Source organism: Streptomyces sp. NPDC004721, from assembly GCF_053601495.1.
The window spans coordinates 1-180,465 of sequence record NZ_JBSGBZ010000014.1; the positions used below are offsets into that span (position 1 = coordinate 1).

At 71.2% G+C, this 180,465-nt stretch carries 162 protein-coding genes and 13 pseudogenes; 81 read left to right on the forward strand and 94 right to left on the reverse strand.

The window, feature by feature from the left end; all coding sequences use genetic code 11:
- Positions 1-145 precede the first annotated feature (145 nt).
- Positions 146-931, reverse strand: coding sequence for an IclR family transcriptional regulator (locus ACWEK3_RS15065; protein WP_453249834.1), 786 nt, complete (start codon positions 929-931; stop codon positions 146-148).
- 172 nt (positions 932-1,103) lie between these two features.
- Here ACWEK3_RS15065 and ACWEK3_RS15070 point away from each other — a divergent pair, with 172 nt between their 5' ends.
- Both ACWEK3_RS15070 and ACWEK3_RS15075 read left to right on the forward strand, forming a co-directional pair.
- Positions 1,104-1,910, forward strand: coding sequence for a CoA transferase subunit A (locus tag ACWEK3_RS15070; RefSeq protein ID WP_453249835.1), 807 nt, complete (start codon positions 1,104-1,106; stop codon positions 1,908-1,910).
- Complete coding sequence (locus ACWEK3_RS15075; protein WP_453249836.1) at positions 1,910-2,590, forward strand: 3-oxoacid CoA-transferase subunit B; 681 nt, start codon at positions 1,910-1,912, stop codon at positions 2,588-2,590. The genes ACWEK3_RS15070 and ACWEK3_RS15075 overlap by 1 nt, the downstream gene beginning before the upstream one ends.
- A 123-nt stretch (positions 2,591-2,713) precedes the next feature.
- On the opposite strand, the gene ACWEK3_RS15080 is transcribed toward ACWEK3_RS15075, so the two are convergent.
- Positions 2,714-3,427: an IS6 family transposase gene (locus tag ACWEK3_RS15080; protein WP_453249837.1), complete on the reverse strand. Its 714-nt coding sequence runs from the start codon at positions 3,425-3,427 to the stop codon at positions 2,714-2,716.
- A gap of 75 nt (positions 3,428-3,502) precedes the next feature.
- Here ACWEK3_RS15080 and ACWEK3_RS15085 point away from each other — a divergent pair.
- The 3 pseudogenes from ACWEK3_RS15085 to ACWEK3_RS15095 form a co-directional block, all read left to right on the forward strand.
- Positions 3,503-3,862: pseudogene (locus ACWEK3_RS15085) on the forward strand (3-hydroxy-9,10-secoandrosta-1,3,5(10)-triene-9,17-dione monooxygenase oxygenase subunit); the annotation flags it as partial.
- Positions 3,765-4,043: pseudogene (locus tag ACWEK3_RS15090) on the forward strand (hypothetical protein); the annotation flags it as partial. The pseudogenes ACWEK3_RS15085 and ACWEK3_RS15090, both read left to right, overlap by 98 nt.
- Positions 3,970-4,200: pseudogene (locus ACWEK3_RS15095) on the forward strand (flavin reductase family protein); the annotation flags it as partial. The pseudogenes ACWEK3_RS15090 and ACWEK3_RS15095, both read left to right, overlap by 74 nt.
- A gap of 84 nt (positions 4,201-4,284) precedes the next feature.
- On the opposite strand, the gene ACWEK3_RS15100 reads toward ACWEK3_RS15095, so the two are convergent.
- From ACWEK3_RS15100 to ACWEK3_RS15130, 7 genes are all read right to left on the reverse strand, one after another.
- A complete protein-coding gene (locus ACWEK3_RS15100) occupies positions 4,285-5,559 on the reverse strand; it encodes an IS701 family transposase (protein ID WP_453249838.1) in 1,275 nt (424 codons plus the stop codon).
- A 603-nt stretch (positions 5,560-6,162) separates the two neighbouring features.
- Positions 6,163-8,166, reverse strand: a complete 2,004-nt coding sequence (locus tag ACWEK3_RS15105) for a DUF2264 domain-containing protein (protein WP_453249839.1) — start codon at positions 8,164-8,166, stop codon at positions 6,163-6,165.
- Positions 8,163-8,897 carry a hypothetical protein gene (locus tag ACWEK3_RS15110; RefSeq protein WP_450546366.1) on the reverse strand — a complete coding sequence of 245 codons (735 nt, stop codon included), beginning with the start codon at positions 8,895-8,897 and terminating at the stop codon, positions 8,163-8,165. Before ACWEK3_RS15110 ends, ACWEK3_RS15105 begins: the two co-directional genes overlap by 4 nt.
- Before the next feature lie 7 nt (positions 8,898-8,904).
- A complete protein-coding gene (locus ACWEK3_RS15115) occupies positions 8,905-9,822 on the reverse strand; it encodes a carbohydrate ABC transporter permease (RefSeq protein WP_225077703.1) in 918 nt (305 codons plus the stop codon).
- On the reverse strand, positions 9,819-10,721 hold the full coding sequence (locus ACWEK3_RS15120; protein WP_450546364.1) for a carbohydrate ABC transporter permease: 903 nt from the start codon (positions 10,719-10,721) through the stop codon (positions 9,819-9,821). The genes ACWEK3_RS15115 and ACWEK3_RS15120 overlap by 4 nt, the downstream gene beginning before the upstream one ends.
- Entirely contained in the window at positions 10,718-11,980 is a 1,263-nt protein-coding gene (locus tag ACWEK3_RS15125) for an ABC transporter substrate-binding protein (protein WP_453249840.1), read from the reverse strand. The genes ACWEK3_RS15120 and ACWEK3_RS15125 overlap by 4 nt, the downstream gene beginning before the upstream one ends.
- Positions 11,981-12,023: 43 nt before the next feature.
- Positions 12,024-13,043 carry a hydroxyacid dehydrogenase gene (locus tag ACWEK3_RS15130; RefSeq protein ID WP_453249907.1) on the reverse strand — a complete coding sequence of 340 codons (1,020 nt, stop codon included), beginning with the start codon at positions 13,041-13,043 and terminating at the stop codon, positions 12,024-12,026.
- A gap of 169 nt (positions 13,044-13,212) precedes the next feature.
- Between ACWEK3_RS15130 and ACWEK3_RS15135 the strand changes: the two genes are divergently transcribed.
- Together ACWEK3_RS15135 and ACWEK3_RS15140 are read left to right on the forward strand one after the other, a co-directional pair.
- Complete coding sequence (locus tag ACWEK3_RS15135) at positions 13,213-14,316, forward strand: substrate-binding domain-containing protein (protein ID WP_453249841.1); 1,104 nt, start codon at positions 13,213-13,215, stop codon at positions 14,314-14,316.
- Between the two features lie 276 nt (positions 14,317-14,592).
- On the forward strand, positions 14,593-14,946 hold the full coding sequence (locus ACWEK3_RS15140; protein ID WP_453249908.1) for a LexA family protein: 354 nt from the start codon (positions 14,593-14,595) through the stop codon (positions 14,944-14,946).
- On the opposite strand, the gene ACWEK3_RS15145 is transcribed toward ACWEK3_RS15140, so the two are convergent.
- Positions 14,864-15,160, reverse strand: a complete 297-nt coding sequence (locus tag ACWEK3_RS15145) for a hypothetical protein (protein ID WP_453249842.1) — start codon at positions 15,158-15,160, stop codon at positions 14,864-14,866. The two genes, ACWEK3_RS15140 and ACWEK3_RS15145, sit on opposite strands and share 83 nt — an antisense overlap.
- A gap of 1,013 nt (positions 15,161-16,173) precedes the next feature.
- On the opposite strand from ACWEK3_RS15145, the gene ACWEK3_RS15150 reads away from it, so the two are divergent.
- Positions 16,174-16,410, forward strand: a complete 237-nt coding sequence (locus ACWEK3_RS15150; RefSeq protein ID WP_450547620.1) for a hypothetical protein — start codon at positions 16,174-16,176, stop codon at positions 16,408-16,410.
- A 34-nt stretch (positions 16,411-16,444) separates the two neighbouring features.
- A complete protein-coding gene (locus ACWEK3_RS15155) occupies positions 16,445-16,792 on the forward strand; it encodes an SMI1/KNR4 family protein (protein WP_453249843.1) in 348 nt (115 codons plus the stop codon).
- 1,459 nt (positions 16,793-18,251) lie between these two features.
- Here ACWEK3_RS15155 and ACWEK3_RS15160 read toward each other — a convergent pair.
- The 4 genes from ACWEK3_RS15160 to ACWEK3_RS15175 all read right to left on the reverse strand — a co-directional run bounded on the left by ACWEK3_RS15160 (position 18,252) and on the right by ACWEK3_RS15175 (position 20,563).
- Positions 18,252-18,542 carry a hypothetical protein gene (locus ACWEK3_RS15160; RefSeq protein ID WP_453249844.1) on the reverse strand — a complete coding sequence of 97 codons (291 nt, stop codon included), beginning with the start codon at positions 18,540-18,542 and terminating at the stop codon, positions 18,252-18,254.
- Entirely contained in the window at positions 18,512-18,661 is a 150-nt protein-coding gene (locus ACWEK3_RS15165; RefSeq protein WP_453249845.1) for an NAD-dependent epimerase/dehydratase family protein, read from the reverse strand. The genes ACWEK3_RS15160 and ACWEK3_RS15165 overlap by 31 nt, the downstream gene beginning before the upstream one ends.
- A 410-nt stretch (positions 18,662-19,071) precedes the next feature.
- Positions 19,072-19,764: a lysophospholipid acyltransferase family protein gene (locus ACWEK3_RS15170; protein ID WP_453249846.1), complete on the reverse strand. Its 693-nt coding sequence runs from the start codon at positions 19,762-19,764 to the stop codon at positions 19,072-19,074.
- Positions 19,765-19,909: 145 nt separating this feature from the next.
- Positions 19,910-20,563, reverse strand: coding sequence for an ATP-dependent DNA ligase (locus tag ACWEK3_RS15175; RefSeq protein WP_450547624.1), 654 nt, complete (start codon positions 20,561-20,563; stop codon positions 19,910-19,912).
- A 786-nt stretch (positions 20,564-21,349) separates the two neighbouring features.
- On the opposite strand from ACWEK3_RS15175, the gene ACWEK3_RS15180 reads away from it, so the two are divergent.
- Complete coding sequence (locus tag ACWEK3_RS15180; RefSeq protein WP_453249847.1) at positions 21,350-22,006, forward strand: hypothetical protein; 657 nt, start codon at positions 21,350-21,352, stop codon at positions 22,004-22,006.
- Between the two features lie 370 nt (positions 22,007-22,376).
- Positions 22,377-22,769 carry a hypothetical protein gene (locus ACWEK3_RS15185; protein WP_453249848.1) on the forward strand — a complete coding sequence of 131 codons (393 nt, stop codon included), beginning with the start codon at positions 22,377-22,379 and terminating at the stop codon, positions 22,767-22,769.
- Positions 22,770-22,852: 83 nt separating this feature from the next.
- Here the strand turns inward: ACWEK3_RS15185 and ACWEK3_RS15190 are convergent, their stop codons facing one another.
- On the reverse strand, positions 22,853-23,257 hold the full coding sequence (locus ACWEK3_RS15190; RefSeq protein WP_450546890.1) for a replication-relaxation family protein: 405 nt from the start codon (positions 23,255-23,257) through the stop codon (positions 22,853-22,855).
- A gap of 822 nt (positions 23,258-24,079) precedes the next feature.
- Between ACWEK3_RS15190 and ACWEK3_RS15195 the strand changes: the two are divergent.
- Both ACWEK3_RS15195 and ACWEK3_RS15200 read left to right on the forward strand, forming a co-directional pair.
- Positions 24,080-24,513, forward strand: a pseudogene (locus ACWEK3_RS15195) (flavoprotein); the annotation flags it as partial.
- A gap of 472 nt (positions 24,514-24,985) precedes the next feature.
- Positions 24,986-25,138 (forward strand): hypothetical protein, encoded by a 153-nt coding sequence (locus ACWEK3_RS15200; RefSeq protein ID WP_453249849.1) that lies wholly within the window; start codon positions 24,986-24,988, stop codon positions 25,136-25,138.
- Between the two features lie 47 nt (positions 25,139-25,185).
- Here the strand turns inward: ACWEK3_RS15200 and ACWEK3_RS15205 are convergent, their stop codons facing one another.
- Both ACWEK3_RS15205 and ACWEK3_RS15210 read right to left on the reverse strand, forming a co-directional pair.
- Positions 25,186-25,359, reverse strand: a complete 174-nt coding sequence (locus ACWEK3_RS15205) for a hypothetical protein (RefSeq protein ID WP_398230258.1) — start codon at positions 25,357-25,359, stop codon at positions 25,186-25,188.
- A 27-nt stretch (positions 25,360-25,386) separates the two neighbouring features.
- Complete coding sequence (locus ACWEK3_RS15210; RefSeq protein WP_225077695.1) at positions 25,387-25,743, reverse strand: PRC-barrel domain-containing protein; 357 nt, start codon at positions 25,741-25,743, stop codon at positions 25,387-25,389.
- 1,340 nt (positions 25,744-27,083) lie between these two features.
- On the opposite strand from ACWEK3_RS15210, the pseudogene ACWEK3_RS15215 reads away from it, so the two are divergent.
- Positions 27,084-27,332, forward strand: a pseudogene (locus ACWEK3_RS15215) (CBS domain-containing protein); the annotation flags it as partial.
- A gap of 542 nt (positions 27,333-27,874) precedes the next feature.
- Here ACWEK3_RS15215 and ACWEK3_RS15220 read toward each other — a convergent pair.
- Positions 27,875-28,312, reverse strand: coding sequence for a MerR family transcriptional regulator (locus tag ACWEK3_RS15220; protein WP_450546892.1), 438 nt, complete (start codon positions 28,310-28,312; stop codon positions 27,875-27,877).
- Between the two features lie 384 nt (positions 28,313-28,696).
- Here ACWEK3_RS15220 and ACWEK3_RS15225 point away from each other — a divergent pair, with 384 nt between their 5' ends.
- Positions 28,697-29,596, forward strand: coding sequence for a DUF1259 domain-containing protein (locus ACWEK3_RS15225; protein ID WP_453249850.1), 900 nt, complete (start codon positions 28,697-28,699; stop codon positions 29,594-29,596).
- A gap of 643 nt (positions 29,597-30,239) precedes the next feature.
- Complete coding sequence (locus ACWEK3_RS15230) at positions 30,240-31,745, forward strand: PP2C family protein-serine/threonine phosphatase (RefSeq protein WP_453249851.1); 1,506 nt, start codon at positions 30,240-30,242, stop codon at positions 31,743-31,745.
- Here the strand turns inward: ACWEK3_RS15230 and ACWEK3_RS15235 are convergent.
- The 6 genes from ACWEK3_RS15235 to ACWEK3_RS15260 form a co-directional block, all read right to left on the reverse strand.
- The gene (locus ACWEK3_RS15235; protein WP_450546895.1) at positions 31,687-32,310 is read right to left on the reverse strand and encodes a hypothetical protein; all 624 of its coding nucleotides are present in this window, start codon (positions 32,308-32,310) and stop codon (positions 31,687-31,689) included. The two genes, ACWEK3_RS15230 and ACWEK3_RS15235, sit on opposite strands and share 59 nt — an antisense overlap.
- 828 nt (positions 32,311-33,138) lie before the next feature.
- The gene (locus ACWEK3_RS15240; protein ID WP_450546896.1) at positions 33,139-34,365 is read right to left on the reverse strand and encodes an acyl-CoA dehydrogenase family protein; all 1,227 of its coding nucleotides are present in this window, start codon (positions 34,363-34,365) and stop codon (positions 33,139-33,141) included.
- A complete protein-coding gene (locus ACWEK3_RS15245; RefSeq protein ID WP_450546897.1) occupies positions 34,362-34,529 on the reverse strand; it encodes a hypothetical protein in 168 nt (55 codons plus the stop codon). Before ACWEK3_RS15245 ends, ACWEK3_RS15240 begins: the two co-directional genes overlap by 4 nt.
- On the reverse strand, positions 34,526-36,133 hold the full coding sequence (locus ACWEK3_RS15250; RefSeq protein ID WP_453249852.1) for a type I 3-dehydroquinate dehydratase: 1,608 nt from the start codon (positions 36,131-36,133) through the stop codon (positions 34,526-34,528). Before ACWEK3_RS15250 ends, ACWEK3_RS15245 begins: the two co-directional genes overlap by 4 nt.
- Complete coding sequence (locus tag ACWEK3_RS15255) at positions 36,121-36,291, reverse strand: hypothetical protein (RefSeq protein ID WP_450546899.1); 171 nt, start codon at positions 36,289-36,291, stop codon at positions 36,121-36,123. Before ACWEK3_RS15255 ends, ACWEK3_RS15250 begins: the two co-directional genes overlap by 13 nt.
- Positions 36,292-36,298: 7 nt before the next feature.
- On the reverse strand, positions 36,299-37,735 hold the full coding sequence (locus tag ACWEK3_RS15260) for an arsenate reductase/protein-tyrosine-phosphatase family protein (RefSeq protein ID WP_453249853.1): 1,437 nt from the start codon (positions 37,733-37,735) through the stop codon (positions 36,299-36,301).
- A gap of 497 nt (positions 37,736-38,232) precedes the next feature.
- Between ACWEK3_RS15260 and ACWEK3_RS15265 the strand changes: the two genes are divergently transcribed.
- Positions 38,233-38,592 carry a hypothetical protein gene (locus tag ACWEK3_RS15265; protein ID WP_450546901.1) on the forward strand — a complete coding sequence of 120 codons (360 nt, stop codon included), beginning with the start codon at positions 38,233-38,235 and terminating at the stop codon, positions 38,590-38,592.
- 365 nt (positions 38,593-38,957) lie between these two features.
- On the opposite strand, the gene ACWEK3_RS15270 is transcribed toward ACWEK3_RS15265, so the two are convergent.
- From ACWEK3_RS15270 to ACWEK3_RS15280, 3 genes are all read right to left on the reverse strand, one after another.
- The gene (locus ACWEK3_RS15270; protein WP_450546902.1) at positions 38,958-39,716 is read right to left on the reverse strand and encodes an SDR family NAD(P)-dependent oxidoreductase; all 759 of its coding nucleotides are present in this window, start codon (positions 39,714-39,716) and stop codon (positions 38,958-38,960) included.
- On the reverse strand, positions 39,713-40,021 hold the full coding sequence (locus tag ACWEK3_RS15275; RefSeq protein ID WP_453249854.1) for a hypothetical protein: 309 nt from the start codon (positions 40,019-40,021) through the stop codon (positions 39,713-39,715). The genes ACWEK3_RS15270 and ACWEK3_RS15275 overlap by 4 nt, the downstream gene beginning before the upstream one ends.
- A gap of 348 nt (positions 40,022-40,369) precedes the next feature.
- Positions 40,370-40,552: a DUF6233 domain-containing protein gene (locus tag ACWEK3_RS15280; RefSeq protein WP_450546044.1), complete on the reverse strand. Its 183-nt coding sequence runs from the start codon at positions 40,550-40,552 to the stop codon at positions 40,370-40,372.
- Here ACWEK3_RS15280 and ACWEK3_RS15285 point away from each other — a divergent pair.
- Positions 40,551-40,703 (forward strand): annotated as a pseudogene (locus ACWEK3_RS15285) (cold shock domain-containing protein); the annotation flags it as partial. The gene ACWEK3_RS15280 and the pseudogene ACWEK3_RS15285 sit on opposite strands and share 2 nt — an antisense overlap.
- A gap of 79 nt (positions 40,704-40,782) precedes the next feature.
- Here the strand turns inward: ACWEK3_RS15285 and ACWEK3_RS15290 are convergent.
- Positions 40,783-40,941 (reverse strand): hypothetical protein, encoded by a 159-nt coding sequence (locus tag ACWEK3_RS15290; RefSeq protein WP_450546046.1) that lies wholly within the window; start codon positions 40,939-40,941, stop codon positions 40,783-40,785.
- Positions 40,942-41,064: 123 nt separating this feature from the next.
- Here ACWEK3_RS15290 and ACWEK3_RS15295 point away from each other — a divergent pair, with 123 nt between their 5' ends.
- Entirely contained in the window at positions 41,065-42,318 is a 1,254-nt protein-coding gene (locus ACWEK3_RS15295) for a hypothetical protein (protein ID WP_450546042.1), read from the forward strand.
- A gap of 37 nt (positions 42,319-42,355) precedes the next feature.
- On the opposite strand, the gene ACWEK3_RS15300 is transcribed toward ACWEK3_RS15295, so the two are convergent.
- Complete coding sequence (locus tag ACWEK3_RS15300) at positions 42,356-43,306, reverse strand: LuxR C-terminal-related transcriptional regulator (protein WP_450546040.1); 951 nt, start codon at positions 43,304-43,306, stop codon at positions 42,356-42,358.
- Positions 43,307-43,595: 289 nt separating this feature from the next.
- On the reverse strand, positions 43,596-44,669 hold the full coding sequence (locus ACWEK3_RS15305) for an MFS transporter (RefSeq protein WP_453249855.1): 1,074 nt from the start codon (positions 44,667-44,669) through the stop codon (positions 43,596-43,598).
- A gap of 278 nt (positions 44,670-44,947) precedes the next feature.
- Between ACWEK3_RS15305 and ACWEK3_RS15310 the strand changes: the two genes are divergently transcribed.
- Positions 44,948-45,904, forward strand: coding sequence for a hypothetical protein (locus tag ACWEK3_RS15310; protein WP_453249856.1), 957 nt, complete (start codon positions 44,948-44,950; stop codon positions 45,902-45,904).
- Between the two features lie 111 nt (positions 45,905-46,015).
- On the opposite strand, the gene ACWEK3_RS15315 is transcribed toward ACWEK3_RS15310, so the two are convergent.
- Positions 46,016-46,567, reverse strand: a complete 552-nt coding sequence (locus ACWEK3_RS15315; protein WP_453249909.1) for a TetR/AcrR family transcriptional regulator — start codon at positions 46,565-46,567, stop codon at positions 46,016-46,018.
- A 138-nt stretch (positions 46,568-46,705) separates the two neighbouring features.
- Between ACWEK3_RS15315 and ACWEK3_RS15320 the strand changes: the two genes are divergently transcribed.
- The gene (locus tag ACWEK3_RS15320; RefSeq protein WP_453249857.1) at positions 46,706-47,473 is read left to right on the forward strand and encodes a TetR/AcrR family transcriptional regulator; all 768 of its coding nucleotides are present in this window, start codon (positions 46,706-46,708) and stop codon (positions 47,471-47,473) included.
- Between the two features lie 673 nt (positions 47,474-48,146).
- The gene (locus ACWEK3_RS15325) at positions 48,147-48,851 is read left to right on the forward strand and encodes a hypothetical protein (RefSeq protein ID WP_453249858.1); all 705 of its coding nucleotides are present in this window, start codon (positions 48,147-48,149) and stop codon (positions 48,849-48,851) included.
- Between the two features lie 518 nt (positions 48,852-49,369).
- Here the strand turns inward: ACWEK3_RS15325 and ACWEK3_RS15330 are convergent.
- Positions 49,370-50,212, reverse strand: a complete 843-nt coding sequence (locus ACWEK3_RS15330) for a hypothetical protein (protein ID WP_450546030.1) — start codon at positions 50,210-50,212, stop codon at positions 49,370-49,372.
- A 548-nt stretch (positions 50,213-50,760) separates the two neighbouring features.
- Here ACWEK3_RS15330 and ACWEK3_RS15335 point away from each other — a divergent pair.
- The gene (locus ACWEK3_RS15335) at positions 50,761-52,704 is read left to right on the forward strand and encodes a SpoIIE family protein phosphatase (RefSeq protein WP_453249859.1); all 1,944 of its coding nucleotides are present in this window, start codon (positions 50,761-50,763) and stop codon (positions 52,702-52,704) included.
- A gap of 342 nt (positions 52,705-53,046) precedes the next feature.
- Here ACWEK3_RS15335 and ACWEK3_RS15340 read toward each other — a convergent pair whose 3' ends face one another.
- Both ACWEK3_RS15340 and ACWEK3_RS15345 read right to left on the reverse strand, forming a co-directional pair.
- Positions 53,047-54,684 (reverse strand): multicopper oxidase family protein, encoded by a 1,638-nt coding sequence (locus ACWEK3_RS15340; protein ID WP_453249860.1) that lies wholly within the window; start codon positions 54,682-54,684, stop codon positions 53,047-53,049.
- Positions 54,685-54,759: 75 nt separating this feature from the next.
- Entirely contained in the window at positions 54,760-55,167 is a 408-nt protein-coding gene (locus tag ACWEK3_RS15345; protein ID WP_453249861.1) for a DUF6153 family protein, read from the reverse strand.
- 956 nt (positions 55,168-56,123) lie between these two features.
- Here ACWEK3_RS15345 and ACWEK3_RS15350 point away from each other — a divergent pair.
- Positions 56,124-58,277, forward strand: a complete 2,154-nt coding sequence (locus tag ACWEK3_RS15350; RefSeq protein ID WP_450546023.1) for a heavy metal translocating P-type ATPase — start codon at positions 56,124-56,126, stop codon at positions 58,275-58,277.
- A gap of 346 nt (positions 58,278-58,623) precedes the next feature.
- On the opposite strand, the pseudogene ACWEK3_RS15355 reads toward ACWEK3_RS15350, so the two are convergent.
- Positions 58,624-58,865, reverse strand: a pseudogene (locus ACWEK3_RS15355) (MFS transporter); the annotation flags it as partial.
- Between ACWEK3_RS15355 and ACWEK3_RS15360 the strand changes: the two are divergent.
- The 3 genes from ACWEK3_RS15360 (at position 58,855) to ACWEK3_RS15370 (ending at position 62,120) form a co-directional block, all read left to right on the forward strand.
- Positions 58,855-59,307, forward strand: a complete 453-nt coding sequence (locus ACWEK3_RS15360; RefSeq protein WP_450546022.1) for a hypothetical protein — start codon at positions 58,855-58,857, stop codon at positions 59,305-59,307. The pseudogene ACWEK3_RS15355 and the gene ACWEK3_RS15360 overlap by 11 nt on opposite strands.
- A 100-nt stretch (positions 59,308-59,407) precedes the next feature.
- Complete coding sequence (locus ACWEK3_RS15365) at positions 59,408-60,139, forward strand: ABC transporter permease (RefSeq protein ID WP_453249862.1); 732 nt, start codon at positions 59,408-59,410, stop codon at positions 60,137-60,139.
- 460 nt (positions 60,140-60,599) lie between these two features.
- On the forward strand, positions 60,600-62,120 hold the full coding sequence (locus ACWEK3_RS15370) for an amino acid permease (RefSeq protein WP_450546019.1): 1,521 nt from the start codon (positions 60,600-60,602) through the stop codon (positions 62,118-62,120).
- Between the two features lie 386 nt (positions 62,121-62,506).
- On the opposite strand, the gene ACWEK3_RS15375 is transcribed toward ACWEK3_RS15370, so the two are convergent.
- Positions 62,507-64,072 carry an MFS transporter gene (locus ACWEK3_RS15375; protein WP_453249863.1) on the reverse strand — a complete coding sequence of 522 codons (1,566 nt, stop codon included), beginning with the start codon at positions 64,070-64,072 and terminating at the stop codon, positions 62,507-62,509.
- A gap of 192 nt (positions 64,073-64,264) precedes the next feature.
- Between ACWEK3_RS15375 and ACWEK3_RS15380 the strand changes: the two genes are divergently transcribed.
- A complete protein-coding gene (locus ACWEK3_RS15380; protein ID WP_450546015.1) occupies positions 64,265-64,861 on the forward strand; it encodes a TetR family transcriptional regulator in 597 nt (198 codons plus the stop codon).
- Positions 64,862-65,055: 194 nt separating this feature from the next.
- Here ACWEK3_RS15380 and ACWEK3_RS15385 read toward each other — a convergent pair whose 3' ends face one another.
- Together ACWEK3_RS15385 and ACWEK3_RS15390 are read right to left on the reverse strand one after the other, a co-directional pair.
- A complete protein-coding gene (locus ACWEK3_RS15385; protein WP_453249864.1) occupies positions 65,056-66,513 on the reverse strand; it encodes a sensor histidine kinase in 1,458 nt (485 codons plus the stop codon).
- Positions 66,503-67,189 carry a response regulator gene (locus tag ACWEK3_RS15390; protein WP_450546011.1) on the reverse strand — a complete coding sequence of 229 codons (687 nt, stop codon included), beginning with the start codon at positions 67,187-67,189 and terminating at the stop codon, positions 66,503-66,505. Before ACWEK3_RS15390 ends, ACWEK3_RS15385 begins: the two co-directional genes overlap by 11 nt.
- Before the next feature lie 148 nt (positions 67,190-67,337).
- Here ACWEK3_RS15390 and ACWEK3_RS15395 point away from each other — a divergent pair, with 148 nt between their 5' ends.
- A complete protein-coding gene (locus ACWEK3_RS15395) occupies positions 67,338-68,018 on the forward strand; it encodes a PepSY domain-containing protein (protein WP_453249865.1) in 681 nt (226 codons plus the stop codon).
- Between the two features lie 65 nt (positions 68,019-68,083).
- On the opposite strand, the gene ACWEK3_RS15400 is transcribed toward ACWEK3_RS15395, so the two are convergent.
- The gene (locus ACWEK3_RS15400; RefSeq protein WP_450546007.1) at positions 68,084-68,566 is read right to left on the reverse strand and encodes a hypothetical protein; all 483 of its coding nucleotides are present in this window, start codon (positions 68,564-68,566) and stop codon (positions 68,084-68,086) included.
- 114 nt (positions 68,567-68,680) lie between these two features.
- Positions 68,681-69,394 carry a hypothetical protein gene (locus ACWEK3_RS15405; protein ID WP_453249866.1) on the reverse strand — a complete coding sequence of 238 codons (714 nt, stop codon included), beginning with the start codon at positions 69,392-69,394 and terminating at the stop codon, positions 68,681-68,683.
- A 763-nt stretch (positions 69,395-70,157) separates the two neighbouring features.
- Between ACWEK3_RS15405 and ACWEK3_RS15410 the strand changes: the two genes are divergently transcribed.
- Positions 70,158-70,775 (forward strand): TOPRIM nucleotidyl transferase/hydrolase domain-containing protein, encoded by a 618-nt coding sequence (locus ACWEK3_RS15410; protein ID WP_453249867.1) that lies wholly within the window; start codon positions 70,158-70,160, stop codon positions 70,773-70,775.
- Positions 70,776-71,074: 299 nt separating this feature from the next.
- Here ACWEK3_RS15410 and ACWEK3_RS15415 read toward each other — a convergent pair whose 3' ends face one another.
- The 7 genes from ACWEK3_RS15415 to ACWEK3_RS15445 all read right to left on the reverse strand — a co-directional run bounded on the left by ACWEK3_RS15415 (position 71,075) and on the right by ACWEK3_RS15445 (position 77,249).
- Positions 71,075-71,542: a MarR family transcriptional regulator gene (locus ACWEK3_RS15415; RefSeq protein ID WP_450547272.1), complete on the reverse strand. Its 468-nt coding sequence runs from the start codon at positions 71,540-71,542 to the stop codon at positions 71,075-71,077.
- Positions 71,539-72,033 (reverse strand): MarR family winged helix-turn-helix transcriptional regulator, encoded by a 495-nt coding sequence (locus ACWEK3_RS15420; protein WP_453249868.1) that lies wholly within the window; start codon positions 72,031-72,033, stop codon positions 71,539-71,541. The genes ACWEK3_RS15415 and ACWEK3_RS15420 overlap by 4 nt, the downstream gene beginning before the upstream one ends.
- An 86-nt stretch (positions 72,034-72,119) precedes the next feature.
- The gene (locus ACWEK3_RS15425) at positions 72,120-72,791 is read right to left on the reverse strand and encodes an ABC transporter ATP-binding protein (protein WP_453249869.1); all 672 of its coding nucleotides are present in this window, start codon (positions 72,789-72,791) and stop codon (positions 72,120-72,122) included.
- Positions 72,784-73,803, reverse strand: a complete 1,020-nt coding sequence (locus ACWEK3_RS15430) for an ABC transporter ATP-binding protein (RefSeq protein WP_453249870.1) — start codon at positions 73,801-73,803, stop codon at positions 72,784-72,786. The genes ACWEK3_RS15425 and ACWEK3_RS15430 overlap by 8 nt, the downstream gene beginning before the upstream one ends.
- A complete protein-coding gene (locus ACWEK3_RS15435; protein WP_376403582.1) occupies positions 73,800-74,687 on the reverse strand; it encodes an ABC transporter permease in 888 nt (295 codons plus the stop codon). The genes ACWEK3_RS15430 and ACWEK3_RS15435 overlap by 4 nt, the downstream gene beginning before the upstream one ends.
- The gene (locus tag ACWEK3_RS15440; RefSeq protein WP_450547279.1) at positions 74,677-75,645 is read right to left on the reverse strand and encodes an ABC transporter permease; all 969 of its coding nucleotides are present in this window, start codon (positions 75,643-75,645) and stop codon (positions 74,677-74,679) included. Before ACWEK3_RS15440 ends, ACWEK3_RS15435 begins: the two co-directional genes overlap by 11 nt.
- Positions 75,646-75,665: 20 nt before the next feature.
- On the reverse strand, positions 75,666-77,249 hold the full coding sequence (locus ACWEK3_RS15445) for an ABC transporter substrate-binding protein (protein WP_453249871.1): 1,584 nt from the start codon (positions 77,247-77,249) through the stop codon (positions 75,666-75,668).
- A 124-nt stretch (positions 77,250-77,373) separates the two neighbouring features.
- Between ACWEK3_RS15445 and ACWEK3_RS15450 the strand changes: the two are divergent.
- Positions 77,374-77,997: pseudogene (locus tag ACWEK3_RS15450) on the forward strand (PP2C family protein-serine/threonine phosphatase); the annotation flags it as partial.
- Between the two features lie 34 nt (positions 77,998-78,031).
- Here ACWEK3_RS15450 and ACWEK3_RS15455 read toward each other — a convergent pair.
- A complete protein-coding gene (locus tag ACWEK3_RS15455; RefSeq protein WP_453249872.1) occupies positions 78,032-79,012 on the reverse strand; it encodes an alpha/beta hydrolase in 981 nt (326 codons plus the stop codon).
- A 1,029-nt stretch (positions 79,013-80,041) separates the two neighbouring features.
- On the opposite strand from ACWEK3_RS15455, the gene ACWEK3_RS15460 reads away from it, so the two are divergent.
- Together ACWEK3_RS15460 and ACWEK3_RS15465 are read left to right on the forward strand one after the other, a co-directional pair.
- On the forward strand, positions 80,042-81,568 hold the full coding sequence (locus ACWEK3_RS15460) for a multicopper oxidase family protein (protein ID WP_453249873.1): 1,527 nt from the start codon (positions 80,042-80,044) through the stop codon (positions 81,566-81,568).
- Between the two features lie 598 nt (positions 81,569-82,166).
- Positions 82,167-82,481 carry a hypothetical protein gene (locus ACWEK3_RS15465; RefSeq protein ID WP_453249874.1) on the forward strand — a complete coding sequence of 105 codons (315 nt, stop codon included), beginning with the start codon at positions 82,167-82,169 and terminating at the stop codon, positions 82,479-82,481.
- A 212-nt stretch (positions 82,482-82,693) separates the two neighbouring features.
- On the opposite strand, the pseudogene ACWEK3_RS15470 reads toward ACWEK3_RS15465, so the two are convergent.
- Positions 82,694-83,186: pseudogene (locus ACWEK3_RS15470) on the reverse strand (formylglycine-generating enzyme family protein).
- 431 nt (positions 83,187-83,617) lie between these two features.
- Between ACWEK3_RS15470 and ACWEK3_RS15475 the strand changes: the two are divergent.
- Positions 83,618-84,271: pseudogene (locus tag ACWEK3_RS15475) on the forward strand (IS3 family transposase); the annotation flags it as partial.
- Here ACWEK3_RS15475 and ACWEK3_RS15480 read toward each other — a convergent pair.
- Both ACWEK3_RS15480 and ACWEK3_RS15485 read right to left on the reverse strand, forming a co-directional pair.
- Positions 84,264-85,301: pseudogene (locus tag ACWEK3_RS15480) on the reverse strand (IS30 family transposase); the annotation flags it as partial. The pseudogenes ACWEK3_RS15475 and ACWEK3_RS15480 sit on opposite strands and share 8 nt — an antisense overlap.
- An 18-nt stretch (positions 85,302-85,319) precedes the next feature.
- Positions 85,320-85,679: a hypothetical protein gene (locus tag ACWEK3_RS15485; RefSeq protein WP_453249875.1), complete on the reverse strand. Its 360-nt coding sequence runs from the start codon at positions 85,677-85,679 to the stop codon at positions 85,320-85,322.
- Between the two features lie 239 nt (positions 85,680-85,918).
- On the opposite strand from ACWEK3_RS15485, the gene ACWEK3_RS15490 reads away from it, so the two are divergent.
- The 5 genes and pseudogenes from ACWEK3_RS15490 to ACWEK3_RS15510 form a co-directional block, all read left to right on the forward strand.
- Positions 85,919-86,638 (forward strand): FAD binding domain-containing protein, encoded by a 720-nt coding sequence (locus ACWEK3_RS15490; RefSeq protein ID WP_450541853.1) that lies wholly within the window; start codon positions 85,919-85,921, stop codon positions 86,636-86,638.
- 316 nt (positions 86,639-86,954) lie between these two features.
- The gene (locus tag ACWEK3_RS15495) at positions 86,955-87,227 is read left to right on the forward strand and encodes a heavy-metal-associated domain-containing protein (protein ID WP_450541854.1); all 273 of its coding nucleotides are present in this window, start codon (positions 86,955-86,957) and stop codon (positions 87,225-87,227) included.
- A gap of 91 nt (positions 87,228-87,318) precedes the next feature.
- Positions 87,319-89,592, forward strand: coding sequence for a heavy metal translocating P-type ATPase (locus tag ACWEK3_RS15500; protein WP_453249876.1), 2,274 nt, complete (start codon positions 87,319-87,321; stop codon positions 89,590-89,592).
- A 295-nt stretch (positions 89,593-89,887) separates the two neighbouring features.
- A complete protein-coding gene (locus ACWEK3_RS15505) occupies positions 89,888-90,307 on the forward strand; it encodes a DUF6153 family protein (protein ID WP_453249877.1) in 420 nt (139 codons plus the stop codon).
- Positions 90,308-90,335: 28 nt separating this feature from the next.
- A pseudogene (locus ACWEK3_RS15510) lies at positions 90,336-90,479 on the forward strand (DUF305 domain-containing protein); the annotation flags it as partial.
- A 75-nt stretch (positions 90,480-90,554) separates the two neighbouring features.
- On the opposite strand, the gene solA reads toward ACWEK3_RS15510, so the two are convergent.
- Positions 90,555-91,676 carry an N-methyl-L-tryptophan oxidase gene (gene solA / locus ACWEK3_RS15515; protein WP_450541860.1) on the reverse strand — a complete coding sequence of 374 codons (1,122 nt, stop codon included), beginning with the start codon at positions 91,674-91,676 and terminating at the stop codon, positions 90,555-90,557.
- Positions 91,677-91,874: 198 nt separating this feature from the next.
- On the opposite strand from solA, the gene ACWEK3_RS15520 reads away from it, so the two are divergent.
- Together ACWEK3_RS15520 and ACWEK3_RS15525 are read left to right on the forward strand one after the other, a co-directional pair.
- The gene (locus ACWEK3_RS15520; RefSeq protein ID WP_450541861.1) at positions 91,875-92,540 is read left to right on the forward strand and encodes an ArsR/SmtB family transcription factor; all 666 of its coding nucleotides are present in this window, start codon (positions 91,875-91,877) and stop codon (positions 92,538-92,540) included.
- Positions 92,537-93,877, forward strand: a complete 1,341-nt coding sequence (locus tag ACWEK3_RS15525) for an MFS transporter (protein ID WP_450541863.1) — start codon at positions 92,537-92,539, stop codon at positions 93,875-93,877. The genes ACWEK3_RS15520 and ACWEK3_RS15525 overlap by 4 nt, the downstream gene beginning before the upstream one ends.
- Before the next feature lie 68 nt (positions 93,878-93,945).
- Here ACWEK3_RS15525 and ACWEK3_RS15530 read toward each other — a convergent pair whose 3' ends face one another.
- From ACWEK3_RS15530 to ACWEK3_RS15540, 3 genes are all read right to left on the reverse strand, one after another.
- Positions 93,946-95,208 (reverse strand): MalY/PatB family protein, encoded by a 1,263-nt coding sequence (locus ACWEK3_RS15530; protein WP_453249878.1) that lies wholly within the window; start codon positions 95,206-95,208, stop codon positions 93,946-93,948.
- Positions 95,209-95,612: 404 nt separating this feature from the next.
- Positions 95,613-96,803 (reverse strand): acyl-CoA dehydrogenase family protein, encoded by a 1,191-nt coding sequence (locus ACWEK3_RS15535; RefSeq protein ID WP_453249879.1) that lies wholly within the window; start codon positions 96,801-96,803, stop codon positions 95,613-95,615.
- 21 nt (positions 96,804-96,824) lie between these two features.
- Positions 96,825-97,982, reverse strand: a complete 1,158-nt coding sequence (locus ACWEK3_RS15540; protein ID WP_450541868.1) for a CaiB/BaiF CoA transferase family protein — start codon at positions 97,980-97,982, stop codon at positions 96,825-96,827.
- A 158-nt stretch (positions 97,983-98,140) separates the two neighbouring features.
- Between ACWEK3_RS15540 and ACWEK3_RS15545 the strand changes: the two genes are divergently transcribed.
- Together ACWEK3_RS15545 and ACWEK3_RS15550 are read left to right on the forward strand one after the other, a co-directional pair.
- Positions 98,141-99,604: a PucR family transcriptional regulator gene (locus ACWEK3_RS15545; RefSeq protein ID WP_450541870.1), complete on the forward strand. Its 1,464-nt coding sequence runs from the start codon at positions 98,141-98,143 to the stop codon at positions 99,602-99,604.
- A 166-nt stretch (positions 99,605-99,770) separates the two neighbouring features.
- Entirely contained in the window at positions 99,771-100,586 is an 816-nt protein-coding gene (locus ACWEK3_RS15550; protein ID WP_384438215.1) for an SAM-dependent methyltransferase, read from the forward strand.
- Between the two features lie 119 nt (positions 100,587-100,705).
- Here ACWEK3_RS15550 and polX read toward each other — a convergent pair whose 3' ends face one another.
- The gene (polX, locus tag ACWEK3_RS15555; RefSeq protein ID WP_450541874.1) at positions 100,706-102,433 is read right to left on the reverse strand and encodes a DNA polymerase/3'-5' exonuclease PolX; all 1,728 of its coding nucleotides are present in this window, start codon (positions 102,431-102,433) and stop codon (positions 100,706-100,708) included.
- A 109-nt stretch (positions 102,434-102,542) separates the two neighbouring features.
- Between polX and ACWEK3_RS15560 the strand changes: the two genes are divergently transcribed.
- Positions 102,543-103,187: a protein-L-isoaspartate(D-aspartate) O-methyltransferase gene (locus tag ACWEK3_RS15560; RefSeq protein ID WP_383131694.1), complete on the forward strand. Its 645-nt coding sequence runs from the start codon at positions 102,543-102,545 to the stop codon at positions 103,185-103,187.
- A 28-nt stretch (positions 103,188-103,215) separates the two neighbouring features.
- On the opposite strand, the gene ACWEK3_RS15565 is transcribed toward ACWEK3_RS15560, so the two are convergent.
- Positions 103,216-103,956 (reverse strand): PP2C family protein-serine/threonine phosphatase, encoded by a 741-nt coding sequence (locus ACWEK3_RS15565; protein WP_450541877.1) that lies wholly within the window; start codon positions 103,954-103,956, stop codon positions 103,216-103,218.
- A 294-nt stretch (positions 103,957-104,250) separates the two neighbouring features.
- On the opposite strand from ACWEK3_RS15565, the gene ACWEK3_RS15570 reads away from it, so the two are divergent.
- Complete coding sequence (locus tag ACWEK3_RS15570; protein ID WP_384438227.1) at positions 104,251-104,463, forward strand: hypothetical protein; 213 nt, start codon at positions 104,251-104,253, stop codon at positions 104,461-104,463.
- Positions 104,464-104,517: 54 nt separating this feature from the next.
- Positions 104,518-105,645, forward strand: a complete 1,128-nt coding sequence (locus ACWEK3_RS15575; protein ID WP_450541879.1) for a baeRF2 domain-containing protein — start codon at positions 104,518-104,520, stop codon at positions 105,643-105,645.
- 3 nt (positions 105,646-105,648) lie between these two features.
- Here ACWEK3_RS15575 and ACWEK3_RS15580 read toward each other — a convergent pair whose 3' ends face one another.
- Positions 105,649-106,230 carry an Rv1733c family protein gene (locus tag ACWEK3_RS15580; protein WP_450541881.1) on the reverse strand — a complete coding sequence of 194 codons (582 nt, stop codon included), beginning with the start codon at positions 106,228-106,230 and terminating at the stop codon, positions 105,649-105,651.
- Positions 106,231-106,327: 97 nt separating this feature from the next.
- Here ACWEK3_RS15580 and ACWEK3_RS15585 point away from each other — a divergent pair, with 97 nt between their 5' ends.
- Together ACWEK3_RS15585 and ACWEK3_RS15590 are read left to right on the forward strand one after the other, a co-directional pair.
- Complete coding sequence (locus ACWEK3_RS15585; protein ID WP_453249880.1) at positions 106,328-106,660, forward strand: Hsp20 family protein; 333 nt, start codon at positions 106,328-106,330, stop codon at positions 106,658-106,660.
- A 115-nt stretch (positions 106,661-106,775) separates the two neighbouring features.
- Positions 106,776-107,669, forward strand: a complete 894-nt coding sequence (locus ACWEK3_RS15590) for a universal stress protein (protein ID WP_450541884.1) — start codon at positions 106,776-106,778, stop codon at positions 107,667-107,669.
- Between the two features lie 146 nt (positions 107,670-107,815).
- On the opposite strand, the gene ACWEK3_RS15595 is transcribed toward ACWEK3_RS15590, so the two are convergent.
- The 6 genes from ACWEK3_RS15595 to ACWEK3_RS15620 form a co-directional block, all read right to left on the reverse strand.
- Positions 107,816-108,481, reverse strand: a complete 666-nt coding sequence (locus ACWEK3_RS15595; RefSeq protein ID WP_450541886.1) for a CBS domain-containing protein — start codon at positions 108,479-108,481, stop codon at positions 107,816-107,818.
- 40 nt (positions 108,482-108,521) lie between these two features.
- Entirely contained in the window at positions 108,522-108,977 is a 456-nt protein-coding gene (locus ACWEK3_RS15600) for a cyclic nucleotide-binding domain-containing protein (protein ID WP_450541888.1), read from the reverse strand.
- Positions 108,974-109,240 (reverse strand): hypothetical protein, encoded by a 267-nt coding sequence (locus ACWEK3_RS15605; RefSeq protein ID WP_453249881.1) that lies wholly within the window; start codon positions 109,238-109,240, stop codon positions 108,974-108,976. The genes ACWEK3_RS15600 and ACWEK3_RS15605 overlap by 4 nt, the downstream gene beginning before the upstream one ends.
- A gap of 169 nt (positions 109,241-109,409) precedes the next feature.
- Complete coding sequence (locus tag ACWEK3_RS15610) at positions 109,410-109,667, reverse strand: DUF1876 domain-containing protein (protein WP_365430362.1); 258 nt, start codon at positions 109,665-109,667, stop codon at positions 109,410-109,412.
- Positions 109,668-109,796: 129 nt separating this feature from the next.
- Complete coding sequence (locus ACWEK3_RS15615) at positions 109,797-112,106, reverse strand: heavy metal translocating P-type ATPase (RefSeq protein WP_453249910.1); 2,310 nt, start codon at positions 112,104-112,106, stop codon at positions 109,797-109,799.
- A 415-nt stretch (positions 112,107-112,521) separates the two neighbouring features.
- The gene (locus ACWEK3_RS15620) at positions 112,522-114,315 is read right to left on the reverse strand and encodes a bifunctional metallophosphatase/5'-nucleotidase (RefSeq protein WP_450541891.1); all 1,794 of its coding nucleotides are present in this window, start codon (positions 114,313-114,315) and stop codon (positions 112,522-112,524) included.
- 443 nt (positions 114,316-114,758) lie between these two features.
- Between ACWEK3_RS15620 and ACWEK3_RS15625 the strand changes: the two genes are divergently transcribed.
- Positions 114,759-115,784, forward strand: coding sequence for a cytochrome c oxidase assembly protein (locus ACWEK3_RS15625; RefSeq protein WP_453249882.1), 1,026 nt, complete (start codon positions 114,759-114,761; stop codon positions 115,782-115,784).
- A 956-nt stretch (positions 115,785-116,740) separates the two neighbouring features.
- Here ACWEK3_RS15625 and ACWEK3_RS15630 read toward each other — a convergent pair.
- Complete coding sequence (locus tag ACWEK3_RS15630; protein WP_453249883.1) at positions 116,741-117,658, reverse strand: aminoglycoside phosphotransferase family protein; 918 nt, start codon at positions 117,656-117,658, stop codon at positions 116,741-116,743.
- A gap of 229 nt (positions 117,659-117,887) precedes the next feature.
- On the opposite strand from ACWEK3_RS15630, the gene ACWEK3_RS15635 reads away from it, so the two are divergent.
- Complete coding sequence (locus ACWEK3_RS15635; RefSeq protein ID WP_361420590.1) at positions 117,888-118,253, forward strand: cupin domain-containing protein; 366 nt, start codon at positions 117,888-117,890, stop codon at positions 118,251-118,253.
- A gap of 32 nt (positions 118,254-118,285) precedes the next feature.
- Here the strand turns inward: ACWEK3_RS15635 and ACWEK3_RS15640 are convergent, their stop codons facing one another.
- From ACWEK3_RS15640 to rhaI, 6 genes are all read right to left on the reverse strand, one after another.
- Complete coding sequence (locus ACWEK3_RS15640) at positions 118,286-118,969, reverse strand: LutC/YkgG family protein (RefSeq protein ID WP_361420593.1); 684 nt, start codon at positions 118,967-118,969, stop codon at positions 118,286-118,288.
- Positions 118,966-120,468 carry a lactate utilization protein B gene (locus ACWEK3_RS15645; RefSeq protein WP_453249884.1) on the reverse strand — a complete coding sequence of 501 codons (1,503 nt, stop codon included), beginning with the start codon at positions 120,466-120,468 and terminating at the stop codon, positions 118,966-118,968. Before ACWEK3_RS15645 ends, ACWEK3_RS15640 begins: the two co-directional genes overlap by 4 nt.
- Positions 120,465-121,220 (reverse strand): (Fe-S)-binding protein, encoded by a 756-nt coding sequence (locus ACWEK3_RS15650; RefSeq protein ID WP_450541898.1) that lies wholly within the window; start codon positions 121,218-121,220, stop codon positions 120,465-120,467. The genes ACWEK3_RS15645 and ACWEK3_RS15650 overlap by 4 nt, the downstream gene beginning before the upstream one ends.
- Before the next feature lie 155 nt (positions 121,221-121,375).
- Positions 121,376-122,830, reverse strand: a complete 1,455-nt coding sequence (locus ACWEK3_RS15655; RefSeq protein WP_450541900.1) for a rhamnulokinase — start codon at positions 122,828-122,830, stop codon at positions 121,376-121,378.
- Positions 122,827-124,866, reverse strand: coding sequence for a bifunctional aldolase/short-chain dehydrogenase (locus ACWEK3_RS15660; RefSeq protein ID WP_453249885.1), 2,040 nt, complete (start codon positions 124,864-124,866; stop codon positions 122,827-122,829). The genes ACWEK3_RS15655 and ACWEK3_RS15660 overlap by 4 nt, the downstream gene beginning before the upstream one ends.
- A 60-nt stretch (positions 124,867-124,926) precedes the next feature.
- Entirely contained in the window at positions 124,927-126,087 is a 1,161-nt protein-coding gene (gene rhaI, locus ACWEK3_RS15665; protein WP_450541904.1) for an L-rhamnose isomerase, read from the reverse strand.
- Positions 126,088-126,378: 291 nt separating this feature from the next.
- Here rhaI and ACWEK3_RS15670 point away from each other — a divergent pair, with 291 nt between their 5' ends.
- The 10 genes from ACWEK3_RS15670 (at position 126,379) to ACWEK3_RS15715 (ending at position 137,396) form a co-directional block, all read left to right on the forward strand.
- The gene (locus ACWEK3_RS15670) at positions 126,379-127,893 is read left to right on the forward strand and encodes a sugar ABC transporter ATP-binding protein (protein WP_450541906.1); all 1,515 of its coding nucleotides are present in this window, start codon (positions 126,379-126,381) and stop codon (positions 127,891-127,893) included.
- A complete protein-coding gene (locus ACWEK3_RS15675) occupies positions 127,890-128,930 on the forward strand; it encodes an ABC transporter permease (protein ID WP_453249886.1) in 1,041 nt (346 codons plus the stop codon). The genes ACWEK3_RS15670 and ACWEK3_RS15675 overlap by 4 nt, the downstream gene beginning before the upstream one ends.
- Entirely contained in the window at positions 128,923-129,936 is a 1,014-nt protein-coding gene (locus ACWEK3_RS15680; protein WP_450541910.1) for an ABC transporter permease, read from the forward strand. Before ACWEK3_RS15675 ends, ACWEK3_RS15680 begins: the two co-directional genes overlap by 8 nt.
- A gap of 42 nt (positions 129,937-129,978) precedes the next feature.
- On the forward strand, positions 129,979-131,064 hold the full coding sequence (gene rhaS, locus ACWEK3_RS15685) for a rhamnose ABC transporter substrate-binding protein (protein ID WP_453249887.1): 1,086 nt from the start codon (positions 129,979-129,981) through the stop codon (positions 131,062-131,064).
- A 167-nt stretch (positions 131,065-131,231) separates the two neighbouring features.
- Positions 131,232-132,269, forward strand: a complete 1,038-nt coding sequence (locus tag ACWEK3_RS15690; protein WP_453249888.1) for a LacI family DNA-binding transcriptional regulator — start codon at positions 131,232-131,234, stop codon at positions 132,267-132,269.
- 111 nt (positions 132,270-132,380) lie between these two features.
- Positions 132,381-133,682, forward strand: coding sequence for an alpha/beta fold hydrolase (locus tag ACWEK3_RS15695; RefSeq protein WP_453249889.1), 1,302 nt, complete (start codon positions 132,381-132,383; stop codon positions 133,680-133,682).
- A gap of 92 nt (positions 133,683-133,774) precedes the next feature.
- Positions 133,775-134,671 (forward strand): RNA polymerase sigma factor SigJ, encoded by an 897-nt coding sequence (sigJ, locus tag ACWEK3_RS15700; RefSeq protein ID WP_453249890.1) that lies wholly within the window; start codon positions 133,775-133,777, stop codon positions 134,669-134,671.
- Positions 134,672-134,731: 60 nt separating this feature from the next.
- A complete protein-coding gene (locus ACWEK3_RS15705) occupies positions 134,732-135,571 on the forward strand; it encodes an alpha/beta fold hydrolase (RefSeq protein WP_450541918.1) in 840 nt (279 codons plus the stop codon).
- A gap of 46 nt (positions 135,572-135,617) precedes the next feature.
- Positions 135,618-136,466: a pentapeptide repeat-containing protein gene (locus tag ACWEK3_RS15710; protein WP_450541920.1), complete on the forward strand. Its 849-nt coding sequence runs from the start codon at positions 135,618-135,620 to the stop codon at positions 136,464-136,466.
- Between the two features lie 204 nt (positions 136,467-136,670).
- Positions 136,671-137,396: a DUF2470 domain-containing protein gene (locus ACWEK3_RS15715; RefSeq protein WP_450541922.1), complete on the forward strand. Its 726-nt coding sequence runs from the start codon at positions 136,671-136,673 to the stop codon at positions 137,394-137,396.
- Here the strand turns inward: ACWEK3_RS15715 and ACWEK3_RS15720 are convergent.
- From ACWEK3_RS15720 to ACWEK3_RS15735, 4 genes are all read right to left on the reverse strand, one after another.
- Complete coding sequence (locus tag ACWEK3_RS15720) at positions 137,364-138,611, reverse strand: lactonase family protein (protein ID WP_453249891.1); 1,248 nt, start codon at positions 138,609-138,611, stop codon at positions 137,364-137,366. The two genes, ACWEK3_RS15715 and ACWEK3_RS15720, sit on opposite strands and share 33 nt — an antisense overlap.
- A 418-nt stretch (positions 138,612-139,029) precedes the next feature.
- Positions 139,030-140,067, reverse strand: coding sequence for a hypothetical protein (locus ACWEK3_RS15725; protein ID WP_450541926.1), 1,038 nt, complete (start codon positions 140,065-140,067; stop codon positions 139,030-139,032).
- Positions 140,064-141,371, reverse strand: a complete 1,308-nt coding sequence (locus ACWEK3_RS15730; RefSeq protein ID WP_450541927.1) for an FUSC family protein — start codon at positions 141,369-141,371, stop codon at positions 140,064-140,066. Before ACWEK3_RS15730 ends, ACWEK3_RS15725 begins: the two co-directional genes overlap by 4 nt.
- 53 nt (positions 141,372-141,424) lie before the next feature.
- Entirely contained in the window at positions 141,425-141,919 is a 495-nt protein-coding gene (locus tag ACWEK3_RS15735) for an FBP domain-containing protein (protein WP_453249892.1), read from the reverse strand.
- Between the two features lie 83 nt (positions 141,920-142,002).
- On the opposite strand from ACWEK3_RS15735, the gene ACWEK3_RS15740 reads away from it, so the two are divergent.
- The 3 genes from ACWEK3_RS15740 (at position 142,003) to ACWEK3_RS15750 (ending at position 145,678) form a co-directional block, all read left to right on the forward strand.
- The gene (locus ACWEK3_RS15740) at positions 142,003-143,013 is read left to right on the forward strand and encodes a phosphotransferase family protein (protein ID WP_450541931.1); all 1,011 of its coding nucleotides are present in this window, start codon (positions 142,003-142,005) and stop codon (positions 143,011-143,013) included.
- A 91-nt stretch (positions 143,014-143,104) separates the two neighbouring features.
- Positions 143,105-144,391, forward strand: coding sequence for an ROK family protein (locus tag ACWEK3_RS15745; protein WP_450541933.1), 1,287 nt, complete (start codon positions 143,105-143,107; stop codon positions 144,389-144,391).
- 75 nt (positions 144,392-144,466) lie between these two features.
- Positions 144,467-145,678: a cysteine desulfurase-like protein gene (locus ACWEK3_RS15750; protein WP_450541934.1), complete on the forward strand. Its 1,212-nt coding sequence runs from the start codon at positions 144,467-144,469 to the stop codon at positions 145,676-145,678.
- Between the two features lie 34 nt (positions 145,679-145,712).
- Here the strand turns inward: ACWEK3_RS15750 and ACWEK3_RS15755 are convergent, their stop codons facing one another.
- The 3 genes from ACWEK3_RS15755 to ACWEK3_RS15765 all read right to left on the reverse strand — a co-directional run bounded on the left by ACWEK3_RS15755 (position 145,713) and on the right by ACWEK3_RS15765 (position 147,795).
- Positions 145,713-146,522: an SAM-dependent methyltransferase gene (locus ACWEK3_RS15755; protein WP_384082913.1), complete on the reverse strand. Its 810-nt coding sequence runs from the start codon at positions 146,520-146,522 to the stop codon at positions 145,713-145,715.
- Positions 146,523-146,724: 202 nt separating this feature from the next.
- The gene (locus ACWEK3_RS15760; RefSeq protein WP_376545297.1) at positions 146,725-146,970 is read right to left on the reverse strand and encodes a DUF397 domain-containing protein; all 246 of its coding nucleotides are present in this window, start codon (positions 146,968-146,970) and stop codon (positions 146,725-146,727) included.
- Between the two features lie 3 nt (positions 146,971-146,973).
- Complete coding sequence (locus ACWEK3_RS15765) at positions 146,974-147,795, reverse strand: helix-turn-helix domain-containing protein (RefSeq protein WP_450538653.1); 822 nt, start codon at positions 147,793-147,795, stop codon at positions 146,974-146,976.
- Between the two features lie 231 nt (positions 147,796-148,026).
- On the opposite strand from ACWEK3_RS15765, the gene ACWEK3_RS15770 reads away from it, so the two are divergent.
- From ACWEK3_RS15770 to ACWEK3_RS15780, 3 genes are read left to right on the forward strand one after another with little or no spacing between them, the layout of a single operon-like run.
- Complete coding sequence (locus ACWEK3_RS15770; RefSeq protein ID WP_453249893.1) at positions 148,027-148,209, forward strand: hypothetical protein; 183 nt, start codon at positions 148,027-148,029, stop codon at positions 148,207-148,209.
- Complete coding sequence (locus ACWEK3_RS15775; RefSeq protein ID WP_450538530.1) at positions 148,206-148,712, forward strand: ATP-binding protein; 507 nt, start codon at positions 148,206-148,208, stop codon at positions 148,710-148,712. The genes ACWEK3_RS15770 and ACWEK3_RS15775 overlap by 4 nt, the downstream gene beginning before the upstream one ends.
- Positions 148,713-148,732: 20 nt before the next feature.
- The gene (locus ACWEK3_RS15780; RefSeq protein ID WP_450538532.1) at positions 148,733-149,476 is read left to right on the forward strand and encodes a DUF6624 domain-containing protein; all 744 of its coding nucleotides are present in this window, start codon (positions 148,733-148,735) and stop codon (positions 149,474-149,476) included.
- Positions 149,477-149,553: 77 nt separating this feature from the next.
- Here the strand turns inward: ACWEK3_RS15780 and ACWEK3_RS15785 are convergent, their stop codons facing one another.
- Both ACWEK3_RS15785 and ACWEK3_RS15790 read right to left on the reverse strand, forming a co-directional pair.
- Positions 149,554-150,582, reverse strand: a complete 1,029-nt coding sequence (locus ACWEK3_RS15785; RefSeq protein WP_453249894.1) for an SDR family oxidoreductase — start codon at positions 150,580-150,582, stop codon at positions 149,554-149,556.
- Between the two features lie 139 nt (positions 150,583-150,721).
- Entirely contained in the window at positions 150,722-151,741 is a 1,020-nt protein-coding gene (locus tag ACWEK3_RS15790; protein WP_453249895.1) for a PHP domain-containing protein, read from the reverse strand.
- Between the two features lie 110 nt (positions 151,742-151,851).
- On the opposite strand from ACWEK3_RS15790, the gene ACWEK3_RS15795 reads away from it, so the two are divergent.
- On the forward strand, positions 151,852-152,085 hold the full coding sequence (locus ACWEK3_RS15795; RefSeq protein WP_365422781.1) for a hypothetical protein: 234 nt from the start codon (positions 151,852-151,854) through the stop codon (positions 152,083-152,085).
- Between the two features lie 215 nt (positions 152,086-152,300).
- Here the strand turns inward: ACWEK3_RS15795 and ACWEK3_RS15800 are convergent, their stop codons facing one another.
- The 3 genes from ACWEK3_RS15800 to ACWEK3_RS15810 form a co-directional block, all read right to left on the reverse strand.
- Entirely contained in the window at positions 152,301-153,557 is a 1,257-nt protein-coding gene (locus tag ACWEK3_RS15800) for a ricin-type beta-trefoil lectin domain protein (RefSeq protein WP_450538537.1), read from the reverse strand.
- Between the two features lie 128 nt (positions 153,558-153,685).
- Positions 153,686-154,234 (reverse strand): VanZ family protein, encoded by a 549-nt coding sequence (locus ACWEK3_RS15805; protein ID WP_450538539.1) that lies wholly within the window; start codon positions 154,232-154,234, stop codon positions 153,686-153,688.
- Positions 154,235-154,333: 99 nt separating this feature from the next.
- Positions 154,334-154,768: a pentapeptide repeat-containing protein gene (locus tag ACWEK3_RS15810; RefSeq protein ID WP_450538541.1), complete on the reverse strand. Its 435-nt coding sequence runs from the start codon at positions 154,766-154,768 to the stop codon at positions 154,334-154,336.
- A gap of 74 nt (positions 154,769-154,842) precedes the next feature.
- Here ACWEK3_RS15810 and ACWEK3_RS15815 point away from each other — a divergent pair.
- A pseudogene (locus tag ACWEK3_RS15815) lies at positions 154,843-154,908 on the forward strand (DUF6980 family protein); the annotation flags it as partial.
- A 38-nt stretch (positions 154,909-154,946) separates the two neighbouring features.
- Here ACWEK3_RS15815 and ACWEK3_RS15820 read toward each other — a convergent pair.
- Entirely contained in the window at positions 154,947-155,609 is a 663-nt protein-coding gene (locus ACWEK3_RS15820) for a DUF4230 domain-containing protein (protein WP_450538543.1), read from the reverse strand.
- A gap of 190 nt (positions 155,610-155,799) precedes the next feature.
- On the opposite strand from ACWEK3_RS15820, the gene ACWEK3_RS15825 reads away from it, so the two are divergent.
- Together ACWEK3_RS15825 and ACWEK3_RS15830 are read left to right on the forward strand one after the other, a co-directional pair.
- Positions 155,800-156,768 (forward strand): ribose-phosphate diphosphokinase, encoded by a 969-nt coding sequence (locus tag ACWEK3_RS15825; RefSeq protein WP_450538544.1) that lies wholly within the window; start codon positions 155,800-155,802, stop codon positions 156,766-156,768.
- Between the two features lie 165 nt (positions 156,769-156,933).
- Complete coding sequence (locus tag ACWEK3_RS15830) at positions 156,934-157,317, forward strand: anti-sigma factor antagonist (protein WP_361424767.1); 384 nt, start codon at positions 156,934-156,936, stop codon at positions 157,315-157,317.
- 39 nt (positions 157,318-157,356) lie between these two features.
- Here ACWEK3_RS15830 and ACWEK3_RS15835 read toward each other — a convergent pair whose 3' ends face one another.
- Complete coding sequence (locus ACWEK3_RS15835; protein ID WP_453249911.1) at positions 157,357-158,307, reverse strand: NADP-dependent oxidoreductase; 951 nt, start codon at positions 158,305-158,307, stop codon at positions 157,357-157,359.
- Between the two features lie 204 nt (positions 158,308-158,511).
- Here ACWEK3_RS15835 and ACWEK3_RS15840 point away from each other — a divergent pair, with 204 nt between their 5' ends.
- Positions 158,512-158,904: a VOC family protein gene (locus ACWEK3_RS15840; RefSeq protein ID WP_450538546.1), complete on the forward strand. Its 393-nt coding sequence runs from the start codon at positions 158,512-158,514 to the stop codon at positions 158,902-158,904.
- A gap of 95 nt (positions 158,905-158,999) precedes the next feature.
- On the opposite strand, the gene ACWEK3_RS15845 is transcribed toward ACWEK3_RS15840, so the two are convergent.
- The 4 genes from ACWEK3_RS15845 to ACWEK3_RS15860 all read right to left on the reverse strand — a co-directional run bounded on the left by ACWEK3_RS15845 (position 159,000) and on the right by ACWEK3_RS15860 (position 161,812).
- Positions 159,000-159,299 (reverse strand): DUF4235 domain-containing protein, encoded by a 300-nt coding sequence (locus tag ACWEK3_RS15845; RefSeq protein ID WP_453249896.1) that lies wholly within the window; start codon positions 159,297-159,299, stop codon positions 159,000-159,002.
- A gap of 65 nt (positions 159,300-159,364) precedes the next feature.
- The gene (locus ACWEK3_RS15850; RefSeq protein ID WP_453249897.1) at positions 159,365-160,384 is read right to left on the reverse strand and encodes a glutathione S-transferase family protein; all 1,020 of its coding nucleotides are present in this window, start codon (positions 160,382-160,384) and stop codon (positions 159,365-159,367) included.
- Between the two features lie 192 nt (positions 160,385-160,576).
- The gene (locus ACWEK3_RS15855; protein WP_450538552.1) at positions 160,577-161,026 is read right to left on the reverse strand and encodes a nitroreductase family deazaflavin-dependent oxidoreductase; all 450 of its coding nucleotides are present in this window, start codon (positions 161,024-161,026) and stop codon (positions 160,577-160,579) included.
- A gap of 153 nt (positions 161,027-161,179) precedes the next feature.
- On the reverse strand, positions 161,180-161,812 hold the full coding sequence (locus ACWEK3_RS15860; protein WP_453249898.1) for a LysE family transporter: 633 nt from the start codon (positions 161,810-161,812) through the stop codon (positions 161,180-161,182).
- A gap of 279 nt (positions 161,813-162,091) precedes the next feature.
- On the opposite strand from ACWEK3_RS15860, the gene ACWEK3_RS15865 reads away from it, so the two are divergent.
- From ACWEK3_RS15865 to ACWEK3_RS15885, 5 genes are all read left to right on the forward strand, one after another.
- A complete protein-coding gene (locus ACWEK3_RS15865; protein ID WP_450538556.1) occupies positions 162,092-163,297 on the forward strand; it encodes a cytochrome P450 in 1,206 nt (401 codons plus the stop codon).
- 12 nt (positions 163,298-163,309) lie between these two features.
- A complete protein-coding gene (locus tag ACWEK3_RS15870; protein ID WP_361424750.1) occupies positions 163,310-163,507 on the forward strand; it encodes a ferredoxin in 198 nt (65 codons plus the stop codon).
- A 142-nt stretch (positions 163,508-163,649) separates the two neighbouring features.
- Positions 163,650-164,231 (forward strand): flavoprotein, encoded by a 582-nt coding sequence (locus ACWEK3_RS15875; RefSeq protein ID WP_450538656.1) that lies wholly within the window; start codon positions 163,650-163,652, stop codon positions 164,229-164,231.
- 33 nt (positions 164,232-164,264) lie between these two features.
- Complete coding sequence (locus tag ACWEK3_RS15880) at positions 164,265-165,233, forward strand: aldo/keto reductase (RefSeq protein WP_453249899.1); 969 nt, start codon at positions 164,265-164,267, stop codon at positions 165,231-165,233.
- Positions 165,234-165,500: 267 nt separating this feature from the next.
- A complete protein-coding gene (locus ACWEK3_RS15885) occupies positions 165,501-167,762 on the forward strand; it encodes a ricin-type beta-trefoil lectin domain protein (protein WP_453249900.1) in 2,262 nt (753 codons plus the stop codon).
- A gap of 6 nt (positions 167,763-167,768) precedes the next feature.
- Here ACWEK3_RS15885 and ACWEK3_RS15890 read toward each other — a convergent pair whose 3' ends face one another.
- The 4 genes from ACWEK3_RS15890 to ACWEK3_RS15905 all read right to left on the reverse strand — a co-directional run bounded on the left by ACWEK3_RS15890 (position 167,769) and on the right by ACWEK3_RS15905 (position 171,901).
- Entirely contained in the window at positions 167,769-168,263 is a 495-nt protein-coding gene (locus ACWEK3_RS15890) for a universal stress protein (protein WP_388477463.1), read from the reverse strand.
- A gap of 20 nt (positions 168,264-168,283) precedes the next feature.
- Entirely contained in the window at positions 168,284-169,486 is a 1,203-nt protein-coding gene (locus ACWEK3_RS15895) for an arsenic transporter (RefSeq protein WP_453249901.1), read from the reverse strand.
- A gap of 142 nt (positions 169,487-169,628) precedes the next feature.
- Entirely contained in the window at positions 169,629-170,342 is a 714-nt protein-coding gene (locus ACWEK3_RS15900; RefSeq protein ID WP_453249902.1) for a DUF4232 domain-containing protein, read from the reverse strand.
- Positions 170,343-170,536: 194 nt separating this feature from the next.
- Positions 170,537-171,901 carry a serine/threonine-protein kinase gene (locus ACWEK3_RS15905; RefSeq protein ID WP_453249903.1) on the reverse strand — a complete coding sequence of 455 codons (1,365 nt, stop codon included), beginning with the start codon at positions 171,899-171,901 and terminating at the stop codon, positions 170,537-170,539.
- 46 nt (positions 171,902-171,947) lie between these two features.
- Between ACWEK3_RS15905 and ACWEK3_RS15910 the strand changes: the two genes are divergently transcribed.
- Entirely contained in the window at positions 171,948-172,499 is a 552-nt protein-coding gene (locus tag ACWEK3_RS15910; RefSeq protein WP_453249904.1) for an RNA polymerase sigma factor, read from the forward strand.
- Between the two features lie 13 nt (positions 172,500-172,512).
- Here ACWEK3_RS15910 and ACWEK3_RS15915 read toward each other — a convergent pair whose 3' ends face one another.
- Positions 172,513-174,891 (reverse strand): SpoIIE family protein phosphatase, encoded by a 2,379-nt coding sequence (locus ACWEK3_RS15915; RefSeq protein WP_453249905.1) that lies wholly within the window; start codon positions 174,889-174,891, stop codon positions 172,513-172,515.
- Positions 174,892-175,232: 341 nt separating this feature from the next.
- Here ACWEK3_RS15915 and ACWEK3_RS15920 point away from each other — a divergent pair, with 341 nt between their 5' ends.
- The 4 genes from ACWEK3_RS15920 to ACWEK3_RS15935 all read left to right on the forward strand — a co-directional run bounded on the left by ACWEK3_RS15920 (position 175,233) and on the right by ACWEK3_RS15935 (position 180,405).
- Positions 175,233-177,515, forward strand: coding sequence for a glycoside hydrolase family 9 protein (locus ACWEK3_RS15920; protein WP_453249906.1), 2,283 nt, complete (start codon positions 175,233-175,235; stop codon positions 177,513-177,515).
- A gap of 150 nt (positions 177,516-177,665) precedes the next feature.
- Positions 177,666-177,911, forward strand: a complete 246-nt coding sequence (locus ACWEK3_RS15925) for a hypothetical protein (protein WP_100571383.1) — start codon at positions 177,666-177,668, stop codon at positions 177,909-177,911.
- Positions 177,912-177,914: 3 nt separating this feature from the next.
- Positions 177,915-178,292 (forward strand): toxin Doc, encoded by a 378-nt coding sequence (locus ACWEK3_RS15930; RefSeq protein ID WP_361426256.1) that lies wholly within the window; start codon positions 177,915-177,917, stop codon positions 178,290-178,292.
- A 466-nt stretch (positions 178,293-178,758) separates the two neighbouring features.
- Entirely contained in the window at positions 178,759-180,405 is a 1,647-nt protein-coding gene (locus tag ACWEK3_RS15935; protein ID WP_450538572.1) for an RICIN domain-containing protein, read from the forward strand.
- Positions 180,406-180,465 lie beyond the last annotated feature (60 nt).

Consider the following 180,465-nt stretch of genomic DNA (forward strand, 5'->3'; position numbering starts at 1 on the left):
ACACCAAGCACGACCCCGAACGCGCCCTACGACGCATCACCCGCCAGGCCAACGCCCTCGGACTCACCGTCCGCTTCGAACCCATCGGAGCCTGAAGACGCCACCCTGACTGCTTCTATTTTCGGACCAGAGTCCCGACATTGCTCTACAGCCGCGGCGGGCGCGGCTGCGAACCGCCCTGGGCGAGGAGACCGGTCAGGCGATGGGCCTCGTCCAGCAGCAACCGGCCCAACTGGGGCCTACGGCCGGCGGAGAAGCGCTGCTCGATTCCGGTCAGGGAGAGCGCCCCGGTGGGGCGTCCCTGCGCGTCGAACACCGCAGCGCCCATGCCCCAGCTCCCCTCCACCAGGAGGCCGGGATTGGTCGAGTAGCCCTCTTTCCGGGTGGCCTGGAGTCGGCGCAGCAGCGGTTCGGGGGCATGGCTCTCGCCCCAGGCGGAGACCAGCTCGCTGGTCTCCAGATAGGCGGCCACCCAAGGGTCGGGCAGGAACGCGAGGATCGCCAGCCCTGCCGAGGCCACGCCGAGGGGGAGCCGGAGCCCCTCGTACAGTACGAAGGACCGGATCGGGAAGCTTCCGTCCTCGCGCATCAAGCAGACGGTCTCGTCCCCCCGGCGGACCGAGAAGAACGCGCTCTCACCCGTGGCTTGCGCAAGGCGTCGCAGCATGGGCCGGGCCTGTTCGGTCATGTCGTAGCGCGAGGACGCTGCCGCTCCCAGCAGGAAGAGCTCGGGCCCCAGCACCCACCGCCCGTCGGCGGTGCGGTCGATGAAGCCCTCACCCTGCAGCGCACTCAGCAGACGGTGCGTCGTCGGCCTGGGCAGGCCGGCCCGGCGTCCCAGTGAAGCTGTGGTAGCGCCACCCGGCTCGCTCTGGGAGAGCGCGCGAAGCACCGCGGCAGCACGGCCGACGACCGAGGAAGGAGCATCCACGGACAGCAGTCTAGGCGTCTACTCAGTGAACGCTTGCCCCGGACCTGTCTCTGGGAGCGAGCAACCCAGCGAATCTACGTTGACCGGGCAACCAGGGAAGTTCTTCCATCGTTGCGCCCGCACCAGCGCGGGCAGTCATCCAAGGGTCGTTAGTCCGAGGAGTGGACGTCGGGTGGACAAGGTGGTAGCGAGCGCCACGCAGGCCGTGGCCGACATCGGCTCAGGCGCAACCATTGCCGTAGGCGGCTTCGGCCTGTGCGGGATCCCTTCCGTGCTGATCGGGGCGCTGCTGGAGCAAGGCGCCGACCAGCTCGAGGCGGTCTCCAATAACTGCGGCGTGGACGAGTGGGGTCTGGGCCTGCTCCTAGGAAAGGGGCGACTGCGCCGCACCGTCTCCTCGTATGTCGGGGAGAACAAGGAGTTCGCCCGGCAGTACCTTGCGGGCGAGCTCGAGGTCGAACTCACCCCGCAGGGCACTTTGGCCGAGCGAATGCGCGCCGGAGGCGCCGGCATCCCTGCCTTCTACACGGCCACCGGCGTCGGCACCCAGGTCGCCGACGGAGGCCTGCCCTGGCGCTACGACACCGAGGGCAACGTGGCCCTGGCCTCCCCGGCCAAGGAGGTCCGTGTGTTCCCCACCCCCGAGGGCGACAAGGAGTTCGTCCTGGAGCAGGCCATCGTCGCCGACTTCGCACTGGTCCGCGCCTGGAAGGGCGACCGCCATGGCAACCTCGTCTACCGAGCCGCGGCGCAGAACTTTAACCCCATTGCAGCCATGTGCGGCCGCATCACGATCGCCGAGGTCGAAGAACTCGTCGAACCCGGCGCGCTGGACCCAGGCGAGATCCACACCCCCGGCGTGTACGTGCGGCGGGTGGTTGCCCTGACCCCGGAGCAGGCCGCCGACAAGCGCATCGAGAAGCGCACCATCACCACCGCGCCCGGCGCGAGCAGCATCAAGGCGGAGGTGACGGGCTGATGGCCTGGACACGAGACGAGATGGCCGCCCGGGCGGCAGCCGAGCTGACCGACGGCTCCTACGTCAACCTCGGGATCGGGCTGCCCACCCTGGTGCCCAATCACGTGGCCGACGACGTCGAACTGGTCGTGCAGTCGGAGAACGGCATCCTCGGCGTGGGCCCCTACCCAACCGCCGACGCGGTAGACCCGGACCTGGTCAACGCCGGCAAGGAGACCGTCACGGCGCGCCGCGGGGCTTCCTACTTCGACTCCGCTACCAGCTTCGGCATGATCCGCGGCGGCAAGATCGACGCCGCGGTCCTCGGCGCCATGCAGGTCTCGGCCCAGGGCGACATCGCCAACTGGATGATCCCGGGGAAGATGGTCAAGGGCATGGGCGGCGCCATGGACCTCGTCCACGGCGCCCGCAAGGTCATCGTCCTCATGGAGCACGTCGCCCGCGACGGCAGCCATAAGATCGTCGAGGAGTGCACGCTTCCCTACACGGGGCGGCGCGTGGTCCAGCGCATCATCACCGACCTCGCCGTCATCGATGTCATCGACCCTGCCACCGGTGAGCAGGCACGCCCGGGCACCTTGGGCTCCCGCGTCCTTCGCCTCGTGGGGCTTGCCCCCGGCGCCACCGTCGACGAGGTACGGGAGAAGACCGGGCCGAAGCTCGACGTCAGCGGCCAGTGACAACCCAGCTGGCGGCCTCCCTCTTTCTCACCTACTACCTGCAGAAGGCCTTGTCAAGTTGCGTGTGTGGCAGGTGAGTTGTGGCGTACTGATGGCGCTCGGGTGCCGTGCCGTGCACGGTGCTCAGGCGTGCGCGGCCGCGCCGGTGACGGTCTTCCAGAGACGGAATCGTTCGGTCATCTCGGCACGGTAGTCACTCGCTGTGATCAGATGCCGGCGGGGCCGGAAGAGTGTCGAGATCCTTGAGAACGCGGCGAGGAATCTCTGCGCCACACCCGTTGAGCGGAAGTTCTTCATAGCCCTCTCGCGCTGCCTCGTGGGCTGATGGCTGTTCTCTGCACGGTTGTTCAAGTACTTCGAGCTGCGGTGCTCCACCGAGGGCATGGCCTCGCGGTGGGCGACGCCGTAGCTGCGGAGCTTGTCCGTGACGAGTACACGGGGTACGTATTCAAGATCCTTCAGCAGCTTCCGGAAGAAGCGTTTCGCAGCCCGGCCATCACGCTTGCTCTGCACCAGAATGTCCAGGACGTTGCCGTCCTGGTCGACGGCCCGCCAGAGATACCGCCTCTTCCCGTTGACTTTGATGAACACCTCGTCCATGTGCCACTTGTCGCCCGGGCGGGGCCGGCGGCGACGCAGGTTCCGGGCGTAGGCGGGGCCGAACGTCGCGCACCAGGCACGGACCGTCTCGTACGAGACCGTGATGCCCCGCTCGAACAGGAGCTCCTCGACCTCCCGATACGAGAGTGGGAAACGGTGATACAGCCACACCGCGTGACCGATCACCTCGGCCGGGAACCGATACCCCTTGTACGACGGTGACACCTCGGACTCCACGACCGGCCCCTCCCGCAACGATCACCACCAAGAGCCTCCCACGCCCCTTCGGCAACCTGACAGAGCCTCAAGGACGACCCGTTCGCGAAGGTGCGCGTGGCCGAGGCGGCCAGCGAGATCGGCGCCGCCTGGCTGCAGCTCACCCGCAACATCACCGACGTCTTCGAGGCGGCCCGCAGCGGTGCGGGCATCCCGATCGAGCTGCGGGCGCGGCTGCGTCGCGACCAGGTGCGGGCGGCGGTCCGGTCCATCGATGCCGTCGACCGACTGTTCGAGAACTCGGGTGCGGGCGCGCTCGAGGCGGGGACGCCGATCCAGCGGTTCTGGAGGGACGCCCATGCGGCGCGGGTGCACGTCGCCCACGACGCGGAGCCGGCGCTCAAGGTCTTCGGCGACGGAGAGTTCGGGACTCCCGTCGACGCCGGAATGCTCTGACCCGCCGTCGGCAGGGTTTCAACCAGAAGGGAAAGGCACGCACATGAGTCAGTCGGTCGCGGTGGCCGGGACCGCCCGGGAAACGGTCGACCCCCAGCGATTCCGTCATGCCCTCGGGCACTTCTGCACCGGTGTCGTCATCGTCGCCGCGGCCGACGGCGAGGGCCGGCCCGCCGGCTTCGCCTGCCAGTCATTCTCCGCACTGTCCCTGGAGCCGCCCCTGGTGTTGTTCTGCCCGGGCCAGGACCTCGCGGACCTGGCCGGTCATCGAGCGGGCCGGCCGCTTCAGCGTCAACGTCCTCACGGAGGCGCAACGCGCCGTCAGCGAGGTGTTCGGGCGCAGCGGACCGGACAAGTTCGCCGCCGCCGGGCGTTGGATCTCGAAGGCGGTGAAGCGGACGGGGGCCGGGGTGCCGGTGGGGTCATGGTGGTCCCCCTCTCTGGCTGCCGGCCGGTGTAGGCAGCTCGTGGCCGAAGCGGGTGGAGGCCAGTGGGCCCTGTTCTCGGGCGGCTTGGGCGTCGCAGCCGGCCAGGAAGGCCGCGGCGAGCTGGGCGAGGGTGATGTGCCGGTACCAGCCGTGGAAGGAACGGACCTCGTAGTCGGCCAGCCCGCAGGCGGACTTCGCCAGCTTGATCGCCTCTTCCACCCTCCAGCGCGCTCCCGGGACCAGCACAAGGTCTTCCAACGCTGTCCCGGGCGGTCCCCAGCCCAGGTAGTAGTCGCGCTTGGCCGGATCCTCGGGGCGGCGGCGCACGATGATCCATCGTGCCCAGACCTCTTCACCGGTCGGCTCGTCCGGGTCGACGATCCGGCGCGCCCACCACTGCCAGATGCGGGTGTCCAGCTGGGAGGGCCCGGCCGGCAGCTCCACCCAGTCCTCCTCCCGGGCGACACGCTCCACCAGCCGCCCCGCATGCCGCCATCCCGGGCGCGCCAGCACCGGCGTGTTCGCCTGGACCGCTACCACATAGGGCAAGCGGTGTTCCTCCAGGAAGGAGCGGAAGGCCCTCTCCCGCCCGTAGACTTCATCGGCAGCCACCCACACTTTGCCCTCGGCCACGGGCAGGTCGGGCAGCGCCCGCTCGATCATCACCTCGGCCAGCCGCGGCTTGGTCACGAAACCGCGATCCTCGGGCACGTGCGCGGCCCGGCAGCGCGCCGGATCGCCTGTCCACTCCTTCGGCAGGTACAACTCCCGGTCGATCAACGCCTGCCCGGCCCCGGTCGCCCACGCCGCCATCACCCCCACCTGGCAGGGAAAAACGCCCCCGAGCGCCCCGGAATATTGCCTGGCCACCCCTGCCGAGGCCGTGCCGCGCTTGGCGAACCCGGTCTCGTCCACCACCAGCACCCCCGCCCCGCCCGGCCCCGCGCCCTCCCCGTCATCCGCCAGCGCCGCGACGACATGACGCCGGGTGAAGTCCCGCATCCCGTCCACGTCCCACCGCGCACGGTCCAGCAGATGCTGCTGGTTCCACGGTGCGCCGTCGCCGGCGTACTCCGCCAACTGCCAGCCGTTCTTCCGCGAGACCGGCCCCAACAAGCCCCGCACACACGCCGCCGCGCGCCGCCGCACGTCCACCCGCGGGAAGAACCGGCCGACCTCCAGCAGCAGGTCATCCAGCTGCCCGGCCCACTCCTCCGCCCACTCCCGGTCCGACACCGTGGCCACAACATCCAGTAACTCGACCTGCATACAAGCCAGTTACCCGACCAACGAGATCGACGAACTACGACACCGACCATGATCTACAACTGAAGGGATTAATACTCCAGCTGTAGATCGTGATCAGGCTCGCTTGAGGCCGGTGCGCGGTGCTGCTCTACGGTGCCCTGCGTGATCGCCAAGCTACAGTGTGTGGTGTTGGACTGTGCCAGTGTCGGCGGCATTGCAGCTAGCCACGGTCGAGGGCCGTCTCGGTGGCCGCGGCGAGGGCGGTCGCCGTTTCGCGGGCCACAAGGGCGGCCGGCTGACCTCCGTGACGGCGGACTCGGTGAACGGGCACTCCAGCAACAACACGTCGCCGGGTCGATAGTCATGGCTCATGGACGCATTCTGCAGGGCTGCACCGCAACGGGACTCCTTCTGCTGCTCAGGCGGTCGACGGGCAGCCCCGGCCTGTGACAACAAAGGTGCTTCCTTCCGCGCTGCCGGTGACTCGTAGCTCGCCGATCGGATGACAGCTGACTCCAAGCTCTCTCACGGCCCGTTCCGGCCTCCGCCTGGACGGCCTTCGTCCCCGATCTGAAGAACGCCTCCGCCCTTCGGACTTCGTAGTGCCGTCCGCGAACTCGCTGATTATCCGGACGCGGCGGGCAGGGTGATCTCGGTGCGCAGGCCGTCCGCCCAGGTGAGCGTGACGAGATGACCGCCGTCGGGCTCGGCGTACACGGTCAGTGAGGGGTCCGCGGCATCCGGGCCTCCCCGGTCCAGGAGCACCATGGCGGCGAGGACCTCGCCGAACGGTGTGTCCGTGTCCGTGGCCAGCCAGGGGATCGCCGTCCAGGAGCCGAGGGGACTGGTGTCCTGATGGGTCGTGACTCCGCCGAGGTTGAATCCCCGCAGGGCCCGCAGGTGAGAGCGCAGTGACGTGGTCCGGGCCTCGGCGGACGGGCCCGGCTCGCCGGGAGTGATCTGTGTGCCCGGCCGGGTGTCGGCCGCCACTGGCCAGCCGCCCAGCCGCACGGCACGCCAGGACGGGCTCGCCCCGGTCGGGGGCGTGTCGATCCGGGCGAGGCGGATCTCCACGCCGTCGCGCAGCAGCGAGGCGATGGTGATCATTGGTCCGGGGGTCACCGGTCCGCGCCGGCCGGAGCCGTAGTCGGGCGAGTCGTCGGCGGCGGTGTCGACCCAGCGCACCAGCCCGCAGGAGGCGGCCGCCAGCACACCACCTGGCAGCTCCCGGGCGAACAGCGGCTCGAAGCCGGACCGGTGGGAAGCCCGGCCGGCCTCGTCCAGCAGTACTACCGCGTTGTCGATCGGGGAGGCCACCGCGTCCGCGGTCAGTGGGGGGACCGTGGCGGTGGAGTAGCCGAGCCGTGCGTACGGGGGCGAGTCCGCACTGGTGTCGCCGGGGCGGGCGTGGTCGGTGCCGTGGTTGAGGACCATGGCGATCCCGTCGCGGCGGCGTGAAGAGAGCAGCCAGCCGGGAGCGGTGAGCACCCGCTCCGTGTCGGCGGACTCGATGGGCAGCGGGAGTTCCGTGTCCGTCCACACCGGGTGGTCGGCGGGCAGTATCAGCCCGAGCATTCCCTTGGACGCCCAATACGGCGAACCGGAGCCGGAGTAGGACTGGCGCATCGCCGGCCAGGCGTGGTGCCAGCCCAGCGTCAGCAGCCCCTCCGCATCGGGGGCGTCCCGGTCGGTGAAGTGCCGGACGATGGCGCCGGTCACGCGGCGCACCAGTCCCGGTGGTTGCCCGCCGGCTCCGGTGACCGCGCCGACCCAGAACGGTGCGGCGGCGGCGAACCGGTAGGTGAGGCTGCGGCCCTGCAGCAGCGGGGAGCCGTCCGCGCCCACCAGGCGCACCGCGTCGTCGAGGTAGTCCCGCAGGTCCGCCGCCCAGGTCTCGCGCAGCTGTGGCGGGCAGAGCGAGCCGGTGACGTCGAACAGGTGGGTCCACAGCAGCGGGTAGAGGTGCAGGGCCCAGCCGGTGTAGTGGTCGTAGGACCGTTCCTCGCCGTCGCTGAGCCAGCCGCCGGGCCTGCGCATCGAGGCGTGGAAGGCGAGGTCCTCCTCGATGTCGTCGGCCGACCAGGGGCCGCCCGCCTCGCGGAGGAAGGACTCGACGATGATCCTGAACCAGACCCAGTTGTTCCGCGGGTAGGGCTGCCTGAGCACGGTCGCCAGCCAGTCGACGGTGCGCTGGCGCACCCCGTCGTCGAGCAGGTCCCACAGCCAGGGCCGGGTCAGTTGCAGCACCAGCGCCACGGACGCGGCCTCGACCTTGGCCTGGCCGAGCTCGTCTGGGCGCGGCCAGGCCTCCGGGGAACGCGGGTCGGTGCCCGCCGCCAGGCCGCGGGCGTACCGGTCGAGCAGCCCGCCGGGGTCGGCGCCGTTCTCCCCGGCGATTCGGAAGCCGGCCAGCAAGAAGGTGCGGGCGAAGCCCTCCAGGCCGTCGGAGTCGGTGCCGTACATGCTAACCGGGCCCGGCAGGGCGACGTGGGCGCCGGCGGGGGAGCGATACGGCTCGAGGGCGGCGAGCATCCGGTCCCCGAGAGCGGTCCAGTGCTCTCGGGTCCACCCGGTGTATGGGGAGCGGACCCGGTCCTCCGGGACGATTGTGCCGGAGCGGATGATCATGCCTTGACTCCCACTGGGTCTCGATGAGTGTCGCTGAATGCTGGGTCGGCGGCCGGTGCCAACGACGCGAGCACGGCGCGGCTGTTGCGCCAGACGACGAAGAGCGTGCAGCCCGGCAGTACGGCCAGGCCGAGCAGGGGCGCCTGGTTGACCAGGACCAGGGTGATGCCGAGCAGCCCGAGGTTCAGCAGCCCGAGCCACCAGCGACATACCGACGCGTACGACGCGGTCAGCAGCGTGCGCGGTGAGATCCGCGGATCGTCCGCCACGGCGGCCATTGTCACGATCCCAGAGCTCGCGGCGCCCAGCATGACGACGACCAGCAGCGGTATCAGGGCCGGCCCCGACGCGGCCTTGCGGAGGACGGCCACGTCGGTGGCCGCAACGGCGATCAGGAGCACGCACGGCGCCCAGCCGAGCAGCGCCGGGGCGAACAGGCGCCGGTAGCCGCGGAACAGGTCGGCCGCCGGTGCCCGGTCGTCCTCGGTGGTCCGCTGCAGGTAGTGGAAGGCGGCGGCGAGCGAGGGGCCGAGGCCGAGGGACAGCAGTCCGAAAAAGGCCGGGTACTGCCACGGCCGGTGCACCACGCCCAGGGCCAGCAGCAGGGGCGCGTTCGTCGCCGCCAGGCCCAGGTTGACGACCAGGACCCGGTGGACGTGCGACCAGAGCAGCTCCCAGGACCCGTGGTCGAGGTTGAGCCTGAGACGCCGCCCGGTGACGGGGGTGCTCATCGCGGCCTCACTTCATTCCGCTGGTGGCGATGCCCTGGACGAAGTAGCGCTGTCCGAGCAGGAAGACGACCAGGATCGGCAGGACCGACAACACCGATCCGGTCATGATCATGGCGTATTCGGAGTCGTAGATGCCGACGAACTGCCGCAGTCCGACCTGCACGGTCCACAGCTCGTTGTCGGTCAGGTAGATGAACGGCCCCATGTAGTCGTTCCAGGTGTTGACGAAGGTCAGCAGCGCGAGACTGGCCAGGGCCGGCTTCGACAGGGGCAGCACGATCCGTGCCCAGATGCCGTACTCGCTGAGCCCGTCCAGCCTCGCAGCCTCGCTGATCTCGTCCGGGATCGTCAGGTAGTACTGGCGCATCAGAAACACCCCGAACGCACCGAAGGCCTGCAGCAGGATCAGCGAGAGATGTGTGTTCACCAGTCCCAGGCGCTCCATGATGATGTACTGCGGCACCATGTAGGCCTGCCACGGCACCGCGATGGTGCTGACGTAGGCGAGGAACAGAGCATCGCGGCCGGGGAAACGGGCCTTGGCGAAGCCGTAGGCCGCGAAGCTTCCGGTCAGCACCTGCAGCCCGGTGATGGTGACACTGAGGAACAGCGAGTTCCCCAGGTAGGTGAGCAGCGGGATCCGGGTCCAGATGCGGGAGAAGTTGTCCCAGTGGAACTCCTGGGGGATCCACTGGATCGGGACCGTGAGCACCTCGTTGTCCCGCTTGACCGAGGAGACCAGCATCCAGGCGAAGGGCACCAGGATCGCGGCCGACAGCGCGATCAGCGCCGCGTAGAGCAGGGCGCGGCCCGCGAGCCGCGCCGTCCGGCGCCGACTCCCCGGAGCGGACCGGCCCCACCGGCCACCGGTCGGGCGCGACGCCTCGGCCGTCGTGCTGTCCTCTCGCAGCACGCTCGTGTTCATCGCTCATTCCTCCGCTGGAACCGGAACTGGACTACGGTGATCATCAACACGATGACGAAGAGCACCAGGGAAATCGCCGAAGAGTAGCCGAAGCGCCCCTGCTTGATCCCTTCCCGGAAGATCACCTGGGACAGCACCAGGGTCGACCGGCCGGGGCCTCCCTCGGTCATGATCTGCACCAGGTCGAAGACCTTGAAGCTGGAGATCGTCAGCATGACCAGCACGAAGAACGTGGTGGGCCGCAGGGACGGGACGGTGATGTGCCAGAACCGCTGCCACGGGCCGGCCCCGTCCACCCGTGCCGCCTCGTACAGCTCCGCGGGGATCGCCTGGAGCCCGGCGAGGTAAAGCACCATGTAGTAGCCCATGTCCCGCCACACACTGGTGATGATGACCGCGGGCATCGCCCAGTCGGTGGAGGTGGTCCACCCCGGCGGATGGCCGACACCCACGGCCCGCAGTAGCTGGTTCACCGGCCCCAGGTCGGGACTGAAGAGCATATTCCACACCACCGCCACCGCGACCAGCGAGGTGATGTACGGGAAGAAGAACGCCGTACGCAGGAACCCGACGCCGCGGAGTTTCTGGTTGAGCAGCACGGCCAGGCCGAGGGACGCCGCCAGCGTGAGCGGGATATGGCCGACGGCGTACCACGCGGTGTTGCTCAGTGCGACCCAGAAGGTGTCGCTGTCGAACATCCGGCGGAAGTTTTCGAGTCCGACCCATTCCGGTGTGGAGTACGAGTTCCAGTTCGTGAACGCCAGCAGCAGCGTCGCGAGCACCGGTACCAGGGTCAGGGCTGCGAAACCGAGGAAGTTCGGGAGGATGAAACTCCAGCCGACCAGTGTGGTGCGCCGACTTCGCCGCTTGGCGGCTGCGGCGCCGGATTCCGGGCTCATCCGACTTCGGACTTCACTCGGGAGTTCATCTCCTTGATGCCCTGGTCGAGCGACTTCTCACCGGTCATCACGAGTTCGTGCTCCTCGGTGAGGATGGTGTCGACGTCAGAGGACTTCTCACTGATCGGCATCTCCAGCTTCACCGTGTCCGGGTGCATGGCTTTCTTGGTGAGATCGTCGGTCGGCATCCCCTGGACGGAGAAGTAGGTGTTCATGACCGACTCGTCGGTGTAGGACGGGGTGATGCCGATCTTGGCGACCGCGGCGGCGCCCTCGGGACCGGACGCGAACGACAGGAACTTCCTGGCCGCGTCGGAGTTCTTCGCCTTCTTGTTGATGGCGAAGGCGGTCGGTGCGCCGAAGGTGGTCGTCTTGCCGTCGGCGGTGATCTGCGGCAGGGGTGCCATGCCCCAGTCGTCCTTGAAGTTGCCTGCGGCCTTCTCCTGCACCAGGACCGCGGCGAACCAGGTGCCCATCGGCATCATCGCGGTCTTGTCGGTCGTGAACATCGTCTTGTAGGTGACCTTCTGGCTGTTGGCCGTGGCCCACGGCATGGTCGCCCCGGACTTCTGCAGGTCGAGGGTCATCGCGTACTGGTCCTTGAAGAACCCGTAGTCACCTCCGAGCAGGTCGCCGCCGGTCTGCGCCGCCGCGATCGCCTGGACAAGCGAACGCCAGGTGTGGTGGTAGGTGCCGTAGACCTTCGAGCCACCGCTGCCCTTCGTCTGCCGCTTCGCCAGCGCGGCGTAGTCGGACCAGGTCAGCTTGGACAGATCCGCGCCGCTGTCCTTGAGCAACGCCTTGTTGTAGTAGAGGACGTAGAAGTCCTGCCGGTACGGCAGCGCGTAGTACTCGCCGTTCAGGTCGTAGGCGTCGAGCCCGCCGTAGTTCGCCTTGTCGAGCTTGCCGGCCTCATCGGTGACCGACTGAAGCTGGCCCCGCGTACCGAACCGGGCATAGTCCGTGAGGGTCTTCATCGTCAGCACGTCGGTGGTGTCGCCACCGGCCAGCATCGTGGTGACCTTCTCCGAGTAGTCGTCGGAGAGGATGTCGACCGGGCGGACCTCGATGTCCGGGTACTTCGCCTTGAACCCGTCGATCAGCGCCTTGAACTCGGGTGTCTGGTCGTAGTTCCACACGGCGATCCTGAGTACCTTCTTGCCGTCAGCGGTGGTGTCGGAACCGCCACCGCTGCTGCACCCGGCGGTGAGCATAGCCAGCGCGATAGCTGCCGTCAGGATCTTGGCGGGTCTACTCATGGTGCATATCTCCTTCAGTGTCGGTCGAATGGAAGACATCGGCTCAGGCACTCAGTCCGAGGGCCCAGGACTCGGCGGTGACCTCTCCCTGCAGAGGCTGCCGCCCGATCCACCGGGCCAGCTCGTCGATGGTGTGGTCGGTGAGGCGCCCGATCTCCGAACCGAGCGACCCTGCCACATGCGGGGTGACCATCACTTGGGCCAGTCGCCGCAGCGGTGAACTCGCGGGCAGCGGCTCGGGGTCGGTCACGTCGAGGATGGCGAAGAGGCGACCGGACGCGCACTCGGCAGCGAGTGCCTCGGAGTCGACGAGGCTGCCGCGCGCCGTGTTGATGACCGTCGCATGGTCCGGAAGCAGACGCAGTTGCTCGGTACCGATGAGGTGCCGGGTCTCCTGCAGCTCGGGAGCGTGCAGGGACAATACGTCGACTCTGGGTAGCAGGTCCACCAGCTCGACCAGGGTCGCGCCGGCCGCCGAGACCTCCGCCGGATCGGCGTGCGGATCCGCGACCAGGCAGGTGGTGCCGTCGAGAACCTTGAGGAGTTCGACCACCTTGCGGCCGATCCGGGAGAACCCGACGATGCCGACGGTCTGCGCGAAGTTCGACAGGTCCCCGTAGCCTGTCACCCTGCCCCACCCCTCGTACGCGAGACGCTCGTCGGCGGCGAGGAAGGGAACCTTCTTGCCGGCGAAGATGATGGCCGCCAAGGTGTACTCGGCCACCGGAACGGCGTTGGTGTCGGCTGCGCTGGTGATCCGGATCCCCCGCCGCCACACGTCGTCTCCCACCAGGCCCCGCACGCTGCCGGCGCAGTGCAGCACCGCGCGCAGTGCGGGTGCCGCGTCGAGCCGCTCCGGTGTCAGCCGGGGAGCGCCCCAGGACGTCAGCATCACCTCGACGTCCGCCAGCTGGGCCCGTACCGCCGGGGCGTCGAGGTCGTCGGTCCAGACAGGATCACCCAGCGTCACCAGGTCCGCCAGCCGTGCGAGACGGGCAGCGTCGAAGTGCGCTTCGAAGCTCTCCCTGCTCATCACGACCAGTGCGTATGGCTTCGTCTGTATCAAGCGTCGAGTCCTTCCCTCGGCCGGTTTCACACCGGCGCTGGCGAGCGCGTCTTGCCGGTCGCGTGGGGAAAGAGATAGTGGTGGTGAGCACAGACCCGCTACGGCTCGTACATGAACGAAGCGATTCGTTCAGAGTCAAACACACAGGATAGGGGAGGGTGAACCGATGGCCGGTGACCGGCTCTTCGCTCTGCAACGCAGGGAGCGGCTCATGGACGAACTACGCCGGCACGGCGCCGTCCGGGTCCGCGAGCTGGCCCGACTGCTCGAGGTCAGTGAGCTGACGGTGCGGCGCGACATCGCCGCACTCGCCGGCCGCGGCCTGCTCACCAAGGTGCACGGCGGCGCCACCCTCCCGACCGAAACCGACTCGGCTCCCCAGCGCCGGACCCGCCCCGGATCCACGCCGTTCACCATCGGCATGGTCGTTCCCTCGCTGGACTACTACTGGCCGGCCATCGTGACCGGCGCCCGGGCAGCCGCAGTCGCGCTCGGCGTCCAGATCCAGCTGCGCGGGTCGAGCTACGACCGGGCCGAGGACCGCCGTCAGATCAGCCGACTGATCGAGGCCAAGCAGGTGCAAGGACTCCTGCTGGCGCCCAGCCTGGAGACCGACGGCGCCGATGAGATGATCGACTGGATCGGCAAGCTGCCGGTACCGACCATCCTCGTGGAACGGCAGACATCGCCTTGGACACCGACGCCGCGCCAACTCGAATGGGTACGCAGCGACCACGCCCTCGGCCTAGAGACGGCCGTGCGCCACCTCCACGAACACGGCCACCGCCGGATCGGCCTGGTGCTCGCGAACGGCAGCCCAACCTCGGCGCATCTCGCCCAGGGCTGGCTGCGGGCCTGCGCGGAACTCGATCTGCCCGGCGAGTTCGTGGTCCGCGCGAGCGTGGCCCTCGACATACCCGGCCACCGGCAGATCATCGAGGAGATCCTGCGCCGCTGCCGCCGGTCCCGGACCACCGCGCTCATCGTGCACAGCGACCAGGACGCGATGTCCGTCGCCCAGTACGCCGCCGAACAAGGCATCACCATCCCGGACGACATGGCCCTCGTCAGCTACGACGACGAGGTGGCCCGGCTCGCCGAACCGGCCATGACGGCGGTCCGCCCGCCCAAGTCCCGGGTGGGCCGGGTCGCGGTGGAGATGATGGTCTCAAGGCTGATGGAGGGCAAGCGCCGCCCGGCGCAACGCGTCCTCGTCCTGCCCGAGCTGATCATCCGCAACTCCTCGATCAGGACATGGGAAGGCCGGTAGCAGCGAGAGACCAGGCGTGATCTCCTGTCCGTCGACCTAGGGGCGCTGGTCCGGCGCCACCGCGCGGACGACCCCATCGCCCGGGACCACCTGACGATCATCCGCTTGGACCTGATCATCGTCGACGACATCAGGCTCCTCCCCGTCTCCCTGGACGCCGCAGAGAGCTTCTGCCCCCTGCTCGATGCTGCCTACCGGAACCGGGCAGCGTCCCTTCCGCGACCGCCCGGCCAGCGGTCGGGCCCGGAGACGGGTCCGCGCCCTGCAGGGGCCGTTGTGAACCGGCGCCCGGACCACCTCACCGAGCGGGAAGAGGAGATCCTGAGCTGCATCCGGCGGTGGATCGAGGAGCGGGTTGAGGGTCCGTCGGTGCGGCAGCTCGCCAAAGCAATCGGGACGCGCAGCACGGCGTCGGTCACCTATCACTTAGCCAACCTGGAACGGTCCGGCGCGCTGATACGCGATGGCCGGGGCTGGAACACCTGCCGCCTGGGCCACACCGCTGTGCTTGTCGTCGAGCTGGCGCTTCGATGGCTGAATGGACGGGTCAGGTTTCGTTGCGGGGTGGCGGTGTCCTGGCTCGGAGGGCGGGGTCGTTGCGTAGTTGTAGGAAGGGGGCGAGCAGGGTGAGTGCCTGGAGCAGGGCGCATGCTCCGATGAGGCTGTTCAGGTAGGGCGGTGGGGTGAGGGCGAGCAGGATGGTCAGGGAGAGGGTCGTGCCGAAGGCCGCGGGTGGGATGACCTGCGAGCGGAGGGTGCGCAGGACGATGGTGAGTCCTCCGTCGGCGGCCATGAAGAGGGCTATGAGGGTCACGTAGCCGGTGTAGGAGGGGGCTTGGGGCACGGCGAGGCAGGTGGCGGCCGCGATGGTTGCGCTGATGACGCCCAGTCATGGGAGGAGACGGTCACGAAGTGGGGGTCTTTCGTTGAGCGGGGGAGGGGAGGGCCAAGGTGTTGCCGGCCGCTCACGCGGAGGAGAACGCCACATTCGCCGAAGCCATGGGCAGGACATAACGCTGCACGTGAACTCCGCTCGAAACGCTGCGAGGTGAACAGGGGGGCGGGCCCGTCACGGGGGATGAACGGGCCCGCCCCTGGCTTGGTGCCGCCCGCGTAATTCCCCGGGAGTGCAGGCGGCGTGACCGCGCTCAGGGGTCACTGTGTTCAGCGCGTTCCAGGTCCTGTGTGTCACAGGTGGCGGCCTGACCTTGCAAGATCACCGAGCTTTTGAATTCGAGTCGGTGTGTGCCTGGTGCTCGAGGGTGATCGGCTGGATGTGTGACGCCAGGGGCCCTCGGGGCGCTGTAAGCCTGGGACCTACCTCCCGCGGGTGCCTGCTTCCCCCAGTGCGGGGCTCCTGCGCCGCAGGGGCAGGCCAATGCCGCAGACCGCATCAGTACGGTTTCCGTTCGATTGACCGTACGGCTCTGGAAGGACGGGCCTTGAGCGCCCAACTAAGCGACGCCGCAGCGCAGTTGGCGGACATGCTCTGGCGTCAGCACGCCCTGTACCGGGACCGGGCCGAGGGTGTGGTCCGAGAGCTCCCGAACGACGTCCCGCCGGGACTGCTGGAACTTTGCAGTCAGCCGATCCCAGTACTCAGGGGGGTCGATCCCGACTCACGCTACCGTCCGCATGACCGCCAGATCCCGTCCGCCAGCCGCCAGTGCGAGCATCTTCGGCACGGCGAACGCCGCGGCCAGCTCCTCGATGCTCGACGATTTCGCGCAGCCGGGCGCAGTTGCAGCAAGGGCCTCAGACAGCTGAGCGATATCTCGGTCGCTGAATCGGGAGGATGCCAGTGCAACTCAGTCCCATGTCTCTTGGGGGTTTCCAACTGTGTGTCAGGATGCGCTGATGGATAACCTCATATGCGCCTGGGAGCACATCGAGAACTGGCTTCGAGAGCACCAATGCACCAGTGCTCTCTCCACGTTGCACCCGCCTGCTTCCGAAGAGGCCATCCAGTCCCTCCAGGACGTCATCCCGTATCCGCTCCATCCGCATCTGGTGCAGTGGCTCAGAATCCACGGCGGCGCTCCCATGTATGACGCCCCCATCTGGCCGGGCGGCTACGTCCCGTACGACGTTTGAAGTACTCAAGGGCGGGCCGGAGTACATGGAGGAAATGCTCGACGAGTTCAATGACCAGCGTGATGAGGATCCCGAGTACTGGCTTCTGGATCCGTGGGCGGACCTGCTGTGGCTGCCGATCGCAGGTACGCACACAGGGGAGAGCCTCCTCATCGATCACCGGCCTGGCGACTCCTACGGCAGCATCATCGAGATCGACTATGAGGACAACGAGGTCACCGCAGTCCGCTGGAAGAATCTGGGGGAGATGATCAGGCTGATGGCTGAGTCCCTGGAGTCCGGATCCCCTATGCCATACTCGTGCCAGTACTCGCGCGTCCCTCAACTGGTCGAAGGCCCGCCCAGCTACCTCACCTGGAAGTTGGAGAAGATCCAGGATTAGGACGCGAGAAGACTTCCTCCCGCAGCGATGCCCCGCCGCCCGTCACAGGGCCGGCCGGGCATCGCCGTTGCCGGGCACGCATGCCCGGGCCGGGCCGGCCATGCTGGCGATCACCTCGGCGAGGTCGTGGCGGAATCGATCGATGAGCTTGTGGCGGCGTTGTCCGCCGCCATCGTGGGTGGCGACAGTGGTTGTTACTCACTTTCGGGTGCCGGCTGGGTGAGCTGAACCGTGTACCTCGCCATCATGAGCCTGGTCCCCACCGGCAAGGGCCGGCAACGCTGGGGGCGCCGCTGGAAGCCGACTCTCAACGCCATCGACATCGCCTTCGACGGCTGCCTCACCGCAGCCCGATCTCGACCACCAAACCGAGTTACTGCCGGCGCGGAAGAGTCCGCCGAAGAAGGCGGGGGCAGCCTCGGCGCGGGCCCCCGGCCGCGTCGGCAAGAGTGAGCTGCAGAAGCTGAGCAAGGCCCAGCTGTACCGGCAAGCGACCGAACAGGACGTTCCCGGCCGGTCGAAGATGAGCCGCGACCAGCTCATCGACGCCCTCGCCGGCAGCGCACGCCGCCATAAAATGAGCGCCGCCTGACCGCCGCGGCGAACGCCCACGACCCGGCGGGCTTGCGGGCTTGCGGGAGGCACGAGAAACGACCTGCGCTGCATCGGGAATGCTGGCCGGGTCGGTGTGGTTGAGTTGGGCGTGATGGTGAAGGGACAGTGTCCCCGGGCCTCATTCATAGCCTGCAAGGACGATCGTTCGGCTGAAGCCCTGCAGAGCCTTTCGCCGCGTAGGCGACCGCCCTTCACGATCACACGGTCCTTTAGCACCGAGCATCGGCCACGAGGACGCTGACGCGGCTCTCGTACTCACGCCGGGCCTTGGGCTGTGCCGGGATCGCCGGGTTGCCGTCGAAGGGCTGGCAGCGGGCGAGGAGTTCGCGGTGGACCGCGGGCGTGGCGCTTTCGTTTTCCGATACTCAAGCCAGCCGCTCTCATCCGTGAGGTGGGCCGCGGCTTGCCGCGCGGTCGACTCGGGTCTCGTGGCGAACAAGGCTGGGCCCGACGTGGCTGGACTTCCACACGCGCCCTGCGGGCATCGGGGCCACTGGCCGCGTTCAGGCCGAGCCGCGCCGATCCTCCCCGCGCATCTCGCACGTGCTCTGGCCGTCCGGGCGACGTGACACACTGGCGGCCCAGGTAGCGGTGAACGGGGGATGATCCGGTTGGGTCTGGAGATCGAGAGCCGGCCGTCGGTGCCGCGGCCGACCAGCGGATACTGCCGTTTGCGGATCAGCTCGACCTGGTCGTCGATCGCGCCCGGCCTGTAGAACGCGCCGTACCGCAGCACCGCGCCACCCGCCTGAAGGACCGCGTCCTCGGCGTAGCGCAGCGTCTCCAATCCCACGTGCGCCGCCGTCCCGACCAGCATGTCCAGCGGATCCTCCTCGGTCTTGACTCAGCCGCCCTCGCGGATGCCGTTCCAGCTGGCGTAACCCTGCGCGACGACGTGGGTGACGCCTGTCGCCTCCGCCGCGCCCAGCAGGTGGTCCGTGCCTTCCCGGCGCAGCCGGTTGGCGAGGGCGAACCAGCGATCCGGGTGCTTTATATCGGGCTTGCCGGCATGCGCCATCGAGGTCGCAGTCATCTGATGGGCAATCACCTCGGGCCGGGCCTTTGCCACCGCCTCACCGACCGAAGCCGCATCCAGCCCGTCCATCACAACGCCGGTGGCGCCCAACTGCTGCACCAGGTCCAGCTTGGCCTCGTCGTCGTCGCGGTCACCTCGTGGCCCCGCGCCACGAGCTGCGGAACCAGCCTCCGCCCCAGAACCCCGGTCCCGCCAGCCACGAACACCCGCATGACCATCACCTTCCTGACGCAAGTGCTCGTCTCCGCTACCCGAGACAAGACAACTCGGCCGCTTGTGACATGGAAGGGAGAAGCCCCCTGTGGAATCAACGCCTCGGGGCATTCCGACACTCGGGGAGTTCACCGGATGCGCACGTTCACAGGGCTGTCTCGACGAACACAGATGATCGATCGCCCCTCGCGCTGGCCGGAAGTGCCACCCTATGGGGGGCAGCTCACGGACGTCATCCCAACCTGACCGTCGCTCATGGCCAGCCGTCCCGAGTCTTCGCCCAGGTAGAGGCAGCACTGCGCCTGCGGGCTGTCCAGCCTGCCCTGGGACCTGCCCACTTCGAGGGCCGCACCTGGAGAGGCTGGCACCACCACGTCACAGCGTTGCTGCACCCGCCGTAGCGCCGCGACCGGCCTCAGCCCCGCCGCCTCTTCGCCTGTCCGGCCTTCACGTCGGCCGCGTACCGATCCACGTACTCCTGGCCCGAGAGCCGCAAGACTTCGTACGTGATCTCGTCGGTGACGGCCCGCAGCACCGTCTTGTGGTGCGCCATCCCCGCAAAGCGCGAGAAGTCCAGCGGCTGCCCGAAACGGATCGTGACCGGCCGGAGCCTGGGCAGGAAACGTCCCGGAGGCCAGATCTCGAAAGTCCCCACCATCGCGCACGGAATCACCGGAACCTGCGCAGCCAGCGCCGTCACCGCCACCCCGACCTTGCCCTTGTACAGCCGGCCGTCGGGGGAACGCGTGCCCTCCGGATAGATCGCGAGCAACTCTCCCTTCGCCAGTACCCCCAGCCCCTCCCGAAGGGCCGCCTGCCCCGCGGCCCTGCCCGACCTGTCGACTGAAATCTGCCCGGCACCGCGGAGAACGAGCGCGGTCAGTCGGCCCGTGAGGCCCGGCGCCGTGAAGTACTCCGCCTTGGCCAGGAACGTGATGCGCCGCTTCAGGACCGCGGGCATGAGGAGGGGGTCTGCGAAGGACAGGTGATTCCCGGCAACGATCGCCGCGCCCTTGGCCGGAATGTGCTCGAGCCCCTCGGCTCGCGGCCGGAACAGCAGCCGCAGCAATGGTCCCAGAAGTACGTACTTGAGCACGTAATAGAACACGGGCGACTCCCCACTGCCGAATCGGCTCCCCGGTATGTCTGTGCCGGGCCGGCAGGCCAGATTCCGGGCCCCGGAACACCCAGCCGTCCCACTGCTCACGGCATGATCCACACGGCCCACGTTTTGACACCTCCTCGGGCCGGAGTCATCTGGCCGGGGCCAGGTGCTTGATCTTGATCCAGTCGCGGGTGCGTCGCCCGGGAAGGTATGGGCTGGTGAATCGCTTGGCGACGATCCCGTCGAAACCCTCTCGCCGGCTGTTCTCCAGGGCTTCGTTGGCCATGGAGGGCCAGGCTGCGGGGACGATGATGCCAGGGCTGGCAAGGCCAAGGTCGTCCAGGAGGTCACGGCGGGCGGTGTAGGGCAGCTGGATGACGGGTTCGCCTAGGTAGAGGACGTCGTAGATCACCAGCCAGGCGGGAAGGTCCTGGCGGGCATGGTCGACGGCGGCCGGGTGGTGGAGGCTCATGCGCTGCTGCAGCCGTTCCACCGAGGGGCGCCCTTGATCGTCGAGCACGACGATCTCCCCGTCCAGTACCGCCTCCGGCGCCGGCAGCAGTCCCGCGAGCGCCTGGAGTTCCGGGTACTGGCCGGTGGCGTCCAGTCCGGTGGCGGACACCAGCTGCACCGTTCCGTCGGGGGGCAGGTGGACGAGGGTGCGCGCCCCGTTCCACAACGTTTCGTACGCGAACTCGCCCTCGGCTTCCGGTGAGGGGAGCGATCCGATCACCGCGAGCATGGGTGACAGCGGTGGCAGCTCACGCGCCTGAGCCGGTCCGGCCGGCGGGTGTGTGCTCATGTGTCCCAGCGTGGCGCCCGCATCCTGCGGGAGCGACTTCTGTATTTGTGGTGCCGCCCGCAGTCGCACTCGTAGATCCCGGAGTCCGGCACGATCTCGCCAGGGTGAAAGACCTTGTCGCTGTCCTGGTTCATACGACCTGTGTACGACGCGGGTGTACATGCGGCGACCGGAGACAGATGCGCGCGGGCGGCAGGAGGGGCCCGGAGCCAGGCCTCTCGGCAACGGCCGGGCCCCTCGTCTGCGTACGCGCCCGCGGGGGATGACATGCACGCGTGCCGTGCTCAACGCCTGCCCGCAGGAAGGTTACGTCCCTCCTCCAGAGCCTGAGTAGGCAGCCGTCCGGGTCACTGCTCAGGGCTGCCCGGTGCGCAGGGGGAGACAGCGGTGTGAGCGTGGAGGCATAGGGCAGCACACGCCCGGCGCCGACGCGTCACGCCGCCTGGGGAACGGCCCGCGGCTGCGTGGATCTTGTCCCACAGCACCGCACGGCCCGGGCCCCGAGGGCCGACGGCTCGTGTGAACATCTCCCAACCCACGTAGCGGCAGCACCCTGGCGGAGCACGGTGAACAACTCCAAGGATCGGTGAGCAGCCGGCCACGGCGTTCGGCTCGCCCGGACGCCATCGGGGTCCTGGGGACCGTACGATCACGCAGCGGCTTGGCATCGGCCAGCGTCACCGTGATGAGGCTGGCAATCGCACGAAGCTTTGAAACTGTCCCCCTGGCGTATGCGCGCCACAATGAAAGGGCGAAACCGCACTCGGATCCATCGAGGAGGTGGCTATGCCCAGCGCAGCCACCACAACACGGAAAACGGCGGCGGCCCGCGCCCGTCCGAGCGCCAAGTCAGTAGCACAGCAACCCGCCACGGACGGGAAGCTGCACATCCACAGCCTGGATGTGCACGCGCCTGTCCACATCCCCTACCTCACGCCGGGGGACGTGGTGGCCAACACGCAGGCGATGACATCAAGGCTGCCGGCCAGGGATCTTCTCTTCTACGGCGGCCTGGGCGCGCTCGCGGTGGCCGGTGCTCTCGACTGGCCCGTCGCTCTGGCCATCGGAGGTGCCACAGCCATCCTGCGCGGCCGGGGAAGGGGAGGTGAACACATGAGCGACATCGTGCAGGAGCCTCCCACACCCGAGGAGGCCGGGACCGCTGCCGAGGTAGCGGCACAGCCTCCGGCTGAAGCTGCAGAGGAAACCCCTGCGGCTGAGGAAATTGAATCCGCCGCCGAGGAAGCAGAGGCTACCCCTGCGGCTGAGGAGGCCGGGACCGCTGCCGAGGTAGCGGCACAGCCTCCGGCTGAAGCTGCAGAGGAAACCCCTGCGGCTGAGGAAATTGAATCCGCCGCCGAGGAAGCAGAGGCTACCCCTGCGGCTGTGGAGGCCGGGACCGCTGCCGAGGAATCGGAGGAGCCCCCGGCTGGTTCATCCTGATCCCATTCCCGCAGCGGCCCCGCCCGGCAGGATGGGGCCGCTGCGGGACCATCGAACCGCACACCGGTCGCCCGCTTTCCCGGCGACCACACCGAGTCCTCTCGAAGACCCCATGGATCAACGCTGCGACACAGTAGGCGTTCCACCAGCGGTTCCTCGCCCAAAGCGCCGTGCCCGACGCCCAGATGACGAAAGGGTGGTGGGGAGGGGTACCTGTCCCCACCACCCAGGAGAGGACCATCCCGAACCCAGGAAACCGCCGCGGCACCTGCCCGCGATAGGGCCAACCGGACCCCATTGACTCAAAGTCGCACAGACTGCTCGCACCTGGACGGGGATAACCACGCCGCGGATGCAGAGGACCACACCCGTGTCTGGTATCTACGCACTGATCCGTTCCAACGGTCGGCTGGAGTTCCGCGGCGGTGTTCCGGAGCAGATGCACCAGGACACCGACCCCCATCACGGGAGGCCGGCTGCCTTCACCATTCAGCGCGCCTCATGGGGCGGCAACGGCCTGCACGGTCACGTCGGCGACGTCTCCTGCATGGCCAGCACGTACCCGCCCAACCACATCGCCACCGCACTCGTGGCCGCTCTGGGCGGCCCCGTCCAGTACATCTTCGGCAACCTGACCATCTGCGGCAGCCGGGCCTCCCCTGGCAGCGGGGAGGCGATCCTGTGCGGTCTTACCGAGGCACAGCAGCACCTCATCCACGACGTGCACACCGCAGTCACCAAGGAAGCCGACACCATGGCGTAAGAGGGTCCCCCGCCCCGCGACGTCGGTCGGCCCCGGCAAGGGGGCACGTGCCCCCCCGAAGACGAGGAACACTGGTGTCCTGCTCAGGCCGGCTCGTCGGGGGCATGCCCTGGGCCTACGCCCAAGGCGAACAGGACACGCTCGATCGGGAAGGCGAGGCCGGTCTCGGTGACCGTCAGCGCGTGCCCGGCCCGCAGCCGCACAGCGGTCCGGTCCGACACCGTCTTCGACGGCCGCCGTCCCCGCAACTCCGGCCACTCAGAGGCGACCTGCACGCCGTACTGGGTGGGGAACCACACCCGCGTCCGTCCGGCCTGCGGCATCGTGATGCGGTCGATGAGCCCCTCGGCGCGCAGTTTTGCCAGCCGACGCCGGGTCTGCTCGATCCGCACCCCAGGACCGAGGATCTGGTGCATCTGCTCGGTGGCCGCCATCCGGTACTGGGCCAGCACCGTCAGCGCCAGCCGGTCGCCACTGCCCGCGTCCACGTCCATCCATCATCGGCCCGCTTCCTTCGCACGATGCGGCGCCGGCCTGCCCGGCGCCGCGTCTACGAGTCAGACCAGCCGACGACCCCGACCACACCACCGACCAGGAAGACCCGACCACGGTCACGAAGCGACAACACCGCCCCCAACCAGGCCCACATCCCCGCCGACAACCCGTCCGACAACTGTCCGCGCGCGGCCGCGGGAGCGAGTGTGGGCACTGCCGCGGCGCTGCCCACTCCTCCCGCGATGCCCGCTGAGCTGGCCGCGCGCATCCTTGGAACGCGGCCGTCGAATGCAAGCTCGTCGCCGAACTGCACGAGGTGTACGGCCTGCGCGCACCCGGGACCGCTCGACAGCGTGCCGCACTGTATCTCGCTGAGTGGACCGAGGGGCGCGGCCTGAACGTCGCGAAACCGGCCTCCGCGGTCACTCTCATGCTCAGCGTGCGAGTGAGAAAAGAACTGCGCCGCCGGCTCATCGGGCTCACCGTCCGCAGGATGCCCATGCTGACGCCCTTTATGGTCGGCGCGGTCATCGGCGCCTCGCTGAACCGCTACGACACCGCACGGCTCGTCCGGCACATCCGTGCCGACCCGCGCGCGTCAGGTGCCGTGGGAGGCGCTGCCGGGACCGGAGCGGGGAGCCGCGGCTGCCGGCTCCGCGGTCACCGCCCCGCCGAAGCACTGATTGGACATGTCCGAAGAGCGACGCGTGGTGGAGCATGCGCCGTCCTCGACGAGCGGCGGCCGGCGAGTGGTGCGGGTGCACACCGACGCGGTTCTCGGAATCGGGGCGAAGGAGGCAGCGCAGTCAGTCACCTTGACCTGCCAGCTGCCCATCGTGGTCATCGGAGCCAGCCCCCTCGGCCTGGCCGCCCCTGCCTCATCGAACGCGGCATTGAACCGCTGGTCCTGGAAGTCGGTCCCGCCGCCGGCGCCGCCGTACGCGACTGGGCGCACGCCTGTTCTCCCCCGGGGCCGAGATCACCGACCCGGCCGTCGAGATGCTGCTGTCCCCGACAGGCTGGGTGCGCCCCGATGTGACGACGTGCCCTACCGGCGCCGACTGGGCCGAGCAGTACCTCCAGCCGCTCGTCGACGTCCTGGGCGGCTAGGTCTGTTACGGCACCACGGTGGGCCGGCGTCGCCCGCGCAGGCCGTGACCGCATCGTCGACTCCGGCCGGGACGAGCAGTTCTCCACCGTGCACGTCCGGCTGCCTGACGGCCGCGAGGAACGTACCGCCGCGCCCGCCCGAGGGCGGCGTCTGGCAGCGCACGCCTGGATCAACGACCACCGCATCACCACCGTCGAGTTCGGCGGCCTCGACCTCGCCCGCGTCATTGTCGCCGTCGACCCCGCCGGCGGAGAGTCCGCCATCGGGGACGAAACCGGCATCATCGGCCTCGCCCGCGGCTACGACGGCGACCTGTTCGTCCCCGAAGACCGCTCCGGATCCATGGGCGCGAACGACTGGGGCCTCACCGCCTGTCATCTCGCCCTCGCCCTCAAGGCCGACGCGATCGTGGTCGAGTCCAACTACGGCGGCCATGGCCCCCTCAGGTCCTCTCCCAGGCGTGGGAGCAGCTGCGCCGCGAAGGCACCCGTCCAAGCCCAGCTCATGCCCCGCGTCCTCGAAGTCACCGCCAAGGTAGGCATACGCCTGCGCGCCGAACCGATCGCCCAGCTCTACGACCCAGGGCCTCGTCCACCACGTCGGCACCCACGTGCAGCTGGAGGACCAGATGGTCACCTGGGCCGTCGGCTTGGACAGCCCCGACCGCATGGACGCCGCCGTGCACGGATTGACCGAACTCGCCGACCCCGACCAGCTCGCCCGCGGACACATCCACGACGACTGCCTCGGCGGACGCCGATAACCCCCGGAAACGGCCCCATAAAGGTCAACGGTTCGCGCGTGGCGTCATCACCGGACGAGGTGCCGGTGCGATCGCCGGGACCAGCGCGCGCCCAGCAGCACGAGGTCGGCCACGAAGACCACCACGCCGATGATCAGGAGGTAGAACAACCCCTTCAGCACCACGCCGACGAGCCCCAGGACGATCGCGACGAGGATCAGGAACAGGAAGAGCGCCAACATGGGTGACCGCTTCCTCAGGCCGGGCCGTCAGCCGCGCGCGAGGCGGCGTCCGCGGTCGGCTCCGGGTTCGTAGGGCCTGTCGTAGTGTTTGAAGATCTCTTCTTCCCGGTGCAGCGGCAGGACGTCGTCCGTGCCGATCGATGGTGCCTTCCTCACGATCCCTCTCGAGTGCGCCACCCGCACGTATCCGGGCCCCAGGGTCGCCTCGTCGAGGGGGACGAAGACGAGCCGGTGCCGGGTCGGCAGCCCGGTGCGGACGGTGGCCATGGACGGCGCGTCGGTGGTGGTGTCCACGTAGACCGCTTCCAGGGCCCCGATCTTGCGGCCCTTGGGATCGATCACGTCGCGGTTGCGCCACTCGCGGATATCGGCTGAATGGATCATGCCTCGCTCCTTGCAGCCCGCAGTGAACTCCGCGTGTGCCACTGTACTCCGATGAGCTTGACCTGGTCTTTTCCCCGGCTGCTACCCTCTCGGCCCATGTCGATCAGGGGGAAAGTCGCCGCCGCAGCCCTCGTGTGCGCGGCCGTTGTTGCCGGCGCCATCCTGCTGTGGCCCACGCCGGACACTCGAGGACGACGGCAGGACGCGCAGCGACGCACTGTGCCAGACACTGTAGGACCGCAAGCCCGCCGCCGAACGGCACGACCTGCGGTACGCGATGTGGATGCACGGTTGCGCAGACGCCCCCACCCCGTAGCCGAGTGCCTCGGTAGTAGCCTGCGGGCATCGTTCAGGCTCGGACGCTGGGGGGCCAGCACGTGATCGTCATGACACGGCGAACTGGTGGATGCCCTCGCCCGTGCCGGCGGCGCCGGAAGAAGGCAGCCTTAGGCAGGTCAGGGCGCACCGGAGCAGGGAGAAGACCAGCCGCCTGGTGGTGCTCCGATCGCGGTTGCCGGCCGCGCCGTACCCAGATGCCTGGCCTCCGCGGAGTGATCCACGAGGGCGTCTGCGCCCTTTCGGATCCGGTACAGGATCACCTGATGGCGTCTCCTGGGAGGCGGCGTGCCCGTCTGACTTCTGTACCTGGCTGCATGAGCGAGAGCGGCGAGAGGCTTTACCACCCGGGCGAGGTCGTGCCGCGGTCGGGAATCTACGAGTGCGACTGCGGGCAGGGCCATGAGTACAGCACCCCGTGAAGGGCCACCGGTTCCCGCCGCTGCACGAGGCGTGCAGCGGCAGCGGATGGAAACTGAAGACGCCCTCGCACCCAAGCGCCTGATCCCGATGGCGTCGGCGATCCGCCAGAGCAACGCAACCGGATCACAGAGCCGCGGGATGCGTGAACCCTGTGAGGCTACGCCCTGAGGAGTGCGTTCGTGGGTACTCGGTCAGCCCTCACCGGGCGCCTTGCGGGGTGAGCGGCTGGGTTGTGAAGCGGAGCGCGTGGGATGGATGATCGAATCACGGATGTATGGGGACCCCGGCTGCCGTTCGCCCGGTAGGGTGCCCCGACCGAGTGGTGACCGCCTCCGGCAGGCCCTTGAGTCCGATGCCCGCCGCAGGCCGAGCACGTCTTTGCAGCCGTCCATGTCGACGCCGACGGCGAGGTGGACCGGCTTGGGACCACGGAGGGGCCAACGGCCCCGCGGGCCGCCGCGCCCGGCCCATGTCCGTGGCCCAGGTCCGCGGCGCACGTCAGGTGCGGTGGGGCTCCGGTCGGGTACCCGACCGGAGCGGTGCGGTGGACGGCATCGCAGGACCTGACGAAGGGAGGCGTCATGGTTCAGCACGTACGCGACATCATGACCAGCGAACTCGTGACGGTCGAACCGCTGATGTCGGTGACGACGGTGGCCCAGAAGATGCGCGACAAGGACATCGGGGTCGTCCTGGTGACCGAGGGCGACGAACTGCGCGGCCTGGTCACCGACCGTGACCCGGTGGTGCGCGCGCTGGCGGAGGTCGGCGACCCGGACCAGCGCACCGTCGCCTCCGCGTGCAGCGGCGAAGTAGCCCATCCAGACGAACCGCTTGGGGCGCCGGAGCCTGGCGCCCCCACCAACACGGCCAGGCCGTGCACGACCGCGCACGGCAGCGAGTCGGCGGCCCGGGCCGCGCCACGGGCGCCCTTGAAGTGCACATCGGCGGTCAGACGCATCCGCCGTGCCGCGAACGCCCCGCCCAGTGCGGCAAGGCCGGCCACTGCCAGTTCGACGGGCGACACGGAACAGCTCACCAGGAGGGGACGACGCGGGCGGCTCGGGAGGCGGGACGGGCGAGCCGGGCGCAGTACGGGGGTGAAGTCGGGGTCGGGCGGCACGGGAGCGGCGCCCAGAGTGCGCGACCGCCTCTGCTTCTCTCCACAAGAGCACGACCTGCAGATCGGTTGCTGGGACTGGCACAGTTGTCACCGCGCGAGTTCCGGCTCGCAAACCTCGGCGGCCGGGAGCCGCCCGCGAGGCCTGCCCGTCTTTGGCCCTGCGGCCGGCCGTCAGCCGCAGTCGGGTCTGTTTGCGTGGCCTTCGACGAGCACACAGTCATCGTTTCCCCCCATGAGCGCTTCGTCGACTCACAGTTGATGGCTCGGAACCGGCCCGGGAGCCGCGGTGGTGGCGCAGCCGCAGTCCGGCCCACAGGCACCGGCCGGGGCAGGGCCGGACAAGTCGGCGTGAACAGCGGCGAGACGGGCGGAGAACGCCCGCAGCTCGGCGATCCGGCCGTCGGTCTCCGCGATCCGCGCGGCCACCAGCGGCAGCATCCGCGCCCGCACCGAGGCGCACACACCTTCCTCGCGCACGTCCAACAACGCACGGATCTCCTCCAGCGCCAGGCCCAGGAGCTTCGCCGAGGAGATGAACGCCAACCGCTCCACCGCATCCTCGCCGTACACGCGGTACCCGGCCGGCGTGCGGTCGGCCAGTAGCAGCCCGGCGTCCTCGTAGAAGCGCAGCGTCGTGGCCGGTACACCGGAACGCTCGGCCAGCTGCGAGATGCCGTAGCTCGTCACGCCGCCGACGGTGAACCTCGATCCGACTCGAAGTCAAGCCCTGGAACTCTCTCCCGCTCCGGGAGCGGCGCCGTCCGCAGGGTGCCCCCCGTTCTCGTGAACACCGGCCCTCAACCAATCAGCCCGCCTTCCGACGCCGTGCACAAGTGCTGTCGAAAGTCGCGAACAGAGCCGACCCCAGGACGCGGCACTTACCTGGTTCACCCGAACACCACGCCTGCTGCGATGACGTGTAGTTGCACGGTTACTCTAAGTGAAGGGGGTGGTTCTCGAGAGGAGGCTCCATGCCTGCACATGGCATTCGCTCAAGCCCGGCACGCTGGCACTGGCCCTGCTGACAACGCTGATCGTGGCCGGTTCCAGCCTCATGGGGCGTCGGCCACCGTGGAGGCTCCACATACCTCCCTATCTGGGGGAGGCACGGATCCCCCCTCGCAGGCTGCCGCTCCGCTGTCCACCAACCAGTCCGACTGGAAGCCGGTCGCCGACATTCTCGGCCGTACCGGATCGCTGATGGGCGGGACCGTCTACCACGTCGCGTTGCCCCGCGCGGACCTCAAAGTCACCAGCAAGGGCGTGCCGATCAAAGCGGGTCTCTCGCTCGGCGGGTACGCGAACTTCGCCAAGTACCGTGACGGTGCCGTGGTGATGGGCGACCTTGTGGTCACCGAGGACGAACTGCAAAGGGTCACGGACGCCCTGCAGAAGGCCGGCATCGAGCAGACAGGACTCCACAAGCACCTCCTGCAGCAGTCCCCTGCCGTCTGGTGGACCCACATCCACGGGATGGGCGACCCCGTCACCCTCGCCCGCGGCCTCAAGGAGGCCCTCGCGGCCACAAGCATCCCGGCCGCGCCGCCGGCCAAGCCGACTCAGCCGCGCATCGACCTGGACACCTCCGCTATCAACAGCGCCATGGGGCGCAAGGGCACCGCCGATGGCGGCATCTTCAAGTTCTCCATCCCCCGCCGGGACACCGTCACCGACGGCCGGCACATCCTGCCCCCGGCCCTGGGCATCACCACCGCGGTCAACTTCCAGCCCCTCGGCAACCGCAAGGCCGCAATCAACGGCGACTTCGTCACGACCGCCGACGAGGTGAACAAAGTCATCCGCGCCCTACGGCGCGGCGGCATCGACATCGTCGAGATCCACAACCACATGCTGAACGACCAACCACGCCTGTTCTACCTGCACTTCTGGGCCACCGGCGATGGCACGCTACTCGCCAAGGCCGTCCGCCCCGCACTCGACGCGACCAACCTCGCACAGCCCACCGCCTGACCCATTACGCCCGCCTGGTGAGACGACGCGGATGGGCGCGGAGTCCGGACTCCGGGCATCGACGACGTGCGGGACTGCGGTCTCCAACCCGAGCCGGGGCGCCGGGCGGCCGCCCCAAGCGCCCTTGCTTCGGGTTCGAGGCCTCGTCCGTCAGGATCAAGGCTGACGGCGCCCCCGGTCCCTGCAAGCGTTCGCCAGGCTCATTCACCGGCGTTTTGCTCTGCCTCGCCCAAGTGAGACCGGCTCGTCGTCGGAGCCCTTCGACGAGCAAGGAGAGTACGTCGTAAGGCGGCTCCCAGCTGGGTTCGTGGTAGCCGTCCGGCAGGCCGACGGTGCGCGACAGCAGAAAGCCGATGATCATGCCGAGACTGACGATTCCCCCGGTCAGCCAAGCGGCCAGGGCACGTTTCGTGATGGCGAGCGCCAGAGCGACGGCGAGCATGACGGCGCAGCCGCGTGAGTAGTTGGAGTACAGGAAATCCCGACGAGATTGATCACGGTCGGGTAGCACACTGGGCGGGGCTCCGCTGGGGTTCACGGAAGCGCCGCCGGGCAGGTGTTTGCGCCGGCTATGGTCCGGCCGACTTTGGCCGAGCGGCTTCCCAGCGTGTGCAGAGCTGCCCCGGCGGGGTAACCGGAAAGCATGCGCCTCCTGGGGCAGGAGTTTGCTCCCCGGCAGCGCTCGTTGCACCCCAGCGTTGCCCTGCTGGCGGTACCTCTCGGGCTGATCCTGGCCATCACGCTGGCCGATGTATTCAGTCCCCGCGGTGTGCCGCTGGGTCCGCTGCTGGTCGTGGCGCCCGCGATCACGGCATCGTTCGGCGGCCCCGTCCTCACCGGGGTGATGGGCGTGGCCGCTGTGGTAGCCCTGTTCGCCATCGGCCTGACACCCCCGAACCTCCTGGGGTCGATGTACTTCGATTCGCAGATCATCTCCCTGCTTGTGGTGTCGATGATCGTGACCGTGTTCCGCTATGTGCAGGGGAGGCGCTCTCGTGAGCTGACGCAGGTGCGGACCGTCTCGGAGGCGGCGCAGTGCGCGCTGCTCAGGCCGCTGCCGTACCGGATCGGCCCGCTGCGGGTGGCGTCGGTGTATCTGGCCGCTCAGGAGCAGTCCCTGATCGGCGGCGACCTGTATGCGGCGGTACGTACTTCGTGCGGCACCAGACTGATCATCGGGGATGTGATGGGTAAGGGCCTGACCGCGATCGGCGACGCCGCCTTGCTGCTCGGCGCCTTCAGAGAGGCTGCACATCGCCAGGCCACCCTGCCCGAGCTCGTGGCCTACCTGGACCACAGCGTGTGCTGGCACATGGCCGAACCCACCGAACCGCCCCGGGCCGGAGAGGGCTTCATCACCGCCGCCGTCCTCGACATCCCCGACGAGCACCCCATGGTGAGGATGGTCATCTGCGGGCACCCGCCACCCCTGCTGCTGCGCAACTGGCAGGTCACCACGCTGCGCTCCACCTGCCCAGCGCCGCCGCTGGGCCTGGGCGAGCTGACGCGCCCCGACTACCACGTCGATACCTTCGCCCTGGAACCAGAGGATGTGCTGCTGCTGCACACCGACGGCGTGACCGAGGCCCGCAATGCCCGGGGCGCCTTCTACCCGCTGGCCGAACGAGCCGCAGCCTGGGCACACTACAAACCCGTAGCGCTGATCCGTCACCTGCGTGCCGACCTGCTCGCCCACGTCGGCGGACACCTGGCCGACGATGCCGCCGTGATCGCCCTGCAGCACACCCACAGCCCCGCACCCGCTCTCCATCACCCCTCGCTCCGAACCGAGGCCGACAACCACGTCGGTGCGGAGACACCGGCCGCACCGCAGGCCAGGGGTAACAGTCACGCGCGCGGACCGAGGGATGCGCGCACGCGTACGCGCGGGCGACCCGCCGGTCCGGGCTCCTACCGTCACCCCTCGGGCAGTGGTTCGGCACGGCCCCGCAGCTGTAAGGGATGTCCTTGGGCCGGGGTTCAGACGAGAATCCCGGCCCGATTGCGGCGGGCCGGGATTCCGTGGAGGGCGTCGGCCCGATTACGGCGGGCCGGGGTTCTCCAGCATGCGCATCACGCGGTTGCTGGTTTTAGTCTTCGTCGAATCCGCCGAATTCGCCGCCCTCGCCCTTCTCGTGGTGGCGTTTGATGACGCGGAAGCTGCCGACGACTCCGTTCTTGACCTTCACGCCGTCCTCCATCTCCTCGTGGTGCTTCTTGTGGTGCTCGCCCTTCTCGTGCTCGCCCTTCTCGTGCTCGCCCTTCTCGTGCTCGCCCTTCTCGTGCTCGCCCTTCTCGTCCTCGTCCTCGTCCCTGACCTTGCCCGGGCGGACGTTGTTGGCCTCGCTGTGGGGGCCGACGGTGGCGATGGGGGCGCCGTTGTCGCAGGTGACGCCGCGGAAGAACTCGACGGTCTGCTTGCTGTCGTTGCGGATGTTGAAGCTCTTGGAGCCCAGGCCGCTCACTACCGTGATGCAGCCGTCGGGGTGGGCGGAGAACGACCGCTCGTTGATGAAGATCCTGCCGATCTTGTGGTGGCGGCCCTCGCCGCGCCCGTTGCTCATCGGTGCGTAGGCCGGAGCAGGCGCCTGCTGGACGACGGCCGGGGCCGTCTGGGCCTCGGTGGCGGCGGTGGCGTAGGTGATGCCGGTCGCGGTCAGTGCCGCAGCGGCCGCGAGGGCCGCGGGGATCGCGTGGGAACGGTTCATGATCATGTCGCTTGTTCCTTCTGAGACCGAGAGAGAAACACCCGCTGTGGCAGCCGGTGCGTGATTGAACGTACTAACACCCCCTATTGCTGTCATGTCGGGCAAATCGGGATCATCGGATTCGTGGGGCTGATCGGGTGTGTGGAGGTCCTTTACGCGGGTCTGAGAGCGAGCTGAGTGGCCGTCAAGAAGACCCTCCGTTTGGGAGATTGAATGACAATTAGCCCTTGCGGGTGATCTTCTGACGTCCGCTCACCCGTCGTGGCGGTGGGCCGACGGGAAGTGTCAGCGAGTCGCTACTTGACATGTGGTCTGTCGTGGCCTCCAAGGAGGCCGGCGAACGATGCGGCTGACGGGCTGGGCATAGAGGAGAACGAGTGCGGCAACGACGCGGCTTCGCAGGGGCAGGGAATCGTCGTTGAGGACTCGTCGGAGGATTGCGAGGCGGCGGTGCTGGTGCAGCGGCGCCTGGTTCTGGCTGGTGGCTTGAGGCGGAAGGGCGAGGCTGGGCATCCGGTCCGTTTTCATGCACCAGCGGAGGAACGTCTGGGCCGGGCGTCGGGTTGCTTTGGCCCGTAGGCGCCGCATGTGGTGCCAGGCGGCGAAATGCCGGAGGAGATGGTGGCGTTCGGGGTCCCCGATGGTGGCGAGCCGGTCAGTCAACCAGCGCTGATAGAAAAGGATTTGACGGTCGACGCGTGGCAGGACGCCGCTGTCCATCAGGAGGTCGCGCAAGTGGGCCGGTCCGTCCCCAGCAGGGCGGTGACCCGTGGTTGCAGTGAAGGTGCGAGTTCCCCGAGGGGCGTGGACGAACGCCCCAACGATGAGGGTCTCTCACATTCTGTGGAAGGACAGGTCGTACTGCTCGCCGAGCACGGCACGGCCTATGGTGGCCAGAACGTGATCGCGGTTGTCATGGAGTTCGTACAGCGTCAGGTCGCGCAGGATCCGTTCCACGGGGCTTGGGCGGATCAGGCTGCGGGCGCCGCACGCGTGGATGACGTGATGCACCGTTTCTTGTGCCAGATGCGCGATCGTATGCCAGGCTCCGGCGCCGGCGATTCGGGCCTCGTCGAGCCTGCCCTCGTCCCACAGACCGGCGACGTGGCGCAGCCAAAGGCGCCCGGTTTCGACATTGACCGCCATGCTGCCCACTCGCTGCTGCACATAGGGGTCACCGCCCTTGCCCTGCCGCTTCAGATACGCGAGCCCGTATTCATATGCGGCGAGGGCGCCGCCGAGGAAGCTGGCCGCGTAATGGGGGACGAAGGCGGTCTGCCATTGCCCGTCGAAGTAGCTGCCGGGACCGCCGATGAGGTGTTCGCGCGGTATGAAGGTGTCGTGGAAGCGCACCGCGTGGCTGACCGTCGCGCGCATGCCGCCAGGGTCCCACCAGGAAGCATCCACGGTCACGGTCGGATCGGACAGGTCGCAGGCGAGCAGCAGCAGTCTTCCGTGGGCCTCTGAGGGCTGGCGGGCCCCGCCGGGTGTGTCCGGATCGACGAGCAGGATCGCCCACTGCGCTCCGGTAGCGCTGGTGGCGAACGCTTTGCTGCCATGGAGGACCCAGCCGTTGTGGACGGGGACCAGCGTGGTGCCGAAACGAAGTCTCTCGCCTGCCTTCGGGGCTTGGGGTTCGCCGCTCCAGGCGGCCCACTTCTCCCCGTGTTCCACCACGCCGGCGAACCAGCGTCGCTTCTGCTCCGGGGTGGCCAGGGCGTCGATGAGGACCAGCGCGTTGGCGTGCCCTTCCCAGCAGCGGGCCAGTGACAGATCTGCCTTGGCCAGCGTGGTGGTCATCTCCCACAGGGGCAGGGTGCGGCGCTGCTGAGGGCCGTAGCCCAGGCCCCCGTATTCGCAGGGCACGGTGACGCCCAGAAAACCGCTGGAGAACAGATCGTCGAAATCCTCGGCGGGGAAGACGGCCTCGCGGTCGTACTCCACAGCGCGGGGAGCGAATTTGTCCGCCGCGAGCTTCGCCACGGTGACGAGAACCGCCTGGTCGTCTCCGATCGCCGGACTGCGGGCCGATCCGGCGGCGCGGGGCAGGTCGTCGGTCATGTGGGGGTGGCCCCCTCCAAGTGCCACGTCACGTTCAGCAGGCGGGAGCCCTTCGAACTGTGCTGGTTGGTGCTGCCCCACTCGCCCAGCAGCACCGAATCACCCGGCCTGCCTGCCGGGCGGGCGGTGGGCAGTCCGGACGGGGACGTCGAACGGATCGTCATGGTGCCTCCCGCCCCACGCGGTGTGTTCGTGCCGGTCCCCCCGATGCGGTGAGGCCGTGGCCGGCGGCCTGCTCGGTCAATCCGAAGCAGACCGAGCGCAGTGGCAGCGTGTCGGGCATCGAACGGCCCGTCATCAGCCTGAACTGCTCGCACACCTCCACGGACAGGACCTGCCAGCCGTCGATGCCGACCAGCCCGCGAGCGCGTGTGGCGCGCGTGAGCGCAGTCGGCGGATCGCGGTAGGCCATCTCCAACACCACCGCGTCCCCGCCGGCTGCGGCAACCGGGAACGGCTCCCGCTCCACCAGTGGCGTGGCATGCACGAACACGTCGTACCCCGCCGGGGAGAATCGGGACAGCGGTACGTAGGGAAGCCCGAGCTGGGAGGAGGCTTCCAGACCGTGTGCGATCCCCCGGTTGACCAGAGTCACCCTGGCTCCGGCCGCGCGCAGGGCCCAGGCGACGGCCCGTCCGGCGCCGCCGCAACCGATGACGGCGGCTTTGCGGCCGCTCGGTTCGACTCCACCCAGGGCAAGAGCGCGCAGGGCACCGACGGCGTCGGTGGTGGCCGCCCGCCAGCGCCCGTCGTCGAGCCACAGCAGATTGGCCGCACCGCACCCCAGCGCCTCCGGGTCGGCGACGTCGGCCACTTGGAGCGCGCTCTCCTTGTGCGGGGCGGTCACGGTCAGCCCGCGCAAGGGCATCCCACCCAGCGACCCGAAGTCGAAGCCCCACTGCCAGAACCGGGAAAACCCGTCCACCTGAAAGGGCAGGTACAGCGCGGGCAGCCGCAGTTCCCGCAACGCCGCGTTGTGCAGCCGGGGCGACAACGACCGTCCCGGCGCACGCCCGGCAATGCCGAACAGGCCGCTGAGCGGAGGCAACGCGGGCAGGCCGTAGTCGGCCAGGAGCCGGCCCACACTCGGCGTTCCGTCCTCCCCCGGCGCACCGACCCGGCCGAAGACGACCGGCGCCCCCAGCCACGGCGCCAGCACCCGGGTCCACATGCCGACCGGCCCGGACGCGAACGCCGTCACGTCGGCACGTCCGAGCCCGGTGAGCAGGAGCGGCGCGGCAGACCCGTACTGTCCGCCCGCATGCGGCACGAGGAGGTACAGCGCCGCCGGCACGGCGGACATCGCGGCGAACCGCTCGCGGAGTCTTCCTGATGCCTCCCGCAGCTCCGCTCGACAGCGCCCCTCGGCCCTCCCCGCATGCCCGGACGCGTGCCAGGAGACACGCCGCTGCCGGGCGGGGACGGCTGCCAGCAGTTCCGGCTGCACGTCGTCCATCGCCTCGAGGTCGACCAGTTCATAGTGGTTCGCCGCGCGCAGGAGCCGGGTGCGCCGTTCCACCGGGCCGGCAACCGAGCGGCCACCATGTCGCGCAGAGCGCAGGCTGTAGGTCAGCTGCCCTCTGAAGTGCCGCCGCAGCCAGGACGGATCGGGATCGCCGACCAGATCGGCACGGACCTCCAGCTCGTCCGCGACTCCAGCGAGGCCACGCAGCGAACGGGGGGTGAGGTCCTCCGGGTCGGTGGCCACCGCGACCAGCCGGGCCCGACGCCCGAGGGCGGCACGGTATCCGCTCGTCAGTCGCGCCACTGGACGTACACCTCCAGACCGGCTCGCCGCGGAACGAGACGATTGACCGCGGCTGTCTCGTCCGCGTGGCCGACAAGGCTGAGCCCCCTGGCCGCCAGGCCGAACATCACCTTCTGCAAGGTGGTCAGGGACAGGCCGTCGCTCAGCCCGAGTGTCATCCCTGCTTCACCCCCGTCCCACAGTGGTGCGGCGAACGCCGTAGGAGTCGGCGAGCTCGCACAGGCGGACGCGGACGGAGCGCTGGATGTGCTGGGCGCACCGACGGTACGCCTCCGGAGACTGCCCCTCCGGATCGGGGATGTCACAGTACGGGTCCAGCCGGAGGGTACGGTCCTCTGCTTCGGGCGCCATGGCGATCACCCTGTCGCGATGGGCTCGGGTCATGCAGTAGATGACGGAGTTGACCCGGCACAGTTCCAAGGTGACCGAGCGAGCGCGGTGACGGCGGGGATTTCCCCGGCCCGGCACCCGTTGCAGGTCGAGTTCAACAAGCGCGGACCGGGCGCCGGGAGCCATCGGGCGCGGGGGCAGCGGCGTCGCGACACCCGCGCTGGAGAACCGGAAGGCGTGTGCGACGCCCGCCTCCGCGGCTTGGCCCCAGGCGATGACCTCCGCCATGGGCGAGCGGGACGTGTTCCCACCGCAGACGAACAGCACCCGGCATGCCGCGCCGGTGCCGCGGGTTCGCCACCAGAGAGTGGCGGACGGGCAGGACAGGGCTGCGGCCGCGCCGAATCCGAACACGAGCGCGATCAGCTGGCTGCTTCCCGGAGCCTGGAGCCCGGCCAGCCAGGCAAGCGCAAAGGAGCCGACCAAGCCGGACAGGAGGCTGGCGAACGCCCAGGCCGACACACCCCAGGTGTATTCACGTCGATCGAGGTAGATCAGCGTGGCGAAGACGAACAGGATCTCGTAGGCCACTCCTATTCCCGCCGCTCCCAACGCGGCTGGCGTACCGAGGAACGTGGTGAAACCCGCGCCCAGTTGTGGTTGCCCGGCCAGCGCTCCTGAGCCCAGCAGCACGGTCAGCCAGACCGGTGCCGCGACATGCTCCTCCACGAAGAATCGCCGGTTCGTTGCGACAACCCCGTTCTTGGCAACGCGGCTCATGATTTCGAAGCGGCCGAGGTAGCCGACGAGGTAGATGAGGACACTCACAACGGCGGCCAGCGTGAGGTGATAGCTGTTCACGTCACCGAGAGCCACCGAAATTGCTGTCAGACTGAGGAACAGCGCCGACCAGGAATGTTTCATGACGGGACGCTTGCCCGCCACGTCGATCAACGGGGAGAGAATGAGAACTCCGCCCCTCATCAACAACAGCATGAAGAGGATCGAGACGCCGGCAAAGGTGTAGTTCATCGTGGTGGCGCCGATGATGAGCGAGGTGAAGAATCCGGCCGCCAGTGTCTCCCGCCCCGCCATGGGAATCCGGCGCCCGCCGATCCCGCTCCGGCGCATGTATCGCCACCGGCCCGAGACGCCCAGGAAGACCGCCATCGCGGCGATCTGCCCGAAAACGGATGCGGGCAGCATCTCATAGCCGCTGACCGGCTGGGACGACAGTGGAGCCACCCCGCTGGCCAGTGCCTTCACCAGCATGGCGTAGGGAATATACGATACGAAGTATCCGAAAGTGAGCCAACCCATGTGAGTCCCATTACTGGTTGAACGTCAAGGCTCTAACGCCGCAAGTACGGGATCGGCACGGCTGGACGAAAGCTCACTCGAATAATTCTGCATGCTGTTCAGGATTTTTCGCCGCGCGGTCCGTAAACAGCCCTTCGGTATGGTGGGGCGGCCTGCAAGATTCTGGTGAGCTGTGCTCACATTCAGGATCGCTTCGGATTAAAATCCACGCCCGAGAGATGTTACGCACATCAATGGCCCACCAAAATTACGAAGGCAATCGCATTCACTTTCCTCAAAATCGTACCCCCCACAGCTACACACAGCCAGCGCAGGAGAAAAAGCGCAGGTTGAGCAGGAGATCACTCATGAGGACAACGACCGCACGCTGACCAGCGCCGACGCGCTGGAGCTGCTGGTCAGGTGCCCACCCCTGGGCCGCCGAGGTCCACGCCTACCGGCAGGCCGCGATGCCGGAACTGCTGGAGGGCCGCACGGCCGGCCCCGCGACGTGGATGCGCACGCCGGAGAACCTCGCTCGGTTCGCCGCCTTCACCCGCGAGGCCGATGCCCGCCGCCGCGCCATCACCGACCGGGAGGAACCCTTGACCGACCTGCACGAACCGCTGGAACCGCTAGACAACCACCCCGACGAACTGCCCCCGCCCCGGCAGCACGGCGACGTCAATGTGGTGGGCCTGCTCAGCGTCGCGGGACGCGCGGCGGCCGGTGTGCGCGGACTGCGGCCAAGTTCACGCCGACGACCGGTGGAAGGCTGCAGACTCGCGGGATTGGAGCCTGCTGCGCGAGTCGTACCTGCGCCTATGTGAGGACTGCCGGAGCCGGGCCGTCGCAGCCGAGCAGCAGGCTGAAGCCAACGAACGCGCACGCCAGGAGCGGGAGCAGGAGGAAGAGCGGCAGCCCATCGTCGGCAGGTCGCTACGAGAGCCGGCTCCACAGAAGTTGTGCCAGAACCTCAGGCACGACAGCAGTTGCTCATGGCTTGGGAGGCGCCTCGGTTCGGGTGGTGGCAATGTTCACAAGTTTTAGGTTCTGGCACAGATCTTGGGGAGCGGTCGCGTAGGGTCACGGAAGCGAGTTCTGACGGCGTTTCACGTAAGTCACTCATTCGTTTGCCGCCCACCCGGAACCGGGTCACCGGGTGGGCGGCCGCTTGGGTACTTCCACCTTCAGGTCAAGCGGTGGCACCCCCGTCGAGGACGAGGTCGTGGCCGACGGCGAAGCCCGCCTCGGGTGATGCGAGCCAGAGCACGGCGGAGGCCGCTTCGTCGAGTGTTCCGACTCGGCCGATCGGCAGTGCGTGCTTCATCCGTGCGGTGCGGTCGTCCTCGGTCTCGCCTGGCCGTAGAGACATGGGTGTGTCGATAGGGCCCGGGCTGAACGCGTTGATTCGAATGCCCTTCTGGATGTACTCCTTTGCAGCCGCCCGGCTCAGCGCGCTCACCGCCGCCTTGGAGGCCGCGTACGCGCCGAGGAACGGCAGCCGCATGTGCGCACCCAGGTTGGAGGCGGTGTTGACGATCACGCCGCCGCCGTGGACGCGCATGTGGGCGATTTCGTGTTTCATGCTGAGGAAGACGCCGGTCAGGTTCACGGCCAACTGGCGGTCCCAGTTCGCCTCGTCCATGTCCGCGAGCGGTCCGGCCTCGAGAATTCCTGCGTTGTTGAACGCGATGTGCAGGCCGCCGTGACGCTCCACGGTGGTCGCGACCAGCCGGGTGATGTCCTGGGAGGAAGAGACGTCAGCGGTCACGGCGCTGGCCTGGCCACCTTCATCCTTGATCAGCTTCACGGTCTGCTCGAGCGGGTTGATGCTGCGCCCGGCGACCACCACGGTCGCGCCTTCCCGGGCGAAGGCAAGCGCGGTGGTCCGGCCGATGCCAGAACCTCCGCCGGTGATGAGGGCCACCTTGCCAGTGAAACGTGTGGTCATTCCGTATTCTCCTTTACTTTCTTGGTGCGGCGCGGAGACGCCGAGAACAGGGCGGTGATGAGCAGGGCGACTGCGGCGATGCGTAGAGCGAAGGCATAGCCGTTTGACGGGTGATGTGAGTGGGTGGTGGCAAGAGAGACCAGCACCGCGAGACCGAGAGGAGGGCCGATTTCCATGGCGGTGTTCAGCAGCCCGCCCGCAAGGCCCCTCTGGTCTTCGTTCACATCTTGCATCGCGGCGAGCGTGGCGGCAGCGAATGCCACACCGGCTCCGAAGGGAAAGATGAGCAGCCCGGCGTAGGGCACGTCGAGGAGGCCGAGCCGTAGCAGGCCGGCGGCCGCTGCGACCAGCCCGATCGCCGCGTCCGTCGTAAACGGGCACGAAGCGCCGCGGCGGAGTACCTGGCGTCGTTCCGCCCGTCGCAGCGCCTAGTGCTGCGACCGGAAAGGTTCACCGGCTCGCGACGCCCGGCACGGCACTCCCCCAGCCTTCGGCCGGGGGTACCCCCACGCCGCGTTGTCGCATCACCCGAGTACATCCAGTACGAGGGCGATGCTCCGCCTTGCGATGCTCCCCCACTGCCTGAAGGGCGTGGGAGGTACCCCCAGCACCGGACGCCGCGAGCTTTCCGGCAAACCTTTCCGGTCACAGCACTAGCCATCCAGGTGGCCGAGCTCAGCGTCGGGCCGGCAGTGCCCGCAGGCCTCGATGCCTTCGGTCAGTGCTCGTAGGGCGACGTCCCGGGGTACGCCTTTCGAGCGTTTGCCTGCCATATGGCGGCCGCCGACGTGGACGGCGACGGGCGGTGAGTCGCGGTTCAGGCCGTCTTCGAGGATCCAGTCGGGTGTGGCCGGCCGCGGCGGCGGCCCGGACGTCTTCGCCCACTACTCGAACATCGCCGCCCAAGGCTTCCGCGAGCTGCAGGAGGGCCAGAACGTGGAGTTCGCCATCACCCAGGGCCAGAGGGGTCCCCAGAAGGAGAACATCCGTTATTTGATCCCGGCGCCCGAAAGGCCCGGCGTCGTAGAGGGATGCTGTTGGCGGGCCTGGTTGCTCAGCCCCGTCGTTATGCGGCGGGGCTGAGCGCGGTCAGGGGGCTGGTGCGGGTTCGTGCGTGGGGTTCGTCGGTGAGCCAGGCGGTGCTGCGGATGAGGTTGACGGCGGCGCCGGTGAGCTGGTGTTGGAGGCTGGTCTTGGCGAGGCTTCGGTGCTTCCCCTGTCTCATTCCCGCCATTGCCGGATGTCGTCACGGCCGGACTCTTCCCGGCGACGATGCCGTACGCCAAAGTCGCTGCGTACACAGGCTCTCGGCGCCGCCGCCGATCGCCGTCTGGAATGAGGACACCGAATGATGAAGAAGCCCGCCGCCTGCTCCCTCGTCGCAGGAATCGCACTCACGCTGACCCTGGCACTCAGCCCATCCGCGACGGCCGCAGATGCCGCCGACGCTGTCAGCACTTCCGTGTCCTCCTCGACATCCGCACCATCCACACAGTCCACGATCGACGCGCTGCTCTCCGAGAGCGGCTACTCCGCAGACCTCGAGGCGAAGATCCGCGCGGCGGCCGCCAGGCTGCCCTCGGACTGGGAAAGCCGCCTCGCGACGCAGAGCAAGCGATTCGGCCTCGCCGACACCACCTGGTACGCGCAAGCGCAGAGTGCCATCAACGCCGGTGACTATCAGTGCGGCCGCACTCCGGTGCAGGACTGGCTCAGCGCCCAGATGAACGGGGTCAACGGATTCCGAATGCTGCTGCTGTCTGTGATGGGAGGCGACCAGATCCCGACCTACGATGCACTGGTCTTCGGTCAGGAGAGCAAGGCCAACTACTTCGGCGCCGACGGCAGCTACACGACCGAACTCAATCGTGAGATGACCGGTCTGAAGCGCTTCTGGGACTTCGACGGATCCGACGTCCAGCTGATCCCGATGCATGGAGACGCGTACCGTGACCTGGACCGCATCACGCGGGTCTATGTCGAGGTCTTCGGGCTCGACGCCCAATCCGCCCGCGCGAATGCGGAGGTCGTCCAGGCCATCGTGCTGAATGAGCCCGCTCTGCGAGGCGGGGACAGCCCGTACTTCACCTTCAACGCCTTCGCGTTCGCCCCCGAGCCGGCAGACATCGAGCAGTTCGGGCTGACCAAGAGGATCATCGTCGGAGACGGTGTGCTCGAGGGCATGCGCGGGATCGGCTTGCAGGACAAAGCTGCTCCGCTCGGTGTGCTGGCGCACGAGTACGGTCACCAGGTGCAGTACGCGAAGAACCTGTTCGAGTCACCGCTGACCGGACCCGAGGCGACTCGCCGCACCGAGTTGATGGCCGACGCCTTCGGCACCTACTACCTGGTGCACGCTCGTGGTTCCGCGCTCAACTCACAACGCACCCTGGACGTCGAGGCGTCGTTCTACAACGTCGGCGACTGCAACTTCTATATGGACAGCCATCACGGTACGCCCAACCAGCGGCTCAAGAGCGCGCAGTTCGCCGTCTCCATCGTCGACGGCGCAAAGGACCAGGGCCACAAGCTGCAGGCGCTCGAGTTCGACGCGGCCTTCGAGACCGCGTTTCCCGAGATCGTCGCGCCCGACAACGAGTGATTTGTTCGCCCGCCGCGGCTGGACTGGTCCGAGCTGATCAGACCCACCCGCGGCGGGCCGCCTGGCTGCCGAGTTGGAAGCGGCTTGCCACCCCGAGCATGTCCTGAAGGCGGGATATCCGTCGCCCGACGGTGCGCTCGCTCACGTCGAGTTCGCGGGCGATGGCTTCATCGGTGAGTCCGGCATTCAAGTAGGCGAGCAACCGACGATTGTCGTCATCGGAGGTCTGACCGCCTGACCTGGTCGACGCGGGCGATATCGGGGACGCCATCCGCCAGTACGACTCGAAGAGCGCACTCAACGAATCCAGCAGCCCCGACGGATGCACGAGCACAGCATTGCGGGCGTTCAGCGCGTCACCGGCGAAGGTGATCAACGCAAGCTTGTCATCAGCGATCGAGAGGTTCAACGGAATCTCGGCGAAGGCACGCGCGTCCTCGCCTGCCATGACGCAGCTCTGCACCGCTGCCAGGCCATCCGGGTCCCGAAGGATGTCGATGCCATAGATCACGCGGAATCGCACCCCCCGTCTGCTCGCGTTGAAGAACCCGTCAGGAATTGCTGGAGCGATATCTCGGATCGGCACGCTGATCGGGCCGACCTGCAGCGCACGCACCTCCTCACGGGCGGACTTGAGTAGCTCATCGTCGGCGGCCGCAGCCGCACCGTCACTCCCGAGAACCTCGAGATATGACGCCTGTTCGCGATGCTGCTGCCAGAGTGAGCCCCATTCGCTCGCCCGTCTCCGTGCATCTTCCGCCGCTGATTCGAGATCCGCGGCAAGACCGCGCAGGAGCCCACGGGGTGGCAATGCGCTGATCCGACCATCGACCTCCTCGATCAGGCCCAGTTCGCGCAGCCGATCGACCCGGCGACGCGTGGCCTCGGTCGTCCAAGCGAGGTGCCTGGCAACAGCGTCCAGGGTCGCAGCACCAGTCCGGATGCAGACCCGATACAGACGGTCGACGTCCTCATCGAGCGCGCTCACAGGAGGGTACGCAGCCATCGGGTTCACTGAGGCTTTCTACCAGACGCTTCGTCTGCCTCGGCATACGGAGACTAAATGATCTCCCGTAAGCCCTGATCACGCATGTGATGATCTTGGTGTGGGTGTGGTGGTGACGGCGGCTGAGCCGCAGTGGGTGGGCTTGTTCGCGGGACTGAACGGGCGGCAGTTCCGCAAGCTGGTGCCGGCCCGGCAATCGAGACGAGAAGTCGGGCGCGCGGTGCCCGTGGTCGGGTGCCGTACCGGTCGGCGCCTCACGCTGAATGGATCGTCAGGCCTGGTGGCGGGGTGGCGGTGTCCTGGCTCGGAGGGCGGGGTCGTTGCGCAGTCGTAGGAAGGTGACGAGCAGGGTGAGTGCCTGGAGCAGGGCGCATGCTCCGATGAGGCTGTTCAGGTAGGGCGGTGGGGTGAGGGCGAGCAGGATGCCCGCGAGGGGGAAGGGCAGGAGTAGGAGCAGGATGGTCAGGGAGAGGGTCGTGCCGAAGGCCGCGGGTGGGATGACCTGCGAGCGGAGGGTGCGCAGGACGACGGTGAGTCCTCCGTCGGCGGCCATGAAGAGGGCCATGAGGGTGACGTAGGCGGTGTAGGAGGGGGCCTGGGGCACGGTGAGGCAGGTGGCGGCCGCGATGGTTGCGCTGATGACGCCGACCCCCGACAGGCCGAGCCGGTCGAGGCCGGCCCGGCAGCAGGCGACCGCGACCAGGGTGGCGGCCGCGGCGATGGACCAGAGCGCGCCGGCGGCGGCCGGGGAGTGGCCGAAGCGGTCCTCCACGAGGATGGGGCTGGCCGTTTGCAGCAGCCCGAGCGTGAGGTTGGAGCAGGCCAGTCCGGCCACCAGCCGGCGCAGGGACGGCAGGGAGCGCAGGGTCTGCCATCCTTCCCGCAGGCCACCGCCCGGCGCCGGTTCGTCACGGCGTGTGGCGCGCAGGGGAGTGGGCGGGGTCTGCAGGGCGAGTGCGGCGGACAGGAAGGACAGCACGCTCAAGCACGCCAGCATGCGTGTCGGGCCGGTGAGCAGCAGGACGCCGCCCAGCGCAGGGCCGACCAGGGTGGCCGTCTGGTCGATGCCGATCAGCACCGACTGCACCTTGTGGGTCTGCCCTTGGGTTTGCCGGCTGACGACGGCGCCGACCGCTTCGTTGGCGATGAAGCTGAACTGTGTCAGTGCCCCGGTCACAGCGGCCAGTGCCATGACGGTGACGGTCTCGGCCGTGCCGGGCGGCACCAGGCGTAGCGCCACACCGGCGCCCGCCACCAGCAGGGCGCGGGTCAGTGAGGCGATGAAGCAGACGATCGCCGCGCCGCTGCGGTCCACCAGGGTGCCGGCGATACCGAACGCGGCCACCCGGGGTATCCATTCCAGTGCTGGCCACTACCGGCTCTGCTTCCCTGACGGGCCTGGCCTTCGCACTGCGGCCGCTTTCGCCCGTGTCCGCCGCCGGAGCGGGATGTGCTGGCCGGGCCGCCTGCCAGCGCAGGCTCAGCGTGCACGCTGAGCTGAAGGCATGGGGGCGCAATGGGCGTGTGTACGGCGGAAGTTGTGTGCCGCAGACTGGCGAAATGGAGATGGAGGACGTACTCAGTGGGGGGCCTGACCGGCCACCGTGCAGACCACCGCGCTGGATGATCGTGGCCGGGGCGGCCCTGGTCCTGATCGCCGCGCTGGTGGTCGGCATCGTCGCGGTGGGCGGAGACGATTCCCCGGAACAGGCTGAACTGCCCAGTGCGTTGTCACCCTCACCGTCCGGGTCGACACCGTTTCCCAGCCCCGTCGAGCCCGGGCCGGACGTCTCGTTCGCACCGGGGCCGGATGCCACGGTCCTGATCGGGCGGACACCGGGCCTGGTGATCACAGGGGTATCCCCGGCCCGGGGCTACACGCTCAGCCGGCTCGATCCTGCGGCGCACAATGGTCCGTGGACGGTGACCGTACGGCGCCAGGACGGTGCGCTGGCCCGCCGCGGCGCGGTGGTGACGTTCCCCGTGTCCAAGCTCAGCCTGGGCCGGGACGTGAAGGTGGGCGACGTGACGGGGTACGCCCGTGAGGGGGAGGTTGTCTGGCCGCTCGCCGGCGCCTACGCGCGCGTCCGCGGTGACCTGCCCCTGGCCGAGGTGCTGCGCATCGCCGCCGCGACCACCGTTGTCTCCGGCCGGCCTGCGGTCACTGCGGCGCCCGGGCTGACGGTGACGTCAACTGGCACCGCACGCCCCAGCCACGTCACCGAGGCCCGCTACGGGGCGGACGAGGTTGGCGAGGCCGACGCGCTCGGCCACGGCCTGGTCTTCACCCAAGCCGCCGCCCGCTGCGGTGGGATCGAGGACCAGCTGTACGAGGCCGACGCCCGGCCGTACGGCACCGTGCACGGCCATCCGGCTGTGGTCACCTCGGCCCTGGACGGCAACGGTGTCCTGGCCTGGGAGCCCGCGCCCGGGGTGGTGGCCTACGTCGGCTACAGCGGAGCGAGCCTCGACAAGAGCGCCCTCGCCGCCCTGCGCCGCCTCGCCGAGCGGACCCGGATCCTGACCCCTGGGCAATGGCAGTCCACCCATCCCCAGGAACTCCAGGAGACCAGCGAATGAGGCCGCACTCCACCTGTCCGGTGCTGGTAGGCGGCTGGGGTTCGGGGAGCATCCGAGCAGAGATGACCATCATGCGTTCAGGAAACTGAACGCCGTAGCGGTCATCTCGCCTCACCTCTTCGCTGCGGAGTCCCCCGTGGCGGCAAGGAGAGCTTGCGCCTGTTCGCGGGCATGGCTGATGGGGTCCGCGAAGATGTTCAGGCCGTGCGCGACGAGCGCTCCTTCGTGAAGCAGCATGAGCGTCCGGCCCAGATGGTCGGCCCCGTCCGGGGTGATGTCCCCGGCGAGGTCGGTGAACAGGGCGAGCATCCACTGCTTCTGCCCGGTGATGATCGGGTAGGCGGGGTGAGACTGATCGCTGATCTCGGCGTGAGCGTTGACCATGCTGCACCCCTTGGAACTGTTCTTCGCCGACCACGCGCGCGAGGCATCGAAGACAGCCAGGACGCGCGCCGCCGACGCCGACTGTGCGGCGTCTAGGCACTGGGCGAGGAAGGCGTGCCAGCGTTCATCGCGATCCGCGAGGTACTCCACGACGATCTGCTCCTTCGAGCCGAACCGGTCGTAGAGGGTCTTCTTCGTCACCCCGGCCTCGGCGGCGATCAGATCCACCCCGACGGCATGGATGCCGCGCTCGTAGAACAGCCTCGCGGCGGCCTCCAGGACGCGCCGTGCGGCAGGTGCATGAGTTGTCCCCCTAAACTGTTTAAGGCATCAGCAGATGCTGTTTCGGTTTACGGTATATACAGCTGGAGGGGGAGTCAACAGACTCCGCGGAAGATGGAGTTGGAGGGGATGGCCATGCCGAAGGCGAGTACCAAGAGCCGCAGCAGGAGTGCGGACCAGGGCAAGGCGCGCGACCTGCGCGCGAGCCTCGCGCTGCTGTGGGGGGAACAGGACCGGCCGACCCGCGGGCCCAAGCCCAGCCTGTCCCCGCAGCGGATCGCCGCGGCCGCCGTCGACCTCGCCGACGCCGAGGGGCTGGACGCCGTGTCGATGAACAAGGTCGCCGCCAGTTTCGGTGTCTCCGCGATGGCCCTGTACCGCTATGTGCCCGGGAAGGCCGAACTCGTCGAGCTGATGGTGGAGTCGGTGCTGGCCGAGGGGCCCGACCTGTCGGCCGTCGCGGGCGATGACTGGCGGGCCGGGATGCGGGAGTGGACCCGGCAGTGTCTACGGGTGTACGAGACCCACCGCTGGGCACTGGCGGCCGTGGCCATGCGCCGCCAGGTCATGGGCCCCCACCAACTCCAGTGGCTGGACGCGGCGCTGGCGGTGCTGGAACCGACCAGCCTCACCGCTCCCCAGCGCCACCAGGTCTTCCTGCTGGCCCTCGGACTGGTCCGCAACCTCGCCCAGCAACTGGTCGACTTCGACGAGGAGCACGACCGAGAGTGGAACCGTCTCACCGGCGAACTAATCGACCGGCACGCCGACCGGTTCCCCGCGCTGACCAAGGCCCTCGCCGAGGGCGCGTTCGCCGCCACGGACCTCGATCCCCTCGCCTTCGGACTCGACCGCCTCCTCGACGGAGTCCAGGTGCTCATCGACGGCACCGTCCGGAACTGACCATGCGGCTCCACTCGGGCCGCACGCGCACACCGATCCCGGCCCCGGGACTGGTGGGCTCGCATGTTGAGGTGTCGCGTATTCAGGAGGATGAGGTGCGGGGCTCCGTCACTCTGCGTCGACTACCCATGCGGGGTCCCTGGGTCTGCGTTGAAGGCGACGGTGCACTCGGCGTGCGATGTCCTGCACCGGCTCGCGGAGGAAGGGCCAGTCTTCGTCCCGGAAGCGGACGACCCTCACGGGATGGTGATCGCGCGAGATGCTCACGGGCCGCTTCGGAGCCAGGCTCCCCGCCTGGATCGACGCCGTCGGTGCCAGCCAACTGCCTGGCCTCACCAACTTCGTCCTCCACCTGCTTCGAGACCTCGACGCCGTGACAGCCGGACTCACCCTGCACTGGAGCTCCAGCGGTACCGAAGGCGCCGTGAATCGCATCAAAAAGATAGATGATCCTGCTTCAGTGACCCTCCGCGACCACTCCCCAAGATCTGTGCCAGAACCCCGAACTCACCGACAAATGCTGTCGCCGGGCACGGCGCCGACGTGTCCTACCCGATGGTCAGGCGGGCCCGTCCGCTCCCGCTGAGGCGGTCACGGCACCCCCCGCGGCGCAATCATGCGCGGCCCTCAGGCATCGTGATCATCAACCAGGGATCCACGAGAAGGGACATCCGTGCACGCAGACAGGCGCTGGGCCAGATTCGCCGTCGCCGCCGCAGGAGCGGTGATTCTCTTCACCACCGCCTGCGAGGGACCGTCAGCCTCGGCAGACGGGGACAAGGGCAATCCCTCGCCCGGTGCTTCGGCGCAGGCGACGCGGACGCACAGCCCTCCGGCGGCCGCGAAGAGCTCGCCGAACCCCGGCTTCGCGGCCTTCCAAGGCAAGCCCTGTCCAAAGCTCACCGCTGCCGACAAGACCAACGGCTACCTGATCACCACGGTCGCCAGCCCGCGCGATGGCATCACCGTCCACCCTGGCGGCGAACCGCAGACCGTCCTCGTCAAGCTCTGCAACACCACCGGCAAGGCACTCCGCGACATCGCGCTCTCCGCGCAGGTCGAGTGGAACTACGCGGGCGAGCGGTCGCCCAAGCTGACGGTGGAACGGCGCGAGGCCCCCGATGGCGACTGGCACCCCGTCGAGCTGGTCGTGGCCAACGACTACCAGCCGTTGACCGGCGCTTCCGGTGCGCGGGACCTGCCCGCCCACGGCACTCGCACCGTGGAGTACCGGATCAGTGCCGCCAAGGACGCCCCCGCGGGCCAGGGAGGGTTCGATGTCCATGCCATCCGGGCCGACGCGGACCCGCTCGACATGGAGGACATGCGGGGCGGCGGCCACGGAGGATTCCCGCTCACCACCACCCCTCGCGAGTGATGGGCCCAACAGCTTCCCGCCTACGGGGTCCACTGGGAATCCCCACGATCGGGTGCGGGAGCTACACACTGCGGGAGCTACACACGACGAGAGCCGCGCTTCATCAGGCCAGTGAATTCCTCCGGCCCCTCACCTCGACGGCCCGCCGCCCTCACGGCCGGCGGGCCGTCCCACGAAGTGACGTCGTACTCACGGGCGAACCGTGGTCAAGCATGCAACCCGGCCTGTGCGCGCCATCGCCTCCAGCCGTGCGCCCTGCTCCCCGCTCGGCGGCCGGCAGGACATGGGGCTCGTCGAGGAAGCACCGCAGCAGGTTCTCGCCCGCCGTGATGGTGCAGCCCGAGCTGACCACGCGGTCCGTGGGCATCCACTCCGCGGTCGCCTTCGGGTCGGTCGTCGCGGGCACCATCCTCCTCGGCGTGGTCGGCGCGCTGATCTCCGTCACCGCGGTGGCGACGCTGCACGGCTTCCTGGGGGGACGTGTGAAGCGGTACGACGTCACGGACGACCCCCGGGGCTCACCGGGTGAGTGTCGCCCAGACCCCGGCGCCGAGCACGGCGGCCGTGTAGCCGCCGACGGCGACGTAGATGATCCGCTGCTTTGCGGCATCGCTCCATGAGGTGCGGGACAGCAGCCAGACGACTGCGGGCAGCACCAGCACGGCGTGCAGGCTCACCCCGTGCAGCGGCTTGAGAGGCGCAGTGGAGTGGTACGCCGCCTGCTGGTGACCGGTGCGGGACAGCACGACCCCGCGCGCGATCATCGCGGCGCCCGACAGCAGCGCGACGATCAGGATCGCGAACCCGGAGCGCAGTGCGAGCGCCATGCCCAGGGGTCCGCCCGGCCGGTGCCGGAACGCGGCGGCGGCGAACACCGACAGCACGACGACCAGCACACCGCCGCCCACGGCGAGCGTCATCGCGACCATGGTGTCGAACGGCGTCTCGGTGTTGAGGTGCGAGGGCACATGGCGCCATGCCTGGAGGGTGATCCCGGCGACCTCCACGACGCAGTCCGCGGCGAACACGACGAGCAGGACGGCGCGGGCCCGCGCACCGATGCGCAGGTATGACGTCACCCAGGTGACCGCGATCAGCGTCAGCCCGAAGGAGAGCCCGAACGTGACGGGCTTGCGCCAGGAGACGGGGCCGTCCCAGGGGCCGCCGTCGACGGCGAACACCACCAGGTGCGCCAGGCCGGACAACGCGAGGACGGCGCCGGTCGCGTAGCAGAGGCGTTCGCAGGGCCGGGCAGCGTGCCACAGTGCGCTCGTCCGGCTGCTGGGGCGCAGGCTGGTGGCAGCGCCGGCCGACCGCGCCGAGGCGATGCCGGCGGGGGTACGGGTTCCGTGGTGGTCCATGGGAGTCAGCTTCGACGCGACGGGCGCCGCGGTCGTCGTACGGGCGGAGACTCCCGCCGTACGTCCCGGGAAGCAGGCGCACGGTGCGGCCGGGAACCGGCGTTGTCAGCGCGCTGTACTGCGATATCGAAGTTCATTGGAGTCAGTCCGGTCTTTCGAGAGCGAGGCCCGTCCCGGCGAGGAATCCGCCGAGGATGCCGTGCCCGTACTGCATCGCCTTGAGTCGCCTGCGAAGCCCGTGCAACCTTTCGCACCCGGCTGGGATCGCGGCGCGATAAGGGACGAACATACGGCCTGCATCAGCAGTTGGGCCAGGCCGGCATTGCGCAGATATAGCGGCCTCACCCGCGACTTCGAAACCCACTCCCACAGCTCAGAAGCTTGATCCACGCCGCGGTGATCTCAACCCCGAATTGGAGCGGCACCTTAACTCCGGACCGAGCACACCCGCCGGGACGAAACGCCGTGTGGTTGAGTCCGCGAGATACTTGTACGGGCAGCATGCGGAGGCTGGAATTCGGTGGCAATGGTACGGATGGGGAACTGTCGTGGCAGAGCGGTCCAGGCGTCATCCCGATAAGGAGGCCGACGGGGTGGTTCGCGCTGCGTTCGCCGCAGCGCCCGTGCCGATGGCCCTGGTCGCGCTCGATGGCCCGGAATCCTCACGGATCCTGCTCGCGTCGCGGAGCTTGGGAGACCTGCTAGGACGACGTGAAGAAGAACTGGTCGGGCAGCGCCTGACCGATCTCGTCCAGCTGTACGCCGGAGAAGACGATCCGCTGGGTGCGCTGGCTGCAGGCGAGGACGTCTCAGTCCTCTGCACAGCGACACGGCAGCCGGACGGCGCCGCACTGATCCTGGAGTTGAAGGCGGCGTGCCTGCCGGGCGAACACCTGCGAGCCACCGTACAGCTGTATGACGCGACTGAACGTAAGACGGCCGAGCGATCGCTGCGCGAGGACAACCGCCGCCTGCAGGACATCATGGACTACTCTTCGGCCCTCATCTACATCAAGGACGCCCGAGGCCGCTTCCTGCTCGTCAACAAGCAGTTCGAGCGCCGATTCGGCTTCCCGCGCGAGCAGGTGTACGGGAAGACTGACTTCGACCTTTTTCCCCGTGAAGTTGCCCTCGCGTACGTAGAGCGTGATTCCGAGGTGCTGGCCAGGAACCAAGCGATCGAGGGAGAGGAGCCCGCGACAGACATCGACAAGGCCGGCAGTTGGCTGTCGATCAAGTTTCCACTTCGCGATGCATTGGGGCAGCCATACGCCGTCGGCGCTATCTCCACCGACATAACTGATCGCAAGCGGGCCGAAGCTGCCGCCGAGAAGGCGCGCGCCGAAGCTGAACGGGCCAACGCTGCGTTGGCTCTTCAACACAGCCTATTGCCGCAGGGGCTCCCCGAGCAGGTGGCCGTGGAGGTCGCTGGACGCTACGTGCCGGCCAGCTCGGACGCGGGGGTCGGCGGTGACTGGTTCGACGTGATCCCACTCTCCGGCACTCGGGTCGCACTCGTCGTCGGAGATGTGGTTGGCCACGGCATCCACGCGTCTGCTGCCATGGGCCGGCTGCGCATGGCGGTGCGCACCCTCGCCGAAGTCGATCTGGCTCCTGATGAGCTGCTCGCGTATCTGGACGACCTGGTCATCCGGCTCAGCACCGGGCCTGAATCCGAAGCTGAGGCGGCCATCAGTGATCTCGGTGCCACATGCCTGTACGCGATCTACGACCCGCTGTCCGGCCGGTGCTCAATTGCCAGCGCAGGGCACCCCCCACCCGCTCTGATGAAGCCCGACGGCACGGTACACATTCTCGACCTGCCCACAGGCCCGCCACTGGGCGTGGGCGGGTTGCCGTTCGAGTCCATCGATCGCGCATTGCCCAAGGGAAGCCTCCTTGCCCTCTACACCGACGGGCTGATCGGGGCCCGCACCCATGACATCGACGTCGGCCTGCGGATCTTGTGCACCACTCTGGGCGATGCTGTGCCCTCGCTCGAGACCACCTGCGACCTTGTCCTGAAGGCGCTGCTCGCGGACCGGCTGACGGACGATGTCGCGCTGCTCATCGTCCGTACCCGCATGCTGGACGCCGACCAGATCGCCACGTTGCACATTGCCGCTGATCCGGCCGCCGTCGCCGAGGCTCGATCGTGGGCGACCCGTCAACTTCACACATGGCACCTGGACGAACTGGCCTTCATCACCGAACTAGTGGTCAGCGAGTTGGTGACCAATGCAATACGCTACGCGGCTCCGCCCATCCAACTGCGACTCATCAGGAACCAGAACCTGATCTGCGAGGTCTCCGATGCCAGTAGTACCGCCCCGCACCTGCGCCGGGCCCGCATCTTCGATGAGGGCGGACGCGGGCTGATGTTGGTGGCCCAGCTCACCGGGCGCTGGGGCACAAGATACTCCGGCCTCGGCAAGACCATCTGGGTGGAGCAGTCGCTCCCTGAGGACGTTGCCTCGTCTCGTCAAGGATGACCGTTCAACCGCCGCGGTTCCCGCGGCTGCGCAGTGGCTCTGTCCAGGAGTTCTGTTCTCGTCGACAAAGCCGGCGCAGAAGACGGTGGAACCGGGCGTTACGTCATGCTTGGCCCACTCGCTACCTTTAGGTACGGCGTCCGCTGCACTTCCTTCCTCAGGCCCGAGACGCCTGCCGCCCCGGACCACTGGAGACCGTGCGACCCACGAGAACTCATCGGTCCGGTTTCCGTTTCCCCGCGGCTCCACACTGGGCCGGTAGCTACCTTCAACTTCATGCGCGTCCGGACGTGCCCATCGATCGCCAGTCGATGAGCCCGCCCGGACAGCGAACGTCGACCGTCAGGCCCGGTAGGCCACGCTCGCCATCATCCCGGCCTCGCCGTGGTACGCGTTGTGGCAGTGCAGCATCCACTGGCCGGGGTTGTCGGCGTCGAAGAAGACGGAGATCTTCTGCTTGGGCAGTACGATCGCGGTGTCCTTGCGTGGCCCGGAGGCGCCGACCTGGTAGGTGTGGCCGTGCAGGTGCATCGGATGCCACATGTCGGTGTCGTTGACGAAGTCGAGCCTCACGCGCCGGCCTTCCTCGATGAGGATGGGGTTCGCCTCGGGGTCGGCCATGTCGAACGGACTGCCGTTGATGGCCCAGTCGCAGTTCGCCATGCCGCCGGTGAGCCTGATCTGGTGTGTGACGTCGGTCTTGGCGGTCTTGAGTCGTACGTCGTCGGCGGCACGGAGCTGGGACGCCGTCATGATCTTCCCGTCGAGTTCCTTCGGGCGGATGGTCGCGGACGGCTTGCTCCCCGAGCCGGTGCGCATCAGGGCCAGGCCGTTCGCGTCCTTGCCCTCGGCCAGGGCGACCAGCGGGAAGACACCGTCGCCAAGGGTGACGAGGACGTCGTAGCGTTCGCCCATGCCGATGAGCAGCGCGTCCACCTCCTGGTGCCGGACCGGGAAGCCGTCGGTGTGGGTGATGGTCAGCTTGTGGCCGCCGAGGGCGACCCGGTAAGCGGTGTCCGAGCCGGCGTTGATGATTCGCAGCCGCACCTTCTTGCCCGGCTTGCCGGAATAGACGGCCGGTTCGTTCGCCACTCGGCCGTTGATCAGGTGGTGTGGGTACTTCACATCACCGGCGTCGCCGCCGAGGAGCTTGCTGGTGGCGCCCATGTGCATGAACTTCATGGACATGCCGCCGGGCGAGGCCGAGGGCGAGGCGGACTCACTCATGTCCATACCGCCCATGCGCCCCATGTCGCTGTGGTCCATACCGCCGTGGTCCATACCGCCGGACGGCGAGCTGCTACTGGAGGCTGAGTGTCCGCCCATGTGCCCCATGTCGCCCATGCCCTGCTTGACCTCGGCGAAGACCTCGTCGGGCGTGCCGGTAACGCCGTCGACCCAGTCGTCGAGGACGATCACCCACTCGTCGTCGTACGCGAGGGGCTCCTTGGGGTCCTCGACGATCAGAGGGGCGTACAGGCCGCGGTCGAGCTGGACGCCGACGTGCGGGTGGAAGAAGTAGGTGCCCGGGGTGTCTGCGATGAACTTGTAGGTGAAGGCGGAGCCGGACCGGACCGCGGTCTGGGTCGCCGGGGGCACGCCGTCCATGTCGTTGCGCAGCGCAAGGCCGTGCCAGTGGATCGAGGTGGTGGTCTTGTTCGGGAGCTGGTTGGACAGCTCGGCGACGAGGGTGTCGCCGACGGAGAGCCGGACCTCCTTGCCCGGGGCGCGTCCGTCGAAGGTCCAGGTCTTGGGCATGACGCCGCCGCCCAGGTCGATCACGGCGGGTGCCGCGGTCAGGGCGAGCTTCTGCTGCCGCCCCGTGCTCTCGCGCTTCCTCTCGGCGGCGGTGACCGCCGAGCCGGACGGGTTGACCAGCGCGTTACCACTCGTGGAGCCGCTGCTGCACGCGGCCAGCGCGCCAGCGCCGGCCGCTCCCAGTCCGGCGAGCAGGACGGAGCGGCGGTTGATGCTGTTCATTGTGTTGTTGTCCTCTGTGTTGTAGCTGCGACATGGCCTCGGAGGGACGACACATCACGCGTCGTCCGGCGCGGCCTACAGGCGCAGTTGGCAGAGGACGGACAGATCGGGCGGGGCGCGGCCGACCGCCGTGGAAGGCGTGCGGCCTTCCGCTGCTCGCTGCAAGAAGGCGAGAGGGTCGAACGCGCTCTGGCTGGGGACGGCAAGCTGCACGGAGTCGACATTCGCCGTCGTGCAGTGCTGCATGCCGGGCCCGGAACAGGCGCCGTAGTCGGCATTACATGATGAGGTGTCAGAGATGAACGGTGCGGCGCCGTCCGGCATCACGTGTACGGCATGGGCGGCCCCCGGCATGGAGGACGAGGAGCCCATCGCCATCGTCTCGTGGTGGACGAGCACGGCCAGTACGACGCACAGGGTGAGGAACACCCCGTACGTCCAGCGGACGGCTGTGCCGCCGTGATGAGCTGTCCATCTCGTCATGGGCTCCACCGATGCCGTGCTGGTCGATCAGCAGAATTGCATACTACCCCCCAGGGGTACCTACGGCTCGGTGGGCTACTGCTCCCTTGCTTCAAAGGATGCCGTGCAGATCGCAGCCGTCTCCCCGGCCTTCCCGGCAGGCGACGGCTTGGAGCGCCCGGCCTGGCACCCTCGGATCAACCGCCGCCCACAATCAAGCCGAGGCAGAACCTCCTGCTCTTGTCCAAGCCGCGAGCTGCTCGCGTCCGGCGTTGGTAAGAGTGGCGACGGAGGCTCGGTGGGCGGCGGGACCTGGGCCGTGGGAGGGGTCTCTCGCGGGCAGTCGGCGCGGATCGAGGTGCGCAGCGCACGGCGCGGCGGGTCACGGTCTCGGTGAGCAGGCGGTCGTTCGGCGCCTCACCGGCGTACGGCACGGACGTCGCGAGGCCGGAGGCAAGCAGTCCATGTGGGTAGCGTCACGACCCCGAAATACCCCCAGGGGGTATGCTGTTGTCATCGGTCGGGAGGGCCGGGACACCGCGCCCTTCTCGTCGACACCCCACGCATACACACCCGAGGGAGAAGCCTTGACGACCGCGACGAACTCCGGCTCCTGCTGCGGTACCCCCTTCGTCGTCACCAACAGTCTGCGCTTGCGGTCGTTCAAGTAAGCATGGCGGCAAGCCTGTTGACTGAGGTGCCCGGCCCTCCTGCCGTGCCGCCGTCTGGGGTGGGCCTGGATCGCGGTCTTCAGCGCACGGGAAAGGCCGGGCCTTCTCCCTGCACGCCCGGGCTCCTGACGCCCCCGCATGTCAAGCCGAACACTGACGCCTTGAGCACAGCATTCGCCAACAGAACCGCTGACGCGTCAGCTGGAGCGCTCAGCCCCGAGGCACCGCTCCACGAACTTCTGCGGAGCAGCACCGCCACCACCGTTTCCGGCAGCTACTGAGCATCACTGGCGAGGAGAAGTGATCATGACCAGTCGCGAGCATCACCACCACCACGAGCACCGGCGCGCGCTCCTCGATGACGCGCCGTCGGCCGTTACCTCTCCCGACGCCGGGCACGCGGAGCATGGCATGACCGGGTACGACGGGCACCATGGGGCCGATCACGCCGGCAGTGCGGGCCACGCGCACCACTCGGGTCACGGCGCCCACGGTGATCATGTCGGGCAGTTTCGACGGCTGTTCTGGGCGATGCTGTTTCTGGCCGTGCCCGTCGTGGTGTTCTCCGGCATGTTCGCCTCGCTGCTGGGCTATCGGTTGCCGCAGGCCGACTGGGTGACCTGGGTTTCGCCGCTGCTGGGCACCGTGATGTACCTGTGGGGTGGCCGGCCGTTCCTCAACGGCGGGGTGTCCGAGGTACGGTCTCGCCGGCCGGGAATGATGCTGTTGATCACGCTGGCCATCACGGTGGCTTTCGTCGCCTCCTGGGGCGCCAGCCTGAGCATCCTCGACCATCAGCTGGACTTCTGGTGGGAGTTGGCGCTGCTCATCGACATCATGTTGCTCGGGCACTGGCTCGAGATGCGCTCGCTCGCTCAGACGACCTCGGCCCTGGACTCCCTGGCCGCGCTGCTGCCCGACGAGGCCGAACGACTCGACGGCGACCAGGTCGTCACCGTGCACCCGGGTGAACTGCGGGTGGGGGACACCGTCCTGATCCGGCCCGGTGGCAGCGTCCCCGCGGACGGCCGGATCATCGACGGGGCGGCCGAGATGGACGAGTCGATGGTCACCGGCGAGTCCCGAACGGTACGCCGCGGCGTCGGCGACCACGTGGTGGCCGGCACTGTCGCCGCCGACTCCGGCCTGCGGGTCGAGGTCACCGCCACCGGAGAGGACACCGCGCTCGCCGGCATCAGGCGCCTCGTGACAGAGGCGCAGAACTCATCTTCACGCGCGCAGCGGCTGGCCGACGTTGCCGCAGGCTGGCTGTTCTGGTTCGCCCTTGGGGCGGCGGTCATCACGATCCTGGTGTGGGCCCTGCTGCTCGACCGGTCCGATGACGCGGTCACCCGCACGATCACGGTGCTCGTGATCGCTTGCCCGCACGCGCTCGGACTTGCGATACCGCTCGTGGTGTCCATCGCCACTGAACGTGCCGCCCGCGGCGGAGTCCTCGTCAAGGATCGGCTCGCGTTGGAGAGCATGCGCACCGTCAGTGCCGTCCTGTTCGACAAGACCGGCACCCTCACCAAGGGCGAGCCGATCCTGGTCGCCGTCGAACCGGCTCACGGTCTCGCCGACGACGAGGTGCTCGCGTTGGCCGCCGCGGCCGAAGCCGACAGTGAACACCCGCTGGCCAAGGCCATCGTGCGCGCCGCCCGCGAGCGCGATCTCGACATCCCTCGGGCAAGCGGCTTCACTTCGACACCGGCTCTCGGTGTCACTGCCACCGTCGGTGACCGGACGGTCAGGGTCGGCGGTCCGCTGCTGCTGGACGAGGAGCACCAGCAGGAGCTCGGGGCAGCCGGGCACTGGCGGGAAGAGGGCGCCATCATCCTGCACGCGCTGCGAGACGGTGTGGTGATCGGAGCACTGAAACTGGCCGACGAGATCAGGCCCGAATCCCGCCAGGCCGTCGACGCGCTGCACCGGCGAGGCGTCGAGGTCGTCATGATCACCGGCGACGCCCAGGCGGTCGCGGAATCGGTCGGCAACCGACTCGGCATCGACCGGGTGTTCGCCGGCGTCCGGCCCGAGGACAAGGCAGCCACCGTCAAGGCGCTGCAGGTCGACGGCAAAACGGTGGCCATGGTCGGCGACGGTGTCAACGATGCCCCCGCGCTGGCCCAGGCCGACGTCGGCATCGCCATCGGCGCAGGCACCGACGTGGCCATCGCCTCCGCCGGGGTCATCCTGGCCAGCGACGACCCCCGCTCCGTCCTGTCGGTGATCGACCTGTCGCAAGCCGGCTACCGCAAGATGAAACAGAACCTGTGGTGGGCCACCGGCTACAACCTGATCTCCGTGCCACTCGCCGCCGGCGTCCTTGCCCCGATCGGGTTCGTCCTCCCCATGTCGGTCGGCGCCATCCTCATGTCGCTGTCCACCATCGTCGTCGCCCTCAACGCCCAGCTGCTACGCAAGCTCGACCTGCGGCCAGGCGCCACACACGGGTGATCGGGCCGCGGCAGGGTCGGTGATCGACGATCCTCGGAGCGCGAGCCCTTGCAGGGAGTCCAGAGTTGCGAGATGCACACCCTGGACGAGTAGCTCCGCCCGGATGCGGCCAGGGCGTCCGGCCTCGGCAGGAGGAGGGGCGCCCAAACCGTATGGCTCCAGCAGACGGCGGATCTCGAACGACGCCGGCGGCGGCCACAGTATTCCCGCGCCCGCGGTCGGCTGAGGTGCCGGGCCGCGCCCTCGTGGCCCGGCCCCAGCAGGTCACCTCATCCCGGCACGGGGACCGGCTTCGGCGCCAGGTGCCCGGCGCGGTGCAGTTGCCTGACGAGTCCCGCACAGGCGAGATGAGTGCCGCGACCGAGTACGTCGCGTCGAAGTCCCGAGCCGGCAGGGCGAGTCCGGCGAGCGGGCCGACGAGGATCCCCGCCTGGTAGAAGACGTTGAAGGCCGCGAAGGCTTCCACGCGCCGCTCTTTGCCCGCGTCGGCGGCGAGACAGGCGCGGACGGCCGGATTGAACAGCGCCTGGCCCGTCCTGTCAGCGCCGAGGCACCGATCAGGGCGGGCAGGGAACTGGTGACCGCCAGCACCCTGCTCAAGGCCCTGGCCGCCGAAGGCCGCACGGTGCTCCTTTCCAGTCACCTGATGAGCGAGATGGCGCTGACCGCCGACCGCCTGGTCATCATCGGCCGAGGCCGTCTGATCGCCCAGATGTCCGTCGAGGACTTCCTCGCCAGTGGCGACGGGCGCTTCGTCCGGGTCCGCACACCCCAGTGCGCCGCACTGGCCGGGCTGGTGCGCGACCGGGGCGCGACCGTGGACGAAGCGGGCCCGGACACGCTGCGGATCACCGGGATCACCAGTGAGACCGTGGGCGAGATCGCCCGCGCCGCCGGCATCGCCCTGCAGGAACTCGCCGTCCAGCAGGCCTCCTTGGAGGAGCGCTACATGGAACTCACCGGCGAAGCCGTCGACTACCGCACCGCCGCGAACCCGAAGCTCGTCACTGCGGCCCCCAACGCCAGCTGAGGACGATCCCCGTGACCACTCCCGTCTTCATCTCACCCCTGCCCCGCCCCGCCTCCTGGGGCGCGCTGTCGGGCTTCAACGACCAACTCCGCTCCGAGCTGTGCAAGCTCCGCTCGTCCGCTCCACGCTGTGGACCCTGCTCGGCGCGGTCACCTCCAATGTCGCAATCGGCGCGCTGGTGAGCGTCTTCCTCGTCAGCCGCCTCAGCGCCGTGCAGCAGCGGGGTGCAGACCCGGTCCGGCTCAGCCTGATGGGCCTGCACCTGTCGCAGATCGCAGTCGGCACGCTGGGCGTCCTCACCATCACCAGCGAGTACGGCACCGGTCTGATCCGCGCCACCCTCGCCGCCACGCCCCGGCGCCGCACGGTCCTGGCCGCCAAGGCGGTCGTCCTCGCGGGCGTCGGCCTGGCCGTCGGGGTCTTGTCCTGCGTGGCCGCGTACCTGGTCTTCCACGCTGCCCTGCCTGCCGACACCAGCAGCACTCTGAGCCGGTCGCTGACCAGCCCGGGGGTTCTGCGCGCCGCCGTCGGCGGCGTCTACCTCACCCTCCTCGGGCTGCTCGGTCTGGGCCTGGGCGCGGCCCTGCGCTCCAGCGCCATCGCTACCCTGCTCGGCCTGCTGTTCGTGCCCGTCATCCTGGTGGGCATGCTGCCGGACGCCTGGCAGATCACCCTCGGCCCCTACCTGCCGATGAACGCCGCAGATGCCCTCTATCTGCTGCACCCCGAACCCCACGGCCTGAGCGCCGCGGCGGGGCTCGGCGTCTTCTCCCTTTGCACCGCCCTCGCCCTCGCGGCCGGATTCACCGTGATCCACCACCGCGACTCCTGACCGACGCTGGAGGACTGGAGCAGCCATGCCGTACCCACTGCCCTGCGGGCACTGAGGGCAGTCCATTACCGGGGACGGGGGTGGGCCGGGCGGCTGGCTGCGGCCCGCGCTGGTGAGGTAGCGGGTGAGGGCGATGAGCCCAGCGACCAGCAGTCCCCAGAACAGAATCATGATCACGGTCATGAGGAACCATCCGCCCCAGCCCCAACCTCCGTACCACATCACGCCGATCACCTTCTTCGGCTGGTCGACCGTCGGTCGGTGGGCGTGTGGCGGGGTGATGGTCTTCCCGGTTGCCGTAGCCGGCAAACAGGCAGGGCGTGCGGGCATGGGCATCTTCCTGGTGGCCCGGTCGAGCCGGTGTGTCGCGGCCGGAAAAGGTTTGAGAACAAGCCATTGACAACCGGTGTGTCGTACGCCACTTTGTTCGCCGTCGTCCCTCGTCGATGAGGAGTCGTGGATGGCTGCGCAAGAGGAAGTCCAGCCAGAGATAGAGCTGGACGAGGATGCTGCCCGTCTCGCAGAGATGGGCTACAAGCAGGAACTTCATCGCGGTATGTCCGCGTTCTCGAACTTCGCGGTGTCGTTCTCGATCATTTCGATCCTGGCGGGTTGCATCACGTCGTACGGGATCGCGCTGAAGTCGGGTGGTCCGTCGACCATCGTGCTCGGCTGGGCGGTGGTCGGTGTCTTCGTGACGTGTGTGGCGCTGGCCATGGCCGAGGTGTGTTCGCGCTACCCCACTGCGGGTGGTCTCTACTTCTGGGCCGGTGAGCTTGCCAGGAGCAACAAGCGTGCCTGGGCCTGGTTCGTGGGCTGGTTCAACTTCATGGGCGAGGTCGCCGTGACCGCCGCGATCGACTTCGGGTGCGCCACGACCTGGATGGCGTTCATGAACCTCGTCTGGGGCACCGAGGTCACTGCCGGCGGTACTTTCCTGCTGTTCCTCGCGATCATTCTTGTGCACGCGCTTCTCAACACGTTCGGCGTGAAGCTCGTCGCGTTCCTGTCGAACGTCTCCGCCTGGTGGCACGTGGTGGGCGTCCTGGTCATCGTTGCCGTGCTGTGGGCACTGCCCGAGCACCACCAGTCCGCCGGGTGGACGCTGACGGGCTGGCACAACGCCACCGGCTGGACCTCCGGCATCTACGTCTTCCTCATGGGCCTGCTGATGGCGCAGTACACCTACACCGGGTACGACGCGTCGGCTCATGTGGCGGAGGAGACCAGGGGAGCGGCCCGCAGCGCGCCGCGCGGGATTGTGATGAGCGTGGTGATCTCGGTCATCGGCGGTTTCATCCTGCTCTACTCCATCACCGCGTCGATCCAGGACAAGAGTTCCGCGGGGCTGGACAAGCTGGCCGCGTCGAGTACCGGGCTGCCGCCGGCGCAGGTCTTCCTGGACTCGCTGAACAGTCCGGGCACGGCGAAGTTCCTGCTGTTCATCGTGTGTGCCGCCCAGTTCTTCTGCGGGATGGCCTCGGTGACCGCCAACTCCCGGATGAGCTATGCGTTCTCGCGTGACAACGCCCTTCCGGGGTCGAGAATCTGGGCGAAGGTCAACCCGCGCACCGGGACGCCCACGAACTCGATCTGGTTCTGCGTCACGCTCTCGGCGATCCTGACGCTGCCGGCGCTGTTCAACACCACGGCGTACCTGGCGGTGACCTCGATCGCGGTGATCGGCCTTTACATCGCCTATGTCACGCCGGTGCTGCTGCGTCGTCTGCGCGGCAACGAGTTCGTTCCGGGACCGTGGCACCTGGGCAAGTGGAGCAGCCTGGTCGGCTGGGTCGCGATCGTGTGGGTGGTGGTCATCTGCGTGCTGTTCGTGCTGCCGCCGACCCGGCCGGTCAACGTCGACAGCTTCAACTATGCGCCGATCGCGGTGGCCGTGGTCGGTCTGTTCGCGCTGGTGTCGTGGTATGCGGGCGGCCGAAAGCACTTCATGACCAGCCGTGACAACCTGAAGGATCTGTGACGTCGTGACGCCTGCGACCCCGCTGGGTGCCACCGCCGCGGCCCCGTTGTCGTCCACCGGCCACTGAAGCCGGGGGAGGGGCCGCTGTCGTTCTCGCGCGAGAAGTTGGTGGGCGGCCAGGCCGGCACCTTCGCGTTCCATGGTCTGGATGAAGTCCTCGACGACCCCGTGGTCGAACCTGTTCATCCGCCGGCTGCCCAGCAGCGGCAGCAGGCGGATGGCCGGCCGGGTTCGGCGAGGTGAAGGGCCGCGACGGCGCTCCACTGCCCGTTTCCGGGGTACGGCCCGCCGTCCGTGTACTTCGGCGTCCCGTCGTTGAAGTTGACCGTGCCCGTTCCGGTGGGGAAGGAATCGGCGTGGGTGGGCGGTGTTCGCCTCTTCCAGTCTCAGTCGTCGGTGGTCTGGCCCGGCAGGTCGACGCTGTCGCGGAGGGCGACGGGGGTGAGGAAGAGCGTGGCGACCACACCGACCATGGCGATGATCGCGGAGATCAGGAAGATGTGGCCGGTGGCGTCTCCGTAGGCGGCGCGTACGACGTCCTGGACCGGGGCCGGCATCGCCTTGATGTTCAAGGTGGATCCGCCGCCGCCCGTGCCGGCGTCGATGCCGAGCTTGGCCAGACCTTCGGTGATCTTCGTGCTCACGGTGCCGGCCAGTACCGCCCCGAGCACCGAGACGCCGATCGTGCCGCCGAGGGAGCGGAAGAAGGTGATGGCTCCGCTGGCCGCGCCGAGTTCCTTGAGCGGGACGCTGTTCTGCAGGACGAGGACCAGGTTCTGCATGGACATACCGACGCCGACACCGACCGCGGCCATGCCGGCCGACACCGCGACGAGGGACGTCTCATGGTCGATCATGGACAGGCCCAGGAAGCCGAGCGTCAGGACGACGACACCGACCACGACGACGGGCTTGGGCTTGCCGGTCGTGGAGACCATCCGGCCGGCCACCGTGGAGGAGACCAGGACCCCGGCCATCAACGGCATGGTGAGCAGGCCGGCTTCGGTGGGCGAGTAGCCGCGTCCGATCTGGAAGTACTGGCCGAGGAAGACCGCTCCGCCGAACATCGCCATGCCGACCGCGAGGCTCGCGACGATGGCCAGGGCGGGGTCACGCCGCTTGATGATGTGCAGCGGTATGACCGGCTCGGCGACCCGGGACTCGACCCACAGGGCCGCACCCAGCAGCGCGACGGCGCCGGCCACCATGGCGGCGGTCTGCCAGGACAGCCAGGCGAACGAGTTGTCGACGAACGTCACCCACAGCAGCAGGAGGCTGACGCCGGCCGCGATGAGCGAGGCTCCCCAGTAGTCGACCTTGGTGTCCGGACGCCGGACGTCCTGAAGGTGCAGGGTGCGGTTGAGGATGAAGGAGGCGACGACGGTGAAGGGCAGCGCGATGAAGAAGCACCAGCGCCAGCCCAGCCAGGAGACATCGGTGATCGCCCCGCCGAGCAGCGGGCCGCCGACGGTGGACACCGCCATGACCGCGCCGAGATAGCCGTTGTAGCGACCCCGCTCCCTGGGGCTGACCATCGCGGCGATGACGACCTGCACCAGGACCTGCAGTGCGCCCATGCCCAGGCCCTGCACCGCGCGGAAGCCGATGAGCTGAGCGGTGTTCTGCGAGAAGCCGGCGCCCAACGAGCCCACCACGAAGATCGCGATCGACATCTGGAGCAGGAGCTTCTTGCTGAAGAGGTCGGCCAGCTTGCCCCAGATCGGCGTTGAGGCGGTGGAGGCCAGAAGGGTCGCGGTGACCACCCAGGTGAACTGCGACTGCGTCCCGTTCAACGAGCCGATGATCTGCGGCAGCGCGACCGAGACCACGGTCGAACTGAGCATCGCGGCGAACAGCACCGTGAGCAGCCCGCTCAGTGCCCGCAGCACGTGCTTGTGATCCATGGTCGCGGAGCCGTCCGGGCTCCCGGATACCGCTGTGTGCGCACTCACGCGCAAACCTCCGGATGAAGAGAGAACGAGGTCGACGAGGAAAAGGTCAGGGCCGGCGGGAGGACGGCACGAGGGCCGGCCGTCAACGCGGTCTGGACACGACCGGGACGCCGACTGGCCCAGAATACATGCGCACTGGGCAATTTTGCGCACTGCGCAATATTGTTGGCGCTCTCATAGGATGGCTGCACCATGGAGCACTCAGCGGGACTACGCGAACGCAAGAAGGCCGCCACCCGGCAGGCAGTCCACGAGGCCGCCCTGCGCCTGGCCGTGGAGCGCGGATTCGACGAGGTCACCGTGGAAGAGGTGGCCGACGCGGTGGGCATCTCACGCCGGACGTTCTCCAACTACTTCGCCACCAAGGAGGACGCCGTCCTGTGGGGCGACGAGCGCTACCTCGAAGAACTTGTAGCCGCCTTCCGCGCCCGCCCACCCGAGGAGAGCGCCTGGGCCGCCCTGTGCACCACCGTCCTGGACTGCCTGCCGGAGAGCGGCGCCCAGGAGTGGGAGACACTCGTACGCACCCGACTTGCGCTGCGCCACCCCGCGCTCCTGGCCCGTCAACTCGCCAATCACGCGGGGCTGGAGGCAAGCCTCACCGAGGCGATCGTCGAGCGCTGTCCCAGTCAGGACGCGGACACCGCCCTCGACGCCCGGGTCATGGCGTCGGCCTTCCTCGTCGCGCTGCGCATCTCGATGCGCCGCTGGATCGACAGCGATCTCACCGACGACCCGCGTGAGCTTGTCGTCGACACGATGAACCGCATGGCACGCCCCTTCGTCTGACGCGCCCTTGGCCCCGCGGACCCGTCATCTCCGCCGCAGCGAGTTGAGAAGGCTGTCGCCCGATCGGGTGGGGGTGCGGTAGTTGACGCCTGCGGAGGCGGAGCAGCACGCCGAGCGTGTCCCGGCACGGGCAGGCCGGCGGACGCCGCCGACCGCCTCACCGCCGCGCAAGGTCGCTGGGTCCTGCCCCGCTGTCAGCCGGCGCGCGGGAGTCCGACCTGGAAGAGCGCGCCGCCGTCGGGTGCGCCGGTGAGGGTGAGTGTGCCGCCGTGGCGCTGGACGACGTCGCGTGCGATGGCCAGGCCCAGGCCCGCGCCGCCGTCGTCGCGGCCGCGGGCCTCGTCGAGGCGGACGAAGCGTTCGAAGACGCGCTCACGGTCGGCCGGGGCGACGCCGTGACCGTCGTCGGCGACGCTCAGAACGATCGCGTCCCCGGCCGCCCGCACGGTCACGGTGACCGCGGTGGCGGCGTGCCGCTGGGCATTGTCGAGCAGGTTGCCGAGCACGCGGGAGAGCTGGGTCCGGCTGCCCTTCACTTCCAGTCCGGCGTCGTCGACGGTGACGGTGGGGGCGATGCGGTCGGTGGAGGCCCGCTGGGTCACCTCCTCGCGCACCAGAGCGGCGAGATCCACCAAGGCGTCGGCCGGGCGTTCCCCGGCGTCGAGGCGGGCGAGCAGCAGCAGGTCGGCGGCCAGGTGCTGGAGACGTACGACGTCGTGGAGCAGATCGGCCGTGTTCAGCAACTCCGGGTGCTGGTCGGCGACTTCCAGCTGCGTGCGCAGGGACGCGATGGGGCTGCGCAGTTCGTGGGAGGCGTCGGCGACGAAGGCATGCTGACGTTCCACCGACTGCTCCAGCGCGGTCAGGGTCTCGTTGGTGGTGCGGGCGAGCCGTGCGATCTCGTCGCGGGAGGCGGGCTCGGGCACCCGGCGCGCCAGGTCACCGCTGTCGGTGATCTCGGCCATCTCCGCGCGGATGCCCTCGACCGGCCGCAGTGCCCTGCGGGTGACCAGCCAGGTCACCGCCGCCACGACGGCGAGCAGGAACGGCAGGCCCGTCAGCATCGACCGAGTGACCTGGTTGAGGGTGGCCTGTGAGTCCTCGAGCGAGGTGGCGGCGTAGACCGTGTAGGTGCGGCCGTCGTAGGTCGTTCCCTGCACGGCGGCGAAGGTGTAGTCGTGGGTCTCGTCACCCAGCTTCACGACGACCGTCTCACGGTCCACGTCCGTGCCGACCTTTCCCCTGGCCGGAGCGGCGTCGTGGCCGTGGTCGTCATACCCGTCGTCATCGTCGCCGGAGGAATGCCTCGACGTGGTGCTCCTGGGAGCCGGAGCGGGGGCGTAGTCCGTGATCGGGCCGTGTTCGTGCAGGTCTTCACTCGCGGCCAGGACCTTGCCGGAGGAGTCGAGGACCTGCACGAGGCGACCGTCGTCGTCGGGCAGTTCCAGCGCGCCGAAACTCCCGTTCAGCGCGGCCTGGGAACCCGCCACCGTACGCGCGGTGACCTCCGACTCCAGGCCCGCCCGGTCGACGAGGTTGTGACGCAGCACGGCGACGACGGCGATACCCGCGGCGACCAGCGCGACGGACACGACCAGCGTGGCCGCGAGCGCCGCGCGGGCCCGTACCGAGGCGAAGGGCCTAAACACCACGGCCACCGTCGGCTTCGAGCCGGTATCCGGCCCCGCGCACCGTGGTGATGGAGCGCCGCCCGAACGGTACGTCGATCTTGCGGCGCAGCGCGCTGACGTAGACCTCGACGATGTTGGGGTCGCCGTCGTAGGCGAAGTCCCAGACGTGATCGAGGATGTCCTTCTTCGAGACGACCTGCCCGGCGCGCACGGCGAGGTGCTCCAGGACCGCGAACTCCTTCGCGGTCAGCGTGATGTCCGCTCCGGCCCGCTCCACGCGTCGGGCGGCGGGGTCGACGGTCAAGTCGCCGATCCGCAGCACCGGAGGTCTGCCGCGCGTACGGCGGCGCAGCAGGGCCCGGATGCGAGCCTGCAACACCACGTAGGAGAACGGCTTGGTGAGGTAGTCGTCCGCGCCGGTGTCCAGCCCCTCCGCCTCGTCGTAGTCGCCGTCCTTCGCGGTGAGCATCAGGATCGGTGTGTCGTCCCCGGCCGCCCGCAATTGGGCGCAGATCCGGTAGCCGTTCAGCCCGGGCAGCATGATGTCGAGCACGATCAGGTCGTAGTCCTGATCCCGCGTCATGTGCAGTCCGGTGACGCCGTCGTGGGCGAGGTCCACGGCGAATCCCTCGGCGGCCAGGCCGCGGGCGAGGGCGGTGGCGAGGCGCTTCTCGTCCTCCACGATCAGCAGGCGCATGCCGACCAGGGTCCCAGGTCTTCCTGAAGTGGTCTTCAGGTTGCTTCAGCAGGGCTTCAGGGTGGCCAGGGCACGGTGGTCCATGTCAGGCCGGTACCCCGGCAGCCGCGCGGCCCAGCCGCGGCCCGAAGGAAAGGACCACCTCACGATGAAGGCCCTCAAGCGCTCCCTGGCCGGTCGCCGCCGCACTCTCGCCGCGGTGGCCGCGGCCACCGCCGTCCTGGGCGGAGCCGGCGCCGCATCCGCCATCGCCTTCGCCGACGACGACCACGGCCGCGCGCATGCGACCGCGGGCACCACCTTCGACCCGCACGACGACTCCGACCACGACGGCAGGCTCGCCAGGAGCACCGAGGTCGGCCTGAAGCAGGCCGCCGACGCGGCCACCGAGTCCCTCGCGGGCACCGTCACCGAAGTCGAGCTGGACGGACGGCGGGGCGAGGCCGTCGGGGAAGTCGACATCGTCGACGCCAAGGGCATCGAGCACGAGGTCACGGTGAACGCCGCCGACGGCGAGGTCATCGCCGGCAGGGCAGACCGCGTCGTGGACACGGCCGGCCGCGGCGACGCCGCGCTCGCCCAGTCCGCCAGGACGGGCCTGGGCCAGGCAGTGGACACGGCGCTCGGCAAGGTCCCGGGCACCGCGACGTCGGCCGAGCTCGACGGCCACCACGACGGGACGGCGGCCTGGCACGTCGATGTCACCGACGACCAGGGCGCCGCACACGAGGTCGTCGTCGACGCACGGACCGGCAAGGTCACCGCCACGCACACCGGCCCGGCCCACTCGCGCGGCAACGGCGCGGACGACGACCGCGAGCACGACTGAGCAGCCGACGCTGCCGGAGAACTTGTGACTGAGGGACCTGGCCAGGGACATCCTGACGCCCCGGGTCACAGTGACCAGCTGAGATCTCTGTCGAATCCGGGACGGTTCGGTGAGCCGATGCTGTCGCCGGCCGTGGTCCATCTGTGGCTGAAGGCGACGGGAATGTCCAGGGCGAGGAAGTTCTTCCCGTCTCCTGTGTGGGCGCGCAGGTGGAGATGGTGCCTGGCCACCGGCACCGTCTGGGGGATCTGGAGGTTCCAGGCCTGTCTCCACGGCCCGGCGGGCGGTTGGGCGTCACCCGACAGGCTCGTGCCCATGCTTGCCAGCAGATCGGGCAATGTGTAGCTTTTGTCCAGTATTTTCATGGGGTCGATCTTCATGATCACCCTGCAGGTGACCCGGGTCAGGTCGACCGTCTCTTTGAGGTGGCTGTGCATTTCCCAGCGGACTTGTTGTCCAAGGCGCGGCAATGCGGGTGTGCACGTGGTGTCAAGGATGTCCATGACGTAGTTGTCGTCGCTCGCGTCCTCCACCAGGCGGTTGTTCATATCACTCATCCCGTGGTGTCTTGGGCGGGGAGTTGCGCCAGCTGCTCTGAGACCAGAACCCCGGCCCGATTACGGCGGGCCGGGGTTCTATGCCATGCGCATCACGGGCCGACTCTAGAAGTCGAAGCCGCCGAAGTCGTCGAAGTCGCCGAAGCCGCCGAAGTCGTCGAAGCCGCCCTTGTGGTGACCGATCACCCGGAAGCTGGCGACCACTCCGTCCTCGACGCACACGCCTCCGTGGACCCTCCCGGGCTTCACGCCGTTGGCTTCGCTGCGCGGGCCGACCGTGGCGATGGGAGCGCCGTTGTCGCAGGTCGCCCCGCGGAAGACCTCGACGCCCCTGCGGCTGTCGTTGCGGATGTTGAGGCTCTTGGAGCCCAGGCCGCTCACCACGGTGATGCAGCCGTCCGGGCGGGCGGAGTACGACCGCTCGTTGATGAAGATCCTGCCCACCTCGCGGTGGCCGCCGCGGTGGCCACCGCCGCCGCGCTCGCCGCCTTCGTTGCCGCCGCGGCCGCCGCCGCGCTCGCCGCCTTCGTTGCCGCCGCGGCCGCCACCACCGCCGCCGCCGCGCTCGCCGCCGCCTTCGTAGCCGCCGCGGCCGCCGCCGCCACCGCCACCGCCGCCGCCCCCGTTGCCCTGTCCCTGTCCCTGTCCGGACATGCCGTCCATCGGGGCGTGGGCGGGGGCGGGTGCCTGCTTGACGACGGCCGGGGCCGTCTGGGCCTCCGGCGCGGGGGCGGCCGTGGCGTAGGTGATGCCGGTCGCGACGAGCGCTGTAGCGGCGGCGACAGCCGCGGCGACGGCATTGGAACGAGTCTTGGTCATGTCGCTTTTGCTCCTGTCTCAAAGTGGCCGGCTTTGGCAGTCGGCATGTGAACGAACGTAATGAAAGCCTCACAGGCTGTCATTTCGGGCCATTGGGAAGGGGTGGTGCTGTAGAGCCGAACGGGGGACCCAGGGCAACCGCACACCTGGCTCACCGCCTGCTGACGGCACGTCAATCCTCGTTGGATGCTGGGCGTGTCGGTGATCGACTAGGCCTTCAAGGTGATCTCTGACGTCTGCTCACCCGTGCGGCAGCGAGTCGCCTGGAAATCCCGGCGCGAAAGGGCCCAGACATACCGGGACAGGCGGGTCCCGCACGGATCACGGCGTGGACCGGGCCACCGCGCTCTGGTCAGGGGGAGGCCCCGAAGCCGAGCCCATGACGATCCCTCACCCGGTCGGCGGACACGGCGACGGCGTCCGGGCCGGGCGGACGGAGGCGGGGACCGGCGGTGATTCGTAGGCGGCCGGGATGGTGAGGTGGGTGTGTGTCACGCGCACGGTGGCCCTCGCCGGACGGCCGGGTTGCCGACGGTCGGTGAGGCGGCGGTGCGGACACGGCTGCGGGCCAGGCTGGTCAACTGACGTGGATACGACGGGGTGTGTTGACGGTCTCGGCTGCGGACCGTCCGGCGTGCTGCCGCGGCACTGGCTGAGATGTGCCTCGCGGGTCGCCGCCCGGGCCTGTGGGCCGGGCTGAGGGTCGGGTGCCGTACGCGGAAATTCCCTCGCGTTGTGGCCGGAACGGGCTGAGACTCGTCTCATGACTGACATGGGGGCGTTCCGGGACGCGGTCACCGCGTGGGCGGCGGGTGGTTCCGGCGACCTTGCGCAGGAACTGGCCGCGCGGCTGCCCGTCCGGGCGGCCGTCCTGCTCGAAGGACCGAGCGACGTCGCGGCGGTCGACGCGCTGGCCGCGAGCCGCGGCCGGGACCTGGCGGCCGAAGGCGTCTGCGTCCTGCCGATCGGCGGTGCGATGAGCGTCGGGCGTTACGCCCGACTCCTCGGTTCACCCGGCCTGGACCTCCGCCTCACAGGACTGTGCGACGAGGCGGAGCGTCCCTACTACGCACGCGGCTTCGAACGGGTCGGTGCGGCACAGCAAGGCTTCTTCGTCTGCGCGGCGGATCTGGAGGACGAGCTCATCCGCGTGCTGGGTGTGACACGGGTGGAGGAGCTCGTCGGGGCGGAAGGTGACCTGCGTGCCCTGCGGACCTTCCTGCGCCAGCCCGCTCAGCAGGGCCGCGCCCCGCAGCAGCAGTTCAGGCGCTTCCTGGGAACGAAGAAAGGACGCAAGATCCACTACGGCCGCGTGCTCGTCGAGGCCCTTGACCCCGACCGGGTCCCGGCCCCGCTCGACGGCCTGCTCTCCAGCCTCTGACCGCTGGGCGACGCCGACCTCCGGCCGAGACGCCGTGGACGTCCGCCAGGAGGTCGGCGCGGGAGCCGTCCGTGTCGATCAGGTCAGGGGCGACGCGGTTCGAGGGCGGCGTGATCGCCCCGACCCGTCAGCTCGCGGCCGAGGGGGAACCGTACGGCATCCGCGCCGAAACGGACGGCGCCGGCGTTGGCGTGCACGGTCCCGTCGGGCACCGATGTCGGCACGCTCGACCAGGCATACGTGCCGCCGGCGCGTCCAGAGCCGACGTACGCGTCAACGAGGTGCCTGGGGTCGGGTGGTCAGGCGGTCAGTGCCGCGAGTTCCGCGTTGGCGTGCTCGGTGACCAGGGCGAGGACGCGGCCGGCGGCGGCCAGGTCCTCGGCGGGTATCCCGCCCCAGATGCGGGCGGTGAGGGGGGCGGTCTCCGCGCCGACGGCGGCGAGAAGTTCGCGCCCCGCGTCCGTGGGGCGAAGGTGCGCGCCGTCGGTGACGAGCAGTTGCCTGCCGCGCAGTTCGTCGAGAGTGGCGCGGACGTCGGCCGGATCGGCCTTGAGGGAGCCCTGTACCCGGGTGGCGAGATCGTCCGGCGTCTGCGGGGCGCCGGCGGTGACGGCGGCGCGCAGGGCGATCTGCTGCTGGAACGTGATGCCGTGCCGGGCCAGGACGTGCTCCAGGACACCGCGGGCGGCGTAGTGGGCCAGGCCGAGGGCCCGGGCGTCGGCGACGGGTGCGGTGGTGGATGCGGTGGTGGATGCGGTGGTCGTCATGGTGTCGTCCCCTGAATGCTCTCGTCGTTCGGTGGGAGTGGGGCGAGAGGTGCGTCGAGGAGGGTCGTCAGCTCGTCGGTGAACGCGAGCGTCCGTGGGGCGTCGAGGCCGCCGAGTGGCTCCAGCAACTGCTGAAGCAGTTCCTGGACCACTGCGATGGCTTGCCGCGTGACGGCTTGGCCCTGCTCGGTGAGGGCGAGCTGTACGGCGCGCGGGTCACGGGGATCGCGGGTGCGCTCGATCAGGCCGGCCGACTCCAGGGCGCGCGCCAGCTTGGAGACGTACAGCGCCTCCAGGCCGGTGTGGTCGGCGAGTCGGCGCTGACTGGGCCGCTCGCCGGAGCGCTGCATGCCGTGCAGCGACGCGACCAGTGAGTACTGCGCGTGGGTGAGGCCCAGTGGAGCCACCGCGCGATCGACCGCGACGCGCCACTTGGTGGCGAGCCGCCATACCAGGAAACCGGGTGTGGGCCCCGGTGAACCCTTGCTCATGAACAAATAGCGTACATGGCTACTATATTCATGGCTACTATTTTCCGGCGGATCTGGGCGGTGTATCCCGAACAGATCGACGACGCCTAGTGCGCCCGGCCGGCGCCCGTCAGCGTGTCCCAGTGGACGGTGCGGTCGCACCAGCGGTGGAGCAGGGTGCGGTCGTGGCCGACGGCGAGGAGGCCCGCGCCCGTGGCGGCGCGGTAGTCCTCGACGACCGCGACCAGGGCGGCCGTCGTGGAGGCGTCGAGCATCGCGGTCATCTCGTCGCAGATCAGCCAGCGGGGGCGCAGGACGAGGGCCCGGGCCAGGCAGGCGCGTTGGAGCTGGCCGTCGCTGACCTCGTGCGGGCGTCGGCCGAGCAGGTCGGGGGTCAGGCCGACCCGTCCGGCGAGTTCGGTGACGCGCTCCCGCACCTCGGCGCGTCGGCCGGTGGCCCGCAGGGGCTCGGCGATCAGGTCGGTGAGTGCCAGGCGGGGGTCCGCGGAGAGCCGGGGCTGCTGGAAGACCACGCCGAAGACGGTGCGCTGCGGGCGCGGGGCCCGGTGGCGCCACCCTCGTACGGACTCGCCGTCCAGCAGCACGGTGCCGGAGTCGGGGCGGTGCAGCAGGGCCGCGACGCGGGCGAGCGTGGACTTACCGCAGCCACTGGGGCCGAGCAGGCCGACCGCCTCACCGGGCGCGACGGTCAGTGAGACGTCCCGTACCGCCGGATTCCGCCGGTCGTAGCCCGCGGTGATGGCGCGCAGTTCAAGCATGCACGTCCTCCGATGCTCCCTGGGATGCTTCCTCGCCGCCCGCCGAGGCGGGGTGGGGGTGGTGGCAGGCGACCTTGCCGGCTGTCGGCGGCAGTACGGCGCAGGCGTCGTCGGCCCGGTCACAACGGGCGGCGAAGGCGCAGCCCTCGGGGAGGGCGCCGAGTTCGGGTGGCAGGCCGGGGATGGCGGTGAAGGCCCGGTCGGGGAGGGCCTGGAGCAGGCCGCGGCTGTAGGGATGACGGGGGCCGCGCGAGCCGAAGAACACCTCCGCGTCGGCCAGTTCGACGATCCGGCCCGCGTACATGACGGCGATCCGGTCGGCGATCCGTTCGGCCGCGGCCAGATCGTGCGTGATCAGCAGCAGGCCGCGTCCCGCCGTGTCCGACTCGCCCGGGTGGTCGATGTGGCGTCGCAGTTCGTCGACCGTGTGGTCCACCAGGTCGCGGTCGAGCCCGGTGGTCGGTTCGTCGGCGAGCAGCAGCGGCGCGTCGCCGACGAAGGCCAGGGCGGTGGCGGCGCGCTGGGCCAGGCCGCCGGACAACTCGTGCGGGTGGCGGTCCAGGTGATCCGGGGGGAACGCGGCGCGTTCGGCGGCCGCCCGCGCGGCGGAGCGTACGGCCGCGCGGCCGCGGACCCCGGTCAGTGCGGCGACCGTCTCCTCCAACTGGGAGCGGATGGTGCGCACGGGCGTGAGATGGGCGGCCGGGCTCTGCGGTATGAGCCCGACCAGCCGGCCCCGTACCGTCCGGGCGAGGGTCCGTTCGTCGGCCGAGAGCAGGTCGAGGCCGCCGAGCATCGCCTCCCCGGCCGCCTCGGCGTTGCCGGGAAGCAGACCCAGCAGGGCGGAGGCGAGGACGGACTTGCCGCAGCCGCTCTCGCCGATCAGGGCCAGGCACTCGCCGGCCGCGACGTCGAAGTGCGCGTCGGTGACGGCGGCGACACGGCGCCCGCCGGGCATGAGGAAGCGCACCGACAGTCCGCGCACCGACAGCACGGGCGATCGCTCGGTCACAGCATCAGCTCCGATCGGCGGCGGGGATTGATCCGTTCCCGCCAGGCTCCGGCGAGTCCGGCGATGGCGAGGGTCGGGACGATGATGAACAGGCCGGGGAAGAGGGTCGGCCACCACTGTCCGGCCAGCAGCGAGCCCCGCGCGCCCTGTATGAGGGTGCCCAGGCTCGCCATGTGCGTGGGCAGTCCGAGCCCGAGGAAGGACAGCGCCGATTCGTGCCACATGGCGTGCGGCACCATCAGCGCCGCGGCGAGCGCGGCCTGGGGCAGCACGGCGGGCAGCAGGTGCCGTACGGTCACCCGCCACCTGGACGCACCGCCGGAGACGGCGGCGTCGACGTACGGGCGCGAGCGCAGGGAGAGGACTTCGGCGCGGACGATCCGGGCGGTCGACAGCCAGTGGGTGAGTGCCACCGAGACGATCACCGGCCAGACACCCGGCCGGAACATGGCGACGATGAAGATGCCGAGCAGCAGGTGCGGTACGGAGGAGACCGTGTCCACGACGCGCATGATCCCGCGGTCGACCCAGCCGCCGAGCGCACCGGCGGTGGCTCCGACGGCGGTACCGACGACGGTGGCCGTCACAGCCGCCGCCACTCCGACGAGCAGGGAGACGCGCAGTCCGTAGACGCAGCGCAGCAGCAGGTCCCGGCCGAGGTCGTCGGTGCCGAAGGGGTGGGCCCAGCTGGGCGGCAGCAGCTTGGCGGCCAGATCGACAGCCTGCTGGTCGAGTTGGACCAGCGGTGGCACGACGAGGACGGCGAGGACGGTCGCGGCGACCAGCGCGGCGGAACTGCGCACCCGCAGTGTGCGGGTGGAGCGGCGTTTCGTCCCGTACGAACGCCAGACGGTTTCCCGGGAGGCGGGGACGTCACATGTCACTGAACTTCACCCTCGGGTCGAAGAGTCCGTAGAGCAGGTCCGCGAGCAGGTTGCCGACGAGGACGGCGGCCGTGGCCAGCGTGGTCAGCGCGGCGAGCAGCGGGAAGTCGACGGCGGTGGCCGCCTCCACGGTGGCCGCGGCGATGCCCGGCCAGCTGAACACGCTCTCCACCAGCAGGGCGCCGGTGATGAGTTCGGGCACGCGGGAGCCGATCAGGGTGAGCACGGGCAGCAGGCCGGAGCGAAGAGCGTGGCCGAGCAGGACCGTGCGTTCGTTCAACCCGCGGGCCCGGGCGCCGCGTACGGGGTCCTCCGACAGCGCGTCGCCGACGCCTTGGCGCACGTAGAGGGCGAACCACGGCAGTTGGGAGACGGCGAGCACTCCGGCCGGCAGCACGATATGGCTGACCACCTGCCCCGCGGTGACCTGTTCGCTCGCGGTGTCGGTGAGGCCGCCGGCCGGGAGCACGTCCAGTTGGAGGGCGAACAGCCAGATCGCCAGCAGGGCGAGCCAGAAGACCGGCGCCGCCTCCAAGGAGTAGGCGAGTGACGTGACGACCCGGTCGAGCAGGGATCCCGGGCGGCGGGCGGCGAGGACGCCGAGCACGGTGCCCGCCAGCACGGCCGCCGCGAAGGCGACCGCGCACAGCAGCGCGGACCACACAAGACGCTCACCGATGACCTGGGTGACCGGCTGCCGCAGCACGCTCGACTCGCCGAGGTCGCCGGAGAGCGCGGAGGTCAGCCAGTGCCACCAGCGCGAGGTGAACGGCTGGTCCACGCCCAGGTTGGCGCGCAGTCGGTCGAGGGTCTCCCCGTCGGCACGGAGGGCTGCGGTGCCCGCGTACGCCTTGACCGGGTCGAAGGGGGATGCGGCAGCGACGGCGAACACGCCGAACGTGACGACGAGGAGGACGGGGGCGGCGAACAGCAGCCGCCGCCCCACCAGGCGCGCCATCGCCGCCCAGAGCGGGGAGGTCACTTCTTCGGCTGCCAGTCCTGGAGGTTCCACCACGGGCCGCTGGCGAAGCCGTGCTCGTGCGGCTCGACCTGCGTGGTCAGGCCGTCCCAGCGGTCCGCCAGCACATAGAGGTGGTCGATGTGGGTGAGGAAGGTGTAGCCGGGGTCCTTCACGAGTTCGCGCTGCACCGTGTCGTACGCGGCCTCGCGGGTGCCGGTGTCCTGGCTGCGGCGGCCGGTGTCGAGGGCCTTGTCCACGGCCGGGTTGGCGAAGTGGCCCATGTTGTTGAAGCCGTCGCCGGCCAGGGACGAGTGCAGCAGGGTGAACAGACCGAAGTCGGGGTCGCCGCCGCTGTCGAGTCCGGCGAGGACGGCGTCGTTCTTCATCCGCGGCTCGATCACCTCCCAGGTGGCGCTCTCCACCTTCACCTCGATGCCCGCCTTCTTGGCGTCGGAGGCGTAAGCGAGGGCGTGGTCCTGGCGGACCTTGTCGCCGGAGGGGTAGAGGAGCGTGAAGGAGGCCCGCAGACCGTTCTTCGCGCGGATGCCGCCGTTACCGGCCTTCCAACCCGCCTGGTCCAGCGTCCGCTTGGCCTTCGCCAGGTCCTGCGGCCGCTCGATGCCCTTGGCGAACCAGGGGTCGTCGCTCGGCAGCGGTCCGTAGGCCGGGCGCCCCGCCCCGTCGAGGATCTTGTCGACCATGGCCTCGCGGTCCACGGCGGCGTCCAGCGCCTGGCGGATCGCCCGGTCCCCGGTGACCTTGTTCTGCTGGGGGAGGGTGACGGCTCGGAAGTCGTAGGACTTCGCCTCGTGTGTAGCCCTCGCCTTGTCGCCCTTGAACGTGGCGGCCAGGTTGGGCGGCAGGACCGCGCCGTCGAGGTCGCCCGAGCGCAGCCGGGTGGCGCGCACGTCGTCGTCCTTGACGATCGCCATCGTCACCTTCTTCACCTGCGGCTCGCCGCCCCAGTAGCCGGGGTTGGCCTTGAAGGTGAGCTTCTCGCCCTTGCTCCAGCCGGTGAGGACGTACGGTCCGGTGCCGACCGGCTTGGTGTTGAAGGAGCCGGTGTTGGGGTTCTGCCGCCCGGCGACGTGCTGGGGGACGATGGGCAGGACCGTGCGCCCCGCGAACGGCGCGTAGGGGTACTTGAGCGTGAAGACGACCTTGTCGTCTCCGTCGGCCCGTACCTCCTTGATGGCGTCCAGCTCGCTCCGGGCGGTGTTGTTGGTCTTCGCGTCGAGAATCGTCCGATAGGTGAAGACCACGTCGGCGGAGGTCAGCGGCTCGCCGTCGCTGAACTTCACGCCGTCACGCAGGGCGTAGGTGTAGGTGAGCCCGCCGTCGCCGACCTGGGGGAGTGAACTCGCCAGCGCCGGCCTGAGCTTCATGTCGGCGTCCCGGGTGAGCAGACCGTCGAAGATCTTGGAGTTGCCGTCCTTGCCGTAGCCGAGAAGAGGACTGAGGGTGTCCGGCTCGGAGGCCACGCCGATCACGACGGAGTCGGCGGCGCTCTCGCTGCCCGCACCGCCACCGGGGGCCGAGCAAGCGGCGGCTCCTACGAGTGTCGCCACCGCTGCGGCTGCCCGTATCCGTCGGACGGTCATGAACCCTCACATCCTTACTGCTGGCCAAATGCTTTTGCATACTAGTCGCAATAGATCCTTCGGTCATCCGAGGGTCGGATGTGTGAGTTCGTCCCAACCGCCCGGCTGACCAGGAGTTTCGCGGGCGCGCTACCAGCCCGCCTCGACCATCTGCGGGATCGGTGGCGACTGGTACGACGCGATCGCGCTCTCCGACGACAGGACCGCCCTGGTCATCGGCGACGTGATGGGCAGCGGCAGCGGCGCCGCCGCCACCATGGGCCAGCTGCGTACGGCGACCCGCGCCCTGGCCGCGCTCGACCTGGACCCCGCCGCGGTCCTGTGGCACCTCGACCGCATCGCCGGCGAGCTTGATCAGCGGTTCGCCACCTGCACGTACGCCGTGTACGACCCGCGCCGCGCCTGCTGCCACGTCGCCATGGCCGGCCATCTGCCGCCGGTGCTGATGCCGGCCGGCGCTGCCCCGCGGCTCCTCGATCTCCCGACCGGAGCACCGCTCGGCGTGTGAAGCGTCCCCTTCGAGACCACCCGGCTGCGGATCGGGCCCGGGGCCGGGCAGCTTTACACCGACGGGCTCGTCGAAACCCGCAGCCACTCACTCGACGCGCAACTGGCCACGCTGCTGCGGCTCCTCGCGAGACCACCGGGTCCCCTGGAAGAGGCCTGCGACCACCTGCTGGACGCCTTGCGCAGCCCCGACGAACCCGACGACGTCGCCCTGCTCCTCACCCGCGCCGACCGGAGCTAGGGCACCCAGACGAAGGGCACCCAGACGAAAGGTCCTAAGCCGTTCCGGGGGTGTCAGTCGTTCCGAGGGCTTCGCGCAGGAACGTGACGGCCTGGTCGATGGCCGCTCGGGCGGCCTTGGACTGGCTGAGCGAGTTGAGCATCATGAAGTCGTGCACCGTGCCGTCGTAGCGCACCGTGGTGACCGGGACGCCGGCGGCGCGCAGCTTGGCGGCGTACGCCTCGCCCTCGTCGCGCAGCACGTCGGCCTCGTCGACGACCAGCAGCGCGGGCGGCAGGTCGGCGAGTTGCTCGGGGGTGGCCCGGTTCGGGGACGCGGTGATCTCCGCGCGCTGTTCCGGGTCGGTGGTGTAGGCGTCCCAGAACCACTCCATCAGCTTGCGGCTCAGGTAGTAGCCAGTGGCGAACTGGTCGTAGGAGTCGGTGTCCATCGCCGCGTCCGTGACCGGGTAGTACATCGACTGGTGCACGAACCTGACGTCGCCGCGCTCCTTGGCCATCAGGGCGAGCGCCGCGGTCATGTTCCCGCCGACCGACTCGCCGGCCACCGCCATGCGCCGGGCGTCCAGCCCCATGGACTCTCCCTCACGCGTGATCCACTGGGCCGTGGCGTAGCCCTGTTCGATGGCCACGGGGTAGCGCGCCTCCGGGGAGGGCGTGTACTCCACGAAGGCCACGGCGGTTCGGGCGCCGACCGCCAGCTCCCGCACCAGCCGGTCGTGGGTGCCGGCGTTGCCCAGCACCCAGCCGCCGCCGTGCATGTACACCACGACGGGCAGCGTCCCGGTGACGCCCTGCGGCTTGACGATGCGCACCCGTACGTCGCCCACCGTGGCCGGTACGGTGATCCACTCCTCGTCGACCGGCAGTTTGTCGACCGGCGCGGCCTGAAGGTCGTCGAGGACCCTGCGTGCTTGGGTGGGCTCCATCTCGTACAGGAAGGGGTGCTTCGAGGTCGCGTCGGCGAGTTCCTGCGCCGGGCGCTCCAGGACGATTGAGGCGGACTTCGCAGCCATGGCAATGCTCCTTGGCGATGCTGGGAAGCGCATGCGGAAACGCGCATGCCGAGCGGCGTAGGGCGCCCGGTGGGCAAGCGCCGGTGCCACTGAACGCCCGGGCCCTGGGAAATGAGTCCTTGTCCAAGGTTCAAGGCCCTCGTTCAAGCCCTACGAGCCGATGTGTCCATCGTAGGCGCACCTCGCCAGAACGGTGCCCCGGACTTCCCTGAGCGTCCCCGTTTTCCGCGTCTGTGCAGGTCAGCTGGTAGGGGTGTCCGGGCCGTGATGATCGTTCACGGGGTTTCACTGTTCTTCCGGACCCATCTGGGACCCATAAGGGCCTCGCCGGCGGGTTGTCCCGGCCCCAGCCGGGCGGGCCTCCAGCTCAGCGCCGGGGGCGAAAGCGCCTCGGGCGCACCCTGAGCGACCAGAGCCTGGACCACCACCGTCACGGCCTCCTCCGGAACCGCGGCGTCGCCGAGAACCGGCAGAAGAACCCCGCCACCAGGTATCGGTCACTCCCCGCACTTCAGGTACCGGTTCGTATCCGTCGAGGTCCAGGGACTCGACCGCCGTGCCGGTGATCTTCGTGACGGTCCTGGCCCAGCGTCCCGCGAGGGCGGCCAGCGCCAACGATTCCACCCATCCGTCTGCGCTGGCATGCAGAGGTGTCCAGCGGTAGGCGTCGATCCCGAAGGCGCCCTCGGGACCGATGATGAATCCGTAGGCCATGGACACCCGGCAGTTCCCCTATCGGCAGGAACGGCTCGATCAACTTCCACTGCTCATCGCTCAGTTGCCTGCGCGCCACGATCGTCTTCCTACCGGATCCGCCTCCCAGACAGACCCGGACCGGTAAGAATGATCGCAACATCACACAGACACTAGGGGGAAACCCCGGCCCCGGGACAAGGGTTGACTCAGGGGCGGGTCCGGCAGGCTCCCGATGTCCGGCACGTCGTGGTCGACGACGCTCGGAGCATGTCTCGCCACAAGTCCCGAAGCGCAGCGCCGGACGGGGGAAGCCCGTCCGGCGCCATCCGTCGCGTGTTCCGCTGGAAGCGCCTTGTCATCGTGCTCGGTTCGCTGATCACCGTGCTTGCCGTGGCCATCGGTGCTCTGTTCGCCTGGTTGTGGACCGATGCCAAGGTCAGCACGGTGGGCAAGGCCTCATTCGACAACGCCCTGGCGATACCGCCCCTGGCCGAGTCGATCGTCGAGAAGGACGGCACCCGGGTCTTCGACCTGCGCATGCAGGCGGGAGCAGCGGAGTTCCAGGACGGGGTGAAGACCCCGACCTGGGGGTTCAACGGCTCCTATCTCGGACCGACACTGCGGGCAGAGCGCGGCGAGAAGGTGCGCGTGCGGATCAGGAACAACCTGGAGGAAGCCTCCTCCGTGCACTGGCACGGTATGCATCTGCCGGCGCGCATGGACGGCGGCCCGCACCAGATGATCGGGGCAGGGGCCACCTGGACACCGCACTGGACGGTCGATCAGCCGGCGGCGACGCTCTGGTACCACCCGCATCCTCACGGCCGGACCGAGGAACACGTCCGGCGGGGTCTGGCCGGCCTGTTCCTCCTCGACGACGAGAAGTCGGCGCGCCTGCCCCTGCCGAAGCGGTACGGCGTCGACGACCTGCCGGTCGTCGTGCAGGACGTCCGCTTCGACGGCTCACGGCTGTCCGGGGACCGTGGGCTGATGCAGAGCGTGGGCTTCCTGGGAGACCGGACCATGGTCAACGGCACGCTGGGCCCGTATCGGCAGGTGCACGACCAGCTGATCCGGCTGCGGCTGCTCAACGCCTCCACCGCCCGCACCTACGCCTTCGGTTTCCCGGACGATCGTCACTTCTCGCTGATAGGCACGGACGGCGGGCTGCTGGAACGGCCCGCCGTCACGGACCGGGTGCAGTTGTCGCCGGGTGAGCGTGCCGAGATCGTCGTGCGGGTCGGGACGGGTGAGCGGGTGATGCTCCAGAGCTTCGCACAGGGCAACTACGGGGACTCCTGGCAGCGGCGGTTCGGCGGAGGCGACGACTCCTTCGACGTACTTGAGCTGCGGGCGGCCCAGCGGCTGCGGCCGTCGCCGGAACTGCCGGCCGTGCTCACCACTTTGGAGCTGCCCCACGAGGAAGAGGCCGTGCGTGGGCGGCACTTCGAACTGAAGCGGTCCGGGATCAACGGCAGGGCCATGGACATGGGACGCATCGACGAGACGGTCACCCGCGGGACGACGGAGGTCTGGACGATACGCAACACGAACGGCATGCCGCACAACTTCCATGTGCACGACGTGCAGTTCCGCGTGGTGGAGGTGAACGGATCCGCTCCGCCGCCCGCCCTGCGCGGGCCGAAGGACACGGTGTTCGTCCCGCACGGCACCACGATGAAGCTGGCGCTGAGCTTCACGGCGCCGGCCGATCCGGACACTCCGTACATGTACCACTGCCATTTGCTGTACCACGAGGACGAAGGGATGATGGGCCAGTTCGTGGTGGTGGAGAAGGGCCGGTCGGCCGGGACCCCACCGAGCCACACGAGTCACGGGCGCGGGCACGAGGGCGATTGAACCGGCCGTGCTCCCGTACGCCGCGCGGGGCGGCGAGCTTCCACTCCGGGTAACTAGCGCCTGTGTGATGTTGTGATCAGTCTTGCCGGTCCGGGTCAGATGCCTTCTGATCTGTCAGGGCCAGCGCGGAGCGCCGCCGAAGGCGCCCTTCACCGACCTGACCAGCCGGACACTCAGCCGCCGGGCGTCCCGTCACGCCCCCGGCCCAGGTGGGGAATTACGTGATGCTGATCATGGAGATCGTGGGGAATTTTATGACCGCTCACACATACTCGCCACCATGCCCGCGAACAGGCAAGATCGGCTGAGATAGCGAAGCACGACTAGTCACCGCGGAGTCGGCGGCAGTTGGCACGTCAATCACGGGGATTAGGCCATAAGTGGACATACTGGCCGGCGCTCGCTACGGTCAAATTAGAGACGCCACATCTGCGAGTAGTAGTCGGTCCGCAGGGAGGTTGGCGTCGGAAGCCGGAATCCACCGGCCTCATGGTGCCCGAGAGTATAGATGCCGCTCCCTGATCAGCAACCGCACGAAGGATGTGCTTGGCCAGGTCGAGGCACCATGTGTCGTACCGCTTCAAGGAAGAGGCTGACTATGCGCGCGAAGCGAACCGTCGCACTCGTGGCGAGCCCCCTCGTCGCAGCCGTGGCCCTGGCGTTCTCGCCCGCAGCCATGGCACAGGGCTCGGCCAACACCACCCACGCCGCGCCGGTGTCTGTGACTCAGGCCCCGAAGCCGCCCCTGGGGACGAAGGAGGGCAATCGCGATGGACGGATAGCCGGGCAGGCCGACGGCCCAGACTGCGCATACAAGCAGTCCTGGGCGCCGAAGACGAAGAACTCGAAGTACATGCAGGCTTACACGGCCGCTTACGAAAGGAACTACGACAAGCTTTGCACTGAGGAGTAGTAGTAGAATAGGGTCTTCGCGAAGTCCGGCAGGATGCGCCGGATGTCCCAAGCCCCAAAGACCAGGCTCCGCCGCTCGGCTGGCGGAGCCTGCCGCGCGAGCGCGGGCTCTCCTAACTGACTTGCACGCGCACGTAGATACCGGGCACACTTCCTGGGCGGGCCGGCGGGGATGGCGTGGGATCTGGGACTGGGCGAGGAAAGTCCTACTCGTCACCGCTTTCGGGGCTCCATCTGCTCCGGCGTCGCCGCACAGCGGAACCCGGTGTCGTCGTCATGCATCATCTCGTTGGCGTCGTTGGAAATGGCGGGAGCCCCCGGAAGAGGGGCTCGTAAAGGCGCTGCCTCGTAGTTCGTAGCGCCCCGTATGGTCGCTGTTGCGAGCCATTCCCACACGTTGCCCACCATGTCGTAAACCCCATAGGGCGACACACCGCTGTGGTATTGAGAGACGGACGTTGTGTGCTCCACGCCAGTCTCTCCAACGTTGCACTTTGCGGCGGTCTTCTGACCCCCACGGGAAGGTGCGGCCGGCGGTACCGCGCGCTGCCTTCTCCCATTGTTCGGCTGTCGGAAGGGACTTCCCCGCCCACATTGCGTACGCGTGCACGTCTCGCCACGTAACGTGAATAACGGGGTGATCGTACAGATTGTGGGAACATCGGCTGTTCTCCCAGTGGGCACAGGGTGTCGTGTGGCCGCGCAGAACCGCGCATAGTCGGCGTTAGTCGTCGGGAATCTGTCGATATAGAACTCGTCCACCCATACGGGGTCGTCGTCCTCCCCTGACAGGAAGATTCCTTCCGAGACGTGTGAAGCGCTCCGGGTCTGATGGAGGCTCGATTCCCTGAGAGGATCGAGTCATGGCCCGTCCGTCCCCTTACCCTGCCGAGCTGCGTGAGCGTGCGGTGCGCATGGTCGCGGAGATCCGCCACCCCGGGACGCCGGCCGGCGTCGACCTCGGCCGTGCGGACCCACGTCCGCACCATCTCGGCGGCACCGATGCCCAGCTTCGCGGCGACCGCCTTCATCGCGGCCCATTCAGTCGGGTAGCGCCGAGCTGCGTCGGGCCAACGAGATCCTCAAGGCGGCCTCGGCTTTCTTCGCGGCCGAGCTCCACCGGCCGTCGAAGCGCTCGTAGCGTTCATCGATGCCCATCGGCAGGTGTTCGGAGTCGAGCCGATCTGCAAAGTCCTGACCAGCCACGGACTGAAGATCGCGACGAGCACCTACTACGCCGCCAAGAACCGCACTCCCAGTGCCAGGGCGGTCCGCGACGCGGAGCTGAAGACCCAGATCAGCCGCGTCCACACGGACAACTTCGGCGTCTACGGAGTGCGGAAGGTCTGGCGGCAGCTGCACCGCGAGGGCATCCCCGTGGCCCGCTGCACGGTCGCCCGGCTGATGCGTGACCTCGGTCTTGAGGGCGCCCGACGCGGGAAGAAGATCCGCACCACCATCCGCGACGGCGGCCATGAGCTGGCCTCTGACCTGCTCGCACGCGACTTCACCGCATCCCGTCCGAACGAGCGGTGGGTCGCCGCCTTCACCTATGTCGCGACCTGGTCCGGCATCGTCTACGTCGCCTTCGTCGTGGACGTGTTCTCCCGGGCGATCGTCGGTTGGTCAGCCGCCACCACCAAGCGGGCCAAGCTCGTCCTCGACGCCCTCGACATGGCCCTGTGGCGCCGCGACCGGGCCGGCATCCCCGCAGGCCCCGGGCTGGTTCATCACTCGGACGCGGGCAGTCAAACCAGGTTCAACCAGTGGATGCAACACCGGCTTATTTGATCGATAGTAGATGGTCGTTGAGGGCTTCGGCGGGTGTCTTCCAACCGAGGCTCTTGCGGGGGCGACTGTTGAGCGTGGCTGCGACCGCCTCGATGTCCTCCGCCGCCCATCGAGAAAGGTCGGTTCCCTTCGGGAAGTATTGGCGCAGCAGGCCGTTCGTGTTCTCGTTGGTGCCGCGCTGCCAGGGGCTGTGCGGATCGGCGAAGTAGACCGGGACGCCGGTCTCGACTGTGAACTGGGCGTGCGCCGACAGCTCCTTGCCCCGGTCCCAGGTCAGCGATCGCCACAGTTGCTCGGGCAGGGTGCCGACCGTCGCCGCAAGCGGATCTTTCATCGTCACCGCGCCGTAACCGGCCAGCGGCGGCCCGTTCTTGGTACGGGGAACGACGCCATAGCCGTCCTGGCGGGGCAGGTGGACAAGCACCGTGTACCGGGTCGTGCGCTCGACCAGCGTGCCAATCGCCGATCGCTCAAGTCCGATCAGGAGGTCGCCCTCCCAGTGTCCCGGTACGGCGCGGTCGTCGGCTTCCGCCGGCCGTTCGCTGATCAACACCTCGGGCGTGACGTGGGCCCACGCCTTTCGCTTGGACCGGGCACGAGGCACCCGCAGGGCTCTGCCGGTGCGCAGGCAGGCAACGAGCTCACGCTTGAGCGCTCCACGGCCTTCGATGAACAGGGCCTGGTAGATCGCCTCATGGCTGGTCCGCATGGACTCATCATCGGGGAAGTCGACCTTCAGCCGGTTCGCGATCTGCTCCGGACTCCACGCCATGACCCATTGGCGGTCGCCGCGGTACGGCTTGTTCCTCCCCTTCCACCGCGGGCCCTCCGGTCCCAGTACCGTCCCGTCCGGGCGGCTGACCTGGCCGGAAAGTCTTTCCTGCACGTAGTCCCGCAGCCGGTCGTTCGCGGCCAGCTTCGCTGTCTTCGGGCGCCGGGCCACGAGGTCGGCCTTCCACTGCGCGACCGAAGCCCGGTAGTCCAGTCGGCCGCCACGGGTCGCGGCGTTGCGCCGCAGCTTCGACGGTATCCCGGTTCCTTCCTGGGTTTAGCGGGCGTCGTCAATGGCGGATTCGGGGATGCCGAGGTACGTGTCGAGGTCGGCCGGCGTGGCGAACCGGCCGGGGGGTTCGAGGGCGCCGATGTGGATCCGTGTGTGCCAGCGGCGGCCGTGCGGCAGAGGGGCGATGCCTTCGATGGGCTCGTGGCCGGCGGGCTGGGTGCCGCCGGTGGCCCACAGCTGGATGTTGCTGCCGTCGCCGATCAGGCGCATGCCGATCTGGCGGTCGTGGGGGCCTTCGAGGTTGACGATGCCGTCGGTGATCAGCTCGTCGACCTGCCAGGTGTCGGCGCCGAGGTAGCGGGTGAGGGTTTCGGCGGTGGTGTGGAGGGCTGAGGCGAGTCGCACATCGTGCGCCCATCGAGTTCGCGGCGAACGGCCGGCGGAGGGAGAGCAGGTCGATCAGGTCGGTCGGGCCGGTGGGTGTGGGGCGGATGCGCTGCGCGGCTCGGCTGCCGGTGCGCGCGTGCTCGTGTGAGCCCTGTGCGCGCCCCCGCCCGGGCGGCAAGACTGCCTGCCGACGGGCAGGGAGCCTCGGCACTGCCCACCGCCTTCGTCCGACGTCCCAGGAAGGCAGGTCGGTCGCTGTGCTGTTGCGTCTGCCCACGTCCATGTCCGAAGCACGGGAGTGCCTGGCCGAGGGCGCCGTCCCGATCGGCGGGGCGACCCTGGTATGGGCCACCTGGCAGCGCGACGGATTCCCCGAACTGGCCATGTCTCTGCGCGAATTGCCGGAGGCCAACGTCGTGGGGCGGCGGACCCTGGGCGGCGCCGTGGTCCTGAACCGGATCGACGAGCGGGTTCCCGACGTGCTGCGGCTGGCGGCCGCCACGGTGGGCACCGGGGCCGTGCGGAGGACGGCGACGGTCGGCGGCAACCTCGTCGGCAGCACGTTGCGCTGCCTGCTGCCCGCCGCGCTCGTCCTGGACGCCCGGGCCATGGTGCTGGAGCCCGAGGGCGTTCGTGAGGCGGATCTGTCCGAGGTGGTGGCCAAGCGGCCCGTCCTGCTCAGTCTCCGTTGGCGCGAGCCGGTCGCCTGTGCCTACCGCAAGCTGGATGGCGAGGCCGGCGGACCGCCGCCCCTCGTGGTCGCCTCGGCGGTGCATGCCGACGCCGACGGCGACCGGCTGCGGGTCGCCGTCCGCGACGGGTATGAGGTCCTCAGCGGAAGTGTCGTGCGCGTCACCGACGTGGAAGAGGTCCTGAGCGGGTTGCGCGGGACGGCCCTCGGTGAGCTGCCCGCCGCCTCGTGGGAAGTCGTCCGCTCCCAGATCGCCGGCCTTCTGGGCGGGCGCGGCGCGCGCTGAGTGACTGAGTAGGCGGCCCGCCGCCTGGCCCCGGCCGTCCGGCGGGGCCGCGCCGGACGTCCACGTCCACCCCCGGGGCGGACGGGCCTGGTGCTTCACCGTCTCCTTCTCCTGCCGCGCTGTCACCGCGCCCTGCCGCCATGCCCTGTCGTCGGGCTCGCCTGTTGATGCTCATCGGCGGCTCGACGCACGTCAGATACCCCCATGGGGTATTGATTCAAGACGGATGAGTCCTTGCGTCGAATACGGGTGGGGGGTATACATGTACCCGTGCCGGGTACCCCCCTGGGGTATCCGATGAGACGAGGAGGAAACGATGTCCGGCTGCTGCACGCCCGAGGGAAGCTGCCACACCGACGCCCGGATCAAGACCGTCTACAAGGTGGACGGGGTCGGCAGCGCCCACTGCCAGGGCGTCGTCGCCAAGGCCGTGGGCGCGCTCGACGACGTCATCGCCGTGGAGGTCGAGATCGGCACGGGACTCGTCACGGTGACGACCCCCGCCGCCCCCGACGCGGCGTTCGAGTCGCTGTTCGCCGAGACCGTGGAAGAGGCGGGCTACGACTACGCCGGCCGCGCCGACACCTGACCGCACGTCACCGGGCGGGGGCGTCCCGGCCCCCGCCCCGGCCCCACCCGCCATCCACACCCGCCGTGATCGTGAGCTGCGAGGAACAGACATGACCACCACCACGTCCGGTGCCGCCGAGGTAGAACTGGCCATCGGCGGCATGACCTGCGCCTCGTGCGCCGCCCGCATCGAGAAGAAGCTCAACCGCATGGACGGCGTCGAGGCGACCGTCAACTACGCCACCGAGAAGGCGAAAGTCACCTTCCGCGAGGACATCGCCGTGACCGACCTGATCGCCACGGTCGAGGCCACCGGTTACACCGCGCGCGAACCCGAGCCCCTGCGTGCCGAGCCGGAGCGGGCCGACCGCTCGACAGGCTCAGCGGGGGAGGGCCCCGACGAGCTCCAGCCCCTCCGGCAGCGGTTGACCACCGCGGTCGTGCTCGCCGTGCCGGTGATCGCGATGGCGATGATCCCGCCGCTCCAGTTCGAGTACTGGCAGTGGCTGTCCCTGACCCTGGCGGCCCCCGTGGTGACGTACGCCGCCTGGCCGTTCCACAAGGCCGCCTGGACCAACGCCCGCCATGGTGCGGCGACCATGGACACCCTGATCTCCGTCGGCACCTCGGCCGCGTTCCTGTGGTCGGTGTGGGCGCTGTTCTTCGGCACCGCCGGCATGCCCGGCATGACCCACCCCTTCGAGCTGACCATCGCCCGCAGCGACGGCGCCGGGAACATCTACCTGGAGGCCGCGGCCGGCGTGACCGCGTTCATCCTCGCCGGCCGCTACTTCGAAGCCCGGTCGAAGCGCAAGGCCGGCGCGGCGCTCAGGGCCCTGCTGGAACTGGGCGCGAAGGAAGTCACCGTTCTCCGCGGCGAGCGCGAAGAACGCATACCCGTAGCGGAGTTGAAGGTCGGCGACCGCTTCCTCGTCCGCCCGGGCGAGAAGATCGCCACCGACGGCACCGTCGTCGAGGGCGCCTCCGCCGTGGACGCCTCGATGCTCACCGGCGAGTCCGTTCCGGTCGAGGTCACCGTCGGGAACGCCGTCACCGGCGCCACCCTGAACGCAGGCGGACGGCTGGTCGTCGAGGCCACCCGGGTCGGTTCTGACACCCAACTCGCCCGGATGGCCAAGCTGGTGGAGGACGCCCAGAACGGCAAGGCCGCGGCGCAGCGGCTCGCCGACAGGATCTCCGGAGTCTTCGTTCCCGTCGTCATGGCGCTGGCCCTGGCCACACTCGGCTTCTGGCTCGTCGACGGCGCGGGACTGACCGCCGCCTTCACCGCCGCGGTCGCCGTCCTGATCATCGCCTGCCCGTGCGCCCTGGGGCTCGCCACACCGACCGCCCTCATGGTCGGCACCGGGCGCGGCGCGCAACTGGGCATCCTCATCAAGGGCCCCGAGGTCCTGGAGAGCACACGCAAGGTCGACACCGTCGTCCTGGACAAGACCGGCACCATCACCACCGGCCGCATGACCCTGCTGGCCGTGCACCCGGCCGACGGCACCGACGAGACGGACGTCCTGCGGCTCGCCGGCGCCCTGGAACACGCCTCCGAGCACCCGATCGCCCAGGCGGTCGCCACCGGAGCCGCGAACCGCGTGGGCACCCTGCCGGTCCCGGAGGGCTTCGCCAACATCGCCGGACTCGGTGTCCAGGGAGTCGTCGAGGGCCACGCCGTCCTCGTCGGGCGCGAGCAGTTGCTGGCCGAGTGGGCGATGTCCCTGCCCGACGATCTGCGGCGCGCCAAGGAGACCGCCGAGGCGGCCGGTCGTACGGCTGTCGCGGTCGCCTGGGACGGCGAGGCGCGAGCCGTGCTCGAAGTCGCCGACGCGGTCAAGGAGACCAGCCCCGAGGCCATCCGCCGGCTGCGTGCCCTCGGCCTGACCCCCATGCTGCTCACCGGCGACAACCGGGCCGTCGCCGAGGCCGTCGCGGCGGAGACGGGCATCGCACCCGAGCACGTCATCGCCGAGGTCCTGCCGCAGGACAAGGTCGACGTCGTCAAGCGCCTTCAGAGCGAGGGTCGTTCGGTCGCCATGGTTGGTGACGGCGTCAACGACGCGGCGGCGCTCGCCCAGGCCGATCTGGGCCTGGCGATGGGCACCGGAACGGACGCCGCGATCGAGGCCGGCGACCTGACCCTGGTCCGCGGGGACCTCCGGGTCGCGGCCGACGCCATACGGCTTGCCCGCAGGACGCTGGGCACCATCCGCTCCAACCTCTTCTGGGCCTTCGCCTACAACGTCGCCGCGCTTCCGCTGGCCGCCGCCGGACTGCTCAACCCGATGATCGCGGGCGCCGCGATGGCCTTCTCCTCGGTCTTCGTGGTCGGCAACAGCCTGCGCCTGCGCCGTTTCCGGGCCGTCGGCCACTGACCTCCCCCCGGGAGCCGTGAGCGGTGCGCGGGCATCGCGGCAGGGCGTCCGCCGTTCCTCCAGGGGCGGCGGGCGCCCTCGGCTCACCCCTCATCGATCGAAGGGATCCGATGATGACGCATCCGCCGGCCCCGTCCGCTCCGTCGACCTCATGGGCCGTGCTTCGCAAGGGAATTACCCATCCGGTGACGCGTATGGCCGCTGTGGCCCTGCTTCAGGCCCTGGCCGCGCACATCGGCCGGACGGAGCCGTCGGGAGCACGGCCGCCCCAGTGCGGCTGCCGAGTGTCCGTAGGATGAGTGACGTGACAGCCCGTGCACAACAGCGCCGTGAGCGACTGTCAGTGGGGCGCTGGCGGGCGCTGCTCGTGCTCGGGCTGCTGGCCGGGTTGTTGAGCATGCACGCCCTCGCGCCGGGCGGTGCGGCAGCCGTCGGTGCTCGTCACGCCTCCGCCGCCTCGGCGCACATGGGCATGATGACGGGCGGCGACGAGTCCGTCTGTCACGACGACGGCGGCGGTGGCGGGCATGTCCGTCACGCGGACTCGACGTGTGCGTCCGGCGCCCTCGAGGCGGGCCCGGTTCTTCCCGCCCTGATGCCCGACCCCGTGGGCCCGGTCGCGCTCGCCTTCGGCGGGCGCGGGTCCGGTGCCGCCGCCCTGGAGGACGGCCGCCCGCCGCCCACGACGGCCGAACTGCAACTCCTGCGGATCTAGGACAAAGCCGGGCCGGGGCCCGCCCCACGAGGGCCACGAGGGCGCCGTGGAGATGGCCACGGCCGAGAAGGCCAACGGCCGTTACGCGCCGGCCAGGAAGACGGCCGACGACATCATGACCGCGCAGAACGCAGAGATCGAGGAGATGAACAAGCTCCTCGGCAAGAGCTGATCCCGGACGCAAGTCGCACGTCGCAACTCGTCAGGAGCCGACGGCCGGTGGCCCGCCTCCGGCTCCTCGTGACGGTCAGGCGCGGTCGGCCGGTGCGGGGGAGGGGAGCCGGAAGCGCGGGTGGGGCTCGGTGCCGCCCTCCGCGAGGTCGGCGAGCATACGGCCCAGCAGCGGCGTGAACTTGAAGCCGTGCCCGGAGCAGGCCGTGCCGACGACCAGCGGGCCCACCCGGTCCAGCAGGAAGTCCTCGTCGGCAGTGCTGGTGTAGAGGCAGGTCGTCTCCGTGGAGACGACCGGTTCCAGACCGGGCAGCCGCTCCGCCGCGAACGCCAGGACCCGGCCGCGGGCGGCGGCGTCCACGACCCCGTCCCGGGTCTCCGGGTCCACGACCCGCCCGCCGAGGTGTTCGGCGACCTTGACGCCCTCGTCAGCCGTGGGCATGCCGTAGACGATGCCTCCGTCCTCGTGCTGAAAGCTGAAGGCGGGCCAGGTGGCGTCCGGATGGCGCCGCGGCAGGTGGAAGACCTGCTCTTGAGTCACCGTCAGCTCCGGCAGTGTGACGAGACCGTCGAGCAGCCGGCTCGTCCACGGGCCGACGGTGACGACCGCGACCGGTGCGGTGAACGTGCCCGCGGGCGTGCGGGCACGGACTCCGTCCGCGTGGGTCTCCAGCGCGGTCACCGGTGTGTTGTACAGGATCCGGCAGCCGGAACGGGCGGCAAGGCCCTGGAGCGCCGGGAGCGTCGCGTCGGGATCGACGCGGGCGGCGTCCGGGTGGAACAGCACGTCACCAGGGAGGGCGAGCTGCGGCCAGCGCGACCGCGCCTGGTGCTCGGTGACCACCTCGAAGTCGGCTCCCGCACCGGTCAGCGCGGCGGCGGCCTGCTCCAGGCGCTCCGCGCGGCCGCCGTCCACCGCCCCCACGGTGGAGATCAGATCGCTGCCGCTCTCGGACTCGAGCCGGTGCCACATGCGCAGCGCCTCGGTCGCCATGCGCACGTACAGGGGATCCGTGTAGGTCAGCCGCAGCAGCCGCGACCTGCCGTGCGAGCTGCCGGCCCGATGGCCGGGTGCGAACCGCTCCAGCAGGCAGACGCGGTGGCCGCGCTTCGTCAGCTGCCAGGCGGCGGCGGAGCCGGCGGCGCCCCCGCCGACGACGAGGACGTCATAGTGGTCGGCTGTGCCGGAAGCGTGCATGGGATGAGCCCCTTTCGTGTGTGCCACCGCGGCCGTCCGTGCTCCCCGCTCCTATTGGATGCAGTGCACACACTGTATACATCACATCCGTAGGGGGCAATGGGTTGGTGGCCCGCGCTCGCATCTCGGCCGTCATCGCAAAGACTTCTTCGCGAAGAAGTCTTTGCGAAGAACTGTTTGTGGTCTACCGTGCGTGACATGACCGGAACAGGAGCGGGCCCGGAGGGGCCGCACAACGAAGCGGACGAGGTGGTTCTGGATGCCAAGGGGCTGCGTGCCCTGGCGCATCCGGTACGTGTGCAGGTGGTCGGGCTGCTGCGGAAGTACGGCCCGTCGACCGCGACCCGCCTGGCGGAGCGGCTGGGGGTCAACTCCGGTACGGCTAGCTACCATCTGCGCCAGCTCGCCGCGGCCGGTTTCGTCGAGGAGGACTCCGAACGCGGCAACGCGCGCGAGCGCTGGTGGCGTTCGGTGCACCGGACGACCTGGTTCAACGACCGGGAACTGGCCGAGCGCGAGCCCGAGGCCGCACTGGCCTACCAGCAGTCTGTCGCCGCCATCTACACCCTGCGCACGCAGCAGACCCTGAACGAGCTTCAGACGATGCCCCGCGCATGGCGGAACACCTTCGACATGAGCGACTGGGCCCTGCGGCTCACGCCCGAGGAAGCCGTCGCCCTGTACCGGGAGTTGACGGAAGTCATCGCGCGCTACCGGCGAGACGCGCCGGAGACGGCGGCAAGCGCCCCCGAGGGAGCCGAACGGGTCGCCGTGATCACACAGATCCTGCCCGAACTGGATGCGCCTGCCGCGTCGTCGCTCCCTTCCGGCCCTCAGGAAGCGGAAGGAAGCCCGACGCCATGACCCACGACGCCTCCGAGGCCGGCGGCATACCCGGCAAGCGGTCCTTGCGGCCGCTCGTCGGGGTGCTGGCGGCCATGGCCGTGTCGCTGACCGGCACCCGGGTCTCCGTTGTGGCACTGCCCTGGTTCGTCCTCGTCACAACCGGCAGCGCCACCCAGACCGGACTCGCCGCCTTCTGCGAGATGACCCCCTACGTGCTGGTCAAGGCCTTCACCGGACCGCTGGTGGACCGGATCGGCCCGCGGGCCGTGTCCTGGACCACCGATCTGGCGAGCGCGGCCGCGGCCGCCGCGGTTCCTCTGTTCCACACCCTGGACGTGCTGTCCTTCCCGCTCCTGCTGGCCCTGGTCGCGCTGATCGGCGCGGCCCGGGGACCCGGCGACCTGGCCAAGGAGGTGATGGTCCCCGAGGCGGCCGAGCGCGGCCGGGTGCCACTGGAGAGGGCCACCGGTCTGTCCGGGGTGACCGAACGGCTCGCCTCCACCCTGGGCCTGGCGGTCGGCGGCGCGCTCGTGGGGCTGCTCGGCCCCCTGACCGGACTGGTCGTCAACGCGGGCTGCTTCGCCCTCGGATCGGTGATCATCGGGCTGTCGCTGCCGCCCGGCATGGGACGTGCCGCCGATGAGCCGCCGTCGCAGGCCGCCGGGGCGGCCGAACCGGGCTACTGGCGGCGGTTCGCGGAAGGCTTCACCTTTCTGCGCGGCGAGTTGCTGCTGCTGAGCGTCATCGTCATGGTCGCTGTCACCAATCTGCTGGACGCGGCGTTCACCTCGGTGCTCGTACCCGTCTGGGCGAAGGAGTCCGGCAACGGGCCGGGCGTGATCGGCGTGGTGGGCAGCGTCATGGGAGGCGCGGCCGTCCTCGGGAGCCTGATCGCCTCGGTGGCCGCGCGGCGGTTGCGGCGCCGGCTGGTGTTCTTCACCGGGTTCCTGCTGGCGGGCGCGCCGAGATTCCTGATCCTCGCCTCCGACGCGCCGTTGGCGGCGGTGCTGGCCGTGTTCGCCCTCAGTGGGTTCGGCGCGGGCTTCGTCAACCCGGTGCTGGGAGCCGTCTTCTTCGAACGGGTCCCGCGCCGGATGCTGGGCCGGGTCAAGGCGCTCAGCAATTCCCTGGGTTATGCCGGCATCCCCCTCGGCGGACTGGTCGCGGGGGCGGCGGTGGCCTCCGCCGGACTCGTACCGGTGCTGCTCGCCGGCGGGGCCGCGTACTTCCTCACCACGAGCCTGACCGGACTACGGCCGGAATGGCGCGAGATGGACCGCCCGGACGGGCGCCGCGCCCCGGAGCGGCGATCCGGGGAGGAGGCCGAGCCGGCCGGTACGAGTGCCGGGTCGTGATGTCCGGACGCGTCGAGGGCCGCGTGGCGGCCGACTCGACGCGTCCGCCGAGACCCACCCCGAGCGCGTCAGGGGAGGGATGCCTGCCCGAGGCCGGCGACCGCGCGGCCCATGCGCGTGAGCGCCTGACGCAGGATCGCCGGTGAGGTGGCGAAGTTGAGGCGTACGCATCCCGCGCCGCCGCTGCCGAAGACGTGTCCGGAGCTGAGGGCGACGCGAGCTTCGTCCAGGAACAGCTTCGCCGGTCCGGCGAGGTCGCTCACGATGCCGGGTCCGTCGGTGGGACCGTCGGCGTGCAGCCCCAGCCCGGTGCAGTCCAGCCAGGCGAGGTAGGTGCCCTGCGGCGGGACGTACCCCACGTCCGGGAGGTGTTCCTTCACCAGTTCGCCCAGCAGGCTCCGGTTGGCGTCGAGCCCGAGCAGCAGCTCGTCGAGCCAGTCGGCCGCGTCGCGGAACGCCGCCGTGTGGGCGAGGATGCCCAGATGGCTGGGGCCGTGGCCGACCTCTTCGGGCATCCGGCGCAGGTCGTCCGCGGCCTCGGTTCCGGCGATGGCCACGGCGGCCTTGAGACCGGCCAGGTTCCAAGCCTTGGACGCGGAGGTCAGCGCGAAGCCGTCCTCCGAGCCGGGAACGCTGAGGAAGGGCGTGAAGACGGCGCCGGGCAGCACCAGCGGGGCGTGGATCTCGTCGGAGACCACCCGGACACCGTGCCGGCGGGCGAGCGCGGCGATCGCCTCGAGTTCCGCGCGGGTGTGGACGACACCGGTCGGGTTGTGCGGGTTGCTCATCAGGAACGCCGCGCGGCGGCCGTGGCGCCGTGCGCGTATGAAGGCGTCCTCGAGGCCGGCGAGGTCGATTCGCAGGTCGGGGCCGAGACGGGCCTCGACGACCTCCCGGCCGTCGTGCGTGACGAACGCGTAGAACGGGGGGTAGACGGGCGAGCAGACGACGACCGCGTCGCCGGGGCCGGTGATCAGACGGAGGACCTCGACGATGCCCAGCATCACGTCGGGCACGAGCGCCGTGTTCTCCACGCGCAGGCCGTCCCACCCCCAGCGCGTGGCGGCGAAGGCGGCGAGGGCCTCGGCGTAGCCGGTGCCGTGGGGGTATCCGGTGTCTCCCAGCGCGACGGCCCGGTGCAGGGCGTCGGCGACGGCGGGTGCCAGGGGGACGTCCATCTCCGCCACCCACAGCGGCAGGACGTCCTCCGGGTGCGCGCGCCACTTCATGCTGGAGCGCTGCCGCAACTGCTCCAGGGACAGTTGGACGAGCGGATCGGTCCGGCCGCCGTCGTCGGGCTCGGCGGCTGCCTGGTGGGTGGACTCGCTCATGCGGTGCTCCCCTCGCCCGGGCGGACCGGGCCTCGGCGGTGCGGTGTGGTCGTCTCGCTGGACGGTACCCCGGCCCCCACGTGCGGGTCAGCAGGTCACCGAGGCGGCCGGCCCCCGCCGTGGCGCGGAACCGCGCGGGTGGCTGCCGGACCGGTCGCCGGTGGGATCGGTCCCGGCGGGCCGTACGGCCGGGGCGTCGGTGTCAGGGGCTCTGCCAGTTCGCCCGGACGGTCGTCAGTTCGGCTTCGAACACCGGTGCCACCTTGTCCAGTAGCCGCACCTGCGCTCCGGGCCCCGCCAGGTCCATGGGGTACGGGTGGTGCGGTCCGCGGGGACTGGAGCCGAGGCAGGTGACCGAGGGGGCCGGCCTCCGCCGTCGCGCGGTCCCCGTCCCCCGCCTTCGCTCACCGGAACGCCGCGTGTCCCGTGACCGCCTGCCCGACCACGAGCGCGTGCATCTCGACGGTGCCCTCGTAGGTCAGCACCGACTCCAGGTTGTTCATGTGCCGGATGACGGGATACTCCAGGGAGATGCCGTTCGCCCCGAGGACCGTGCGGGCGGTGCGGCAGATGTCCAGTGCCTCGCGGACGTTGTTGAGCTTGCCCAGGCTCACCTGCTCGGGCCGGAGCGTGCCGGCGTCCTTGCGCCGGCCCAGGTGCAGCGCCAGGAGCACGCCCTTGGTGTACTCGAGGTGCATGTCGGCCAGCTTCTGCTGGGTCAGCTGGAACGCCCCGATCGGCTTGCCGAACTGGGTCCGCTCCACCGCGTAGGACTGGGCGGCGTACAGCGACGACCGGGCCGCGCCCATCGCTCCCCAGACGATGCCGTAGCGGGCCTCGTTGAGGCAGCTGAGCGGGCCCTTCAGACCGCGGACCTCGGGGAGCACGGCGTCCGCGGGAAGGCGCACCCCGTCCAGGACCAGCTCGCTGGTGACCGAGGCACGCAGGGACAGCTTGTGCTTGATCTCCGGGGCGGAGAAGCCCGGGGTGTCGGTGGGTACCACGAAGCCGCGCACCCCTTCGTCGGTCCGGGCCCAGACCACGGCCACGTCGGCCACGCTGCCGTTGGTGATCCACATCTTGCGGCCGTCGAGGATCCAGTCGTCACCGTCGCGCCGCGCCCGGGTGCGCATACTGCCGGGGTCGGAGCCGGCGTCGGGCTCGGTGAGGCCGAAGCAGCCGATCGCCTCACCGGCGGCCATGGACGGCAGCCACTGCCGCTTCTGCTCCTCGGTGCCCCACTTCCAGATGGCGAACATCGCCAGCGAGCCCTGCACGGAGACCAGCGAGCGGATGCCGGAGTCGGAGGCCTCCAGTTCGAGGCAGGCCACGCCGTACTCGGTGGCCGACATGCCCGCACAGCCGTAGCCCTCCAGGTGCATGCCGAGCACGCCCAGCGCGCCGAGTTCCTTGGCCAGGCCGCGGATGTCGGGCATGGTGCCCTGCTCGAACCAGTCCGCCACGAAGGGGTCGACGTGCTGGCCGCAGAGCTGGCGCACCGAGGCGGCCACCGCCTTCTCCTCCGGGGTGAGCAGGTCGTGCAGTCCGGCGGGGTCGCGGGGGTCGAGCGGGGGCAGTTCGGCCGGTGCGTTCATGGGGTCTTCTCCTGTGGCGGATCAGTGGGTGGGGTCGGTGAGCCAGCGGCGTACGTCGTCGCTGTGCTCGCCGAGACGGGGCGGCGGCCGGTAGCCGGTGACCGGGGTGGCCGAGTACGTGACGGGGTGCCGGATCTGAGGCGGCGACGAGGGGCCGACCCGGACGGTCGGTTCGAGGCCGAGCGACTCGGCCAGGGCGATGCCGTCGGCGATGGTGCCGACCCTTCCGGCCGGAACACCGACCGCGGTGCACCGCTCGATCCAGGTCTCGACCGTGTCGCGCGCCAGGTGTTCCTCGAGCGCCCGGACGAGTTCGCGGCGGTTGCGCACCCGGGCCGGGTTGGTCGCGAAGCGTTCGTCGTCGGCCAGGTCCGGCGCGTGCAGCACCTCGGCCAGCCGGCGGAACTGCCCGTCGTTCCCGCACGCCATGGCCAGCAGGCCGTCCGCGCAGCGCAGCGTCTCGTACGGGGCGATGGACGGGTGCGCGTTGCCCATCCGTCCCGGGGCGCGGCCGGTGGCCAGGTACGCCGAGGCCTGGTTCGCCAGCGAACCCAGCAGGCTGGACAGCAGGTTGACCTCGACCCGCTGCCCCTGCCCGCTCTGCTCGCGGGCCCGCAGCGCCGCCAGGATGCCGATGGCCGCGTCCTTGGCGGTCAGTACGTCGACCAGGGCCACGCCGACCTTCTGCGGGTCGCCGCCGGGGTCGCCGGTGATGCTCATCAGACCGCCCAGCGCCTGGACGAGGAAGTCGTAGCCCGCCAGCGCCGCGCCGCCGTGGCGGCCGAAGCCGGTCACCGAGCAGTACACGACGCCCGGGTTCGCGCGGCGGACGGATGCGTAGTCGAGTCCTCGTGCGGCGAGTGCGCCGTCCTTGAAGTTCTCCACCAGGACGTCGGCCCGCGCGGCCAGTGTCCGGGCCAGCCGGAGGTCCTCCGGGTCGGACAGGTCGAGGGTCACGGACCGCTTCGAGCGGTTGGCGCACTCGAAGTAGCTGCTGGAGTCGTCCGTCCACGGCGGACCCCAGGCGCGGGTGTCGTCGCCGGAGCCCGGGCGCTCCACCTTGATGACGGTGGCCCCCAGGTCCGCCAGCATCACCGAGGCCAGCGGGCCGGCCAGGACGCGGCTGAAGTCCGCGACGAGCAGGCCGTCGAGCGGCGCCGCGGGCGGATCGACGGGCATGACCATTCTCCGTTCGTTCGGGACGGGACGACCGTTCGGGACGGGACGACCGTACGGAGAAGGCGCGGATCTCTCATTGGATAAAATGCACCTCGCAGGGCCCGCATTGGACAGATCGCACAGGAGCGCTCGTTGACGGATCTCGCGCAGGAGCACCCGTGACGGTTCCGACGGTGACCTCGCTGTGCCGGGTGCTCGGTACGGATCTCGCGCCGGCCGAGGGGTTCGCCGCCTCGGGGCGGGAGGTGTCGGCCGTGCACATCAGCGAACTGCTCGATCCGACCGGCTATCTGAACGGCGGAGAGCTGCTGCTGACGACGGGCCTGTCCCTGCCCCGGAACAAGCTCGGCTGCGAACGGTACGTCGGCCGCCTGGTCGAGGCGGAGCTGACCGCGCTGGCCCTCGGCCTCGGCCCGGTGCACGCGGAGGTTCCGGCGCCGCTCCTGGCGGCCTGCCGGAAGCTGGGGCTGTGCCTGCTCACCGTCCCGCCCCCCACGCCGTTCCTGCGCATCACGAAGGCCTACTGGGCCGCCGTCTCCCGCACGGCCGAGCAGCACCTCAAGGACGTCCTGGCGACGCAACGGGCGCTCGTCGACGCGGCCGCGTCCGCCGATCCGGTCGCCACGGTCCTGCGCACCCTCGGCCGGTCGCTCGACGCCTGGGCGGCGGCCTACACAGCGGCGGGCGAGGTGGACCAGGTGTTCCCCGCCGGGGCCGCCGAGCAGGCCGAGCGGGTACGCGGGGAGATCGTCCGGCTGGAGGGCGCCGGAGCGCACTCCGCCGCCTCGTTCGCGACCGGGTCGGGAGCGGTGATCGTGTTCCCGCTGGCCGGGCACGAGCGGGCCGCGGGGTTCCTCGCGGTCGGCACCTCGACGCCACTGGATCCCACGAGGCGCAGAGCCGTGCTGACGGCGTCGGCGTTGCTGAGCCTGGACGCGGTGCGCGGTTCGCGCGCCGAATCCGTGGCCGACGAAGGGCAGCGCTGCGTCGGTCTGCTGGTCGGCTTCGGGCACCTGGACGCCGCGCGGAGGCTCGCGGGCGCGGTGCGGGCACCGAGCCCGCCGGACCACGTCCGCGTCCTGGCGGTGAGGGGCCGGGCGAGCGACATCCTCATTGGAGTGGTCCGCCGCTGGTGCCCGGAGGCGATCGCCGTACGGACGGACGACCGGGCGGCCTGGTTCCTGGTCCCCGCGGACCATCCCCCGACCGCGTGCCTGGAGGACGCGGTACGGCGGGCGGACGCCGACGCCGCGGCCGTACTGACGGAGGTGGTCCCGGTCGGGCGGGCACCGGCCGTCCGCGCGGTCGCCGCCGCGACGCTGGCGGACCTCGCTCCGGGAACCCGGCTGCTCGCCCACCTGTCGGCGAGGCCGTACGGCGGCGATCCGGTCGCGCGCATGGCCGCCGCCTGCGACCGGCTGACCGATGTCCTGCGCCAGGCCCTCGTCGGCTACCTGCGCCATCACGGCCAGTGGGAGGCGGCCTCCCGCGCGCTCGGTGTCCACCGCAACACGCTCCGGCACCGCGTCTCGCGCTGCCAGACGCTGCTCGGCGTGGATCTCACCGACCCGGACGTCACCGCGGAACTGTGGCTGCTTCTGCGCCGCCGGGGGATGGTGTAGGGGACGGCCGGGGCGCGCCGGGCGCGGTCGCGGGTGCCCACCTGGTGCCGAGGTCGCGATCTTTCGGGAAAACCACTGACGGAAACGTGAACTGGCGTGCACAGCGGGGCTTTCGGAACGTAGTTTGTCGTTGGACAACCCGCGCGACGGAGAACGGACGGTACCCATGACCCACCCCGCGACGAGCCCCGACCCAGCGGCGCACCAGAAGATAGACACGACGGTGCCGCACTCGGCTCGGATCTGGAACTACTGGCTGGGTGGCAAGGACAACTACGCCGTCGACGAGGAGGCCGGCGACGCCTACACCGCCGTCTTCCCCGGCATCGTCACCATCGCCCGCAGCAGCCGCGGCTTCCTGCGCCGCAACATCACCTACCTGGTCGCCGAGGCGGGCATCCGGCAGTTCCTGGACATCGGCACCGGCCTGCCGACGGCCGACAACACGCACGAGGTCGCCCAGCGCATCGCCCCCGAGGCCCGGATCGTCTACGTCGACAACGACCCGATGGTCCTGGCCCACGCCCGCGCCCTGCTCTACTCCACTCCGGAGGGGGCGACCGCCTACGTCGACGCCAACGTGCTGGACCCGGACCGCATCCTCGCGGCCGCCGCCGACACGCTGGACTTCAGCCGTCCCATCGGCCTCATCCTCAGCAACATCCTTGGTCACGTCGCCGATTACGACCAGGCGCGCTCCATCGTCTCCCGGCTGCTGGACGCACTGCCGTCCGGCAGCTACCTCTCCATCAATGACGGGTCCCTGGGCACCGACCCGGACTTCGAAGAGGCCCAGGAGGGCTACAACAAGAGCGGCGCCATTCCGTACAACCTGCGCACCGTCGACCAGATCACGGCGTTCTTCGACGGACTGGAGCTCGTGGAGCCCGGGGTCGTCTCGGTTCCGCACTGGCGTCCGGACCCCGAAGCCCCCGCCGTGGCGCCCGTCGCCGAGCACGGGGGCCTCGCGCGCAAGCCGTGACACCCGTGCGAGCCGTCCCGCGGCCGTGACCGGAGCACCCCACCGCGGTCCGGTCACGGCCGCTGCCGTTGGGCCGCCCGGGGCGACCAGGGCCCGGAGCGCCGGCACGGGTGTGCCCGTCAGGCGGCCCGGTCCTTGCGCAGGAAGCGGCGCAGTCGCCGCAGCGGCCAGGTGTTGATCACGTCGTCCGGGGTCAGCCATCCGCGCTGGGCCGTGCCGATTCCGTAGCGCAGGTAGGCGAGGTGGAGGAGGGAGTGGGCGTCGGAGTCGACGGCGAACTTCGCGCCGTGGCTCCTGGCCCGCAGGATGTCCTCGTCGCCCAGGTCGAGGCGGTCCGGCTGGGCGTTGATCTCCAGGGCCGTGCCGGTGCGGGCGCAGGCGGCGAAGACCTCGTCGAGGTCGGCGTCGATGCCCGGCCGCCTGCCGATCAGACGGGTGGTGGGGTGGCCGATGACATGCACGTGGGGGTTCTCGCAGGCGCGCACGAGCCGCCGGGTCATCGCCTCGCGGCCGAGCCCGAAGTGGGAGTGCACCGAGGCCACGCAGATGTCGAAGCCCGCGAGGAACTCGTCGGGCCAGTCCACGTCCCCGTCCGGGCCGATGTTGAGTTCGGTGCCGTGCAGCAGCCGCATCCCGTGGTGCCGGCCGTCCAGTGACCGCACCCGCTCGCGCTGGGCGAGGACCTTCTCCTCCGTCATGCGCTGCATGGCGAGGCCGGGCGCGTGGTCGGTGACCGCGTAGTACGCGTAGCCCCGGTCGGCGGCCGCGGCCACCATCTCCTCCAGCGGGGCGAGACCGTCGGTGAGGTCGGTGTGGGTGTGCAGATCACCCCTGACATCGTCCTCCGTCACCACCTCGGGCAGCTCGCCGCGCAGGCCGGCCTCGATCTCGCCCCGGTCCTCGCGCAGCGTGGGCGGGATCCACGGCAGGCCGAGCCTCGCGTACACCTCGTCCTCCGAGCGGGAGGCGACCCGCTGTCCGTTCTCGGCGTCGAACAGACCGTACTCGGAGAGCTTCAACCCCAGGTGGACGGCGATCGTGCGGGTGTGGATGTTGTGCGCCTTGGAACCGGTGAAGTACTGCATCGCGGCACCCCAGGAGTCCGGTCGCACCACGCGCAGGTCGACCTGGACGCCCGTGACGGTACGGATCGAGGTCTTCTTCGCGCCGTGCGCGATGACCTCGGCGGTGGAGGGCAGTTCGGTGAGCGCGCCCATGAAGGGCGCCGACCGGTCGGCGGCGACGAGGACGTCGATGTCCCCGATGGTCTCCCGCATGCGGCGCAGCGACCCCGCGTACGCGCACTGCGCGCACCCGGTGATCCGGGAGAGTTCGGCGACGATGTCCTCGGCGGACTCCATGGCGGTGCCCAGCAGGATCCGCTCCCCGGCCTGCTGCATCAGGGCGATGCCGTGCAGGATGTTCTCCTCGGTCCTCTTCCCGAAGCCCTTCAGGTCGCGCAGCTTCTCCGCCTTGATCGCGTCGGCCAGCTCGGCCACCGAGGAGATGTGCAGGTCCTCGTAGAGGGCCATCGCCTTCTTGGGCCCGAGGGTGGGGATGGTGATCAACTGCCGTACCCCCGCCGGAATCCTGGCCCGTGTCTCCTCCACCACCGTGACGTTGCCGGTGCGGAGGTACTCGACGACCTTCTCGGCGATCGACCTGCCCACGCCCGGGATCTCCTTCAGACCCGCGACATCGAGGTGGGAGACGTCGGCGGGGTGGCCGCCGATCGCGCGGGCGGCCTTCTCGTAGGCGCGCGCCTTGAACGCGTCGCCTCCGGTGATGGCGATGAGGTCCGCGTACTCCTGGAGGAGCGCCTCGACCTCCTCGTTGGCCCGAACCACGTCTCACAGTCTAGGAACCGACCCGTCCGGCGGGCCAGGTGCGACGATGACTGCAGGGGGCGAGCCCGACGGCATGCTCACCCTCCGGCCCCGCAGGGAAAGAAGCGCCATGTCCGAAGCCGCCCAGCCGGCCGAGGCTCTCGTGCGGGCCGTTCGCGCGGCCGGCGTGGGTGACGAGCGGCTGCTCCAGGCGGTGCGCGCGACGCCCCGGGCGGCGTTCGTGCCCGCCGCCCATTGCGCGGACGCCTACCGCGACGTGCCGCTTCCGATCGGCCACGGACAGGTGACCACCCAGCCCTCGCTCTCCGCCATGATGATCGACGGCCTCGGCCTGAGCGGGGACGAGCACGTCCTGGAGATCGGTACCGGACTCGGTTTCCAGACCGCGCTGCTCGCCGCACTGGCCGCCGACGTCGTGACCGTCGAGATGCGGCCGGACATCGCGGAGCGGGCACGTCGCAACCTCGCCGCTCAGGGCCTGCGGAACATCGAACTGCGCGTCGGGGACGGCAGTGGCGGGGTGCCGGACCGCGCTCCCTACGACGCGGTCGTCGTGTCCGCCGCCTTCCCGGAGGTACCGGCGCCGCTGGCCGCGCAGCTGCGTCCGGGCGGCCGCCTTGTGCAGCCCATCGGGCCCGGCGGCCGGGAGCAGGTCGTCTCCTTCCTGCGCACCGAGCGGGGACTGGAGCCGTGGCGGACACTCACGCCCGCGTGCTTCGTACGCCTGCGAGGGCGGTACGGCTTCTCCTCCTGAGCCCTCGGACCGCTGGGCCGACGGGAGGTCACTGATCCACCACCCGCACCACGGCGAGCGTGATGTTGTCGGGCCCGCCGGCTTCGATGGCGGCCTTCCACAGTTCGAAGGCCGCCCGGCCGTCGTCGAACTCCCGCAGCAGGTCGTCCAGGACGTCGTTCGGCACCGGGTCGGTCAGGCCGTCGGTGCAGATCAGGTACCGGTCGCCCGCGGCGAGGGGGCAGGCCGTCACATGCGGGGTGACAGCGTGGTACTTCCGGCCGCCGCCCAGGGCCTGGGTCAGGAGCGACGTCGTGCGCTGCCCCGGCGGGGTCGGCGGATTGTCGTCCACGCTGAGCTGGAGCAGCCCGTCCCGGGGTGCGGCGAAGATCCGGCTGTCGCCCACGTTGAACGCCAGCAGCGACCCGGGCAGGACGACGGCGCCCGCGACGGTGGTGCCCATCGTGGCCGGCCCGTCGCCTTCCGCGGCCGCGTACACCCGGCGGTTGCAGGCGTGCAGGACCTCGCGGACGTCGTCCTCGTCGCTCAGGCCGGGCCCGGCCAGAGCGAGCTGCCGGACCACCAGGGCACTGGCCACATGACCGCCGGGCTGGCCGCCGATCCCGTCGGCGACCGCGACGACGAGGGGCGTCCCGAGGGGGAACACCAGCGTCTGCGGATTCTCGGTCACCGTGGAGCACAGGGTCCACGGCCCGGCGACCAGGCTGTCCTCGTTGTGCTCGCGGACCAGTCCGGGATGGCTCAGCGCACTCACAGCGACGTACGTCATCACAGGTCACCGCCTTCCCCTGCGCGTCGGGGCGGATCGTGCGCCGAGACCATTGTCGGGTGGTCCGCCGGGCCGTGCAGCCCGGGCAGCCCGGCCCCCTGTGTGGGGCGGCGGGCCGGTCGGATCGGTGCGAGACTGACCAGGTGGGTGACTGGCGAGCCGGCCGGGAGCTTGCCAGGAGGTTGCCGTGAGCGACTTCGAACGTCGGGCCGTCGGCGAAGAGGCCCGGACTGCCGCTCCGCGGCCCAAGCCCGACTCCGACCCCGGCCTGCCGCACCCGTGAGGACCCGGGACATGACGCAGAATCACACAGCCGCAGCAGCCAGTGCCGTGCCCGAGCTGGAGGCCCGGCTGAGTCGGCTGGAAGCACAGACGGCGACGCTGGCGGAGGCCGTACGGGCGCTCGCCCGCGGTCTGGAGAACATCCCGTCACAGGACACCCCGCCCGAGGAGGCGGCCCAGGGAGCGCGCCTCGCCCACGAGCTCCTGCTCGCCCAGGGACTGTAGGCCCGCGTCGTCCGCACGGGCGGGCGCGGGGCGACGGGGCAGTCGGGAGCGACCATGAGACTTTCCTTTCTCGAACCTCTGTACAAGCAGTCCGGTCCCTTCGCGTCGGTGTATCTGGACACCTCCCGAGACAGCGCCGTCGCGGACCCCGACACGGCCATAGCACTGCGGTGGCGGCATCTGCGGGACGCCCTGATGTCCGAGGGGGCGGACCGGAGCACCATCACCGCGGTGGCCGACCTGGTGGGCAGCGACACGGAGGTACCCGGCCCGCACGGACAGGCGGTGTTCACCGCGCACGGCCACGCGGCCCTGCTGGACGAGCTGCCGCTCCCGCCCACGCGGGACACGGCGCACTTCGGAACGCTGCCGGACACCATGCCGCTGATCGTCCAGCACGCGCCCGGGATCCCCTACCTGGCGGTGCACGTCCGTTACGGCGGACGCCACTCCACGGACGCGACCGGCACCGTGCGCGTCGACGCCGAGGCCGGCACCTGGCCCCTGACCAGGGTCGCGCCCGGGCACCGACTGCACGAGGAGATCCCGGTGGGCGACTGGCCGCGGGCGGCCCAGGTGATCGGCCGGGAGCTGGAGGGCCACGCACGGCGCACCGACTGCGAGGCGGTGGTCGTCGCGGGAGACGTCTGGGCCCGCGGCATCCTCGTCAACCGGCTTCCCCCGCCCCTGCGCGGACACATCACCACGGTGGAGGGCACGGGCGAGTGGGTGCCGGGGCGGGCCTTGCTGGAGCAGCGGCTCGAAAGTCTCTTCAGCGGACGCATGGCCGCGCACGACCGGGGTCTGCTGGACGTCTTCCTGGCCCAGCGGGCGCACGGCGGAGCGACGGCCGAGGGGCTTTCCGCCGCGGTGTCGGCCCTGCAACGGGGCCGGGTCAAGGCCCTGCTCCTCAACAACCACCCCGAATCGCCGCTGCGCCTGTGGGTCGGCCCGGAACCAGGCGAACTCGCCCTCACCGAAGAGGAGTTGCGCTCCTACGGCGTACAGGACGTGCGCGAGGAGCGCGCCGACGCCGCGCTGACCCGGGCGCTGGTCGGCACGAGGGCGGAACTGGTCCTGGTGCCGGAGCGGGAGTTGCGGCTGCACGAGGGCGTCGGCGTCCTGCTGCGCTATCCGCTGCCCCGGAACGGCCCGGGCACACCGGGGGCACCACGGCCGTGATCGTCAGCGTGCCGCGCGGCCCCACTGCGGTCCGACCTTGCGCCATTCGGCTTCCCAGGCGCGGGCGCGGCACCGGTCGAGCGCGGCGCGGACCGCACAGCATCCGCCGCCGGCGGCACCCGCGAGGGCGAGCGACACCAACGCGCCCGTGGCGGCCGCCTGCGACGCGGCCTCGGACGGGGCCAGGGGCGGGGGTGTGACCCGGTGGTGCGGATCGGTCCACACCGCGATCCGGTCTCCCGCCGCGAGGGTGGGCGCGACGAGGGTCCGGTCCTCGTGCCGGGTACCGTCCGGAGCCGTCCAGCGGACGGTTCCCACGACCCGGTCGTCCGGCGTCGTCACGTTGTCGCCGCCGGGCCGCGCCGAGTGGACCAGGACGGCGGTGGCCGGGTGCCGCTCCACCTGCTGCCGGGCGAGGCCGTCCGCCGTCGCCTGTCCGACGACCACGCCCGCCAGGGGAGCCCCCACCGCGATGACGGCCCACGTGGCCAGCAGGACCCAGCCCTCGATCACGTCCTCGCGACGGCGCATCGGGTTGCTCCGCCACCGCCACAGCGGACGCCGGACGGGTTTGTTCGCCCTCATCGCTGCTCCCTTCGGTCCTTCGACCACCCCCCGGGTCCTCCGGCCACCCCCGACGCGCCGAGCGGACGGTCGCCCGCGCGGCTTCCTCCACCCCAGCGTGACAGCCTCGCGGGCCGCCGTCCTGGGGCCGCCCGACGCGGTCACACCGGCCGTTCGTCCCCGCCGGGGCGGGACCTCGGGCCCACCGTCCGCCACCCACCAGGCCGGTCGGCCCAGCGCCGCCGCGGCTCGAACGCGCGAGACTGGAGGAGAAGCACCGCACGGAGCTCCGCTGCGCACGTTCGTCCGCTCGGTTCGGCTTCAGGCCGGGGCCCGGGGCGACGGGGCGGGCGCGGAGTACGCGGAGTACGAGGACGGCGTCCTGACCATCAAGGTCCCGGTCCCGGAGGAGAAGACGGGCACCAGGACCATCCCGGTGCGGCACGTCTGAGCAGGGGCGATCTGCCGCACCCGCGGTGCGCGGCCGGTGTGGCGCCGACCGCGCACCCGCGGGGGAGAACGGGGAAGAAGGGGGACAAGCGCGGGGGACAAGGAAGGTGACCGTCATGCTGAGACCCGTCGTGGCCGGCCTGGACGGCTCGCGCGAGAGCCTCGCCGCGGCCCACTGGGCGGCCAGGGAAGCCCTGCGACGAGGGCTGCCGCTCCGGCTGGTGCACGCCTGGGAGGGCCTGCCCGAGACCGCCGGGAGAGCGGACCTGCCCGAGGTGCGGGTGCCGCAGTCCCGCGCGCGGCGGATGCTGCGGGACACGGTCACCCAGCTCACCGAGTCGTACCCGCGGCTGGACCTGTCCGGCGAGCAGGTGCACCGGCAGCCGGGTCCCGCGCTGCTCGACGAGGCGGAGGACGCCGAACTGCTGGTCATCGGCAGCCAGGGGCTCGGCGCGGTCGGGGGCTTCGTCCTGGGCTCGGTGGCCATGGCGACCGCCGTGCACGCCGAGCGGCCCGTCGTCCTCGTACGAGCGGGCGAGACCGCGGAGAGCGAACATCTGCCGGACGTCTCCGGACGTCCCTCGACGCGGACCGCGCACCGTGACGTGGCGGTCGCCGTCGACACCGACGGCCCCTGCGACGACCTGCTGGACTTCGCCTTCCGCGCCGCCGAACTGCGCAGGGCGCCCCTGCGCGTGGTGCACGCCTGGCACGTGCCGCTCACCCACGGGCTGCCGGACGCGCGGACCCGGGGATCGTTGCGGCAGGAGGCGGAGCGGGAACTCGCCGCGCTGCTGGAGCCCTGGCGGCAGAAGTTCCCCGCGGTGTACGTGACCGAGACCCTGCACGAGGGGCGCCCGGCCCACGTTCTGCCGCGCGCCGTGAGCGGGTCGGGCCTGCTGGTGGTGGGCCGCCGCAGAAAGTACCCCGTGATCGCGCACGCGGGTCCCGTCGCGCACGCCCTCGTCCACCACGTCACCCGCCCGGTCGTGCTCGTACCCCACGACTGACCGGACCCGGATGACCGGTACGACCTGCACGACCGATGTGATCGCGCGGTCCGTCGGGCCGTGGCCGCCGCCCCACGGCCCGCGGGCTGCACCGGCCGCCGCCGGGGAGGCGACGGCACCGGCGCGATGCGCTCAGCGCGGTTCGGTCAGCGCGGTTCGGTCAGCGCCGAGCCGCTCGTGAGGTCGCACTCGACGTCGACGACTCCCTCGACGGCCCGTACCAGGCGGGCGGCCACGGGCACCAGCGAGCTGTCCCGGATCCGGCCGGTGAGCGTGACCACGCCGTCGCGGACGCCGATGTGGATCGGTTCGAGCGGGGCGGGGAAGAGGTAGGAGACGATCTCCCGGCGGACCTCCTCGGCGAGGTCGTCGTCCGACCGCAGGAACACCTTCAGCAGGTCGCCCCGGCTGACCATGCCGTCCAGCATCCCCTCGCCGTTGACGACGGGCAGCCGCTTGACCCGGCGCTGGGCCATGATGCGCGCGGCCTCGGCGAGCGTGGCGTCGGAGTGCACGGTGACCGCCGGAGTCGTCATCAGCTCCCCGGCCGTCACCGCGCCCGCCTTGGCCAGGTCGGACAGCCGGCGCAGCTGGGTGAACCGGTCGGGGTCGCTGTCGCGGAACTCCTCCTTGGGCAGCAGGTCGGCCTCGGACACGACACCGATCACGCGTCCCTCGCCCTCCAGCACCGGAAGGGCACTGACCTTCCACTGCGCCATGAGGTTGATCATCTCCTTGAACGGGGCGTCACGACCGACGGCCACGACGGTGTGCGTCATGACGTCGCTCACGATGTGCGGGCTGCCGTGCACGGTCTCCTCCTCGGGACGTCGGATGCGGGTGCGGGCGGGTTCACCGGCCCCCGCTGCCGTAGGGGGCGTACAGGTCGAGCAGCCGGATGCGGGCCGCGTGGAGCCGGTGGGCGACCACACCGCCGACCCAGGCGGCGACGGCGCGACCGAACTCGGGATCCTCCCCGCACAGCTTGCGCACGGCCTCGGCGTCGAACTCGTAGGCCCGCACCGGGCTCGTGGCCTCGGCGCCCAGCTGCCACACATAGGGCGGGAAGTGCCAGGACCAGCCGAGCAGTTCGCCGTGGCCCAGCGATTCGATGACGGCGGCGCTCCGGCCCGGGACGTGCAGGTCGAGGGCGACGGTGCCGGTCCGGATGATCCAGAACCGGTCGGCGTGCCGCCCCTCGTGGAACAGACGGGCGCCCATGTCGAAGGAGGTCTCGCGGGCGAACCGCATGAGCCGCGCACGGTGCTCGGCCGGAAGGGCCGCGGCCCGGGTGGTGGTGGAGGTCATCGCTCCGGCTCCTCTCGTTCCTGCCGCCTCGCTCGGTCGGCGAGTTCGTCGTGCGGCGCCGCGGCGTCCCCGGTGCGGCCGGCACCGACCGCGTACCGCGTGGCGCACCGTCCGCAGTCCGCGCGGCCACGGGCCGAGCCCTGGACCGGGCCGCCGTCGCGCCCGGTGGGTCCGGCGACCGTGCGGCCGGGCCCGCCGAGGGGCCTGAACAGGGCGTCGAGTCCGCTCCTGACCAGGCCCGCGGTGGTGGGGCTGTCCGTCATCGTCCCCCTCCGGTTATGCCGGTCGCCCCGCTCCGGGATGCCGCTGCGCTGCTGTATCCAGCCTGTTCCCGTACGGCCCGCGCCGCCACGGGCCGCTCGGGCCCGCCAGGGGGCCCTTCGGCCCCAAATGGCGCCGGCGGGCCGTCGCCGCACGCCGCGAGGACGTCCGTCAGGCGGGCGCGGGACCGGCCAGCTCGACGATGTCGTCGGAGGCCACGTCGTGCAGCCGGATCGCGAGGTCCTCCAGGGCCCTGCTGACGGCGAGTTCGTCCCCGATCTCGGGAATCGGACGGTCGATGGGGTTGCGCCGGGCCACGCCCCGACCGGTGACCGTCGACGCTTCGCGGGTGCTGAGGACGGCACGGGCGTGGGTGTCGTCGCCGTCCTCGGTGATGTAGATCTGCACGGTCCACTGCTTGGCTTCCATCGCGACCACTTCCGTGCGAGTTCCGTACGTGGTTGTCCCGCCACTTCTCACCTTGCGCGCACGCCCGCGGCCGCGCCAGAGCCGAAAGGCCCCCGGCCCTCGGACGGCAGCCGAGGCCGGAGCCGGGGTTCACGGGGCGAGCGAGAAGTAGTTCTCCTCCTCCTGCGCGAAGTGCAGGCGCAGCACGGTGTGCAGGCCGTAGAGGCAGGCGAGCAGGTCCTCGGACTGCTCGGGGGCGAGGGCACCCTCGGTGCCGGCCAGCGAGAGGTGCGTGGCGATGCGCCGGGAGAGCCGCTCGATCTCGGCGTGGGCCCGGCTCATGGTGGCGGTCGCCTCGGGGCCGCCGAGCGCGGGCATCAGCGCCGGGTAGAGCTGGTGCTCTTCGGCGTACTCGTGGGGCAGCAGCCGTTCGGTGAGCAGCCGGTGCACTTCACGCACCGACGCCAGAGCGTCCGGGCCGGGACGTACGGCCAGCCGGGCCGCGGCCGAGCGCACCGCCTCCAGGACGTCCTGAAGGTCGTCGTGCTCGGCGGCGAAGCGCTGGATGAGGGCCTGAGTGGAGGGTTCGAGCGCCGGCTGGGCCGCCCGGTCCGTGCGCAGGGCGCGCAGCGCGTTGAGGATCACCACGACGTCGATCCCCTCCTGGAGCAGCGCGCCCACCGCGGGCGGCAGCAGCCCGAAGGCGGCCGCGACCATGGCGGCCAGGGACATCAGCATGCCCCCGAGGGCACTCTGCACCGCGATGCGCCGTGCGCGCACCGCGACCGCGGCCGCGTCGGCCAGCCGGTCCAGGCGGTCGGTGGTCAGGACGATGTCGGCGGCCTCGGAGGAGGCGGAGGATCCGCGCGCCCCCATCGCCACACCGACGTCCGCGGCGGCGAGTGCCGGTGCGTCGTTGACGCCGTCCCCCACCATCACGGTGACCGCGCGCTCCTGCTCCGCGCGGACCGCGGCCACCTTGCCGGCCGGGGAGAGCTCGGCGCGCACGCCGTCGAGTCCGAGGACGGCGGCGACCTCACGGGCGGGCTCGGGCCGGTCCCCGGTGAGCATGACGATCCGTTCGATGCCCGCCGTGCGCAGCCGACGCAGCGTCCGGGGGGCGTCGTGCCGCACCGGATCGCGCAGGAGCACGGCACCGACGGGCCGGGCCTCGACCGTGAGCCAGGCCACCGCGGCGCCGTCCAGCATCGCCCGGTTCTCCACCGCCCGGGCCCACGCGGGAGCCTCCGTACCGGCGGGCAGCCGGCCGATGGTCGCCCCGCGCCCGCCGACGACGCCGGAGATCCCCCGGCCGGCCTCCTCCGACACCTCCAGCGCCACGCCCGGGTCCAGCCCGCGCTCGTGCGCCGCGTCGACGATGGCCCGCGCCAGGACGTGCGGCGAGTACTGGTCGAGGGTGGCCGCCAGGTGCAGCACGTCGGCGGGCTTCCAGCCGGGCGCCGCGGTCACGTCGACCACGCGCGGCCGGCCGCCGGTGAGCGTGCCGGTCTTGTCCAGCAGCAGCGTACGGGCCCGTCCGAGGTTCTCCAGGGCGCCGCCGTCACGGACCACCACACCGAGCCGGGAGGCCCGGGACAGACCGGAGACGATCGCGACCGGAGCGGCGAGCAGCAGGGGGCACGGCGTGGCGACCACGAGGACCGCCACCGCGCGCACCGCGGACCCGCTGAGCAGCCAGGCCAGTCCGGCGGTCGCCACGGACAGCGGCAGGAACCAGGCCGCGTAGCGGTCGGCCAGGCGGACCAGGGGGGCCGACTCGGCGCCCGCCTGCCGGGCCAGCCGCACGATCTCGGCGTACGTGCTGTCCTGCTCGGTCGCCGCGGCCCGCAGCTCGAAGGCGTCGCCGGCGTTGACCACACCGCTGCGCACCTCCTGGCCCCGCGCCCGCTCGACGGGAGTGGCCTCCCCGGTGAGCACCGACTCGTCGAGCACGGCCAGGGCGTCCACCACCCTGCCGTCCACGGGGACGACCTCGCCCGGACCCACCACCAGCAGGTCGCCGACGCCGACCTCGGCCAGCGGCACCGTGCGGACGACGGTGCCGGCACGGCGGCGGGCCGTGCGGGGCGCGTGCTCCAGCAGGGCGACCAGCTCGTGGGAGGCACGTCGCTCGGCCGCGGCCTCCAGGGTGCGGCCGGTGGCGAGCATCAGGGCGATGAGCGCGCCGGCGAGGAACTCGCCGACCGCCAGGGTGCCGCCGAGCGCCAGAACCGCGATCAGATCCACGCCCGTACGGCCCTGGCGGAGCGCGGCCACCACCCAGCCCAGCGCGGGCACGACGGCGGCGACGGTGCCGAGCCCCCAGCACACGTCGGCCAGGCCGGTGTTCCCGGCCAGCCAGGAGACGCCTCCGGCGATCAGGGCCGCGGCGGTGACGGCCAGGAGCACGGGCTGGAACTCGGCGGTGGTCGGGGTCAGTGCCCTGGCCAGTCGGCGCAGCGGCCTGCCGGGCGTGCCGCGGCTCCCGGCCGGAGCGCTCACGGGAGCCGCCGCGCACGGCTCGGCAGCGAGGCGGGGTGGCGGGGGAGCACCGTGGCCGCCCACGCGGTGAGGCGGGCGGGTCCGGCGACCGCTCCCGTCATGGCGTACCTCCTGTTGCGGGCGCAGGCCGGACGCCACGTCCCGGCCGCGCGCGGCCCCGTACGGCGGTCCCTCCCAGTCTCCGCCCGGCCGGGAGTCGGAGCCAGGGCCGAACGGCACTGTCCGGGGCCCTTCCGGACCCTGCCGCGCCGGGCGCCGGGCCATCGGGCGGGCGCCCCCGCCGACGCCGGCCGGTCCGCCGCACCGCCCGCGGACACACGCGAGGGCGGGCCTTGTACAAGGCCCGCCCTCGTCCGATCGGTCGGATCGTCGCTTACTTGACGACGGTGACCCGGTCGGCGGCGGTCGGCGCGTACGGCGCGGCGGCCGAGGTGTTCGCCGTCAGGTAGTCGACCAGGGCGGCCAGGTCGTCGCTGCCGACGAACTGGTCGGTGCCCTTGGCGAACTCGGTGAAGCCGTCACCGCCGTCGGCCAGGAAGGAGTTCATGGCGACGCGGTAGGTGGCGGTGGGGTCGATCGGCTTGCCGTCCAGCCGGATGGAGTCCTCGACGACGCGGTCGGCGCCCGTCTTGGTCAGGTCCAGGGTGTAGGTGAGGCCGGAGGAGATCTGCAGGTACTTCGGGGCGGCGGCGTTGCTGCCGCTGACCTGCTGCTTCAGTACGGTGATCAGCTGCGCGCCGGTCAGGTTCTTGAGGTTGACCGTGTTGCTGAAGGGCTGCACCGCGAAGCCCTCGCCGAAGGTCACCACGCCGTCGCCCTCCTTGCCGGAGGCGGCGTAGACCAGGTCGGCACGGATGCCGCCCGGGTTCATCAGCGCCACGACGGCACGGCTGTCCAGGGACTTGGCGTGCGCCAGCTGCGCGTCCGCGATCAGGTCACCCAGCGGCGACTCGACGGCACCGGTGCGGGTGACGTCCTTGGTGATGTAGCCGACCGGCTTGTTGGCGACCGGCGCGGCCAGGGTCTGCCAGTCGTCGAGCAGCTGCGTCAGGTCGGCCGCCTTGGACTGGGTCCGGTTGACGACGCGGTTGGAGCCCTTGACCGTGGCGCGGACGATGTCGTCGGTGCGCGGGTCGTACTTCATGTTCAGCTCGGTGAAGAGCCGGCCGTAGGAGGCGGCGCTGGTCACCAGGCGGGGGTGGCCCGCCGGGTCCGGGATGGAGCAGACGTACGCGTTGTGGGTGTGGCCGGTGACGAGGGCGTCGACCTCCGGCGCGACCTTCTTGGCGATGTCCACGATGGGACCACTCAGCCCGGTGCTGCCGCCCGCGTCGCAGTCGTAGTTGTACGCCGAGGAAGCCGGGAACCCGCCCTCGTGGACGAGCGCCACGATCGCGTGGATGCCCTGCTGCTGGAGTTCCTTGGTGTACTTGTTGATCGTCTCGGCCTCGTCGAGGAACTTCAGTCCCTTGACGCCCGCGGCCGTGACGACGTTCGGGGTGCCCTTGAGGGTGACGCCGATGAAACCGACCTTCGCGCCCTTGACGTTCTGGACGACGTACGGCTTGAGAAGCGGCTTGCCGGTCTTCTCGTTGATCACGTTGGCCGACAGGATCGGGTAGTCGGCGCCCTTGAACTTGCGACCCTCGGCGTAGCAGCCGTCGACCGGGTGGCAGCCGCCGTTCTGGAGGCGGAGCAGCTCGTCCTTGCCCTCGTCGAACTCGTGGTTGCCCACGCCCGTGACGTCCAGGCCGAGCTTGTTCATCGCCTCGATGGTCGGCTCGTCGTGGAAGAGGCCGGACAGCAGCGGGCTGGCGCCGACGATGTCGCCGGCGGCGACGGTCAGCGACCGGTCGTGGCCGGTGCGCGCGGTGCGCAGGCTGCTCGCCAGGTACTCCACGCCGCCGGCGTCGATGTCCTTGGTGGTGCCGTCGGCCTGCCGCTCGGTGACCCGGCCGGAGGAGCCGGCCGGCGGCTCCAGGTTGCCGTGGAAGTCGTTGATGGCGAGGAGCTGGAGGTCCTTCAGGGGGGTCGAGCCGGCGTCGGGGCCGGCCTGCGCGGGGTTGGCCGCGACGAGAGCACCGGCGGTGGCCAGCGTGGCGGCCGCGGCGAGAGCCGCTATGAGGGCTCTTCGCGGAGCCGGGCGGCGGGAGTGGGTCGGCGACATGGTGCTCCTGATGTGACTGGAAAGAGTGGGGCAGCAGGCCGCAGCCTAGAGTCAACGCGCGTAGTTGTCAGGAACTTCGTGGTTACGGACAGGTTCCCATCTGGCGGAAGTTTGCAGTTCAGGGCGATTTTGCCAGATTCGCGTGCACGCCGAGAGCGGGTCGTCGCGGTAAGTCCACGGTGAGGAATCCGTGAGAAGTCGTCGCTCGGCCGGGGCGCGTGGACGCCTTCGGGCGAGGCCCGCTCGGCCTCCGTGGCCCCCTCGGGAGGCCCGGCTTCCGGGCGGTTCGGCCGGTTGAGCGGCCCCATCCCGGGCGTGGTGCCGTGTTGACGCGACGCGCCGGACGCCCTCACCCTGCCGTCCCGGGCGCGGCCGCCGGCGACTACCGTCCGCAGGAGGCATGAACCGACTCGTCCCCTGTGGGTGGATGGAGAGCGAAACGCATGATTCCTGGCGCGGTGACCGAACTGTCGGCCGGGCAACTCGCCGAGCCGACCCTCGGTCGTCTGCTGTCCTCGTGGCAGGCCGACGTCCCGGCGCTGGTCGTGGTGGCCGTTCTGGGCGGACTGTACGGCTGGGGCGTGCTGCGGCTGCGGCGGCGGGGCAGGAGCTGGTCGCCCGCCCGTACCGCCGCCTTCGCGCTGCTCGGACTGGGCACGCTGGTGGTGGCCACGATGTCGGCGCTGGCCGTGTACGACCACGTCCTGTTCTGGCCCGCCGCCGTGCAGAACATCCTGCTCGACCTGGTCGCGCCCCTCGGCCTGGCCCTCGGCGACCCGCTGCGGCTCGCGGTGGAGGCGCTGCCGGAGGGCAGAGCGGAGCGGGTCCGGCGGGCGATGACCGGGCGGCTGGTGCGTGTGCTCACCTTTCCCCTGGTCAGTACGGCCCTCGTGCTCGCCACCGAACTCGTCGTGTACTTCACGCCGTACTTCGCCACCGCGCTGCGCGTCGGCTGGCTGCACGAGCTGATGTACCTGCATCTGCTCACCGCGGGCTGCCTGTTCGTCGTCCCGGTGCTCACCCACGAGCGGGCGCTGCCGTCCTGGTGCACTCATCCGGTGCGGGCCGCGCTGGTGTTCCTGGACGGCATCGTCGACGCGTTGCCGGGTGTCGTGGTGATGACCCACGGGACGCTGATCGCGGGGGCCTGGTACCTGCACCACGCGCCTGCCTGGGTCACGGACGTCCACCACGACCAGCAGGTCGGCGGCGGCGCGATGGTCAGCATCGCCGAACTGGTCGCGCTTCCCTTCATCCTGGCGATCCTGGTGCAGTGGGCGCGCGCCGAACGCGTCCAGAACGCCGCCCTCGACCGCCGCCTCGACCAGGAACTCGCCCGCGTCGCCGTACCGTCCCGGCCGGCCGGCGAACAGGTCCCGGCGTCCGCGCCCGTGCTCGTCCGCCCCTGGTGGGAGACCGAGCGGAACGAGGTGGCCGACAGGATCAGGCGGCAGCGCGGCACTGGCTGACCCCGGCCCAGTTCTCCCGTAAAGGCCGGCGGGCCGGCTCGTGCGCCGTCGTACCCCGGCGCACTCGGCGTCCGCGCCGGGCCGCCGGCCGCGAACCTACGGACGTGTCTGCGCTGTCCTGGAGGACGGCACCGACGCCGAGTACGCCCCCGTACCGCCGTCGGCCGGACCTGCGCATCGCCGACTTCCGTAGGGCCGCTCCGGAGAACTCCTTCGCCCTGGCGGCGCCGCACAAGCCGACCCGGCCCGCGCCACCCCACCCACGGCCCGTGATCCGGCCACTCCCGCAGCGGCCACCACGGCCGTCCACCGGCCCGCCCGGCGCGGCCGGCACAACCGTCACCGCTGCCGCCTGCCGCCTGCCGACCTGTCCGGGGCTGCTCGTACAGCCGCCACCACTGCCGCCTGCTGGTCTGCTCGGCGCCGCTCGCGCTGCCGCCTGCCGGTCTGTCCGGCGTCGCTCACGCCGCGGTCTCCGCGGCCGTTCGTTGGCCCGTCTCGGGCTGGTCGTGGAGTTGTTACTGCGGCTTCCTGCTGGTCTGTCCGGCGCGGCTCGTGGAGCTGTCACCGCGTCCGTCCGCCGGCCTGTCTGGTGTGGCTCGCACAGCCGTCACCGCTGCGGCCTGCCGACCTGCCCGGCGCCGCTCGCGCAGCCGTCACCGCGGCGTCCGCGGGTCTGTTCGGCGTGGGGCTTGTGGAGCCGTCACCACGGCCGCCTGCCGGCCCGCTCGGCGCCGCTCGCGCTGCCGCCTGCCGGTCTGTCCGGCGTCGCTCACGCAGCCGTCACCGCGGCCGTCTCCCTGGTCTGTCCGTCGCGGTTCGTGGGGCTCACTGCGACCGTCTGCGGGTCTTTCCGGCTCGGCGCGTGTGGTTGTCACCGCGGCCATCTGTTGGTCTGTCCGGGTCCGCTCGTGCAGCCGTCGCCGCGACCGTCCGCCGGTCTGCTTGCGCAGCCGTCACCGTCGCCGAATGCCGGCCCGCGCCGTGCTGTGGTCGTGGAGGATCTCGGTGATGACGTGCCGGGCGACGCGGGCCATGAACGGGTTGGTGTCGCGGTAGTGGGACAGTTCCATGAGCGCGACCGACAGGGCCCAGCCTCGTCCCCGTGCCCAGGTCGCGTCGTCCACGTTCAGGGCGGTGCGGAAGTGCGGCCGTGCGGTGTCCGGCACCACGTACCACGCCGCGAGGAGGTCGACGGCGGGATCGCCCAGCCCGAGGCAGCCGAAGTCGATCACCGCGCACAGCCGGTCCCGGGCCAGCAGCATGTTCCCGGGTTGCAGATCGGCGTGGATCCACACCGGCGGCCCGTCCGGACCGGGTGCCCGCAGCGCCTCGTCCCAGGCGGCCTCGGCCGCGTCCGGGTCGACGGCGCCGCGCACCGCGGCGATGGCCGCGCGGGTCTCGGCGTCCCGCGCGGCCAGGGGTTCACCGCGGTAGGAGGGCGGCCCGTCCGCGGGATCGATCCGGTGCAGCGCGGTGACGAACCGCGCCAGGTCCGACGCCAGCCGGAGCGGCTCGGCGACGGCGCCGACCGCCGGGATCTCCCCGCCGATCCACCGGTAGACGGACCAGGGCCAGGGGCAGCCGTCGTCCGGCGCCCCCATGCCCAGCGGTACGGGCACGGCGAGCGGCAGCGACGGTGCGAGCCGGGGCAGCCAGGTGTGCTCCTTCTCGACGTCCTCGGCGGCTCCGGCGGTGCGGGGCAGCCGTACGACCATGTCCTCGCCGAGCCGGTACATGACGTTGGAGGTGCCGGCGGAGCCGATCCGCCGGACGGGAAGCCCGTCCCACCGCGGGAACTGAGCGGCGATCAGCCGCAGCACGAGCGAGTCGTCGAAGTCCGGCTGGTCCGGGCGCGAGCTGTCGGCACACATGGGCAGCCATCGAACGAGGTGTCCCGTGGTCCGGTCAACTGGTTTTGCCCGGCGGCCCGGAACCCGTCCGGGCGCCGTGCCCGCCCGCGGGAGCCGATTGGCGAGGGCCCCTCGGCGGGGAGACGATGAGAGCGCGGGGCTCGGCCCCCGCCGGTACCGTGCGCGTCGGCGCGGAGACGGAGACCGGCCCCGGCCGCAGGGATCAACGGCCGGAAGGGAGATCACCGTCATGCTGGAAGTGAAGACGGTCGAGAAGCCGGACGAGCGGCGCGACTTCCCACGGGGCCACCTCGAAGCCGTCCACCTCACCCGACTCGACTTCGCCGTGGCCACCTTCGAACCGGGCTGGCGCTGGTCCGAGTCGGTCGGCCCGATCGCCGGGACGCGCAGCTGCCTGGTCCACCACAACAGCTATGTCGTACAGGGCCGTATGCACCTGGCCATGGACGACGGCGGCGAGGCCGAGGTGGGACCGGGCGACGTCTTCGTCTGCTCGCCCGGACACGACGCCTGGGTCGTGGGCGACGAGCAGGTCGTGGTGTACGACTTCGCGGGCCCCATGGCACAGCGGTACGCGAAGCCGGGCGGAGTGTAGGCGCGGGGCGGACAGGACACCGCCCGACGACGTCACTCCCCGCTCACCAGCACCACCTCCAGGGTGCGCGGCCCGTGCACGCCCTCCACCCGGTCCAGTTCGATGTCACTGGTGGCGGAGGGGCCGGAGATCCAGGTCAGCGGCCGGGTCGGGTCGAGGCGGTCCAGTGCCTGCGGCACGGAGGAGACGACCTGGCCCGGAACGCGCACCACGCAGATGTGGTGGTCGGGGACGAGTGTGATCCGGCGCCGGCCCTGGTCGGGGGAGCCGTCCAGGACGAGGGTGCCTGTCTCGGCGACGGCGACCGCGCAGCCGGTGACGACGCTGTCGACCCGGTCGAGTTCGTGCGGGGTGCTGTCCGGCCGGTCCGCGACCAGGGTGATCTCGATGGCGGTCAGCCAGCCCTGCTCCAGGCCGGGCGGCACAAGGACGGTGTTCGAGCCCCGTTCGCCCAGCAGGTGGGCGATCAGCCGGGGCAGCCCCTCAGCGTCGCAGCGGTGCACGATCGCCCGGTAGTCGGTCAGGTTCTCGGCGAGCAGGTCCACCGTCTCCTCGGTGCTCCGGTCGCCGTGCTGCCGCAGATAGTCGCGGGAGACCGCCTGCTCGTACCTGGGGTGCCTGCCGGGCCGTTCCGGCGCTGGTGGGGGAGTGTCGTCCGGTGGTACGTCCGCCAGGGCGCGCCGTACCCGGCCCAGGATCCGGTCCCTGCTGCTCACTTCGCGTCCTTTCCGCCGGGTCGGCCGTCCGTGCGCTGCCACCAGTCGCGGAACGGCTCCGCCGGCACCGGCGGCAGATCGCGGGTGCCGCTCCAGGCCCGGCCGGGGCCGGGCAGCGTGCGGGGATGGAAGCGGCGGGTCCGGGAGGCGAGCCGCTGGCCGCCGCGCAGCGCGCCGGGGCGGGTCAGGGCCCAGCGGGCCGCGCGCATGGCCGCGCGCTCGGCGGCGTGCCCCTTGGCCGGCTTGAGGAGCACCTTGTTGCCCGCGCGCGTCGCCGGGCCGCCCTCGACGACGCGTTCGCGCAGGTGGACCAGCACCTCGGGGATGTCGATGGCCACCGGGCACACCTCGTAGCAGGCGCCGCACAGTGAGGACGCGTACGGCAGGGAGGCGTCGATCTCGCTTGCCGTGCCGCGCAGTTGGGGGCTGAGGATGGCGCCGATCGGGCCAGGGTAGACCGAGCCGTAGGCGTGCCCGCCGGCCCGCTCGTAGACCGGGCAGACGTTCAGGCAGGCCGAGCAGCGGATGCAGCGCAGGGCCTGGCGGCCGACCTCGTCGGCGAGTGTGTCGGTGCGGCCGTTGTCGAGCAGTACCAGGTGGAAGGTCGCGGGCCCGTCTCCGTCGGTGGTGCCGGTCCACATGGACGTGTACGGGTTCATCCGCTCGGCCGTCGAGGAGCGGGGGAGCGTCTGGAGGAAGACTTCCAGGTCGCGCCAGGTGGGCACGATCTTCTCGATGCCCACGACCGAGATCAGCGTCTCGGGCAGGGTCAGGCACATCCGCCCGTTCCCCTCGGACTCCACCACCACCAGCGTGCCGGTCTCGGCGACGACGAAGTTGGCGCCGGAGATGCCGACCTTGGCGCGCAGGAACTTCTCCCGCAGGTGCAGCCGCGCGGCCTCGGCGAGTTCGGCGGGAGTGTCGGTGAGGCCCTCGGGGGCCGGGCGGCCCCACCGGCTCATCTCGGAGCGGAAGATGTCCCGGATCTCGCCGCGGTTGCGGTGGATCGCGGGCACGAGGATGTGCGAGGGCCGGTCGTGGCCCAACTGCACGATCAGCTCGGCGAGATCGGTCTCGTAGGCCCGGATGCCCTCGGCCTCGAGGGCCTCGTTGAGGCCGATCTCCTGGGTGGCCATCGACTTGACCTTGACGACCTCGCTCTCGCCCGTGGTCTTGACCAGTCCGGCCACGATCCGGTTGGCCTCGTCGGCGTCGGCGGCCCAGTGGACGGTGCCGCCCGCGGCGGTGACCGCCTGCTCCACCCGCACCAGATACCAGTCCAGATGACGCAGGGTGTGGTCCTTGATCTGCCGTCCCGCCTCACGCAGCGCCGCCCAGTCCGGCATCTCCGCCACGGCCGCGGCCCGCTTGGCGCGGATGGTGTGGGTGGCGTGGCGCAGATTGCCGCGCAGGGTGGTGTCGCGCACGGCGTCGTGCGCGGCCCGGGGGAAGGCGGGGAACGCCGAGGAGCCGGGCATTCCCACGAACGTCGCGCTCATGCCGCGGCCTCCTCCTCCGTGCCGGCCAGGATCTCCGCGATGTGCACCGGCCGCATGCGCGTCCCGAGGCGGGCCATCGTGCCGCCGATGTGCATCAGGCACGAGTTGTCGCCCGCGCACAGCACCTCCGCGCCCGTCGACTCGGCGTTGCGCACCTTGTCGGCGCCCATCGCCGCCGAGACGTCGGGGTTCTTCACCGCGAAGGTGCCGCCGAAGCCGCAGCACTCCTCGGCCCCGGGCAGCTCCACCAGCTCCAGCCCCTTCACCGCGCGCAGCAGCCGCAGCGGCCGGTCCCCCAGGCCCAGGCTCCGCAGCCCGTGGCAGGTCGGGTGATAGGTCACCGTGTGCGGGTAGTACGCGCCCACGTCCGTCACCCCCAGCACGTCCACCAGGAACTCCGTCAGTTCGTACGTCCTGGGCACCACCGGGGCCAGGGTGGCCGCGAGCCCGCCCCCGCGCCCCTCGGCCCGTGCCCGTTCGCCCATGCGCGGATACAGCTCCCGCACCATCGCACCGCAGGAACCGGACGGGGTCACGATCGCCTCGTAGTCCCGGAAGACATCGGAGAAACGCCGGGCCAGCGGCTCGGCCTCGTGCCGGTACCCGGTGTTGTAGTGCGCCTGCCCACAGCATGTCTGGGCCATCGGGAAGTCCACCTCCACGCCCAGCCTGGTCAGGAGTTTCACCACCGCGCGCCCGGTGTCCGGATAGAGCGTGTCGTTGACGCAGGTCAGGAACAGAGCGACACGCATCGCGGCTCCTCGTGGTCGGTCATCGGACGAGTGATGGGGGCACCTCCCGCACGCGTTCAGCGTAGTGGGGGAGTAGTCAGGCGACGGGCCCGACGGGAGACTCCGGTTTCCGGCGTGGCGGAGACCGGAGTCTCCCGGCCTGGCGAAGCAGCGGCTCACGGGGTGACGGCGGCGAGCCGGGCCTCGGCCGCGCGCCAGGCCGCCCCGTCGCCGCCCGGTTCGTACCGCACGAGCGGCTGCGTCCGGGCGAGCAGGGCCCGCATGTCGGCCCGGTCGCCGACGAGCCCGTGCGCCCGGGCCTGCACCAGGATGTTGCCGAGGGCCGCCGCCTCGGCCGGCCCGGCGACCACGGGCAGCCCGCAGGCGTCGGCGGTCAGCCGGCACAACAAGGCGTTGCGGGCGCCACCGCCCACGATGTGCACGACGTCGACGGGACGGTCGGCCAGCCGCTGCGCCTCGGCGACCGCCCGGCGGTGGGCGAGGGCGAGGGAGTCGAGGATGCAGCGGGTGATCTCGGCGGGCGAGCCGGGCACCGGCTGACCGGAGGCCCGGCAGGCCGCCGCGATCCGCTCCGGCATCCGGCCCGGCGCCAGGAAGGCGGCGTCGCCCGCGTCCACGACCGACCGGAGCGCGGGCACCTCGGCAGCCTCCCGCAGCAGCTCGCCCAGGTCCGGGTCGCCCCAGGCCCGTACGCACTCCTGGAGCAGCCACAGCCCCATGATGTTGCGCAGGTGGCGAACCGTGCCGTCGAGCCCCAGCTCATTGGTGAAGTTGGCGGCGCGGCTGTCCTCGGTGAGCACCGGGGCGTCCAGCTCCAGGCCGGCCAGCGACCAGGTGCCCGTGCAGATGTACGCGAACCGTTCCCCGCCGGCGGGCACGGCGGCCACCGCGGACGCCGTGTCGTGCGAGGCGACGGCCGTCACCGGCACCGGCCCGCGCAGCCCGGTCTCCCGCAGCACCTCGGGCCGCAGCACGCCCGCCGGATCCCCGGGCCGGCGCAGCGGCGCGAACAGGTCCAGGTCGATGCCCAGCCGCGCCGCGACCTCGTACGACCAGTCGTGCGTGCGCGGGTCGACGAGCTGGGTGGTCGAGGCGTTGGTGAGCTCGGTGCCCTGCTCGCCCGTGAGCCAGTACGTCAGCAGGTCGGGGAGCAGCAGCAGGCGTCGCGCGGTGGCGAGTTGGGGAGAGGAGCGGGCCGCCGTCAGCTGGTACAGGGTGTTGAAGGGCGCGTCCTGGATGCCGGTCGCCGCGTACAGTTCGGCGGCCGGCATCGTCGCCCGAACCTTCCGCGCCACGCCCTCGGTGCGCGCGTCGCGGTAATGGACGGGATTGCCGAGCAGGGCGCCGTCCGCGTCGAGCAGGCCGTAGTCCACGGCCCAGCCGTCGATGCCGATGGAATCCACCCGGCCCGCCGCCCGCAGCCCGTCCAGCACGCCGGCGTACAGGGCGAGCACGTCCCAGCGCAGCCCTTCGGGAAGCCGCACCGGCCGGTTGGGGAAGCGGTGCGCCTCGGTCAGCTCCAACCGGTCGTGGCCGACCCGGCCGACCATGACCCGGCCGCTGGACGCGCCGAGGTCGACGGCGGCGTACGCCCTCACGTCCGGGCTCATCGCAGGAAGGCGGCCGCGACGCCGGCGTCGACCGGGACGTGCAGCCCCGTGGTGTGGGTCAGTTCCCCGCCGGTCAGCGCGAAGACGGCGTTCGCGACGTGCTCGGGCAGCACCTCCCGCTTGAGCAGCGTCCGTTGGGCGTAGAACTCGCCGAGCTTCTCCTCCGGCACTCCGTACACGGCGGCCCGCTGCGCGCCCCAGCCACCCGCGAAGATTCCGGAGCCGCGTACGACCCCGTCCGGGTTGACCCCGTTGACCCGGATCCCGTGTTCACCCAACTCAGCTGCCAGCAGCCGCACTTGATGCGCCTGGTCGGCCTTGGTGGCCGAGTAGGCGATGTTCTTGGGCCCGGCGAACACGGCGTTCTTGGAAGCGATGTAGACGATGTCACCGCCCAGCCCCTGCGCAGTCATCACCCGCGCCGCTTCCCGCGAGACCAGGAACGATCCGCGCGCCATGATGTCGTGCTGGAGGTCCCAGTCCTCGGCCGAGGTCTCCAGCAACGGCTTGGAGATCGAGATGCCGGCGTTGTTGACGACCAGGTCCACCCCGCCGAACGCGAGCAGCGCCGCCTGGAAGGCCCCCGCGATCTGCTCCTCGTCCGTCACGTCCACCGTCACGGCGACCGCCGTGTCGGGCCCGCCCAGCTCCTCGGCGACGGCGGCGGCGTTGTGAGCGTTCAGATCGGCGACCACGACGCACGCGCCTTCGTCGACGAGCCGCCGAGCGATCGCCCTGCCGATGCCGCTGCCCGCGCCGGTGACGAGCGCGACGCGTGCCGCGAGGGGCTTCGGCGCGGGCATCCGGCGGAGCTTGGCCTCCTCCAGCGCCCAGTACTCGATACGGAACTTCTCCGACTCCTCGATCGGCGCATACGCCGACACGGCCTCCGCGCCCCGCATGACGTTGACGGCGTTGACGTAGAACTCGCCGGCCACCCGGGCCGTCTGCTTGTCCTTGCCGAAGGAGAACATGCCGACGCCCGGCACGAGCACGATCGCCGGGTCCGCGCCGCGCATCGCGGGGGAGTCGGGCAGCGCGTGCCTCTGGTAGTAGGCGGCGTACTCCGCGCGGTACTCGGCGTGCAACTCCTTCAGCCGGGCGATCGCCTGCGCCGGCGGAGCCGCCGGCGGCAGGTCGAGCACGAGCGGCCGGACCTTGGTCCGCAGGAAGTGGTCGGGGCAGGAGGTGCCGAGCGCGGCGAGCCGCGGATGCCCGGCACGGGAGAGGAAGTCGAGCACGACGTGCGCATCGCTGAAGTGCCCGACCTGCGCCCTGTCCCGCGAGGCGAGCGCGCGTACGTGGGGTGCCAGGGCGGCGGCCCGCTTCTTCCGCTCGCCCTCGGGCAGCGCCTCGTACCCCTCGACGACCGCCCCGAACGGCTCGGGCTTCCCGCGTTCGGCGAGGAAGTCCTCGGCGGTGCGGATGATGTGCAGCGAGTTGCGCTCGCACTCCTCGGAGTCCGCGCCCCACGCGGTGATCCCGTGCCCGCCGAGCACACAGCCGATCGCCCGCGGATTGGCTTCCCTGACCGCCGCGATGTCCAGCCCCAGCTGGAACCCGGGCCGCCGCCACGGCACCCACACCACACGGTCCCCGAAGCACTCGGCGGTCAGCTTCTCCCCGTCGGCGGCACAGGCGAGCGCGATACCGGAGTCGGGGTGCAGATGGTCCACGTGCGGGGCGCCGACCAGCCCGTGCATGGCGGTGTCGATGGAGGGCGCCGCCCCTCCCTTGCCGTGCAGGCAGTAGTCGAACGCGGCGACCATCTCGTCCTCGCGCTCGACACCCGGGTAGACGTCCTTCAGCGCCCGCAGCCGGTCCAGCCGCAGCACGGCGAGCCCTGCCTCGGTGAGTGTCCCGAGGTCGCCTCCGGACCCCTTCACCCACATCAGCTCGACGTCACCGCCGGTGACGGGATCGGTGCCGGTGCCCTTCGCGGACGCGTTGCCGCCCGCGTAGTTGGTGTTCCGGGGATCGGTGCCGAGCCGATGGGACCGGGACAGAAGGGCGGCGGCCTCGGGGTGAAGCGACATGGGGGGCTCCATTCAGGAGAGGGGAGGACAAGAAGGGGCGCGGACTGTGCCGATGGGGAACTACGCCCCCCACCCGGCCTGCCGGCCCCCCACCCGATCGGCGACGATCTTCTCCGCCCACCCCGACCGGCGATACGCCGCGAGGGGCTCGGGGTCCAGCCCCATCTCCTCCCGCACCTCACGCAGCAGCGGACGCACGTCCGTGTTGTACGCGTCCATCAGCACGGCGTTGGCCTCGAGCACGTCCCCGGAGCCCTGTGCGGCGGACAACGCGCTCCGGTCCACCAGCAGCGCCTTGGCCGTCGCCTCCTGAACGTTCATCACCGACCGGATGATCGCCGGGATCTTCGCCTCGACGTTGTGACACTGGTCGAGCATGAACGCGACCTCGGACGTGAACCCGCCCCCGCGTACCACCTCGTACATGATCCGGAACAGCTGGAAGGGATCGGCCGCGCCCGCCATCAGGTCGTCGTCGGCGTAGAACCGGGAGTTGAAGTCGAACCCGCCGAGCCGTTCCTCCCGCAGCAGGGTGGCGACGATGAACTCGATGTTCGTGCCCGGGGCGTGGTGCCCGGTGTCCACCACGACCCGCGCCTTCGGTCCCAGCCTCAGGCAGTGCGCGTACGCCGTTCCCCAGTCCGGGACGTCCGTGCTGTAGAAGGCCGGCTCGAAGAGCTTGTACTCCAGCAGCATCCGCTGCCCCTCGCCGAGCCGCTCGTACACCTCGGCCAGCCCCTGAGCCAGCCGGTCCTGCCGTCCCCGCACGTCGTCCTGGCCGGGGTAGTTCGTGCCGTCGGCGAACCAGAGCTTCAGATCGCTCGATCCGGTGGCGTCCATGATGTCGACGCACTCCAGCAGGTGGTCGACCGCCTTGCGCCGTACCGCCGCGTCCGGATGGCAGATACTGCCGAGCCTGTAGTCGTCGTCCTGGAAGGTGTTGGAGTTGATCGCGCCCAGCGTCAGGCCGCGGTCCTCGGCGTGCCGGGCGAGCGGCGCGTAGTCGTCGACCCGGTCCCACGGGATGTGCAGGGCGACGGCCGGCGCGACGCCGGTGACGGCGTGCACCTGGGCCGCGTCGTCCAGCTTCTCCCACGGCGTACGCGGCACGCCCGCCTGCGCGAACACCTTGAAGCGGGTCCCCGAGTTCCCGTACGCCCACGACGGCGTCTCGACGGCCTGGGTCTTGAGGGCGGCCTTCACCGCGGCGAGCTCGGTCACTGCAGGGCTCCTGTGACGTCGGGTCGAAAGTCTGCTGACAGGCCTTGGCGGGTATCTGATCAGCCTCTCGTGAAACGATTCAGGAGTGGAAGTTATGAGTCACCGACGGGGGTGTCAACCCTTCCGGTGTGGGCAGTTCTCCGTAATCCCTTTGTGACCCTCGATCCTGTGATGTTTTCGATCCGCACCCATTGACGTCCCATCGGCTCCTTGCCTAACGTCCCGGCCAACCAAGTTGAAACCTTTCACGACGTGGGGCGGCCCTTCCGTCGGCGTCGTCGAGGAGCCCCCATGACTCACCCGTCCGACACGGGTCCGGCCCCGGTGCTGGCGCTCAGGGACATCTCGAAGTCCTTCGGTGCGGTGCGTGCCCTCAGGAACGTGTCCCTGGAACTGCTTCCGGGAGAGGTGCACGCCCTCGCCGGGGAGAACGGCGCGGGCAAGTCGACCCTCATCAAGACCCTTGCCGGGGTGCACCGGCCCGACGCCGGCCAGGTGCTGCTCGACGGCGAGCCCGTCGTCTTCCACGGCCCCGGCGACGCCCGCGACGCCGGCATCGCCGTGATCTACCAGGAACCGACACTCTTCCCCGACCTGTCGATCGCCGAGAACATCTTCATGAGCCGCAGGCCCCGGCGGGCCCTGGGTCGTATCGACCACAAGGCCACCCACGAGGCCACCCGCGCCCTGATGGGGCGCCTCGGTGTCGACCTCGACCCCGACCGTCCCGCACGCGGACTGTCCATCGCCGACCAGCAGATCGTCGAGATCGCCAAGGCGCTCTCCTTCGACGCCCGCGTCCTGATCATGGACGAGCCGACCGCGGCCCTGACCGGCAGCGAGGTCGCCCGCCTCTTCAACGTCGTGCGCGCCCTGCGCGACCAGGGAGCCGCGGTGCTGTTCATCTCGCACCGCCTGGAGGAGATCTTCGAGATCTGCCGGCGGGTGACGACCCTGCGCGACGGCGCCTGGATCGCCACCGAGCCGCTGGACGGCATGACCGAGGACGACCTCGTGCGGCGCATGGTCGGCCGCGACCTCGACGAGCTCTACCCCAAGCAGGACGTGGCACCGGGTGATGTCGCGCTCAGCGTGCGCCGCCTGACCCGCGAGGGCGTCTTCACCGATGTCTCCTTCGACGTGCGGCGCGGCGAGATCGTGGGCCTCGCCGGGCTGGTCGGCGCCGGGCGCACGGAGGTCGCCCGCGCCGTCTTCGGCATCGACCGCTGGGACGCCGGCGAGGTCGAGGTCGACGGACGCCGGCTCACCAAGGGCGCCCCGTCCACCGCGATGGCCGCCGGTCTCGCCCTGGTCCCCGAGGACCGGCGCGCCCAGGGCTTGGTGATGAACATGTCCATCGAGCGCAACATCGGCCTCACCGGGCTCCGTACGACCGTGAGGGCCGGCCTGATGGACCGCGGCGCGGAACGCAGCCGCTCCCTGGACTGGGCCGTCAGACTCCGGGTCAAGTACGCGCGGATCGCCGACACCGTCTCCACGCTCTCCGGCGGCAACCAGCAGAAGGTCGTCCTCGCCAAGTGGCTCGCCACCGGCCCCAAGGTGCTCATCGTCGACGAGCCGACCCGCGGCATCGACGTCGGCACCAAGGCCGAGGTGCACCGGCTGCTCAGCCAACTGGCCGCCGACGGGGTCGCCGTCCTGATGATCTCCTCCGACCTGCCCGAGATCCTCGGCATGGCCGACCGTGTGCTCGTGATGCACGAGGGCCGGCTGACCGCCGAGATCCCCCGCTCCGACGCCACCGAGGAAACCGTGATGGCCGCAGCCACGGGGAGGGCCGCGTGACCGCGACCGCCCCCAAGCCCGCCTCCGCCGCCGACGCGCACCGATCCAGTGGCACCCGGCTGGTCGACCGCGTGTTCAAGATGCGCGAGCTCGCCATCCTGGTCGTCTTCCTGGCGCTGATCGCCGTCGGCCAGGCGGGCAACAGCGAATTCCTGTCCGAGCAGGGCGTCAAGGACCTGCTGCTGAACGCGACCATCCTGGTGCTGGTCGCCACCGGCCAGTCCCTGGTCGTCATCACTCGCAACGTCGACCTGTCGGTCGGCTCCACGCTCGGCATCAGCGCCTTCGCCGCCGGCACCTGCCTGCAGGGCGGCGGCAACCCCGTGGTGGCCGTGATCCTGGCGGTGCTCCTCGGTACCGGCTTCGGCCTGCTGAACGGGCTTCTCGTCAGCCTCGGCCAGGTGCCCGCGCTCGTCGTCACCCTCGGCACCCTCTACATCATCCGCGGCATCGACTCCGTCTGGGTCGGCTCCCGCCAGATCACCGCGGCCGATCTGCCCGGCGGGTTCGTCGACTTCGGCTCCGGCGGGATCGGGACGGTGCCGTACCTGGCGCTGATCGCCCTCGCGGTCCTGGTGGCGACGGCGTACTACCTCAAGCACTACGGCAGCGGCCGCGAACTGTACGCGCTCGGCTCCAACCCGGAGGCCGCCCGGCTCGCCGGCATCCCGGTGCGCAAGCGCGTCCTGGCCGCCTACACCTTCTGCGGCGGCCTCGCCGGTCTGGCCGGGGCGATGTACCTGGCCCGGTTCGGCAACGTCGACTCCGGCACCGGCAGCGGATACGAACTCACCGTCGTCAGCGCGGTCGTGGTCGGCGGCGTGGTCTTCACCGGCGGCTCCGGCAGCGTGTACGGAGCGGCCCTCGGCGCCCTGCTGCTGACCTCCGTCAACAGTGTGCTGCCCGCCCTCGGCGTCAGCTCCGTCTGGGTGCTGGCGATCAACGGCCTGCTGCTCCTGCTCGCCATCGCGGTCGACCGCGTCGTCGCGCTGCGCGTGGCGTCGGCCCTGAAGAAGAGGAACGCCCGCCATGGCTGACTTCGACCTCTCCCGTGCCGTGCGCTGGGACACCGTCGTCGGTGCCCTGCTCGTCGTGGTCCTGCTGCTCTCCTTCGGCTTCGTCGACGGCTTCGGCAACGCCCTCAACCTGTCGTTCCTGATCGGCAACACCCTGCCGATCGCGCTGATCGCCCTGCCGATGACCCTCCTCGTGGTCTCCGGTGAGATCGACCTGTCGGTGGCCTCCACCGCCGGTCTGTCCGGCGCGGTGATGGGTGCCCTGTGGAACCAGGGCATGGCGATCGAGACGATCATCCCGCTGTGCCTGCTGCTCGGCGCGGTGTGCGGCCTGGTCAACGGCCTGCTGGTGACCAGGCTCGGACTGCCGTCCCTCGCGGTGACCATCGGCACCCTCGCCGCCTACCGGGGCATAGCGCAGATCGTGCTCGGTTCCGACGCGGTGACCGACTTCCCCACCCCGTACCTGGACTTCGCGGCCGGACGCGTCGGGAACACCTTCCTGCCGCAGGCGTTCCTGCCCTTCCTGCTCCTGCTGGCGATCGCCGTGGTCACCCTGCACGCCACGCCCTTCGGACGATCGCTGTTCGCGATCGGTGCCAGTGAGGAGGCGGCCCGGTTCGCCGGCATCCGGGTCAAGCGCGACAAGCTGGCCCTGTTCGTCGCCACCGGCCTCATGTCCGCCCTGACCGGCGTCTTCTGGGCCCTGCACTACGCCAGCGCCCGCTACGACAACGCCACCGGGCTGGAACTCTCCGTCGTCGCGGCGGTGTTGCTCGGCGGCATCGACTTCGACGGCGGGAAGGGCACACTCGGCGGCGCCGTCGCCGGGGTCTTCCTGCTGGGCGCGTCGCAGAACGTGATGAGCCTGCTGAACGTCTCCGCCCAGTCGCAGATCGTCGTCACCGGAGCCCTGCTCGTCGTCTCCGTCCTCGGCCCGCGGGTCGCACGCCAGGTCTCCGTCGCCAGGGGTCGGCGCCGGGCCTCCCCGGCGCCCGAGTCCAAGGCGCCCGCCCCGACTTCGTAAACCGCTCCGCCCACCTCGCCACCCTCGTAAAGGACGTTCACCATGCGCAAGCCGACGATCCGCCGCACCTGCGCGGCCCTCGCCGCCGCGACCTCCCTCGCCCTGGCCGCCACCTCCTGCGGCGGCACCACCAAGAACGACGTCGGCAAGGACGGCGGCGCGGCCGCCTCCCCGGCCGGCAAGGCCGACCCGAACGCCCCGACCAAGAAGGGCCTGACCGTCGGCTTCCTGCCCAAGCAGGTCAACAACCCCTACTTCACCTCCGCCGACAACGGCGGCAGGAAGGCCCTGGAGGAACTGGGTGAGAAGTACAAGGAGGTCGGACCGTCCAGCGCCACCGACACCTCCGGCCAGGTCTCCTACGTCAACACCCTCACCCAGCAGCAGGTCGACGCGATGGCCGTGTCCGCGCAGGACCCCGGCGCCCTGTGCACCGCGCTGAAGCAGGCCATGAAGAACGGCATCAAGGTCGTCACCTACGACTCCGACACCAAGCCGGACTGCCGCAACGCCTTCGTCTCGCAGGCGTCCGCCGAGGACCTCGGCCGCACCGAGGTGCAACTGCTCGCGGAGCAGATCGGCTACAAGGGCGAGATCGCGATCCTGTCCGCCGCGCAGACCGCGACGAACCAGAACACCTGGATCGACTACATGAAGCAGGAGCTGACGGACCCCAAGTACAAGGACGTCAAGCTGGTCAAGATCGCCTACGGCAACGACGACGCGCAGGCGTCCTTCCAGCAGACCCAGGGTCTGCTCCAGCAGTACCCGAACCTGAAGGGGATCATCTCCCCGACCACCGTCGGCATCAAGGCCGCCGCCCAGTACCTGTCCGGCTCCAAGTACAAGGGCAAGGTCAGGCTGACCGGCCTCGGCACCCCCAACGACATGCGCAAGTACGTCAAGAACGGCACCGTCGAGGCCTTCGAGCTGTGGGACCCGGCCAAGCTCGGCGAGCTGGCCGCGTACACCGCGGTCGCCCTCTCCTCCGGGCAGATCACCGGCAAGGAGGGCGAGACCTTCAAGGCCGGCGCCATGGGGTCGTACACCATCGGCAAGGACGGTCTGATCAACCTCGGCAAGCCGACCGTCTTCGACGCGAAGAACATCGACGAGTTCGACTTCTAGCGTCCGGGCGGCAGCCGCCCGGACGAGGAGACGAAGCCCCTCGGCGAGGTCCTCCACCTCGCCCGACCCGCATCCGACCCCCCTCTGATCCGCTCAGATGTGCGGTGCCATGACGGTAATGTGAAAGCCCGCCCGCCGCCCCTCGCATCCCTGGAGGTTTCCGCCCGATGGCCCCATCGGTGGGTATCAAGGACGTCGCACGCGCCGCCGGTGTCTCCGTGGGCACGGTCTCGAACGTCATCAACCGTCCGGAGACCGTCGCCACCGAGACCCGGGTCCGGGTGCAGTCCGCGATCGACCGGCTCGGCTACGTCCGCAGCGAGTCCGCGCGGCAGCTGCGCGCGGGCCGCAGCCGGATCATGGGGCTGCTCGTCCTCGACATGGGCAACCCCTTCTTCGTGGACGTCGCCCGGGGCGCCGAGCGGGCGGCCCGCGCGGCCGGGCTCGGCGTGATGGTCTGCAACAGCGCGCAGAGCCCGGGGGAGGAGGCCGAGTACCTGTCCCTCTTCGCCGAACAGCGGGTGCGCGGCGTCCTGCTCACCCCGGCCGACGCCACCGGCCGCAACATCGCGGCCTTCCGCCGCCACGGCATCCCCTTCGTGCTGGTCGACCGGGTCGCCGAGGGCGCCACCGAGTGCTCGGTCTCCATGGACGACGTGGCGGGCGGGGCGCTCGCGGTACGGCACCTGGTGGACGCGGGGCACCGCTCCCTCGCGTACGTCAGCGGCCCGCCCGGCCTGAACCAGGTCCGCGACCGCCGCACCGGCGCCCTGAACGCGCTCGCCGAGGCCGGTCTCGGCCCCGACGCGCTGCGCGAGTTGCCCACCGAGCGTCTGGACGTGGCCGCCGGACGGGACGCGGGCGCCCGCCTCCTCGGCCTCGCCGACCGGCCCACGGCCGTCTTCTGCGCCAACGACCTGCTCGCCCTCGGTGTGCTGCAGGCCATGTACGCGGCCGGGATCCGCGTCCCCGACGACCTCGCCATCGTCGGCTACGACGACATCGAGTTCGCCGCCGCCGCGGCCGTGCCGCTCACTTCGGTCCGCCAGCCCGCGGTCACCATGGGCGCCCTGGCGGCGGAGCTGCTGCTGGAGGAGACCGAGGCGCCGGGGGCGCGGGCGGCGCACGAGCACCGGCGGGTGGTGCTCCAGCCGGAGCTGGTGGTGCGCAGCTCCAGCCTGCCCGGGCGCCCACCGGCCACCTAGTGACGCGTCCACCGCGCATGCGGTACGAATTCCTGATCCCCGTGGTCAGGCGGCGGAGGAACATGTGCTGAACTGGGACGCGGCCGTAAACCCTCCGTCCCGGGAGAACCCTTGACCGTCAGCTACCGCCACCCCGGCGTCGTCCTCACCGACCGCACCTTCACCGTGCCGCTCGACCACGACGACCCGGCTGGGGAGACGATCGAGCTCTACGCACGTGAGGCCGTCGCACGGGACAAGGCCGACAGGGACCTCCCGTGGCTGGTCTACCTCCAGGGCGGTCCCGGCTTCGGGGCGAACCGTTTCATCGGACGGCAGGCCTGGTTCGGCCGGGCCCTGGAGGACTACCGGGTCCTGCTCCTCGACCAGCGTGGCACCGGCCACTCCACGCCCGCCAACCGCCAGACCCTGCCGCTGCGCGGCGGCGCCGCCGAACAGGCCGACTACCTCACGCACTTCCGCGCCGACTCGATCGTCCGCGACTGCGAGGCGATCCGTCCCGAGGTGACCGGTGGCGCGCCCTGGACCGTCCTCGGGCAGAGCTTCGGTGGCTTCTGCACCGTGAACTACCTGTCGACGTACCCCGAGGGCATGGCCGCCGCCCTGATCACCGGCGGACTGCCCTCGCTCGACGCCCACGCCGACGACGTCTACCGGGCCGCCTACCCGCGCATCGAGCGCAAGGTCGCCGCCCACTACGCCCGCTACCCGCAGGACGTCGACCGCGCCCGCCGCATCGCCGACCATCTGCTCACCCACGACGTGGTGCTCCCGAACGGCTACCGGCTGACCGTCGAGGCCTTCCAGTCGCTCGGCATCATGCTCGGCGGCGGCGACGGCAGCCACCGCCTCCACTTCCTCCTGGAGCACGCCTTCGTCCGCACCCCGAACGGCCCGGAACTGTCCGACGCCTTCCAGGAAGAGGTCCAGGGCCTGCTGTCGTACGCAGGCCACCCGCTGTACGCCCTCGTCCACGAGGCGATCTACGGCCAGGGCACCCGCCCCACCGCCTGGTCGGCCGAGCGGGTCCGCGCGGAGTTCCCGCAGTTCGACGCCGCCAAGGCCCTCGCCGGGGACGGGCCGGTGCTGTTCACCGGCGAGACCGTGCACCCCTGGATGTTCGACTGCGACCCGGCGCTGCGTCCGCTGCGCGAGACCGCCGACCTGCTCGCCGCCCGCACCGACTGGCAGCCCCTGTACGACCCCGCCCGCCTGGCCGCCAACGAGGTACCGGTCGCCGCGGCCGTCTACCACGACGACATGTACGTCGACACCGCCCACGCCCTCGGCACCGCCCGCGCGATCCGCGGCCTGCGCACCTGGGTCACCGACGAGTTCGAGCACGACGGCGTCCGGGCCGGCGGGCCCCGCGTCCTGGACCGGCTGCTCGGGCTCGTCCCCGGCGACGTGTGACGCCGGCGGCACCGGCCGGTCCGCGTCCGTGACACCGAGGCCTAGGATGCTCGGGACGTACGGGGGAACGGGGTGGGAAGGACATGTCCGGCATGGCTGACGAGGAAGCCCTGGCACGGAGCTTCGAGGAGCACCGCGGACAACTGCGGTCGGTGGCCTACCGCATGCTCGGCTCGGTGCCCGAGGCCGAGGACGCCGTCCAGGAGACCTGGCTGAAGCTCACCCGCACGGACACCGGCGCCATCCGGAACCTCGGCGCCTGGCTCACCACCGTGACCGGCCGGGTCTGCCTCGACCTGCTGCGAGCGCGCAACGCCCGCCGCGAGGAGCCGATCGACGACACCTTCGTGCCGGACCCCTTGATCCGGCCCCTGACACCGACCGACCCGGAGCAGGAGGCGGTCCGGGCCGACTCGGTGGGGCTCGCCCTGCTCGTCGTCCTGGAGACGCTTCAGCCCGACGAGCGGCTGGCGTTCGTGCTCCACGACCTGTTCGCGGTGCCCTTCGACGACATCGCGCCGATCGTGGAGCGCAGTGCCGCGGCGACCCGGCAGCTCGTCAGCCGCGCCCGCCGCCGGGTGCAGGGCGCCACCCCGTCCGCCGAGGCCGACCTCGCGCGGCAGAAGCGGGTGCTCGACGCCTTCCTCGCCGCCTCGCGCGGCGGCGACTTCGAGGCGCTGGTGGCCGTCCTGCACCCGGACGTGGTGCTGCGGGTCGATGCCGGCGCGCTCGTCCGGGGCGCGGCCGCCTCCAAGGTGGTCCACGGGGCCAGGACGGTGGCCGCCCAGGCCCTCACCTTCGCGCAGTACGCCGGGACGGCCCGCCTGGTGCTGGTCAACGGCTCGGTCGGGGTGGCCAACGCCCCCGAGGGCGGGCCGCGTTCGGTCATGGGCGTCGTCGTCGCCGGCGGCCGGATCACCCACCTCTACATCCTGGCCGACCCCGAACGGCTCGGGCACCTGGACCTGGCCGCCGCGCAGGAGGACTGAGCGGTCCCGGACCGGGAATTCGGTTGCCCGGCGGGCGACGGCCCTGACAGGGTCGTCGCCATGCCCGGCTACCGCGCGTACGACGCGACGACACTCGCCTACCGCGTCCTCGGAGAGGGCCCTCCGGTGATCTGCCTGCCCGGCGGACCCATGCGGGCCTCGGACTACCTCGGCGACCTCGGCGGACTGTCCGCGCACCGGCGGCTGGTGCTGCCGGATCTGCGGGGCACCGGAGGATCGGCGGTCCCGCGGGACCTCGCGAGCTACCGCTGCGACCGGCTCGTCGGCGATGTCGAGGCGCTGCGCGAGCATCTGGGCGTGGAACGCGTGGACGTGCTCGCGCACTCCGCGGGCGCCAACCTGGCGGCGCTGTACGCGGCCCGCCACCCCGAACGCGTCGGCAGACTGGCGCTGATCACGCCGAGCGTCCTGGCCGTGGGCATCGAGGTCACCGGGGAGGTCCGGTGCGAGACGGCGCGGCGGCGCGAGGACGAGCCGTGGTTCGCGGCGGCGTACGCGGCGCTGGAGGAGATCACGGCGGGCCGGGCGACGGACGCCCACTGGCAGGCGGTCGCCCCGCTCCGCCACGGCCGCTGGGACGCGGCGGCCCGGGCCTTCGACGCCGCCGACGCCGAGCAGAAGAACGGCGAGGCCGCGGCCGCGTACGCCGCCGACGGCGCCTTCGACCCGGACGCCACCCGGGCGGCGCTCGCCCGGTTCACCGCCCCGGTGCTCGTGCTCGCCGGTGAGGTCGACCCGAACTCGCCTCCCGCCGCCATGGCCGAGTACGCCGGGCTCTTCCCGCACGCCGAACTGGTCGTCCAGCCCGGCGCGGGGCACTACCCGTGGCTCGACGACGCCGGCCGGTTCGTGGCGGCCACCGCCGCCTTCCTGCGGTGAGCCGCCCGTCCGGGCCCCGCACCCCGAGTTCAGTAGGTTGAACCTCATGCAAGATCGGAAAGACCCTCCGCACGACCGGAGCGGACTGCGCGGCGACTGCGCGCGGTGCTTCGGGCTCTGCTGTGTCGCGCTGCCCTTCGCCGCCTCCGCGGACTTCGCCCTGGACAAGCCCGCGGGGAAGCCGTGCCCGAACCTCCGGGACGACCACCGGTGCGGCATCCACACGCGGCTCCGGCAGCGGGGTTTCACCGGGTGCACGGTCTACGACTGCTTCGGAGCGGGGCAGAAGGTCTCGCAGGTCGTCTTCGGCGGACGGGACTGGCGCACGGGGTCCGCGGAGGACGCCCGGCGGATGTTCGAGGTGTTCCCGGTGGTGCGGCAGCTGCACGAGCTGCTGTGGTACGTGACCGAGGCGCTCTCCCTCAGCGCCGCCCGCCCGGTGCACGGCGAACTGCGCCGGGCGCTGGAGCGTACCGAGCACCTCACCCTCCTGCCGCCCGGGGAACTGGCCGCGCTGGACGTCGGCGCGCACCGCCAGGAGGTCAACGTCCTGCTGCTGCGCACCAGCGAGCTGGCGCGGGCCGGAGTACGGCGCGGGAAGAGCAGGCCGAAGGACCGGCGGGGCGCGGACCTGGTCGGGGCCCGGCTGAAGGGCGCGGACCTGCGCGGGGCCAGTCTCCGCGGCGCCTGCCTGATCGCCGCGGACCTCACCGGAGCCGATCTGCGGGACGCGGACCTGATAGGCGCCGACCTGCGGAACGCGAATCTGGCCGACGCCGATCTGACCGGCGCGATCTTCCTCACCCAGCCGCAGGTCGACGCGGCGCGGGGCAGCGCCGGCACCCGGCTGCCCGGATCGGTCTCCCGTCCCGCGCACTGGACGGCGCGGAGCTGACCCGCCGCCGTCCCGCAACGGCGCCCGGTCCGCCGGTACCGCGCCGGAGCGGGAGCCGTGCGCCGTATCCCGGTCCTCCGCGCCCGCCGGTCGACCGTGCGCCGTTTCACGGTTCTCCGCGCCCGCCGGTCGCGGCCCGCCTGGTTGGCACACCCCCCGATCTTCGATAGGTTAGGCAAGCCTTACCTAAGAAGGAGTTGAGGGATGGACGACAGCCAGACCTGGACGGCGGCGCCCGCGGCGGCACAGCGGGCGCGGTCCCTGCTCGCCGCCGCCTGGTCCTGCGCGGTGACGGCGGAGGGAGGACGGGAGGAGTACGTGGGCGCCCACACCGTGAGCGAGGACGGCCGCGTACTCCTGCACGCACCCGAGGACAGCGCCCTGCGCACCGCCGCGATCTGCGCGCCGCGCGGTGAGCCGTCCGCCGTCCTGGAGTTCGCCGACGTCGCTCCCGTCCCCGTACCCAACCGGATCCGCGCCCGGCTCTGGCTCGCCGGCCGGCTCGTCCCGGAAGCGCGGCACCTGGCGTTCCACCCCACGCGCATCGTGCTGCGGCAGCCATCCGGCGCGGTCGTCATCGGAGCCGAGGAGTTCACCGCCGCCGCGCCCGACCCGCTCGCCCTGGCGGAGGCCGGCCTGCTCACCCACCTCGCCGACGCCCACCCCGAGGCGGTGGAGCGGCTGACCCGTCTGGTCGGACCCGACAGCCTGCACGGCGCGGTGCGCGTCCGGCCGCTCGCCGTCGACCGGCACGGACTGACCCTTCGCATCGAGCGCGCCCGCACCCACGGCGACGTACGTCTGCCGTTCCACGCGCCCGCCGACGACCTCGCCGCGCTCACCGAGCGCATGCACGTCCTGCTTCGCCAGGCGGGCGCCGCCTCCTGCCCGCGCGCCCTACAGCGGCAGCGCGCAGACGGCGACGGGTGAGGGGAACGGCGTACCCGCCAGGCGCAGCGCGCCGTTCGCGCGGTCGACGTGGAAGACGCTGACCGTGCTCGACTTCTGGTTCGCGGCGAACAGCAGCGCGCCGTCCGGTGAGAAGGCGATCTGACGCGGGAAGTCGCCCGCGACCGGTGTCGTGCCCAGCAGCTTCAGCCGGGCCCCGCTCGCCACCACGGCGTACCGAGCCAGGGTGTTGTGGCCCCGGTTGGCCAGGTAGGCGAACCGGCCGTCGGCCGTGACCAGGACCTGCGACGGGTAGTTCTTGCCCGGGCCCCCGCCGGTCGACTCCGTCGCGCCGATGGTCAGCCGGCCGGTGGGCCGGTCGTACGTACAGACCGCGAGGGTGTCGTCGACCTCGTTGGCGAGATAGGCGTACCGGCCGCCCGGGTGGAACGTCAGTTGACGCGGCCCGGCGCCCGGCCGGGTGTGCGCCTGGGAGACCTCCGTGAGGCGGCCCGTGCGGGTGTTCAGGCGATAGGTGTAGACGGTGTCGGTGCCGAGGTCCACGGCCAGGACGTGGCCGCCGTCGGGGCTGGTGATGACCTGGTGGGCATGCGGCCCCTGCTGTCCGGGGCCGGGCCGCGGGCTGGTGTGGGTGATCAGGTCGGCCCGCTCGCCGAGCGCGCCCGAGGCGGCTATCGGGTGCACGGCCACGCTGCCGGAACCGTAGTTGGCGCTCAGCAGCCAGCGCCCGCTCGGGTGCACGGACAGATGGCAGGGCCCCGACCCGCCGGTGCTCCGGGTGCCCAGCACCTTCCGGTCGGCGAGCCGCACCGCGGTCACCCCGCCGTTCTGCCGCTCGTCGACCGCGTACAGCGTGCGGCCGTCGGGATGCACGGCGAGGTACGACGGGTCGGCGACGCCGGCGACGGCGCCCCGGCCGCCGACGGCACCCGACACCGGGTCGTACACCGCCAGGCCGATGCCCTTGCCGCCGCCCGGCACGGACGTGTACGTGCCCAGGTACAGGGGCCGGGGACCGGACCGCCTCGCCGCCGGCTGCCGACCGCTCGCGGCGGCCTCCGGCGCGCTCCCGGGCGCGGACCCGGCCCGCGGTGTCGCGGGCGCCGGGACCGCCAGTACGGCGACGGCTCCCGTCAGGGCCCCGACGAACTGCCGCCTGGTCCAGCCTCCCCCGGGTTCCCGACGTCGCCCGAGCAGGGGGGACCCCTGCCGCGACGCCCTCGCACCACTGTCCATGCCCGCACCTCAGGTCATCGGCTGCCCCGGTCGTGACTGCCACCTTGACGCGCGCCACCGCTCCCACGCAAACGCAGCGGGACCCGTCCCGGGTCCCGTGAGGCGGCAGCCCGGTGCGGGCCTGCCCGGAGCGTCTTTGCCTGCCACGGCTCGTGGTCGTCACCGGGCCAGTCCCTGGCCGGCCGCACCGTTGGCAGGGCGTCGCGGCTGGGTAGCGGCGGCTTGTCGTGGCTGTCGCCGCGCAGGCCGTCCACGACCGCCCGGAAAGACCGGTCGCCCGGGCCGCGCGCACTGCCGGTGTGCTTCGGCCGGAGCCCGGCGTTCGGTGCGGGGCCACGACGGTCGGCCGGGTCCGGGTGGACGCGCGGACCGCCTGCATCCACGCGCCCCGGATTCGTGAGGCGGCAGCCCGGTGCGTCTACCAGTCCCCGTCCTCCACCGGCTTGCCCGGAGCGTCCTTCAGGGGGCGTACCTGCTGCGGCGACGGTTCCTGCCACGGCTCGTGGTCGTCACCGAGCCAGTCACCGGCCGGCCGCACCCCCGACAGGGGATCGGTGGGGGAGAGGTCCTCGGCGTCCTGGTCGTAGTAGTCGAACCAGGGCAGTCCGGCGCTCGTGTACGCGGCGCGGTCCACGGGCGACGGCGGGGGAGCCTCGCCGGTGATGCGGCGCCACTGCGGAGGCGTCACCAGGTGCACGAACACCCGCCCCGCGGGCCGCTCGGACCAGGCACCCGGCGGCCGGTCGTCCCGGTACACCTCCTGGCGCATGGAGCCGCCGACACCGAGCCCCATCGCGGGCGCGGCCCGGCGCGGGGCGGCCGGCGCGGCGCCGGGCGCGGGCGCCGCCGCTGCCGCCATGGGCGCGGCACCGCAGATCTGCGCCGACAGGGCCGTCTCCTGCCGCAGCCGCCGCCGCTCCTCCTCGCGCCACCGGCCCAGTTCGTCATCGTTCAGCGGGAACGACTGCAACTGCACGCCGCCCCACACCTCCTCGCCCGTGACCTGGCCCTCGACGCTCGCTCCCAGCCCCAGCGGCACGGCGACGAACTGGCGCACGGTGCCCTTGCCGGAGTTGATGCCGTCCAGCCATGGCTGGCGTGGCAGCACCACGTAGTTCTGCGGGTCGCGGGACAGCCGGTCGCTCCAGGGCCGGCCCGACACCGCGCACACCTTGCCCACGCCGACCTGGAGGGCGGCCGGCTCGGTCGTGCCCGCGAAGCTCAGCCACATCGCCTCGCGCAGATACACCGGCAGCATCACGCCGCCGCGCGCCCGCCACTCCTCGGGCACCGAGTCCGCGTAGTCGGCCACCCGCCGGACCGGGAACTCGCCCAGCCCCGGTGGCAGCGGATGCGTACCCTTCTCCGGCAGCCGCAGGGTGCGCACGAACCGCACCGCCACACCGCCCGGCAGCCGCAGCGTGTTCCCGTCGATCCGTACCTTCGAGTCGGTCATGCCTGCTCCCCTCCCTCACAGGACCGCGCCGTCGTACGACCGCGCCCCTCACGCACAGAACGCCGCGCGACGCTCTCGTGGTTCCGCCGCTGCCGGACCGGGGCGCCCAGCCGGTCCCCGAGCCGGGTCAGCCGCGGGGCGCGCTCGCGCTGGGCGCGGGTGTACCGGTCCAGCTCCTCCAGGAGCCTGCGGGAGCGGTGCTCGGTGTCCATCTCGTCGATGATGCGGTCGACCTCGGTGAGCACCGCGCCGTACAGCTGCCACTGGCCCGTGTCCCGCCGCGCCTCCTCCAGCAGCAGCCGCGCCACCCTGTCGCGGGTGGCCGAGGTCTGCCGCAGCTGGGCGGCCAGCCGGGACTCGGCCTCCTCGGCGCTCACGCTGACGTCCGTGGTGACCAGCACCGCGAAGCTGACCACCGCGTCGGCGATCTCGCACAGCAGCTCCTGCACCAGGGCTCCGGTCTGCGGCGAGAACATCGGCTCGGGGGCCCGCCGCTTCGTCAGGTCGGTGAAGCTGCGCGCCAGTACCCGCAGCACGACCGTGCAGATCTCCAGCGTGTCAAGACCCGTGCGCAGCACCACCCGGTGCAGCAGGCCCTCGCGCACCCGCGGATTGAGCCGCAGGCTGTCCTCGGCCTGCCGGAGGGCGGCGTCCACCTCGGAGATGTCGTGGTCCAGGCGGCGCGCCTCGTGCAGCCGCTCCGCGGCGCGCTCCACGGGCGGATGCCCGGCCGCCTCCTCGCCCAGCCGCAGCATCAGCTGCCGCACGCGGCGGGCCAGGCCCTCGATCGACGCACCGGCCTGTTCGGTCCACACCGGGGGAGCGAGCAGCAGGTTGCAGCCGAGGCCGACCACCGCGCCGATCAGCGTCTCCTCGACCCGCGCCGAGGCGGTACTGCCCACGGCGGTGACCCCGAGCACCAGCATCGCGCTGATCGCCACCTCGGGCACGAACTCGTCCACCCGCACAAGGTGCCCGACCGCCAGCGCCGCCAGGATGACCAGTGCGAGACTCCACCAGGTCAGCCCCACCAGCAGGGAGAAAGCGATGGCCACGAGCACTCCGGCCACCACGGAGTTCACCCGGCGGATGCCGGTGGTCAGCGTGGAGTAGAGGGTCACCTGCACGACGAGCAGAGCCGTCAGCGGCGCGGTCAGCGGCGCGGGCTCGGGACTCAGCCGCAACGCGATCACATACGCGATCGTCGCCGCGGTCGTGGAGCGCAGCGCCTGTACGACCACGGGGTCCCGGCGCCGCTTGGCCAGCCGAACCAGGGACGAGGTCCAGTCACGTACCTTCCGCATCCCTTGCGCTGTTCCCCGATCGCACAGGGGTCGAACGTGACCGGGCGGTGCGGTCAGGCATACAGCTTGTCGAGGAAGGCCGCCAGGTTGGTTGTGGTGCGGGCGATCTGCTGCTCCAGGGTGAGGCTCTCCTCGAAGCGCGCGCCGGAGTCCGGGACCTTCTTTCCGCGCACGTAGAGGGAGCAGGCGAGGTCGGTGCACATGTACACGCCGACCGAGTTGCCCTCGCGGCCCGCCGCTCCGGCCTTGCGGGCGGTCATCAGGGAGACCCCGCCCCCGCGGTGGGTGGTCAGGCACAGCGAGCACATGCTGCGGTGCAGGAACCCGCGCTGCGAGGCGGGGAAGCGCAGGGTCACGCCCATGGGCCGGCCCTCCCGCTCGGTGACCAGATAGCTGCGATCGGGCGCTCCCGGGTCGCGCCAGCCCAGGAAGTCCAGATCGTCCCAGGGGCGGTCACCGAGGTCGCGGGGCAGCGGCAGGCGCTTGGCCTCGCCCTTGGAGCAGTTGACGAACGAGTCGCGGACGTCCTGCTCGGACAGTGATCTCATGGGGGTCTCCGGGAGGGTGCGAGAAATTGCCTAAGGGGATTAGTTTCGCGGCTAGGGTAAGCAGGATCCGGAAGGGGGGTCCAATGGATTTCGGTGACCCGGACACACCGCCGACGGGGTCGTGGGGGCGGGCCCGGCGCGTTCCGCGGGCCGCGGGTGTCCCGCCCGGCCGGCTCGCCCGGCTCCGCGCGCTGGGCGGCGGCACGTACAACACGGTCGAGGAGCTGTGCCTGGCCGATGGCACCCGGTACGTGCTGAAGGTCCCGCCCGCCCCGACCGCGCCCGGTCTGCGCTACGAGAAGGACCTCCTCGTGGGCGAGGCCGAGTTCTGCCGCGGGGCCGGACGGGCCGGAGTGCCGGCGCCGCGCGTGGTCGCGGTGGGCGAGGAGGCCGGCCGGCGCCACCTGCTGATGACGGCCTGCCCCGGCGAGCCGTGGGACGCGTCGGTGACGGACGTCGAAGCGGCGGACCTGCGTACCCGGCTGGGCGGCCAGGTGGCCCGGCTGCACCAGGTGACCGGCCCCGGCTTCGGCTACCCCTCCGGCGCGCTCGGCCCGCTCGCCCCGGACTGGCGCACCGCCTTCACGGCCATGTACGCCGCCGTCCTCGACGACGCCCGCCGCTACGGAGCCCGGCTGCCCCGGCCCGCCGACGAGATCGCCCGCACGGCCGCGGCCGCGTACGGCGCCCTGGACGAGGTCGCCGTACCCCGCCTGGTCCACTTCGACCTGTGGCCCGGCAACGTCCTGGTCGACCGCTCGGAGGGCGGTGTCCGCATCGGGGGCCTGATCGACGGCGAGCGCATGTTCTGGGGCGATCCGGCGGCCGACTTCGTCTCGCTCGCGCTGCTCGGGGACATCCGCGAGGACCGGGAGTTCCTCGCGGGCTACCGCGCGGCGGGCGGCCGGGCCGGGTCCGGGCGGACGGCCCGCCTGCGGCTCGCCCTGTACCGCAGCTACCTTTACCTGGTCATGCTCACCGAGACGATTCCGCGCGCCCTGGGGCAGGAGCACGAACGCTGGACGCGCGACCATGTCGCCCCCGAACTGTCCGCCGCGCTCGAGGAGATCGGCCGCCTTACCGTCACCTCTTAATTTATTGCGTGGACTAAGGGATCGCGGAAGTCGCGCCCAGACGGCCCGCGGCGGTATGTTGCAGCTCGGGCACGGTTCGGGAGGGAGCCACATGGCGGGGCGGAACGGGCGCACGGTGCGCGATCTCAGAAGGGGCAACCGCTCGGCCGTACTGCAACGGCTCTACTTCGACGGCCCCCTCAGCCGTTTCGAACTCGGCCCCGCGACCGGACTGAGCTCCGGCTCGGTCAGCAACGTCGTCGCCGACCTGGTCGCCGACGGCCTCGTCGAGGAGGCCGGCAGCGTCGACTCCGACGGCGGCCGCCCCCGCACCCTGCTGCGCGTCGCGCCGGGCAGCGGCCACATGATCGGCGTGGACGTCGGCGAGACCCGGGTGCGCGTCGAGCTGTTCGACCTCACCCTCACCGAACTGGCGCGCACCGAACGGCCGCTGGAGTCACAGGGCTACGACGTCGACGTGATCACCGGGCACATCCGGGACGGGATCGCCGAGGTCCTGACCGTGGCCGGCCTGCCCCCGGAGCGCCTCCTCGGGGTCGGGATCGGAGTCCCCGGCATCGTCGAGCCCACCCCCGACCGCGGTGCCGTCGTGCACGGGCAGACCATCGGCTGGGACGCGGTACCCCTGGAGTCCCTGCTCCGCGCCGGCTCCCGGCTCCCGGACGACGTCCCGTACTTCATCGACAACGGCGCCAAGACGCTTGGCCAGGCCGAGATGTGGTTCGGCGCCGGCCGCGGCGCGGGCAACGCGGTCGTGGTGCTCTTCGGCTCCGGAGTCGGCGCCTGCCTGGTCACCACCGAGGTCGAGCGCGGCCGGGCCGTGGAGTGGGGGCATCTGACGGTACGCGTACGGGGGCGCCGCTGCCGCTGCGGCGCCCTGGGCTGCCTGGAGGCCTACGCCGGCGCGGAGTCCCTGCTGGCCCGCTGGCGCGAGGAGGGCGGCCGGCGGCCGCGGGACACCGACGAGGAGACCGCGCTGACCGCCCTGCTGGCCGCCGCCTACCCGCCCGAGGGCACCGCCGCCGACCCCGTGGCGCTCGCCGTGCTGGAGGAGACCGCCGAATACCTGGGCGCCGGCCTGTCCGACCTGATCAACCTCTTCCAGCCCGAGCGCATCCTCATCGGCGGCTGGGCCGGCCTCCAGCTCGGCCCCCGCTTCCTGCCCGCGGTACGCCGCCACGCGGCCGCCTACTCCCTGCGCCACCCCGCCGAGCGGGTCACCATCGACCTGGGCAGACTCGGCCCGGACGCGGTCACCGTCGGTGCCGCGATCCTCCCCCTCGCCGACTTCTTCACCCGCGGCGGCCGCCGCGCCGACCCGGCCCCCAAGGACCCGGTCCCCGCCTGGCAGACGGCCCTGGAGGAACGCAGGACGTAGGGGGCTGTCGCCGGGGCGCGGTGCGATGGATCATGGGGGCGCATCCCGCACCAGGAGCGTTCGAAGGAGTCGTCCGTGACGCATGACATCGCCGGTGTCCGCGCGCAGTTCCCCGCCCTGAAGGCCGGGTGGGCTCATTTCGACGGGCCGGGCGGCAGTCAGACACCGCAGCAGGTCATCGACGCCGTCGCCGACGCGCTGGCCGGTCCGCTGTCCAACCGGGGGCTGACGACGGTGGGCGAGCGCAACGCCGAGGACTGTGTCGTCACCGCCCGCGAGGCCATGGCGGACCTCCTGGGCGCGGAGCCGTCCGGAGTCGTCTTCGGGCGCAGCGCGACCCAGTTGACGTACGACTTCTCGCGCACGCTGGCCCGGACGTGGGCGCCCGGCGACGAGGTCGTCGTCACCCGGCTCGACCACGACGCCAACATCCGGCCCTGGGTCCAGGCCGCCGAGGCCGTGGGAGCCGTCGTGCGCTGGGCCGACTTCGACCCGGCCACCGGCGAACTGACCGCGCGGCACGTCGCGGACCAGCTGTCCGACCGCACCCGGCTGGTCGCGGTCACCGCCGCCTCCAACCTGATCGGCACCCGCCCGGACCTGCCCGCGATCGCCGCCCTGGCCCACGAGCGCGGCGCCCTGCTCTACGTGGACGGCGTGCACCACACCGCGCATGCCCCGGTCGACCTCGCCGCCCTGGGCGCGGACTTCTTCGCCTGCTCCCCGTACAAGTTCCTCGGCCCGCATCTCGGCGTCGTGGCGAGCCGCCCGGACCTGCTGGAAACGCTGCGCCCGGACAAGCTGCTGCCTTCGTCCGACGCGGTGCCCGAGCGCTTCGAACTCGGCACCCTGCCCTACGAACTGCTGGCCGGCACCCGGGCCGCCGTGGACTTCCTCGCCGGGATGGATCCGTCTGCGCGCGGCACCCGGCGGGAACGGCTCCTCGCCTCCTTCGGCTCGCTGGAACGGCACGAGGACGCCCTGCGCCGCCGGATCGAGGAGGGGCTGTCCCGCCTCCCGGGGATCACCGTGCACTCGCGCGCGGCCGAGCGCACCCCGACCCTGCTGCTGACCATCGAGGGCCGCAGCACCGTCGACGCCTACCGCCACCTAGCCGAACGCGCCGTCGCGGCACCGTCGGGCGCGTTCTACGCCCTGGAGGCCTCCCGCCGGCTCGGCCTGGGCGACACCGGCGGGCTGCGGATCGGACTGGCCCCGTACAACGACGACGAGGACGTCGACCGGCTCCTGGAGGCGCTGGCGGACTTCCTCCGCACGACGCCGTAGACCGGGGCGCGGCCCGCGAGTCCAGCCCCGGGTGTCAGGGCTTGCGGGCCACGCCGCCGTGGATGTCCGTGGGCTCGGGCCTGCCGCCCGGCTCGGGACGCCACAGCGGGCAGGAGACGATGCCGGGCTCGAACAGCTCGAGCCCCTCGTAGTAGGCGACCAGCTGCTCCGGGCTGCGCAGCACGTACGGGACGGCGCCGGTGTCGTCGTAGCCCTGCTGGGCCTCCTTGAGCGCCTGGTCGGTGTCGGTGCTGTCGTAGTGCACGAAGCAGCTGCCGGAGGGCAGGGCGGCCTGGAGGCGGCGGACGATCGACTTCGCCTCCTCGTAGTCCTGGACGTGGCCGAGGATGCCCATCAGCATCAGGGCCACCGGCTGGTCGAAGTCGAGGATCTTGCCCGCCCGCTCGATGATCGCCTCGGGGTCGTGCAGGTCCGCGTCGATGTACTCGGTCAGTCCCTCGGGGGTGCTGGTGAGCAGGGCCTGGGCGTGGCGCAGCACCAGCGGGTCGTTGTCGACGTAGACGATGCGCGACTCGGGGGCGATGCGCTGGGCGACCTGGTGGGTGTTGTCGTAGGTCGGCAGTCCGGTGCCGATGTCGAGGAACTGGCGGATGCCGAGGTCGCCGGCCACATAGGTCACCGCGCGGACCAGGTACTGGCGGGATGCGCGGGCCATCGTCGCGATGGTCGGCGCGTGCTCGCGGTAGGCGTCGCCCGCGATCCGGTCGACCTCGTAGTTGTCCTTGCCGCCCATCCAGTAGTTCCAGATGCGGGCCGAGTGCGGCACCGTGGTGTCGATCTTGGACAGCGCGTCCTGGTCCGGGGTGAGCTCGCCGTCTGCCATGGGGGGTCTCCTGCCGTGCGTACCGCGGTCGGTGTCTGTATTCAACTTAGCGTCAACATCCTTATGAATGGCTCGAGTTCAGGATGATGTCGAGGAGAGGCCGAGCCGCGGACCCGGCCGCGGACCCGGCCGGTCCCGCGGGTCGCGGGGCCGGCCGGGGCTGTTCCGTTCGCTTCCGGACCGGTTTGTGTCCGGTTCCGGCTCAGTCCACCAGGAAGTCCGCCTGGCCCGCCTTGACGCCCCGGAGGAACGCGATCATCTCGTCCCGGCTGTAGAGCAGCGCGGGCCCCTCGGGGTCGGTGGACTGGCGGAGGGCGACCGTGCCGTCGGGCAGGCGCTTGGCCTCGACGCAGGAGCCGCCGTTGGTGCCGCTCCAGGGCTTGTGCCAGCCCTCGGTGCCCAGGTCAGCGGCCGGTATGCCGCTGTGGATGGGAGCGTTGGATGCCATGGATCACAACTCCTTACGCAGTTCGCCCAGGATGTCCCTGGTCCGTGCGACCGGTTCCGCCTGCACGGACATCCGGTCCAGAACTTCGAGATAGGTCACGACGTCCTCCGGCCGGTCGTAGTACACCGAACCCGCGAGGTTCTCGGTGTAGACGACGTCGGGCAGTTCGGAGAAGCCGAAGCGGAAGTGGTGGAAGGGGCCGAAGGCGCCCGGGTGGGCCCCCACCCTGTAGGGCATGACCTGGATGCTGACCTTCGGCATCCGGAGCACCTCGACGAGCCGGTCCAGTTGGGCCCGCATCACCTCGGGGCCGCCGACGGGACGGCGCAGCACCGTCTCGTCCACGATGGCCCACATGGCCGGGCCGTCCGGCTTGGCGAGCAGGTCCTGGCGTCTCAGGCGCAGGGCCACGCGACGGGCGATCTCCTCCTTCGACTCGTTGGGGAAGCCGACCCGCATGAGCGCGGTCGCGTAGTCGCGGGTCTGCAACAGGCCGGGCACGTAATGGGGTTCGTAGAGGCGGATGACGCTGGCCTCGCTCTCCAGGCTCACGTACGCCTTGAACCACTCCGGCAGCACGTCGCGGTACTTGTACCACCAGCCGGGCCGGTTGGCCTCCCGGGCCAGGGTGGCGAAGTCCTCGATCTCCGCCGCGGGGACGCCGTAGGTGCGCAACAGCTCCTTGACGTACGGGATGCGCAGGCCGACCTCGGCCTTCTCTATCCGGCGGACCGTCAACGGCGTGACCTCGATGGCCCGTGCCGCGTCCTCGAAGGAGACTCCGGCCTGCTCCCGCAGGTGCCGCAGACGCTTGCCGAGGACCATCCGCAGGACGGTGGGCGCGCTCCCGCCTGAGCGGTTCTCCCTCACGTCCTACCTCCCGAACGGCCGTCTTCGCGTGCAGTGTGACACGGCGTCGAGGACGCAGGCAGGGTGTTCGCGAACGTTCTGAAATTATCAGAACGCAGGTTGCGGGCCGAGTGTGTCCGAGACCATAGTGACGGGGGGAGCTGTCGCGCAGTGGGCCGTCACGCCGGCCAACTGCGCTTTTCTGCAATGAAACTGACGTTCCGCCAGACCCGAAACCCGGCCCGCACGGGACTGCGACGCGAGACCTGGATGGCCATCGTGACCGACGGACAGTCGAGGAGCCCGGACCCCGGCCCCGCCCGTACGCGGACGAGGGCGGCCGTCCTGACGCAGGGCGCCGCGCCGCTGCGTCCGAAGGAGGACCGATGACGGCATCCAGCGCTTGGCGCCCCGGGCCGCCGCCCGCACCGGCGGTCACCGGGCACCGTCCGGCCGGCCCTGCCGGGGCCGCCGCGGACGAACCCTTCCGTGTCCGCTCCACCGTGCCCGCCGACCCCTCCTGGGCGGCGGCCGTACGGCGACTGGTCGCCGAGCAGTTCGCCCGGCTGCCGCTGTCGGCCGATCAGCGCGACGGCGCGGTGCTCGCTGCGGACGAACTGTTCGCCAACGCGGTCAAGCACGCGCGCACCGACCCGGACGACATGGTCACCGTGACCGTCGAGTGGAGCGCGCACATCCTCCGCGTGACGGTGGCGGACTCCTCGCCGGTGCTGCCGCGACCGAGGCCGGCGGACGCGGACGCGGAGTCGGGACGCGGACTTGCCATCGTGGCCGCGCTGGCGGACGACTGGGGCATGGCGCCGCCCGAACCCGGCCGCCCCGGCAAGAGAGTGTGGTTCACGCTGCGCCGCCGCGGGGGCACGGCACCATGACGGCCTCCCAGGACCATCCCGTGGGCACGCCCACGACATCCCGCGGACCGGACGCCTCGGACGGGAGCCCCGCGGTCCTGCCCGCCCGCGCGGTCCCGGGCACACCGGTGACGGGACCGACCGAGGCGGCGGTACCGCTGGCCGGGCGGGATGCGGTGCCGGCGGTGGGGCGGGACGCGGTGCCGACAACTGGGCGGGATGCGGTGCCGCTGGTGGGGCGGGACGCGGTGCCGACGGTCGTAGGGCAGGACGCGGTGCCGCTGTCCGGGGAGGCCGCCTCCCTGGTGGCGGCCGAGCTGGTGCGCAGGGCCGACGCGGACCGGGAGTCGACGCGGGAGGCGGGGGCCGCGCCCACGGCGGAGCGGCGACGGAATGTGGCCCGGCGCCGCCGGGACAACGCCGAGGCGCTCGCGGTGATCGTGCGCCTGCACGGCTGGCCGACCGTCGAGGCCGTCGGCGGGGCCGCCTCGACGGCCGCCCTGATGATCCTGCTGCACGCCCCGGACCTGGGCTTCCGGATGCGGTGCCGGGATCTGATCGCCCAGGCCACGGCGGACGGCCGCTGTCCCGCGGTGCACCTGGCCTACATCGCCGACCACTGCGCCGTGGAACTGGGCGAGCCGCAGTTCTACGGGACGCGGATCAACCCCGTGACGTTGCGCCCGTACCCCGTGCGCCGCCCGCAGACCCTTGACGAGCGCCGCCGGGACGTCGGACTCGGTCCGCTGGAGGAACAGATGCGGGCGCTGCGGGCGCACGGCTGACACTTCCGGGGCCGTGGCCCGGCTCCCCTCGGGAGACCCTTGCAGTTGCCGAGCGCAGGCCCCGGCGCGGCCCTGGCTCACCCGGCCTTGCGGCCCCGCAGCGGCTCCGTGTCCTCGCCCTCGCCCCGCTGCAACCCCTGGAGGAACTCCTGGAGGACCTCCGTCGCCGTACGCTCCGGGCGCCAGCCCAGTTCGGTGTGGGCCCGGGTGCAGTCCATCAGGGGGAGGTGGAGGACCGCGTCGAACAGCTGGGGGGAGGCGGGCAGCAGGCGCAGCCCCCACGCGGCGGCGATCGCCGAGCGGGCGGCGGTGCGCGGCAGCCGTACGGGCCGGGAGCCGAGCAGCTCGCCCAGCACCTGCGCGTCGAGTGGCGGCTCGGCGGCCAGATTGAACGCTCCCCGCACCTCGTGCGCGAGCGCCAGCCGGTAGGCCCGGGCGGCGTCGTCCGTGTGCAGCGCCTGTACCCGCAGGCCCGGGACGTCCGGCAGGAACGGCATCAGCTCGGGCCGGGCCAGCTGCCCCGGCAGGAACCGGCCGCCGAAGATCCGGCGCTGCTCGCTCGCCGACTCCCGCTTGAACAGGAAGGCCGGGCGCATCCGGACCACCCGCACGTCCGGATGGTCCCGCTCGAAGGTGTCCAGGGCCCGTTCCAGATACGCCTTCTCCCGGCAGTACGCGGCGTCCGGCCAGCCGTGGGTCGGCCACGACTCGTCCACCGCGTGGTCCTTCGGCCCCGGTGAGTACGCGCCGACCGACGAGGCGTGCACCAGGACCGGCACCCGTGCGGCGGCCGCCGCGTCGAAGACCCGGATGCTTCCCAGCACGTTGGTGCGCCAGGTGGCCGCCGGATCGTGCGTGGGCTGGAAGGCCCAGGCCAGATGGATCACGGCGTCGGCGCCCGCGAACTCCCCGGCCAGTCCGGACTGCTCGAAGGACACGTCCACCGCCGACCACTGCGTCTTCGGCGGCGACCACTGCGGGATCCGGCGGGCCAGTCCCCGTATGGACCCGATCTCCGGATCCTCGGAGAGGAGGCGTACGACACTCGTGCCGACATTGCCGGTGGCGCCCGTGACGACGACCCGGCTGCCCGAAGCGCTGCTCACCCTCGGCTCCTCTCGGCGGCGGCTGACAGTGCGGTCCACCGAGTACCCGGTCCCGGCCGGCCGACGCGGACGCGCGGGCGTGGACCGCATGGCCGGGCGCCGCACGGGCGAGCGCCGAGTGGTGCGCGGGCGGCACGCCTCACGGCGTCCGGCGCTCGCGGGTCCAGCCCAGCAGCTGCTCCCCGGTCCACGTGGTCACCACGCGCTCCGGGGGCACCCCGCACTCCTCGGCCCGCGCACACCCGTGGATCTGCCAGTCCAGCTGGCCTGGCGCGTGGGCGTCGGTGTCGATGGAGAACAGCACGCCGGCCTCGACGGCCCGGCGCAGCAGCCGCCGCGGCGGGTCCAGCCGCTCCGGGCGGCTGTTGATCTCCACGGCCGTGCCGGTCTCGGCGCACGCGGCGAACACCGCGTCCGCGTCGAACTCCGACTCCGGCCGACCCCGCCCGGTCAGCAGCCGTCCGGTGCAGTGGCCGAGGACGTCGGAGTGCGGATCGCGTACGGCGGCCACCATGCGGCGGGTCATCGACCGGGCGTCCATCCGCAGTTTGGAGTGCACCGACACCACCACGACGTCCAGCCGTTCCAGCAGCTCCGGCTCCTGGTCGAGTGAGCCGTCGTCGAGGATGTCGCACTCGATGCCGGTCAGCAGCCGGAACGGCGCCCATGCCCGGTTCAGCTCCGCGACCACCTCCAGCTGCTCGCGCAGCCGCTCGGCGGACAGCCCGCGGGCCACCGTCAGCCGCGGCGAGTGGTCCGTGAGCACCGCCCACTCGTGCCCGAGGCGCGCCGCGGTCCGGCCCATCTCCTCGATCGGGCTACCGCCGTCGGACCAGTCGGAGTGCAGATGGCAGTCGCCGCGCAGCAGCTCCCGCAGCCGTTCGCCGCCCGCGACAAGCGGTTCGTCCGCCTCGTCCTCCAGGTTCCGCAGATAGCCGGGCACCTGCCCGGCCAGTGCCTCCCGCACCACCTGGGCGGTCTTCGGACCGACGCCCTTGAGCGACTGGAGCGTCCCGGCCGTGGCGCGCTCGGCCACCTCGCGCTCGGGCAGCCCGGACAGCACCCGGGCGGCGGTGCGGAAGGCGCGCACCCGGTAGGTCGGCGCCAGGGACCGCTCCAGCAGGAAGGCGATCCGGTCCAGTGCCTCGACAGGGTCCATCGCCACCTCCACCCCCAGGGTTCCCCGGCGCCACCGGGACCGCACCACACGGCACTCCGGTGTGTCCAACGGAAGCCCGTCGCCGCGGGCGGCGTTTTACCCTTGAAGGTATGACCGAAGCTGCCCTGCACATCTCCCGGCCGCGGATCCTGGTGCTCGCCGTGCAGCCGGGCAGTCCGCCCTTCCGTATCGTGGAGATCGACGGTGAGGTGATCGGCGAGGCGAAGACCGTCATCGACGTCCTGGAAGCCGCCGCCGCCTTCGGTATCAGCATCCACGACCTCGACGATCCGGACGTGATCCGCTGGGTCGGCGGCGACAAGTTCACCTGGACCGTGCACTAGTGCCCCGACAGGCAAGGTTCGCCCCGTCGCGACGCCCGGCACGCCGTCTCGCCGCACCGGCCGAAAGCCCAAGTACGTCCAGTACGAGGACTTCCGGCCGGCACTCCCCCAAGCTCTTCGAGCAGGGGGGACCCCCAGAGCACGCACCGGACGCCGCTCCTTGACGGGCAAACGTCACCTGCCGCGGCACTAGCCGTCAGCACCGGTCCACGGGCTCAGCCCACCGTCCACTTCTGGTTGGCGCCGCCCGTGCAGGTCCAGATCTGGAGCCGGGTGCCGTTGGCGGAGTTGTTTCCGGTGACGTCCAGACACTTGTTCGCCTGCGGGTTGACGATGTCGTGTGCCGAGGAGACGACCCACTTCTGGTTCGCGCCGCCGCCGCAGTCCCACAACTGGACGGTGGAGCCGTCCGCGGTGCCGCGGTCCGTGACGTCCAGGCACTTGCCGAGCGCGCGCAGGGTGCCGTCCGAGGCGACCGTCCACTGCTGGGCCGCGGTGCCGTTGCAGTCGTAGAGCTGTACCGGGGTGCCGTTGGCGGAGTTCGCCCCGGCCACGTCCACGCACTTGCCGGCCAGCCCGCGGATCGCGCCGCCGACGGACGTGTCGCTCGTGGTCACCGAGACCGAGTCGACCACGAGCTGCTGCGGGAAGGAGGTGGAGCCGTCCGGGTCGCCCGGCCAGTAGCCGCCCACGGCCAGGTTCAGGATCAGGAAGAACGGCTTGTTGAACACCCACGTTCTGCCGCCCAGGTCGGCCGGCGTGCGCCGCTGGTAGACGTTGCCGTCCACGGACCAGGTGATCGAGTCCGGCGCCCAGTCGACGGCGAAGGTGTGGAAGGCGTCCGCGAAGGCCTGTCCGTTCGGCAGTGTGTAGCCCGCGCCGATGCCGCCCGAGCCGGAGTAGCCGGGGCCGTGGATGGTGCCGTGGACGGTGGACGGCTCGAATCCGACGTTCTCCATGATGTCGATCTCGCCGGAGTCGGGCCAGTTGACCGGCGTCCCGAGCATCCAGAACGCGGGCCACATGCCCTGCCCCCGCGGGACCTTCATCCGGGCCTCGACGTGCCCGTACTGCGCGGTGAACTTCCCGGAGGTGTTCAGGCGGGCCGAGGTGTACTGGCAGGTGCCGTACCAGCACTGGTAGTTGGAGGGGTTCTCGCGCCGGGCGGTGATCACCAGATGGCCCTGGCCGTCAAGCGCCGCGTTCTTGTTGCCCGACGTGTAGTACTGCCGTTCGTGGTTGTTGACGTTGTCGCCGGTCTCGATCTGCCACTTGGAGGAGTCGACTGCCGCGCCGGCGGGGCCGTCGAAGTTGTCGGAGAACGTGACGGAGGCGGCCGCCTTCGGGGTGGCCGCCGTGGGGGTGGCCGCCCTCGGGGAGTCGGCCCGCGCCGGGACGACGGCGGCGGAGCCGACCAGGACGGCGGACAGGGCGGCGAACAGGCATCTGCGGAGCAGGCGTGGACGGGCCACGGCTCTCCCTTCCGTGCGGCGGTCCGGGCCCGGGCCGCCGACCGTTGTGGGGGGGGTGAATGTGTCGCCCTTGATTCAAGGAGTGAGATAAGAGGCCGTCAATATGTGGTACGGACCAATTCCGGCCATCACTCACGTCGCTTGCGCGCGTGTACGGCCCGGCCCATCCTCCGGCCCAGGAGCAGGTAACCCAGCAGCGCGCCGGTGGTGTTGAGGACGACGTCGTCGATGTCGAAGGCCCGCCCGGTGATCAGGGCGCCCTGCGCGAACTCCACCAGCAGCATCACCGTCGCGGTCAGCAGCAGCACCCGCAGGGCTCCGCGGGCCCCCGGCGCGACGACCGGCACCAGCACGCCGAACGGCACACCGAGCAGCACGTTTCCGCCGATCTGCTTGACCGCATCCTGTGTCCCCGCCCCCTCCAGATAGGCCCGAAGCGAGCTTCCCGGACGCAGATTGCTGTGCGCGATGGACGCCGACGCGGGCGACGGCTCCAGCGTCAGCTGCGCCAGGACGACCGCGAACGCCACCATGAAGGCGAAGGCGCACAGCATCGCCAGCAGCCGCAGCGGCCAGGCCAGTGGCCGGCGGGCACCTCCGGCCCGCCGCTCGGCGGTCCCGGACCGGCCCTTGCGCCGGCGGAAAACGGTACGCGGACTGATCGCCACACGGGCCATGCCGGTCCTTTCGATCGCCAACTCCTCTGCCTTGCAGGCCGGTTACCCGCGAACCCGCCGAGGATGCCCTGCCCTGCCCTGCCCGGCCTGGGCGCGGTTCTACGCCATGAGGTCGGCCTCGGCCGGCCATCCGGTGACGCCGTCCAGTTGGACGTCGCGCAGGGTCGCTCCCTCGAGGCGGACTCCGGTGACATTGGTGAGGCCGTGCGGTGGTCTGCCACAGTTCACCGAGCCGAACGTGGCGTCGGTGAGGTCCGCGTCGCGGAGGTCGGCATCGCGGAGATCGTAGCCGGAAAGCGACACTCCGCGAAGTGACGCCCCGCGCAGGTCCGCACCGCTCAGATCGCAGAACGTGAACGAGCAGCCGTCCAGGGTGGCCTGCCGCAGATCGGCTCCCGCGAACGAGCATCGCGTGAAGCGCAACTCCGAGGGGCGAGCAGAGTCCAGATCCTGGCCGGTGAAGTCCTCCCCGTTCAGAGCCGTGCAGCGCGGGAGCGTGGCGAGTCGACGCCTCGCGTTCAGGGACTTGGTCATGGACGCCAGCCTGCCAGCCGCCCCCGGCGGGAGCCCGCGGATTTCCCACGGCCCGCCGCGACCGTGGACGCACATCGAGCATCACCATCGACTTCTGTCCCTGGTGCGGACGACGTCTCCCGGAGTCGCCGCGGGAGTGACGGAACGTCCTGCGCACGCGCCGGGTGGAGCCGGCTGCTCAGGGCCCGTACGTGACGTGTACCTCCTTGAAGCCGAGGGACTTGAGCAGGCCTTCGAGCATGCGGATGGTGTTGGTCTCGGCCCGGGCCGTCAGGCCGCTGTCCTTCGCCGCGTCGGCGATGTGCTTGACCGCGAGCCGCTGTACGGCCTGCTCGCTGTTGGGGTTGTCGGAGAACAGGTCGCCCAGGCGGTCGAGCAGACCGCGCTGCTTGGAGACGGCGTAGGAGTGGTCCGCGTCCAGGGCCGGGCGGCCGAGCCGTGCGTGCGGCAGCCGCAGCGTGGCCGAGGTGCGGTCGCCGTCGACCGTCACGTCCTGGTCGCCGAGCCGGCCGAGGTCCACGTAGGCGTCCACGGTGCCTGCCCCGACGTACAGGGTGCGGGTGCCGCGGATCGCGTCGGGCAGGTATTTGCTGTCCTTCTCCAGGTCCACGACGACCTGGAAGTTGCCGGAGGCGGCGTCGTAACGGCTCAGGTCCTGGATCGACTTCAAGAGCGCGGGGCCCGAGCGGTCGTGCGTCTCGGTGCCGAACAGGTCCTTGATGCCGGGCAGTACGGCCAGCGCGACACCGGCGAACAGCAGCGCGAGCACCACCACGACGGCACTCACCGCCTTCGCCAAGCCGGGCATGCGCCGAGTGGCTCGCTCGGGGGGAGTCGTCATCCCACGGTTCTCCTTCCTCCCTCCTGAGAATGCCCGCCAAATCCATTGCCAGACAGGGCAGTTGGCCGGACCTGAGATGGTTACGGCCCACGGGGGCCCGTCTCGCCCCGGCGGCTGCGTACCGCGGCCCGTCACCGGGCGATCAGTAGCATGAGCCGGGAGTCGGAAAATGATCAGCGAGGAGCGGATCGTGCGAGACATCGCGGTGTTCAGCGGCAGCGCCCACCCCGACCTGGCGGCGGAGGTCTGCGCCCATCTGGGTGTGCCCCTCAGCCCGGCGCGGGTCAGCCGGTTCGCCAACGACTGCCTGGAGGTGCAGCTCCGGGCGAACTGCCGGGAGCGGGACGTCTTCCTCATCCAGCCGCTGGTCAAGCCGGTGCAGGAGCATCTCGTGGAGCTGCTGCTGATGTGCGACGCGGCCCGCGGCGCCTCCGCCGGGCGGATCACCGTCGTGATGCCCCACTACTCCTACGCCCGCTCCGACAAGAAGGACGCGCCGCGTATCTCGCTGGGCGGCCGGCTGGTGGCCGATCTGCTGGTCGCGGCGGGCGCGAGCCGCGTCCTGGCGATGACGCTGCACGCCCCGCAGGTGCACGGTTTCTTCTCGGTGCCCGTCGACCATCTGCACGCGCTGCGCGAACTCGCCGAGCACTTCCGGCAGTACGACCTGTCCCGCACCACCGTGGTCTCCCCGGACCTGGGCAACGCCAAGGAGGCGGCCGCGTTCGCCCGGATGATCGGGGCCCGGGTGGCCGCAGGGGCCAAGCAGCGCTACGCCGACGACCGGGTGACCATCAGCTCCGTCATCGGTGATGTGGCCGGGCGAGACGTCATCGTGCTGGACGACGAGATCGCCAAGGGCAGCACGGTGCTCGAACTGCTCGACCGACTGCGCGAGTTGGGGCCCCGCTCCATCCGTGTCGCCTGCACCCACGGCCTGTTCGCGGCGGGCGCCCTCAAACGGCTGACCGAGCAGAGCGACGTCCTGGAGATCGTGTGCACCAACACCGTGCCGGTGCCGGTGGGGGACGAGGACTACCGGGCCCACAAGGACAAGCTGCGGATCCTGTCCATCGCCCCGGCCCTCGCGGAGGCCGTACGCCGCATCCACAACGGCGAGTCGGTCAGCGCTCTGTTCGACGCGCCGACCACCGAGTAGCCGTAGTCGGCTGCAATTCGGAGACATATGTCAACCGAACATGCTGGAATTCACTCCTACGAGGGTAACTTGCAGAGCAGGCAGGGGTGTTGGGCCCCGAAGGCCGGGGGATGCTGTGATCTCCGAGCCCGTCGTACTTGGAGCCGGTTGGAGGGGAATGCCGTCGTGCAGCAGGATCCCGCGCCGCCGTTCACCCGGCATCTGCGCGTCCATCGGGACCGCGGGCACACCGTGCTGGAGTTCCGCGGCGAGATCGACATCGCCGCGGAGGCACAGATCGCTCCCCACATCGACCGGGCCACCGCACGGCCCGGGGCCCGGGTCGTGATCGACCTGAGCCGGGTGGACTTCTTCGACTGCTCAGGGCTGCGCCTGCTGTACCGGGCCCGCGGCCTGGCCCTCGACCACGGCGGAGAGCTGCACCTGGTGTGCACGCACCCGCTGACCCTGCGCATCCTGAAGGTCACCGGGCTGTCCCGGCTGCTGCCCCCGCAGCCGACGCTGGAGGCGGCGCTGGAACAGCACGGGGCCGCGTCCGGCTCCGTGTGAGCGGGCGCATCGCCGTACGGTGAGCCCGGTCCCCGGGCGTCAGTCCATCAGCAGGACCAGCTTGCCCGTGGTGCGGCCGGTTTCGCCGAGCTCGTGCGCCCTGGCGGCCTCGGCCAGTGGGAAGGTGCCGGCGATCGTGGCGCGCAGCCTGCCCTGTTCGACGAGCTGCGCGACCGCCTTCATGCCGTGGTGGTCGGCGTCGACGAGCATCCGGACCGCCCGGACGCCGAGCCGCTCGGCCTCCTGGTAGAGGTCGTCGGAGCCGACCGGCAGGATCGACACCAGGAGCCCTCCCGGGCGCAGCACCCGCAGTGAACGGAGCGAGGTGTCGCCGCCGATGGTGTCCAGCACGACGTCGACGTCCCGTACGACCTCGGTGAAGTCGGTGGAGCGGTAGTCCACCGGCTCGTCCACGCCGATGCCGCGCAGGAATTCGTGCTTGCCCGCGCCGGCGGTGCCGAAGACGTACGCGCCGCGCGCCTTGGCGATCTGCACGGCCACATGACCGACCCCGCCGGCCGCCGCGTGGACCAGCACCCGCTGCCCCGCTCGGAGATCCGCCCGCTCCACCAGCGCCTGCCACGCGGTCAGCGACACCAGCGGCAGCGCGCCCGCTCCGGTGTGGTCGATCCCGCCCGGCTTCGGCGCGAAGGCCCGGGCCGGAGCGGTCACGTACTCGGCGTGCGAGCCGTGGCCGAACGGATACGGCAGCATGCCGAAGACCTCGTCCCCGGGCCGGAAGAGGGAGGCTCCGATGCCCGTCGCCTCGACCACCCCGGAGACGTCCCAGCCCAGGACGAACGGCGGTTCACCGAGGAAGCCGCCGTTGGCCCGGTGTTTCCAGTCCGTGGGGTTCACCCCGGCGGCGCGCACCCGCACCAGCACCTCGTTGGGCCTGGGCACGGGCCGCTCCAGTTCGATTTCCCGCAGCACCTCGGGACCGCCGAGGACGTCCTGACCGATCGCGCGCATCGTCTCCATGCGGTTCATCGTGAACGAGCCCGCCCGCGCCGGCCCGCTCATCCGGCGGCGAGTCTCGCGGTCCGGACTCTGCTGGTGCCGCGGGCACCTGACGGGTGGCCAGTTCGGCCGGAGTTCGCCCGCGGCGCGTGCCTGAATCCGCGGGGCCGGGATATCCGGGAGGTAGGGGCAGCGGGGCACCCTCGTCCCGCCGCCGGACCCTACGGAGGAGACATGTCGCTGGTCAACGCGGGCGTCGTGGTGCTCGACTGCGCCGAGCCCGAGAAACTCGCCCTGTTCTACAAGGAGTTCCTCCAGGCGCGGGAGACGGACGCGACCGCGAACCTGGTGGAGATCAGGGCCGCCGACGGACTGCGGCTCGCCTTCCGGCGCGACGCGAACGCGACACCGCCGAGCTGGCCGCGCCCGGAGAACTCGCTCCAGGTCCACCTGGACTTCCTGGTGGAGGACCTGGACGCGGCCGAGCGCCGGGTCGTCGAACTCGGCGGCCGCCCCGTCGAGGCCAAGGACGCCCCCGGCCCGTACGAGGAACGCAGTTGCTCCGACCCGGCCGGCCACACCTTCACCCTCCGCCGCGTCCACCAGGCCGGCCCCAAACAGGGCTGACCGAGGCGGGCGGCGGTGCCCGGGCTCCCTGCCGGGCGCCGCGCCGGTCACGGCCCCCGGCGGGTGCGGTCACCGGGGGTCCACGGCTGCGAGGGTCAGTCGTGGCCGTCCCTGGCCTTGGCGGGCCAGACGCCGAGCGAGCGCTCGACGGCGGTGGCGCCCGCCCGGTCGACGGCGCTGCGCACGACGGCGAAGATGGCGCCCTGGACGGCCGCGGCGAGCAGGATCTCGCCCCAGCGGCGGTCATGGTCGAGCGCCTCGGGAGCCTCCTCCTCGTGGCGGATGGCCTTCCACGTCGCGCGGAACGCCAAGCCCGCCAGTGTGCCGCCGACCCAGCCCAGCACGAAGCCGACGGGCTGGTAGGCGAGCGGGATCTTGTGCTTCTTCTTGGCCATCGGTGTCTCCTCTGCCGGTACGGGGAGTTGCCGGTACGGGAGTTGCCGGTACGGGGCCGGGGCCGTCAGGGCCGGCCTCGCTGCGGAACCTCCTCGCCGGGCCGTACGGGACCCGGAGGGGTCCCGTCGCCGAAGGGGCGCCCGCCGAGTTCCTCGCGGTGATGCGGGCTCAGCCAGCCCGAAAGGTCCGGTCCGAGCGGCACGATCCGGGTCGGGTTGATCCCCGTGTGCACCTGGTAGTAGTGCCGCTTGATGTGGTCGAAGTCGACCGTGTCCCCGAAACCGGGAGTCTGGTACAGGTCCCGGCTGTACGCCCACAGCACGGGGTTCTCGGCGAGCTTCCACAGGTTGCACTTGAAGTGGCCGTGGTAGACGGCGTCGAACCGGACCAGCGTGGTGAACAGCCGGATGTCCGCCTCGGTGATCGTGTCGCCTACGAGGTAGCGCTGTCCGGCCAGGCGGGACGCCAGCAGCTCCAGCCGTCGGAACACGCCCGCGCAGGCGGCCTCGTACTCCTCCTGGCTCGCGGCGAAGCCCGCCCGGTACACGCCGTTGTTGACGTCCTCGTAGACCTCCGCCATCACCGTGTCGATCTCGTCGCGCCGCGCCCGCGGGTACAGATCCGGCGCGCCCGGCCGGTGCAGCGCGCTCCACTCGGTGGCGAGGTCGAGTGTGATCTGCTGGAAGTCGTTGGTGACCAGTTCGCCGCTCGGCACGTCGACGACCGCGGGGACGCTCACTCCGCCGGGGTAGCCGGTCTCCCGCCGGTCGTAGGCCTCGTTGAGGAAACGGATCCCGAGCACGGGATCCCGGCCGTCGGTGTCGAGGGTGAAACGCCAGCTCCGGTCGTCCTGGATCGGATCCACGACGGCCAGCGACAGGGCGTCCTCCAGCCCCAGCAGCCGCCGTGAGACCAGTGCCCTGCTCGCCCACGGGCAGGCACGGCTGACCACCAGCCGGTAACGCCCGGCCTCCACCGGCCAGCCGTCCCGCCCGTCGGCGGTGATCCGGTCCGCGAAGTGGCTCCTGGAGCGCTTGAAGGCCTTGTGGCCGTAGGCGCTGTTGCCCTCGCCCCCGCCGCTCATGTGTCCTCCCTGCTCGACGGATGTCCTGGTGAACACGTTCCCCGAAATCCGCCGGCGGCACGGCGTGGGGCGCGGCGGCGGGGGAGCGGGCACGAAAGGGCCCCGCCGCGACGGGGGAGCGCGGCGGGGCCTGACAGACGCATGCCCGGTCGGGGCGGGCTCATGCCTCCCGGCCGGATTTTCTCGCGCGGCTCAGTTCCCGGCGGCCGGTTCCAGCACGAAGACCGGGATCTCCCGCGAGGTCTTCTCCTGGTACTCGGCGTACGGGGGGAACGCGGTCACGGCCCGCTCCCACCACCGCGCCTTCTCCGCGCCGGTGACCTCACGGGCCGTCATGTCCTGCTTGACCGGACCGTCCTGGAGCTCGACGCGGGGGTCGGCCCTGAGGTTGAAGTACCAGAACGGGTGCTTGGGCGCACCGCCCTGGGAGGCCACCACGGCGTACTGCCCCTCGTGCTCCACGCGCATCAGCGGTGTCTTGCGGATCCTGCCGCTCCGAGCGCCCACGGTGGTCAGCAGGATCACGGGCAGTCCCGTGTCCCGCAGCGTGGTCCCCTTGGTGCCGCCGGAGCCCTCGTACAGCTCCACCTGCTCCCGCACCCACTGCGTCGGGCTGGGCTCGTACTCGCCCTCAAGAGCCATGCCGGCCGTCCTCTCGTCGCATCCCGTGACCGATGGTGCAACGCCATTCAACATCCGCACCCCCACGATTCATCCCCACCGCGCCGCCCTGTGGGCGGGACGCGTCCCTCGCGGGCGGGGCGCGTCCCTGTGGGCGTACCGTGGCCGGGCCGCTTACCCCGGCGGCAGCAGCATGCGTACTGCCAGTGCCGTGATTACGGTGCTGGACGCCAGGGTTGTCACCAGGCGTCCCCGGCGGCTCGTCAGGGTGCGGCCGAGCAGGGCGCCGCCGCTGGCGAGCAGGAGTTGCCAGCTCGCGGAGGCGGCGAGGGCCGCCAGTACGAACACCGCCTGCTGGGGCGGTGGCGCGGCCTGTGTGCCACGGGTGCCGAGCACCAGCGCCGCGAAGTAGACCAGCGTGGTGGGGTTGAGCAGGGTGATCCCGAGCAGCGCCAGGTACGCACGGGCCGGGCTCGGCGGCGGTGGGGCGGTCCGGGTGGCGAGCCGGTGCCCGCGGTACCGCCGCACCGCGCCGACCGCGCCCCGGACGGCCAGCGCGGCGAGCAACAGGGCCGACGCCCAGCGCAGCGGCACGAGGACCGGCCGCAGCGCGGCGGCCACGGCCGAGCCGCCGAGGGTGGCGAGCAGGGCGTAGAGGCCGTCGGCCGTCGCCACGCCGAGCGCGGCGCACACACCGGTCCGCAGGGACGTACGCGCGGTCAGGGTGACGAGGTAGGTCGCGACGGCGCCGACGGGCACGGCGATGCCGTAGCCCGCGAGCAGGCCCGCGACGAGCGCGTCGCTCACGACCGCGGCGGACCGGGCCTCCGGGGACGGCCGGGCTGCTGCTGGGACCGCGCGGAGAGATCGGCGGCGGACGGCAGCGGCGGGAACACATCGGTCGTGGACATGGCCGGATCCTGCAGCCCGCGCCGTTTCGGCGGCAACCGAATTACGATGCGGAATGGGTGGTTCCCAGCCAGATCCCGCAGGTCCCCGATCTGGCCGAACTTGATGTCGTGTCCTAGGTGCCCCGGGCATCTAATGAAGATCGGCACGACGCATCCTTCGTCTGCGAGGTCTTCCATGACAGACCTGACCGAACTGTCCGAGCCCGTCTCCTTCCCCCAGGACCGGGCCTGCCCCTACCACCCGCCCACCGGGTACGACCCGCTGCGCACCGCCCGGCCGCTGGCCCGCATCCGGCTCTACGACGGCCGCCCGGCCTGGCTCGTGACCGGCCACGCCGTCGCCCGTGACCTGCTGGTGGACCCCCGGCTGTCCACGGACCGCACCCGCTCGGGCTTCCCGGCCACCACGCCCCGCTTCGCCGCGGTCCGCGACCGCAAGCCGGCGCTCCTGGGCGTCGACGACCCCAAGCACCGTACCCAGCGGCGGATGATGATCCCGAGCTTCACCCTCAAGCGCGCCACCGAGCTGAGGCCGCGCATCCAGAAGATCGTCGACGAACTGCTGGACGCGATGATCGCGCAGGGACCGCCCGTCGACCTGGTGCGCGCCTTCGCGCTGCCGGTGCCGTCCATGGTGATCTGCGCCCTGCTCGGCGTGCCCTACGTCGACCACGAGTTCTTCGAGGAGCAGTCGAGGCTGCTGCTGCGCGGACCGACGGCTGAGGACACGCAGGACGCCCGGGACCGGCTGGCGGCGTACCTGGAGGAGCTGATCGACGACAAGCGGCGGCAGCCCGGCGAGGGCCTGCTGGACGAACTCGTCCAGCAGCGGCTGAGCGAGGGCGAGCTGGACCGCGAGGAGCTGACCGCGCTGGCGATGATCCTCCTGGTCGCGGGCCACGAGACCACCGCCAATATGATCTCCTTGGGCACCTACACGCTCCTGCTGCACCCCGACCGGCTGACCGAACTGCGCGCCGACCCCTCGCTGCTGCCGGACGCGATCGAGGAACTCATGAGGATGCTGTCCATCGCGGACGGGCTGCTGCGGCAGGCCACCGAGGACATCGAGATCGCCGGGACCACGATCAGGGCCGGGGACGGCGTGGTCTTCTCCACCTCCGTGATCAACCGCGACGAGGAGGTCTACCCGGCGCCCGACACCCTCGACTTCCACCGTTCGGCCCGCCACCACGTCGCCTTCGGCTTCGGCATCCACCAGTGCCTCGGCCAGAACCTCGCCCGAACCGAGCTGGAGATCGCCCTGCGCTCGCTTCTCGAACGGCTGCCGGGGCTCCGGCTCGCCGCCCCGCCGGAGGAGATCCCCTTCAAACCTGGCGACACCATCCAGGGGATGCTGGAACTCCCCGTCAGCTGGTAAGAGGCTGCCGTCATGCACATCGAGATCGACAAGGACCGCTGCATCGGCGCCGGACAGTGCGCCCTGACCGCGCCGGGTGTGTTCACCCAGGACGACGACGGCTTCAGTGCCCTGCTGCCCGGCAAGGAGGACGGCGCCGGCGACCCGATGGTCAGGGAGGCCGCCCGGGCCTGCCCCGTGGGCGCCATCACGTTGTCCGACGACGAGTAAGCGGGCCACGCCGACCGCCGGCCGCCGCGGGACGCGGCGGCCGGCGGGCCGGCTGCCCGTCGGCGCCCGCCCGTGGCACCGGCGGCGGAGGATTGACTAGGGTTCCCGGGTGAGTGAACAGGCCCAGCAGCCCTCCGGGGCAATGCCCGGGAAGGAGCCCGGGACAGCTTCCGGGAAACCCTTCCTCTACGTCGTCGTCTGCGCCGCCGGCATTGCCGAGGGCGTCAGCAAGCTGATCACCGCCGCACAGGAGCGGGGCTGGGAGGCCGGTGTCATCGCGACCCCGGTCGCCATGGGCGGCTTCTTCGACACCGCCGCGGTCGAGGCGCTGACCCGCCGCCCCATACGGTCGGCCTGGCGCACGCCTGCCGACCCGCGCCCGTTCCCGCCGCCGGACGCCGTGGTCGTGGCGCCCGCCACCTTCAACACGCTCAACAAGTGGGCCGCCGGGACCGCCGACACCCTGGCCCTGGCCACCCTGTGCGAGACGTACGGCCTGGGCGTCCCGGTCGTGGTCCTGCCGTGCGTCTCCGACACGCTCGCCGCCCACCCCGCCTACCGGGAGAGCCTCGCCCGCCTGCGCGGGATGGGCGTCCGCTTCGGGGAGCCGTTCTCCGGCGAACCATCGCCGGACGGCGGCCGGCCCGACTTCGGCTGGGAACGGGCACTGGACCTGCTGGACACGTTTCCGACGCGGACGCCCGCGGGCCGCCCCGGCTCGTGACCGGCGACCGCACCATGGACAGGAGCGCCAACGATGCAGTACGTGAAGCTCGGTTCGACGGGTCTCGAGGTGTCGCGGATCTGTCTGGGCTGCATGACCTACGGCGTGCCCGGCCGCGGCACGCACGAGTGGACCCTCGACGAGGAGGCGTCACGCCCGCTGATCCGGCAGGCGCTCGAGGCGGGGATCACCTTCTTCGACACGGCCAACGTCTACTCCGACGGCACCAGTGAGGAGATCGTCGGCCGCGCGCTGCGCGACTTCGCCCGACGCGACGACATCGTGCTCGCCACCAAGGTGCACGGCCGGATGCGGCCGGGACCCAACGGCGGCGGGCTGTCCCGCAAGGCGATCATGACGGAGATCGACCACAGCCTGCGCCGGCTGGGCACCGACTACGTCGACCTGTACCAGATCCACCGCTGGGACCCGCACACGTTGGTCGAGGAGACCATGGAGGCGCTGCACGACCTGGTGAAGGCAGGCAAGGTCCGCTACATCGGGGCGAGTTCGATGTACGCATGGCAGTTCTCCAAGGCCCAGTACACGGCCCTGCTGCACGGCTGGACCCGGTTCGTCTCCATGCAGAACCACTACAACCTGCTCTACCGCGAGGAGGAGCGGGAGATGCTTCCCCTCTGCGCGGACCAGGGCGTCGGCGTACTCCCGTGGAGCCCGCTGGCCCGCGGCCGCCTCACCCGGGACTGGGGCGCCACCACCGAGCGCAGCACCACCGACGCCTTCGGCGGCCGGCTCTACCCGGAGGGCGACCGCGGCATCGTCGAGGCCGTCACCCGCGTCGCCGGGGACCGCGGGGTCCCGCGCGCCCAGGTCGCCCTCGCCTGGCTGCTGCGTCAGGACACGGTCACCGCGCCGATCGTCGGCGCGTCCAGGCCGGAGCACCTGCGGGACGCGGTGGCCGCGGTCGAACTGGAGCTGAGCGACAAGGAGGCCGAGGAACTGGAAGGGCCGTACGGACCGCACGCCGTCAGCGGTCACTGAGGGCGGCAATTGCCGTGCCCATCGGGCAGTAATCGCATTCCATCCACGGGAATTGACAATTCGTCAACACAGGGTGCCGGGAGCGTTATGCACAAAACCGCGTGATCCCTTGTTGCTCGCCGCTGGCCTATGCAAAGGTGTGGCCAGTCGGCGAGCAGGCCATGGGTCCTCCCTCTGCGCGGTGGACGTTCGAGATGCCGACACGCCTTTCTGGGACGGGTTTTTTGGTACGGGCCAAATCCGCGGTGTGTATGGAGGAATGCGGTCGTGAAAGACCAGGGCACGTCCAATTCCCCCACGTCACCCGGTCCGTTCGGTACCACGGACGAGCAGTTGAGCGCCGAACTCCGGAAGTGGACGGGTACTTCGCCCGCTCTGCTGCCCGTCGGTGAACTCCTCGACCGGCACTGGGAGGCGGCCTTCACCTACGCACGGCTGTGCGCCGACGGCCCGCATCCCGCGGGCATGCTCACCACCGCGGCTTTCACCCGCCTGTTCGGCGAGTCCCTGCGGCAGTCCGGGCCGACCGCCGCCTGGCGGCCCCAACTGCTCGTCACCGTACGCCGGATCGCGGGGGAGTGGAGCACGGACCACCGCCAGGAGATGCTGCACCCGGAGTTGAGGGCCGCGGGCGCGGACGGCGACCGGATCGCCGCGCGGCTGCTGCCGCCGGGCGACCGGCGTCTGCTGTCCCGGGCGTTCCAGCGGCTGCCGCAGACGGGGCGCGCCCTGCTGTGGCACGCGGAGGTCGAGGCCGAAGCCGCCGCCGCCCCGGCCCGGCTGCTCGGCCTCGACGAGGAGGACGCGCGCGTCGAACTCGGGCGGGCCCGGGAGCGGTTGCGCGAGGAGTGCCTCCAGGTGCACCGCGAGGTCGCACCCCGGCAGGAGTGCCTGCTCTACCTGCGGCTGCTCGACGTGACCTACCGGCGCGGCGGCGTCCACGTCGACCCCGATCTGCGCACGCACCTGGCCGGCTGCACGCACTGCCGGCACACCGCCGACCAACTGGCCCAGTTCAACGCGGACCTGGGTGGCGCGCTGGCCGAGGGCGTCCTCGGCTGGGGCGCCCGCGCCTACCGTGCCTCCCGCCTGGCCGGCCCCACGGCCGCGACGGAACCGGAACACCCCACGCCCGCCGTCGAGTCGGGGCCGGCCGTGCCCGCCGGGGGAGAGCCGTTCGCGTCGGGGTGGCCGGGGACGCCGGGCGGGGGCGAGCCTTTCGCGCCGGATCCGTCCGGTCCGCCGGCCGCAGGCCCGGCGTACCCGGCCGGGCGGCCGGATGGCCCGTACCCGGCCGGGCGGCCGGATGGCCCGTACCCGGCCGGGCGGTCCGATGGCCCGTACCCGGGCGGCGCCCTCGGCACCGACCCGGCGGGCAGGCCCGCCCCCGAGATGTTCGCCGCCGCGCCCTTCGCGGCCCCCGCCGCTGCCGAGCCCTGGGGTTCCGCCCCGCCGCCCACCACCGCGGCCGACGGCCCGGTCCCGCAACCGGCACCGGCCGGTCGCGGTACGGGGGCCGAGCCGGGCTCTGCCGATCGCGGGGCGCCAACGCCGGACGCGGAGCCGGCACCGGCCGGTCGCGGCGCCGCGACAGCGGGACCGGGGGACGGGGCGGCGTCGGCAGGGGGGACGGCCGGGGGCCGTGCGGCCGCGCGGGGGCGGTCGGCCCGGAAGGCGGCGCGGCGGGCGCGGCAGCGGAACCTGGCCATCGCGGTGGCGACGGTGAGCGGGCTGGCCGTGCTGCCGCTCGCGCTCTGGGCGGTGCTCGGCTCCGGAGACGGAACCCCGACGCGCCCCGAAGGGCAGCCCTCCGGGCCGCCCGGCACCGGCGCCTCGGCCTCCGGACCGTCCTGGACCGGAGCCGGGACGGCGGCCAGGGGCACCCTGCGCGGCCGGCTGCACAACGCCGCGTCCGGATTGTGCGTCGACGTCGTCGGCAAGAAGGCCGTCGAAGGCGCGGAGACCGAGCTGGCGGCCTGCTCCTCGGCTCCCGGCCAGCAGTGGGTGTACGAGACCGACGGCCTGCTGCGCAGCGGCGCCGCGCCCGGCCTGTGCCTGGACTCCCGCCTCGGCTACTCGGTACGGCTCGCCCCCTGTGTGGACGCCTCCGGACCCGGCGCCAGGAACATCCGCTACGACTTCACCCTTCAGGGCACCCTCGTACCCCGTTTCGACCAGGACCTGGCCCTGACGCCCGCCGCCACCGACGGCGGCGGCGCCCTCGTGCTCAAGACCCGTGCGAAGAGCGACACCCAGCGCTGGGCGATGGACAGCTCCACGCCGGAACTGCAGATGGAGGTCGTCAACTGGGACCTGGACGGCGGCTCGTCGGCCCGGCCCGGCCCCGGAACATCGGAGCCTGCGAAATCGCCGGCGACGCCCGCCCCGGCCCGCAGTGCGCCCCGGCCGACCCCGCCGCCCACGCCCGGTAGCGCCGAGCCGTCCCCCACGGACCGTTGCTCCTCCCACAGCCACCCCTGCCCGTGGGACGACCGGAACAGGCGCCACCGCCACGGTGGCGGCCGCTGAGCGACGTCAGCGGTGGTGCGGCGGCGGGGGAGGCGGCATCGTCGTGAGGTCAGGCGCCGCCTCCGGCCACACCAGCAGCACCGCGCAGGGCGCGTGGTCGACGGCGAACCGCGCGGCCGGACCCAGGCTGTGCGGGCCGAGCCGCTCGCGGTCGCCGTCGCGGGCGAGCACCAGCAGGTCCGCGTCCTCCGCGGCCGCCACCACCTCGCGCTCCACCCGCCCGCGCCGTTCCATCCGGGTGCACGGCCGCCCGAGCCGGGCCGCGGCCGCCTCGAGCAGCTCAGCCGCCGACGTACCGCCGAGGTCCGTCAGCAGGTCGCCCGGATCGCGCTCGGCGCGGCCGCGGCCCAGCAGCCCGGCGAAGGCCCCGTGCGCCACCGCGGGCACCTCCGGCCCGCTGACGTGCAGCAGGACGACGTCGGACGCATGCGGAGCATGGGTGCGTACGGCGTCCACGCAGGCGGGCCAGGTGCCCTCCACCAGCCAGGTGATCACACGCATCCGGTCGGCCTCCTTCCGTTTCACAGCACCGTCAGCGCCCCCCACAGTGCCACCACGGCCGGTACGAGCGCGGCCGGCACGGCCAGCAGACCCAGCCGGGTGAACTCCCTGAGGTCCACACCGTGTTCGTGCTGGTGTACGATCCGCCGCCACAGCAGGGTCGCCAGCGACCCGGCGTAGGTGAGGTTCGGGCCGATATTGACGCCGAGCAGCACGGCGAGGACGGCCCCCGGCCCGGCCGGCGCGGTCAGCGGCAGCAGGACCAGCACCGCGGGCAGGTTGTTGATCAGGTTGGCGAGGACGGCGGCCAGCGCGGCGACGGCGAGCAGCGCGGGCAGTCCCGTACCGCCGGGCAGGACGTGCCCGAGGGCATCGGCGAGACCGTTGTCGACCACCGCGCGGACCACGATGCCCAGGGCCAGGACGAAGACGAGGAAGGCCGGCGCCGCGGCCCGCACCACGCTCAGCGCCGTCGCCCTGCGCCGCAGCAGCGCGCGCCCGGCCAGTACCAGCGCCCCCGCCAGGGCGGCCCACACCGGCGCCACGCCGAACGCGGAGGCCACGACGAACCCGGCGAGCGTGCAGGCCACGGTGACCAGGGCGAACAGCGGCAGCTCGGGCGTCTCGCCGGTGCGCGGCGAGGGCACCGCGGCGGCCAGATCGCGGGCGAAGAAGCGCCGGAACACCACGTACTCGGCGCCGATCGCCACCAGCCACGGCAGCGCCATCAGCGCCGCGAACCGGGTGAAGCTCAGCCCACTCGCCGCGAACGCCAGCAGATTGGTGAGGTTGGAGACCGGCAGGAGCAGCGACGCCGTGTTGGACAGATGCGTGCAGGCGTAGACGTGCGGTTTGGGCCGTACGCCGGTGCGGGCGGCGGTGGCGAACACGACCGGCGTCAGCAGTACGACCGTGGCGTCCAGGCTGAGCACGGCGGTGATGGCGGACGCCAGCGCGAACACGGCGGTCAGCAGCCGCACCGGGCTGCCGCGCGCCCGGCGGGCCATCCACGCCCCGCAGGCCTGGAACAGCCCGTCCACGTCGCAGAAGTGGGCGAGCACCAGCACCGCGGCGAGGAACCCGACCACCGGCCCCAGCCGCTCCGCCTCGGCCCGCGCGTGGTCCAGCGGGATCGCGCCGGTGGCGACGGCGATCCCGGCGGCGGGTACGGCCATGACCGCCTCGGGCCAGCCGAAGGGGCGGACGACGGCCCAGGCGAGCACGGCGACGAGCAGGACGACCGAGAGGGCCTCGGCCAGCGGGGTGTTCAGTGCGGTGTTCCTCCGGACGTGACCGACGGTGCCCGTCCATCAAAGCAAAGGGCCGTGCCGGGCCTCCGCGGGAGAGCGCCGCCGACGGAGCGGGTCAGGGCTCGGTGCCGGGGCTGAGAACCGTCAGGAACACCGAGGAGGCGTTGCCGCCCACGGGCACCTCGCCGGCCGTCCACTTCACCGTGAGGTGGTCGCGCTCGTCCGGCGGTGTGACGATCACCGAGGCGGGCGTCGCGGTCTTCGCGCCGCTCACTCCGGGGTTGGAGAAGGTCAGCCCCGCCCAGGCGCTCTGGCCGGGCTTCAGCGTCACCGTGGTGGGTGTGCCCGAGGACCGCTTCGGGTCAGGGCCGAGCTGCCTGCCGGAGGCGTCCACGAAGGCGGCGCCGGGATAGCCGCGCACGGTGCAGGTGCGGCCGGAGGTGTTCGTCAGGACGACCGGGAAGTTCTCCTGCCCGGCGCCCGGGTTCTCGCGGCCCACCGACGCCCTGAGTTCGGAGGTGTGACAGCGGGTGCTCGTGACGGGGGTGCGGGTGCCGCCCGTGTTCCGGGCGGTGCCCGGGGCGGAGCCGGTGACCGTGCCGCTCGGGGGCGCGGCGCCGCCACTGGGCGTGGAGCTCGTGCCGGGGGCCGTGCCGGGTGCCGTCCCGGCGGTGGTGCCGCCGGTCGCGGGCGCGGCGGTGCCGGAAACCTTCTGCGGAGCGCCGCTCGTGCCGCTGCCGTGGCCGCAGGCGGTCAGCGGCAGGCCCAGCAGGGCGACCGCGCCGACGAGCAGGGCCGCCCGGCGGGCGGACGGGGATTTGTGCGCCATGTTCCACACTCCTGGGTCGCTCGCACGCGGTGCCCGCGTGCCTCCGGCGCCGGGTGCGCCGTCCTGAGTGTCCGATGCACGGACCGGGCGAAAAGTTCGCGGCCGCCCGCACCTTTCTCCCGGTGATTCCTTCCCGCGCGGACCCCGGCCGGCTCTCACCCGTACGGGGTGGAGCGGCCCGCACCCGTACGGAGTCAGGTGACGCGCAGGGAGCCCAGTACGCGGTCGGTCGCGTCGCCGCCGCCGTGCTGACGGATCTGCACGTACACCTGCGGCTGCCCGCCACCGGCCGGGACCAGCGCGGTCTCCGTGAGCCGGCCGCCGCCGGGGCAGCCGCTCCAGGTCCGGATCCGGCCGTGCCACCGCCCGCCGGTGTAGGCGCGGGCGCCGTCGTAGTGGCAGCCCGGGTGGCCGAGGGCGTCGACCCGGGCGGTGACGTCGCCGTGCTCGCTCAGTCCGGCGAACACCCCGCGCACGTCGGCCCCGAGGTCCTGCCACCGGGTCAGGTCGTCGGCGACGGCGAGCCCCGGCTCGTGCCCGGCGGGCAGCCCCAGCGCCGCGGGATCCCAGCCGGAGTCGCGCAGTTGGCGCCCCCAGCCGTCGGGCACCCGCACCGCGATCCGGCCGGTGGCGTCCTCGACGCCCACACCGGAGGCCGAGGACGGCTGGTTCACCAGGACGAAGGCGGCCCCGGCGACGGCGACGGCCGCCACGGCGGCGGCCAGTGCGACGGTCCTGGACCGCCCACGCGGGCGGACGGCGGAAGACGGGGCCGAGGCCAGCCGGTCCAGTTCGTCCGCGAACGCCTCGGCGGTGGGCCAGCGCCGCGCCCGGTCAGGTTCCAGGGCCCGCATCAGGGCCCGGGTGACACCGGGGTCCAGGCCCGGCCGCAGCCGCTCGGGCCGTACCACCTCGCCGGGCTCGGCGGGCACCGTGCCCGTGACGAGCCGGTAGCCGACCGCGCCCAGGCCGTAGACGTCCGCCCGCGCGTCGATGCCCGCGCCGGGCCCGGCCTGCTCCGGCGGCCGATACCCGGCCGAACCCGCCGCCAGGGTCAGCCCCGAGGCCTGCGCCAGGCTCTTGGCGAGCCCCAGATCGGCGAGCAGCACCCGGCGGGTGCCGTCCGGCGCGGTGCGCAGCAGCACGTTGCTCGGCTTGACGTCCCGGTGCACGATGCCCGCCTCGTGCAGGGCGTGGGCGGAGCGGGCGGCCAGCGCGGTCAGCCGCAGGGCCTCCGGCACCGGCAGCGGACCGGCGGCGAGCAGGTCGGCGAGGGTGCCGGCGTCGGCGTACTCCATGACGAAGTACGGTCTGCCGTCCGGGAGTTCACCGATGTCGTAGACCTGGACCACCCGCGATGAGCCAGCCTTGCGCAGCAGCCGTGCCTCGGCCAGGAACCGCTCCCGCACGTCGAGGCGGTGGGACCAGTTCTCGGCGAGGACCTTGACGGCGACGGGAGCCTCGAGCTCGTCGTCGTGGGCGAGCCACACCGTGCCGAAGGCGCCCGTGCCCAGGCGCCGTTCGAGCCGGTAGCGGCCGATCCGCTCGAGGGAGTGCATGCGACTATCATGCCTGCCCCGGGATCGACGCAAAGGGGGCCTTGTCGTGCAGAACGCCGCGCCGGTCGAAGACCTCGCCCGCCGTGCCGCCGCCGGTGACGGCGCCGCGCTGGAGGCCCTGCTCCAGCAGGTCCGGCCCGAGGTGCTCCGGCGCTGCGGGCGTTTCCTGCCCTGCCGCGAGGACGCCGAGGAGGCCGCGCAGGACGTGCTGCTCCAGATCGCGCGGAGGATCACCTCCTTCGAGGGCCGCAGCCGCTTCAGTACCTGGCTCTACACGGTCGTCGCCAACTGCTGCCGCCAGAAGTACCGGGAGCTCAAGCGCCGCGCCGCCGAGCAGCCCGCGCGGATCGAGCCCGCGCAGTACGCCGACCCGCGCACCACGAGCGTCATCGCGGGCTCCCGGGTGGACCTGTTGGAGGCGCTGGAGCGGCTGGAGCGGGAGCATCCCCACCTGGTGGCGCCGCTGGTGTACCGGGACATCTGCCGGCTGGAGTACGCCGAGGCCGCCGAGCGGGTGGGCATCCCGCTGGGCACGCTCAAGTCGCGGCTGCACGAGGCACGGCGGCGGGTGCGGCCCTGGCTGGCCGACGGGTCCTGAGACCCGGCCCGGCTCAATCGTCCTCGATCAGGCTCAGCTCCGCCCAGATCGTCTTGCCCTCGGCGGTGTGCCTGCTGCCCCACCTCCGGGTGAGCTGGGCGACCAGCAGCAGGCCGCGGCCGCCCTCGTCCCAGGTCTTGGCGCGGCGCAGGTGCGGAGCGGTGTGGGTGGTGTCGGACACCTCGCAGGTCAGGTGCGACTCGTCGTGGATGAGCCGGAGCCGTATGGGCGGGGTGCCGTACCGGATCGCGTTGGTGACCAGCTCGCTGACCACCAGTTCGGTGGTGAACGCCGCCTCGCTCAGCCCCCAGTCGTCGAGCCGGTCGACGACCTGCTTGCGGACCGGCGCGACCAGCGACGGGTCGGCGGGGATCTCCCAGGTCGCCACCTGGGAGGGCGGCAGGACGCGGGTGCGGGCCAGCAGCAGCGCCGCGTCGTCGGAGGCGCTGCCCGCCGGCAGCAGGGTGTGCAGGACGCGGTCGCAGATCTCCTCCAGCGAGCCGCCGCGGGCGGCGGCCAGCGCCTCGCACAGCAGCCGGTGCCCGGCGTCGGTGTCCCGCTCGCGGCTCTCGATCAGCCCGTCGGTGTAGAAGGACAGCACGCTGCCCTCGGGCAGCTGGAGCTCGACGCTCTCGAACGGCAGCCCGCCCAGGCCCAGCGGTGGACCGGAGGGCAGCTCCACCCGGCGGGGCGGGCCGTCCGGCGGGACCAGCATCGGCGGCGGGTGCCCGGCGCGGGCGAGCGTGCAGCGCTGGGAGACCGGGTCGTACACCGCGTACAGACAGGTCGCGCCGACCTCGCCGGGCCGTCCCTCGGCCCCGGCCTCGGCGGACAACCGGGCCACCACGTCGTCCAGATGGGTGAGCAGCTCGTCCGGGGCGAGATCGATGTCGGCGAGGGTGCGCACGGCGGTGCGCAGCCGGCCCATGCTGGCCGAGGCCTGGACACCGTGCCCGAGGACGTCCCCGACGACCAGGGCGACCCGCGTCCCGGACAGCGGGATCACGTCGAACCAGTCGCCGCCCACCCCGGCCCGGGCCGCCGGGAGGTAGCGGGAGGCCGCTTCCACCGCGGCGGTGCGCGGCAGGCTGCGGGGCAGCAGGCTGCGCTGGAGCGCGAGGGCGGTCTCCCGCTCGCGGGAGTAGCGCCGGGCGTTGTCGATGCAGACGGCGGCGCGGGCCGTGACCTCCTCGGCCAGCAGCACGTCGTCGGGCATGAAGGGGGCGGGCTGCCGGAACCGGGTGAACACGGCCACCCCGAGAGTCACGCCCCTGGCCCGGATCGGCACGGACATCGTGGCGTGGACGCCGAGTTCCAGGGAGTGCAGGCGGCGCACCGGGTCCCAGGACAGCCACTTCTCGAGGTCGCCGGACTCCTTGGAGATCACCACGGAGTGGCCCGTGACCAGGGAGGCGCCCTGCGGGGAGGTGGCCGGGTACAGCTCGGTCCGCCCGGTGGTGCCCAGCGCCTCGGGGCTGCCCGCGTTGACGGAGCCGTGGGCGGCCCGGCGCAGTACGACCGGCATCGTCACCGGCCCGGTGAGCGGTTCCCCGCCGTGCTCGGGCGGGTCCAGCAGGTCGACGCTGACGAAGTCGGCGAGGGCCGGGACGCAGACGTCGGCGAGTTCCTGCGCCGTCCGGGCGACATCGAGGGTGGTGCCGATGCGCACACTCGCCTCGTTGACCAACTGCAGCCGTTCGCGCGCCCGGTACTGTTCGGTGAAGTCGTGCGCGGCGACGCACACCCCGCGCACCCGCCCCTGCCTGTCGGTGATCGGGGACATCCGGGCCAGCCAGGCGCTCACCTGGCCATTGCCGCCTATCGGCACGTACGTCCGCACGTCGTTCCCCCGGCCGGTGGTGAGGACCCGGTGCATGTGCCACTCGAAGTCCTCGCTCTGCCGGCGGCCGCCGATCTCGGAGATGCGCAGGCCCCGCAGCCGATCGGCCGGCACCCCGAGCACATCCGCCATGGCGGCGTTCATCCCGTGCAGCCGCAGCCGCTCGTCGTAGATCGCCACGGCGCAGGGGGACTGCATGAGCTCGGCCCGGGTCAGCGGGTCGTCGGGGTCCGGGGGGCCGCCGCCCTCCAGCGGGGTGACCAGGAGCCAGTTGCCGCCGTCCTCCGGGCGCCGGTGGTGGGCCAGGACCCAGATGGGCACGGTACGCCCGTCGCGGTGGCGCACCGTCAGCGTGCCGTTCCAGCGGGGCTCGTCGGGAAGGGGGGTGTCCGGGGCGTCGGCCAGCAGGGTCGCGGCCTGCTCGCCCAGCACCTCCTCGGGCGCCCAGCCGAGCAGCCGGCGCGCGCCCTCGTTCCATTCGACGAGGACGCCGTGCTCGTCGACGACGGCCCGAGCCGTGGCGGCATCGTCGAACGGATACACGGGGCTCATCGTCGGCACTCCATCGCGCACACTCACAGTGAACAGGTGCGTCACTTCCGTTCCAGCCTAGTGCGTGGCGGCGCCGTACGGACGGCGACCCCCCTGCCGGTCGAACGCGGTCACGCGGCCGGGCCCGCCGTGCGGCGCGCCGGTGCCAGGGACGGACGCGTCGGCGCCGCGGACGGAAGGCCGGTGCGGCCGTCCGGCGGGGAAGGCCGTGCCGGCGGCCCGGAAGGCAACACGTCCCGTCGGGACCGTTGACGGATGTCATGGCTGCAACAAACATGGTGCCTTCGGCCTTGGGAGCGCTCCCATCGACGCCGCCCGTACCTCCTCCGAGGAGCCCAGACGTGAAACGACGCAGAACCACCCTGCTGTCCGTGGCAGCCCTGCTCGCGGCGGCCCTCACCACCCTGCCGTCCGCCCCGCAGGCCCTGGCCGACGAGGTCGAGCAGGTCAGGAACGGCACCTTCGACACCACCACCGAGCCGTGGTGGACAACGAGCAACGTCACCGCGGGCCTGTCCGACGGTCGGCTGTGCGCGGACGTGCCCGGCGGCACCGCCAACCGCTGGGACGCCGCCGTCGGACAGAACGACATCACCCTGGTGAAGGGCGAGACCTACCGGCTGTCGTTCACGGCGACCGGCACCCCCGACGGGCACGTCGTCCGGGCCCTTGCGGGACTCTCGGTGGCGCCGTACGACACCTGGTTCGAGGTGAGCCCGCAGTTGAGCGTCTCGGGGAACGCCTACTCCTACACCTTCACGTCCCCCGTCGACACCACCCAGGGCCAGGTCGCCTTCCAGCTCGGCGGCACCGTGGACCCGTGGCGCTTCTGCCTTGACGACGTGTCACTCCTCGGCGGCGTCCCGCCGGAGGTGTACGAGCCCGACACCGGGCCGCGGGTGCGGGTCAACCAGGTCGGCTACCTGCCCGGCGGCCCCAAGAACGCCACGCTGGTCACCGACGCCGGCACCAAGCTGCCCTGGCGGCTGCGCGACGCCCGCGGGACCGTCGTGGCCCACGGCTGGAGCGCGCCGCGGGGCACGGACGTCTCCTCCGGGCAGAAGGCGCACTCGATCGACTTCGGCGCCTACCGGGGGAGCGGCAAGGGCTTCACCCTGGTCGCCGACGGCGAGACGAGCCATTCGTTCGACATCCGTGCCGACGTCTACGACCAACTCCGCCTGGACTCGCTGAAGTACTACTACACCCAGCGCAGCGGCATCCCGATCCGCGAGGACCTGCGCCCCGGCTACGCCCGCCCGGCCGGCCACCTGAACGCCGCCCCCAACCAGGGCGATGCCAAGGTGCCCTGCCAACCGGGCCTGTGCGACTACACGCTCGACGTCACCGGCGGCTGGTACGACGCCGGCGACCACGGCAAGTACGTCGTCAACGGCGGCATCACGACCTGGGGGCTGCTGAGCACCTACGAGCGCACCCTGCACGCGCGCACCGCCCGGTCCGCGAGCCTCGGTGACCGGACGCTCGCCGTCCCGGAGAGCGGCAACAAGGTGCCCGACATCCTGGACGAGGCCCGCTGGGAGCTGGAGTTCCTGCTGAAGATGCAGGTGCCGGCCGGGCAGCAGCTGGCCGGCATGGCGCACAGCAAGATCCACGACGAGCAGTGGACGGGGCTGCCGCTGCTGCCCAGCCAGGACCCGCAGAAGCGCGAACTGCACCGGCCCACGACCCAGGCGACCCTGAACCTGGCGGCGACCGCCGCGCAGGCGGCCCGCCTCTACGAGCCCTACGACCGGGCCTTCGCGGCGAAGGCGCTGCGGGCCGCGCGCACGGCCTGGACCGCCGCGCTCGCCCACCCCGCGGTCTACCCGGACCCGGACGACGGCATCGGCGGCGGCGCGTACCCCGACGACAACGCCACCGACGAGTTCTACTGGGCGGCCGCCGAGCTGTACCTCACCACCGGTGAGCGGCAGTTCGCCGACCACGTGACCAAGTCACCGCTGTACACGGCCGACGTCTTCGGCAGCGTCAGCTTCGACTGGGCCGCCACCGCGGTACCCGCCCGCCTCGACCTCGCCACCGTCCCGAGCAAGCTGCCCGGCCGGGAGAAGGTGCGCCAGTCGGTGATCAAGGGCGCGGACAAGTACCTGGCCACGCTGAAGGCGCAGCCCTACGGCATGCCGTACGCGCCCGCGAACAACGTGTACGACTGGGGCTCCAACAGCCAGATCCTCAACAACGCCCGCGTCCTCGCCGCCGCCTACGACCTCGACGGCGCCGTGAAGTACCGAGACGGCGCGGTGCAGAGCATGGACTACGTCCTGGGCCGCAACGCCCTCAACATCTCCTACGTCACCGGCTACGGCACGGTCAGCTCCCGCAACCAGCACAGCCGCTGGTACGCCCACGAGCTCGAGCCGAGCCTGCCGAACCCGCCGAAGGGCACCGTCGCGGGCGGGGCCAACTCCAGCATTCAGGACCCGTACGCGCAGAGCAGACTCCAGGGCTGCGTGGGCCAGTTCTGCTACATCGACGACATCGAGTCCTGGTCGACGAACGAGACGGCCATCAACTGGAACGCGGCGCTGGCCTGGATGGCCTCCTTCGCGGCGGACCAGGGCCGGCCCGCCGGATCGCCCGCCCACCCCGGACGCGGGTGAGCGAGCCGGACCGAAGGAGCGCCGCCGCGTCCCCAGCGGCGCGGCGGCGCGCGGCCCCGATAGCCGCGGACCCGCCCCTCGGTACCGCCGTCCCGTAGCTGTGATCAGCGGATATTTACGGGAAAGTACCCGCGCGGTACCGTGTGGACCATGCCAGCTCTCAACGTGGAGTTCAGCGACCGCGAGCTCGAGGACCTGCGTCAGATCGCCAAGGAACGCGGTACGTCGATGAAGGCACTCGTGCGCGAGGCCGCCGCTGCGGACATAGCCCGGCACCGGGCCCTCCAGGAGGGCGCCGAGGCCTTCCGGCGGTTCTTCACCGCCCACGCGGACGAGTTCGCGACGGCCTTTCCCGAGGACGAGACAGCTACGAAGGGCGAGGGGCGGGCAGCCTGACCGATGACCCCCGTCATCCACATCGATGTTCCCTGGCTGCTCCAGCGCCACGAGGAAGTCCTGCCGGACCAGCCCGCCGTCGACGACTTCTCGGCCCTGGTGGCGGCCGTCGCCCGTCACCGCGTCGACCCGCCGCGTCTCGGCGTCGATTCGGACCCCGCCTGGCGGGCCGCCGCCCTGCTGCACACCCTCGCCGTGCTCAAACCCCTGCCGTCGGCCAACGCCCGTTTCGCCTGCGCGACGGCCGTGGCCTACATGTTCGTCAGCGGCGTCGGCATCGACCCGCCCTACGGCGCCCTCGTCGACCTCAGCCGCGACCTCATGTCCGGCAAGGCCGACGTCTACGGCGCCGCCGACCGCCTGCGCTCCTGGGAGATCTGACACCGCTCGCCGTATGCCCCCTCGGGGCCGCCGGCCGTGGGCGGGAGGAACACGGTCGGCGGCCCGGCGCGCGCAGGAGAGCCGCCGTCCTGCGCCGGGCCCCCTGGAGAGGCCGACACCAGTGCACTCCCGGGCCGGGCGTGCGGGGAGCGTGCGCGCGGCGCCGGTGTGTGCGCGTGCTTCACACGGGGCGCACGGCGATGGTGGGAACACGTGGGCGTGCGCCGCTCGGTGGCGTACGCGCACAGCGCCCGGTGAGTCCCGCTTCCTGAATTTCCGTCAATGATGCCCGTGTTGTCGGTATGTCTTGTTGTGTGTCAATGAGCTGTGCAAGGCTGAGCGGCCCGTGCGTGGGCAAGGGCCGGTCTTGAAGGGACAGTTGGGGAGTCGAGCCGATTCGTCCGCCGGCCGTGTGCCAGACCCGCGGGCCCGCTCCACACAGGTACGTACCAAAGGAAGCCTCTTCGTGCCCACCCCCCACCCCACCCGTCCCCCCAGCCCCCCGCCCGGCGGGATCCCCGGGGAGCCCGACGAATCCCTCGCCGCCCGGCTCACCGGAAGCACGGACGACGAAGTCGCCCACTGCGTCGCCCTGCTGATCGCCCGCCACTGGCAGCCGGTCCACGACTACGCGGTGATCTGCCTCGCCTCCCCGGCGCCCCTCGCGGCGATGGTGACCTCGGCCGCCTTCCACCAGGTCTTCGACCGGCTGACCCTGGGCGAGCCGGGCACCGCGCTGCGCCCCCGGCTGCTGCTGACCGTGCGGGACACGGTCCGGCTGTGGGCCGCCGAGGACCGCGTGTCCGCCGCCCTGCCCGAGTTGCACAAACCCGCCGGAGGCAGGGGCATGCGAACCGCCGCGACCCTGGTCCCCGAGAACCGCCGGCTCGCCCAGCGGTCCTTCGAGAGCCTCGCCCCGGCCGCCCGGTGCCTGCTGTGGCACACCGAGGTGGAGGCCGAACCGCTCGGCGTCCCGGCCGGGTTGCTCGGCATGGACCCCGACACGGCCTCCCGCACCCTGGGGGAGGCCAGGGACAAGTTCCGCGAGGGCTGCGTGCGCGCCCACCGCGAACTCGCGCCGACCGACGACTGCCGCTTCTACAACCGGCTGCTCGACGTGCCGATCCGCCGCGGCGGCGCCCTGCTGCCGGACGTCGAGCGGCATCTGGACGACTGCCGCTACTGCCGCGACGCCGCCGGGCAGCTCGGCCAGGTGGAGAACGCACCGGGCGCGCTGCTCGCCGAGGCGGTGCTCGGCTGGGGCGCCCGCCGCTACTTCGACTCCCGCCCGGGCCGCGCCGGGCACGCCGCGCGCGCGAAGGGCTCCGCCCGGCACGGCGGGGGACGGCCGGCCGGAGGCGGCCGGCACCGGCTGCTGTCCCGGATCGCCGCGCCGGTCCGCCGCGCCCAGGGCGGCCCGCGGCCGTTCCGGGCGCTGCGCACCGGCCTCGGCCTCGTCTCCGCCTCCCTGCTCGCGACCGTGCTCGGCGTCAGCCTGTGGTCGCACGGCGACGGCACCGCCCCGGCCGCGTCCACCGGCGCGTCCGGCTCCCGGGACACGGTGCCCGGCGCCGACTCCGATGCCCCGTCAGGCGGTTCCGCGGAACCCGGCACCGCCGGGCCGTCCCCGTCGACCGAGGAGACCCGGCTGCGCAACATCGCGGCCGGCCTCTGCCTGGCCGTCCGGGGTGAGCCGAAGGCCGGAGCCGCCACCGCACTGGCCGAGTGCTCCTCGGCCTGGAGCCAGCGGTGGACGCTGGAGGACGACGGGCTGCTGCGCAGCGTCGCCGACCCCGGCCTGTGCCTGGACTCGCACGCGGACGCGGGCGTGGTCGTCCTCGGCACCTGCGCGGAGGCCGGTGACGGGCGGGGCCCCGACGTGCGCTACGACGTGGGCGCGCAGGGAGAGTTGCAGCCCCGCTGGGGCGAAGGACTCGCCCTGACCTCCGCCTCGCCGCAGGCGGACGCGGACATCGTCGTCAAGGTCGGCGACGGCACCGCCGCGCAGCGCTGGGCGGCCGACTCGGCGTCGGTGACTCCGGGGCCGCTGTCGGTCGCCGGGCCGGGCACGCCGTCCGCCCGCCGGGCCGCACCGCCGGACGTCACCATGTGAGCGGCCGTGGGGGGCGCCCCCCCCCCGGCGCCGGGCCCCCCCGCGCGGGAGAGAGCGGCG

What these genes read in the sequence shown, in the direction of transcription:
- ACWEK3_RS15710 (WP_450541920.1), top strand. Translation starts at nt 135,618, where the DNA reads ATGCAAGATCGGAAAGACCCTCCGCACGACCGGAGCGGACTGCGCGGC.
- ACWEK3_RS15705 (WP_450541918.1), top strand. Translation starts at nt 134,732, where the DNA reads ATGCCCGGCTACCGCGCGTACGACGCGACGACACTCGCCTACCGCGTC.
- ACWEK3_RS15915 (WP_453249905.1), bottom strand. Translation starts at nt 174,891, where the DNA reads ATGAGCCCCGTGTATCCGTTCGACGATGCCGCCACGGCTCGGGCCGTC.
- ACWEK3_RS15405 (WP_453249866.1), bottom strand. Translation starts at nt 69,394, where the DNA reads ATGACCAAGACTCGTTCCAATGCCGTCGCCGCGGCTGTCGCCGCCGCT.
- ACWEK3_RS15440 (WP_450547279.1), bottom strand. Translation starts at nt 75,645, where the DNA reads ATGGCGCGCCTGGTGGGGCGGCGGCTGCTGTTCGCCGCCCCCGTCCTC.
- ACWEK3_RS15395 (WP_453249865.1), top strand. Translation starts at nt 67,338, where the DNA reads ATGAAGGCCCTCAAGCGCTCCCTGGCCGGTCGCCGCCGCACTCTCGCC.
- ACWEK3_RS15870 (WP_361424750.1), top strand. Translation starts at nt 163,310, where the DNA reads ATGCACATCGAGATCGACAAGGACCGCTGCATCGGCGCCGGACAGTGC.
- ACWEK3_RS15900 (WP_453249902.1), bottom strand. Translation starts at nt 170,342, where the DNA reads ATGGCGCACAAATCCCCGTCCGCCCGCCGGGCGGCCCTGCTCGTCGGC.
- ACWEK3_RS15580 (WP_450541881.1), bottom strand. Translation starts at nt 106,230, where the DNA reads ATGAGGGCGAACAAACCCGTCCGGCGTCCGCTGTGGCGGTGGCGGAGC.
- ACWEK3_RS15575 (WP_450541879.1), top strand. Translation starts at nt 104,518, where the DNA reads ATGAGACTTTCCTTTCTCGAACCTCTGTACAAGCAGTCCGGTCCCTTC.
- ACWEK3_RS15560 (WP_383131694.1), top strand. Translation starts at nt 102,543, where the DNA reads ATGTCCGAAGCCGCCCAGCCGGCCGAGGCTCTCGTGCGGGCCGTTCGC.
- ACWEK3_RS15670 (WP_450541906.1), top strand. Translation starts at nt 126,379, where the DNA reads ATGACTCACCCGTCCGACACGGGTCCGGCCCCGGTGCTGGCGCTCAGG.
- ACWEK3_RS15620 (WP_450541891.1), bottom strand. Translation starts at nt 114,315, where the DNA reads ATGTCGCCGACCCACTCCCGCCGCCCGGCTCCGCGAAGAGCCCTCATA.
- ACWEK3_RS15110 (WP_450546366.1), bottom strand. Translation starts at nt 8,897, where the DNA reads ATGAGCACCCCCGTCACCGGGCGGCGTCTCAGGCTCAACCTCGACCAC.
- ACWEK3_RS15455 (WP_453249872.1), bottom strand. Translation starts at nt 79,012, where the DNA reads ATGGCTGCGAAGTCCGCCTCAATCGTCCTGGAGCGCCCGGCGCAGGAA.
- ACWEK3_RS15230 (WP_453249851.1), top strand. Translation starts at nt 30,240, where the DNA reads ATGCGCCTCCTGGGGCAGGAGTTTGCTCCCCGGCAGCGCTCGTTGCAC.
- ACWEK3_RS15165 (WP_453249845.1), bottom strand. Translation starts at nt 18,661, where the DNA reads ATGGTCATGCGGGTGTTCGTGGCTGGCGGGACCGGGGTTCTGGGGCGG.
- ACWEK3_RS15380 (WP_450546015.1), top strand. Translation starts at nt 64,265, where the DNA reads ATGGAGCACTCAGCGGGACTACGCGAACGCAAGAAGGCCGCCACCCGG.
- ACWEK3_RS15390 (WP_450546011.1), bottom strand. Translation starts at nt 67,189, where the DNA reads ATGCGCCTGCTGATCGTGGAGGACGAGAAGCGCCTCGCCACCGCCCTC.
- ACWEK3_RS15725 (WP_450541926.1), bottom strand. Translation starts at nt 140,067, where the DNA reads ATGACCGACTCGAAGGTACGGATCGACGGGAACACGCTGCGGCTGCCG.
- ACWEK3_RS15310 (WP_453249856.1), top strand. Translation starts at nt 44,948, where the DNA reads ATGATCGTGGCCGGGGCGGCCCTGGTCCTGATCGCCGCGCTGGTGGTC.
- ACWEK3_RS15845 (WP_453249896.1), bottom strand. Translation starts at nt 159,299, where the DNA reads ATGGCCAAGAAGAAGCACAAGATCCCGCTCGCCTACCAGCCCGTCGGC.
- ACWEK3_RS15520 (WP_450541861.1), top strand. Translation starts at nt 91,875, where the DNA reads ATGACCGGAACAGGAGCGGGCCCGGAGGGGCCGCACAACGAAGCGGAC.
- ACWEK3_RS15265 (WP_450546901.1), top strand. Translation starts at nt 38,233, where the DNA reads ATGCCGGAACTGCTGGAGGGCCGCACGGCCGGCCCCGCGACGTGGATG.
- ACWEK3_RS15495 (WP_450541854.1), top strand. Translation starts at nt 86,955, where the DNA reads ATGTCCGGCTGCTGCACGCCCGAGGGAAGCTGCCACACCGACGCCCGG.
- ACWEK3_RS15530 (WP_453249878.1), bottom strand. Translation starts at nt 95,208, where the DNA reads ATGAGCGAGTCCACCCACCAGGCAGCCGCCGAGCCCGACGACGGCGGC.
- ACWEK3_RS15540 (WP_450541868.1), bottom strand. Translation starts at nt 97,982, where the DNA reads ATGCCCGTCGATCCGCCCGCGGCGCCGCTCGACGGCCTGCTCGTCGCG.
- ACWEK3_RS15410 (WP_453249867.1), top strand. Translation starts at nt 70,158, where the DNA reads ATGACTGACATGGGGGCGTTCCGGGACGCGGTCACCGCGTGGGCGGCG.
- ACWEK3_RS15500 (WP_453249876.1), top strand. Translation starts at nt 87,319, where the DNA reads ATGACCACCACCACGTCCGGTGCCGCCGAGGTAGAACTGGCCATCGGC.
- ACWEK3_RS15590 (WP_450541884.1), top strand. Translation starts at nt 106,776, where the DNA reads ATGCTGAGACCCGTCGTGGCCGGCCTGGACGGCTCGCGCGAGAGCCTC.
- ACWEK3_RS15125 (WP_453249840.1), bottom strand. Translation starts at nt 11,980, where the DNA reads ATGAGTAGACCCGCCAAGATCCTGACGGCAGCTATCGCGCTGGCTATG.
- ACWEK3_RS15625 (WP_453249882.1), top strand. Translation starts at nt 114,759, where the DNA reads ATGATTCCTGGCGCGGTGACCGAACTGTCGGCCGGGCAACTCGCCGAG.
- ACWEK3_RS15240 (WP_450546896.1), bottom strand. Translation starts at nt 34,365, where the DNA reads ATGACCGACGACCTGCCCCGCGCCGCCGGATCGGCCCGCAGTCCGGCG.
- ACWEK3_RS15925 (WP_100571383.1), top strand. Translation starts at nt 177,666, where the DNA reads ATGCCAGCTCTCAACGTGGAGTTCAGCGACCGCGAGCTCGAGGACCTG.
- ACWEK3_RS15105 (WP_453249839.1), bottom strand. Translation starts at nt 8,166, where the DNA reads ATGATCATCCGCTCCGGCACAATCGTCCCGGAGGACCGGGTCCGCTCC.
- ACWEK3_RS15775 (WP_450538530.1), top strand. Translation starts at nt 148,206, where the DNA reads ATGACGGCATCCAGCGCTTGGCGCCCCGGGCCGCCGCCCGCACCGGCG.
- ACWEK3_RS15600 (WP_450541888.1), bottom strand. Translation starts at nt 108,977, where the DNA reads ATGACCTCCACCACCACCCGGGCCGCGGCCCTTCCGGCCGAGCACCGT.
- ACWEK3_RS15875 (WP_450538656.1), top strand. Translation starts at nt 163,650, where the DNA reads ATGCCCGGGAAGGAGCCCGGGACAGCTTCCGGGAAACCCTTCCTCTAC.
- ACWEK3_RS15790 (WP_453249895.1), bottom strand. Translation starts at nt 151,741, where the DNA reads ATGGACCCTGTCGAGGCACTGGACCGGATCGCCTTCCTGCTGGAGCGG.
- ACWEK3_RS15795 (WP_365422781.1), top strand. Translation starts at nt 151,852, where the DNA reads ATGACCGAAGCTGCCCTGCACATCTCCCGGCCGCGGATCCTGGTGCTC.
- ACWEK3_RS15120 (WP_450546364.1), bottom strand. Translation starts at nt 10,721, where the DNA reads ATGAGCCCGGAATCCGGCGCCGCAGCCGCCAAGCGGCGAAGTCGGCGC.
- ACWEK3_RS15205 (WP_398230258.1), bottom strand. Translation starts at nt 25,359, where the DNA reads ATGTTGGCGCTCTTCCTGTTCCTGATCCTCGTCGCGATCGTCCTGGGG.
- ACWEK3_RS15720 (WP_453249891.1), bottom strand. Translation starts at nt 138,611, where the DNA reads ATGGACAGTGGTGCGAGGGCGTCGCGGCAGGGGTCCCCCCTGCTCGGG.
- ACWEK3_RS15320 (WP_453249857.1), top strand. Translation starts at nt 46,706, where the DNA reads ATGCCGAAGGCGAGTACCAAGAGCCGCAGCAGGAGTGCGGACCAGGGC.
- ACWEK3_RS15135 (WP_453249841.1), top strand. Translation starts at nt 13,213, where the DNA reads ATGGCCGGTGACCGGCTCTTCGCTCTGCAACGCAGGGAGCGGCTCATG.
- ACWEK3_RS15865 (WP_450538556.1), top strand. Translation starts at nt 162,092, where the DNA reads ATGACAGACCTGACCGAACTGTCCGAGCCCGTCTCCTTCCCCCAGGAC.
- ACWEK3_RS15690 (WP_453249888.1), top strand. Translation starts at nt 131,232, where the DNA reads ATGGCCCCATCGGTGGGTATCAAGGACGTCGCACGCGCCGCCGGTGTC.
- ACWEK3_RS15270 (WP_450546902.1), bottom strand. Translation starts at nt 39,716, where the DNA reads ATGACCACACGTTTCACTGGCAAGGTGGCCCTCATCACCGGCGGAGGT.
- ACWEK3_RS15340 (WP_453249860.1), bottom strand. Translation starts at nt 54,684, where the DNA reads ATGAACAGCATCAACCGCCGCTCCGTCCTGCTCGCCGGACTGGGAGCG.
- ACWEK3_RS15075 (WP_453249836.1), top strand. Translation starts at nt 1,910, where the DNA reads ATGGCCTGGACACGAGACGAGATGGCCGCCCGGGCGGCAGCCGAGCTG.
- ACWEK3_RS15635 (WP_361420590.1), top strand. Translation starts at nt 117,888, where the DNA reads ATGCTGGAAGTGAAGACGGTCGAGAAGCCGGACGAGCGGCGCGACTTC.
- ACWEK3_RS15570 (WP_384438227.1), top strand. Translation starts at nt 104,251, where the DNA reads ATGACGCAGAATCACACAGCCGCAGCAGCCAGTGCCGTGCCCGAGCTG.
- ACWEK3_RS15730 (WP_450541927.1), bottom strand. Translation starts at nt 141,371, where the DNA reads ATGCGGAAGGTACGTGACTGGACCTCGTCCCTGGTTCGGCTGGCCAAG.
- ACWEK3_RS15550 (WP_384438215.1), top strand. Translation starts at nt 99,771, where the DNA reads ATGACCCACCCCGCGACGAGCCCCGACCCAGCGGCGCACCAGAAGATA.
- ACWEK3_RS15505 (WP_453249877.1), top strand. Translation starts at nt 89,888, where the DNA reads ATGAGTGACGTGACAGCCCGTGCACAACAGCGCCGTGAGCGACTGTCA.
- ACWEK3_RS15420 (WP_453249868.1), bottom strand. Translation starts at nt 72,033, where the DNA reads ATGAGCAAGGGTTCACCGGGGCCCACACCCGGTTTCCTGGTATGGCGG.
- ACWEK3_RS15850 (WP_453249897.1), bottom strand. Translation starts at nt 160,384, where the DNA reads ATGAGCGGCGGGGGCGAGGGCAACAGCGCCTACGGCCACAAGGCCTTC.
- ACWEK3_RS15890 (WP_388477463.1), bottom strand. Translation starts at nt 168,263, where the DNA reads ATGCGTGTGATCACCTGGCTGGTGGAGGGCACCTGGCCCGCCTGCGTG.
- ACWEK3_RS15175 (WP_450547624.1), bottom strand. Translation starts at nt 20,563, where the DNA reads ATGAGCACACACCCGCCGGCCGGACCGGCTCAGGCGCGTGAGCTGCCA.
- ACWEK3_RS15445 (WP_453249871.1), bottom strand. Translation starts at nt 77,249, where the DNA reads ATGACCGTCCGACGGATACGGGCAGCCGCAGCGGTGGCGACACTCGTA.
- ACWEK3_RS15180 (WP_453249847.1), top strand. Translation starts at nt 21,350, where the DNA reads ATGCCCAGCGCAGCCACCACAACACGGAAAACGGCGGCGGCCCGCGCC.
- ACWEK3_RS15855 (WP_450538552.1), bottom strand. Translation starts at nt 161,026, where the DNA reads ATGGCTCTTGAGGGCGAGTACGAGCCCAGCCCGACGCAGTGGGTGCGG.
- ACWEK3_RS15645 (WP_453249884.1), bottom strand. Translation starts at nt 120,468, where the DNA reads ATGAGCGCGACGTTCGTGGGAATGCCCGGCTCCTCGGCGTTCCCCGCC.
- ACWEK3_RS15155 (WP_453249843.1), top strand. Translation starts at nt 16,445, where the DNA reads ATGCTCGACGAGTTCAATGACCAGCGTGATGAGGATCCCGAGTACTGG.
- ACWEK3_RS15765 (WP_450538653.1), bottom strand. Translation starts at nt 147,795, where the DNA reads ATGGTCCTCGGCAAGCGTCTGCGGCACCTGCGGGAGCAGGCCGGAGTC.
- ACWEK3_RS15605 (WP_453249881.1), bottom strand. Translation starts at nt 109,240, where the DNA reads ATGACGGACAGCCCCACCACCGCGGGCCTGGTCAGGAGCGGACTCGAC.
- ACWEK3_RS15840 (WP_450538546.1), top strand. Translation starts at nt 158,512, where the DNA reads ATGTCGCTGGTCAACGCGGGCGTCGTGGTGCTCGACTGCGCCGAGCCC.
- ACWEK3_RS15290 (WP_450546046.1), bottom strand. Translation starts at nt 40,941, where the DNA reads ATGAGACAGGGGAAGCACCGAAGCCTCGCCAAGACCAGCCTCCAACAC.
- ACWEK3_RS15835 (WP_453249911.1), bottom strand. Translation starts at nt 158,307, where the DNA reads ATGAACCGCATGGAGACGATGCGCGCGATCGGTCAGGACGTCCTCGGC.
- ACWEK3_RS15245 (WP_450546897.1), bottom strand. Translation starts at nt 34,529, where the DNA reads ATGACGATCCGTTCGACGTCCCCGTCCGGACTGCCCACCGCCCGCCCG.
- ACWEK3_RS15630 (WP_453249883.1), bottom strand. Translation starts at nt 117,658, where the DNA reads ATGTGTGCCGACAGCTCGCGCCCGGACCAGCCGGACTTCGACGACTCG.
- ACWEK3_RS15905 (WP_453249903.1), bottom strand. Translation starts at nt 171,901, where the DNA reads ATGCACTCCCTCGAGCGGATCGGCCGCTACCGGCTCGAACGGCGCCTG.
- ACWEK3_RS15650 (WP_450541898.1), bottom strand. Translation starts at nt 121,220, where the DNA reads ATGCGTGTCGCTCTGTTCCTGACCTGCGTCAACGACACGCTCTATCCG.
- rhaS (WP_453249887.1), top strand. Translation starts at nt 129,979, where the DNA reads ATGCGCAAGCCGACGATCCGCCGCACCTGCGCGGCCCTCGCCGCCGCG.
- solA (WP_450541860.1), bottom strand. Translation starts at nt 91,676, where the DNA reads ATGCACGCTTCCGGCACAGCCGACCACTATGACGTCCTCGTCGTCGGC.
- ACWEK3_RS15210 (WP_225077695.1), bottom strand. Translation starts at nt 25,743, where the DNA reads ATGATCCATTCAGCCGATATCCGCGAGTGGCGCAACCGCGACGTGATC.
- ACWEK3_RS15330 (WP_450546030.1), bottom strand. Translation starts at nt 50,212, where the DNA reads ATGGACCACCACGGAACCCGTACCCCCGCCGGCATCGCCTCGGCGCGG.
- ACWEK3_RS15680 (WP_450541910.1), top strand. Translation starts at nt 128,923, where the DNA reads ATGGCTGACTTCGACCTCTCCCGTGCCGTGCGCTGGGACACCGTCGTC.
- ACWEK3_RS15260 (WP_453249853.1), bottom strand. Translation starts at nt 37,735, where the DNA reads ATGCTGGTGAAGGCACTGGCCAGCGGGGTGGCTCCACTGTCGTCCCAG.
- ACWEK3_RS15715 (WP_450541922.1), top strand. Translation starts at nt 136,671, where the DNA reads ATGGACGACAGCCAGACCTGGACGGCGGCGCCCGCGGCGGCACAGCGG.
- ACWEK3_RS15880 (WP_453249899.1), top strand. Translation starts at nt 164,265, where the DNA reads ATGCAGTACGTGAAGCTCGGTTCGACGGGTCTCGAGGTGTCGCGGATC.
- ACWEK3_RS15740 (WP_450541931.1), top strand. Translation starts at nt 142,003, where the DNA reads ATGGATTTCGGTGACCCGGACACACCGCCGACGGGGTCGTGGGGGCGG.
- ACWEK3_RS15150 (WP_450547620.1), top strand. Translation starts at nt 16,174, where the DNA reads ATGGATAACCTCATATGCGCCTGGGAGCACATCGAGAACTGGCTTCGA.
- ACWEK3_RS15400 (WP_450546007.1), bottom strand. Translation starts at nt 68,566, where the DNA reads ATGAACAACCGCCTGGTGGAGGACGCGAGCGACGACAACTACGTCATG.
- ACWEK3_RS15610 (WP_365430362.1), bottom strand. Translation starts at nt 109,667, where the DNA reads ATGGAAGCCAAGCAGTGGACCGTGCAGATCTACATCACCGAGGACGGC.
- ACWEK3_RS15295 (WP_450546042.1), top strand. Translation starts at nt 41,065, where the DNA reads ATGATGAAGAAGCCCGCCGCCTGCTCCCTCGTCGCAGGAATCGCACTC.
- ACWEK3_RS15350 (WP_450546023.1), top strand. Translation starts at nt 56,124, where the DNA reads ATGACCAGTCGCGAGCATCACCACCACCACGAGCACCGGCGCGCGCTC.
- ACWEK3_RS15735 (WP_453249892.1), bottom strand. Translation starts at nt 141,919, where the DNA reads ATGAGATCACTGTCCGAGCAGGACGTCCGCGACTCGTTCGTCAACTGC.
- ACWEK3_RS15235 (WP_450546895.1), bottom strand. Translation starts at nt 32,310, where the DNA reads ATGATCATGAACCGTTCCCACGCGATCCCCGCGGCCCTCGCGGCCGCT.
- ACWEK3_RS15565 (WP_450541877.1), bottom strand. Translation starts at nt 103,956, where the DNA reads ATGACGTACGTCGCTGTGAGTGCGCTGAGCCATCCCGGACTGGTCCGC.
- ACWEK3_RS15100 (WP_453249838.1), bottom strand. Translation starts at nt 5,559, where the DNA reads ATGCAGGTCGAGTTACTGGATGTTGTGGCCACGGTGTCGGACCGGGAG.
- ACWEK3_RS15115 (WP_225077703.1), bottom strand. Translation starts at nt 9,822, where the DNA reads ATGAACACGAGCGTGCTGCGAGAGGACAGCACGACGGCCGAGGCGTCG.
- ACWEK3_RS15805 (WP_450538539.1), bottom strand. Translation starts at nt 154,234, where the DNA reads ATGGCCCGTGTGGCGATCAGTCCGCGTACCGTTTTCCGCCGGCGCAAG.
- ACWEK3_RS15425 (WP_453249869.1), bottom strand. Translation starts at nt 72,791, where the DNA reads ATGCTTGAACTGCGCGCCATCACCGCGGGCTACGACCGGCGGAATCCG.
- ACWEK3_RS15255 (WP_450546899.1), bottom strand. Translation starts at nt 36,291, where the DNA reads ATGACACTCGGGCTGAGCGACGGCCTGTCCCTGACCACCTTGCAGAAG.
- ACWEK3_RS15770 (WP_453249893.1), top strand. Translation starts at nt 148,027, where the DNA reads ATGAAACTGACGTTCCGCCAGACCCGAAACCCGGCCCGCACGGGACTG.
- ACWEK3_RS15760 (WP_376545297.1), bottom strand. Translation starts at nt 146,970, where the DNA reads ATGGCATCCAACGCTCCCATCCACAGCGGCATACCGGCCGCTGACCTG.
- ACWEK3_RS15525 (WP_450541863.1), top strand. Translation starts at nt 92,537, where the DNA reads ATGACCCACGACGCCTCCGAGGCCGGCGGCATACCCGGCAAGCGGTCC.
- ACWEK3_RS15655 (WP_450541900.1), bottom strand. Translation starts at nt 122,830, where the DNA reads ATGAGCCCGGACGTGAGGGCGTACGCCGCCGTCGACCTCGGCGCGTCC.
- ACWEK3_RS15820 (WP_450538543.1), bottom strand. Translation starts at nt 155,609, where the DNA reads ATGACGACTCCCCCCGAGCGAGCCACTCGGCGCATGCCCGGCTTGGCG.
- ACWEK3_RS15810 (WP_450538541.1), bottom strand. Translation starts at nt 154,768, where the DNA reads ATGACCAAGTCCCTGAACGCGAGGCGTCGACTCGCCACGCTCCCGCGC.
- ACWEK3_RS15755 (WP_384082913.1), bottom strand. Translation starts at nt 146,522, where the DNA reads ATGGCAGACGGCGAGCTCACCCCGGACCAGGACGCGCTGTCCAAGATC.
- ACWEK3_RS15415 (WP_450547272.1), bottom strand. Translation starts at nt 71,542, where the DNA reads ATGACGACCACCGCATCCACCACCGCATCCACCACCGCACCCGTCGCC.
- ACWEK3_RS15370 (WP_450546019.1), top strand. Translation starts at nt 60,600, where the DNA reads ATGGCTGCGCAAGAGGAAGTCCAGCCAGAGATAGAGCTGGACGAGGAT.
- ACWEK3_RS15535 (WP_453249879.1), bottom strand. Translation starts at nt 96,803, where the DNA reads ATGAACGCACCGGCCGAACTGCCCCCGCTCGACCCCCGCGACCCCGCC.
- ACWEK3_RS15930 (WP_361426256.1), top strand. Translation starts at nt 177,915, where the DNA reads ATGACCCCCGTCATCCACATCGATGTTCCCTGGCTGCTCCAGCGCCAC.
- ACWEK3_RS15345 (WP_453249861.1), bottom strand. Translation starts at nt 55,167, where the DNA reads ATGACGAGATGGACAGCTCATCACGGCGGCACAGCCGTCCGCTGGACG.
- sigJ (WP_453249890.1), top strand. Translation starts at nt 133,775, where the DNA reads ATGGCTGACGAGGAAGCCCTGGCACGGAGCTTCGAGGAGCACCGCGGA.
- ACWEK3_RS15465 (WP_453249874.1), top strand. Translation starts at nt 82,167, where the DNA reads ATGCGCGCGAAGCGAACCGTCGCACTCGTGGCGAGCCCCCTCGTCGCA.
- ACWEK3_RS15745 (WP_450541933.1), top strand. Translation starts at nt 143,105, where the DNA reads ATGGCGGGGCGGAACGGGCGCACGGTGCGCGATCTCAGAAGGGGCAAC.
- ACWEK3_RS15660 (WP_453249885.1), bottom strand. Translation starts at nt 124,866, where the DNA reads ATGTCGCTTCACCCCGAGGCCGCCGCCCTTCTGTCCCGGTCCCATCGG.